Below are 230,686 nucleotides of genomic sequence, written 5' to 3'. Positions count from 1 at the left end.
TGGAGTGGATCCGAATACTTTGACAGTAGAGGCCAAGATGCGGACTTATGCATTTGATTTAAGTGCTCGCTCTTACATAAATATTACCGGAATTAATATCTTTGCCTCCAGCATTAAAATGTCTAATTCTAATTACTGTAAAGTGTCTAATATGATTGCGGAATATGTCAGTCATGATTCAGATGTTACCAGCCAATACAGCACAGGGATATTTATGTCCGGTACCAATAATGAGCTAAGAGACAGTACTTTGACCTACAGCTCCGGTAATCTGGTGAGTATACAGGGAACAGGTAATAAGGTCATTAATAATCTTATTCATGAAGCCAATTACTCGGCAGCGGATATGCCAGCAATCTATCTACTCGGGGCCAACCATCTAATCAGTCATAATACGGTATATAACGCTGGGCGTCATCTGATATTTATGCCTACCCAAAATAGCCGGATTCAATATAATAATCTGTACAATGCAGGTAAGCTGACAAGAGACTTGGGAATACTCTATGATTTTGCCTGGGATGGGCAAGGGACGGAAATTCATCATAATTACATCCATGATAATCTCGCAAAGAATTATTCCGGCACTGGTATCTATCTGGATAACGGTAGCAAGGGCTATATTGTGCATCATAATGTGGTATGGGGCAACTATTCAGCGATCAGATTGAATACCCCCAGTAATTTTAACCTGATCTATAACAATACCACTTACAGTAACGGGAATGTAGGATATTGGGGAAGTAATTTTCAGTCAGATCTGTACGGCGACAGAATATTCAACAATATCTTTACTACGGCCTTCACACTGCCTGGTACTCATATAGAGGGGAATAATATTACCTCAGAGACCAATCCGTTATTTGTGAATCCTACAGCATATGATTTCAGGTTGAAGTCCGCTTCTCCAGCTATTGATGCAGGGGCTGTAATACCTGGAATCACAGATGATTATGTTGGTGCGGCACCAGATATTGGAGCCTATGAGTTCGGTGGAACAGACTGGACTGCCGGGCATGATTTTTCTTCACCTCCGAACCCGTTTTTTGAGAATGTCAGCTTATCTTATGTGAATAACGTAAGGCAATCTGATTTTGAGAAAGGAATAGTCTCGCCATGGGAAGCAACCTATTCAGAAGATGCTGCAAGTGTATCGGAGCCAAGAAGTGGCTCTAAGAGTGTAAGACTAGGAACCGGAGAAGATGGTATCGAGCAGGTACTTACGGGGCTAAGTCCTAATACCAGCTATATATGTACCGCCTGGGTTAAGGCAGACCTAGGAGAGCAGATTCAGATTGGTGTGAATGGCTTCGAAGGAACGGGTGCATCTGCGACATCTGACAGTACATCCTGGACTATGATAAAAGTTCCTTTTACAACGGGAGAAGGCGCTACTAGAGCAACATTGTATGCTTACAAGAATCCTGGTACAGGATATGTGTATGTGGATGATTTTGGGGTAGTTGAGCAATAAAAAAATGTAATGAAGCGGCGGCTTTTTCCCGGAATTCAACCGGGGAGGGGTCGCCGAGTTTGTTGAATTTGTAAAATAACCTGTATAAACTCCCGAAATCCAGTATTATGAAAGTAATAGAATGGTGGGGAGAATAAGCAATCCAATAAACGGTCTCATCATTCATAAAGAAAGCCTGGTAGCCACAAATACGGGTAATAGGTATTGAAAACATAGGAGGATATATGTCCTGGAGTAAATTAAAGCAACAACTGGAGAGCTTCCTTAGTCCCGGGTTAGATGGAAGGGTCGAATACGGAGCGACCAGCTACCGTTATGTACCTGATAAATCTGGAACTTGCTATATCACGGTAGATAAGAAGAACATACTCAACATAAGTGATACAATTAGCCCAATCAAATGGTATCAGACAGAGATGGAAATTAAGAATGATCCCAATATCCAAATCCCTATCACCGATGAAGAGATTGAAGCGATCAGAAAGGATGCCAAGGGAAATATCCCGGAGGATCGTCTGGAGGTCATTGCAAGGGGACGGAAAATATCAGAGCTTGCAAAGGAGCTTTTGTCAGCTCAGGCCGCATTAAGCAAGTCTAATTTTACGGTTGTAGCTAATAAGTTCTTAACTACTTCTATTGAGGACAGCTTAGAGAGTAACGATATCTTGTTGAATATTCTAGCTCTCGTAGACAGACGAGTCGGGAAAAAGCGGATACTGAACATGAGCGAGAAGATAAAGCTGAAGCATCCGATTGTGCAGTATTTCTACGAGCTACGACGCAGAACGTTATAAAAGCGGATATCTCTTAATGCTATAACTATGGGTATCTCTTAACGTTATAACTAAGGATATCTCTTAATGCCATAACTATGGATATCTTCTAACGTTTTACGGATTTTTCGTAATGCGGTGTTAATAGGTGTTATTCTTGGGTAGATTTCGTAGGTAGATAATCCACTAAAGCCTCAAGACTCTACATTACAAGCAATTCTTCCAAAATCTATTTGTCACTATTTGTCCGATGCACACGCCAAAAATCGCTTTGATGCGTGCATCGGACATGTTTTATCGCCGTTGTTATCGTAATACATTGAATGGTGATCTCTAAAAATGAACCTATCCACCGTTGTTATTTTCTCTTAGCAGGAATCCACTTGAACCCACAATTCATACACCCGTTTACAAGATGACCCCTTCCGACGAATCCCATTAAGATACTTACGGGTAGGCAGAGGGAAAATGACAGCACTGCTAATACGCTTAATATTTGTAGAACCGCAGCTGCTCCATTCGTATTACTGTACAGGAGCATGGTACCGCTGGCCACAACACAAAGTATTCCTACCAGGATCATAATTCCCAGCGTTTTGAACAGGTTGCCGAAGCTGTAGCCTCTTTTGTTCGCCACGACTTGCTGTGACTTGCATTTACGGCAGATAACGACTTTAGTTGTGGTGCTCGTGTGGCTTCCAGATCCTTTTGCCGGGCTGGCAGCTGCCCTGTTTATTTGGGGGCCATTTGCCTTCGGCCGGCCGCTAACGGCAGTGTTAGCATTAGTGGATGATGTCCTGCGAGGCTGATTCACAGATGGTCTCGTATTACGTTGCACTTCTTTTGACTCCCTCCTGAGCAAATGTATAGGCATATAGTACTATTCGTACAATGTTTCCAAAATCCTCCTATTGGCTCTTCGCTTTTGTCCTATTTTTTATTAGAGTCGATTCTAGAATCTAACTGGAGGGTGTATGACTATTTTAGGAGAAGCTCACTCCACACAAAAGTCATCACGCTGTGTACATTTAGCGAAGAGAAAGGAAGGACCGAGGCATGCAAGAAGCAGCTGAACAGCTCATTCAATTACTTGGACAGCCTTACCAAGCCAAGCAGGTTCAAGCCTTGCTACAATCCTTCGGGGTCAAGCGGATGTCGTCCCCTAACAGCTATTTCAATGACGATATTATCTGGTCCGTGAAAGCTTCGCTACGCATCGATCTTTATCGTGCACCCAAAATCAATGATCTGACCGGTCTCCACTATACAGCAGAAGATGGATGGATCATTGGTTCTTTGCATTTCCTTGCGCCGGGGGCAGATGACCGAATTAAAGCTCCGTTTGCTGGCAAGCTACCGGAAGGAATCACGATGAGCTCAACACCGGATGAGGCCATACAGGCATATGGTCCACCTGCATTGGATGAGGAATGCTGGAGGCCTGGATATACTGGCCGGATCTTAGCATGGCGCCAGCCGAGCACAAATATTGTCATGGATTATGAGGATAATGAAGGGAATCTGGGGCTGAGAAGCTACACGGCCTGTCTGATTGGCTGCATAGGCGCCTGGAGAAACGATAATCCTGAGGTCTATGCTCCGTGAGTGCAAGTAGGAAATCCGCTCTCCGTAATATCTAAACTATTCCACCGTCAGCTCCTTCTGAAATGGGCCGCTACATTTCTACATTCACGATCGAGATGCTCTTTAGAAAGGATCCTTTATAAAGGATGCTGCTCTTCACAAAATTCCCTCTAGATATTATTGATGAAGTGTCATTGTTAAAGTGTACTCTTCTCTAAATTCCCATCACGAAGCACAAAAAGAACGCGAGCGGATCGCGTTCTTTTTTGAGTCATTCCAATTCTTCCATAGGCCCTATTTTTAAAATCAGGCTCTACCGATCCAATCTATGTCCTCTACCGCATAATGCCGGACTGCATACTCGACGGCCTCGTCCAGCGTATCCAGTAGATAGTCGTTGATAACCTCCCACTCGGCATCGCACAGGAACAGGTAATATCGCTCCTCAGACGCGTAGGTAGCAATGGCGAGAGCAGTAATTTGTATTTGATGGGTAGAGCCGTCGTCTTCCTCAAAGATGACAGAGCTTAATATGCGGCTGCCGTCATTTGTGGTGTACTGTAGCACCTCTGCACCGTCCAGTTGTAAGGGACAATCCATTAGCTGATCACGTCCTTTATTGCTTATATATTTTCCAATCACTGTAGAGCATTCATGTGATATTCTAGCTATAAATATAGTACATACACGAGTAATTTATCTATTAAGGATATGAATGTATCTTTAGAGGAGGTTGAATGATGACATATATATATTTAATGCATAATGTAAAGCCATTGAATGAAGAACTTATCAAGAGCCATGTGGCCTATTTAAAAGAGTTAAATAGAGAAGGTAAGCTTGTACTTTGTGGGCCTTTTACAGATTACCCTGGAGGAATGGTCATGTTTTCAGCTGAAAATATAACGGAAGCCATGAGTATTGTAGAATCGGATCCCTTCATCGCTTCAGGATGCAAGACATTTGAAATGAGAACATTAGAGCTGGCTAACGAGGGGAACAATTACCTGTTGTAGCTAATACAACAATACCTTCAAGGTTATATTTTACGACATGGTCTGGTTCTTTAAGAGGGGCTTTTTGGATGAAGATGAAGGACAAGGAGTAGGGGATGAATTATGAAAATAGAGCAGCTACAGCTTGAAGACAGAGCGGAGTTCATCGCGTATTGTGTACGGCATCGGCGTGAGGTGGACGATTCCTTTCTGTATGAGCAGGATTTAGAGAAGTTCGAGCCTAATGAAGAGAATCCTACCCTGGTGATCAAAGAGGATGGAGCAATCATAGCCGTGGCCTCCCTCATTCTTGATGACTATCATAGACGTGGGAGACAGGGGCGTTTTCGTATTTTGCACTCGGAGAAGCCAGACACAGAGGTGTATGCCCTGCTGCTGAACGGCATGATGGAGCACATAGCACAAGTGGGGCACGAGAAATATATATCCAAAGTAGAGTGTGTAGAACAAGCAGAGCATGTAGAATACGCAGAACGCATTGAGCATGTACAAAAAGCAGAACACGCAGAACACGCAGAACACGCAGAACACGCAGAACACGCAGAACACGCAGAACACGCAGAACACGCAGAACACGCAGAACACGCAGAACGTGTTGAGCAAGTAGAACATGTAGAACACGTGAAGCGCGTAGAACACAGGGCAGGACTCGAAAAAGTCTTTCTGTTCGTGCCGCTCGTCAATGAGGCGCTTGCTGCTCATGTAGAAGAGCTTCATTTTTCGGTGGAAAGGTATGTCTTCCTCTTAATTAACGACATGAAGGAGATTCAGCCTCTTAGCCTGCCAGAGGGTTACTCGATTCGGACCTTTCAACCGGGTCGGGATGAGGAAGCCTGGTGTCATATCCGTAACACGGCCTTTGCGCAGCTCACGGGCAGCACGACGCCGATGACGCTTCAGATGCTGCAGAACCAGATGTCACAGCCAGCTTATCTGGAAGGCGGAATGTTGCTGCTACTGCATGAGGATACGCCCGTCGGAATTATACGGGGAGCGGACGATGAGTATGAAGGAGAGGCTGCGATGAATATCGGGCCGCTGGCCATCTTACCTGCTTATCAGGGGAAAGGGCTAGGAAGGCAGCTGCTGAGAGCTTCATTGGCATTTGCAAATAGCCTCGACTATAAGAAGACAGTGCTGTGCGTGAATGGGGAAAATGAACGAGCCAAGGCATTGTATGTGCAGGAAGGCTTTGTTCAGGTGGAGGGCGTAACGGCCTATGAGTATGACCTGAATAGAATTAATGGACAATAGATAATAGGGAAAAGTGTGCCCATTACTGCGCTGTGATCTGGCAGGTGCACCATCCACATATATATAAATAGAAAAGCCCGAAGCTGCATTAATACAGCTCCGGGCTTTTGGATGCGAGGGCTTCACCAGCTACCTCCAGAAAAGCGCCGAAGGTGTCGCATTCCTGAAGCCGATCTAGTAGAGGTTGTTGCCGGATGAGCTCGACACATAGATCGTAGATGCCCATGGCCTGCTCGTAATCCTCCTTGCAGATTGAGAGCAGGAATACAGCGTGGACGTGATTGTCCTCATCCCAGGGCAGTGGCTCCTCCAGCAGGCAGATATACACCGCTGTACGAGTGGAGCTCAGCTCCAGTGGATGGGGAATAGCCATCCCCATACCGAGTGCGGTGGAGGCCATGGCTTCACGCTCCAGCACCGCTGGCATGAATCCTTCGGTGACGACACCTTGCTCCAGTAAGCGTGCACTCATTTCCCGCAGGAGAGTATCCTTATCGGTGGCCCGTGGCAGACGCATGAACCATTCAGGCCGGAAATACCGGAAGCAGGAGCTCTCTTGCTGCTGGTCACTCGTGCGGACCAGTTGGGTAATGGTCGCCATATCCCGATCAGTCGGAATCGGAGCAACGACGGCAGCAGGCTTGTTCTTCTGGCCCGGTAACCGGATGGTGGAGATCACCATATCCTCCTTCACGGAGAGCATATCCTCGTATTCGCGCAGGGAGACGACGCGCGTCACATCCAGCTCAGCGAACAGGGAGCGCAGCCTGGATTCCAGTATGCGTGCCGTGCCATAGCCCGAGCCACAGACGAGCAGGACGGTCTTGCGCCGACGATGGGGAATATGATATTTGCGTTCCAGCGCTGCACCGAAATGCAGAGCCAAATAACCAATTTCGTTATCGTTAATGTCGTATGGATAATAGCTCTGTAGCTGCTTCACCGCACCAATCGTGACCTCGTAGGCCAGTGGGTAATGCTTGCGGATATGGTGCAGCATCGGATTACGCATATTCATGCCATGCTCCAGCCGAATCATCATGGGCTTCAGATGAGCATACAGATCGCGAGACAGACGTTCATCATTCCGAAGCTCGTAAGCATAGCGTTCATGGACATAGTCCAGCATGCTTCGCACAGCGAGCAGCAGCCGATCCGATTGCAGCTCTTGCCATCGCTCTTCGTCTTCGGTCATGCGTTTGCTGGCAATATGCAATTGCACATAATTCCTCTCTCCCACAGGACATTCCAATTGATACGCCTGCTCAATACCGCGGATAATGCTATCGGCAAGTAAAGCATCAGGGTCATGGTGACCGTGAGCATCAGGGGGATCGAGTGGATTGAGATCACCCAGGTCAGCTAGATTATCGTGGGCATCTGGAGCATCAAGATCGTCAAGATCGTCAAGATCGTCGTAGGTATCGAGCTTATCGAGATCAACTGGATAATTAGACACGGTACGATCATCAGAAACATCAATATTGTCAGAAGTATCAGGAGCATCAAGGTGATCTAGGGCAGGCTGTCTCTGATCCTGCCGACGTCCCGGAGCTGCCTCCACAGCATTGTCGTCTGAGTATTCTCCAGAGCCAGAGGGCGGCATCTTGGAAGCTGATGCGACGGACTCAAAATGCTGTAGCCCATGGCCAGATTGAATACGTAATATCATGACAGCCAGATGAGTGATTAGATCCTTGAGCGCCAAGTCAGCCATCCGAACGTTGTGCTGCCGCAATTGCTCAACCACCATCCTGCGCAGCTCCGAAATCTGTACAGGATGCAAGAGATGCTCCTGATCCATGGAGCTGCTCAGCGTATGCTCCTCGTCGCGGACGTCTGCATATTCTGCGAGGCAATAACGAATGCTCTTCTCCTCACCAACGATGCTTACTCCGTACGATGGCTTGATGGACAGCTGGATCCCGTACTCCTCCATGATCTGGCGTAAAATCTTCACATCATTGTTCAGCGTTGCCCGGCTAATGTACAGTGAGTCGGCTAGGTCCTCCATACGGATGTCCTGATGTGCATTCAGCAGGGCGAATAGCTCGTAACGGATGCGCTCCTCCGGCGTATCCGGCAGTGGAGGGGCATCGTCCTTCACGGGCGATGTCATGGGCAGCTCGCGATAGCGTTGTTCGTCATTGATGACAATGCTATAGCCATGCTGGCGACGTGACTCCAGGCGAGCCCCATGAGCTTGAAGGAGGTGATCCAGCTTCTTCAGATCATCTCGCACCGTCCGCTCGGTAACCTCCAGACGCTCCGCCAATGCACGTGTAGTCCAGCCTTGCTCCTGTCCACCATGGACCTCCAGCAACCGAAACAATTTCTTTAATCTCGGGTATGGAAATGTCATACCACATCAGACCTCCTTTCCGACTCACGTCATAGAACCTTTCGTTGATACCAAATCTTATCTGTGTTCTATTTGTATTCTATCTGTGTTGTATTTGTATTCTATTTGGACTCAGTCTATTTTTTATCTGTTTTCTACCCATCTTCTATATGTCTACTATATGCATCAATTCTTTTCTACAAGGAGGACTTACGTTCAGCAAGTACCGTCAGCAGCTTGGCGTGGGCCAGCTCGGGCAGCTGTACATAGCTCTCTGTTGCACTGTCAGCACGTGCACGTGTATCCTCCGGATTCAGCGGAGCTGCATCTGGACGCGGTTGCTCATCGAGCATGACCTGCTTCAGCTCTACAGGAACGGTAAAGGCTACAGTCGCTGCTGCCTGCCCATTCAGGTGCGGGTTGAATACACGCAGGATATAGCCGTCGGCGTGCTCAGCTTTCTTGAAGGCGCTCACGATGGCATTGGAGTCGGGTGTAAACGACATCAGGCTATAGCTTGGCTCCAGCACTCTGTCCTCGTCACGGAAGGCGAAGATCAGTCGTCCATTCAGAAAATCACACAGCTGATAGCTGCTCATCGGTGTCAGATACTCCCGAGCGGCCTTCGCAATATGTGCATCATCAAAGCTGGATTCATGCAGATGCAGGGCAAAGGTGCAGGACAGCTTTCCTAGCAGCTGCGCGTCAGGCGTAGCCACGATTTTCTCACCAGAAGCTCTACCCGGGCGATAGACGAGGTTCTCCTTGCCCATGAAGCCGAAGGTACGGAACAGGGTCAGGGCAATGGTGGTATAGCCATCTCCTACAATCTCGTACTCACGCACGCCCTCCGTCATGACCATCATGCCGCGTGTACCGTCATTTAAGCCGGCATAGCTCTGCATGGCCTCGATAGTAATCGGCTTCTCCTGCCATTGCTCGGCCTCCCAGATCGCTGACTCTGGTAGAGAGGTAGGCCGGGTAATGACACCGAAGGGCTGGTCCGCGATGGACAGACTGGAGGCGATGCCTGTGTTAAATAGCACCCGCAGACGGTGACTTAGCACCTGATTGTCGGCTTCTACCACGTAGCGAATCAGTCGCTCTCCCCGGCGCAGGGTGACACGCACATGGAGCGGCAGCTTGCTGCTGCACAGGCCGAGAGCCCGTTCCTCCAGATGGCTAGGCACGTCCATGGCCAGACGTAGGGACAGCTCTTGCGATACAGGTGTGTACTCCGTTACCGTCTGAACATCACAGCCGAGGGAGGAGACCACCAGGTCACGCTCTGGCGGTGAATAGTTGTAGGAATCGCCATCGTCGCCGTTATCCTCGAACACCATCTGATCACGGTATGTGCGCCCGGAATCTTTGTCCGTAATCGTCAGTGCGCCGTTCGTCTGCACCTCAATGACATAATGCTCATTCTCGATACGGTTGCCATTGGAACGAACAGGCAGGCTATCCGTGCTGGAGGGGGCTATGCTTCGTGTATGTGCAGTATCGGTGCCGGTAAGTGTATGCTGCTCACCCTGGACAGATGGTGAGTTGGATGAAGCCACAGGACGTATATCCTCTGCTCCCGTAAAATCGAATACAATCTGCGTGTAGCCCATTGGAGGAATCTCACTCAGATCCACCAGCAGCTTCGCGCGGAATACACGTTCAGGCAAATACACCTTGCGGCTCGGATTCAGGTCGATATGCTGTCCGAGCACATAATCGGTCTGTTCTACCTTTTCGATAATAGCATATTCCAGCTTGCGACCATGCAGATCGCGAATGACGAATGGCTTATCAGGCAGATAGGCGTCAAGCTCCGTAACTCCGGTGCGCACGTAAGGCAGTGTATTGAAAATAGTAAAGGCAAAGGTCTCCTCCTGCTTGATCTGGGAGGCAATCATACGCATGTGCAGGTCGAGCAGGTTGACGCCAATATCGTGTGCCTGCTTGTAACGGAAGGCCACATCCTGGTTCGTCGTATCACTATTGCAGCCCCCGATGCTGTCATGCGCGGCATTCTCGAACATAAGCTTCCAGATATCCTCGATAATCCGGTGCGGGTAGTCATGTCCGAGCGAGTGGCTGATGGCCAGTATCGGCTCTAGTGTATTCACGATGAAATTCTCGATCTGGTTGTTCATTTGCTTCAGATCAGCCCGGGTGGAGAAGATGGATTTGTGAATACGCATATGCTTCGCTTCCATCAGCTCGCCCTTGAGCACGGGCAGATCGTGGCTCGCTTGCTGGATCTCCTGCATGAAGCGCTCGGGCTCGTTCATCACATATTCGCGTGTCGTGTCCAATTCGTTGAATCGACGGATCAGCTCTGGCAGATTTTTGCGTACAGGGGCCTGATCAAATCCGTTCGGGAAATAGACATGGCGCGTCGAGGCCTTCGCCTCCAAGGCACTAATTTGCTTGTGCAAATAAGCCGGCAGATCCACCTCATCCTCAGGAATATTCCCACCGTAGTAGTAGCCAAAAGGCATCTGGACAGCGAACACCGTACTGCCGTCCGAGCCTTCCCAAGTGAACTCGGTTTTTGGATTCGTGTTGTCTGCGACACCACGCCAGAACAGGAAGTGCTCAATGCCGAATTCGCGATAGATCTGTGGCATCTGGGCCGATTGTCCGAAGGCATCCGGCACATAGCCGAGCTTCATGGCATGGCCGAATTTGCGTGCTGTCTCCATCCCATAGTACAGATTACGCACGATCGACTCTCCAGAAATGACAAGCTGGTCCGTCTGGGTGTACCATGGTCCGGTCATCAGGCGTTTGCTCTCCACCAGTTGTCGAATCCGGCCCTCATCCTCTGGACACCAGCGCAGATAGTCATCCAGCAACGATCCTTGGGCATCTAGCAGATAGTAGTGGAAGCCCTCGGTCTGCTCTAGCGTCTCCAGTACCTCCTTCACATGCTTCACGAGGTACACCTTGGAGCGAGAGGTGGTGAAATACCACTCCCGGTCCCAATGCGTGTGCGGAATGACATGTACCTTGGTCTTGCTAGCGTTGTCTACATCGTTATTTACGGTATGGTTCATCTCTGTTAGCTCCTTCCAAATACGCATTTCTATACAGGTCTACATCTATCTGTCTTAGTCGAAGACAAGCTCAATCTCTTCGCCGTTCTTCTTCACGGAAGCGTCCTTGGACGCGGCCTTCTGCTCTTCCTCATCCTTGAAGTTCACCAGCATGGTACCGCCTGCGATTAGGAGCGCCCCAACGATACCGCCTGCGAGATAGGCTAGCGGAGTCCCCACGGAAATGGCGCCATACAGCCCGCCAATCGGTGGCATAATGACATGAGCACCGAGCAGAGCCGTTACTGCAGCACCAGCAGCACAGGCGAACATATTGACGGGAATCAGCTTCGCTGGATTGCGGAGTGTGAATGGAATGGCCCCTTCCGTAATACCGATTACGCCCATAATGACGGAGCCTTTGCCAGCCTCCCGGAACGTCTTGGAGAAGCGTGCTCTCATCAGCAGTGTCGCCAGACCATAGCCAAGTGGCGGGATACAAATGGCAATATTGATGAAGATATTCGGCAAATACACCCCGGAGAGGAACAGCGCGTTGCCAGCCATCCAGGCTGCCTTGTTGACGGGACCCCCCAGGTCAAAGCCAATCATGGCCCCAAGAATAATGGCCAGGACGATTGCATTCGTACCGCTCTGGCTCATGTATTGCAGCCAGTTCACCAGATACGTATTGATGGCGCTCAGCGGTCCTCTCAGAACGACAGCCATCAGGACACCTGTCAGGCCGACCGTAATGAGCGGCAGGATAATGAGGGGGACAGAGCCCGCTGCCGGACCCGTAATTTTGACCTTATTGCGCACCCACAGCGTGATGTATCCAGCAAAAAAGCCGGAGATCAGAGCGCCAAGGAAGCCAGCATTGGTCTGCTGGGCAAGTACACCGCCGATCAGACCTGCAGCGAGGGCGGGCTTATCAGCAATCGAGTAGGCAATGAAGCCGGATAATACGATGGTCAGCAGACCGATACCGCTCCAGCCCACATTTTCCACCAAATACAGAATATGAAGGAATCCGCTTTCATCTTTATACGGACCAAAATCGGTGACGCCCATCGTCAATCCGATGATTTTACACACAGCGACAATAAGCGATCCGGCAATAATGACCGGCAGCAAATAGGAAATGCCTGTCATCAGATGTGTTTTTGCTTCGCTTAACCATTTCTTCATCGTGATCTCTCCTCATAGGAAGATATCCCCGGGCTGACCGGGGCAAAGATTATTGCTTATTGCTTGGCGGCTATTGCCTGAACCGCTTTGGTCAGGACAGCCTCTGCATTGTTCACGGCATGGCCGATCTTGACACGTACGATCTGCTTATCTTCGAACCGCTCCATGTCCTTGACGGTCTGGTCGGAGGCGATCAAGACGAAGCTGGCCTCCGCAATATCCTCTGTAGTCAGCTTGTTAACCTGGCCCATTGCGCCTTGTTGCTCGACCTTGATCTCATAGCCAAGCTGCTGTGCAGCTTTTTCGAGCGCCTTGGCTGCCATCGGTGTATGGGCAAGGCCTGCAATGCAAGAAGTAACGCCAACGATTTTCATCATGATACCAATCCTTCCGTATATTGTTGTAGCAGTGCGTAGATGTCCTCCGACTGCTGTGCCTGCGCAATGGCTGTCTTGAAGGAGTCCTCCAGCAGCAGTGTCGCCAGGGATGAAATGATCTGCAAATGAGACATATCCACCTGATGCTTCGGTACGAGAATCGTGAAAATATACTGTACGGGCTTGCCGTCATGAGCGGCCCAGTCAATCGGCTCCTCCAGACGAATCACCATCACCGCCGGTTGCTGAATGGCTGTGCTCTGGGTATGCGGAATGGCGAAATGATCCTGCAGGCCAGTGGAGTAGATATGCTCTCGCTCCCACAGATCCTGTATCACCTGCTCGGGGTGATCGGTTAGCTGTAGCTTGGCGGCTTGCTCGGCAATGAATTCAAATACGGCCTGCTTGCTGTGCAGGGGCTGATCCAGAAAAATATGCTCTTTTGTAATCATTGAAGGTCTCTCCTCCTTCCTAACATCTCTATAATGGGTGTGTGCTTGGCTATCGTCTTGCTATATGACTGCTATTTGTACGGCTATGTGTCTTGGATCTATAAGCGCTTACAGGACCATTGTAGCCGATAGGCGGGACGGTTTTAATCTAGAAAATTTCCGCGTGCTGCGGAAAATCGTTAGCAGGTGCTTGTGACTTCGTACATACCCTGCATATGCGGAGGCTGTGAAGAATTCTCGGACGCGTGCTATAATCTCCTCAGCATGCAGAGAGGAGTGTGGCGGTGAAGGTTAACATTAGCATGATCCCAGCCGAGGAAGAGGAGGAAGTCCACCTCCACATCCATACGATGAGTGAGACGATCACACAGGCTATCCAACTGTTGACCTCTCCGGACAAGACAGTCAAGCATTTGCTAGGCAAGCAGGACGGGACCTTTTACAAGCTTGACGTCGATGAAGTCTTCTATCTCGAATCCATTGATCGTAGACTATTCGTCTACACGGGCACACAGACCTATGAGCTGGCGGACAAGCTGTACGTGTTGGAAGAGCAGTTATCCGGGCTTGGCTTCGTGCGAATATCCAAATCCATGCTGCTGAATCTGAACAAGATTCATTCCTTCTACCCCAAGCTTAGCGGTAATCTGGAGGCGGTCCTGATCAATCAGGAGAAGGTATCCATCTCAAGACGGTATGTGCCTGGCCTGAAAAAGCAGCTGGGAATGAGGGAGGCGTAAATGATGATTCGCCGGATTCAGCAGGTACTGAGGCTCAGCGCCACGATTTTCACCGTGTGTGTAGTGCTTCAGTTGGTAACTGGTCATCAAGTGAATAATGAGATGCTGCTCGGGCTGCTCATTTGCTCTGTTGGGGCATCTCTGGTGAGATTTTTATTATTTAGAGAGTTCTTGGCGGAAGCCACCGTTGCTAAGCAATTGCTGTATATGCTGGTCGTGTGGCTGATGGTCGTGGCCTTTAACTTCTTGTTCCAGTGGGGAATGTCCGTGGGCGGTATATTTGGCAATGCAGGCTTGGTGCTTATTACATACGTGTGTGTCCGCTTCATCAGCTATCGGCATGACAAGACCGAGGTTAGAGAAATGAACAGGCTATTGGAGCAGCTCAGAAGAAAGGATACGCCGTAGAGGTGCAATTCATGTGTTAAAAAAGACCGCTTAGGCAGGCGATTAAGCCGCTTGCGTCAGAGTCTATTGTCCCTTCTGCATGGTTAGTGTACGCTTGGGCCACATAAGATCATGTGGGAGGAAGGGACATCTGATGTTCATTGTAGAGGTTATTCGACAGACGCCGCTGTATATTTGGTTTTTGCTGGCTTTTCTTACTGTTCGAGGACTTCGATCGGCCAAGGACGGAGTGCTGAGCATTCCGAAGATGGTAATCGTACCTGTGATATTCATGCTATGGGGATTGGAGACGATCTTTACTCGCTTTGAGCATTTGGGAGTAGCGCTGGTGGGCTATTTGTTTTTTGCAGCTCTAGGTACGCTCGTCGGGAATGCTCTATATGCGAAATACAGAACGATCTACCAAAAGGAGCAGCGCTTCTATCGCTCGGGCACTTATCTACCGCTGATCGTTATTCTAATGAATTTTGTAGTGAAGTATGCGCTAAATGTCAGTGTGATTCTTGATTCTTCGCTCTATGGTAATCTGGTGTTCACCGTTCTCTATTGTCTGTTCAGCGGCGTATCGGTCGGATTGTTCATTGGGGGGATCTGGAATGCGTATGTATGCTCCTCGCGTCTGAAATTGAGTACGTAGCGCCTGAAAGACTTGTAAGCTGAGAAGAGCTGAGAGCAGCTCTTTTTTTTCTTGTCTCGGAAGTAAGAAGAAGGACTTGCGAGTCTCCAGAATCACTCGTTGTGCTGTGATATTTCATGGATGTGTAGGCACGGGGGAAGAAGGTGTAGACTTATGCCGAAAATGAGCGAATTTCCTTATCCAATTTATTGAAGAGCGACAGAGTTTGACATATAATCAAATGGATGAAGAATTTGTAAAACACACTGGGGGAGATCACGCATGTTTGTGGGAAAAGGCGCAGTTCGTGAAATGGCCAATGAAATCGACAAGGTAATCAGAGAAATCGACCAGATTACACAATCAAGAATTGACCGCGTATCCGATAAAATTGACTCTGAGTTAAACTCCTGTGGTCGTGAATTGTCCAATGCGGCTGCAACATTATCTCAAATTCGTCCTCTAATGGACAGACTGGTGGCTCAGGTCGGCCAAAATGCGCCTGATCATGTGCAGGTTCTCGTCACATCGATTGCCCAGGAAGTGATTTCCAAGGCAACCGGCGCTGGTGCCAACATTGATGAAGTGCAGAAGAACATTAAGGACGTAGACAAGTTAACCAATGAAATCGATGATCTGACAGATGAGATCGATAAGCTGACAGACAAGATCGATGAAATTACAGATAAGTATCAGAAGTAGGGAGGACTGTTCCTGATGAGCGATTATACACCGCCTGTTGGTCAGCCGAATTACATGTCTGCAGGATCGAATGGCTGGGGCAATAAGCAAGCCAAAGAAACCGCTGTGAGAATTGATCATATTGCTGATAAGGCCAAATTCGGTATTGAAATGCTGGGTACCGGCGTATCGGGTATTGATGCGATCGAGAAGGAATTGATCGAGCTATCCCATGCCCCGAATCCGCCGACGCAAGAACAAATTCGCTCGATGGCACACCGTCTGGATGCGCATCAGAAGCAGATTCAACAAGCTTTGGATCGTATTAAGGAAATGATGACTGACATTGAGAGACAGGCCGATTCGATTCATAATCAGCGTAATTCCTGGTAAGAGCAGCACGCCGAACTCATAGACGAAATGTATTATATTAGATCGCTTGACTAATCGAATGATGCAAAAATGCTGATGTATATGCATCTCTTGGAACGGATATCAGGGTTACGATTCAGATAATCCGATATGGTTCCTGGAGGTGCATTTTTTGCTTAGATTACGATGAAGACGGTGGCCATTCTTATGAAGATCATTTTTTTGTGCAGACCCTAGCCTGAATCTTTAATTAGTACGAAATCGGGCTTTCTTGGACATTACAAAAAACCATCAAGTAGAAGTTGAATTAGAAGTTTGATTTTTTCTACTGTTTACTATGATGGGAGCATATCAGGAGGCTCTTGCACGGCCAGTTTTTTTTACAGCAATAATCAAAATTTTGACAGGTCGGATTTATCCCGGTCCAGAATCACTCGGCATTCGGGCCTTTGCGGCTGGAACGTGTTCGCTGGTCTCATTTCGGAAGTGGGACATCTTCACATCGATTTTTAACAAAAAGAGTACGGCTCTTTATAAAGCTACTGACTATCCTCCTCCGGCGGATAATTTACCGCCCTTGACCTCAGACACAATTTCACCGGGAACTGTGTGCCGCTGCGGAAAACGGTCGGTCAGGGGGGAAGTCGGTTCGTCCATAATGATCGCCTTTGCCTCTATCATAAGCGCTTTGGCGATTTCAATCATTTGCTGCTGGCCGACAGAGCAGGCTCCCGCAGGTTGGTCATGGCGGAAGAGAAAGAGACAGCTTCTGCATCTGTCCATTTGATAGCGCTTTCATAATGCGATTGTTCAAGAATCCCCAGCTTGTTGTGAGTTCTTTTCCGAGAAAGAGATTTTCCAGCACGTGATTTGTTCCAAAGGATTTGTGAATCCCGTTCATCCTGATATTCAAGCATGTTCCCCCTTATCTGTAATGGTCACTTACAGAAAAACGCGTCGACGCTTTGAATCGAGACCAGATAAGCTGTGCATTGAATTGTGTCGCTGGATGCCTGACTGTGCCCACGGAGCGTACGGCGCGGAAGGGGGTTACTTTAATTAACTAAATTAAAATAATTAAAATTCATTTACGACGCCATCTTATTATCAATATAAAGTGCTGTAAATAATTGGTCTAGTTGATAAAAGCGCGAATAAAACTAAAATAAACTAAATTATAAATATAAATTTTCATTAAAGATAAGTACGATGTAAACTTCATTTATCCGTTGACAGGGATTTTAATCTAACTAATTTTCCGAAAATAGGTCAATTAATACAAAAATAAGAGGTGTAAGAAGGTGGTAAGCATGAATTCTTGTATGATAAAAGCTTCTGTATAGGTACGATAATAAATGAATATAGTACGTTTTTTAGTGTTGTGAGCTGAAAAATACTAAAAAATATTTCTAAACATTGCAACTCGGCGATAGACAGTATAAACTGCTCTTAACTGTTCGTAGTTTTGCAGGAATAGATACTTTTTTTACTTAAATGGAATATATAGTCATCTTGCTTGGCAAGTATTACGAAGCGGTGCGTTCAAGATCTTAGACATCAAGAGGTGAGAACATGCAGAAATTGTCCAATATCCGGTTTCAAACCAAACTATTTGTTGTGTTCATACTCCTGAGCAGTATTCCGGCGCTGTTGATCGGGACGATGGCCTACCGTAAATCCTCTATGATGCTGCAGGCCCGGAACGAGCAGGATCTGAATGTGATTCTGGCTCAGTTGAATACATCTATTGAACGCCAGATCAGGGACTTTGACCGGTTTACAATGATTCCGTATTATTTGCCGGACATTTTCAGCTTTTTAAACCAGCCTTATTTGGCCAAGGAGCAGTGGGGAACAGCGGAAATCAAGGCGCAGAGAACGATGGCCCGGCTCATGGGCGCCTATCCTTCCATAAACTCATCGATTAAGGGACTGATGATCTACGGTATGAACGGGACCGTCAACGGCTATCGCTTGAGCGGAAATACGGTCATTAATCTCAAAGAAAAGGTTACAGATCAAGATTGGTATCAACAGACGCTTGCGCAGCGGGGCGGTTTTGTCATTAGCGGGGTGCGGGAGATCGACCAGTTTAAAGAAGGGTCATTCTCTGCCCTGATCGGCTCTCGCCTGCTGATGGACGAGGAATATCAACCGCTGGCTGTGATGGCTATCTTCATCAGTCCCGATTTTATTCCCAAATTTGTGGAGACGCTGGAGCTCCCGACCGTGAAGGTGACCGTCCTGGATCAGAACCGAAATGTTATTTATGCATCCGATCCTGTCCTTGCGTCCAGACAGCTGTCCATCGGTACCAATAGGCAGCGGGGCAGCTGGGAGGCCGCAGGGTCCGGGGATCATGGTCAGGAGGAATACAGCGGCGTTTTTCTTGAAAGCGGTTACTTGGGGTGGAAGGTGTATCTGGGAGTTAATCGTGAAGAGCTGCTGGCTGGCAACCGTTCTATCAGCTATTTTACGTTCCTTGTAGCGGTGGCAGCGGTGATTTGTTCAGCGGCCATTTCCTGGCTGCTTGCGAGAAGGCTGTCGAGGCCAATCAACCGCTTGATTCGCTCTATGCGCGAGGTTGAGCAGGGAAATTTCAAAGCCCCTGCACCTGTAGGGGAGGATAACGAAATGAGGCGGCTGGAAAACAGCTATCACATGATGGTCAGCCGTCTCGACAAGCTGGTGCATTCCATTGAAGAGAAGGAGCGCCAGAAGCGCAATGCCGAACTCTACGCATTGCGGGCACGCATACAGCCGCATTTTCTGTATAATACGCTGAATTCCATCCGCATGCTGGCCATACTGCAGCAATCGTCCCATATTGCCAAATTGCTGCAAGCGCTGGCTAAGCTGCTGCAGGTGAATATGAAGCTGGACAGCGAGCTCGTTACGCTGGATGAGGAGATTCGACTGCTGCAGGATTATGCCGCTTTGATGGATTTAAGATACACCGGCGTTTTTTCGATACAGTGGGATATTCCGCACGAGTGTTTGCACGTGCCCATTCCACCCATGCTGCTACAGCCGCTGCTGGAAAACTCGATCTTTCACGGAGCTAAAGGGCTGGATAGAATCCTGCGCATTTCCATTGCGGCAAGACCGGATGCGGAGAGCGGAGCGCTGTTCATTGAAATTGCAGATGACGGCAGAGGCTTTTCCGGCAAAGAGATTCTGCTACGGGAAGAGGACGGAGATGAGGAAAAAAAAGGGGGCAGCGATGGAGAAGGGAGCTCTGTTCATATCGGTCTGTGCAATGTACACGAACGGATCCTTCTTAGGTTTGGCGAACCCTATGGATTGTTGGTAGAGCGGAGCGGGGATTTGACCCGGGCTATTGTTAAAATACCACTGAAAGCAGCAGGATCAGAGACAGGGGGAGACAGAGATGTGGAATCTGTTGGTCGTTGATGATGAATCCATTGTCAGAATGGGACTGCGTTATATGCTTGATTGGGAAAAATTTGGAATATGCTGGAGGGCCGAGGCCGCCGACGGTGAAGAAGCGCTGCGGATTTTGGAAGAAGAAAGCATTCACTTGGTCATGACCGATATCCGGATGCCCGGTATGGACGGGATTGAACTGGCGCAAAAAATCAGGCACAGACAACCGGAGATCCAAGTTATTTTCTTAAGCAGCTACGATACTTTTTCCTACGTAAGGGAGGCCCTTCGGCTGGGAGCAGCCGATTATCTGCATAAACCTACTATGGATGAAGCTGAAATCGCGGACACGATTCAAAAGGTCATTTCTCGTTTTACATTGACCCCTAATGAGCCGCCGCGGCGCACAGAAGAAGAAAAAAACGAGCTTTTTCTATCGTTGCTGGATCCTTTTACATTTCCGGCGAAGCCATTGCAGCTCCTGCCCGAGCTGGCGGACGAATCCTTCAAGGAGGGTTATGAACTGGCGATTATCCGTAAAAGATGCGATGCGGTTCAGGAAGAGGAAGATGCGGAGCAACTGCGATTTCTTTCCATTTTGCATCTCGTTGGCAAGCTGACGGTAAAGGACTGGGGAGGTCTGGTATTTCACAGGAACTTCCGTGAAATGATCTGGATTGTTCCTGTCCGTTCCCATACCGGGAATGGTGATATGCAAAGCTATCTGAACGGTTTGCGGCAGAAGGTGCTTGAGCTGTTGAACGTCCCTCTGATCTTTGCTTGTGCATCTTCTGCATGCAGGGATATTTCCGGCTTGCCCGACGCCTATATGTCTGCGCTTTTGCATTTTCCCCGCAATGAACAGAGCGACAGCTTTATTGTGCGCAGGGCTAAAGAATATGTGGACCGGCATCTTCTGGAGGATGTTACCCTGGCCAAGGTCGGTGAATCCATCCATGTTAGTCCGGGCTACTTGAGCAGGATTTTTCTTAAGGAAATTGGTGAGAATTTCAGTGATTACATCATACGCAACAAAATGGAGATCGCTCAAAAAATGCTGCGCGAGACCAGCCGCAAGGTGTATGAGATTGCGTCCGATCTCGGGTACAGCAACCCTCATTATTTCAGCAAGCTGTTCAAGGACCGTATCGGACTCACCCCTCTTGAGTACCGCAATCAATGATCCGGAGCCGGCAAGCATACCGATGCAAGTTAAAAAAACGTATGATTTCGCAAAAATCATCTATTGTCGGGACCGGAAGCATCCGCAGCATCTGCGTACACGTCAAAATCACATATGAAAAAGCCGATTCGCCCGCTACTACCACCAGAAGTTAATCATTAAAATGAATGGTGCAAGAGGTTGAATGACCAGAAGAGAAAGGGGCGAATCAGGTAATGCAGGAATTAGCGAACACGCCGGAAATTGAACGTTGGGGGAGATTTGATCTGCTACTTCCCGGACCGAAGGACGGTAATCCCTTTACGGATGTGGCGATCGGAGCACGCTTCAGCCAGGGACACCGCACCGTTGAGGTGGACGGTTTCTATGACGGGGAAGGCTCTTACCGTGTGCGTTTCATGCCGGATGCTGTAGGAACATGGTCTTATGAGACGGTTAGCAATGTGTCTGAATTGAATCTTGTTCAGGGCACGTTCAAATGTGTTGAACCTTCAGCCGGAAATCACGGACCCGTTGGAGTGGATCGCGAGGTACATTTTGCCTATGCCGACAGCACACCCTTCTTTCCCTTCGGAACCACAAGTTATGTATGGAATCACCAAAGCGAAGAGCTACAGGACCTCACCCTTCGCAGTCTGGCTGAAGCGGGCGCTTTTAATAAAATGCGAATGTGCGTTTTTCCGAAGCACTATGATTACAATTTGAACGAACCGGCATTGTACCCGTTTGCAGGGTCTCTGGAAGATGGCTGGGATTTCACAGCCTTCAATTCCGCATATTGGCGGCACCTTGAACGCCGGATTGAGGATCTGCAGCGGCTTGGCATCGAGGTCGACCTCATCCTTTTTCATCCTTATGATCGGTGGGGATTTGCGGAGATGAGCCCCGAGACTGACGATTTTTATCTGCGCTATGCCGTCGCCCGCCTCTCGGCATTTCGCAACATCTGGTGGTCGCTGGCCAACGAGTTCGACCTGATGAAAGCGAAAACGATACGGGATTGGGATCGGTTCTTCAGAATCATTCAGGAGCGAGATGCTTACAGTCACCTCCGGTCCATTCACAACTGGCATCATCCGGGCATCCATTACCGCAGCAACCTGCATTGGTATGATCATGGCAAGCCTTGGGTTACACATGCGAGCATCCAGCACCATGATCTTCATTTTGTAAAGGAATGGCAGGAGACCTACCGGAAGCCCATTGTCGTGGACGAATGCCGCTATGAAGGAAATCTGAATCACGGCTGGGGCAACATCACGGCGGAACGGATGGTGGAATGCTTCTGGGAAGGTATGCTGAACGGCGGTTATGTTACGCACGGGGAGACCTTTCTGCACGAAGACAATATCATCTGGTGGTCGCACGGAGGAACACTGCATGGAGAAAGCCCGTCCAGAATCCAGTTTCTCCGCCGTATTATTGAAGCTGGACCACAGCTCGGGCGCTTGAGCGCCGACTTTCAATGGGATACTGCGGCGGGTGGGGTGGACGGCGAATATTACCTCGTGTATTTTGGGTCAAGCCGTCCGGGATTTCGCATTCTGCCGCTAGCGGAGGGTGTCGCTTGTACCATTGACCTGATCGATACATGGAACATGACGATTACTCCGTTGCCAGGGACATATGAAGGAACATGCCGTGTGGAATTGCCTGGCAAGCCTTACCAAGCACTTCGTATTCAAGCTATCAACGATAAAGCATAGGGGGACATACATGATGAAAAAATGGGTTGCGTTGCTGGCTAGTGTTCTGCTTGTAGTTACAAGTGTGGTGGGATGTTCTTCAAGTTCTTCGGATGCAGCTCAACAAAGCCAAGAGGGCTCATCCTCTGGCAGCCCCAAGGTCAGTATATCTTTGTGGACACTGAATACGGGCTGGTCATGGCTGAAGTCCGCGGTTGAAGATTTTGAAAGCGCTAACCCGGATATTGACGTGGAGCTTACCCAGTATGAGGTGGACCCGTTTAAAGAAACCCTCAAGGTAGCGGCAAGCTCAAAGACACTGCCGGATATGTGGTTTACCTGGGGCGGCACGTTGGGTTCTTTTTACCCGGAAAATGGCATGACGATGGATTTGACTCAGGTGGCGAAGGATAATAAATGGTCCGAAAAATTCAATCAGACCGCTATTGATATGTCTACTTATGACGGGAAAGTTTCCGGTTTTCCGCTGCATTTGAATGTACTGGGCATGTGGTACTCGAAGGAAAGCTATCAAAAGCTAAACTTGAAAGCGCCTGCAACATTTGCCGAATTCGAGTCGCAACTGCAAACGCTAAAGGATAGCGGGATGACCCCTCTGGCTTTCGGCAGCAAGGGCGGATGGCATACGATGCGGCTGACCGAGCAATTGCTCGAACATTTTGGCGGTCCGGAGCTGCATGACAAGCTGAACCGTCTGGAAGCGTCATGGAACGATCCGGCGGTCGTTAAGACATTTGAAAAGATTAAAGAATATACGGACAAGGGCTACTTCCCGATGGGTTATTCCTCATTGGACCCAAGTGAAGCCGAAATGTTGTTTTACCAGCAATCGGCGGCAATTATTAACGAGGGCACCTGGTTTGACGGTACCATTAGTGAAAATGGCTTTGATCCGGCACAATTTGATGTCTTCAAATTTCCGACAGAACAAACGCCGGCACGCGCATCCGTGTTCGCGGAAATGCTGCAGATCAACGGCGCATCCGACGCTGCGAAGCAAGAAGCGGCCATCAAGCTTGGGGAGTATTTAACGAGTGTTGAGACGGTCAATAAATATATCAATGATTACGGTTCTCCGGCCACGCTGGGCTTCACGGTCTCGGAAGAGACACCGCATCTTCAGCCGCTGCTGGACAGCGCTGAGGATGGTGGTTTCCTGATTACTGACCAGGCTCTTCCGCAGGAGGTGGTGCAGAAGCTGTTCGAAGCACAGGATAAAGTGGCTCTAGACGAGTGGACACCACAGCAGGCTGCCGAAAACATGGAGAACGCCGTGTCTGCGTACAAAAGCAAACAGAAATGATGATCAGGATCTTACCGCCTGGATTGAATCGGGCAAGGCGGCAGCAGGAGCTTCCTGCTGCCGCGATTGGTGTAGAAAGGGGAGAATGGCATGACAACAAGAATGCTTAAGCCGTGGCTGTTCCTGCTGCCTGCTTTAATCATTTACTTAACTGTTATCTTTGTGCCGGCGGTATACACCTTTTTTCTCAGTTTTTTCAGTTGGAATGGAGTTGCACCCCATAAGGAGTTTGTAGGCTTAGACAACTATGTCGAACTGTTCACACAGGATACCGTGTTCATGAGAGCGCTGAAAAACAATCTGTTCTGGATGATCGGTTCTCTGACCTTGATTATGGGGGCTGGCCTGGGACTGGCGCTGCTGCTGAACAAGAAGCTGAAGGGGCGGATCTTTTTCCGCGGCGTATTCTACTTTCCATATGTATTGTCGGGGATTGTTGTGGCAACTGGCTGGACCTGGATCTACAATCCGACGCAGGGATTTGTCAATAAAATGCTCGCTTTACTGGGATTAGAGAGCTGGCAACACGCCTGGCTGGCAGAGCCGGATATAGCGCTGTACGCAGTATTTGTAGCGGCCATGTGGCAGGGCATCGGACAGCCTATGGTTCTTTTCCTGGCAGGACTGCAGAGCATTCCGCAGGATCCGTATGAGGCGGCTTTAATCGACGGAGCAAGACCTTATCAGTCTTTTTTCTATATCACGCTGCCGCTGTTGCGCGAAACATTTGTGATTGTGATAGCCACGACGCTGATTGCTTCCATGAAAGTGTATGACATTATTTACGGCATGACCGGCGGCGGGCCCGCCGAAAGCACTCAGGTGCTCTCGTCATGGATGTACGCCCAGACGTTCAAGTTTGCGAATATCGGAATGGGCTCGGCCATCGCCTTCATTCTTGTATTGATTTCCATGACCATCATCATTCCCTATGTGTACTACACGACGAAGAAATCTTATGTATAATGTGCGGAAAGTGAGTGGTGCAGCATGGAGGAACTGAGAGTCCATCCGGCAGTGACCGTACTACGGTACGTATTCCTGATTGTTTTGGCGGCCATGTTCTTAATCCCGGTCCTGTTCATCGCCTTCACTGCGCTGAAATCGAGAGCGGATCTGATGACCAGCCCCTTCTACGCGCTCCCTGAACAATTTCAGTGGGATAACTTTCTGAAGGCGTGGGACCAGGGCAAAATGAGCATGTATATGAAAAATACGCTTTTCATCTGTCTCGTCAAGGTTCCCTTGGGCATACTGATCGAAGCGCTCGCGGCGTTTGCCCTGACCAGGCTGAATTTTAAATGGAGTAATTCGTTGTTTGCCTTTTTCCTGATCGGCATGATGATCCCGATGCAGGCCACACTTGTACCCTTGAATATATTTCTGAACAAAACGCATCTTGTTAGCACGTATCCCGGGATCTTTCTCGTTTATGTCGGATTCGGGATTCCGTTTGGCATTCTGATTTTGCGCGGCTTCTTCCGTACCATTCCGAAGGAAATCGATGAATCTGCCTTAATCGACGGATGCGGGGATATGGGGAAATTCTTACGGATCATTTTACCGTTGTCCATGCCGGCCATCGCCACGCTTGTCATCTTTGACTTTATGGCGACCTGGAATGAGTTTTTGCTTGCGCAGATTTTCATCACCAAGGATACGATGAAGACGATTACAACCGGGCTGCTTGCCTTTAAGGGTGAGCACTCAACCGACTATACGCTGCTGAACGCGGGGGTGCTGATCTCCATAATTCCTACCTTGTGTGTCTACCTGCTATTCCAGAGATATTTTGTTTCCGGACTGGCAGGATCGGTTAAGGGCTGATTCTCAGTTATGTCCGTTAGTTAATTCACTATAGTGGCAAATAAAATCGCAAGTGGCAAATGAAAATCGCAGCAAGCCGGCGCCGATGGAATACCGATGCCAGCTTGCTGCGATTTGTTATGCAATATGAAGCTCTTTTTCCGCGAGCTATGAATGGCAGTGTGGATTAATCAGCAGGGTATCCGGTCAGGGTGAGTACACCGAACACCGATGGGTCCATGTATGCATTACCAGTTGTATCATTCCAAGTTGCCACACTCTGACGGGCTCCGTCCTTGGCGTCATTGATCTGCACGTCAAAACCGAGCTTCGTGCCATTCACCGGCGTGATCGACCGAAGCGGAATCTTGGCCTCCACCGTGTAATTCGTTCCTGATACCTGGGTAGCGGATACGAAGCCATTCGCGATGCTGGTCGGATTGAAGGAAGCCTCATTGTTATAGTTCACACGATATTGCCCATCGTCCTCTTGATAGAAGGTCGTCTTGTCATTTCGCTCATCCAGGAATATTTCAATGGAATCCTGCTCCCAGACATTGGCGCTGCTCTTGTCAAGCTGGGCGTCGCTGACCTGAATGAGCACGTACAGGTAATCCTCATCCCAGAGTGCCTTCGCTACTCCGGTAGCTCCCTGCCATGCGGTCTGGTAGCGGTTGACGGGAATAGATGGTGCTGAGCTCCAGACTGCGTCTGCGGTCCCGTCAATTACAGGTGTGCCGTAGACGACGTTAGCTTGAAGCGCAGGAATGGGCTCGGGGGCATGCTCGGCAATGAAGCTATCTGGGTCAATGACCCCGTAGTATGCAGGCTTGGCCTGCAGGTTCTTATCGAATAGCAGCGGATTGGAGGAAGAGCGCCAGCTGGAGCCGTCATCCAGTCCCCAGATCGTGACGCGCTTGATGGCATCGGCATGCTCCTTGAAGAGCTTGAATAGCTGAGCGTAAAGAAACCCTTGGGCATTGGCAAGTCTGTCTGGAAGCTGATAGTCGCTGCCAGCTTGAATATCCAGCTCCGTGATGCTAACCTCCACACCGAGATTAATGAACCGCTCCAGCGATAATCTTACATTCTCCGGGTTCGTGTTGACATTGTAATGACCTTGCATGCCGATTCCGTCAATTAACAGCTTACCCGGATGTGCAAGTGCATAGCGGTCGTTGATCTCTTCAACCATCCCGGCAATGGCTTGGGCCTTATTCTGGTTATCTTCATTGTAGTCATTGTAATACAGCTTGATATCCCACTCTGGATGATCATCCAGCACCTCACGGGCTGCCAGGAAGGCTTGCTCGACATAATCCGGGCCTATCGACTGATACCAGGGGGACTGGCGGAGGGAGGCTTCCCAATTGGTCGGATTCGGAGGATTATCACTCATAGCCTCGTTCACGACATCCCAGGAGATGACCCGATCACCGAAGTGCTCCATGACCGTGCGAATATGGGTCCGCATATTGGTTAGCGCTTCCTCGCGGCCCAATGGAATGGCGTTGTTCTGGGCATCCGGTCTTGTATTCATCCATTCCGGGGATTGCTGATGCCATACCAGCACATGGCCATGCATTTGCATACCCTCGTCCAGTACCTTGTTCACCATAGTATCAGCGGCTGTGAAGGTGAATTGCCCTTTGGTGGGCTGCAAGGCATCTGGCTTCATGGCATTGCCTGCAGTAGCCGTATTATGATGCAGCTTCAGCAATTGCAGACGGACACCACTCAGATCCTCGGCAGTAATAGCGTTGCCAATCAGAAATTCATTCTGGTAGGCTGCCTTGATGGGCGTAAGGTCGTCTTCAATGACAATCGGACCGGAACCTGTCCTGCGGAGGTTAATATCATCCATATAGAAGGAGGCCGTGCTGTTACTCGCGCTCTCGATGTATATTGTCAAATACTCACTGCTGACATTGTTATAACGGTAGGAGCCTTCGAACAGCACCCAGCCGTCACTCGTACTAATCGTCTTGGGCGCAAGCGTGACATAGTTGGCGCTGCTGCCTTGACCGATCTGGGAGGAAAGCTGAAGCTGCGCGCTGGCTGGAGCTATGAGCTTGACCCATGCGGATATCGTATACTCGTGTCCCTGGTCAACATAAGGCTCGATCCGCAAGGTAGGGCCATGCCAAGTGCTGCTGCGACCCTCGACCTTCAGTGCGTAGCCACCGCCAGAAGTATGGTTTGCTTCATTTGTAACCGTTAGTGTCTCTGAGCCGGACCGCCCAGTGAATCCACTGGCTGTCTGATTTTCAAAGGTAATAGGTGTGAACGGCTGAGCAGGTGGTCGTGGTGGATTTTCGCCCCCGGTATTACCCTGCTGTGTGACCAGAATATCTCCAATGTAAAAGGGGACAGAAGCGCCGTTACTGTTGGACTGGACTCGTAGTGTCGTATCCTTGGTGGTGTCCACGGTGAATTCCTTCGTGAGCGTAATGGCTTTGCCAGCTTCATAATTGGCGTTAGCCAGCAAAGCATAGCTGCTGACCGTCTGGAGGTAGGCTTGAGCACCGGAAGGCACAGCTACTGTAGGGTCTACATAGACAGATACTGTGACGGTATACGTACGTCCATTCACCAGTCCCATGTCGCTGAAGCGAAAGTCCGCTGCATCCCAGTTGTTCTGACGGTTGCTCACGTATAAAGCTGCTCCGTCGTCGTTACCGCTAAAGACCTTTCCGGTGACAGGAGTCAGGTGGGCTCCTCCGGATTGTACAGCCATGCCTTTGCCTTGAGTAAACGATTCATGGTATACCGTCTCTACAGCAGGAGGGTCTGCCGCCTCAGCAGCGGGAGTCCATAAGCCTGTCGGAAGCAGTACAGCCATGGCCAGAACCAGCGAGAATGCTTGCCTCAGTCTTGATCTCATACGCACACACTCCTCACAATAATTTTAAAATAAACCAAATTAAGCGCTTACAATATTTTGCGAAACAGGACACACCTCCCTTCTCAACACCAATTATACGCGCCAATGGGCCATGCCTTTACTTAGGAAAGTATAGAATCTTCTTTGGTATGTATAGAAGGTCTCTGGTATGTATCGAAGGTCCTTTGTATAATACCTACACAACAACTTACGCATCAAGGGAGGAAAGGCATTGCACCCTTTATTTGAAATACGTCATCTACGCAAGCGACATTGGAAAAAGGGAGGAGAGGAGGTAGCTGATCGCTATATCGTCTCAGATCTGTCGACTGCGATCACTCAGCCAGATCAAATTGCCCTGGTGGGAGCATCCGGTCAGGGCAAGAGTACACTGCTAAGGATGCTGGCTCTGCTGGAGCCTGCTGATGGAGGAGAGCTATTGCTGAAAGGCCACTCCTGCACCAGTATGCACACACGGCAGTGGCGCCAGAAAGTGTGTTATGTGGCCCAACAGGCTATTATGCTGCCAGGCAGTGTAGAGGACAATCTCAAGACGGTCAGCCGATTGCACGGAACGACGTACGAAGTTAAGCTTGTGCGTCAGCTGTTGGACCGTTGTGGTCTGGAGGAAATGGACCTCGACAAGCGTGCCGACGATTGCTCTGGAGGAGAGAAGCAGCGTATTTCCTTGATTCGTTCGCTCTTGTTGCGTCCGGAAATCCTGTTATTGGATGAGATTACAGCCTCACTCGACGTAAGCAGCACGCAAAAGATTGAAGAGCTTCTGCAGTATTGGTATACCACGGAAGGTACCTCTTACATGTGGGTTACACATGATCTGGAGCAGGCTGGACGAATTAGTAGTACCGCATGGTTTCTGAATCAGGGAATGCTAATGGAGCAGCCTAGCCACGAACTGGTTCATCATCCCCCTGAAGCATTGGCGCGGAAAGTTCTGGAGTTCGCAGACAGCGAGGGCATCTCATGAGTCTACTATCCCTCAGCTTCACGCTGCTGTTCATTGTGGGCACCATGCTAGTCTCTGTGTGGCAGCGGCTTGGCCTGGAGAAGGACATTGCGGTGGGTACATTGCGCTCAGCGATACAACTGCTGGCAGTCGGCTACGTGCTGCAGTTTATTTTCCAGACCGACCATCTTGCGTATGTCGTGCTTATTGTCATCTTCATGATCTGCGTTGCCTCCTGGAATGCTGCCAAGCGGGGCAAGGGCTTGCACGGTATCGTCTGGCGGATCGCACTGGCCATAACGGTGAGCGAGGTGCTTATGATGAGTATTCTATTAGGACTTGGTATTATCGACCCGACGCCCCAGTACATCATTCCAATTAGCGGCATGACCATCGGTAGCTCGATGATTGTCTCGGGCCTGTTCATTAACCATCTCAAGAGCCAGATTCAGCAGAGCAAGGGAGAGATTGAGACGTTACTGTCACTAGGAGCAACGGCTCAGCAAGCCCTGCAGGGGGTCCGAAAACGTGCTGTAAAATTCAGCATGATTCCGACAATTGACGGGATGAAGACCGTGGGATTAGTCCAGCTTCCCGGGATGATGACAGGGATGATCATTGCTGGAGCCGATCCAGTGATTGCCGTACGGTATCAGATTCTGATTGTATTCTCCTTCACCTGCGCTGCTGCTGTAACCAGCATTCTACTCAGCGTATTGATATACAAGCTGTTCTTCACCTCAGATCTGCAGCTGCGGCCTATGGTAGATGCGAAGTAGCTAGGGGGTAGCTATACATTTGGAAAATACCAGTAATATACCATATGGGGATACCACAGAAGGGCTGTAAGAGATTACGGCTCTTTTGGTATTTTTATAAATATTTACATATGGATTGAAATTAAAACATTTTTCCATTATGGTATAAATAGAAACATAATATTCCATAAAATCCACTGAGAAGAAACCAAATCTTCTAAAATGGAGGGGTAACATGATTGTTCTATCCATTTTTGCTAGAGCTCGTATGGAGGATCAGCTTTTTATGACGGAATTGTATCAGCAATACTATCCTTTTATGAGAAAAAAGGCACAATCTTTTGTGAAGGATGTGTATATCGTTGAAGATCTTATCCATGATGGATTTATGAAATTGTTGCCCAAGGCCTCTATTCTGCGTTCACTTGATGTCTCTAGAAGAACATCCTATATCTCTCATACGATCAAGAGCGTATGTGTAGACTTCATTCGCAGACATATCCGTGACAAGCAGCGGAATATCGCAGGAATGGAGAATATGGCTGAGCAATTGGCTGCTTCTGAAGCCACACCGGAGGAAAGCTGTGTAGATAAGGAAAGCTATGAAGAGCTTGGTAGGGCCCTGGAAGAACTGTCGGCAAGAGATCAGCAATTGCTAGCGTACAAATATCAATTAGAGCTCAAGGATCAAGAGATGGCGCAGCTCATGAATATACCATCTCGCAATATCCAGACCTATTTAACCCGAGCTCGAAGGAGACTGCTATATAAGGTGTGTTGTGAGAGGGAGAGGACGAGTATACAGCACCCTGTAACCTCAGCAAGCAAGAAATCTAGTAATAACGGATGAATATTTTTACATATTTGTTATCCAAGGTGTTGTAAATCGGGGTCTTCTACGTCTTATATTTATGAGAAGTATAATTCATATTATTGTAATTATTTTAAAATTTTACTATTGGAGGGTGTTAGGAATGAACAAGAAATGTTTGATCTTGTTGAGTGCTGTAACCACACTGTTGCTGGTTCCAACTGCTGGCTTTGCCTCTGAGGCCAATAGCCCGCTCTCGATGCAGGAACTGAGAAGTACTTCCGGGATCGGCGATATAACGATTCAGAAGGAGTATTTCGATGAGAGCTCTTATCTGGATTATGAAGGAGAGACCGAAACTACCTTTGATTATGAGGTAAGCCATGGAAGCACGATCCGATACTGGCTGTTGGATGAGGACAAGGTAGGAATGACTGTTAAGATCTACGACGCCAGTAACAAGTTAGTAGCTACGGGCCAGACTTCTTCCTCGAATAATTGGAGGGTCCTTAGCACTTTTACTCCTGCCAGCAAAGATCAGACCTATCTTGTACGGGTTGTTTCGAACACGGGTGCTGGATATGAGCCTTACGAGCTTTCCGTTCGGGCATATTAGAGCATTTAGAGCGTCAGTCCCATCTTGCATTCCCTATTCTTAAAGAGGAGGTTCTTCATTGTGAAAAAGCAAATGATAGCACTCGCTGTCGCTTCCACCATGCTGGTGGCTTTTCACCCAGCCGCTTCGGCGCAAGGCAGTAACGAGCTTCTGGACCGGGCAGTAACCCCGGTAGTTGAACAAACAGAGGTGATCAGTAGCAGCTTGACTCTGGAGCAGCAGGAAAGAATCCTTGCGGATATTAAGGAGCAACTGCAAGCTAAGTATGGAAGCGTGTACAAGCTTGATAATTTCTCTGCAACATTCGAAGCACCTGTCGTGGAAGACCATATGATCTACATAGATCTGAATGTAGACGCTGATATGACCTTGACGAGACATCCAGCCGATAGCCCTTATGTTCAAGGAATGGAAGCAGCCCTTGCTGAAGTAACAGAGGATAGCGAGAGGGAGCTTGCCCAACTTGAAATAGACAATTTCCTGCAAGAGGTGGAGCCTTATTATAATACGCCTTCACCTTCAGCCTTCCTCTATAGAATCCAACTGGATAGTGGCAACGAGCTTAACACGAACAGCCTGTCCTCATTCGACGAAAATAGCTCCTATGAGCTGTTTCATCGTGCGGATATAACGGAGGAGGAGGCGATTCTCACACCTGTCAAGCCAGCAGAGACGCTGGATGAATCCTCCGCTAGCGAGCTAGGAAGACAGTCCATCCAAAGTGCGATTTCAAGTACGAATCAGCTTAGCCAGGTGATGAAGGCGGCCGTCAGCTATGATCGGATTGCAGCAAGGGACTACGCTCTCGACCATGGTCTGGATGAGCCGGAATTCTCCAAAGCGAACAATATGGGAAGCGATTGTGCTAACTTTGTATCCAAGGCACTGCGGGCTGGCGGATTCCCCGTGGACAAGGCCGGCAAATGGTATCCTAGTCCCAAAGCAGGCTCTTATGCAGGGGAGAACTGGATGCGGACAGGCTACTACAATAACGGCGGCGTAGTTCCGTATATGGTCGATAAGGGGTACTTTTACAAGCAAACCAAGCAAAACAAGGTTAATGCCGGAAGCATTCTGTCCAGAACCGATACAAGCCATGTGGCGCTGGTGACCTACGGGGACGGTAGTGTGATCAAGTATACCGAGCATTCCAACGTAAAAGTCAAAAAAACGAATGTTGTCTATGCCGGTGAAAAAGCGGAATTTTACATGCCTAACTAATATATAAGTGGTTAATGTGGGAAAGCATGAAACCCTAGACAAACGTCTCAGGGTTTTGTGCTTTCTGCTCAGCATATCACAGACATCAAAATTGACACCGAAAGAGGAGATTTATGTGAAGCAATCCAAGAGGTATGTCACTGTATTTATGGCCGTATTATGTGCTGGCGCCCTGCTAAGCGGCTGTATGGACGGAGGCAATGACAAGCCACAAGCGAATGAGCCACAGGAGTCAAATGGGCAGCAAGCCTTGAATGTGCAGCAAGCCTTGAATGAGCAGATCACCAACAACGCCACCAGTCTATCGGCTGAGCAGGCCAAGACTATATTTAAGGATATTCAAGATTTGTATTCGTCTATATACAATAGCGATATTAACAAATTGGAGAACTTCACGGTTGCATTCAGCAATGAACAGAAGCAGGGTTCAGCCACATTCATTGATGCAGACGTAGAGGTGGACATGACTTTGATCAGACATCCAGAGGATAGTCCGCTGATTCAAGGCATGAAGAAGGCTATTGCTGAGATCAAGAATGATGCAGATCAGGCTAGAGCAGAGACAACGATGGAGGGATATTTGAAGGAAATGGAGGCGGAATATAAGCAGACGGCACGAGTTAATGCCCCCATGCAGATTGAGCTGAACACCAGTAATGCGGGTGATTTCGCGTATACTCTGTACTATCTGGTAGAGAACGGTGGGGAGGTCACCAAGTATCCTGCCAAGGAATATTTCGAAGATCATTTTAAGGAAAATGCAGTAGACAAGGAGCAGCAGGGTTATGACCTGATTAAGCAGGAATTAGCGCAATAAGCAAAAGTCATTGATCCCTATAGACTTCCTGAAGTTGCGATCGTATAATTGATATTGATTATCAGTGGGCAACCGTCATTTTGAGCTTATGGTGAAGAATTACACATATTCGTCCATAAACACTACCCTAGGGTAGTGTTTTCTTCGGATACGGCGGTTGGCTTCTATACATAGGCTGAGAGATGGTTCGTAAGGGGGCTGCACCGACATGCAGATACCGCTACAAAATAATAACTTTTTGAAAAAAGCCAGGTTGGAGATTGAGGAGATTGATCAGGCGAAGGGAGCTCCCGACTGGGCTGATGGACGACCGTTGAAGCACCATCTGTTGCTGTATGTTCGCGGGAAAGCCGAACTAACTGTTCACGGGATGACACGAAGTCTGGAGCGCGAGTCTTTGCATCTATATGCTCCCGATACGGGCGTACACCTCATTGGTTCTGTGAATGCCAAGATCGAGGTGTACTGGATATCGTTCGATATTTATAGATTAATGGAGAGCACAGAAAAGACACAACACTATCATCGAGATCATAGCTTTCCTGTGGAGGGACAGCTTCCCATGGGAGGAAGTCGCTTCAGAAGGCTACTGCATGTGCTGAGTTCAGCCAAGTCTGGTTACGAGAGCCTGAATCCGTATATAGTTCCGCAGCATTTGCATGATTTGCTGGAAGAGCTGCTAAGAGCGGCAGAGTCGCGTGAGTGGAAGGATATGGAGCAGCGGCTCAGGGCAACCGTTGATTACATGCATGAGTATTACCGCGAGGATGTGCGCATCGAGAAGCTTGCAGAGCTGGCACAGCTCCATCCGTCCTATTACTCTCAGGTGTTCAAGCGTTCTTATGGTAAGACGCCAGTGGCTTATTTAACCCAGCTACGAATGAATAAGGCCAAAGAGATGCTGCTGCAGACGGATCATTCCGTTCAAAATATTGCAGCGAAGGTCGGTTACAGAGATGAGTTTTATTTTAGCAGACGATTTAAAGAGACCAGTGGGTACTCTCCCAGTATTTTTCCGCAGAAGAAGCATTTGAATCTAGTCTCGTTATCATCGGCTTACACAGATCATCTGTTTACACTTGGCCTGAAGCCGATGGCTGCCCAGATGCACAGTCATATGCCCCTGGTTACCCAGAGTCTGAACCTGCCGGAGCATGCCTCTGATCCATGGAATATCAGCCGAGAGGATTTTCTAGCTATGAAGCCGGACCTGATCGTGTGTAAGGACAATGTGCTGGACAAAGCGAAGGAGCATATTAACGATATTGCTCCCATCATTGCTATCCCATGGACCAGTGCGGACGTGTACAGCCACTTGATGAGCATTGCGAGTCTTGTAGATCGGGAGCAGCAGGCGAAGATATGGATGGAGCATCATGAAGCCAGAGCAGAGCAGCTTCGCAAAAAAGTGCGCTCAAGGGCAGGCTCTGGCACCGTTGCGATCTGTGTCTGCCGTGAGCATGAGCTTCGAATGTATGGTGCGCGAAATTTCGGTCACGTATTTTATCGCTCTTTACAGATGCAGCCCCCTGTTCGCATTCAGCAGCAGCTTGACAAGCACCCGGCTGGTTCGCATTTCAACTGGATTGCAATGACTGCGGATGACATTAGGCACTATGAGGCTGACTATCTATTCGTCGCAATAGAGACAGAACAAGATAAGCAGCGAGTATTGGAGTGGCAGCACAGCAATCCTTACTGGCGCGGACATCCGGCGGTCAGGCATGGACGAGTCTATTTTCTGAAGTGGGACAAGTGGCTCGTGTATGCTCCATTTGTGATCAATCAACAGCTGGAGGAAGCGTCACAGCTGCTGTGTCAGTCTCCCAGTCTGAGGGAATAATAGAAATGACCCTATTGGTGTATGCTGATCTAAAAATAGTCCAAATCCGAATCTACAAAATTGTCATGGAATAATAGAGCGTTCCAATTATAATGATTTTATATGATAATGATTATCATGTTCAATTCGTGAAAAGGAGGCATGCAGCTCCCCAATATGATGAAAAAGACCAAACGATGGATGACCTGCATGTGGTTCATGGCTGCCATGGCAGGATTGCTGATAACGATGTTCATGGCCATCTCCTTTGGTGCGAAGGAATTAAATCTGAGTACGGTATGGGCAGCGGTGTTTCACTACAACGAAGCGATCAGTGCCCATCAGATCATACATGAGCTCAGGTTGCCGCGTGTGCTGGGCGCTGTATTCAGCGGCATGGCTTTTGCCGTAGCAGGGGCTCTCATGCAGGGAGTCACCCGTAACCCATTAGCCGATAGCGGTATTTTGGGAGTCAACGCCGGTTCAGCTTTTGCGGTCGCTTTATGTTTTGCTTTCCTGCCCGGCTTATCCTATGGAGGACTCATTCTGTTCTCCTTCGCGGGTGCGGCTCTGACAACCGTGTTCATTGTACTGCTGGGCTTCTCCCAGCCTGGAGGGATGACGACACTGCGGCTGACGATTGCAGGCTCCGTGGTGGCTGCGATTCTGCATGCATTAAGTACAGGGGTGGCGATCTATTTTGAACTCAGCCAGGATCTTGCCTTCTGGTATGCAGGAGGAGTGGCTGGCGTAACCTGGGAGCAGCTACGCTGGTTCACCCCCATTGTCGCAGTGACCATTCTGTGGTCCATTCTGATGGGTCGCTCGGTCACCTTCATGTCGCTTGGGGATGAATCAGCAGTCAATCTGGGTGTACATGTGAACCGCGTCAGACTACTGGGATTGACCGCTGCCGTGATACTAGCAGGAGCCTCAGTATCTGTAGCTGGCTCGATTGCCTTTGTGGGGCTGGTCGTCCCACACATTGCCCGGAGGCTCATAGGCGTGGACTACCGTGTGCTGATTCCTTTCTCAGCCTTGCTTGGCGGAATCCTGCTTGTGCTGGCTGACTTTGCTTCCCGTATGGTAAGCCCACCCCGAGAGTTCGCTATTGGTGCCATGGTAGCTATGGTCGGTGTACCCTTCTTCCTGTATCTTTCCCGCAAAGAAAGGAGGGAGCTATGAGCATGAATCCATATCAGCTGGCTCAGCACAAGAAACGCAGGGTGCTGCTCATTGGTGCCATTTGCTGTGTTGCGGCGATAGGCGCTATTCTCATCGGCCTCAACACCGGAACGATTGCATTATCGCCTCTGGAGGTGTGGAGAACCCTGCTCGGAGGAGGCTCCCCAACCGAGCAGATGATCTTGTTTGAATACCGTATGCCACGTATTCTGGTCACCGTGCTGGCCGGGATTGGGCTCGGGATCGCAGGTTCGGTCTTTCAGGGTGCGACACGCAATGCACTTGCTGACCCTGGCATCCTTGGGATTAATAATGGGGCTGCTCTCGGATTAATTGTATTTGTTTCATTTTTTCGCACGATGGAGGGCCCAGCAGCCTTGCTCATTCCGATATTCACGTTCATGGGCGGCGCGGTCTGTGCGGTGATCATCTTCTTGTTCGCCTATGAGCGGCATAAGGGCATCATCCCCATTCGACTCATCCTCGTTGGTATCGCGGTAGCAGCGGGCTTCAGCGCCTTGACACTGCTATTGTCACTGAGGCTCGATCCGGATACCTATGCGTTTGCAGCCCGTTGGCTGGCAGGGAGCATCTGGGGAAGAGACTGGGTGCATGTGTGGTCCCTGCTGCCTTGGGTTGCTGTGCTGGTCCCGTTGATCTATTACCGTGCGAAGCTGCTGGATCTGTTCGCTCTCGGCGATGAGATCTCCTACAGCTTGGGGAATCCGGTGAATCGGGAAAGGCTGTTGCTGCTGTCGATGGCCGTTGCCCTGTCCTGTGCCAGTGTGTCCATGACGGGGGGAATTGGCTTCATCGGCCTGATCGCACCGCATATCGCCAAGCGACTGGTCGGGCCACGGCATCGATATTTTCTGCCGATAGCGGCCATGATCGGGTTAGTCGTGCTAGTAGCGGCGGATACGATCGGCAGGTGGATTTTTCGGCCAAACGCCATTCCTGCGGGAGTCGTCGTGGCGCTCATCGGTGGTCCCTATTTCTTGTACCTTTTATTCAAGTCCAAGGCAGCATAGATTCCTATTTTCAAAAGTGCCATGTGTGTACAAGCTACTATTATTTACTTAGGAATAACATGACATCTGGAGGTAATGAACAACATGAAGAAGATTTCCCTATTACTTATGTCCATTCTGCTGATCGGACTGCTGGCGGCTTGTGGCCAACCATCCGGCTCAGCGACGCAGGCTACTCAACCATCGGGGACTGCTGACAGCTCCGATACGAACACTACCGGCGGGGGCACTGAGAATCTCGTACACGATCCCAATGCCAAAATCGCGTCCATGTCCATTCATATTACGAACAATCTGCTGGCCCTGGGCATTAAGCCTGCAGGGTCCGTTGTAGGGGGCGATGTGAAGGATTTCTTGCCCCATGTGGCAGATCAACTGCAGGGAGTAGAGAAGCTGGGTGTCGTAACAGACCCTGATATGGAAGCGGTACTTGGTTTGCAGCCGGACGTCATCTATATCGACAAGGTCTACTCGGAGAAGGATCTGGACAAGTTCCAGAAGATTGCACCAACCATTGTAGTTGATATGGACAATGGGACGTGGCGCGATCACCTGAAGCAGGTTGCGAAGCACGTAGGACTGGAGGAGAAGGCGGAACAGTACATCGCGGATTATGATGCCAAGGCTGAGCGTGTGAGTCAATTGATTCATGGCAAGCTGGGAGAAGACGCCAAAGTCATGACGATTCGTATGACGGCCAAGGAACTTCGGGTCATGGGAACCAAGCGCCCGCTCGGACCAATTATGTTCGATGATCTGAAGCTGAAGATGGCGGATGGCGTAGAGAATATTTCGGCGGATGAGCCGTATCAGGTAATCTCGAAGGAAGTGCTTCCTGATTTCAATGCCGATGCTATCTTTGTTATTATCAGTAAAGGTAATGAAGCCAAAGCCAAGTTCGAGGAATTGGAGCAGAATGCGGTCTGGCAGAACCTGAAGGCCGTGAAGGACAAGCATGTCTACATTCTGGACGGTCAGAAATGGCTGGATTACTCTTCCCTTGGTCAAAGCATGGCGCTGGACGATGCGGAGCAGCTATTTTCCAAATAACATGCGTTCTGCTTCGACCGTCGCTCTATCATCGCAATGTGTGGTGTTGGTTGATATTTCTCTCGCCAACGCTCACCCCTAAAACGGGCTGTCTCAAAAGCCATGAAATGGCTGCTTGGGTCAGCCTTGTTTTACGTAGGATATACGTAGGCTTTTGGGGCGGACGCTCCGTGAACGGACCGTTGTTACAATCGCTGTTGTCCCCAGATTTAATTTATTCTCCTAAGCGGTGAAAATCCGGGGACAAAGGCGACCGCTGCCGCTTTTCCACAATCAGTCCGTCCTCTCCACTGTTCAAGCGGGAGAACATCCTCTTCATGTGGCTGGCTGGACGGTAGCGGCCAGACTTTCGTACCTTGAACCGCTTCCGTTCCCAGCGGATGCAGAGTGTTCTCGAAGTCGTATTTACCTCCGTGGTTCAGTTTCTGGCTGACGAAAAACACGTTTCTTTAGAGCAGTACTTTGTGGACGGAACCAAAATCGAGGCTAATGCTAACCGTTATACGTTTTGTATGGGGCAATGCAGTCAGTAAACACAAAGCCAAACTGCAGGAAAAGGTACACGACCTGTTTGCTGACATTGAAGCGGTAGAAGAGGAGGTCGGCTGGCTTTGGCTCGCCCATAATCTATTGAAGCAAGCTGCAAATAACCAAAAACGCAGAGCAGCGATTCTCCAATAATGGGAGAATCGCTGCTCTGTTGACGTTTAAGCTTTTGAGAAGACAACGGGCCAGTAGAATATCTACTTATGGGACAGCCCCTTTTGTTATGTCAACTTTCATTCTAGTACCTTGACCGAATCTGATTTCATGTTGAATGATCTGGAGAGATAGCGGTTAGCGGAAAGCGGGGAAGCCCTAGAGAAACGGAGTGGCCGCCTTTAAGCTTGCTGTTCATCTGCTAGTTATCATCGTTCAAAAGAACAGCAAGCTTAACAGAGGTCGACGGGGCTCCCCGCTTGCAGCGGCTCTACACTCATAGGGTCAAGGTACTATAAGTTTTCGTAATACTTTTACCCTGTTCCGCAGGGGGACGTGTAAGTAGAATAAAGGCAATACAATCACCAAGATTAACATCATCAGGCAAGCAGCAGCTAAGCTCTCTCTAGTGGAGCGACAGCACAGCTAACCTTACGAATAGGAGGGGAGAAATTCAAGATGGCCATTATTCAAGTGACATCCACCAATCCGCAGTTCTCATTTTTGATCAAAAAAAATCCGAACTCCGGTATGCTACTGCGCTCGGTTCGCAAGGGCATGGCGTACGGCTGGTACACAGATGCACAGACGTTCAATGTATATTTCAAGGATGCAGACAATGAAATCTCATATAAGCAGCATGAGCAGGAGAGCTTCGAATATTTGAATGTCTCCCGCTATAACACACCATTATTTCCACTCAATGCGATTAGCGAGTTCTTCTCGGCACCGCTCAAGGTACAAGGCGAAGCCGATACGGAGGGCTACGAGCATACCTTTCACATCAATATGATTCATGTTGAACTGGAGCGCTATATTCACTTTTTCGAGAAGCATTTGCTGGATTTCACCTTCGAGCTCACACATCTCGCGCACAAAAGCTACTCCTTGACCGTAAAGACCAAGAAGAGCATGTATGAGCTGCTACATACCGTCAGTGTCTTGTGCTTGTTCCTGTCTATATTCGGCAAGGAATTCATAGATATCTCGGATAGCATACTCAGTAAATATATCAAGAGCATTCACGTCATGGATGCACCCTTCTATATCCGCAGTCTGTTCGTACGCAACTTCTTATCTTCTCGGGATCGTTTTCGGAGGTACAAGGCTGAGCTGGAACGAACAGACAGGTATGATATTCAATTCGCTTATGGGGGTACCGCGCTTCAGCGCAGGCAATATATCGGGAATGTGCTGCCCTTCGATAAGGCCATTGTGGACGTCGGGTGTGGAGAAGGCTTCTACGCGCTGAGCTTTGCCGGGAAGATCGAGGACAGCTACTATGCCATCGACATCAATGAAGAGCTACTGGAGAAGGTGAAGCGCAAAGCAGAGGCTCGTGAAATTGAGAATATCGTGACCTGCAGTTCGATTGACCAGTTCCTGGAGAGCTATAGCGGAGAGCGGGTCGATGTAATCCTCACCGAGGTGATTGAGCATATGAGTCTGGAGGAGGCGGAGCAGCTGATCCGTCAGATCTGTGCCAAAGTGGACTTCGACCGCTTCATCATTACGACCCCCAATGCGGACTTTAATGGATACTATGAGCTAAGTGGCTTCCGGCACGATGATCACAAGTGGGAGCTGGGAGAGGCGGCCTTTCGTCAATGGATGATTGGCATCATTGGTAATCTCGATGTTCAGGGTGAGTTTGTTGCGATCGGGGACTGCGTCAATCAGATTACAACGACACAAGGTGTCATACTTCAGAGAAAGGAGGCCTGATGATGGAAATTCGTACAAAGATGCACACCATCTTCATGCTCATCGGCTCTACCGAATGCGGCAAGACGACTTTTGCCAAGGAGGTGCTGATTCCGGGGCTGCGTTTCGCGGATGCTGATCGAAATATTCGGGCCAACATCCAATATCTGTCCTCGGACCAGATTCGGCAAGAGATCCTGGGATATGACTATGACAAGTATGATCAAGTGATGCTGGAGGCAAGCGAGCAGGCCTTTCAGCTGCTGTTCGAGCGGCTGAAGCTGGCAACGTCTTTTCCGATCAATGCCGAGTTCGCAATCGTGGATACGACAGGGCTGTCCGAGGATTTTCGGGCCAAGGTCAAGGAGATCGCTCACCAGAATAACTACAATCTTGAAGTCATCGTGTTCGATTATCGTCAGCGAAGTGATTATTATGCGTCCGAGCGCTCTAAGCGATTGATTACCAATCATATGAATCGGCTGAGAAGAGAGGTCCTCGGTTCATTAGGACGGGAGAAATATGGCAAAATCCATCGGGTACGGGCAAAGGATTTCTATCTGATGGAGGAATGCAGGGCGAATCCTGAATATACCTTCGTCATTGAAGATATGGAGCAGTATTTGGCGACCGTGCTGCCACAGGAGCAGAAGTACATCATCATAGGAGACGTCCATGAATGCGTGGACGATCTGAAGGGACTGCTACTGGATTACGGCTATAAGTTTAGTGAAGGCAAGTCCGAGGCCGGCAAGCTGGTAGTGTCTGAGTCATTGAAGGATACGAAGCTGGTGCTGGTAGGGGACTGGATCGATAAAGGAAAACGCACCAAGGAGATCATTGAGTTCCTGTACGAAAATCGTGAGCACTTCTATCTGGTGCTTGGCAACCATGAGAACTTTGTGGATAAGTACATTCGGGGTGAAGTTCAGGGAGTGGACCAGGAGCTGATTCATTCGTATTTCGAATCTACTCAAGTACTGCTTAAGGATGCTGAGCTGTTGGCCAAATTTCAGTATTTGGTGTCGATATCGAAGCCGTTCTATCGTTATGTAGGTGTGTCCGGGCCCTCCTTCTATGTCACACATGCCCCCTGCCGGAACAAGTATATAGGGAAACTGGATGCGAATTCGGCCCGACATCAGCGGAATTTCCGCATAGATCGGGAGGAGCCGCTGGAGGGGCAGCTTGCCTTTTTGCAGGAGGAAGCTGTCAAGAACCACCCGTATCATGTATTCGGACATATCGCCGCCAAGCGTAGCTTTCGTATCCGCAATAAGCTGCATATCGACACAGGTAGTGTACATGGCAATCTGCTGAGCTCGGTCAGCATCTCGTTCAGACCGTTTCTGAAATCCAGAAAGGCCAGTCAAGCCGTGATCTCTAAGGAGCTGCCGGTCGTATTTCAGGAGGAGCGTAAGGTATCGGTACAGGATTTGGGCGAGGAAGAGCTTCGTCGCCTTCGGTATAGCTCACGCCATAAGATCAACTACATCTCAGGTACGATGTCCCCGGCAGACAAGAATGAAGAGACGAATGAGCTGGAATCCTTGCAGCGTGGCCTGGAGTATTTCAGGCAGCGTGATGTTCGGCAGGTGGTATTGCAGCCCAAATATATGGGGTCGAGATGTAACGTCTACTTGTACCGGGACAAGGAGCAGTGCTTCGCCGTTAGCCGTAACGGCTATAAGGTGAATTATGCAGGGATGTCCGATATTTATGACCAGCTGCTGTTGAAATTCGGCGGATATATGCAGGAGCAAGCTGTTGACATACTGCTGCTGGACGGCGAGCTGCTGCCGTGGAGTGCTCTTGGTGAGGGGCTGATTAACAGACAGTTCAAGCCGATTGAGGCTGCGCTAGGGACAGAGCTGTCGTTCCTACAGCAGAACGGCTTTGAGGAAGCCTGTCATCAGCTGATCGCCGAATATGAAGCGAGCGGCTTCGAGCAGGATCAATATCATAGCTCCAAGGCAGCACTACGTGACAAATACGGGGCAAACGTATACCAGAACTACAAGTATATTCACCAGATTAAAGAGACCTATGTACCGTTATCCACCCATGAAGAGGCCTATCGGACCTATAGCAGACAGCTGGAGCTGTATGCGCAGGATACCGAAGCGGAATATAAGCCGTTCGCGCTGTTGAAGCTGATCTATACGGATGGCAGGGAAGAGGTACCTAGCTGGAATACCAGTGAAATGTATCGCTTTTTGTCGGATGATGAGTCACTGTTGCTTGATCTCACTTCACCGACAGCGCTGGAGGAGGCAGAGCAGTATTTTGTGAAGCTAACTATGGATAAGCATATGGAGGGTGTCGTCATCAAGCCGGAGCAATGGAATGGTCGGACTGTGCCATATATGAAGGTGCGGAATCCGGAGTACCTATCCATCATTTATGGCTATGACTATCGGTTCCCTCATAAATACCGCAAGCTGCTGAAGCAAAAAAATGTAGCACAGAAGCAGCGCTCCTCCCTGCAGGAATACCAGCTTGGGCTGAAGCTCCTAGAGGTGCCGCTGTCCGACATTACACCAGAGCATGAAGCCTACCGGAATATTGCTGCCAATCTGCTCTTCGAGGTGGCTCAGGAGCGGGAGATCGATCCACGCTTGTAGGGGATGCGTGATGCTGGGATAATAGAAGAAGCTAGAATAATAGAAGAAGCTAGAATACTAGAAGAAGCTGGAATAATAAAGCATAGAATAAGTATTGGGGAAGCGTGCCATATGCTGCTCTCCAATACTTCTATGATGGTGAAGATACACCCATTAGGAAGTGATACGATGCTAGATCAAGCAAAGGAAAAAAGCTTAAGCAAACTGATGAGCCTGCTGCTACGACATAAGCCAGAGGAGTTCGGCGTAGTCCTTGATCCCGAGGATGGCTCGTGCCCGATCAAGGTGTTGCTGGGCGCGATCCAGACGCAGCGTGGATGGTCATGGGTCCGTCAGGAGGATATCGAGCAGGTCGTGCGCAATTCTGACAAGCAACGCTTCGAGATTGTAGAAGACCGAATCCGGGCCAGATATGGCCATAGCCATGGCAAAATCCGTTATGAAGCGACCCAGCCCCCGGCGGTGCTGTATCATGGCACGAACCAGAAGGCACTTCCTTCGATTCAAAAGGAGGGCCTGAAGCCGATGGGACGTCAATATGTGCACCTGTCAGAAGGGACTCACTTTGCGACACTGGCCGGGAAGCGCCGGGGAGAGCTGGTAATTCTGAGAGTGGATACCCAGTGTGCGCAAGAGAGCGGAGTCTCCTTTTATTATGCTGGCAATGAGGTATGGTTAGCTGACCGGGTACCCCCGCAATGCTGCTCACAGCAAGCAACGGCAAGCAGTACCAAGATGTTGGGCGAAAATACAGGATTAGACTGAACCTTAAAGTTAGCAGCGGTAGACCCAGACTTGATCACTTAGTCTGGTCTACCGCTGTTGTTATTCATGAGTAACGTTCCCCGTTCGTTGAATGCTGAAGCATATCATTGTACTCCGTGTAATGCAGAATGATAAGTATTCATTCATATTTTCCCAAACCCTTTTTCGCAAGTAACGTCCGCACTGAGAATGTCATACAGGTTTTGCTTTGAGACATTTAATTGCTGTTGAGTAGCTTCAATTTCGGCAATTTTTAATTGTATCAGGCTTACTTGCTCATCCTTGGACATCCCGTTTTTCGAGATCATGGATTTGATTTCCTGAATCGAAAAGCCAACGGCCAAACAATTTTTAACAACATTCAGATGATGAATGATGTCTGACGAATAAATCCGATAATTATTTTGATCCCTCAATACATATTCATCCGTGATAATGCCTATTTGCTCATAGTAACGGATCGTTGAAATCGGGAGATCAATACTTTTGGCTACTTCACTGATTTTGATGACCATCACCCCGTTTTTTAGCGCTTGCTATAAAGCATACTTTATAGTTTACCCTCTTACTAGTAATCATAAGAAACATCATTTCCAAACTCAACCGAAAAGGAGAGAAACCTGCATGAGCAACCTTACAGGCAACTACCACAAAACAAACAACTTCAACAAAATTGTACTGGAACGTCGTTCCGTTAAAGTGTACGATCCCGAAGTGAAAATCAGTCGGGAGGAAATGACCGAAATTCTGGCGGAAGCTTCCCGCGCTCCATCTGCTATTAACATGCAACCTTGGCGTTTCCTTGTAATCGACAGCGCCGAAGGTAAAGAAAAACTTGCGCCACTGGCTTCCTTCAATCAGACACAAGTAATGACATCTTCGGCCATTATTGCAGTGTTTTACGACGCTAACAATGTTGAATACATGGATGAAATTTTTAATAAAGCAGTAGAACTCGGCTACATGCCGCAGGACATCAAGGATATGCAATTGCAGCAGGCAAGGCCGTATTATGCAAGTCTGACTGCATCCGCCTTGCGCGACATTAACATGCTGGACTCTGGTCTTGTTTCGATGCAGCTGATGCTTGTAGCTCGCGCCCACGGCTACGATACCAACCCTATGGCGGGGTATGACAAGGATCGAATTGCGGAGGTCTTCGGCCTGGACGAGGAGCGATTCCAGCCGGTCATGCTGCTGTCGATTGGCAAAGCGAGCAAAGAAGGCTATCCATCCTACCGATTACCTGTAGAGACAATTACCACTTGGGCATGATTGGACTTTTGGAAGATTAGACATAGAGCAAAAAGGAATATAAGTGAGTACAAAGGAGCACAAGTAACGATCCAGGGTGATCATGCTTGTGCTCTATTTATGTTGGGGATTTTTATCCTACACGTATAGGTTCGTGGCGGTTGCGAATCTTATACAAGAGCAAGATTCGAATCAGCGAAAAATATTCCGCATAATGTTACATTTTATATTGTATTTCTTGTCACATTGGCGTAAAATTTGGCGAAGTAATTCTGCATCGCGTTAACGCGGGACTTCTAATAGAAGGATGGACATTAGAAAAGGGGAATTCGTTTGGAAACGAAAGAATTAAAGAGAGGATTAAAGCCCAGGCACATTGAACTGATTGCCCTGGGAGGCACAATCGGAGTCGGATTGTTCATGGGCTCGGCAAGCGCGATCCAATGGGCAGGCCCATCCGTATTGTTGGCCTATATGCTGGCAGGGATTATTATTTTCTTCGTGATGCGAATTATGGGAGAAATGCTCATACAAGAGCCTGTCACAGGCTCCTTCGCGACCTTCGCACATAAGTACATTGGGCCACTAGCCGGGTTCCTGACAGCCTGGAGCTACTGGTTCCTGTGGGTGACCGTGGGGATGGCCGAAGTGACGGCTATCGGTATCTATTTCGGCTACTGGTATCCGGATATTCCGCAATGGATTCCAGCCCTGGTGGGCGTATTGATTATTGCGGCAGCCAATTTGGCTGCGGTGAAGCTATATGGCGAGTTCGAATTCTGGTTCGCCCTCATCAAGATTATCGCGATCGTGTTCATGATCGTCATCGGAACGGGTCTGATCTTCTTCGGCTTAGGCAATGGCTGGCAGCCCATCGGTCTGTCGAATCTCTACAGTCATGGCGGGTTCTTCCCGGGTGGGCTCAAGGGCTTCCTGTTCGCACTCTGTCTGGTGACAGCCGCCTATCAGGGAGTCGAGATGGTCGGAATCACGGCAGGTGAGGCCGAAAATCCTAAATATACATTGCGCAAAGCGATCAAGAATATCGTCTGGCGCATTCTTATTTTCTACGTTGGTGCCGTCTTCGTCATGGTGACGCTGTATCCGTGGAACGAAGTCGGTCAGACGGGAAGCCCGTTCGTACTGACATTTGCCAAGGTCGGAATTCTGGCAGCAGCGGGAATTATTAACTTTGTAGTGCTGACAGCAGCGATGTCTGGCTGTAACAGCGGTATCTATAGTGCTGGACGTATGCTGTATACGCTCGCGGGTAATGGACAAGCTCCAGGGTTTTTCGGAAAGCTGTCCAAGGGCGGAGTTCCGCGCAACAGTATCCTTGTGACACTGTCCTTGCTGTTGATCGGGGTATTGCTGAACTACCTGATCCCAGACTCCAAGCTGTTCCTTTATATTTATAGTGCAAGTGTCTTGCCGGGTATGATGCCATGGTTCGCGCTGGCGATCAGCCAGTTCAAATTCCGTAAGCAGTGGGGCAAGGAGCTGGCGGACCATAATTTCAAGTCCAAATGGTTCCCGGTCAGCAACTACATCATTATCATTTTCCTGGTGCTGGTCATTATCGGGATGTGCTTCAACCCGGATACACGAATCTCGCTCATCGTGGGTGCTTCGTTCATGGCGCTTGTCGTCATTGCTTATTATGTGTTTGGTATTGGAAAGCGGAATCAGAGCAAGTCCTGATACGTGGACTATGTCAAATGTGCGTGTATAGCGGCTGCAAGCGGGGAGCCCTGTCGACTACTGTTAAGCTTGCTGTTCTTTTGAACAAGGATTGTAAGCAGATGATCAGCGAGCTCCAATCGTAATTCAAGTCGTGATTCTCCAAGGGGGAGAGTCACGGCTTTTTTTGCTAGAAGAGCTGCAATATGCCTTAAGCCTGGATTCAGCTAGTTTTAAGCTGGGACTCGTATAATCATAGCGAATTCATTCCGATGGAGGTGTGCGTGCATTGCGAATTCTTTTGTACGTACATTGTGCATTCCATGGTAGGAAAGAGGTGTCAACGGTTTGTTCAAGCTCATTCCTAAGCTGTTATATATGATCCTGATCTGTTTTATGGGATTGTTCGTGGGAGCCTCTCTGTTCGTCAGAGCGGAATATAATTATGCTGCATACGGAGATAATCCCATTTTGCAAGGGCAGCGTCTGTGGATATATATTCCGTTGGTCTTGCTGCTGCTCGTTGCGGGTGTCTTGTTGTACCAGGCAGCGCAAAGGCTGAGCCGCTATCGTTCACAGGTGGTCATCCCGAGTATTCTGCTCAGTACCTTAATCATGCAGGTGGCGCTCATATTCCTGTTCCCGCGCCTGCCTACGGATGATTCACAGACGGTGGTATCTCTGGCGCTGGACATGCTCTATGACCATGACTATTCTACGTTTGATCCTGGCGGGTATTTGCACATGTTTCCCTTTAACTTCTCAATGGTGGTATATATCAAGACCTTGTTGTCGTGGTTCCCTGATAACTATCTCATTCTGAAAAGCTTTAATATCCTCTTCTCCCTTATCACAACACTAATGGTCTACCTGATCTACAGGGAGCTATATGGTAAGGAGGGTGAGCGGGATTATGGTATATTGCTGCTGGCAGCCTGCTATCTTCCTTCCTTACTGATGAACAATCTGATCTATAACGATGTCATTGCCACCGCATGTCTGACCTCAGGGTTATATGCCCTGATCCGTTATTTGAAGCAGACATCGTGGACTGCAATTTTGTTAGCTTCTGTACTGATTGCTCTTGGTAACTATTTTCGAGGCATCGGAGTAATCTTTCTTATCGCTGCGCTGCTGACGATAGGCATGAAGCTGCGCGTACTTGGCTGGAGGAAGGGATTCATGGCTATTGTGCTGCTGGCCGGGATCTTCAACGTTCCGGGCTGGATGCAAAATGCGGCACTCCAGGCTACAGGTGTAGTTGATGAGCCAGTGGGCAGCAATGCGGCGCCAGTCTCGATGTGGCTACATATGGGAATCAATCTGGAGCGCTTCGGATTCTGGGATAATATGCAGAGCTATAGCATCTACCAGCGTGAGGCGGGCTACGATAAGGCCGTCAGTGCGGAACTGTTCAAGGAAGGGATTGCTGAGAAGCTCGCTGCGGCAAGTCCGGGTGAACTGTTGAGTATGTATTTCAAAAAAATCGTATGGACCTGGACGGAAGGGACCTATCAGGTCGACCGTTACGGTATTGGTAATGATCTTGGTGATGGGAATCGTGGCCGTGTCTCGATCATGGGTGGCTACAGCTACTCTACCTTCGCAACGAAGTGGTTCGCCGGGGATTCTTGGCCGCGCACCATAGTGCTCTGGTGCCTATATACGATGAATATGCTAATGTATGGCTTTAATTTGGTGCGTCTGATTGGCAGCATCCGTTCCAAGCGCTATGAAGAGGTATCGCTCGTGCTGGTAGTGCTAGGCTTCATTGGTTTCTATATTCTGTGGGAGATCAAATCCCGCTACCTATACCCGGTGTATCCGCTGCTAATGGTGATGTCGTATATGGGCTTCAAGGATGTGTACAGGCTACTTCGAACCAGAGTGCTCGATTATGGCCGACTATTCTTGGGGAAAGGGGGAGTAAGATGAGTGGAATGACTCGTATAGCTTATGTATGCGTACTAAGCGTGAGCTGCTTGGTGCTGCTGGTATCTTGCGAGGCTGTTACTGCCCAGCAGATCACTTATCCCTTGGTTCATGAGGGGCCAGGGACGGGATTTCCCGGAGGTGGAAGGCCTGGCAGGGATGCAGGGGGAGGGCAGAATTGGCGTAGGCCTGGGATGAGTGACGGTCTAGAGATGAATCATTCACCTGTTCAGAGTCACTCACCGGATCAGAGCCACCCGCCAGAAATGTACAATCCATTGCCGATGAATAGTCCACAGATTGAAGATGAGATGCCGAAGGTGCCCGGGCTGCCAAATTCAAGCGGTAGCAGACAAATGAATGAGGGCGGTAGTGAGGGTAGCATAAGTGATGGTTCCAGCAGCCGTAACCGTGCTAATCGTTAATTAGGAGCTCAGCTCCTCCTCTGGCGAAGCTTGCTGATAACGCTCCAGTGCCTTCGTCGAGGCCTCCAGCATGCGTCGTTTCAGGTAATCTCCGGTAATGACCCGCACTCGCTTGCCGAGAAAGCGAATCTTGGAGAGAAGGTATTCGGCCTCGTCACCTGGATGGGTGATATGAACTCTATAGGTGTCCTGCTCTGCATCATAATGAACGTCCTTCCCGAAGCTGGAGAAGGCATGCAATATGCGGGACAACTCCTCATTATACATCGGGACGACCTCAATCACGGCTTCCCGCTGGCGTGCTGCCTGACGGCGTGTGATGGACTCCAGCATGCCATCAACAGCATCACTCTCGACGGATTCTTCCTCCAGCTGCAGAATATTGCGTAGCGGCGTACTCATTAAGGACCGGTGTCGCATCCGGTACCATAGCACGTACCACTCCCGCTTCACCATGGAATACTCCAGCTTATAAGGAAATCCCCATTGGTCTGGAGTCACCTGACCACCCTTGAGTCGGCAGCGGATTCGCATGGCTGTCCTGTTCGCAATCATTCGGCGTAGCGGACGCAAAAGCGGATGGTAGACATGCTTCTCCTTACTACCCGCCTTCTGGATGAGATGCTCCTCAACATCCATAGGCTGATCTGACTCCAGTATGCGGTGCAGCTTGACTAGAGTCTCCACTGTAAATGCCTCGGAAGCTGCCGGATGCGCGAGCATCGTCTTGAGCCACGAGCGTTCATGCGACGTCACCATGAAGGTACCGGAATCCTCCAGCCGCGTAAGGAGCTGATAATTGAAGATTTTCTCAAACAGATTCATAGTAGGACTGGATCTCCTTCCATTCGTCGATCAGTTCCTGTCGGAACCGAAGAGGCTCAAGCACCTCACAGCTGGAACCGAAGCTGCGAAGCCACGGCTTGATTTCAGTGGTTCCGTTCACTTGAATTTCATAGATGAAGGCTTGCTCATCCTCCGCTATGATCTCACCCCATTGCCCCTGCAGCAGTACCCGCTCCTTGACGAAGTTATATTCCCCGAACCCGGGATTATAGAAGCGCGCCCTTACTGTCACCGACCGCCCTGTATCGATCAGCCAGCTATACCGCATCTTCTCGGCAAGCTCCTCGGATTTGGATGCGAACCATTCCTCTGGAACTGCCTCGTCCTCCTCCAATTGGGTAATTCCCTCCATGCGGAATTTACGGATGCCCTTATAACCATGAGCAAGCAGATACCAGCGGCCGTATTGATGGTCGTAGACGATCTTCAAGGGTAGAGCGGTATTCTTGAGCCCTTCCTGGTCCTTCTCGAACAGCGGATTGGTATTTCTGGAGGCATAGCTCTTGTCAGACTTGGGTGAGAAATAGATGAATCGGACCTTGCGTCGCAGACGCATGGCATGCAGTAGATTGAACAGATGTGCTTCATCCAGAATTCTGGAGTAATAATGATATTTATATATAAAATGCTCCAGCCTCGCTCCATCGTCATCCTGACGCTGGATATGCTTCTTGAGTCCATCACGCAGCAGATAGCCTTGAACTGAGGGGACTTGAGTGTTCGCCATGACATCCACGAAGTCATAGAGATCGAGGAGTTCATCCTCGGACAGGCTGCGCACCAGCTCATTATCTATGCAGTAACGGTAAGGCCGGGGACCGGGTTCACGGCGAATGACGCCCACCTTCTCCAGGTATTTGAGATCCGAACGAATCGTCTTCTCGTCCGGTAGGGGTAGATCCGTCGGCAAGCTGGCACAGCAGATGTCCAGCAGCTCCATAGCGGTCCATGCCTGCTCATTCATGGCAGCGAGCAGCAGGGAAATTCGATGGCTTTCGGACTCACGAACCGACTTGGCCCGAAATAAGAAGAGCAGCAGCGGGTCTGAGGATTCGTAATTGCTATACCTGACCGCTTCCGCCAACTCGATGCTCTGATCCTGTGAGAGTCCGGGGTGTAGCGAGCCAACGATATCCTTGATCCGGCGGATGGTCTTGTCAAAGGTATGTACCGAAATGCCCAGTCGATCTGCGAACTGCTGCCGATTGAAGGCCCCGCTGGTCAGCACGAGCATGCGTAGATACTGAATTTCCTTATCAAAGCTTTCCTTGGCCATACGAGTTCCTCCGTTCGTCTCGATGCTTATCTTTTTATTGTAACAGGAAAAAACTTCAATCGTAATACTTTTGCCATGTTCACAGGGGGCTGAATGAGTGACAATAAGAGCAATGATGGACCTCATGACCATAGATCATATAGACGATTAAAAGCATTTTGATAGATGAACTCGAGTGAACCAACTAAAAGGAGGGAAATCGCATGTCAGAGATTAGACAGCGCATTATGAAGGAATTAACAGATATCGAAGCCACAGAGGGGGTTCGTATTCTGTACGCCTGTGAATCAGGGAGTCGGGCATGGGGATTTCCCTCCAAGGACAGTGATTATGATGTTCGTTTTATTTATGTTCGACCTGTCTCCTGGTACTTGTCAATTACCGAAAGGCGCGATGTGATCGAACGACCTATTGATGATGTGCTGGACGTGAACGGATGGGACCTGCTCAAAGCATTAAGGCTGCTGCGTAAATGTAATCCCGCCCTGCTTGAATGGCTGCAATCTCCCATCATATATATGAAGCAAGGGTCTGCAGCGGATCAGCTGCGGAGCTTTGGGGGGCGTACATTTTCACCGCGTTCCAGCATGTATCATTACCTGCACATGGCCAAAGGCAATTTCCGTGGCTATCTGCAAGGAGAGCAGGTCAAGCTTAAGAAATATCTGTATGTGCTCCGTCCTCTGTTAGCTTGTGAATGGATCGAACGGTATAACACGATGCCGCCGATCGGCTTTGAGCAGTTGGTCAGCACCTTGGTACCTGAGAACAGTGAGCTTGGAAGGGCCATACGTGAGCTGCTGGCACAAAAACAGGCGAGCAGGGAGTTCGATACCGGGCCAAGAATAGAGCCTATTCATGCATTTATTGAACAAAAGCTGGAGTATTATGAGCAAGTTGTTGTACATAAGGCGCCATCTGAAGCAGATGTCGAGCAACAGCTGGATGAGCTGTTCCACTCGGTACTGCGGGACGTATGGGGAAGAGGGGGGCTATTGTAGCATGTTGTTGGAGCATTTTACTGCAGGACTGTGGGAGGGTAAGACCTCGATCTATGACTATATTCGTGAACAAGGCGAGGAGATCAATGGCTCGCTACCTGATGATGATGAGTTCTGGTCCGGCAGCTCTGTACGCTGGGTAGCAGGTGGACTGAGCGGAATGATGAGACATCTTGCAAGCCAGGATACGGTAATGGGAGAGACGCGTCAGCTAGTACGCATGTTGGCCAAGCACACTCGCAGGCCTAGAGCGGCAACCCGTAAAGCATTATATGCTTTGTTCATAAAGGAAGATCTAATCAGAGCCATAGACACTGTATTAAACGAAGTGAGGCAGTATCCCGGAATTCAATATGAGACTTTGTTCGAGGAAGCTAAATGGTTAGCGCGACATGGTGCCCATCGAAATGCGGTCAAATTCGGCATTGCTCTGCTGGGAATGTTTGAGCATGAGGATACCGAGATCAAGGAGCTGCTGCTCACGCTGGGGCGACATGATGAGTTCACTCTATATTCGGTAGTAGCGATACTGAATGGACTGGAAGAGGGGAATGAGCTTGTTTTTGAGCTGGCACAGGCTGTGCAGGGCTGGGGTAAAATACAGGCTGTGGAGCGACTGGAGCCGACACACCAGCGCATCAGGGATTGGCTGCTGCGACATGGCTGTGTCAATCAGATTATGAATGAATATCTGGCCTGTATATGTGCACGCAAGGGAGAGCTCCATAGAGCACTTGGTGCTGAGAAGATAGATAGCGAGCTCTATGAAGGAGCGACAGATATCATCGACGCCCTACTCTGTGGGGGGCCTGCCGAGGATATTTATGACTATGAGTATGGTCCACAGGCCCTGACGGGATATGTCCGACATGCGGAGCGGTGCTGCAAGACGGTCAAGCATCTGACGGTCCTGCTGAATATCGGAAGCTTCCTGAGCAATGACAAGGATGAGCGCTGGGCAGAGCTCTACAGGGCTGGCTGGACGCTGGAGCTAAGAGAGCATTTGCTGATGGCATGTGAGGCGATTATTTCCCGTCCTGACTGGCCTGCTGTGATTCTAGAGACGCTGAGGTCGCGAGAGCCAAACGCACCTGCGCCTTATTACTGCTTCTCCTCTGCAGCTCGACTGGGGATGGATATCTGGGATGAGGTGTACACGCAGGCACAGCTTTATCCAACAGAGGTGGTGTGGTATTACGAGCTCATGACCACGGAGCAGCCGGAACGGATACATCGTATGGTGAAGCTCGCAGAGCAGCAGCTTCCGCTGGAGCAGATTGCTTCAGGCCCACGGGAGGAGCAGGGGTTCAGCAAGGAATATGATCCTCACCGTTGCCTCGGTATCATCGTTCAAGGGCTGGATAAGCTTCCGGGCACAGGTCGACCTTTGCTGCTCGCTGCGCTGCGCAGCCCCGTTACCAGTAATCGGAGTGCAGCTTTGATGGCTCTGGAAGCCTGGGAGTCTGACACTTGGGGCGCAGAATTGAAGTCGGCTGTTGCAGCGTTGCTGGATGACGAAGTGGATGAAGAATTGCGCCAGCAGATCGGCGAGCTCAGGGAGCAGAAGCAGTTCTAGAAATTCGGTAGCAGCTTGACCGAACCTGATTTCAAGTTGAATGATCTGATCTGGTCAAGGTACTAATTAGACAGTAGCAGTAAAAGGAGATGACCTGTGAGTATGGCATATCAACAGATTGACAATGTAAAAGTATGGGGACAACCGGATGAAGGGGCGATGGCACAGGCCAGAGTATGCTCCAGAACAGGAAACGTGGTTCAGACCCTGCTCATGGCAGACCATCACAAGGGCTATTGCCAGCCGATTGGCGGTGTAGTCGTGTATGACGGGCAGATTTCTCCCGCAGGTGTCGGCTACGACATTGCCTGTGGCAACAAGGCTGTACGGACGAACTTGACCGCAGGTGAGATTCTACCCAGATTGAGCTCGATAATGGATGAGATCGCTCGGCGTATTTCCTTTGGGGTAGGGCGTGTGAATCAGGAAAGGGTGGATCATGAGCTCTTCGATGACCCCGACTGGACTGTATATGAGGACGTGGATAAACAGGTCCATGACAAGCTGAAGGCGCTGGCCCGTGCCCAGCTTGGGACGGTCGGTAGTGGGAATCATTTCGTGGATCTGCTGGTGGAGCAGGAGAATGGAAAAGTATGGATTGCCAATCACTTCGGTAGTCGTGGCTTCGGTCATAAGACTGCGAGTGGCTTCATTAATCTGATGGCCGGACGAGAATTCATGGCTAATGCACCTGGTGAGAAGATGGATCAGCCCCCTGCTCTGCTGGACCTCGATAGTGAGCTAGGGGATATGTATTATCGGGCGATGAGGCTGGCTGGTCGATACGCCTATGCAGGTAGAGATTACGTCATTCAACAGGTGTTGTCCATTCTGGGTGCTGAGGCAGATATTGAGGTGCATAATCATCATAATTATGCGTGGAAGGAGATGCATAACGGACGGGAGGTCGTAGTCGTGCGCAAGGGAGCGACACCTTCGGCTCCGGGCCAGGTCGGGTTCATTGGTGGTAGCATGGGCGACATCTCGGTTATCGTACGGGGCAAGGATACACTGGAGAATCAGGAGTCTTATTACAGTACGGTACATGGAGCTGGACGAATCATGAGCCGAACACAGGCAGCGGGCAAAATGAACTGGAAGACCCGTACGCGTAGCGGCGGCCAGATCTCGAAGGAGCAGATGGATCGGGCTGTTCGAGAGTTCGGGGTCGAGCTGCGCGGAGCAGGCACGGATGAGAGTCCGTTTGTGTACCGTCAGCTACGAGAGGTGCTTGATGCCCATGTCGGGACGATTGATGTGCTGCATGTGCTGAAGCCGATAGGTGTATGTATGGCTGGAGCGGATGAATTCGATCCCTACAAAGACTAGACATAGAGAAATTGAGAAACAGAGACTAGAGACATATAGAAATAGAGTGAGAGCTTCAAGACAATCCTTGCAGGAGTCTGTCGAGCGATCCCTATTTGCCCGTCTCATGCGCTTCGAGAGGATAGAGTAGTCCTGAAGCGTATGGGACGGGTATTTTGTCTTGCTATAGCGTACTCTTGAACACGAACAAGCATGTCTGCTGGATTTGTGGAGAGTGCTCCATTTACAATAATATCAGGCAGGAAAATAGCAGGTGCAAGGTTAGAACATGATGGGAAAGGAGGAGGTAACATGAACAAGAGTGATGTTGGGCGCAATCTGTACATGCTCAAGGGATCACTGGCGTACAAGGGATACGACTGGTGGTGGCACAGCTTCACTGGCTATAATCGGGAGACCGGAGAAGCCAAAGCCTTCTTCATCGAATATTACGTCTGCAATCCAGCGTTAGGTGGGGAAGTTCCCGTGCTGGGACAGCTGGCAGAGAATCGAGAACGTGGGGTCAAGCCCGCCTATGCGATGATTAAGGCAGGAGCATGGGGACAAGGTGCCAAGCAGATACACAACTTTTACCCCATTCCCCAGTTCAGTTGTCCCGCCGATCGGCTGGAAGTGTGTATTGGGGAAAGCATGCTGACAGAGCAACGAATGCAGGGAATGTGTTCCTTAAACGAGTTGGAGGCTAAGGCACATCCGGAATATATGAGCGACGCGGGAGAGATGAGCTGGGACCTCATTATAGACAAGCAGATTGCTTATCATGTCGGCTATGGTGCCTCCTCCATATTTCGCCGACTGAATGCCTTTGAGATGTTCTGGCACGCAGAGGGCATCAAGACTAACTACAGCGGAACAGTTCGTCTGGATGGAGTAGTCTATGACATTATCCCGGAGAGGTCTTACGGCTATGCCGACAAGAACTGGGGAGCAGATTACACCTCCCCCTGGCTATGGATTAGCAGCTGCCATCTACGTAGTCTGATCACGGGACAGACTCTGGATCACTCAGCGGTTGAGGTCGGTGGTGGTAGGCCGAAAGTATTCGGAATACCGTTGCCCCGCCAGATCCTGATCGGCATGTATCACGAGGGTACGATGTATGAGTATAACTTCTCCAAGCCATTGCTGAGATCCCGCGTGACGTTTGATTTTGAGGAAGGGGATAAGCGTCATTACTGGAAGGTTCGGGCCAGCAATCATAACTCGGAATTCGAGCTGGAGCTGGAATGTCCACGGGATGAGATGCTGCTTATTAACTATGAATCACCGGATGGACAGAAGCGGCATAACCGATTGTGGAACGGCGGCACTGGCTACGGCGAGATCCGGCTCTACCGTAAGCTTGGGGGCAGCAAGCAGCTGATTGATCATATCGAGCTGAGAAACGCCGGCTGCGAGTACGGGGAATTCTCAGATTGAAATCCGTAATGTAATCAAGTGTGATCAGGAGGTAGATTGATGAAGAAGCATGAAGCAGGTGATATTTTCGTAATCCCCATGCATGATGGTAGATATGCATTTTGTCAGGTCATTTGCGCCTTGCGGGGGAGGTTCAAGAAGGTCTTTTCTTTTGGCGTTATGGGCCTTGCTGCAGATAAAGAAATGCCGAACGACATAAGCGAATGGAATGATTCTTTGCTGACCTTCGTTAACAGTAGAGGGAGCACGCGGGTTATTTTCGCAGCGACGGATAATCTTCGCAGTGGGGATTGGGAGATCGTGGGTCATATCCCGCTAACTACGGAGAAGGAAGCTTTGCAGGAATTTCAGAGCGCAGGTCATCTCTATCATGGAGATGAAAGGATTCGTAACCTGACACCTGCTGAGTATAAGCTTTACAATACTATGGGCGTGGCCGGAAATGAGCTTGTACAGCAGTATCTTGCACAGCATTAGCGAGACTTATATGAATCTAGAAGCTATTAGCAATATAGCCGGGATTGTAGCTCCTGAGCTACCAATCTGAGACGTATTTGGTTCTAGGCTACCGAATGATCTATGGACGTATTCCTGCCACAATTGTCGAATGGTCTGATGGTACCGTTGCTATAGGAAGACCTTTATAATTTTTTTTACATAACCCTTGTACGTCCAGCCCTGGATCTACAAGGGTTTTTGACGTTCATGTTGCATGCAAATGCAGAGGGTGGACATGATGACATGAATTATTCGTAATTTCGACAAAAGTATAGACATATGATTTTAATGTATAGACAAATGAAATTGATGGGTTTATAATTGCCCTGTAAACGGTTTCTGCTAATTCACATTTTAAGCTTGAAAGGATGGAGAACAGTTATGAAAAGAATTCTACTTGCGTGCAGCTCTGGTATGTCTACAAGTATGCTGGTGACCAAAATGCAGGAGCATGCCAAGTCCATCGGAGATGAAGCCGAAATTTGGGCCGTAGGTCAGGATCAGGCGCCTGAAGAAATGGCTAAGGCTGATGCGGTACTGATTGGTCCACAAATGAGCTTCCTGAAGGGGCAATTGGAGAAAGAGGCTGCGGCGTACGGCATTCATGTAGAAGTTATAGATATGATGGCCTATGGCATGGTTGACGGTAAGAAGGCTTACGAGCAAGCGATGAAGTTGGTGGAAAAGAAAAATGGATAAGGTCGATATCGCGGAATTAACAGAAGAACAGATTAGCTTTCAGCTTATTTTTCATAGTGGCAGTGCCCGGAGTAAGATCATTCAGGCCCTGACGGAGTATCGTAACAACAACGCAGAGGGAGCAGATGAACTGCTGAAGGAAGCGAAGCAGGATTTGCGCTCTGCACACGACATTCATTTTCAGATGGTCAAGAAAGAGGCCGAAGGTACACCGACTGCCTTGAATCTGCTGCTGATGCATGCCGAGGATCATTTGATGTCCACAGTTACGATGAAGGATCTTGTTCACGAGCTGCTGGAGCTATTCAAATCCAGAAATATCTAAGCGAATCTTTGAAACGGTTTACATTCATATGTGAACTGGTTTTTTAATGAAATGCTGGCTGAGGATTCATATTCGATGATGACATACATTGGGGTAAGAAAAAGCGCCTCCTTGAGCTGGGACTGCAGGGCAGACCCAATCACTGGCGAGTGAATTTAGGAGAACGCTTATTACCGAGTATAGTCAATTCAGGCGGCAGAATCAAATCTTGCTATAAGCAAAGCATGTGAAGACGATGTTTACATGTAAGGGAAAATTATATTCTGTGGGAGGAATAGGCGTTGTTTGAGAAATTAAGCCAGATTTTGATACCCATTGCTGGTAAATTGAACAATAACCGTTATCTTTCAGTATTACGGGATGCGTTCATGCTGTCATTTCCATTGACTGTATTTGGATCGATTATCGTCGTTCTTATCAATCTTCCATTCTTGAGTGATTGGATGGGGGCAGACAACCTGGCGAGAACCCAGGAGCTGCTGAATATTGCGCCTAATGCCACCTTGAATATTATGACGGTCTTCGTCGTGGTCGGTATTGGTTATTATCTATCGCGAAGCTATAAGGTCGAACCTATATTCGGCGGGATGATTGCACTTGCCTGCTTCCTGATGCTCACACCGTTCCTGCTGACTCAGGGCGACGGCACGACGATTGCAGACGTGATTCCGAAGGAGCGCCTTGGTGCCAAGGGGATGTTCCTCGGGATGATCGTGGCCTTCATTGCGGGTGAAATCTACCGTAAAGTCACACAGCGTAACATCGTAATCAAGATGCCTCCGGGCGTGCCACCGGCAGTTGCTAAGTCGTTCGCAGCTTTGCTGCCTGCATGTATTACACTGGGCATCTTCCTGATTATTAATATTATTGTAAATGTAACGTTCCATAACAATCTGCATGATCTGATCTACAAAGCCGTTCAGGCTCCGCTAGTGCATCTGGGTAGCGGTATTATTCCTACCTTGATTGCTATATTCCTGATTCAGATTCTGTGGTTCTTCGGATTGCATGGTCAGATTATTGTGAACTCCGTGATGGACCCGATCTGGAATACACTGGCACTGGAGAACTACGAAGCTTACTCCACAGGTGCAGAGCTGCCGCATATTATCACCAAGCAATTCGTTGATATTTATACCGTAGGGATTGGCGGTACAGGGATGACCCTGACCGTAGTACTCACGATTCTCTTCTTCCTGAAGAGCAAGCAGCTGAAGCAAGTCAGTAAGCTGGCACTGGGTCCTGGTCTCTTCAATGTTAACGAACCGGTGATCTTCGGTCTGCCAATTGTAATGAACCCACTGATCATCGTGCCATGGGTGCTGGCTCCAATGCTCGTGACCTTGATTACCTATTTCGCGATGTATACAGGCATTGTGCCACCACCGAACGGTATACAGGTTCCTTGGACGATGCCATTGTTCTTCAGCGGTATGATGGGAACAGGCTCGCTAAGAGGTGGATTATTGCAAATATTTAATATGGCGGTCGTATTCGTCATCTGGTTCCCATTCCTGAAATTCATTGACCGGATGAATGTACGTAAGGAACAGGAAGAAGAAGCTAGTGCTCCATCCAAAGAACAAACACTGAGCATGTAATATACAAGCAATAGTACAGAAAGTAGACAGCATGTGCAGCGTACAAGAGAAAGGAGAAGGACCGTGAATCATACTGAAGTAAAAGAGAGTGTACAGAAAGAAATTCAATATCCGTTTCCGGCTGATTTTTGGTGGGGCTCCTCTGCCTCGGCGACACAAACGGAAGGTACTGTGGAGGGCGACGGAAAAGGACCGAATATATGGGATTACTGGTTCGAGCAAGAGCCAAATCGATTCTATGATGGTGTAGGACCTTCCAAGACGTCCGGGTTCTATACCAAGTATAAGGAAGACATCGCGCTGATGAAGGAACTGAAGCATAATTCGTTTCGGTTCTCGATCTCCTGGTCTCGACTGATTCCAGGAGGGACAGGTGCTGTGAATGAAAAGGCAGTTGAATTCTATAATGCCGTTATTAACGAATTAACAGAAGCTGGCATTGAGCCGTTCGTGAACCTGTATCATTTTGACTTGCCGATGGCTCTGCAGGAGAAGGGCGGCTGGGTGAACCGGGAGACTGTGGATGCTTATGTAAAGTATGCGAACATCTGCTTCGAGCTCTTCGGTGATCGTATCAGTAAATGGTTCACCCACAATGAGCCCATCGTACCTGTGGAGGGCGGTTATCTGTATGACTTCCACTACCCGAACGAGCTGGATTTCGGCAAAGCGGTGCAGGTTGGGTACCATACCCTCTTGTCCAGTGCGAGCGTAATCAAGTCTTACCGGGAACAAGGCTATGATGGCAAGATCGGTATCATCTTGAACCTGACGCCGACCTATCCACGCAGCCAGCACCCGGCAGATGTTCGCGCCGCAGCCGTCTGTGATGCATACTTCAACCGTTCTTTCCTGGACCCATCTGTGACAGGAGAATTCAATCCGCTTCTGGTGGAACTGCTTACCAAGGACGGATATCTGCCTGCCATGCAGGACGGGGACAAGGACATCATTCGTCAGGGTACCATTGATTTGCTGGGAATTAACTATTATCAACCGCGCAGGGTCAAGGCCAGAGAAAGCCAGCCTCATCCTGATGCACCTTTTGTACCTGAACATTATTTCGATTATTATGTAATGCCAGGTCGCAAGATGAATGAGATGCGGGGCTGGGAGATCTATGAGAAGGGTATCTATGATATCCTGACCAATGTGCGTGAGAATTACGGGAACATCGAATGTTTCATTTCCGAGAATGGAATGGGCGTGCAAGGGGAAGAGAAGTTCAGAAATGAACAGGGCATGATCTGTGATAGCTACCGTATCGACTTCATACGCGAGCATTTGAAATGGGTTCAACGTGCGATTACAGAAGGCTCTAACGTGAAGGGCTACCATCTGTGGACTTTCATGGATAACTGGTCTTGGTCCAATGCCTATAAGAATCGTTATGGCTTTGTATCCGTGGATCTCGAGAAGGATGGACAAAGGTCCATCAAACAAAGTGGATACTGGTTCAAGCAAGTCATTGAGCATGATGGATTTTAAGATGGTCCTTAGGACCATCTTTTTTTCAAAATCCCCCGTACCTGAGGATCCACTGGCCAGACACGCCAATAGCGTAATAATGACAAAAGACAATAATCAGCTCTCATGATGAGTATGCCAGGTAAAGACGAATATGCGAAGTACACGGTCTACTGGTGAGAATGTGTGTAGTTATGTATACTTACTAAATACTAATTTCTAAAAAGCTTTTTATCGTATACAGACTAATCTGGCACAACAATATCTAATACAGGTGATAAAAAGATGAATAAATATGAGCGAATTGCCCGAGAGGTCAAAGAGCGGATCAGTAATAAAACCTATAGCAGTGATGAACCGATTCCTGATGAGATCTCGCTGGCTGCTGAGTTCCAAGTGAGCCGGATGACGATGAAAAAGGCATTGGATACGCTAGTTAGCGAGGGGCTGCTGATACGCAAGAGAGGACACGGCACCTTTATCGTTAAGGCAGCCTATAATTCACCTGTTAACGTAGTTGTGAATGAAATGCTCGGATTGACCAATCTGCTGCAAGGGAAGGAGATCACCAACAAAATCATCGCCTTTGATGTTCAATTTCCCACAGAGGAAGTAGCCAATCGTCTATTTATTGATCCTAAATCTCCTGTATACCATGTGATTCGTCTGCGCATTGTGGAAGGTGAGCCTTACGTTATGGAAATTACGTATATGCCAACCAACCTGATCAGCGGCCTTACCGATCAAGTGCTGCATGGTTCGATTTACAAGCATATCAAGGAGGAGCTGGGCTTGAACATCGTGGGGTCACACCGTACGATACGAGCATCGAAATCCACAAAGCTGGATCAGGAGAACTTGATCTGTGCATCAGATGACCCGATATTGGAGATAGAGCAGGTGGGTTTTTTGGATAACGGCATTCCTTTTGAATATTCGTTCTCACGGCACCGGTATGATAAGTTTGTATTCACTACCGTGAATCGGATGCGTTAATTCATTTTTAGAGAGTCTATTTCAACGAATCTGAGTTGAGGTAGGCTCTTTTATTTGTTAGCTTGTATTGGCGACAGCTCAGGGAATAAATGTAATTCGGGATCTTGACTTCGTGCGTCAAACAGCGTATATATGTATTATAGACTGACGGTCGGTCAAAAGTTAACGGTGTGAACCACTTGCAGAACATACCCCATGACGCAGAGCATCAGCAGGAGCCGGGGTTCTATCCTCAATCGGCCATCAGGTTACAGTTAATCCAAGCTTGGGAGGCGTATTGAGATGAGAGTGGTGAAAGAGCATGAAGAGCGTAGAAATGAGATATTGGATGCGGCAGAGGTGTTGTTCCTGACAAAGGGATACGACAAGACAACCATTAACGATATTTTACGGGCAATCGGGATTGCCAAGGGCACCTTCTATTACTATTTTACCTCCAAGGAAGCGGTTCTGGATGCGATGGTGAAACGGGTGGTGGATGCTGGTGTTGAGACGGCACGCAGTATCGCTAACGATTCTGCCATCACGGTGCATAAGAAATTCCTGCTCATTATGCTTGCGCAGAAGCCGAATACGGCAGTAAAGCAGCAGCTTATTGAGGAGCTACACGAGGCTAGTAATGCCCAGATGCATCAGAAGAGTCTGAGCTTAACCGTACAGCATCTTACGCCAGTGCTACAGGATGTAGTAGAGCAAGGGATACGGGAAGGACTCTTCCGCACCCCTTATCCTCGTCAGTCTATAGAGCTACTGCTGGTGGCTGCTGTGACCCTTTTCGATGAAGGGCTCTTCCGCTGGACACCTGAGGAGCAGGCTGAGCGGGTGCAAGGTCTGATCTATGCCATGGAGACCTTGCTCGGCGCTGAGCAGGGAAGCTTCGCATATATTGTTCAATTGTTCGATCAGCCTGAATTAGCGAAGGCTCAGTCTCCCACGGAGGAGTCGGATGCTATCAATGATAAGAAGGCTATGGAGGACAGAGACAAGGATGTTATTAAACAGACGATAGATAATAGCATGGTCGATAACAAGAAGTCCTCTGGTAAGAAGAGCAATGAGAGCAAGAAGGATAAGAAGCGAAAGTTGAAGAACGGCGATAAGGATAACGACAAGGGGAATAAAAAGAATAGCAAGAAGAGTAGTGATGGTAAGAAAGGGGACTCCGGTAAGAAACGTTCTGGTAAAAAGCAGTCTGGGAGCACGGAGGCTCAAGGTGTAGGAGAACAGAAGGCAGATGAGCATGCTTAAGAAATCTTTTACTACCTTCCTGATACTATGGCTAGGGGAGCTGACCTCCAGTATAGGGAGTGGACTGACAGCCTTCGGACTGGGTGTCTACGTCTTCCAGATGACTCATTCTGCAACCGCGGTCTCCCTGGTAACGCTATGTGCATTTCTACCGATCATCCTGCTCGCTCCAGTAGGAGGTGTGCTGGCGGATCGGTTTGATCGCAGACTCATGATGCTGATTGGTGACGGTGGTTCTGTCTTGGGGCTGCTGTATATTTTGCTAATGATGATGACAGGACAGATGGAGGTATGGCACATTTGTGTCGGTGTAACCCTTAGCTCCATCTTCGCATCCTTGACGGATCCAGCCTACCGGGCGACCATTACCGATCTGCTCAGCAAGGAGCAGTATGCACAGGCTAGTGGAATGGTACAGTTGGCGGGAGCTTCGAAATACCTTATTTCACCTGTACTGGCCGGCTTATTTATTGGATTCATCGGTATTGAAGGAATATTGCTGCTGGATATGTCCACCTTTCTAGTAACCTTGCTTACGATTATAGTCGTGCGGAGCCGTGTGGCAGCCAGTTGCAGCAAGGAATCCAAGACAAGAGAACACAGTAATCTCTGGGCCGAGCTTCATGAAGGGTGGCATATAGTCATGAAGGCCAAAGGAGTGCGCTATCTGATGCTTATTCTGACCTTGGTAACGTTCTTTATCGGGTTTCTAGAGACGCTGTTCACTCCGCTGGTATTACCACTATCGGATGCGCGCACGCTGGGAATCGTTGAATCCATCAGTGCTACAGGCTTACTGCTCGGAAGCCTATTCATCGGAGTGTTCAGTATTCGTAAGCAGTACAGCAAAGTCATGGCCATAGGCCTGTTTATGTCCGGTATCTTCTTTGCCCTACTAGGAATGACGACGAATGTAGTGCTAATTACGACTATGGGATTTTTGTTTTTTGCTGCACTGGCCTTCGTGAATACGAGTGCTGATGTTCTCATACGCACCCATATCCCGAACGAGACTCAGGGGAGAGCCTGGGGAATGATTGGCTTGGTATCTCAGCTCGGATATATAGCAGCTTATGCTAGTGCTGGTATATTATCAGATGGAGTCTTTAATCCACTGCTCACGGAGCATGGTGTGCTGGCTTCTACAGTTGGGGCAGTCATTGGTACAGGTCCTGGCCGAGGAATCGGATTCTTGTTCTTGCTGGCTGGTGTGATGGTTATGTTCACGGCGGTCATGCTGATACGAGTACGATCCATTCGAGAGCTTGAGTTGTCCCCAGCATTGCAATAGAACAAGTTCGAGTGTATAGCGTAAGTACAATTAAAGAGGATCCTGGCCCACACGGTGCATGATCCTCTTGATCTACGTTTAGAGATGTTTTTTGGATACCATTCGTGGGTGGTTACTTTCCGTACTGGATAAGTGTGGGTCCTTGATGTCTTTCGTAGCTTGGCTGGATAATTGGTGAAGTGTCTTGTCAACCAACATGATTGACTTGTTGAGCTGCAGCAGTCTTTTGTCGAGATCGTCCAAGCGTTGGTTAAAGTTGCCCAGGACGCTGCGTAGCAAAATAATGGCGATCAGGCTGGGAAAGCCGACAGTGCCAATAAGAGTGCTGATCTGCTCTGCCGATAGGCTGTCCATAGGATGTGCTCCTCCTTCCATGCTGATCAATGAATGGTGGTGCTTCAGACGTCGGTCTGCAAGAATTCAAGGAATTCTACGATAATCTCAGACGTAGCATCCTCTCGTGGTAGATGTATATAACGGGATAAGCGCTGAATATCAGGCTGAAAGAGCTCGATAACAGCTAGCATCGCCTCCGAGTCATGCTGTCTTGCCGCCTGGATCAGTTGTTCGAAGTGAGCTTCTGAGATAATTGCTTCAGCATTTTTCTCTTCCATTGATTCACCGCCTGTTGGCTAATTTTGAGCTGACGGGCTGCCTCAGCTTCGGTCAATCCCTCCCAATACAGCTTGTGCAGCACCCGTTGTCCAGTGTCGGGCAAAGTATCTAGCAATTGCTCGAAGGTTAGAGCCTGATCAGACGCTACTGTGAAATCTTCCTTTATGGGTTCGTGCTCCAAAAGAGGGAGCTCTCTGTTTCTGATCTTCTTGGCTTTGTATTGAATCCTCCAACCAATCCGGTATATCTCTGCACGATACCGCTCATAGGCTGTCTGTCCGGTAATCATGCTATTCGCTCCTTTCTATATATACTTTAATTGCTTTGAGATGTATCTACTTATATAGGTATTTTTAGGTTGTATTTTACAACTAAAAAGGAACATTTGTTCTCTTTTTTGCGAAAAAAATTAATGCCAGATATGTGCTATATAGATTGGACCTGTTAAACTAGTCTTAGAAGTAAAGGATAAAATGAAAGGACAGAAGTGAGATGAAGCTGAAGTATTTGATTGTTGCCTTATTCATGGGGGGGTATTTGTGGTATTGCTCGATCTATCCCGATCATAAGGCTCCAGCTGCCATCGTCTTGTTCCTGGCGCTTGTCGTTGTGCTCCTGCTGCCTAGTATGTACAACATCTTATGGGAGACGAATATCAGGCGGCTGGAACGCTATTTATTGGCTAATCGAAGCAAGCCCGAGGTCTATCTCTATTACGCGGTTGGGAATGAGTTGAATGAAGAAGTGGAGCAATGCATCCACAAGCTGTTGGCCCAGCATAAGAGTACAAGCAAGCAGGCATTGTTCAAGACGTTGCTGGCGTTTCACAGAAAGAATCTGCTAGAGGTACAGGAAGAGATCGAACACATTCGTCCTCAGGCGTATAGCGATTATTATCGGGCGGCTCTTCAGATTGAACTGGGACATACGGAGGCTGCGCTGCAGATCATTGACGGGATACCCAAGGTGTGGATGCGAAACGCATTATTGTACGATATTAAGCGGAGGGCCGGGGAGATCGAAGAGGCACAAGCTCTGGCGGAGCAGTGCCTAAGCCAAGTGAGAGGATTACAGAAGTATATCCTGTTCAGAACCTTCCAGCGCTATCTACCGAACTTGCAGAGTGAGTGATCCGTTGCTGGATGCATTCTTCAACATGAGCCATGATCCTTAAGGAAGCAGAAATGGCTTAGTTCGTATAGTTCGCCTCCAGGTTGATTTGCAAGCAAGCTGCTGTGGAAGCCAGAAGTGATGAGAGGTTCTTAATCATATTACAGATAGGTTGATGGAGATGAAGATGGACATTCAAGAGGTCATGGCGTTGCTGATTCAGGCATGTCCCTCGTATCAGAACCGGGCAGAGCGCTACCTGAACGATAACTATGAAGCAGGGGAACAACGGCTGTATTATCTTGAGGTGGCAGATTTTGCAGAGCATCTATTCCCTAGGCTACTGGACCAACCAACGAATGAGGTGAAGGATGTATTCTCTGTCGTAGAGCAGATGTTCTTAGAAGGGAATGAAGAGGTGCGGACCTTGCTCACGACAGGCTTTTTCGAAAGTCTACAAAACCGGATCTTAGCGTGCGAGGGGCTCCAGCTATCGGGCTTTGAGCACCATCTGGGACGATTGTCACTTGGCGTCTGGAGAGGCCTGATCCATTATTGGGAAGGACGGAATATATAATTCAGTATTGATATCACAATGCTTTAACCGGAGTGCCGCCAGCCCACTGCTCTAACTCTTTGCGTAGGAGTGCTCGTTCATCCTCGTTCAACTCCAAACGAAGTCCATATTGATACTGATCCACGCCGAATATCCATCCCCATCGAACGCGCCCGGTGAAGGAGAGCTCTCGTTGATTTAACTGGTATTGGACCATGACATCGGAGGCACCTGCGGAGGGACGAAGCTTCAGCGAGGTGCGTATTTTGCAGCCTGCAAGACTAAGATCTACTAGTATGCCTTCTGCGGACAGGGTTGAGTGTGGTCTTGTGCTATTCTGTGGAAGCGTGATTAGACAAGGTAAAGGCTGATTCATGACATAACGGTAGGGTTCTTTTCTAACATGAGCTTGAGTGCTATCTTCCATTCAATGGCCTCCTATCTGGTGTATAAATGAATGTATAATGTACAGTGATCGATAATTATATATATTAAAAGTATAAAATACATAATTATATAAAATTAACCATTTAATATCATGAGTATATATACCCATTTGATATTATATAAGAGGTCCCGGATCGTGTCGATGCATTTACTTCATAACAAGGGAACTTCTGATAATATGACCAGCGCAAGCGGAGAGTGACTATAATTCCGATCGCAAAAGGTGTATTTGAAAGAGTAGCCCCGAGATAGGATAATAGATTTATGTGAATTTGGCTTTGCGATATGCAGGAAACAGCCAATTAACGCTTTATGAATTCATAGGAGGCGATATGATGTCGGATCAATTTGCATTTCAACTAATGAATAGAACTCGTCAGGGCTTGTTAAAACACCTGGAATCCCTACCAGCGGACAAGCGAGGGGTGGTCCCGGCAGGCTTCAATAATAATGTACATTGGCAACTTGGTCATGTCATTACCGTGACAGATGGGCTTATTCATCGCTTCTCTGGAAGAGCCATTACACTGCCAGAGCACTTCGCTAGATTTTTCGGTCCGGGAACTAAGCCAGCTGATTGGACAGAAGAGCCACCAGCGTGGGATGACTTAATTCAATTGCTCAAGGATCAGCCTGCCCGGCTTCGTGAGACGTTTGAGCCTGTGCTGGAGGAGTCGGTTGCCCAGAAGGATAATTTTGCGAGTGCTGTGACTGTAGGAGATCTGTTCCACCTGTGCAATACGCATGAGAGCTCGCACACTGGAATGGTGAACGCGATGGTGCGGATCTTGAAATAGATGGTGTCTACATAACGGGACCAAACGTGGCCGACAAGACGAAGTGCTTGTCGGCTATTTCTGTATGTACAGGTATCCGGGGTAACGCTGCTGCTAAGAGATGGAATCCAAAGAGTAAGGAATACAAATATGTTGCTTAAGAATGTAACACTAGTGAACTACATCCGGTTGATAGATCTATTAAAGCTGGTGACACGGTTTATAAAATACTAGATTAAATAGTGCCGTAGCTGAGCTCACGTTCGTTCTGGTCGCCAGTATTGCTGACGATAGTGCTTCGGGGACATGCCGAATTTATCCTTGAAGCATCTGGAGAAATAGCTGGCTTGTGTAAATCCGACCTCCTCCGTGATTTGCTGGATCGACCAATCCGTCTGTAGCAGCAGATTACGTGCCTGCTCCAGCCGATACCCCATGAGATACTCAAGTGGCGTACACTGGAAGGTCAGCTTCATACAGCGAGCCAGATAGTTCTGATGTAGGTGAAAGTGAGCCTCCAGATCATAATTCGTGATTGGCTTCTGATAGTGCTGCTTCAGATACATTTCGATCTTCTCGGCAAGCCGTGCAGAGCTACTGGTATGGTTCTGATCATATTCCAGAGTGCGGAAAATGTTCACAAAGGTCTGTTGTGTCTCCCACAGGGCCAGCTTCCTTGGCTGCAATGTTGAAGCTAATAGGTAGTCCAGCTTGATAAAGAGCTCCTGCGCATTGTGCACTTGCTGGAATTTCGGCAGATGAATGGTCGTATGCTCCGAATGAAAATGCAGCTCTGGCATAGGAGAGCTCGGTGCGATCAGATGAGGAGAAGGTTGGGCCAGCCACGTACTATTGGTCTGAAAATGGAACCAGTAGAAGGAGGTCCGTGTCGTACATGCCTCCATCGGAAAGTGATGCTTATCCGGCTCCAGAATAAGTGCATCATGTTCACCCAGCAGCCATGAGCGACCTTCCTCTCCAAGGTGCAGCCTCCCTTCTTTGACGATAATGACGTCAAAATATCCCAGATTATACCGATTCGGATGTCGATCCCCTTCCTGGTATGTTGTGAGATTCCCCTCGATAAAATAGGGCAACGGAGGCACAAGGAAGGAGAGAAAGCCCGTGTCGCTCATATATGCTTCAGCTCCTTTCTCTAATATGCGGAATCCTGTATGCGAAATCACACTGTCTTCCGAAGAACATATGGATAGCCGTATATATGAATTGAACTAACCGTCTAGACCTGGACAAGCCCTTGCATTCAGTCCGTGTAAGAAGTGTGGAATTGTATATGTTTTAGTTGAGGCTGGCGATGTTGTTTTGAGCGTAGGGTTGCTACACTTGAACCATGCTCATTACTTTAGCGTGAATTACCTAAAAATGAAAGCGTTATATTTTTGAAAAAGGATGTGGAAATCATGCAAGTCGCCAAGCCAGTCAAACAAGTCACGGTAGAGGATGCCTTCTGGAAGAAATATAAGCAGGTCGTAGCGGAGGAGGTGATCCCGTATCAGTGGAAAGCCTTGAATGATGAACTACCAGACACCGAACCAAGTCATGCGATCGAGAACTTCAGAATAGCTGCTGGGGAGTCTACTGGAGAGTATTACGGGACAGTCTTTCAGGATAGCGATCTCGCTAAATGGCTGGAGACGGTGGCCTTCAGCTTGCGCGATCATCCGAACCCGGAGCTGGAGCGGCAGGCCGACGAGATCATAGAGCTGCTCGGCAGGGCACAGGCTGAGGACGGATATCTGAATACGTACTATATGCTGAAGGAACCGGACAATCGCTGGACGAATCTGCGGGATAATCATGAGCTTTATTGTGCAGGGCACTTTCTGGAGGCAGCGGTCGCCTACTATGAGACAACAGGCAAGACGAAGCTGTTGCACATTATGGAGAAGTACGTAAGCCTCATTCAGCAGACCTTCGGTACAGGTGATGGACAGCTCAGGGGCTATCCGGGACACGAGGAGATTGAGCTTGCCTTGATCAAGCTATATAACGTGACAGGTAAGTCGTCTTACCTTGAGCTGGCACAATATTTCATTGAGCAGCGGGGGCAGGACCCGGTCTATTTCGTGGAGGAGCTGCAACGGAGGAAGGGGATTCAGACAGCGTCGACCTGGAATGATGATAACCGCATCAATTTCGGCCTTGGCTTCGAGTATCAGCAAGCTCATCGTCCCGTTCGCGAGCAGAAGGAGGCTGTAGGCCATGCAGTCAGAGCGATGTATCTGTACACGGCGATGGCAGATTTGGCAGCAGTAACTAAGGACGCTTCTCTGCTGCAGGCGTGTGACGCTCTTTGGGAGGATGTGACGAATCACAAAATGTACATCACGGGCGGGGTAGGATCAGCCGTCAACGGTGAAGCCTTCACCTCCAAATACGATTTACCCAATGACAGCATGTACTGTGAGACCTGTGCTTCTGTGGGATTGGTCTTCTGGGCTAACCGAATGCTGCGTATGGCTCCTGATCGTAAGTATGTGGATGTGCTGGAGCGTGCACTATATAACGGGACAATCAGCGGTATGGATCTGGACGGCAAGCGCTTTTTCTACGTGAATCCGTTAGAGGTGAATCCGTATCAAGCCTCGCGGGCAGATCAGGAGCATGTGAAGCCAGAGCGGCAGAAATGGTTCTTCTGTGCTTGCTGCCCGCCGAATCTGGCACGCATGATCGCTTCTGTCGAGGACCATGTGTACACCCAGACGGAGGATACATTGTACACACACTTGTATATAGCTGGCAGGGCGAATCTGACTCTCTCCGGGCAGGAGGTTGAAATCGTACAAACGCATCACTATCCATGGGACGCAAATATTCAGCTTACGGTGCGTACGGCTAACCCAACTGAATTTACTTGGGCACTACGGATACCGGGCTGGTGTAGGCAGGCGGAAGTGCAGGTGAACGGTGAGAAGATCCCTGTACAGGCACTGGACAAAGGCTACCTTCTCATTCAGCGTACCTGGAGCGATGGTGATGAGGTTACCCTGCATCTGGCGATGCCCGCTGAGCGTATGCGCAGTCATTCTCTTGTCTCCATGAATCAGCAGCAGGTAGCGCTACAGCGTGGTCCAGTCGTGTATTGCCTGGAGGAAGTGGATAACGGGGAAAATCTCGGTTCTCTCCGCTTGCCGCAGGATAGTCCGATTCACGAGAGGTTCGAAGAAGAACTGCTCGGCGGGATCGTGAAGCTGAGTGCAGAGGGATACCGACTGACAGGACCCTCGGACCTATACAGTGCGGAGCCGCTTGCGAAGGTCCCACAGCGGATCACGGCTATTCCTTATTACGCTTGGTGTAATCGAACTCCGGGTGAAATGCGTGTATGGATCTATGAAGGCTAATTAAGCCTGCCGTGATTATGGATGATTGACTGATGAGAAAGGGAGCTATGAACTATGAGCACTAAAATTGTGGGCCCATCGCCAGCAACCGAGATTCCTACCGGAAAGGTGCCATTTCATCGCAAAATCAGCTACTCGCTAACAGATACGGCTGGCAACTTGCTATATTGCGTCATTTCGAGCTACCTGTTGTACTTTTATACGGATGTGTTTGGCTTATCCATCGGCATTGCGGGTACGCTGCTGTTCATTACCCGCTTGCTGGATGCGATTGATGCTCCAATCTGGGGAATTCTGATTGACCGGACGACATCGAAATATGGCCAGAGCAGGCCGTATTTTCTCTGGCTGTCTATTCCATTTGCGGTGTTCATGGTGCTCACCTTTACGACACCAGACTGGAGCGATTCAGCCAAAATAGCCTATGCTGCAGCCACCTATATCATAGCGGGTATTTTGTACACAGGGATCAGTACTCCGATTACCTCGATTCTGCCGAATCTGAGCACGGATTCCAATGAACGCGTTGTGCTGAACTCCTACCGAATGGTGGGTGGAAATATAGGCTTCTTCGTTGCTACGACCTTTACTTTGCCACTGGTCGGCTTTCTCGGTCAGGGGAATGATCAGAGGGGCTTCACACTTACGCTGTCGTTGTTCGGTGTGCTGGCTGTCCTGATGTTCATTACGGCGTTTGCTTATCTGCGTGAGCATACGATAGTCAAGCGACAGTCCATACCAATTGCCAAGAGCTTTGCGGCCATCAAGCGCAATTGGCCCTGGATGCTCGTTGTCACCGCCAATCTCTGCTATTGGATCGGACTCAATATTCGTTCAGCGACGCTGATCTATTATTTGCAATACAACCTGAACAGCAAGGATCTGGTGCCCTTAATCAATGCTTTGACCTCGCTGCAGCTCATCTCCATGGTGCTGATTCCGCTATTTGCCCGTCGTATGGGCAAGTACATGATTATGGTGATCGGATTGGTGCTGGCCTCGTTGGGGCAGGTCGTGATTCTTGTTGGGGATACGAGCCTGACGATGATTATTGTAGGCTGGATTATCGGTGCACTTGGATCAGGCTTTGCTTGCTCCATGCCATTCGCTATGCTGTCAGATACGGTAGATTATGGCGAGTGGAAGAATGGCATTCGGGCCAGTGGCTTCCTGACTTCGATCGGCAGTGCATTTTGTATAAAGGCAGGTAGTGGCATCGGTGGATTGCTGCCCGCATGGGTGATGGCGCAGACTGGATATATTGCGGGAAGCGTGCAGACACCTACAGCATTGTCAGGCATTCAGTTCAGCTTTATTTGGCTGCCGTTCGTGATCTTCTTGCTTGGGACTTTGCCGATGCTCTGGTATAAGAGGTTCGAGCGTAATGAGTGTGTGATTCAGCAGGAGCTATTAAGCAGAAGGGAAGCTTAGTATTTAGTATTGAGAAGCATTGGCTGTACACAACGAGTCTTATAAGCTGCGCAAGCTCTCCGCTGGCCGGACAGAGCTTGCGTTTTTTAGTTCAACTTGCGACATGTAATCTCCATGAAAGGTTGGAATTCTACAAATATCGGTTGATCCTGTTTATTTCAGCGGGACGATATGCTTTGTACAATGATTTTGTAACGCTTACATTTCCAGGAAAAGGAGGTTGCGGCGACATGATGAGACTTCAGGAGATTGGCAAGCAAACCAGGAACTCCGGTTCCAGAAGGGGGCCGTGTCGATGAAGATCAAAGCATTTCTGGCGACTCTGTTGCTGCTCACTACAGCTTCAATATGGTGGCAGCAGACGGCTGCGGCACATGAGCTGTCGACGGGCGAGCTAACGATTCAGACGGGGCAACACGGGGAAATCTCATCCCTGCGCATTAATGGGGACACCTTTCCCACAGAGTATGTGATGAATGCTGTCGTGACTCCGGAGCAGAACACAGCGGATCATCAATGGCTGGGTGAGCTGATGTTCACGTACAGACTGGATGGGGGAAGCTGGACCAAGGCCTGGACGAATCAGTCAGCCGATGCCCGTACGATCACGAAGAGTGGCAACAAGGTCACTGTTACGTACGAGAACTCAAGTCGGCCTGAAGGCATCCGCAACTTCAAAGTCATCGAGACCTATACGGCAGAATCAGATGGTTCGGTGCTATGGAACATAGAGGTGAAGAATACGAGTGGTAAAGTGCTTGAGATCGGAGATTTCGGTCTGCCACTCCCATTCAATGAGCAGTGGACGTATGGGGATGCGATCTATGAGACAAGAGTAGTGACGCATTCCTTTGTAGGCAACAATAGCTCTTATATCACGGCAGGACGTCCTAGCGGCGTGGGTCCGTTCCTGCTGCTGATTCCTGATGCTTCCACAGGTGCGGGCTTCGAATATCAGGACCGCTGGCGGGATGAAGAGCATCCGGGCAGCAAATGGGCATGGAATCCGGCTAACGAGGGCAAATGGATTGAGGGGCTGAATGTGTTCTATATTCACTCCAACGTCATCAAGTCCACGAACCGTGGCTATCTGCCGAATACAAGCCTGATACTGCAGCCCGGCGCGAGCCGGAATTACGGCTTCAAGTTCATAGCGGTAGACGATGAGCAGGATATGAAGAACACGCTCTATGAGGAGAGTCTGCTGGATGTAACGGTCGTACCAGGGATGATTGTACCTACGAATCAGAAGGCCAAGGTGGATCTGCGCACGCAGCAGTCCATTCAGCAGGTAACGGATGCGCAGGGGAATGTCGTTCCGCTGCTGGAGACCAAGCCGGGCGGACATCACATCTATGAGCTGCATTTTGCGCAGCTGGGTCCGAATAATATTACCGTCCAGTATGGGAACGGACAGCGCAGTGTATTGCAGTTCTACGGGATTGAGCCGATTGATCAGGCCCTGCAGCGGCATTCGACCTTCATGGTCGACAAGACACAATGGAATGTGCCTGGAGACCTGCGTGACAAGGTATTCGACGACTGGATGATGCATACCAAGTCCAAGCGCAACGTCTTCAATGGCTATTGGGGCTGGGGCGATGACTGGGGGCTGACCCACGGACAGTTTCTGGCGGAGAAAAATGTACTGGCTCCCGTAGCGCGGGAAATCCAGGCCGTTGACGACTATCTGGAGACAGCCATCTGGACGAATCTGATGAATGGGCATCATGAGGACTACCTGATTCATGATTTCCTGATGCCAGAGCCGAATACGACACCGACATACCGGGGATACGCATATCCTCATGTCTACAATACGTACTTCAGCATGTACAAGATTGCCAAGGAATACCCGGAGATGATCGATTATGAGCATCCACCGGAGACTTACCTGCTTAGAGCCTATAATATCTTCAAAGCTCTGTATGAAGGGCCTGTCGCCTACAATTGGAACACAGGCCTGATGGGCGAGCTGACGACCCCGGACATAATCCAGGCGCTGCGTAATGAGGGGCTGGATGACGAGGCGGACGATATCGTAGAGAAGATGGACCGCAAGTTCAACAATTTCAAGAATACCAAATATCCTTACGGCTCCGAATACAGCTATGACAACACCGGCGAAGAAGCTGTGTATACGCTGGCCAAGATGAAGAAGGCTGCAGGGGAAGAAGAGAGCAAGGCACTCGATATGATGGGTAAAATCAATGCCAAGACCCGAGCGTCACGTGGTCATATGCCTATATGGTACTACTATGCTGATCCCGTTACGATCACCGGAGAGAACTGGTTCAACTTCCAGTACACAACCGCGCTAGCGGGGTACGCAATGGACGACTGGATTCGGTATCATGAGAACGAGGATCGTGAGGTTCAGCAGCGTATGTCCTATGCTGCCAAGATTGCGAATGTAGGTGCCATCAATTCAGGACAGATCAGTGCAGATCCTGAGAATATCGGTGCCGTAGCTTGGACATATCAGGCTGAAAAGGGCAACTATGGTACGAACGGTACCGGTGGTGGCCGCAATGTACCGCTGTTCAATGGCTGGCGCGGTATGAGCGGCGAGGCAGACCTGGGTCTGTTCGGAGCGCTTCATACGTTAAGCGCGGACGTTGCCGTAGACCCGATCTTTGGCCTTACAGGTTACGGGGCAGAGGTGAGCAAGAATGATAATATCTATACCATCGAGCCTTTGGATGGACTGTACAAACGAATCAATCTGATTACCGAAAAGCTGTACATGGAGCTATCCAAGGATCAATTTACAGAAGCGAAGCTCTCGACAGCGAAGGATTACGTGTGGTTTGAACTGAAGAATCAGACACCAGGTCAGGCGCATACGACTTACGTCACCTTTGAAGGCCTGCAGAAGGGAACCTATCTGATCGAGGTAAATGGGGAAGTGCGCGGTAAGTTTAACGCCTATGCCCCCGTTAACAGACTTGCTCTGGAGATCGGATCGGCTACGAGCTATACGGTCGAGCTGACCCCGACTACACCTGATCCGAATCAGCCACCTGTTGTTGATGCCGGTGAGGATGCTACGGTGAAGCAGCCTGATCCAGTGGCGCTGAAAGGAACCGTGACTGACGATGGACTGCCGGAAGGAGAAGTGACGACTGAATGGAGTCTGGCGGAAGGGCCGCAGGATGCTACGGTTACCTTCAACAGATCAAGCTCGCTCCGCACGAAGGTGACGGTATCTGAGCCGGGAACCTATCGCTTCAAGCTGACAGCCAGTGATTCACTGCTGACGGCGGAGGACACGGTTACCGTCATCGTAGAGGCAGCGGCTCCGCTGCCAGAGCAGCTGGCGTTGTATAAGTTCAATGAGAGCGGCGGGGCTGCTGTCGTAGATTCCTCTGGCAGTGGGAATGATGCTGCCATTCGCGGAGCGGTGGCACGGACACAGGGGATCGCAGGCAGGGCCGTCAGCCTGAATGGTACGGATAGTTATGTACAGCTTCCGGCTGGTATGGTGAGTCGCGCCGAGCAATTGACCGTCTCCAGTTGGGTCAAGGCGAATACTCTCAGCGATTATATGCGAGTATTTGACTTCGGGTCGGGTACGAATGAATATATGTTCCTGACACCTAAAGCAGGTAATCGAATGCTCTTCGCTATCACCGTTCAGGGGAATGGGCCGGGACAAGAGCAGACGATCAGCGGCCCTGCGCTGCCTACGGGAGTATGGAAGCATGTGGCAGTCACGCTGCAAGGCTCGACAGGTATTCTCTATGTGGACGGACAGGAGGTAGGTCGCAACACCAATATGACATTGACGCCACAGCGTCTAGGTCAGACGAAGAATAATTACATCGGGAAGTCACAGTATCCTGATCCTTATTTCAACGGGCTAGTGGATGATTTCCGCGTATACAGCCGTGCACTGAATGCTACAGAGATTCAGGCGCTGGCTGATGCGACTACGCTGCAGCAGGCCATCACGAATACGATGGTTTTGCAGGAAGTGCAGGTAACGACGCAGGTAGGAATCAAGCCAGAGCTGCCAAGTGTCATCGAAGCAACTTATGGTGACGGCTCGACGACATGGCTGAATGTCGTGTGGGGAGAAATGGATGCTGCACAGTATGCGGCACCGGGTACATTTGAGGTCACGGGTGAAGTGGAGGGAACCGAAATGCTGGCTAAGGCGGTCATTACGGTCGTCGAGGCGAATTCAGTGGCACCTGAAGCAGAACAGGATGCGCAGGATATGGGGCCACAGGATGCGACACTACAGGGTACGAGTTTGCTGGACGCGGGTTGGCAGAAGCCTGATCACAGTAAAATCTCAGGGACTCATGCCTTCTAAAGCGCCCCTTTGAACACAACATTTTAGGACACAGCAGAAGCCCTCCTAACCACGTGAAGTGGTTGAGAGGGCTTCTGTGTACTGATAGAATCACTATATTCAGTGAGTTAACAGAGCTACTCTTAAAGCGTAGACTTGTAAATGAGTAGCTAGAGCTCTCACGAATCTGGCTCCATGTTGAATCATCTGGTGGGCATAGCTCTAAGCGGAGAGCGGGGAAGCCCTAGAGAAACAAAGTGTCCGCCTTTAAGCTTGCTGTTCATCGGTTGCTATCTTCGTTCCAAAGAACAGCAAGCTTAACCGTGGTCGACAGGGCTCCCCGCTTGCAGCGCTCTACGCTCACATTTGATTTGGTACTGGTACGGTTATGAACCGATCTGTACAAGAATCTTGGCATGCCGCTTGTCCTTCATCAGCAGCTCAAGCCCTTCCTCTACGATGTCATCGAGCTTGATTTTCTTGGTGATGATCGGTTTGACATTCAATGCACCGCTTGCGATCAATGAGAGCACCTCAGGGAAGATGTGGCGGTAGGCCAGCGTGGACGTCACATTCGCTTCCTTCACCAGCAACTCGAAGAAGTTCAGCTGCAGCGGTTCAGGAATGGCTGCCACGACGACGACCTCGCCGCCTTTCTTAACGACAGATACTGCACTATTGAGCGTAGGCTGTACACCCGCTGCCTCAAAGGCTACATCAATGCCTCCGGAACGACTGGTAATGACCTCTGTAGCATTCACATTCGCGCTGTTCACAGGAATGGCTCCCAATTGAGCCGCTAGGTCAAGACGCTCCTGGAATACATCCACGGCATAGATCTCCGCTGCACCTGCCGCCTTCGCAGCCAGAACCGTCAGTAGACCGATCGGGCCTGCACCATACACAGCCACCTTTTGTCCTACCTTCAGCTTGCTGTGACGTACAGCGTGGAATGCTACAGCTGTCGGTTCTACCAGTGCTGCTTCCTCATAGGATACCTGCTCAGGCAGACGATGCACCATGTAATCCTCGACAACCACGAATTTGGCAAAACCGCCATCTCCATTCAGCCCGACGAAGCCAAACTGACTGCACTGATTGTATTTTCCCTGAATACAGTATTCGCATTGTCCACAGTGGTATAACGGCTCCACCACGACGCGATCCCCTATGCTGATCCCACTTACACCTTCACCTAATGCGCTGACCGTGCCTGAAAATTCATGTCCCAGCGTCAACGGAGCCTTCTGCTTGGACAGCGGATGCTCACTACCCTCCTGAATGCCAACACCGTGGTGATAGGCGTGCAGGTCACTTCCGCAAATGCCTGCGAATTCTACTTGAATCTGGACCTGCCGAGGGCCGGCTTCAGGAATATTGCGTTCCTCTACTCTTACATCATGCTTGCCATACCATACAGCTGCTTTCATATGAACAATCTCTCCTTTTTCGTCGAAAATATGAAGAAATATGAATAAATGATGAACTAATATCATTATAGCCCTTTACTTATATCATTTATAATTATGCTTATTAATGTTAGTATTAATTAAATTAATGGAAAATACTCATGAATGGGGGGGATGAAGGTGAACCTGGAGCAGTTGAAGTACGTTGTGGAGGTTGCTAAAGCGCAATCGTTGTCTGCCGCCTCAGCCCATCTTCATGTGACGCAGTCTGCCATCAGTCAGTCCATTCAACGGCTGGAGCAGGAGCTACACATGACGTTGTTCGAGCGCTCACGAAGCGGCACTGTGCCTACCCCGGCGGGCAAGGCTTTCATCGCGAAGGCACTGGACATCCTGCAGCAGATGGATGAATTGAGATTGATGTATACAGACCCGGATCTGATGACTGGGGAGCTCAGCGTTGCTGCTTTTCCAAGTGTCATGCCACATCTGGTCCGCACCGTTGCACAGATGAAGCAGGAGCATCCCTTGCTCAGTATATCCATTGAAGAAAAGGGTTCCATGGAGATCATTCGGGACATTCGTAGTAACAGGACCCATCTCGGATTTATCGTGATCTATGACAAAGATCTGAGAAGCCTCGGGGGATTACATTTTCGTCCGCTGCATGCGACCCGTCTAGTGGTGTGTGTCCATCATCAATCGGAGCTGGCGAAGCTTAAGCGTATTAGTCCAGCGCAGCTGAAAGCTTATCCGCTTGCCTTGTATCGGGACGGCTTCATCGAGGATTTCGTGGAGGAGTTCACATACCAGCACGGACCTTTATCGATCTTATTTAACACGAACAATGCGGAAGCCATCACCACGGTGCTGAGTGGCAATATTGCAGCCACCATCGGTCATGATTTCTCGTTCTACCACCATCCATTGTGGAAGTTAGGCCAATTGAAGCTGATTGAGCTAAATGTCACGGAACAGCCGAAGATGCAGATTGGCTTTGTGCAATCGGAATCAAGGGAGCTTGCTGTGGCCGCTGAGCGCTTCATGCAGCAATGCATTCACGCGATGGAGACAGAGCAGATTCAGGCTCGATGAATGATAAATACAGTCCAGAGGAGAAGCCTATGAATGTTGAAATTGATGGTCATGTCATTCATTGTCATGTCCAATACACCAAGGGCAGCAAGCTCACCGTTACCCTTGACCTTCCGTATATGCTTACGATTAAAGCCCCGCGCCATACAAGTCATGAGATGCTGGAGCAGTGGGTACGGGAGCGTGGTGATGCCATTGTACGTCAGTCCAAGCTGCTTGCTCAGCGACTGGAGGGGCCGCAGGCCAGAGAGTACGAAGCGGATGCGAGATTCATGTATCTGGGCCGGGAGCAGGCTCTGCACGAGCTTATAGGTGTAGAGGGACTGAACGAGGAGCAACGGAGGGCTGAGCTCAAGCGGTTCTATTTTGCGGCTTGCAAAAAAGTCATCCAGGAGCGTATTGTGGCATATCAGCAGAAGCTCAAGGTCAAGCCCAAATCCATTGATATCGTAGAATCACAGACCAAGTGGGGGAGCTGCAGCTGGGATAAGAAATTAACCTTTAATTATCGGCTTATTATGGCACCGCCAGAGGTGATTGATTATGTCATTGTGCATGAGCTGTGTCATATTCTGCATATGAATCATGATCGTTCCTTCTGGAGAAAGGTGGGCAGTATTATGCCAGATTATGAAAGTAAGGAAGCCTATCTCCGTATTCATGGTCGTGAGATGTCACTGTAGTAGCTCATATCTGTTGTGATTTTCGCCAAAATGAGAGCTTTGTCGCGGACAGACGGCTCATCTACCATGCTATACTGTATACAGTATGCCTGAACAACGCTGCTTGAATAAGAAGTCTGAACAAGTAACCCTGAACATGTATGAACCAGTATGTATGAACCAGTATGTATGAACCAGTATGTATGAACCAGTATGTATGAACCAGTATGTATGAACCAGTATGTATGAACCAGTATGTATGAATCAGTATGTATGAATCAGTATGTCTGAACTATGCATGGCGCCTCAAAGCGGAGCTTTTTTCTACATAGATTATGTTCTTCGTATCCAAGGGATAATGTGTTCACCGACTGCAATGACTGTAATGACTGCAACGACTGAGTATGCTTGCCTTGGACTCTATTCAGCTATTTTGTGTCCTACCCATAATCTATCGTCATACTGAAGTCGATGTTCTCTGCTTTTACTGTAGTGTAGGGCTATGACGGTATCAGGTCTACGATGATAACGAGGGCTGAGCTCTGCAGCCCGTAGCAGGAGTGATATTGTGAATGGTCCTATGTTAATTACGCTCTTTACCCTAGTGATAGCTTCCGTGCTTTTCATCTCGGGGAAGCTGCGTTCGGATTTGGTGGCGATCGGTGCGCTGCTGGTGCTGATGCTGACGGGGGTTCTGACCCCGGCGGAGGGACTGGTGGGCTTCTCCAATTCTGTCGTCATTATGATGATTGGCCTCTTCGTCGTCGGGGGAGGAATCTTCCAGACAGGTCTCGCGAAGCTGGCAAGCCGGAAGCTGATGCAGCTGGCCGGCAATCATGAGACGTCATTGCTTATTATGATTATGCTGGTAACAGCAGTCATTGGAGCATTTGTCAGCAATACGGGTACCGTAGCAGTTATGATGCCAATTGTGGTTAGTATGGCGCTCAGCGCCCAGATCTCACCGGGCAGGCTGCTGATGCCTCTGGCTTTTGCGAGTAGTCTTGGAGGGATGCTGACATCCATTGGTACGCCTCCGAATCTGGTCATTCAAGAGACGCTGGAGAAGGCTGGCTACGGCAGTCTGAGCTTCTTCTCCTTTACGCCGACAGGATTGATCTGCGTGGTAACCGGGATCGTGGGTATGCTGTTCCTGCGACGCTTCTTGCCACGAGGCGAGGGGAATTCCTCTTCCAAGCGCGGCAGGCGCTCTGCCAGCGAGCTGGAGCAGGAGTATCAATTACATAACAAGCTGTTCCGCATACAGGTCGGCTCAGATTCAGGGCTAGTGAATCGAACCCTGCTGGAGCTTGGAATTTCTAGCCGCTTCGAACTGAATATCATTGAGATTCGCCGTAAAATATCTACGAAGAATCAGATCTTCAAGACGATTAATCAGGAGGTTGGGGGCCCGGATAGCGTGATTCAGACCGGGGACCTATTGTATGTATACGGGCCACGTGAGCATGCAGAGGCCTTTGCAGCAGAATACAATCTGATATTCCCGGATGCACAGCCTGTAACGGACGATCCCTCGCTACAACGCGCAGAGCCTTATGTCACCAGCGATATGGGGTTGGCAGAGGTCATGCTTACGCCGAAGTCACGTCTGATCGGACGACTGGTCAAGGAGTCAGGCTTCCGGGAGAAATATCGCCTGAACGTGCTCGGCATCCAGCGTAAGGATCAATATCTCCTTCATGACGTGAAGGAAGAGAAGATGCGCTTCGGGGACGCGCTGCTCGTGCAGGGAAGCTGGGCGGATATTGGCTTGCTGGCTTCTACGGCTTCGGAGGTCATCGTAGTTGGTCGACCGAAGGAGGAGTCGCGGCAGCTGACGATGGACCGCAAGGCGCCGATTGCTGCGGGGATTCTCCTGTTGCTGGTCATTCTTCTGATTACGCAATGGATACCCGCCGTTGCCGCCGTCATGCTGGCAGCCGTGCTCATGGTCGCACTGGGCTGTGTGCGCAGTATGGAGGAAGCCTATCGAACGATTAACTGGGAGAGCATTGTGCTGATCGCAGGAATGATCCCCATGTCCACGGCCATAGAGAAGACAGGTGCTGCTGAGCTGATGTCGGGACAACTGGTTACGATACTGGGTAGCTACGGACCGCTCGCGCTACTGGCGGGGATTTATATTACAACCTCGATCATGACGATGTTTATCAGCAACACAGCCTGTGCCGTGCTGCTGGCTCCCATCGCATTGAGTGCATCGGCACAGCTTGGGACCAGTCCGTATCCGTTCTTGTTCGCGGTGTCGATTGCGGCAAGCATGTGTTTTGCTTCTCCATTCTCGACGCCGCCGAATGCGCTGGTCATGTCCGTTGGCCGCTACAGATTCAGCGATTATCTCAAGGTCGGACTGCCGTTACAGATCATTATGGGCGTTGTGCTGATCTTTGCGCTGCCACTGGTCTATCCATTTTGAAGATAATAGAATCTATAAGCTTTCAGCAGGTACAGGATCAACAGCAGAAGCTAGGTGAAATGATACGTAGAGCAGCTTAAATATGACAGAGTCAAACACAAACAAGCTGAGCATTCCCTGTCCTTGCAGGGTTTGTTCAGCTTGTTGTCGTGGTAGTGAGATTTTCAGATTTTCTGCTGGTCAGGGTATTCGCTCCAGCGACTGAGCAATGCTTCACCCTCGCTCCCAAATGTACGGCGCTCCTTGAGGAAGGTGTCCACGTCCTGCAGGCGGGCGGGCCTTGGACCGGGTCCTCCACATCCACAGGAATGATAAGCATAGCCATGTTCATAGAGACGCTCGACCTTGCGCCATTGTCGAACATCTGTCTGCTTCGGTGCATGAAAGTCGTGCCCCATATGTTTCATAGGAGTGCTGCATTGTGGGCAAGGATGCGTGAGCTGCTCATATGTCCCTGCGGCCATCTCCCCACTGGAGGTCTGCTTATACACTTTCCTGCAGGCAAAGCAGGCATAGATGTCTTTGTAGGGCCCATACATGGCATATCTGCACATGGGAATCACCTTTCTTTCACTTTTTTTCTCTTTCTTTCTCGTTTATTCTCATTACAAATTCATCTAGTAACTCATTGATTTACTGTGGCGTCGATGGCGGCCTTCCATGCTTCCAGTACAGGAGTGGGGGATATGCGGCTTGTATCGCTACCCCCCTCTTGAGACCAGAGCGGAGGATAATAGGAATGAATCTGTTCAGGCTGGAGCTGCTTCGTATCCTCTACCCATCCGTTCCAGCGGAATGTCTTGTAGAAGAGACTCAAATCCCCCTCTGCCAGCCAGGTAATGAATTCGGAATAGGTCAACTCTGTCGATTCCCATTCGAGGCAGTCCGGGGCCCAATAATAGATGTGGCCGTCTGAGCCAAATCGCCCTGTATTGAAGGCGAAGAAGCCTCCTGCTGCATCATAAGCGACTACCATCATGCCTGACAGCACGGGGATATTTGTAGAGGGACTGAGCGCGCGAGTGTCACCCGCGTCGGCATCTGGGGTCTCCCCTCTTAATACCTTCGAGTCATCTCGGCCACTGGAGCTACTCAAGCCGTTCCATGAGATGAGACTACCAAATATCCCATTTGCTCCTGAGCCGAGCAGCCGAATCCAGCCCTCATCAATAAGAATGCCGCCTGTCTCGTAGGCTACGGCTCCGAGATAGGACCTGGTACTGACCTGTAATCCCATAAGAGTGCTTTTCGCTGCTTCAGAATTTGCAGGCAATACCTGATAGGTGTTGCTTCCATTACGGAATAGAGCAATTAGCTCCTCCCAGGCGTGATGCTCGTGATCAATAAGTTGTTCAATGTTTCGTATATCCATGGATGTGGGTCTCCTTCATATATGCCTTGAAAACTACATGCTAATGCTTCTATAAAGCCCTTTAAATCCCTAGATCTTTAGATCCTTAAATCCTTAAATCCTTAAATCCTTAAATCCTTAAATCCTTAAATCCCTAAATCCCTAAATCCCTAAATCCCTAAATCCCTAAATCCCTACAAAGACCGTGTAAAGGTCACTATAACTAAGTGTTATGTATAGCTGGTGTAATTTGTCATCATCCTAAATTATAGCTTGCGACCACCATCTGAACAATCCTCCGAAGTGCCAGTATTTTTCAACGAGACAGGACAGTTTCAATTAACGTATGTATGGAAATGTATATGTAAATGGGTTAATCAGCGTTAATCGCCTTCAGACGGGCCAGATTCTGGGTGCAGCTCAGACTGAACTTGTCGGGCGATGTAGCCATATGTGCATCTGGTTGTTACAATAGCAATGATATGCAGTACTACAAATTCTGGAGGTGTGCCCATGAAACTGCGGGTATCCGCTGTGCAGTATCAACTGCAGACGATTAGCTCATTCGAACAATTTGCCGCTCAAGCTGAGCATTATATACGGACTGCCGATGAATTCGGCACGGAGTTCGTGCTGTTCCCTGAATTCTTCACGACACAGTTAATGTCGATTGGGGATCATGAAGGAAAGGCACTGACGATTGAAGATTTGCCTGATTTCACCGAGCCGTACGAGGCACTATTCCAATCCCTGGCTGCCAAATACAACATGCATATCATTGGTGGAACACATGTGATTCGCAAGGATGGCAAGCTATACAATACCGCCCACATGTTCTATCCTGATGGGCGCATCGCCCGCCAAGCCAAGCTCCATATTACGCCAACGGAAGTAACGGAATGGAATATGGCACCTGGTGATGGGCTAGAGGTATTCGAGACGGAGAAGGGAACCGTAGCCATGCTGACCTGCTATGATATTGAGTTCCCGGAGATCGTGCGGATGGCGAAGGCCAAGGGAGCCGATATCATCTTCTGTCCGTCCTGCACAGATGACCGCCACGGATTCTATCGTGTTCGGTACACAAGCCACGCACGTGCTGTGGAGAATCAGCTGTATGTTGTGCTGACAGGTACGGTCGGGGCATTGCCTACCGTAGACTTTATGCGTGCGAATTATGGGCAGGCTGTTGTCATTACGCCCAATGATGTTCCTTTCCCGCCACGAGGCATTCTGGTAGAGGGCGAGATCAATAATGATATGATCGTGACGGCTGATCTGGATCTTGATCTGCTGTACGAGGTGCGTGAGCGGGGTTCCGTGACAACCTGGCGTGATCGTCGGACGGATTTGTACACGGATTGGAGCTAGTCTGCAATTGCAGCAACTACAGCAACTACAGCAACTACAGCAACTACAGCAACTACAGAAACTACAGAAACTACAGAAACTCTAGTAATCTGAATAACAGGACAGGAGGGAAGACACCGTGGCTTTGTATCATAAAGAAGTATATCTGAAATCCCCGGAGCCGGAGCGTTCACCTGCCAAGACGGTTATTCGCAATTATAGGGCCTCGGATTTTGCAGAGCTGATCCGCATCCAGGCGGAGAGCTTTCCCCCGCCTTATCCAGAGGAGCTTCTGTGGAGTCGGGAGCAGCTAAGCAGTCATCTGGCCCATTACCCTGAAGGCGCCATCTGCGTGGAGGTGGACGGAGAGCTGGCAGGCTCAATGACCTCGCTTCGCATGACCTGGGACCCGGAGCACCCCGTATCCCATAATTGGGCGGAAGTGACGGACGACGGATATATCCGCAATCACCAGCCTGATGGAAATACGCTATATATTGTGGATCTCTGCGTACGTCCCAAATACCGGAAATGGGGCCTGGCTCAATGGATGATGCAAGCGATGTATCATTTGGTCATTGAGCAGGGCCTTGACCGGGTGTTGGGAGCTGGACGTATGCCGGGCTATCACAAGGTGGCTGAACGGCTGACACCAGAGCAGTATATTGAACAAGTCGTGGAGGGTCAGCTGCACGATCAGGTCATCTCATTCCTGCTGCGCTGTGGTCGGGTGCCGGTCGGCGTAGCGACGGATTATCTCGACGACGAAGAGTCCTGTAATTATGCTGCATTAATGGAGTGGCGCAATCCCTTCAAAGGCAGCTAATATCAACCTACTCGGCATAGGAACATACTGGGAAGTGTTGTAACGCAGCGTATAAGGGACTACGAGATATAACGTGTAATGGAGTGCAATTAGAATAGAAGAAATGCTAATTTGTCAGGGAGGTATACGAAGCTATGGAGTATACGCGTATTACATCAATTCAAGACCCGCTATTTGCACAGATGCATAAGCTGATGCAGGAGATTTTCCCACCAGAGGAGGTTCTGGACTTCGATCTGTGGAAGGAACCGCTGGAGGACCCGGGCATCCGTGTATTCGTGGCTGTTCATGAGGGAGCCGTAGTCGGTGCGACAGAGTATCGCTACTATGAGGATTGGAATGTCGCCATGACTGATTTTACAATCATAGGTCGCGAGGGTCTGGGGATCGGGCGCTTCCTGGCTCGTAACCGTCAGCGTGATCTGGAAGCGCTGGCTGCTGCACAGGGGAAGGAGCTGTTCGGCATGTTCGCAGAAATCTACAATCCGTACTTGAGTGAGGATCATGGATTTGGCGGCGTCAAGCCAATGAACCCTTATGTGCGTCGTGAGGTGCTGTCCCATCTCGGTTACAAGCGCCTGGACTTCCCATATGTTCATCCCTCCTGGCAGGGAGATGGAGAAGCGGTAGGAGGTCTTGACCTCTGCTTCATGCCAGGCGATGAGGAGCAGTCGGAGCTGTCAGCTAGTCTGATTGTTGATTTTCTGACCCGCTATTATGCCGTCTTGCCGAATAAGCCAGAGGAATGGCTACGCATGGTGGAACAGCTGAGCAGTCAGCAGCAGGTCGCTCTGCTGCCGTTGTAACGGATGTAACCAGACAATAGCTTATGTAGATTGCGCTAATATTCCAATACGCTTCTGGCACCACGATATCGGTGGAGCTAGGAGCTTTTTGTCATGCCACAGATCGTTCAGGGCGGTGGAGATCATTTTTTGTGACATCAGGAAGGCCCAAGGTATTACTACTTCAACTAACTGTCGGATAGATTGAATTTTAAAATAACTCTACTTGTGAGAATGGTTATCAATTATAATATAGCTAGCTTGCGACTGGAGAAAGGAATGAAACAACAGATGAAACTGGGCGACCATATCTTGTTATGGAATCATGCTTCTATACGGGTAATGGATATACGCCATAACGTGATCGAAAGTGGGGAGGAGCTTCTGTCGTATCGACTGCCTGCCAGTGCTTTCCTGTACACGACTCGTGGGAAAGCTCGCATCTCACTGGATGGCACAGAGACGGTGGTGGAGCGTTTCCATATCCTGCATGGCGGGAAAGGTATGTCCTTGGAGATCAGACCGGATGGTCTGCTGGAATATTATATGATTATGTATAAAGCTGTCCTTCCACAGCCCAGCCGCCGTGAGCTGGTTAGCATGATGGAGAGCAATAATCCCTTTCGGCTTCAGTATAGCTTCATGCCCGGCTTCCCAGTTGTGCTGCTGAACCTGCTACAGCAGATGGAGCAGGAATGGGAGCGGCCAGGGCAGTTGGAGCAGCTACATATCAAGACCTTGTTCTATCATTTTGTCTACGAGATCTTCCACCAGTTGGCGAAGCAGGGGATTCAGGTGCAGAAGGCGGACCCTGTACAGCAAGCGGTTCGGTACCTGGAGGAGCACTATGCCAGACGAATAATGCTGGATGACCTGGCGGAGCTACTGGATTGCAGTGTCAGCTATCTCTCACGGAGATTCAAGCGTGCGACAGGATACAGTCCCATTGATTATTTGATTGCTTATCGGATTGGCAAGGCCAAGGAGCTGCTGGCCACATCAGATGCTACTCTGCAGGAGATTGCTGAAAGTGTGGGCTTTCAAGATGACAGCTACTTTCATCGCATATTCAAGAAGCAAGTCGGCGTATCGCCAGGACAATTCAAGCAAAAGGTTCAAAATAATCCGGTCTCTGGTTCAAGATATGCAATTGTCCGACCTAGTCTCAAACGTTATAGTGATTATGAAAATCATTATCAATATGAGAAAGAGGGGCCATTTCATATGTACAGAGGGTCAAGACTATCTATGGCAGCAACATTGTTGATATGTATAACGCTGCTGCTGGGTGCCTGCTCGGCAGGAACATCCAGTTCCAATACAACTGCAACATCGGGAAATAATACAGCGACGTCCTCTTCGACACAGACGGCTTCAGAGCCAGCTACAGAAGGAACGCAGCGAGTGATCAAGCATGCTATGGGCGAGACGACCTTGACGGGAACACCGCAGCGGGTCGTGATCCTGACTAATGAGGGCACGGAAGCGCTGCTGGCGGTCGGCGTGAAGCCTGTGGGCGCAGTAATGTCATGGTCCGGGGACCCGTGGTATGACCATATCAAGGACGAAATGCAGGATGTGACCGTCGTAGGGGACGAGCTCCAGCCTAATATTGAGCTGATTGCCAGCCTGAAGCCTGATCTGATCATCGGTAACAAGGTCAGACAGGAGAAAATATACGAGCAATTGAATCAGATTGCACCTACAGTGTTCGCTGAGACGCTCGCAGGCAACTGGAAGATCAACTTCGAGCTGTACATGCAGGCGCTGAACAAGGAAGAGGAAGGCGACAAGGCCATGGCTGATTTCGATCAGCGGGTAGCGGAAGTGAAGGCGAAGGTAGGAGAGAAGGCAGCTACAAAGATTTCGGTAGTTCGCTTCTCGGAATCCCAGGTCCGTATCTATCAGAAGCAGACGTTCTCGGGTGTACTGTTCGAGCAGCTTGGCTTTGCACGTCCAGAATCTCAGGATAAGGATGACTTCATGGAAGTATTGACCAAGGAGAGCATTCCGAAGATGGATGGAGACGTGATGTTCTATTTTGTAACCGAGACAGAAGCGTCCTCTGGAGCCTCCAAGGTAGCAGAGGAGTGGATGAATGATCCGCTGTTCAAGAACCTGAATGTCGCCAAGAACAACAAGGTTGTGCAGGTAGACGAGGCAATCTGGAATACGGCTGGTGGATACAAGGCTGCAAATCTGCTGCTGGATGAGATCGTGGATTACTTCGACATTCAATAGCACCGCTGCACATAATTCGGTTGGAAGAAGCCGACGCGCTGACGTCATTACCAGTGGCGTCGGCTTCTTTTATTAAGATCATAGAATTTACAAGTTTTCAGCGGAGCTAAACAAATTGATGATCGCAAGAAAAACTTCAGCTAAAAGCGGTCTGTCTTCTGTGAAAATACGTCGATAGACGTTTTTCTTATAAGCATGACATGCGATAGATAGGGGGATATGACATGTCGGGTTGGCTGAATAGCCGCACCGGAAGGCTGGCCGGATTGGGTGTGGGAATCGTGGCTTTGCTTGGAATCATGCTGGCGAGTGTACTATTTGGCCTACAGCAATTCAGTCTGCGGGAGCTGTGGCAGGCCTATCGCCATTTTGATGGCTCCAATGAGCATCTGATTCTGCTCAATACACGTGTGCCGCGCACCTTGATTGCTGTAGTCGTAGGAGCCAGTCTGGCGATAGCCGGGACAATCATGCAGGTGCTCACCAAGAATCCGCTAGCCTCACCGTCCGTGTTCGGTGTGAACTCGGGAGCTGTCCTGTTCATTGTTATTGGACTGGCGGTGACGGGGTCCTCCTTGACGATGACGAGTATGATTGGGCTTGCCTTTATAGGTGCCGCAGTGACTTCATTATTCGTATATGTACTGAGCATGCAGGGTAGGGGTGGCTTCGAGCCCATACGGCTAACGCTGGCAGGGGCTTCGGTAGCCGCATTCGCTTCCTCGGTCACCTCTGGACTGATCTTAATTAACAAGCAGTCACTGGAATCAGCTCTCTTCTGGATGGTTGGCTCTGTTTCAGGTCGGAATACAGAGCATCTGCTGCTAGTGTTGCCGTATATCATAGCGGGACTCATCTTGTCCTTCCTGTTGGCAGGCTCGCTGAATGTACTAGCCTTAGGTGACGAGCAGGCAAAAGGACTTGGACAGCGGCTAACGCTCATACGGCTGGGATGCACCGCAGCGGTGGTACTGCTGGCTGGAAGTGCTGTAGCAGCTGCTGGGCCGATTGCATTCATCGGATTAGTCATTCCGCATCTCTGCCGCTATGCAGTAGGTAACGACCATCGCTGGCTCCTTCCTTATGCGGCTGTATCAGGGGCGCTACTGCTGGTATCTGCTGATCTGGCCTCGCGCTTCATCCTCGTGTCCAAGGAGGTTCCTGTCGGTGTTGCTACCGCGCTGATCGGGGTACCTTTTCTGATTCATGTGGCAAGAAGGAGGAAATATGCGTAGACGCAGCAAGGGTGTTCACATCACCATGTTGACCGGACTTGGTCTGGTTGTGGTCGCATTGTCCATCATTTGTCTATCCTTAGGAAGTGTATCGATCCCTGTAAAAGAAGTGCTGCTCTCTCTCCTCCGCCGTAATCCGGAGGGTAGTGATCTGATCATTATGCAATTCCGATTGCCACGAGTTGTAGCGGCAATATTAATTGGGGCCGCGCTAGCCGTATCGGGGGCTTTGCTGCAAGGGGTGATCCGCAATTCGCTGGCTTCACCGGATCTGCTTGGGGTGACGGGCGGAGCCTCCGTAGCTGTCGTGGGGTTCATGACGTTATTCTCGGGGCTGAGCATCCATTGGGTACCGATGATAGCTATCATCGGGGCCTTCGTTGCCGCTGCTTTCAATTATATCTTGGCCTGGAAGCATGGGGTCTCAACCTTCCGGCTGGTACTTATTGGAGTCGGGATCTCGACGGCGATGAGCGCACTTACTATGTTCCTGCTCATAAGCGGGCCCGCTTATCTGGCTGCCCAAGTGTTGAATTGGATGACAGGCAGCATTTACGGGACGAACTGGACTCATATTCAGGCCATGTGGCCGTGGGTAGCCATATTCATCCCGGTGTCTCTTCTATATGCCAAAGAGCTGAATATATTGGCGCTGGGGGAAGAGATTGCGAGTGGCCTGGGGAGCAGACTGCAGTTGAATCGGTTATTGCTGATCTGCTTCAGCGTTGCTCTGGCAGGAGCCGCAGTAGGCTTCGCAGGCACGATTTCGTTCATCGGATTGCTCGCCCCGCATATGGCTAGACGAATCGTGGGGCATTCCTATGCTGTACTGATCCCTGCGGCGGCCCTCATCGGAGCAACAACACTGCTGCTGGCTGACCTGGCGGGCAGAATGCTCTTTGAACCGCTTGATATTCCTGCGGGAGTGTTCACAGCCGGAGTAGGCGCACCGTTCTTCCTGTACCTGTTATTCAAACGCAAGGCGTCGATCTAGTTAGTAGTTGTTCTTGCTGGTCGAGTCTTGAGTGGGGATGAATAAGGTTATTATTAAAAAATAAGTACCAAGCACAAAGAGCGAGTATCAGTGACAAAAGGCCACTAATACTCGCTCTTTGTTGTATTCTCCTGCTCCTCAGCTTGGCGTGTACTCCAGAAGTAGCAGAATAATGGAGGACAAGCATAGACAGGTACTGATGAGATAGAGCACGCCCACGACCTGTTTGTGATTCAAGCCTGCCCGGAGGAGACGATAATGGGCTTGACTCGCATCTGCCTCATAGATGGCTTTTCCCTGCAGGAATCGCTTGATCACTACGAACAGATTATCGAAGATCGGCACGCCCAAGGCCAGAATCGGGATGAACAGGGATAACACGGTAGCCTGCTTGAAGGCTCCGTCCAATGCGATAACGGCAAGAATGAACCCGAGGAAGGTGGCTCCAGCATCCCCCATGAATACCTTGGCAGGTGGACGGTTGTATTTGAGATAGCCTAGTGTCACACCGACGAGGACCATCGACATTAGCGCCGAATCACTCTGTCCCTTGGCTAACGCGACGATGAACAGGGTGATAGCTGAGATGGCAGACAGACCACCTGCTAGCCCGTCCATGCCGTCGGAAAAGTTAATCACCGTCGTCACTCCGAATATCCACAGAATGGTCAGAATGAACTGTAGCCAGAAGGGCAGCAGGACATATTCCGCATTGAATGGATTCACGAAGCCTGTAAAAGAGATGCCTGAGGCAAACACTAACACCGCTGCTGACACCTGAATGATCATTTTGGGAAGCGCAGGGAAATCCTTGCCTTTCGTCTTGTACCAATCATCAATGGTACCAATCGTCAGCAGTAGAATACCGCCTGCAACCAGCGCAGCGGTCTCCCAGGATAGCTGCCTGGTGAATGCAATGTATGTAATGAAGAAGCCGATGAAAATCGCGTAGCTTGCCGTCAGAGGGATCGGCTGCCTATGAAGCTTGCGTTCTACGTCCCGGCGGGGTTTGTCGACAAAATCAAGCCGATGCGCCAGCCGCCCGAGTGGAGGAATAAGGATGACAACAACCGTGAAGGATAGCAAAAAAGCCAGTATGTACATCATGATAAGCCTGAATTCACTCCTATTCATTCAAGTTTCAAGCTCGAGGCTTTGTTCATCATTATAAGTGTTCGGGACGGGCCTTGTCGATTACAGAGTGTTCATTTGTATGCTTGGAGTCAGGTGTAGAGTTGACATCCAAAATTAGTATGTGTTATATAAAAGGAGGATTTAGCACTCCTTCAGATGGAGTGCTAATATATCAACCTAATCATGATCATGATAGAGGGGAGATTTATTTCATGGCGAAGAAGCAATTCAAGGCGGAGTCCAAGCGACTACTGGAAATGATGATTAACTCCATCTACACCCAGAAGGAAATTTTCCTGCGCGAGCTCATATCTAATGCAAGTGATGCAATCGACAAGATCTACTACAAGGCTCTGACAGACGAGCAGTTGGTCTTTAATAAAGAGGAATATTTCATTAGAGTGTCCGTCGATAAGAACGCACGTACGCTCACGCTGTCCGATACCGGGATCGGGATGACGAAGGAGGAGCTGGAGAATAATCTGGGCGTTATTGCCAAGAGTGGCTCCCTGGCCTTCAAGAAGGAGAACGATCAGCAGGACGGTCATAATATTATCGGCCAGTTCGGGGTAGGCTTCTACGCTGCCTTCATGGTGGCGGATGTGGTTACTGTGATCAGTAAGGCGGTTGGTTCGGATGAAGCCTTCAAGTGGGAATCCAAGGGGGCAGACGGTTATACCATCGTGCCTGCCGAGAAGGAGACTGCGGGAACCGATATTATCCTGAAGATCAAGGATAACACCGAGGAAGAGAGCTACGATGAGTTCCTGGAGCAGTATCGTCTGCGGAGCATTATCAAGAAGTATTCGGACTTCATCCGCTATCCGATCAAGATGGAGATGACGAGCTCCCGTCTGAAGGAAGGCACTGATAACGAGTTTGAGGAAGTACAGGAAGAGCAGACCATCAACAGCATGGTGCCGATCTGGCGTAAGAACAAGAGTGAGCTGACCGATGAAGACTACAACAACTTCTATAATGAAAAGCGCTACGGCTTCGATAAGCCGCTCAAGCATGTACATATCAGTGCAGATGGTGCTGTAGTCTATAATGCGATTCTGTTCATACCGGAGAATACCCCGTTCGATTATTACACCAAGGAGTATGAGAAGGGGCTGGAGCTGTACTCCAATGGTGTGCTCATCATGGACAAGTGTTCGGATCTGTTGCCTGATTACTTTGGCTTCGTGAAGGGAATGGTCGATTCCGAGGATCTCTCACTCAATATTTCCCGAGAGATGCTTCAGCATGACCGCCAGCTTAGCCTGATTGCGAAGAACATCCGCAACAAGGTTAAGGGGCAGCTACAGAGTATGTTGAAGGACGAAAGAGAATCGTATGAGAAATTCTACAATTCCTTCGGTCGCCAGCTGAAATTCGGCGTCTACAATAACTATGGAGCAGACAAGGACGTATTGCAGGACCTCTTGCTGTTCTACTCCTCTAAGGAGAAGAAGCTGGTCAGCCTTGATGAATATGTATCGAGAATGCCTGAGGATCAGAAGTATATCTACTATGCCTCCGGTGAGTCGATTGAGCGCATTGAGAAGCTGCCTCAGACCGAGATGGTAGCTGACAAGGGCTATGAGATTTTGTATTTCACCGATGATATCGACGAATTCGCGATCAAGGTGATCATGAACTATAAGGAAAAGGAGTTCAAGTCCGTATCTAGTGGTGATCTCGGTCTGGAATCGGAAGCAGACAAGGCTGCAGAAGAGGCTGAAGAGCAGGAGCACAAGGATCTGTTCGAGCACATGACCTCCTTGTTGAATGGCAAGGTCAAGCAGGTCAAGGCGTCCAAGCGTCTGAAGAGCCATCCGGTCTGTCTGTCCGCTGATGGTGAACTGACGATCGAGATGGAGAAGATTCTGAAGGCTATGCCGAATGGACAGGATGTACAAGCCGACAAGGTGCTGGAGATCAACGTCAATCACGAGGTCTTCCAGACCCTGAAGGAAGCTTTTGCGAGTGACAAAGCCAAGCTGGACTTGTACACAGGCGTGCTCTATAATCAGGCACTGCTCATTGAGGGACTGCCGGTCGAGGACCCTGTACAGTTCACCAATGATATTTGCAAAATTATGGCGTAAGCCAGTTTGATTCATCTGCGGTGCATGATGCCCTGTATCCAGCCTGAGCCGGATACAGGGCATTTTGCTTGAGCAGCCAGTGTACGCTGTGCATGCCGCAGGCGCATGTCTGCTAGTGCTCTAAAGTGCTCTAAAGCGCTCTAAAGCGCTCTAAAGTGCTCTAAAGTGCTCTAAAGTGCTCTAAAGTGCTCTAAAGTGCTCTAAAGTGCTCTAAAGTGCTCTAAGGTACTCTAAGGTACTCTAAGGTACTCTAAGGTACTCTAAGGTACTCTGCTGCTGTCTTCCGCGGACTCATGTACTTTTTGAACAAGGAGGGTCTAATGTGTCCAACGTATTTCGTACCTTTTCTACTCGCTTATCTATCACGATATTGGTTATGGTAGCAGTATTCATGGTAACCATAAGTGATTATGCAGAGTCCTCTATGGCTGTAGATAATACACAAGCTCACCAGATCACTCCTGAGGAGAGATTACGTCTGGAGAGACAGTATGGGCTGGAGCCACCGGATGGGAGCAATACGAGGGAACACAGCGTTTCTGGAGGGGATATCGGCTTTTCCATAAAGGGGTTCAAGGGGAGTAGTGAGATTGTTGCCTCCATATTGGAGCTAATCAGGCTCCTCATCTTCATATGACATACGTGTGCCTGTAAAAAGCGCTCTGCGGTTACCCTGCATTCGAAGGCCAAGCTTACTCTGATTGGAGCAGCTTGGCCATTTTGCGATGAGGGATGCCTACCTCAGTGAACTCCTCGCTAATGATGCTATAGCCGAGCTTCTCGTAGAAGGGGATAGCGACCTGACGGGCATTCAGCACGAATCTGGCATAGCCCTTCTCCCTCGCAATCTCTTCGGCAAAAACGACCATACGGCGTCCTATCTGCTGACCCCGCAGTGATTCGTCTACGGCGACCTGCCGCATCTTCAAAGTGTCCTCCTCTTGAGGACTAAGCACCAATACACCGACAGTGGCTAATCCCAGACGTGCCCGGATGTGAATGTCCCGTTCCTCGCCCTCCAGAGAATCTTTGGCGATACTCATGCCAAGCGGCTTGCGCAGCACCTCGTCTCTCAATTGGAGGGTCTCTTCGTAAGCGGGTGTACCCCATTCGACAATCTCCATCACCATTTCTTGTTGCATACTTATATCCCTCCATAAGACCAAGAAAATAGAACCTGATCGAATCTGATTTTATAATGAACTTATTTTATTACGATCCTTTGTCTATCGGTAGTGCCATGTCAAATTTTTCGCAAGGAAATATTCGACAAATTCTGGTCTATCAACGTGACCCCTTCCTGTCGACACTCATAGAATACCTTGATCTCAATAGAGGAGGGGTTCCTATGGAAGTCTACTCGATGCTGCAGCTTGTCCGGCAGCATGCGAAGCAGTTGGACAAGGATTTGCGCAATCAGATTCTGGAACTGTACCGCACTTTATTTCGGTGGACGCCTTGTGTACTGCACACTGCATTAGAGCGTTTCCTGAAGAAAACACAGACCTATTCGGTCATTATCGAATTCGAGGATCAAGTAGATTCGTATGCGGACATGGTAAGCTTCACTCACCAGACGGCAAGGCAGTATTATGGCTGCCGTGTGAAGCACAAGTTCCCGGCGATATCCAGCTGCGCCGCTGACATCACGCTCCAGGGCATTGAAGAGCTGCTGAGCAGCGGCTACCAGATCAAGAAGGTGCATGCTGATCGTGAGTTCAAGGCGCTACTGAATGTGGCCACCCCGTCCGTGCATGCCGATTGGCTTCATGAAGAGGGGCTGACAGGCAAGGAGGTCACGATTGCAATCCTCGACACGGGAATCTATCCGCATGAGGATTTGACGGAGCCAGAGAACCGAATTGTAGCGTTTCAAGATATGGTGAATCATAAAGCAGCTCCTTATGATGATAACGGGCACGGGACCCACTGCGCCGGTGATGCAGCCGGGAATGGGCGCGCCTCGGGTGGAGTGTATGCGGGCCCTGCCCCTGAAGCCAAGCTCGTTGGCGTCAAGGTGCTGGACAAGCGGGGCTCAGGTCGGCTATCTAACGTCATTGCCGGTGTGCAGTGGTGCATCGATCATAAGGAGAAGTACTCCATTGATATTCTGTCGATGTCTTTGGGGAGTCGTGCAGTCAGCCGGGCAGCGGATGATCCGGTAGTCAAGATTGTGGAAAAGGCATGGGAATGCGGCATGGTCGTGTGCGTCGCAGCTGGTAATGAAGGGCCCGAGGAGCGAACCATTTCCAGTCCCGGCATTAGCAGTCGAGTCATTACAGTCGGTGCCATGAATGATAACAATACAGTGGACCGTGGGGATGATGTGCCGTCGGATTTCTCCAGCCGAGGGCCGACGATGGATCAGCTTATGAAGCCAGACCTGCTCGCGCCTGGCACGGATATCGTATCGCTCCGTTCCCCCGGTTCTTATCTGGACAAGCTCTACAAATCCAGCCGGATTGGCAGCGATTATACGACCATGTCAGGCACGTCGATGGCTACTCCGATCTGCGCTGGAGCAATTGCCTTGCTGCTGGAACGATTCAGAGGAGCCACGCCTGACGAGATTAAGAGAAGGCTGCTGGAGGGCTGTGAGGACCGTAAGCTGCCGGAATATATTCAAGGCCGTGGCTATCTGGATGTTCGCCGATCTGCACAGTCCAAAAACTGAGCCGTGGGACTCTTCCCACAGGAGCTTGCTGTGGTACAATACTCTAGTCTGTAGCCGAGCTACAGACCTGCGTTTTTTCTAGCAAAGGAGCTTATACCATGAAAGATCATTCCATTCCACAGCAGGCGCTGATTACGGTTGCAGGTACGGTAGGAGTCGGCAAATCCACGCTGACCTCCGCTGTTGCAGGGCGTCTGGGCTTCAAGACCTCGATGGAGAAGGTGGAGCAGAATCCGTATCTTGAACTCTTTTATCAGGACTTCTCCAGATGGAGCTTCCATCTGCAGGTGTATTTTCTGGCGGAGCGATTCAAAGAACAAAAAGCGATTGTCGAGGCTGGCGGCGGCTACGTGCAGGATCGATCCATATATGAGGACACGGGAATATTCGCAAAAATGCACGCTGATAAAGGCACAATGTCGAAAATGGATTATGAGACTTACACCAGCCTGTTCCAGGCTATGGTGATGACGCCCTATTTTCCACACCCGGACGTACTTGTCTATCTGGATGGTAGTCTGCCCTCCATTCTGGAGCGAATCCAGCTGCGTGGACGTGAAATGGAGATCCAGACAGATCGTTCCTATTGGGAGGAGATGTATGGCCGATATTCAGTGTGGATCGAGGAATTCGAGCAATCCCGGATTTGTCCGGTGCTGCGCTTGAACATTGATGAGTATGATGTACATGACCCGGACTCCATGGATGAGATTATCCAGAGAATTAGTAGCTCGATTCAATCACCAAAAGGGCTGAAACAAAAAATGTCAGAATCGATGTAACGATGTTTGATCTATGAAGCAGCAAATATGAACTAGCTAGACTGCCTCGACAGGAGACTGCGAGGCAGTTTTTTGCTATATTCTTTGCTATATTAGCTGTTTTTTGCTATAGCATGTATTAGGGTAATCATGAAGAGAATCTATTAATTTAATGGCAGGAGGCCGAGTTGGATGATAAGCTTCAAACGACTTCATCATGTAAGTCTGGCAGTGAGAGATCTAGCAAGAGCTAAGGTCTTCTATGCAGAGGTGCTGGGATTGCGGGAGCTGGAGCGTCCCCCGTTCAAGTCTAGAGGAGTGTGGTACGCGGTGGGTACCGACCAGCAGCTTCATCTGCTGGAGCATCCTCCTGGCGAGACGCTGCGCTCGGGCGAGATCGATACGACGGATGGCCACTTCTCCATCTGGATCAAGAGCTACAGCGAAGCCATCGCATGGCTGGATGCCAAGGGAATCCACTATGAAGCCCGTCCAGATAGTGTTGCAGGCTTCGCCCAGATCTATATTCTGGACCCGGACCACAACATTATTGAGCTGGGGGCACCTTACGGCAGCTGAATTAATCTATACATGGTGAAGGGATTCGATTCAATAGGTGACAACTCAATAGGTGACAACGAATGTGAGCTGAGGGCATGACATTTGTCATGTCTTCGACTTGACGTTTGTGACTACTGCGGGTGGACGCTTTCCTTTAGGATAATAGTAGTTCAATGCGTCTAATGGGCCTCCGTGCTGGAATTAGGCGATATCCGAGGAGGAAATGTATGAAGGATCAAGCCCGTTTGTCCCATCTGAAAAAAAATGTAGCTGCTTTTGAGCAGACGAATACGAGGTCCAGCATCTGGCAATTGATCAATACGCTGGGGCCCTTGCTGCTGCTGTGGTATGCGGCCTATCTAAGCCTGTCCATCTCGTACTGGCTTACACTCCCGATCTCGATCGTTGCGGCAGGCTTCATCATCCGCACCTTCATCATATTTCATGACTGTGGTCACCAATCCTTCTTCAAGAGCAAACGGGCCAATGATATCGTGGGCACCATTACGGGTGTCATCACACTCTGTCCTTATCAGCAGTGGAAAAATACCCATGCTATTCATCACGCCACGAGCAGCAATCTCGATAAGCGTGGTACGGGCGATATGTGGGTGCTTACCATCGAGGAGTATGTGGCTGCAGGCTTCTGGCAGCGTTTGGCCTATCGTTTTTATCGTAACCCGCTTGTCATGTTCGTTCTAGGGCCAATATATATATTCCTGATCTCTTATCGCTTCAACCGTAAAGGAGCAAAGCGCAAGGAAAAAATCAATACGCATGTCACCAATATATCCATCGTTGTTCTCTATGCTCTGTTATGCTGGGCTATCGGCTGGGAGGCCTTTGTTCTTGTGCAGGCTCCGGTGTTTTTCGTGTCAGGTATGCTCGGGATCTGGTTGTTCTACGTTCAGCACCAGTTTGAAGAATCCTATTTTGAGCATGATGAGGAATGGAGCTATGTGAATGCTGCGGTAGAAGGAAGCTCTTATTACAAGCTACCTGCCGTGCTACAATGGATCACAGGAAATATAGGATTCCATCATGTTCACCATTTGAGCCCGAAGGTGCCTAACTATCATCTGGAGGAAGCTCATAATGCAACTCCACCGCTGCAAAAGGCAACAACAATTACCATCGGCACAAGCCTGAAGTCGCTTCGGTTTCGGCTATGGGATGAGCAGCGCAAGACCTTTGTCAGTTTTGGTGAGGTCAGGCATTTGCTTCGTAAGTCATCAGCAGCTACTGAACAGGCGGCGGGACCTGGTTCTGGTTCTCCCTTGCGGGGGAACAATGTGACCAGATAGGGTAACTAGGACCTTTGCCGAATACAATTTCTGGTCTGAATGATCTACAGAGAGCGTGGTTAGCGAAAAGCGGGGAAGCCCTAGAGAAACGGAGTGTCCGCCTTTAAGCTTGCTGTTCATCATTTTATCAACTTCGTTCGAAAGAACAGCAAGCTTAACAGTGGTCGACAGGGCTCCCCGCTTGCAGCGGCTCTACACTCATATTTGACTAGTCAAGGTATTAGGTAAAGCAAAGTTATAGCAAAGCAGGAGGCAGCGGGCCTCTCCAAGGAAGGAAGAACAGCCGTGCAAAAATGGTATCATATTCTACACAAAAGCACTGGCCTCAGTCCGTATATATGGGTGGTTTTGTATATCCTCCCTTTTTATTTTGTGTTCCCCGCATCGACTTATCAGATTGTGCTTGGCTGCATTATGATCGTGGCTTTTTTCATTAGCTATGTATTGTCCTTTCTAACCAAAGGGTGGCAAGTATACTTCTGGATCAGCGTTCAAATCTTGATCTCGATCTGGATGACATTGCTGTTCGGCTATGTATATTTCTCACTGTTTGCAGCGTTCTTTATCGGGAATATCAAGAACAAAGCCGGCTTCATTACGCTGTACACGATTCATCTTGTATCAGCGATTGCAGCCATCAACTACGGCTTCGTCACTCAGAATCCTATATTCATTACCCAACTGCCCTTCGTGCTGCTTAGTACGATTGGAGCCGTGCTGCTCCCCGTCACGACATACACGCGGAATAAGAGCGACCAGCTTCAGGGCAAGCTGGAGCACGCGAACAAGCGAATCTCCGAGCTGGTGATGCTGGAGGAGCGGCAGCGGATTGCCAGAGATTTGCACGATACAATAGGCCAAAAGCTGTCCTTGATCGGCTTGAAGAGTGATCTGGCCAGCAAGCTGATTACGAGCAATCCGGTGCGGGCCAAGGAAGAGATTGATGATGTCCGGCAGACAGCGCGTAGCGTGCTCAAGGAGGTTCGAGAGCTAGTTACTCGCATGCGTGGGACCAGTCTGGAGGATGAGGTATTTCGCATTAAGCAGATTCTGAAGGCTGCGGAGATTGATTTTATCCTGGAGGGCAGCACTCATCTGAATGATACCTCCTTACTGAATGAGAATGTGCTGAGCATGTGCCTGCGGGAAGCCATCACCAATGTAGTCAAGCATAGCGGGGCCACGGAATGCAAGGTGACTATTGCGCCTCAGCGTACAGAACTGCTGCTTCGCGTGGAGGACAACGGCTGCGGAGTTGCTAGTGCTGGGGATCATATGCTCATTAAGGGCAATGGACTACGGGGAATGAAGGAACGGCTTGAATTTGTGAATGGAGATCTAAGCATCAGCGCAGAGCAGGGAACTGTCGTCGAAATACGCGTTCCGAATGTACTGAAGCAGACCCCTAAGGAGGCAGAGGCATGATATCTATCGTTATTGCAGAGGATCAGCGAATGCTGCTGGGAGCCCTTGCCTCCCTGCTGGACCTGGAGGAAGATATGCAGGTAGTAGGCATGGCTGGCAACGGAGAGGAAGCCGTCAAGCTGGTGCAGCTGCATCAGCCTGATGTCTGCATCATGGATATCGAGATGCCGCTCAAGAGCGGGCTTGACGCCGCAGAGGAGCTGAGAGGCTTCGGCTGCAAAATTTTGATTCTGACGACCTTTGCCCGGCCCGGTTATTTCGAACGAGCGCTGAAGGCTGGAGCTCATGGCTACTTGCTGAAGGATAGTCCCAGTGAAGAGCTGGCAACCTCCATCCGCAGCATCATGAGCGGCAGAAGGATATACGCACCGGAGCTTGTGGATGACGTCTTTCATGAGGAGAACCCGCTGACAGAGCGTGAGAAGGAAGTACTGCTGCTAATTGCTGATGGCAAAAATACGAAGGAAATTGCGGGTGAGCTATTCATCACAACAGGGACCGTCCGTAATTATATTTCCATTATTTTGGATAAATTAAATGTAGGCAACCGCATTGAAGCCATCACGCTCTTCAAGGAGAAGGGCTGGTTCAAATAAATAATACTTCAAAATCATAATATTCCTTGTGGACAGAGTGAGTCTGTGGTGAGAGAATAACAGACAGACAGATTAACCACTTTAGAGGAATGAGGGATACTGTGGTACGATTTGGTATCATTGGAACTAACTGGATTACGGAGCGTTTTATTCAAGCTGCGCAGGAGACGGATCATTTCAGTCTGACAGCCATCTATTCGCGTACTGAGGAGAGAGGCGCCGAGTTTGCTGCGAAGTATAACCATCCAACGGTGTTCACTGGACTGACGGAGATGTTGCAGTCTGATCTTATAGATGCCGTATATATTGCCAGTCCTAACTCATTTCATGCGGAGCAGGCCATTCTCTGTATGAAGCACGGCAAGCATGTCCTCTGTGAGAAGCCAATGGCCTCCAATAGCCGTGAGCTGAGGGAGATGATCGCAGTAGCCAGAGAGAATAATGTATTGCTCATGGAAGCGCTGAAGTCTACACTGATGCCCAATTTCACGATTATTCAAGAGAATCTCTTTAAAATAGGTCAGGTACGCCGCTACTTTGCAAGCTACTGTCAGTATTCATCACGGTATGATGCGTACAAGGAAGGCACAGTCCTGAATGCATTTAATCCCGAATTCTCCAATGGCTCCTTGATGGATCTCGGCATTTATTGCCTGTATCCAATGGTGGCTCTATTTGGCAAACCGCATACCGTCAAGGCGGTCGGAATTATGCTTGGCTCCGGGGTAGATGGAGAGGGAAGCATTAACATGCTGTATCCGGAAATGGATGCGGTCGTTTTGCATTCCAAGATTACGAACTCCTACGTGCCCGCTGAAATTCAGGGTGAACTGGGTACCATGGTCATTGACAAGATCAATCAGCCATACGACGTGAAGATTCATTACCGTGATGGCAATGTCGAGGATCTGACCCGTCCGCAGATGCATGAGCCGATGTATTATGAGATTCGCGAATTCATTCAGCTCATTCAGCAGGGTGCGCGTGACAGCCTCGTCAACTCCCTGGAATGCTCGCTGGCGGTTGCAGAGGTCATGGAAGAGGCCCGCAAGCAAATCGGACTTGTGTACAAGGCAGATCTGGTGTAAGGCTTCACTATTAGATCGGCTCTATTGCGATATTGGGTAGCTATGTGAAGGAGAAGAAACATGATGAGGTTTGATCCCACCATTTTCGACAATCTAAAGGTGGCGCTGGAGAATGAGCTGTACGATCTGGACAATCTGGATGGCATCATCCGGATCACGGGCCGAAAGGATCTCATGGAGATGTCTGTCATGTCTCGGAGGTGTGCTATTCAATTCGAGCTTGCTGAAGCCTCAGGGGTCACAGCGGAGCTGCAGCTAGATACGGGACTACTGGATCTGGCGACAGAAATTCTGGATATGGAAGGGCACGTGCCAGGCTGTCAGGTTCTGCTAACCTTTAGCATGGAAGCCAAAGCTGAGGATGAACTGCGAGCCCAATGTGAGTATGCCAGACAGGTGCTGACAGATGACTGGAGTGCGGAGGCAGAGCTTACGCAACGAATAGCTTATTCGTATGGAGCATTATCTCCAGTGTACGATCATATGGCGGAGCTGCACTTTCGGCGGCGTATAAATGAGGAGCAGATGGAGGACCTGACGGAGCTGGTCCAGCATGCTGTAGCCAGTCTGCGTAAGCTATCCCGGCTGGACTGATGAATGCTGGCGCCAACAGGCGGGCGATTGGAAGCTATTGGTGGGTAGGAGGTGCACTAACATCGGAGAGTCGATATTGATCGTAGAGGACGAGCCCAAGATTTCAAGATTGCTTGAAATTGAATTGGAATGCGAGGGCTACAAGGTTACTATAGCAGATCATGGGACAGCGGGGATGGAGGCCTATCGGGCAGGAGCCTTCGACCTGATATTGCTGGATGTTATGCTGCCCGGAATGAGCGGAATTGAACTGCTGCGACGGATTCGTTCACAGGATCGACGGACAGCAGTTATTTTGCTGACAGCGCGCAGCATGGTGGAGGACAAGGTGGCTGGTCTTGATCTGGGGGCCAATGATTATATTACCAAGCCCTTCGAGATCGAAGAGCTGCTGGCACGCATTCGGGCCGTCCTGCGGACCGTAGCGTCCGTGACCGCAGAGGATGGAGATCTGCCTAGTGAGACATGGCTTACAGCTGGGGAGCTCAAGGTGAACGAGAGTACCAGAGAAGTCTTGCGGGCCAATGAGGCCATTGAACTGACTCCCCGTGAGTTCGATCTGCTGGTATATCTGCTGAAGCATCAACGTCAGGTGCTGAACCGGGAGCAGCTGCTGTCTGCAGTATGGGGCTACGAATATGCCGGGGAGACGAATGTAGTGGATGTGTATATTCGCTATTTACGCAAAAAAATTGATCATAACCGCAGTACAGCCTTCATTCATACGGTGCGGGGCGTCGGTTATGTACTAAAGGACAAGCCATGAGGCTAGGGAGCAAGATACATCTGTACTCCTCGGTCCTTTTTGCCGTTCTTCTGATCCTTATGAATGTATCTGTATATGCTGCCTTTAGCCAGCAGATCGTGCAGCACGAGATGAAGCGGGCTGAAGCGGAGGGATATCAAGCGGCAACGAGTATTCGAGACGCTGCAGAGATGATTCCAGCGGAGGACCTGCTGAGGAGCTTCGTACCCGTAAGTGGAATGATTCGAATTGTACGTGAGCAGGGAGTAGAGCCAGCTCCAGTCACCTCTCTGTCGGAGGCTGCCCTGAGCGACTGGAGACCTGCGTATTCGACTACTTTTATGATGCAAATGCATGATTTAGAGGGAAAGAGATATATCAGTGTATCTGTGCCTGTCATTTGGACGAATGGTGAAATTATGAATGTGCAGTTCACAGAGAGTATGGAGGCAACGATGGGCACCTTGAATATGCTTCGAGTGGTTCTTCTCGTTGTAACCGTGATCTCCTTGATCCCCGTGCTGCTATCCGGGCGTCTGCTCTCCAGGCTGATTATGCGACCCATTGAGATGATGACCCGGACGATGAATGATATCCGGCGCAGCGGACGTTTCCGCAGGCTTGCCCTGCAAGAGAAAGGCGGGGATGAGCTAGTAGATATGGGGCATACCTTCAATGCGATGATTGATCTGTTGGAAAGCAATTATGAGAAGCAGCAGCAGTTCGTATCTAACGCCTCACATGAGCTGAAGACGCCGCTGACCATTATTGAGAGCTATGCCAGCTTGCTAAAGCGCAGAGGTGCAGAGCGTCCCGAGCTTCTGGACGAGTCTGTTAATGCTATTCATTCCGAGGCGATCCGTATGAAGGAGCTGACCGAGCAGCTGTTGATGCTGGCCAGTCCGAAGGAGCAATGGAAGCTGGAGCTGAGCGTAGTCGATCTGGAGGAGCTGAGCAGGGAGGCGGCAAGAGCCTTCAGCAAGGCTTATCATCGTGAGGTAGCGGTTGGACAACGCACATTCGAGATGAGCGATGAGGGGCAATTCGTGGTGAGTGATGGAGCCGATGCTACGGCAGAGCAGGCTGAACTTGCGAACCAGGCTCTCGACAAGCCAGCGGAGCAGCCGATTATTGGATATACAGATGAGCAGAAGCTGCGTCAGCTATTGTTCATATTCCTGGACAATGCAAGAAAGTACAGTGAGGAATCGATTGCAATAACGGTCGGGCAGCGAGGAGAGGAAGCCTACATCCGCGTGGTCGATCGGGGAATTGGCATTCCCAAGAAGGACCTGCCACGTGTGTTTGACCGCTTTTATCGGGTCGATGAGGCTCGTAATCGCAAGAGTGGCGGATCGGGACTGGGACTCGCTCTGGGTGCACAGATTGCTGAGGCCCTCGGCATACGTCTGGAGCTGGATAGCGTGGAGGGACTGGGCACAACGGTGACCTTGTGGATTCCGCAACGAGAGCAGATGATCGAGCCACAGGGCTAGAAGGAGGCGAAGCATATGAAGCGGAGCAAACGAAGGATAGGATGGACAGCGGCAGCGGTGCTGGTACTCCTTGTACTCCTGATGGCCGGGACACAGTGGCTCCGTCAGGAGGCTCCGGTAGCAGCGTTGAACCAGGAACAGGCTGTACGTAGTGTCCTGGCACAATACGAGGGCGAGGTAGAGAGTGTTCAGCTGCATGAAGGAAGCTACATGATGCAACTTCGCTCCACGCAGGGGCTGTATGAGCTGAAGGTCAACCCGGTTGATGGCATGATTCATTCGATTCAGCGACTAGAGACACCAGTCTCTTCAGCTCCAGTGGCAACGGCCTTTCCTGTGCCTGCGGGAGCTAGCGAAGGTCATGGGAGTCCGGCGGAGGGATCGAGTGGGGGCAATGGTCAGACAGGAAGGCCTGACGGTAACCAAGGCTCAGCTCCGACCAGTCCGTCAGGATCGGGGGACTCAACCGATGCTTCGGGCTCAGGAAGCACGGATGATAGTTCAGGAAAAGGTGCTGGAGAAGGTAGTGGTGGAACCTCCGGCAGCAAGCCTGCTACTGGCCAAGGGACAGCAACTGATGGACAGCGTGCTGTCAGCGAGCGTGAAGCGGCCAGACTGGCTCAGGCACAGGTCCCTGGTGAGGTCAAAGAGATTGAATACAGTGGCCGCGGGAGCAACAGGTATTATCTGGTTGAGATCGATTCCCCAAACAAGGGGGAGGCTGTCGTACAAATTCATGCCATATCCGGCAAGGTGATGTCCATTGCGTGGGACGATGATGATGAAGAAGAAGATGACGATGACGACGATGCATGAGAGTGACGATACCAATAACTTCGTTACAGCTATATAGATTGAACCTGTAAAATTGAGAAAAGGGGAATAAGCAACGGAGGTTCAAACGTTCACCGTAGCTGCACGGACCCGAACTCTTAACATTTTCAGTTCAATCTATACAGGTAGAGATTAAAGACCCTAGCAATGGATATCGCTATTTTCTCATCAAATTCTAATGTTCCTGACGGAGAGTTCTCATGTTCTACGGTTATAGTAGCTACAGGAACACAGAACAGCCAGAGGGAGGCAGTTAGAATGATGAAGACACCAACAACACCAAGAACAACATCAAAGACTAAGAAAATGAGCAAAAAAGCCATTGTCATCAGCGCATTAGCTGGTACGCTACTACTCGGAGGGGCTTATGGTGCCGGATGGATCGGGTCAGGGCAGGCAGAGGCGGCGTCGAATTCCGTCAATCAAAACGAAAAGCAGCGGATCGGTGCTGAGCAAGCCGTACAGAAGGCACTTGCTGCCTTCAATGGCACGGTAGAGGGCGTCGAACTGGAACGCAAGGGCACAAGCCTCTATTACGAGGTGGATATTGAGAATAGCCAGGGGCAGGAACGAGATGTTCTGGTAGATGCTTACACAGGTAAAGTGCTGAAGATCCGCGTGGATGACGATCATGATAAGGTAATCAGTCGACAATCCGGTCAGTCAACACAGTCATCATCCAGTACCAATAAGCAGACCTCTTCCAATACGGTGATTAATGAGCAGAAGGCTGCTGATATTGCTTTGAAGCAGGTCAATGGTAGCAGAGTTCTGGAACTGGAGCTGGATCGTGAACGTGGCAAGCTGGTCTACGAAATTGAAGTACGGATTAGCGGCGGTACGGCTGATGTCGTAATTGATGCAGGCACAGGTAAGGTGCTGCATGTCGATAAGGACTGGGATGACGACGATGACGACCACGATGATGACTATAGTGACTATGACTTTGATTGATCGAACAGCTATGAAATAGGCATAATAGTAAGGATATAGATGTGAAAGAAGACGGAGCCATGAATGTGGCTCCGTCTTCTTAGTGTAACTGTGCACTGAAGGTTGCACTGAATGATTACATCTGCATGACTTGACCAGATCAAGTTGTAAGTGTATTAGTATATATCAAATTTTTCGCTAACAACAAATATGTGAAGATCATCCAAACTCGAAATCGTATGCAGTCAAACGTGTTAGCTTGTAGTTGACGCATCTATAAGCTTTATTAGTTTGAGCTCATGAGTACGTGAGCTTACGGCTGTGCCAGCTCTGCTACCTGCGCAGGAGACAACGCTCCATCGAAGATATTCAGCTCGTCCATGCTCCCGTGAAACGGTGGGTCCCACCAGTTCACAGCCAGACTGAAGACTCCAGTCTGAGACGTGAAATGATTAGGGAATCCACTCCCTGTGAATTGAAGCTGTCCATTTACAAATACGTTGGCTACCCCTTCCTCCACAGTGAAGGCAAGGTGAGTCCATTCATTCGTGGGAATGCTCAGCCCGGTGCTACCCGTGTACCAAGGTGAGCTACCAGACCAGAGCATCATCGTATTCTGCTCAGGGCCTCTTGGCAGCAGGCTGATCCAGTGATTAGCGTCTGCGGCGCCGAAGAAGGTGGTGGTATACATGGTCAACTCCTCGGGATTGACCCAGAGTGCAACGGAATAAGAGTCACCGGATAACAGTCCATCTGGCAGCGCTACTCCAGATGCCCCATCAAAGACGGCAGCCTGACCGCTAATGCCATCTGTGTAGGTAATGGTGCCACCTGCGCGGTCTATGCGGTCTCCAATCACTTCCCCGGCAACGAATGAACCAGTGTGATCCTGCAAATTCCCGTCAAATGAATATTGAGCGGTCAGCTTCGCTGCTTCATACGGAATGACTGTAACGGTAAAGGACTTCTGCCTGTGAATATTCCCTTTGGTTATTGTCGCTGTCAGGGTGGCCGACACGGCCTGTTCCCCGGCTTCAGGGCGAGCGATCTCGCCACTTGCTGTGACTATACTAGGGTCTGAAGTGGCCCATGTAATAGACGATTGACGGCTTCCTTCACTTGGCAAGGAAAGGTTAGCTTTGACCTTGCTGGTATCCCCAAGAGTAAGCTCTTGATATACGTTGTCTACAACAGTAGTCGGAGGCAGCTCCGTCAGCTGACTGCCCCAGAGCATTTCCCCTTGTTCGGACATAACAGTGAAGACAATCTGCTCCTGCTCGGTAACCTCATCCCATTGTTTTAGAAAGACACCCTCATATACGCCATTATCCAGCGAGAGACGTGCTTGTGCCACTCCTGTCTTTTGCCAGGTACCCTGTAGATCTCCTGTAACGGTAAAGTCTGCGTTAAGACGTACAGACTGTACATGCTTAATCTCGGCAGAGGAATCGCTGCCATGTGCGATGAATTGGTAATCACCGACAAGTGCATCGTCAGCGAGTGGGGTCAGGGTCTCACCACTATAACGGTAAGGAGCGACGACGGGCCAGCCATCCTCGTTCATGAACATCTGATGAACACGTACCTCGTGCAGCTCTCCTTGCTGCGGGAAGCGGGTGTGGAAGACCAGAAACACTTGACCATTATCGGGATTGGTATAGACCGAGTTGTGCCCCGGAGATACATAGCCATAGCCGATTCCTTCACCCGGATCTCCGATCTTGCTGTCGAACAGGAAGTTGCCGATCAGCTTGTTGCCATAATCGATATTTCTTGCTCCCTCCGGAAGCACGGCATTTTGTCCTTTCGCATCCAGGTATGGGCCTGTTGGCGAGGTGGAACGGAAGGTTCGCATGTTATAGCCGCCGTCCGAAGCCAGCCCGCCATAGGTGACGTATAGGTAGAAGTAACCAGTATCTTCATTGTATTCGATATAAGGTCCTTCACCAGACTCACCATAGCCGCCAGCGATTTTGATACCAAAATAGCGATCAATCATTCGCCCGTCGGCTGTCGTACCATCTTGTCCCGGATAGATTGGTGCTCCAGTGGTCTTGTTCAGCTCCAACAGGAAAATCCCTCCCGACCATGAGCCATAGGTCATCCACAACCGTCCATCTGTGTCATAAAAGACCGTCGGATCAATAGCGTTCGGGAACAAGTGATTACCGTAGGAACCATCAGCATTGAACCATTCTGCTCTTGGGCCAGCCAGCGTTCCTTTCTCAACTAAGTGTTGAATGTGGGTATGGGTCCATTTCTTATCCACCTGGCTGTCCCGGTCAAAGGCGCTGTCTCTCGTGAAGCCTGAATACACGATTGTATCAGCATATTGATATGGACCTTCAATATCCTGGGATACCGCCATCCCGATCGCAGAGCGAATATAGGTGGAGGAGGCGCTATAATAGATGATATAGGCTCCCTTCGAGCCGTCCTCGTTAATATAGTCCTCATTCCAGAATACATCAGGTGCCCACACGGAGAACCCGCCTTTGCTGTCTGAATCATTCTCCCCGGCCCAGGCGAAGGACCCAGCAAGGTTCTCGGATAAATCACCATACAGTGTGTTCCCTGGCGTTGTGTAACCGTTTGCAAAAGAAGTCCAGTGAGTCAGGTCCGTAGACTTGGCTGCGGCGATGTGTGAGCCGAATACATAATAGGTATCGCCATCCTTCACAATGGAAGGATCATGGACAGAGACGTTCGAGAAAGTAGGTGTCTGTGCAGGATGCGGTGCAGCTTTCGTGAGCGGAGTATTCTGTGCGTTGTGATTGGTGGTATGCTCATCATGCTGTGTGGTCCCCGTAGGTTGGGGTTCAGATGCTGCAGCTATAGCGCCTCCTCCCCATGAAGAACCTGCAATCGTTAACAAAAGAATTAGCATTACTACTACGGTGTATCTTGTGAGTCTGGCAGTTACCCATCGAATCATCCAGATATTCTCCTTTCTGAATTGAGAGTACAGCGATATATATTCTGGATTAATCAGTAAAATCCTTTATGTTTTTGTAAAATGTTATGGATAAATATAAAATAAAATGGTCTAGTGACATATTACCTGCGCTTCATCAAGCGAGAGTCTAGAGTGAGTACATTCCAAAATAAGGAGAATACAGATGATTATTGTTCTGAATGATGATTTGCAACTGCGGGCGCTTGAGCTTGGCGATTCGAGCACACTTGTCAGGTGGCTGAGCGATCCTGAGGTATTGACATACTATGAAGGTCGTGATCGTCCGCATGATTCGGCATTGGTGCAAGAGCATTTTTTCGATCATCAAGATAACATGAGCTCGTATATCATTGAGCATAAAGGCACGGACATTGGTTATATCCAAATCTATCCTCTTGATGAGGAAGAAGCACAAATATATGGCTATGAAGGTCATTCGGCTGGCTTATATGGAATGGATCAGTTTATAGGGGAGACTGAGTATTGGAATCAGGGCATAGGCTCCCAGCTTATAACAGCGGTGGTCAAGCATCTCGTTGAGAAGAGAGGGGCAAGCAAGATTGTATTAGATCCGCAGGCTTGGAATACAAGGGCCATAAGAGTCTATGAGAAGTGCGGATTTACCAAGAAAAAGTATCTAGAGAAGCACGAGCTGCATGAAGGAGAATTAAGGGATTGCTGGTTAATGGAATATGTAAAACCGTAAATATTATATATAGAAATCGTCTTATCGGAAATCCGCTCTTCTCATGTAAAAACTCATTTTACATAAAATGACGTTAGAATTAATAAATATACAGTAACCTTGTCTAATGTCACGGTATGGAGTGGAATCAACTCCATCCTATGGATGAGATAGGAGTGTTTTTGGGGCGTCATAGCCAAGAGAACGGTGAGAAGAGAATTGGATAAAGAGAGGATTTGATGCAAGTCATGAAACATCTTAACCGGAATGCCTCCGCTGCGTTGTTGTCAGTAGCATTGCTGTCGAGCACCCTGGGCGCAAGCCAGGTAGGTGCAGCAGAAGCAACGACTACACCAGCTACAACCACACCATCTACATCAGCAACATCGACTCCAACAGCTAGTACCCCAGCTGAAGCCTCAACGAGCTTCGTAGATCATTACAAGAATAATAAATCAGACTTCAAGACCGAGGATACCAATCCTGCACTTCGGTTGCTGTCTGAATTCAATAAGCTGTGGAAGCCAGGTGCTTCCTGGGATTCAGGTACGAAGCTGAACAGCAGTGTACTGGATGCCAACATTCAGAAGGTGGCTGACATTGCAGCCAGCCGGACAGCCGCTGACGAAGAGCATGCTTATCTAAGTGACCGCAGAAGCCAAAGCTATAGCGTCATTGATGGTCTGGGTTCCTTGACGGATATTTATCGTGAGAATGCCGGAGCAGTCACCACCATTACCAGTGTTGCGCAAGATGCCACATCCAAGAAATATGATGATGAAGGCAACAATGCAGGCGATCCAGAATCCAAGCTGGGCAAGGTCGTTACGTTGGTGAACACGCTGCGTGGCGAGTATTCCTCCTCGAACCCGTCCAAGAATTATTTCAACTATAAGCGTCCATTCCGCTGGGCAGATGATTCTCTGATCATTCCTACGCTGCTGCCAGCCAAAAAAGATGATCCTACTACTGACGGAGGATTCCCTAGTGGACATACGAATGCTGCCTATCTGACTGCATTTGCTATGGCTTACGCTGTACCAGAGCGTTATCAGGAGCTATTAGCCAGTGCCTCAGAGCTGGGAGATAGCCGCGTCGTAGCGGGTATGCATTCACCGATGGATGTCATGGGTGGACGTGTGTTGGCTACAGCATTGTCTGCTGCGATCCTGAACGATCCAGAACATAGTGACTTGAAGAAGGCAGCGTATGAGCAGGCTCATGAAGTGCTGTTGACGCAGCAAGGTACAGCAAACGATCTTTACACCGATACGGTTGCTAATGAGAAAAAGTACATGGAACGCCTGACATATGGCTTCGCACCCATTCAATCCACTACGGCACCTGCCGTGGTACCTAAAGGTGCAGAGGTGCTGCTGGAGACTCGCCAGCCATACCTGGATGCCGAGCAGCGTCGTACCGTACTGGCTACTACAGCATTGCCTTCCGGCTACCCGCTGCTGGATGATGAAGAGGGCTGGGGACGTCTGAATCTGTATGCAGCTGCAGACGGCTTCGGTTCCTTCCCGGAAGCAATCACTGTAAATATGGATGGTACGAATGGCGGCTTCCACGCGCTAGACAGCTGGCGTAATCATATCGCTGGAGTCGGCGGGCTGACCAAGACAGGCAGCGGTACGCTGAAGCTGGAGGGTAACAACTCTTATTCTGGGGGCACAGTGCTCGAAGAGGGCATACTAGTAGGGGCTTCTCAGACAGCCTTTGGTAAAGGTGATGTCACAATCAATGGGGGTACACTGCAGAAGAATGTGAGCGGCGAGCTGAAAATTCAGGGCAACCTGAAGCAATCAGATAAGGGGACGCTGGAGCTGCATCTGAGCAGCAACAGCGATGTCCTGACCATCCAAGGTGCCGCTGAATTGAACGGCAAGCTTCGCCTCGTATTCGAGAATGGCTACGTGCCTGCTATCGGTTCCAAGATCATAAGCTATGGTGCATGGAAGCAGACCGGTGACTTCACTTCGATCGAGACAGTAGGTCTTCCTGAGTCCTACCAGATCAGTCTGGATTACAAAGGCGACCAAGCTCAAGTGAATATCACCAGACAGTAATTCTCATCATATGAGAGGGACTGAATAATTACTGAATGTAACGGCGTCTGCCTACCCGAGCGGTAACGGCAGGCGCCGTTGTGTCATGCGGAGAAGGGAATATGCCGTGGCCTGCTTCCATAGCCTGTAAAGCTGCATGCCACTCAGGAGGAATACGGTTCGCTACAGGCGCGAATTGGGACAGATAGGCGAAGTCAGGGAATACGATATTCTCGGTTAAATAGGCGGAGCGATTACTTCCTGGTCTACGGTGTCTGTTCAGCGATGCAATGATCTCCTCCGCTGGCAGAATTCCCATTCCGTGCCCATAATACATCGTATCATTGAGCTTGATCGTGTTCTCACCCTTCCACTCAGGCGTCTCTGGCGATACATCCGGATTGATGAAGTATAGAATATCTCCGGGAGCAGCCCGGTGGCTGCCTTGGACCTGGATAAGCCTCAGATCCTCGTCATAGTGCCAGTCATAGAGCAGAATATTGGCAAATAGCCGATTGAATTGCTGTTCACCAATCGAGTCCAGCACAGCTTTATATAGCACAATCACCATGGCGGTTGCACACTCAAAGGCATACATTCTTCCGTTTCTGAAGATATCACGTATCCCTTCAGCGGGAGTGACTTCCTTTCGGATGCGAAAGCCTCCCTGATCTGTCATGTTCCAATATTGCGGGTTACTGCGTGAATTCTCAAAGTCGGCAAAGGAGGCTCCGCTATAGTTCAGCGCTTGGGCGGCTCCTACGATATTCTGCCTCATGATCGCCTCGAATTGTTGTCTGTTCATATGGATATTGCCCTCCTGGAGTCTTGGAATACTCCATTATATGGGGACAAATGCACAGGGTGCGAAGATAATCCGGTATGCCTGAGATCAATCAGGCAAAAAATTAGCGTCCGAGCAGCGGTCTGATCTCCTGAATCACCTGCTGTAGCTGGCTTGCGCATTGCTCATAGAGCTGTTTTCCTTTCTTCTGCCTTGTAGACAGGGCGAACATCTCCAGATCAGCCTCGCATTTTTTGAGAGTAGACAGTAACATGGCTCTTTCTTCTGGCTGCGGAACAATCAGATCATCTGCATACAGATCGACATACAGCTGTCCATAGGAATCAACCTGAGCCAGAAAAATACTACTCGTAGTCAGCTCAAGCTTATCCAGCTCGGTATAGAGCCATTCTCTGTTGAGTCCCAGCTCGGATAGAGGAGAATCCAGAATTTTACCATCCATAATGACGATCTGCGGTGACTGCTCAGGTGCGACCTTAATGCCCAGGCTAGAGGGAGTCAAAGGCTGACTTTCCTTCATGGGTAATACATTCAGCACTCCGCTGGGTTCCATAATCGCGAACTCAACGTCGGATAGCTTGAATATATTCTTAGCACGAAGCTGCTCCATGAGCTCATCCGAGGTCAGGCGCTCTTTCTTGAGATTGTCCTCCAGCACCTTGCCATCCTTGATAACAACCGTTGCTTTCCCATCCATGAAATCCCGTGCCTTCTTACTGTACATCTGAACATATTCGATGCCCAGCGATGCCACCACCCAGACAATCAAGGAGATGACACCAAGATACCAGGTCCCTTCGCTTTCCAACGGGATATAGGCTGCAATGCTACCGATCGTAATTCCGGTAATATATTCGAACAGGGACAATTGGGACACCTGTCTCTTGCCGAGCAGCTTGGTCATGAAGAAGAGTACCACCAGCGCGACCAATGTGCGATAGGATACGATTAACCATTCAGGCATAAGCTTGCTCCCTTCCTTGGGTCACGAAATTTAGTAGTCATATATCACAGGATGTCTGCTTATCCTGTTTTTTATGCGATAGCTTCCATTTGAATAGAGGAGTGGAAAGCTCGTCATAATAATCCAGTCAAGATATGACCGAGAGTAGGGAGGTGAGTACACATGACTGTAGCATCCGATGTGAAGACCTGTCTGGCATCCTTGAAGAGTGCTCAAGCGAGTCTAGAGCAATTTGCATTATCGACGCAAAATGAAGATGCCAAAAATCTGTTCACGAACGCTGCGCAGCAAACACTGCAGATTGTGAATCAGGTTCAAAGCAGAGTACAGCAGCTAGAGGATGAGGAGCCGCAATATCAGGGCTTCTAAGATGAATCGACTTGTACATTGAAGATCAAGAGGGAAATAGATGAGAAACAAGAGCGAATCTCTGCACAGGAGATTCGTTTTTTTTGCTAGAGGGAAATCAAGATGCCAATTTTCTTTTTTTGATTTGGAAATAAAATAAAAAAATAAAGAAAAATGTCATGAAAATATATTGTTTTTATGGGAAAATTATGTATAATTTAGTCAGATATCGCCTACAACGGTCAGCCCATTTTTAAGTAGCATTTATTGATAGCGGTTACATATGGAGAGAGGTGCACATCTCTTCCATTGACCCATTGCGTTCCTGATCCAGAGACTACTGCGGGTGGTACTATACTAAAGTATAGGAAGGATGGTTTCTAGTGAAAAAGGGATTAGCTATATTATTGTCTGGATTATTGTTAACGATAACATGGGGGGCTTCCCCGGTACAAGCCGCGCCAGAAGTAGTGGACAAGACGATTGTAGTTGAAGCGGGCAAGACTTATGATGGTAAAGGGAAGACTTTTGTGGCGAATCCGAAGACGCTTGGTGATGGCAGTCAGGCCGAGAATCAAAAGCCAATCTTCCGACTTGAAAATAATGCGACACTCAAAAACGTATACATTGATGCTCCAGCAGCTGATGGTGTACACGTATATGGAAATGCCACAATCAGCAATGTCACCTGGCTTGATGTAGGCGAAGATGCATTGACGCTGAAATCCTCGGGAACAGTTAACATTACTGGTGGCGGGGCTTTCAAGGCCTACGACAAGGTCTTCCAGGCTAACGCCTCTGGCACTATTAACATCAAGAACTTCCGCGCGGATGACATTGGCAAGCTGGCCCGTCAGAATGGAGGAAGTAGCTATCGTGTGAACTTTACGCTGGAGAACTCCAATATTTCCAATGTGAAGGACTCTATTTTCCGAACTGACAGCAGCTCCAGTACTGCCAAAATTACCAATACGCGCTATAGCAAGGTTCCTACGTTGTTCAAAGGTTTCGCCTCTGGCAAGACAAGCCAGTCCGGTAATACCCAATATTAAAGCCTTCTTAATTGATAAAATATAGCTGTCTAAAGGGAGCACAGGTGAAGCCTGACTCCCTTTTTGTCGTTGATGCGACATAGCTGTCTATAATCTGATAGAATGAGAATTGGAATAAGCATTCAGCTTCAAGACAGATATCACGCTTACGCCTGTATTCGTGTATGTACAACACTACAAGGTAGCGACGCGGATGCAGTTCAAATTGCACTCAGGGAGGCAGAATTGATATGAAGGAAGCAAAACGTGTGAAGTGGGGCTTGATTAGTACAGGATGGATCGCGGAGAAATTTGCAGCGGACTTGGCTCATGCTAGTAATGGGGAATTATATGCGGTAGCTTCACGTACGATTGAAAGCGCAGACAAATTTGCTAAGCAATTCAATATACCCAAGGCATATGGCAGTTATGAAGAGTTGTTGGCGGACCCGGAGGTAGATGTCGTCTACATTGGTACTCCACATCCGATGCATAAGGAGAACATCCTTAGTGCCCTTCATGCGGGAAAATCAGTCCTCTGCGAGAAGCCAGTTACGATGAACAGTGCGGAGCTGGAAGAGGTGCTGGCGGTTGCCAAGGAGAAGCAGCTCTTCTTCATGGAAGCGATGTGGACACGTTATCTGAAGCCGATTCGTCAGGTGAGAGAGTGGCTGGCTGAGGGCAAGATTGGTGACGTGCTGCTGGTCAAGGCTGAATTCGGCTTCCGTATGGAATGGGACCCCAATCATCGTCTCTTGAATCCTGAGCTGGGAGGGGGAGCACTGTTGGATGCAGGCATCTACCCAGTATCATTTGCTTCCATGATATTTGGTCCGAACCCGGAACGTATGGCTAGTACGGCCCATATCGGTGAGACAGGGGTAGACGAGCAGTTCTCAATCATGCTGTCCTACAGCGAAGGACGCACGGCTATGCTGAATGGAGCGATCCGACTGGGGCTACCGAATGATGCTTTCATCCACGGAACCAAAGGCTACATTCATATCCCGCGCTTCCTCTTCTCGGATTCAGCAACACTATATGTGGACGGTGAAGAGCCTGTGGTCATTAAGGATGATCGTGAATTTGCAGGCTACGCTTATGAGGCTGAAGAGGTGGGAAGATGTCTGCAGGAGGGGCTTCTTGAGAGCCCGGTCATGACATGGGAGGAGTCTCTGGGCATTATGCGCTTGCTGGATCAGGCGCGTGGCCAGTGGGGACTGCGTTATGAAGCGGATGACAGTACAAAAGCTTAACGCATCCACTGTTACCTAAGTACTTCAGCATCAGGCCCAAGGCTGAGACCTTAACCGGATGTAGACTGGTTAATTTATAGGTCTTTTCACTACCCTGAACTTGTAATGGTATGGTAATATAATTTGTTGAGTGAACTTGCTCGCGTGGCCGCCTAGTTCGGCCTAGCGGGCTTTTTTCAAGTTCTTTATCGGTCGGTGGCCGAGACATATCATCTTTTTTCGGGGGGACTCCATGATTTCGCTGCAGGAAGTGAGCAAGAGCTATGTGGGAAAAGAACACACATATACGGCAGTCGATTCCGTATCTATAGAGATCGAGGCAGGGGAGATCTATGGTATTATCGGCGCCAGCGGTGCCGGGAAATCCACTCTGCTCCGTATGATCAACATGCTGGAACGGCCAGATCAGGGGATTGTCCAGGTAGACGGACAGGATATGACCCGACTGCGAGGAAATGAGCTAAGAACAGCCATTCGTTCGATCGGGATGATATTTCAGCATTATCATCTCATCCATAACCGCACGGTGGGTGGTAATGTAGCCATGCCCCTGGAGCTGGCAGGCATTCCGAAGCGTGAGCGTGCGAAGCGAGTGAAGGAGCTGCTGCACTTCGTGGGACTTGCGGACAAGCTGGAGCAGTACCCGGCACAGCTGAGTGGTGGACAGAAGCAGCGGGTCGCTATTGCTCGCGCATTGGCGAATCACCCTAAGGTGCTTTTGTGTGACGAGCCAACCTCTGCGCTCGACCCGCAGACGACAGAGGAGATCCTGGAGGTACTCCGTCACGCCAATAAAGTATACGGGGCAACGATCGTACTCGTGACCCATGATATGCAGGTGATGAAGAGCTTCTGCCATCGTGTAGCCGAAATGGAGCAGGGGCGTCTGGTGCGGACCTTTCGGGTAGAGCAAGGGAGAGGGGAGCGGACGGATGTTTGACGAGTTGATAGCGAATCTTATCCATTATCAATCCCAGATCTGGCAGGCCATTGGTGAGACGTTCATTATGGTGGGTGTCTCGATTGCTGCGGCCGTACTGGTTGGTCTTCCGCTCGGTACGATCCTGATGCTGTGCAGGCCTGGGCAGAAGTATGAGAACAGAATCATATTCAATATAGCCAACAGTGTGGTGAATATTATCCGTTCGTTTCCGTTTTTGCTGCTAGTGGTCTTCATGATTCCGTTTACCCGGCTTGTGGTCGGTACGGCACTGGGGACGATTGCAGCGACTGTTCCACTATCCGTGGTGGCGATTGCTTACTATGCCCGACTTGTCGAGCAGGCATTGCTGGATGTACCCAAAGGCGTTATGGAGGCAGCCTCCTCCATGGGAGCTTCCACCTTGCAGATGGTATACAAGTTCTTGTACGTTGAGGCACGGTCAGGGTTGACGCTAGGTCTGACGACGGCCACGATTACCTTTATCTCCTATTCTACCGTTATGGGGGTCGTTGGAGGTGGCGGTGTTGGTGATTTTGCCATTCGTTATGGCTATCAACGCTTTGAGACGGAGCTTATGTTTTTTACAATTATTATTATGATTGTTCTTGTGCAGGCGATCCAGTTCACAGGGAATACCATAGCGCGATGGCTGGACAAGCGCTGAGTCATAAGGCTATAGTATGTATTGATTGCTCGAATACTTAAAAATCAGATATTGAGAAATGTGTCTATCCACACTCACAGATCGGCAACCATGAAGAGCAAGTCAAAAAAAGAGAATATGTTGGGGGTTAAGAAAATGAAGCAGAAAATGAGAAGCACCTGGATGATGGCATTGCTGGCAATGATCCTGTTAGTAGGAGCCGGCTGTGGGCAGCAGGCAAGCGAGCCCAAGAATACGGAGTCTGCTCCCGCTGAGGAAGTGACTCTGAAGGTAGCATCTCTTATTCCGCCAATGACGGATATTCTGGATGTAGTCAAGCCACTGCTCAAGGAGGACGGCATTAATCTGGAGGTCGTGGTACTCTCTGACAATGTACAGCCTAATACGGCTCTGGCGAACAATGAAGTGGATGCGAACTTCTTCCAGCATGTGCCCTTTATGGAGCAATATAATGAAGCAAACGGATCTGATCTGGTCGCAGTAAAGCCGATCTATCATGCGCTCTTCGGCGCGTATTCCAAGAAATATAAGAGTATAGATGAGCTGCCAGAGGGTGCCGTTATTGCGATTCCCAACGACTCCACCAACGTTGGCAGATCGCTTGTTATGTTCGAGCAGAATGGCATGATCAAGCTGAGAGAAGGGGCAGGATATGCCGCAACGCAGGCTGATATCGTGGAGAACAAGAAGAATTATGTCTTCAAGGAAGTAGATCTCTTGATGCTGGCCCGTTCCTATGATGATGTAGATGCGGTGGCCATGTATCCTGCGTATGCAAGTCCTCTCGGCTTGACACCGAAGAAGGATGCTTTCATTACCGAGAAGACGGACGACCGCTTCGCGATCACACTTGTGGCTCGTGGAGACAACGCTAACTCTGAGCCCATTCAGAAGCTGGCAGAGCGTATGACCGGACCAGAAGTAGCAAAATACCTGGAAGAGAACTTTGGTGAGGTATCTGTACCTGCATTCTAATGTAGAAATTAGCTCTCATCACCATGCAATCAGACCTGAAAGACTCCAATTTCACCCTAATCGTGGAATTGGAGTCTTTTTTCGTGTACCCGCATGTCCAGTTCTGCCATCATTCTTATACTTTGTGCATAGAATTCAAAGGGGATACTCGAGACGGTGAGGACAAATTCAGACCAAGATTGTGAGATGTCGAGGTGCAGCATATTTTAATAGTGATAGAGAAGATAGGCTTTGCACGTATCACAGTTCACTTGCTACGACATAGAATATGATATCTTCTGTGCTGTACCGGAAATCAACCGGAATTGGGACAGAGTGTACTTCTTCGGGTGTTCATCGATTGTGTAACAGGGTATGCCAGAAATTGAGCTGAGGAGTGATAGCATGTCTCAACCCAACATACCTAATATCAGTCCTAACATAACCTTAACAAGAGACGATGCAATTAATTTGCTCCTAGCGTCCATTGCGATGGAAGAGCTGGGATTAGGTCACATCATTAATGCAGAGGCAGAGAAGATTCAATATGCTGTGGGTACATTGCCAGGTCTGACGATTCCTGCGACGATCAGTGAACTCTTGACTGTGAACAAGAGCGTTCAGTCCACCTTGCAGGAAACGATCAAGAAGGAATTGCTGCTTGATAGTAAGCTCCAGACCGTATTGAAGAGTGCCGGGCCTGTTCCAACAGGATTTACGGGAGCAACTGGCGCTACCGGAGCAACAGGAGCAACAGGAGCAACAGGAGCAACAGGAGCAACAGGAGCAACTGGCCCGACAGGTCCGACAGGCGAAACCGGAGGAACTGGAGCCACAGGCGAAACGGGAGCAACCGGGCCAACAGGTCCGACGGGTGAAACCGGAGCCACTGGAGGAACAGGAGCCACAGGCGAAACGGGAGCGACCGGCCCGACAGGTCCGACAGGCGAAACCGGAGGAACTGGAGCCACAGGCGAAACGGGAGCAACTGGCCCGACAGGTCCGACGGGTCCGACAGGTGAAACCGGAGGAACTGGAGCCACAGGCGAAACGGGAGCAACCGGGCCAACAGGTCCGACGGGTGAAACCGGAGCCACTGGAGGAACTGGAGCCACAGGCGAAACGGGAGCAACTGGCCCGACAGGTCCGACGGGTGAAACCGGAGCGACTGGAGGAACCGGAGCTACAGGCGAAACGGGAGCAACTGGCCCGACAGGTCCAACAGGTGAAACAGGAGCCACTGGAGGAACCGGAGCTACAGGCGAAACGGGAGCAACTGGCCCGACAGGTCCGACGGGTGAAACCGGAGCCACAGGAGGAACAGGAGCTACAGGTGGAACCGGAGTCACGGGCGAAACGGGAGCAACTGGCCCGACAGGTCCAACAGGTCCGACAGGTGAAACGGGAGACATTGGAGGAACTGGAGCCACAGGCGAAACGGGAGCAACTGGCCCGACAGGTCCGACGGGTGAAACCGGAGCCGCTGGAGGAACCGGAGCCACAGGCGAAACGGGAGCAACTGGCCCGACAGGTCCGACGGGTGAAACCGGAGCCACTGGAGGAACTGGAGTCACGGGCGAAACGGGAGCAACTGGCCCGACAGGTCCAACAGGCCCGACAGGTCCGACAGGCGAAACCGGAGCCACCGGAGGAACAGGAGTCACAGGTGAAACGGGAGTAACCGGCCCGACAGGTCCGACAGGCGAAACCGGAGCAACTGGTGGAACAGGAGTTACGGGTGAAACGGGTGTAACTGGCCCGACAGGTCCGACAGGTGAAACCGGAGCGACTGGTGGAACAGGAGTCACAGGTGAAACGGGAGTAACCGGCCCGACAGGTCCGACGGGTGAAACCGGAGCGACTGGTGGAACAGGAGTCACAGGTGAAACGGGAGTAACCGGCCCGACAGGTCCGACGGGCGAAACAGGAGCCACCGGAGGAACCGGAGCTACAGGCGAAACGGGAGCAACCGGCCCGACAGGTCCGACAGGTGAAACCGGAGCGACTGGTGGAACCGGAGTCACAGGTGAAACGGGAGTAACCGGCCCGACAGGTCCGACAGGCGAAACCGGAGCGACTGGTGGAACCGGAGTTACGGGTGAAACGGGTGTAACTGGCCCGACAGGTCCGACAGGCGAAACCGGAGCCACCGGAGGAACAGGAGTTACGGGTGAAACGGGTGTAACTGGCCCGACAGGTCCGACGGGTGAAACCGGAGCGACTGGTGGAACAGGAGTCACAGGTGAAACGGGAGTAACTGGCCCGACAGGTCCGACAGGCGAAACCGGAGTAACTGGAGCAACGGGTGCCACGGGAGATGCAGGAGCCATCGGAGCCACAGGGGCGACGGGTGCCACGGGTGAAACGGGAACCAGCCTTACGGCCAGCTCTATTTTTGGAGCTAACACAACGGGTGCAACTCTTGTTCTTGTACTAGGAGCTGTGGATGTACCTTTACCGGATAACCAGGTGATTGGACCAGGAACAGCATTCAATGGAACGAGTACTATTATCACATTGACCGATGCGGGCAATTACTTTGTGTCTTACTCAGTTAACTTGACTGCAGCACTTCTCTTGAGTTCACAGGTGTTGTTGAATGGTGCAGCAATACCTCAATCAGTCATAACTCCAGTGCTGGGTATATCTGCATTTACCAACGACTTTATTGTTACGGTTCCAGCGAACGCAACGCTACAGTTGCAATTGACGGGTGTACTTGGTGCAGCAACATTGGCTACGGATGCCCCAACTAATATGACTGTAATTCGCTTGAGTTAATAATTAGTAAATTATATCAGCCGCTGTCCCGTCATGGGATAGCGGCTTTTTTTCTAACACCTAAGCTCTATATTCACTAGTAAATTGAAAAGAAATTTGGTGAGGTATCTGTACCTGCATTTTAACGCCAAAATAATCAATCTTCACCATTCATTCAGACCAGTAGGACTTCAATTCCACTCTAATCGTGGATTTGGAGTCTTTTTTAGTGCGGTTCAGCATATCAGCAGCGCATAGAGAAGTTAGGCTTGGCATGTATCACGGATCATTAGCTACTACATAGAATAAGATATCTTCTGTGCTGAACTGGAGAAATACCTGAATCGGAACAGAGTATATTCCTTCAGGTGTTCATCGATTATGTAGAAGGAGATACCAAAAATTGAGCTGAGGAGTGATAGCATGTCTCAACCGAACATACCTAATATTAATCCTAACATAACCTTAACAAGAGACGAAGCAATTAATTTGCTCTTAGCATCCATTGCGATGGAAGAGCTGGGATTAGGTCACGTCATTAATGCAGAAGCAGAGAAGATTCAATATGCTGTAGGTACATTGCCAGGTCTGACGATTCCTGCTACGATTAGTGAACTTCTGATTATAAATAAGAGTGTTCAGTCCACATTGCAGGAAACGATCAAGAAGGAATTGCTGCTTGATAGTAAGCTGAAGACAGTATTGAAAGTGTTGGACCAGTGCCAATAGGAATTACGGTAGTAACAGGAGCCATAGGAGAAACACGGGAACGAGCCTTACGGCCATCTCTATTTTCGGAGCTAACACAGCGGGTGCACTTCTTACTCTTATACTAGGAGTTGTTGATTTACCTTTACCGAATAACCAGGTTGTCTTATATTAGCCGCTGTTCCGTCATGGAATAGCGGCTTTTTTTCTAATACCTAAGCTCTATATTCACTAAATACATACATCCGATACGAGGCTGGAAGAGGGGCTTTGCTGCGACTAGCAGCATGTACAAATCCATTGCTGCTAAATCCTACATAAATCTAGAAAGAAATAAGTAAAACAGGCCGGTCAAAGTGATTCCTGACTGGCCTGTTGCACGAACACGAGTTGCTTATTTGCTTATTACGCACGTCATGCCTTCAATAGCTCGTTAAGCCGTATTAAGGCATCTGAAGCTGGGGTGTAAGTATAAGATAAGCTAAGTGACTGATAATAGGCGTGAAGCGCCTGCTCTAGCTGGCCCTCCTGCTCGTAGCATTGACCTTTGTAATACCAGGCATGAAAGCTGCCTGAGCCACGGAGAGTCAGGTGCGCGAGATTACCTTCGCCCATCTCCAGACAGTGGTCAAAGGCTTCATGAGCCTGTTCGTACCAGCCTTTTAAATAAAGAATAATACCCTTGTACAGATGCAGGTCTACATAGTCAGGATACATTTCAATGGCTTTCTCAATGCCAGGCCATGCGCCCTCTGCGCTTCCTGTAGAGATTAGAACCGAATACTTGAGCTTGTATAGCAGTGATGGTGGAGCTACGCCTTGTTCCAGAAAACCTTTGATCGAACGATTCACATAAGCAAAGGCTGACTCGTATTCCTGAAGATGAGCATATTCACTGGCAAGATGATATTCAATCCATGGGCTGTGGCCTTCTTTACCGAGCTCTTTCAGGAGAAGATTCAGGTTGCGTTCAGATTTCTTTTTATTGGCAATAACGGATTCAGTATACCCTTCATGATGGATTCGCACGGGCAGTAGCTTGATGGCTGTAGGAAGCTCCTCAGGAGACAAGGCTTCAGTAATGTTCAAGGTCTCGTGAATGGTAGCCCGGAATTTGAATCCCTTTCCATTGCGAAATAAGCGCGTCTGAGCAATATGAAACGCATCATCCGCATTGCGTGTATCGTTAACGTAATTAATCAGATGCACAGAGAGCACATGATCTTCCTCTTCTCGCAGCAGCTCCTTGACGTAGGCCGCGTCGTACGTATCCAATGCTTCGTCTGCATCCAGCCACAGAATCCAATCTCCAGTGGCATGGGGCAATCCATGGTTACGAGCAGCGGAGAAGTCATCATGCCATTCATAATGAAGTACAGTAGCTCCATATTGCTCACAGATTGCAACGGTCTGATCACTGGAACCAGTGTCCACAATGATCATCTCATCGACGACTCCCTGAACGCTTTCAAGACAGCGTGCCAGGCAAGCTTCCTCATCCTTGACAATCATGCAGAGTGTTAGCCGAGGATCTTCCATATTGTCTCACCCATCTCCTTCATACCTGTAAAATATAATGCCCTGTTGGTCGATCTCACCGCAGATTAGTGGCATGATGCCCCAATAAGCAGATAAATCCCACTCCTATAAATGTATTTCCTCCATGGAGTAAGTATGCTTCTGAATACAGACCCTGTGTTGGCAGGCTGCACCCCTATAGCCTTGGAGCGGATGGCGCATGAGTGTCCATAGTGTGAATAGGGATTTATGCCAGTAGGCTATCTGGCAGTGTATTCACTGCTGGCATGCGGCTTTCTGGTATGATAGAGTATAGAGCGAAATTATCCAGTACGGTGATGTACGAAGGAGAACAGGGAGGATTACGAGCAATGAGCTTTCCATTGACGATTCGTGTCATTAAGCTACTCTGCGGCAGAGAAACCTGCAATGAAGGGGAAGCTCTGCTGCAGGACGATAAAGTCCTCCTCACCAGCTACAATCCTGAGGTAAATGTATACAAGGCTATGGTACGAGACGGGATCGGATATGAAGTATACGTGGAAATTGACCAAGATGGTGATGTGAAGGCGGATTGTGACTGTCCAAGCCATGCTACATCTGATTATTTTTGCGCACATATTGCTGCAGTACTGCTACACATTCACGAGCTTCGTCATGATGGAGGAGCGGCAGCAAACAGCACGGGGTCAGAGGGGTATGCATCATCTGGTACAAGGACCTCTGGAGGTACGTCTACCACAGGCTGGACTGGGCGAGCAGGTGAGATGCAGGTGCGTCATGGCACGGTGGGCACTCAGCGTCAAGGACGCCAGGGATTGGTGTCCAGTCAGACACGACTGGCTAATGGTGTGCTGGGGCTATTCTCTGAACGCCCCCCACGCCCCACAGCGGCTGCACCTTATTTGGAGCATCGCACGCTGGTCGAGATGGAGTTCCTGTTAAGGCCATTTCCTACCGGGAGTCGCACCTACATGCTTGCGCTGGAGCTGAAGCTGGGGACACAGAGGATGTATATCGTGCAGAAGCTGCGGGCTTTTCTGGAAGCGATTGAGCATCGACAGCCCTTTCCCTTCTCCAAGAGCTACACCTATGATCCAGCAGTGAATTGCTTCCGTACCGAGGACGATGATATCCTGCAGCAGTTGGTAGCCATTTACCATCATGAGCTCTGGTATAAGCAGACCTCACAGGGGAGTGGACATCAGGGACGAAGCATTAGCGGTGAGCGCATGCTGCTCATTCCCCCTTCCTTCTGGAAGACGCTTCGTCCGCTACTGAGCCGTTCATCTGCGGTACGTCTAGAGCAAGACGGGACACTGTATTCAGGGGTTCACGTGGTGGAGGGTGCTGAACTGCTGGAGTTCCGTTTTGATCAGGCACAGGGCCAGGTGGAGGAATATGCGCTCCAAATCGAGCGGTTGGATGACATCCTGCTGCTAGAGCCTTACGGAGCGGCCTTGTATGAGGGGAAAATGATCCCTCTCTCGCCAGACTCCTGCCGTCGTCTGTCCGAGTTGAAGCAGCTGCTGGATACTTCCCGCCAACGAGAGATTCGGATTCAGCCAGAGCAGATGGAATCCTTCATGGAGAAGGTGATTCCTGGTCTTCGTAAGCTGGGCAGTGTCACAGTGGCGCCTGCGGTAGCGGATCAGATTGTAAGGCATCCACTCCGAGCGAAGCTGTACCTAGACCGGATCAGACAACGTTTGCTGGCGAGTCTCGAATTCACCTATGGGGACATTGTCCTGAATCCGTTAGAGGAGTCATCTACCGGCCATGGTGGGCGTGGGTATATCCTGATGCGGGATGGAGAGCAGGAGCAGCAGATTATATCCTTAATGGAGCATAGCGCTTTTGCGAGAACGGACAGCGGCTACTTCATGGAGGATGAGGCAGCGGAATATGACTTCCTGTATCATACAGTCCCTCAGTTGGAGCAGCTGCTGGACATCTATGCGACCTCGGCAGTCAAGGAACGGCTGTATCAAGGCCCTGCCCCTATAAGAATTACGGTTGATGTCGATGAACGAACGGATTGGCTGGAGCTTCGCTTTCAAGTGGATCGCATGGATGAAGCGGCTATTCGTGAGCTACTGCAATCGCTAGAGCTGAAGCGCAAGTACTATCGGCTTCCCGAGGGAGCGCTTATGCCGCTGGATACCGAGGAATTCAGGGAAATTGTACGTCTGATGAACGAAGCCGGGGTGACTCATACCCAACTGGAGGGGGGAAGCATTCGCGTTCCGGTGGCCCGGGCTTTTCAATTGACAGAGCTATTAGAGCGCGGAACGGTTGTTCAGTCTGGACAGGCCCTGCGTCAATTCATGGAGGATATGGGGCACCCAGAGATGTTGAGGGCTGCATTGCCTGAGAGAATGGAGAGCGTGCTCCGTGAATATCAGAAGTATGGATTCCAGTGGATGAAGACACTCGCGCGCTACCGCTTCGGTGGCATACTGGCCGACGACATGGGGCTTGGCAAGACGCTGCAGAGTATTGCTTATATCGTCTCCAGTCTGCCGGAGATTCGGGAACGGAGGCAGCCAGCGCTTGTGCTTGCCCCCGCTTCCCTGATCTATAACTGGGCCAATGAGCTACGGAAGTTCGCACCAGAGCTACGGGCGATGATTATTGATGGTGAACGTTCTGAACGCACAGGATCACTGGAGACGTGGTCCGAGCAGGATGTGGTTATTACTTCGTATCCGTTGCTTCGTAAGGACAAAGAGCTATATGGGGGAATGGTCTTCCATACGATGATTCTGGATGAAGCGCAGGCAATCAAGAACCATACATCGCAGACGGCGCAGGCAGTCAGAGGGATTGTGGCCAGACAAAAGTTCGCTTTGACAGGCACACCAATTGAGAATGCTTTGGAGGAGCTGTGGTCCATCTTTCATGTGGTATTTCCAGACCTGCTCCAGAGCAAGCAGGACTTCCAGGCGTTAAGCCGAGAGCAGGTTGCTAAGCGAATAAGACCCTTCGTGCTGAGGCGACTGAAGAGGGATGTGCTTACAGAACTGCCGGAGAAAATGGAGTATCTTCAGGTGTCGGAACTCCTTCCTGAGCAGAAGCGGCTGTACGCTGCCTTCCTCGCGAAGCTTCGTCAGGATACGTTGAAGCATCTGGATGACAATACGATTCACAAGCATCGCATCCGTATATTGGCCGGACTGACCAGGCTCCGACAGATCTGCTGTCATCCAGCCTTGTGCGTGGAAGGCTACACAGGTAGCTCCGCCAAGCTGGAGCAGCTGCTTGAGATCGTGGAGGAATGCCGCAGCTCGGGACGCAGGATGCTGATCTTCTCGCAATTTACCCAGATGCTGGACCTGATACGTCGTGAATTCACGCAGCTTGGTGTGCAATACTTCTACCTGGATGGTCAGACTCCGCCCAAAGAAAGAGTAGAGCTATGTGCCGAGTTCAACGAGGGAAGCAGGGACGCATTCCTCATCTCGCTTAAGGCGGGTGGTACCGGACTGAATCTGACGGGTGCCGATACGGTCATTCTCTTTGATCTGTGGTGGAATCCTGCGGTAGAGCAGCAAGCGATGGACCGGGCCCATCGGATGGGACAGAAGAATGCTGTCCAGGTCATCCGGTTAGTGACTCAGCATACGGTCGAGGATAAGATGGTGGAGCTGCAGCAGCGAAAGAAGAATTTGGTAGAAGAAGTGCTACACTCTGGTGAGACGGATGAATCCTTCTGGACAGAGGAGGAGCTTAGAGAAATTCTCATGCTTCAGCCATCATAATCGTTCCCGGACGGGCATATGCTCTTGGTGAAACGGGAGCTGACAGGCTGTGCACGGGTAAGTGGTACACGCGGGGAAGCTCATCCAAGGGAAGGGAGATGAACTGCCTGATGCGTAAGCATGCACCTGTACCCCCGGAGCCGCTGAGCGGAATGCTGCTGGTCTTGTCCGAGCTGGCTGAGCAGGTATATGCACGACGGGAGAGTATCGGAAGACAAGAGTACATTTTGTTCGGCTACCGGCTGGCAACGATTCTAGAGGTATTGGACGGCTTGCATTCTGCCTGTGTCCGAGTGGGGCTTGGCACTACAGGAGAGAGCACACCTGCATCGCAGGTCGTGGAGCATCTTGTGTATCCAGAACGTGATGCGCTTAGCTATGGGAGCATGGCCTGGATGCATCCTGACGACGCACTTCAGCGGCTCGAATGGCTTATGAAGCAGTGGCCGTTCCCATCATTGACCTACCGGGTGAAGCTGCTGACGACGCTGCACAAGCTGTCTCCGTACTATAAGCATATGCGACGTAGATCGCTCCCTGAGACGGTGACAACCCATCTAAGAGAGGGTACCCCTGCCCCACCTCTACTGCTCCTGCCTACAGATGCTCCCGGTTGTCCTGCCGCTAGGCCACGGAGATCGAGAGGATCAAAAGGATCAGGGGAAATGCCCGGGTCTGAGCTCAGAAGTCGACGCAGCGCAAGATCAGCACAGAGATATCGTGCAGCCCATACAGAGGTTGTGTTAAAGGTTGGTGACAGGCATTACTATGAAAAATCTGCTCGTAACCGGGTATCGCGCCCATGAATTGAATATTTTCAATCAGCAGCATGAGGGCATTGCCTATATCCAGAAGGCGATCACGGGCAAGCTTATTCCGCTCATCGAAGAGGGGCTGGAATGGGTGATTACCCCTGGCCAATATGGAGTGGATCTGTGGGCATGTGAGGCGGTGCTAGCGCTCAGAGAGGAATACCCACACGTGAAGTGTTCTATTCTGGCTGCGCATCAGCCTACAGATGAGAAGTGGAAGGAAGAGCGCAAGGAGTACTACCAGCGTCTTGTGGAGCAAGTTGACTATTATGGGCTGGTCAGTAATCAGCCGTATCAGGGAATCTGGCAATACAAGGCCAGAGATGAGCTGCTTCTGCGAAAAACGGACGGAATTCTGCTTATTTATGATGAGGACGCCGGCCCCGCCAGCCCCCGGTTCATGAAGGAGGCTGCGTTGAAAAAGCAGGAGAAGGATGGCTATGTATATATGAGCATCAGTGCAGAGGATATCCAATCCATTGCCGATGATGATAGACGATATGAAGACTGATTATAGTGTACAATACCCGCAGCCGATCTTCCTAATGGGAGAGGCTGTTTTTTTTAGATGATAGCATGTATAAGTCATTAGGACATGCTTTCGGTTAGTATTTTCAGTGCATATTTTCTGTAGCTATTTTCGGATCATGAGAGGGAGTACTTAGTTAGTGAGAGGAGAAATCTGATTTGTGAAGTGTTTGACCGGATTTTTGAACAAAAAGCAAAGGTGGCTCGTCTTCCCAAAAATGTAAGCGTTATCATATAATGAGTATGTAAATTTGTTCCAATCTAAGCTACCCAAGTCGAACAGGCACAGCAAATCCAAATCGGTAAGGAGGAGCATTATGGGAACATGGAGACGAACATGTCGTAACGTAGCCCTCGCTGCTATTGGCAGTATGGTGCTTGCTGGGATGTATTCTGGTGGAGAATCAAGTATGGCTGCTGCGGCACCTAGACAGATGGAGCAGCTTGACCGAGGTGCCATCGCTGTACCAGTAGAGGGTGGAATGCTGGTAAGCTGGCGAATGCTGGGCACGGAGCCTGCCCATGTCAGTTATGATGTCTACCGGGATAGCCTCAAGATCAATGAGGCACCGATTACGGCATCGACCAACTTTTTGGACACATCGGGTACGACCTCTTCTGAGTACACCATCAAGGCAATTCTTAACGGCGAGCCACAAGCAGAATCATCCCCAGCGATGGTATGGAACGATACCTACATGGATGTGCCCATCCAGCAGCCAGCAGGAGGAACGACGCCCGATGGTGTAGTCTATACCTATAATGCCAATGACGCGAGTGTGGGGGATCTGGATGGAGACGGGAAATATGAGATTGTGCTGAAGTGGGACCCTTCCAACTCGAAGGATAATTCGCAATCAGGCCACACCGGACCTGTCTATCTGGATGCCTATCAATTGGATGGAACCTTGAAATGGAGAATTAATCTGGGACGCAATATTCGTGCCGGTGCGCATTACACTCAATTTCTGGTCTACGATTTTGATGGGGATGGACGGGCAGAGATTGTCAGCAAGACCGGAGATGGCACGATTGATGGAGTCGGTCAGGTCATTGGGAATGCCACGGCGGATTATCGCAATTCTGCAGGTTATGTGTTAAGTGGACCAGAGTATTTGACCGTGTTCGACGGGGATACAGGACAAGCCTTGACTACAATAGACTACGAGCCGCCAAGAGGCAGTGTATCCTCATGGGGAGATAACTATGGTAACCGCGTGGACCGGTTCTTGGCAGGTGTAGCTTATCTGGATGGAACTCGCCCCAGTATCGTCATGGCACGAGGATATTATACGCGTTCTGTCCTAGTCGCCTACGATTGGCGTGATGGAGAGCTCACACGAAGATGGATATTTGACAGCAATGCTCCGGCGAATGCGGGGACCGCAGGACAGGGCAATCACAGTCTGAGCGTAGCCGATGTGGATAACGACGGCAGGGATGAGATCATCTATGGCTCCATGGTCGTGGACGACGATGGTACCCTCCTGGTGAATACCAAAATGGGACACGGGGACGCCCTTCATGTTGGCGATCTGAACCCGGATCGTCCAGGCCTAGAGGTCTTCAAGGTGAATGAGGATCGAAACGGCAAATATGGAGCAGCCATGTACGATCCGCAGACGGGTGAGATTCTGTGGGGAGTGCACACCGGGGTGGATACCGGACGCGGCATGTCCGCAGACATCGACCCTCGCTATAAGGGAGCGGAGCAGTGGGCATCGGGAAATGTAGGCTTGCGCACCGCTACAGGAGAGCTGATTAGCAGCACATCCCCTTCGTCCAGGAACTTTGGCATTTGGTGGGATGGAGATCTGCTGCGTGAGCTGCTGGACCATACCCGATCTAGCAACAACGAGACAGGCGTCGGCAAGATTGAGAAATGGGACTATATCAATGAGTCGCCAGTGCTGCTGCTGAACGCGGATGGAACGTTATCTAATAATGGCACCAAGGGTACACCAGCTCTGCAGGCGGATCTCTTTGGCGACTGGCGAGAGGAAGTTATCTGGCGAACAGCGGATAATTCGGCCCTGCGAATCTACTCTACACCGTATGAGACGGAGCATCGTTTTTACACGCTTATGCATGATCCCGTCTATCGACTAAGTATAGCCTGGCAAAATGTAGCCTATAATCAGCCTCCACATACAGGCTTTTATCTGGGTGAGGGCATGGAGTCGCCTCCACAGCCAGCCATTTATACACCTTAGAGTTCAGGGATTATGCTGACACCTTATGGTTAAACTTAGACAGAATGTAATGAGCCAAAAAGTTACTCATGAGATTGGAGTACAAATCATTAAAGGAGACAAGCGAATATTCGCCTGTCTCCTTTAATTATGCGAACTGAAAGAAATTACGTTTGATAATCAGGAGCAGGCTAAGGCGTTGGGGAAGCGGAATTTAGAATACGAGTATAAAAATTTCCCATTTTCACAAAGAAGGTAGTTTCTATGATAAACTAACGCTATGCCACATTACAGTGTCGAGGTGTTGGTTGGCATTTCTATTTTGAGTCCGGAGGAATAAGATGAGAACGGCATTATTGAAGTGGAACCGAATAAGTCTTATCAAACGTATTTTACTGGGAATTATCGTGGGGATTGTCTTGGCCCTGGTTGCTCCAGGTGCAACTGGTATTGTGTTATTGGGCTCCTTATTTGTGTCAGCATTAAAGGCGGTTGCCCCGGTATTAGTGCTACTTTTGGTGATGGCTGCTATAACCAACCATAAAAAGGGCAGACAGACCAATATGAAAAGGATTATTGTTCTTTACGTTCTAAGTACCTTTCTGGCTGGGCTGTTATCGGTCGCGGCAAGTTTTATATTTCCGGTTAGATTGACGCTGGTATCGGGCACACAAGATATGACTCCGCCTGAGGGCATAGTCGAGGTTCTAAAAGGCTTGTTGTTTCAGTTTGTTGATAATCCAGTAAGTGCTCTAATGAACGCCAACTATATCGGTATTCTTGCATGGGCGATCCTACTTGGTGTTGCTCTAAAAGGCTCCAGCGATAACACTAAAAGCCTGATCACTCAATTTTCGGATGCCGTATCAAAAATCGTCAAGTGGGTTATCCAGTTCGCGCCGTTCGGGATTATGGGCCTTATTTTTGACTCTATTACAACGAGTGGACTTTCGTCTTTGCTCGATTACGGCAAATTACTCTCCGTTCTAATTGGATGTATGTTATTTACGGCATTGGTGGTCAATCCTTTAATCGTGTATCTGAATATTCGTCAAAATCCGTATCCGCTCGTGTTTCAGTGCCTAAAAGAAAGTGGGATTACGGCATTCTTTACACGAAGCTCTGCGGCGAACATTCCAGTCAATATGAGATTATGCGAGAAATTAGGACTGGACAAAGATACGTATTCGGTATCTATTCCATTAGGCGCAACCATTAATATGGCGGGAGCAGCCGTTACAATATCTGTCTTAACCCTGGCGGCGGTTCATACGTTGGGTATTCAGGTGGATTTTGGTACAGCACTGATTCTAAGTATCTTAGCCGCTATATCCGCTACGGGCGCCTCGGGCGTAGCCGGCGGGTCTCTTCTGCTTATTCCTTTGGCATGCAACTTGTTCGGCATTTCGAATGATATCGCGATGCAAGTCGTTGGGGTTGGCTTTATCATTGGAGTATTGCAAGATTCTTTTGAGACGTCACTGAATTCATCCTCGGATGTCCTCTTTACCGCTACGGCAGAATACGCCAAGAAGCGTAAAGAAGGAAAGACAACGGCGGTTCAGCTCTAGAATTATAGCCCTTTGTTATATCCCCTCTGATGATTGAACAAGGCATAGTGTAATGGGCTAAAAAGTTACCCGTCAGATTGGAATAGAAATAATTAAAGGAGGCAGGCGGTTATCCGCTTGTCTCCTTTAATTATTTCTAGTATTAAGACGAGCCTGAACGCATGTATTTCTATAAAAAAGAATCGAATCACAATGCTCAGTATACTTTCATCCCAGCAATACGTAATAGGCAGCTCGATTATAAGCATGTAGAAAATGAGTACAATCAAGCTGCGCTTCTTACCATGACACAAAAGTCCGGAGGCGTGAATCGCTCTCCGGACTTTTGTTAGTTATGTTGCTTGTTGCTCTGAGATCAGTGGCTCAATGCTCTGCTTCGTCCAGAAATGGGCGATTCACGGTGTAATACATGACACCCATCAGGAGCACTCCGCCAACGAGATTGCCGAGCGTGACGGGAACGAGGTTGTGAATAACTCCCTCGATGGAGATCGTGCCCGGATGGTTCAGCACCAGAGCAATAGCGAATGTACACATATTCGCGATGCTGTGTTCATAGCCAGAGATGAAGAAGCAGAAGACGAACAGCATCATGGCGAACATCTTGGCGCCATTCTCCTTCATGAACATCGGAATGAAGAAGGCCAGGCAGACGAGCCAGTTACACAGGATGGCACGGAAGAATAGCTGCATCGTCGGTGCCTCCATCTTATGCTCAACGACGCTGAGCAGGAAGCCATTCACGTTGGCAGGCTCGAACAGTCCTGTCAGCAGAATCAGCAGGGCGAACACCCCGGCACCGAGCAAATTACCGACATAGCTGGTAATCCATAGCTTAATGACCTCCAGCCAGCGTAGCTTCTTGCGAAGGGCTGCATACGTGTAATAAAAGGTATTGCCTGTGAACAGGTCTCCTCCCCCGTAAGCGATGAGGATAATGGCAGCACCGAACGTAATGGCGGCCATGGGGTAGGTAAAGGGAGACTGCTCCATATAGAAGAAATTCCCTGTCTTGAAAGCGACGATTACCCCGAAGCCGATGAACATGCTGGCAAGCATCGAGCGTGACAGATAACGAATTTTGCTTTGCTTGAAAATCTTGTACTTCTTTAAGGCTAGTTGTTCCACGTTGCGTAATCCTTCAGTTTCCATGCTGTTACCTCCAGATAATGTGCTGTAAGCAAGTGTCCCCGCGGCTGAAGTGCCAGCGGAATTGGGTTACTCGGGCATTGTCTGCGCTGAATAGAGGCGCATGTAACTGGTCTGGCAGTATACTGCTTATTGTAAGTAGTTTCCTTAAAAAATCAACTATTCATGGATGAAATCATATGTATCAGTTAGAACCATGAATCCATGAAGATAAACCACCATTTACAAGCAGAACGAATCATAGGGTAGTCATATATGCCAAAAGCCTGTCCCCTTACTCAAGGAATAAGGAGAACAGGCTTTAAGGCAGCATCTCATTCGAGATATCCTTCTCTACAGCAGCCCCATCATTTGCAGGCCGTGCCGAATTCCATCCTCGTCCACTGACGTAGTCACGAACTTGGCAGCAGCCTTCGCTTCTGGCATAGCATTGCCCATAGCGATGCTATTCGGAATCATTTGTAGCATCTCAAGATCATTCAGCGCGTCGCCGAAGGCATACTGATGTTCAGGAGCGATGCCGAGCTTAGCGATCATTTTGGCAATGCCGGCTGCCTTGGAGCCTCCTGCGGGGATAACGTCCATTGAGTTCGGATGCCAGCGGATGAACTGGAACGCATCACATACGCTCTCGTATAGCACTTCTTCATGTGCCTGACACATCAACAGTGCTTGATAAATGTCACGGCCTTGATGATAGAGCGGATCATGACCGGGGCTTAGCTTGAGCTTCAGTGTCTTCATGCTGGTCTCTACGAAATCATCATTCGGGACCGTAGTCTTCATATCATCACTGCTAAGATAGACCATCGCATGATTGTGCTGCAGCGCCATTTCGGTCAGTGTTTGTAGCCTTACTGGATTCAATGGATGTGTATGAATGACCTCACCACGCAGCACAACATATTGACCATTGAAGCTGACATAGGAGTCGATGTCCAGTTCTTCACGTAGCTCCTCGAACATAAAGGGTGCTCGCCCAGTGGCGATGGCCACCTCATGCCCTCGTTGCTTCAGCTCCAGCACCGCGGCTTTCGCTGAGGCCGGAAGATTCTTGTTATGATCCAGCAATGTTCCGTCGATATCGAAAAATATGATTTTTTGTTCAGACATAACCCATTCCCTGCTTTCCGTTGTAAAGTGAGCACGTTGTATGTATTCCTGCCCTTATCCCTTTGCTCCAGACCTTTAAAGGAAGCTCATAGATCTACACAGTTCTATTTAAGCTCATATTGGTCCATATAAGTTCATATAGGTCCATGTACAGGAGCGCAGCAGACATCTCTACTAGTATAACAGATGGTGTCCAATCTTCCTTCTGAACGGAGTTGTACCTTATTTCACGATGAATTGCACTCGGGTTCCATCGGGATATTCCTCTAACTGATTGCCTACCCAGGCTCCTGCTCCGCGATTATCCTTGGGAGCTATGTATTCAATATGAGCGCCCTTGCCTCCCTCAGAGCACATGGCCATCGGCCATTCATCCCGGTCGTAGCCTTTCTTGGTGGGAACGCCAGCTAGTGATTCTGCACGATTCTGTTCAGCCATCTCCCGATTAATAGTGCATACAGGTGAGGCTCCGGAAGCAATGGCGTCCTGAATATGCTGTCCGGTCTCCGGGTATTTGTCCGCCGGGAATTCCAGCATGACATCGGCCTCCAATGGGGAGCTTACGGACGGCTCAGGATCAGGGAATTGCACATACATTTTCTCGTAGAAGTACAGTCCAACAGCAATCAAAATAACAAGGGGCAGGTGAAGACGAGTTCTTCTTTTTTTGTTCATTGTAGTGTCCTCCGGGCAAATATGCCGAGTGTGTACCAGCGAGCTCTTACGAGACGGAATGGCTGCTGCGGCATGATTGTTCGGCAAATACCGACAAATATTACATTACAGTAACATATATCGGTCTTGGAGGTCGAAAGTTGAAGTTATATGTCGATGAAGACTTGAGATCACTCTGATGAAAAGTCAAGGGCCCGCCTGCATAACAGTTGAACGGCTTCACCTTCTGGAGTGAAGTCATGGTTCGACGTATGCTGCGGACCCTGGCCTATATCTATGCAGCTACCAGTTAGACCCACCTGAGGAGTGACCACCCCGGTTGGAGGAATCGCTGCTATCAGATGAGTAGCTGCTACTTGAGGAGCTTGATGATGAATCCACATAGGAATTGGAACTACTCCAGCTACTACTGGACTGATTATGATGATGGTGATTGTTATGATGATTATGATGCTGTCTACGAAGCTCGGCTTCCCTTTGCTGACGGGCTAATTTGGCTTGCCTTTCAGCATTTCTTGCCCGCTGCCAACGGCTATATTCCTGATTCATCTGACTAATCAGAGGTTGGAGTGCTGACATGCGAGACATAGCGTGCTCGAAGTCTGCTTTCTCCAGCAGCGCCAACGTATCGTGTCGAATGATCTGATACTGCTGTAGATAATAGCCTGACAGCCCAGCTGTTCTGGATGCACGGTTATGAATATCATTGAAATGGCGAGTCAGCTGATTCCAACGCTGCATGGCCTCTTTCTTCTCTTTTACCTTGTTATGAATCTCGCTGCGCAGCTGGTGAACCTGATCGACCAACGGCCTGAGCACCTGCTCGATCTGATCAAGGTCTATGATCTCTTGCTGAAGCATTGCTGTGACGGATTGGTAATGCTCTTCTATGAACTGGATGTTATGCTTCCATCGGACTACAGGAAGCTCCTTCGCAATGATTTTACGAGCAATCTGATATTCCTTCCAGGCATCCTTATAGTATGATTTGGCCTTTTGGTGCCGCTGCTCCAGTTCTTTAATGAGCTGAGCCGCCTGCCCCAACAGGGTACGTGCGGAGTCGAGTGCCTTCAGCTGTTCATCTAATATGGCCCGAGCCTCATCAAGCTGCTGTCTGTGCGGCTCTGTCAATTGCTCAGCCTCGGCTACCTTCTCAGGTAGCTGCTCTATCTTCATGATGGCCTGCTCCAGCTGATTGCAGGTCTCCGCCCAATGATGCTCAGCGTATTGTTTCTGAATGAGGTAGAACTGGTTATTCATGCTTTGTAGCTTGGAGGCCAGCTGGGGTTGCTCAGCAAGCAGCTTGGGCATGTCCGCCTTGTTCTTGCGCTGATACTCAACCTGCCGCTCAGCTGTAGAAGAGGCACGCTCCTTCAGTTCATCCATTCTTTGTGTCAGGCTCAATACATCTTCCATATGGCCATGCTCCAGGGAAGCATACATATGCTCGTTCAGAGCCAGCGCCTGCTCAAGATCCTCATATGGATTCAAGCGGGTAATGGCTGCCTCCAGCTGCTGAAGCAGGGTCAGCTGCTCGATCTCCAGCCGTACCGCCTGTATCTCTCCCGGAAAGCGTTGATGCTTGGCAACATAATCGGGCACGATCGTGAGATGCTGCCGGAGTGATGCGAGAAGCTCTTGAGCTCCCTCAGATTGCTCATAGGCCTTAAGCGGGTCATGAGTCTTGAGGCGTCCGGTGTCCTGAATGGATTCGTTCAGGCTGTTGTAGCGTTCCACGAGCTGTGTCAACGGTAACTGATGAGCTGCGAGAAGCTCGGCTAGTATATGCTTCTGCTCATCGAGCTCTTCGACCAATTGAACCATACGCTCGTGCATCAGCCGGTCCGTCTCTTGAAGCTGCCGGACCTCACCGCTCAATTGCTGGATTCGCTCCTGATGATCGTTCAGGATGAGATGAAGCGCCTTGCGCTGCTCCAGCAGAAGTCTGAACTTGTACATGGGGATCGGGCGCCCCTCGGCCTGCTGTCTGTCACTGAGCGTGTGTACCTCGCTGTGTAATCCATCCTTCAGACGCTGAACGACGGCCAGAGTATGTCCCTGCGATGAATCATAGGAGTCGAGAATGGACAGCTGTTGATTGGCCTCGGCGATTAGTGAGGGAATCCGCTTGCGTACTCGCTCCCATCGGAAATTACAATAGAGAATGTAGAGCAGCAGAGCCAACAGGGCCAGGAACACCAGCATGAGTGCAAGGTAGATCAGCTGCTCTGTCGGGAAATTCCAGAACAACTGGCCACCATCCCCGTTAGCTAAGGCGGACAGGAAGCCAGGCTCACCAGCCCCTGAGGCTGCACCCGAGCCGGGCTGCTTCTCCCCGGCTGAACTACTGCCAGCTGAGCCTGCCACATCGGTGGCACCTGTATCTTTGGCGGCATTCTTTTGCTCAGCAGGATACAGGCGATTTAGCTCAGTCATTGTCTGTGTTACTCCCTTAGCGAATTGATTGGCTTTGGCTGAGGGAATAAAATGCTTATTCAGAAAGGCCGTCAAGCTGGAAGGCTGTGAGCTGCTGATCCAGCCCTTCTTCTTCGCAAGCTGGTCCAGCTCCCTCCGGAGCTCATCATTGTGAAAATTCAGCTCGATCCGGCGGTCTTTCTTGGACATGAGTAGAATGACATCATTGCTATCCAACCTCCAGGCTTTATAGATTCTGGTGGCATATGCCGCGGGGTCCTCGCCAGCCAGAGAATCAAAGGTAATAATTCGGAATTGAAGAGGTCCTTTTTTCGCCTCTTTGGCTAATAGCTCGACCTCTTGCTTCGTGAAAAAGCCTCCCCGGTCCGTCACAGCCCCCCAGCTCTCGGGAACCTGCTTCGCCATGGCAGGCGTGGCCGCCGTGAACAGCAGCAAGAACATCATTACAAAAAGCACATACTTTTTCATTCATTTCCTCCATTAAGCCAGTTGCCTTTATGCCTGGTTCATTTCGATATAATGTTTGAGTAAAGCTAAGCAATAGGTCCATTATACACTTTATTCCAAAAAAGCTAATGCAGGAAATGTGCGCATAGTAACGGATGTTTAGGCTGACAGGATAGCCCTGTGCGTCAAGATTTAGTTCATGTATCAACATATAGTCAAGCATCAATGTTTAGTTCATGCGTCAACATCTAGTCAATGGAGACGATCTGCCACTGTCCCTTGGTATTTTGCTCCATATATAGATTGTTGCTGAACTCACGAATGCCCAGCAATTCATCATTGGCAATGCCGTCGATCGGAACGATTCTTCGCTGGTGCTCTTGAATCACGGTGCCGACCTGCACGAAGCGATACCGATCAGGCTGCTCCAATAATGCTGCGAAGCTTCCGTAATCCTGATCTTTATACCGTGGAAATAACTGTTCAAAGGTAGCTTTGTCACCTGTGGCTACGGCCTCGGTGAATTGTTGGAGCACGCTCAGCATGTCTTGGTCCATAAGCGGATCTTGAATGCTATCCCAGTCAATGTGAACTCCAGCCTCGAAGGCTTCGGGATTCAGCTCAGCAGGGTCCGAGCCAGACTGTGCAGGCGCTTTGCCAGGCTGTCCGGAAGGCTCCGATTGTAGTGGAGTTTGCTGTTCGGTATCACTACCTTCTGGTGTCCCTGAATCTGCGGGCTCCTGCGGAGTTACATCTGGAGCTGGATTCGGCTGATGATCAGGTGAAGGCTGCTCTGTTCTGGAGCAAGCGGTTAGCAGCAGGATCATCAACACACAGATCAATCCAATAAATATCCTTAGATGGGGTCTACCTGTCCATAACACGGTACGCAATCGTTTCATGACACAGTCACCTCTTTCATGGAATTATAACCCTAAGGCGTGTAGCAAATAGTACCCGATTCCACAGCTTCATAACCCTATCCGTACTCCCAATTCTTATTCAACTGGCGATGACGATGCTCTAAACTATACTCTCAAAATATACATGCATAAGTATACATAATTATGAAATAGAGTTAGATACAGGTCCTAATTATCCTCTGCCATCTTCACTGCCCGCTCCAAGTAGCCGATGAACATCTTCGGTTAACTATACGGATTGGAGTGGAAAATGGTGCAACGAAAATACCTATGGCTCAGAATGGTGACAGTACTGGCAATTATTACCTTGTTGATTAGTGGCTGTGCATCGGCTCAGACGAGCGATACGAATGTGGCTCAAGGACCGTCTCAAGAAGACAGCCCGAACAGCGGCGGTGATGCTAAAGATGGAGTTAAGAAGGATACAAATTCAGATACAGTGAGGTTCATTAACGCCACCTATGCGCTCATCACGACAAGCAATGATATGGATACATCCATATACGGAGGGTTGAAGCGCTCTTTCCTGAACAATATGAGCATGGAGGTGGCTCTGAAGGACAGCTGGAATATTACCGATACCGCCAGTGCGGAATCCACCATTGAGTGGCTGATGACAGAAGGACACAACAAGGAGTTCATGGACCTTTTGCAAGAATATCAAGGCAGTAGGGAGGAAGTGATGAAGTTCCGGCAAGAGCTGAAGGCGAAGGGGAGTCTGACGTCTGATGAGACACAGTTACTTGAGCTGTACGACATGCTGGAAGAGGTGAATACAGATAATCCCGAGCAGGGAATTCTGGCGTGGGACTTGTGCCGGGCCACCCAGATCGCCAGCTGGTCTTATGTTGCTGGGTTCCTGAGCTACGAACGGTCGATGGAAATCAGCATTGAGGCCAGCGCTCGTCTGCAGGAGCAGTTCGTTTCTTGGGATCAGCTTGTGCATAACTATTTGCTGGGCTATCAGTATTGGTCTGGTGAGAGTCCCGAGGATGCAAAATCGGAATTAGTCTATCGCAAGCAGATCTATACGAGGCTGAAGGTCGACCCGTCGGGTCCTTATCAGGTGGATTGGAATACGGCGCTTCAGGAGAAGGATGCGTAACCTACGGTGAATCTTCTCATGGATGCTAAGAGACTGCTGATTCGTAGTCAGGCTACTCATTGTGAATATCTAGGTGATTTGTGCTAACATCATATTTAAATAAAGCAGACCGTCGGGGCCATCTTGAAAATGAAGGAGGATGTAATGTGAGAATTGAGTGTCTGAACACATGCAGTACATCTGAGATGGTTGAGCTATGGAATGCAGCTTTTCAGGACTATATTGTACCTGTAACGATGAGTGAGCAGGCCTTTACAGAGCGAATGCGGGTATTACAGCTCACACCAGCTGCTTCCTTCGTGGCTATGGAGGAGGGGCGCTTCGTCGGCATTTGTCTTCAAGCCATCTCAGCAGACGGTCAATCTGCATGGTGCGGAGGACTTGCCGTGCTACCAGCTTACCGGGGGAAAGGGATAGCTCGTAGCCTGATGGAGGCTGCCATTCATTATTGTCGGGTACAGGATGTTCGCTCGATGTATCTGGAGGTACTGGCAGATAATCCTGGTGCTATAGCGCTGTATGAGCGTCTCGGCTACCACAGGCTGACGGAGCTGCATTATTTTCAAGGCGAGCTCGCCTCTGGTCAGCGTCGTGAACCGAGTAAATGGAGCCAGACTGAGCTAACTGACAGGCTGGAGCACACGACTCCACCAAGACAACGGCTACTGTCTATAGCGGTGCAGGATGAAGCTGAAGAGGGAGTCTGGAAGACTGAGGATGAGCGAATTCCGTGGCAGGCAAGACGAGAGCAGACACCGGATCGTGAGCTGCTGATTCTGCTGGAGTCCAATGAACCCATCGGTACAATAAGCTTGAAGCATTCCAGTGGGGGAGTTGCTGTCCATCAGCTACAGCTTCAACGTCCAGCGGATGAACTGTTGCTCAGGTCGTTGCTGGCGCTCCTTGGAGAGCGATACGGTGACACCGCATTAAGCTGGAATCATGAGTATGTACAGCCAGAGCTACTGGAACGTATCGGGCTACAGCATAGGTTCAAGCAGTACCATTTTAAGTACGAGCTACACTAATCCCTAGCTCCAATCTGATTTCATGTCGAATGATCGGGAGAGTGTAGTGGCTAGGGCACAGTGGTTCTACATTCACAATTGATCTGGTCAAGTTACTAGCGATTTCACCATCATGACCATCATGTCCATCATGAATAGGAGTGAGGCCAAGATTATGAACAGCAAGAAGTGGATATGGATATTCCTCTCGGGGGTGTTGGTTTATTTTCTGGTCACCATTATATTAAGCCAAATGTAAGGCAGGTAGCTAAAGGGCGCAGAGCATTGAGTCTGAACGTGTCGCATACACATCTGAAAGAGGGTTCCTGTACAGTCAACTTGTGAAGGAGGATGACGATGAGTAATTTTCTGAACAAAATGAAGACGGGCATGAATCAGGTCAAGGATAAGGCTAACCAGACGGTAGAAACGACGAGGCTAAGCACGCAGATCACATTAAAACGTAAGGACCGAACACACCAATTCGCCAAGCTGGGAGAACTGGTCTATCAGGCTTATGTGACGGGAGGGGCCAATGCTCCGCTGGAGAAGGTGGCCGCCTATACACAGACGGTTCAGAAGCTGGATCGGGAGATTGAAGCCCTGGAATGGCAGCTGGCGCGGCTAAAGGGTGAACGCATATGCGTATGTGGCAAGGTCGTAGCGAGGGAATCCAGATACTGCAATCACTGTGGTCAGCCATTATCGATCTTGAAGGACCCACCACAAGGATAACAATTTAAAGAAAGAACCGCATGATCCACGTGGAATTCTTATTGACTCTCATAGCATTTATTAAAATGAACAAGAAAATAGAGCTATAATAACTGAGCAAGCTCAATCCCGACGTGTATGTCCGGGAAGAGCTTGTTCTTTTTTTGTCCAGTCTTATTGAACTACATCGAAGTCAGCCTGCGATATTGACCTGGTGTGTGTCCCGTGCATTTCTTGAACACCACGTTAAAGTTGGGCGCATTGGCGAACCCCGCTCGCTCCCCAATCGCCTGAATAGGAATATCGGTATCCCTCAGCATATTCTGGGCCTCACGAATGCGAATGTTTTGCAGATACTCTCGAAAGGGTACGCCGGTAATCTGCTTGAAGCTTCTGCTCAGATGAGATGGGCTGATGTAAAAGGATTGGGCTAGATGGTTAAGGCTGTGGGGCTGGTCGTAATGCATGGTTATGTAGTCGGCGATTTCCAGAATTTTATCTCGCAGCGGATGCCCTTCAGGCTCCATGACAGGGGGATGCTGCTTGCGCAGCTCCAGTCGGTGAATTCGAATGAGCAGCTCCAGCAGAAGCGCACGAACCAGCTCCGTATTACCGGGCTCGTGGACCTTGGCTTCATGCAGCATATTGCCGAGCAAGTGCTCGACCGCAGTCTGTTCATTCATATCGAAGCGGACGACGGGCCGCGATTTTTGCTGGTATAGACGCTCGAAGGAAGCACGCACCAGCTCAGCATCCACAAAATGCTGGGAGAAATTGATCAAAATGCGCTCACAGTGAACGGGTGCGAAGCTGAAGGTCTGGTGCATTTGCTCGGGAGGAATGAAGACCAGGTCTCCTTTGTTGACCTCTATGGTGGTGCCTTGGATGGTATAGGTTTTTGCGCCGCTCAGCACGTAGAAAATCTCGTAAAAGGTATGTGCATGCGGATTCTTCATATTGGAATAAGCCTCGCTCATCTTGTACTGAATGAAGAAGCTGTCCTCTGCGAGCGCGAACTTGATCTCTGGTAATTTTGCCACGGGTGATCCCCTCCTAAGAATGGATTGGAAAATGCGCAACAACAATAAAATGATAGCGCATACAAAGCATGAAATCAAAACTTTTCTATCCATCACCGTACTATAATTGTTATTGTCTGGAATGTGAAAAAATTGAAAATATGCCTTGTAAAAGGGAAGGAGATGTGTAAAATGACGAATTTGGGATTTAGGCAAACCACACGCAGCTTCAAGGTTCTTCTGGCAAGCACTCTGTTGGTTACGGGGCTGACAGGCTTCGCTCCCTCCATGCAGGCCGAGCAGTCTGTCAGTGAGCTGGTAAGCACTACGGCGGCGGCACCTACGATCGTGGTTGACAAGAATGGAGGAGGCCAATTTACCAGTGTTCAGGCTGCAGTCAATTCCATTCCTGATGGTAACGGCTCGGAGCGAATTATCTACGTGAAACCTGGGGTCTATGAAGAGAAGATATTCATTCCAACCTCCAAGACGAACATTACCCTGATCGGGGAAAATGCCAACAATACCATTCTGACCTATAATGACACGGCCAGCACAGCGGGCAGTACAACGAATAGTGCGAGCACGTCTGTACGGGCCAATAATTTTCAGGCCAAAAATATTACCTTCCAGAATACAGCCGGACGCAATGCAGGTCAAGCCGTCGCCCTCTATGTCTCTGGTGATCGTTCCCGCTTCGAGAACATCCGCGTACTCGGCTTCCAGGATACGCTCTATTCCAATGGGGGACGGCAATATTACAAGAATAGCTATATTGAAGGGACCGTAGATTTTATCTTCGGACGGGCCACAGCGGTGTTCGATAATTGCGAGATTCGCAGTCTTGGAAACGGATACATTACGGCTGCCTCCACAGAGCCGACCTCTGAGTATGGCTATGTAATTATGAACAGTCGTATCACGCGCTCTGGCACAGGCGACCATTCTGTCCACCTTGGCCGTCCATGGCGTCCATATAGTGCGGTTATCTTCATGAACAATTGGATGGATAAGCATATTCGTCCTGAGGGCTGGCATAACTGGGGCAACGCCGCCAATGAAGCCACTGCACGCTACGCTGAATTCAATAACTCGGGTCCCGGCTGGAATGATCGTAACCGTGTAGGCTGGTCGGATATACTTACGTCTGCACAAGCCTCTGCGATCACCATCCAATCTGTGCTGGGCGGAAGCGATGGCTGGGACCCTAGATAAATGTCATCTAGTCGATATGCTGATTCAATTGTAAGCATTCGGGAAAGGATGATCCTTCTTTTCTTCATTCGCAACGAAGCTGTTGAGCTTTATTTCAAGTGTAGGAGGAAGATATGTTGAAGTCCAAATTATGTTTAGTGTTACTTGCCTTTGTCGTCGTGGCTACGACGCTGGTGCCTATGGGGGATGGCGGAACAGCCAGTGCGGCGGAGCCTGCACGTATTCCGGCTTTTCCTGGTGCAGAGGGTGGCGGGATGTATACGACAGGCGGTCGTTTCGGTGAAGTCTATGAGGTTACGAATCTGAATGATTCCGGTCCGGGCTCGTTCCGGGATGCCGTATCTGGCAGTGATCGGATCATCGTGTTCAAGGTGGGTGGCAACATTCATCTGAAGTCCAGGCTCCAGATTACGGGCTCGAATCTGACGATCGCAGGCCAGAGTGCGCCTGGTAACGGAATTGCTGTACTGGATTATGACACGTCACTTCAGGGTGACAATGTGATCATCCGTTTTATGCGTTTCCGACTAGGCGATAATTTCTTCTCGGAAGAGGATGCCTTCGGTGCCCGCAAGCGAAAAAATGTCATTCTGGATCACTGCTCCTTCAGTCATTCGGTAGATGAGGTGCTATCCCCTTACCAAATGGAGAACATGACGGTGCAATGGTCCATCATCTCCGAGAGTATGCTGATGTCTAATCACTCCAAGGGCAGACACGGATACGGTGGGATATGGGGTGGTAAAAATACCACCTTCCATCACAATCTGATCGCGCATAATGCGAGCCGCAATCCGCGTTTTGGGGGAGAGCAGGACAATATTATCGATTTTCGCAATAACATTATCTACAATTGGCAGTTCATGAGCACGTATGGCGGCGAGCGTGCACTGGGCAACATCGTAGGGAACTATTACAAATATGGACCGGATACGGACCGCACGAAACGTGCCCTTCTACGGGATACACCTTCCAAGGATAGTCAGTGGTTCATCGCTGACAATATTGTGGATGGCTATCCCGAGATTGCGGAGGATAACTGGCTTGGTGTCATCGGTGATGTGCCGGAGGTAGCCAAGCGAAGCGAGCCTGTTGAGATGCCGTATACGTACACGGCGGAATCAGCTACTCAGGCTTATGAGCGAGTATTGGACGAAGCTGGAGCCACTTACCCTGCCCGTGATTCCATGGATGCCAGGGTGATTCAGGAGGTGCGTGAGCGCGGTGGACGACTGTCCAATTCTCAGGATGAGGCAGGTGGATTCCCGGCTCTGCCTGAAGTGACATCGTCATTGGTAGACAGTGATGGGGATGGCATTCCGGATGATTGGGAGCTGGCGAACGCCCTTGATCCGAAGGATGCAAGTGATTCGCAGCAGATTGGCCCTGAGGGGTACACGTATCTGGAAATGTACCTGAATGAGCTTGTCGCAGATTACACGCCATCGAACCCAGAGGTGAAGCTCGTGGCTCCTGAGCATGGAGAGCTGGTGGAGGCTGGCGAGCCTGTGGTGCTAAATGCTACGGCAAGCATGAGTCAGTCAGCTATCCAAAGAGTGGAATTCTACGCCAATGACGTGAAGCTCGGAGAAGCGACAGCAGCTCCTTATGAACTCACCTGGGAATCTCCAGAGGATGGGACCTATTGGATTACAGCTAGAGCCTACGACACGCAGGGGGTTGCAGCGGATAGTCCTGTGCACCCGCTCTATGTGGTTCATCCGCAAGAGGTGTCCAGTCCGTGGATGTCGGTGGACATCGGCTCGGCGAAGATTCCTGGTCATGCATCGGAAAAGGATGGAGTCATCACTCTCCGCAGTGGTGGTCGCATTGGAGGAACGGATGATCCGGTGCTGGTGGATAAGACACGGGATTCCTTCCACTATGTGTACCAGACGCTGGCTGACGATGGACAGATTGTGGCGCGTATCAACGAGGTGGGCCGTGTGGATAATGAGTCCCAGGCCGGAATTATGATGCGCAGCAGCCTGGACCCGGATGCCCGCATGGTGACGCTGACCCAGTCGCTAGTCAAATACGGGCATGTAGCCCGTTTCTGGGAGCGCACCCAGCAGGGAGGGGAGGCCGCTTCACGTCAGATTGAGGACTTCCTGGCGCCAGGCTATATTAAGCTGGTCAGACTGGACGGGATTGTCTATGGCTATCTGTGTCAATACGGGAATGATTGGACATTGGTGGGCACGGTGGATATTGCTGACTGGCCAGAGACGATCTATGTCGGGCTCGCAGCCGATGGAGCGCTCATCAATAACGATATTTACAATTACGGATGGGGCCGTTTCTCTGAGGTGGCTGTCAGCAATCTGGATTCGATTCCTGCGATTGCCCAAGAGCTTGAAGTCCAGGGTAGATCGGAAGGTATAGAGCTGGGTTGGCAGGCATCCGAAGGGGCTACCGGCTATCATATTGAGCGCAGTCTGGTGGAAAGTGGGCCGTACTCAGTCATTGCTCCGAGTGTCACAGACACGAGCTATACAGATACGACTGTGGAAGCTGGCAACGTATATTACTATCGAATTATAGCTACGAATCCGGCTGGGGATACTCTGCCTTCGATCGCCAAGTCTGCTGCCGTTCCAAGCAACATAGCCAAGCAGTATACGGTGAAGGATAACTTTGACACGACACCAGCGAATAGTCCGCCAGCCGGCTATACGGTATACCCTCCTTATCCGGGCAAGGAGGATGCTTATGTCCGAGTGACCGAGCTTCCTGATCTGGCGAATGATGAGGAGCGAGGCAACGGCTTGCTCATGCAAAGCAGTGCAATTGATCTGGCCACGCTCACCAAGCGTTTTCAGGCTCATGCTGACAAGCTGATCCTGGAGGCGGATGTGATGGTTCCGATTGCTGCTTCAGCCTCCGATGCAGGCAAGCATTTGATTCAGCTGCTCAATCTGCCGGGTGGCAAATCTGCTGTTCGCCTCCAACTGAACAAGGATGGATTAAGCTACATCACGCCTGCCAAGGAGACGATCTTGTTGGAGCAGGTCGATTGGAAGGCGGGAGAATGGCATCGTCTGCGCGTGGAGCTGGACGTACCTGCGCAGCAGTATTCCCTGTATGTGGATGGGGAGCAGGTTGTGGAGCAGCAGGCCTTCGTGGATAACCCGGATGTGGTCGGCACGTTCTGGGTGAATTCGGAGAGCCGTCTGTATCTGGATCGCATTCAGGCTTACCGGATGGTGCAGCCTTAAGGCACAGGTTAGTTGTGCTGCTGGTATGAGTGCGTTAGCGGGAGATTTCATTTAGGTAGAGGATGGATTCTTTAGCTGGGATGCAGTACATGGTTGATAGGACGGGTCCGCACCTCTTGGAAGGGGAGTGCGGGCTTGTTTTTGTTTTGGGGTGCGTGCATGGAGAAGGCTCAGACGCGTAGATCACTCAGGCACGCAGATCATCCTTCACACACGTGGACCACTCCGAATGCAGAATCATCTTCCGATCGCTGTTATCCCCAGATTTCTTGAAATTTTTACAAAGGAGGAAATCTGGGGATAAAGGCGAACGCTCCGCTTCTTCAGATCGATTCTGCACTCTCCGTTAAACGTGTCATTGGTAAGGGAAAGTATAGAGCAAGAGCCTCGCGCAGCGGCCTGGGTGGCCTTGGCGTGTTGAAGATCAAAACGTCGCACTCAAGTAGAGTGCGACCTGCGTTCCTCTCGGGCTGCATTGAGATCCAGAGTATTTCAATCCACGCACTCAAGTAGAGTGCGACCTACCGCCTCCATTCGCTGAGGCACTGGTACGGGCATTTCAATCCACGCACTCATGTAGAGTGCGACAATCGTAGCAACAGCTCACAAGGCATCAGCCAAGAATTTCAATCCACGCACTCATGTAGAGTGCGACTCCCATTACGAATGGATGTATTGGATTAGGGTTAAATTTCAATCCACGCACTCAAGTAGAGTGCGACAGCTAATGCCAAGATTTTGCGAGATGGTGGCTACTATTTCAATCCACGCACTCATGTAGAGTGCGACGATAACGCAGATAAGCAATACCTCAAAATGGAATTTCAATCCACGCACTCAAGTAGAGTGCGACAACGGAGGTGCTAGAGTATGGCAAGGTTTAGGCAAATTTCAATCCACGCACTCAAGTAGAGTGCGACTTGGCTTTGTACGCCTCTTCGATGCGGTCCCATGTATTTCAATCCACGCACTCAAGTAGAGTGCGACCACAGTCAGCAAGTTATATCCTCCTTACGGGTAGAATTTCAATCCACGCACTCAAGTAGAGTGCGACCTGGCGCTCGTAGCCTCTTGCTCGATCAGGAGTAATTTCAATCCACGCACTCAAGTAGAGTGCGACCGCAGCCAAGGGTGTGTACACATCAAATCTGGGTATTTCAATCCACGCACTCAAGTAGAGTGCGACGTAAGTAAAACAACACGTGTGTTAAATACTTGGCTATTTCAATCCACGCACTCAAGTAGAGTGCGACAGGATATTACATTAGAAAAAGAATTTGAAACAGAAATTTCAATCCACGCACTCAAGTAGAGTGCGACGTATATGCAACATTGAAAGGGTATCAACTTAGTGATATTTCAATCCACGCACTCAAGTAGAGTGCGACCCTTGATTTCATCTAAATTAACATTTACAATGCTTATTTCAATCCACGCACTCAAGTAGAGTGCGACAGCGGAAAACATCGTATAAACGCTGCATCCAGCACCTATTTTACCGTATATCCGTCAAAATGGAAGAGGGCGTTTGCCTTGGAGACGGACTCTTGTTCACATTTTATCCACATTCGACTTCGATTCGACAAAATCTGAGGTGCGAATCTCCCGGGAAAATCATGTGAGCTTGGCATTCGCACCAACTCCAGCGAAGATTTCGGAGAAAGACGCATATCAGAAACACACGGATTTGTAGCGTATGTCTGGGCTATATAATCCGGGCTATCATGACAACTGTATATTCTATAGTCTTCAATGAATTGCGCTATTAATTCGGGCTGCTGCTTATGGGGCTATTAAGGGATTCGCGATTTTTTTGAACGAAAATACATTAAGGGTACAAGAAGATAAATTAAGTGTATCTGCACAATGGCAATCTCGTTGATTGTGACGATCAAGTTGTGGATGATGAGAGAAGTATTTGTAGGAAAATACTTAAAAACGTATGAATTACTTAAATAAGTAATTTTGGGGTATACAATGATTCCATAACTTGGTATAATATGAATAGTTAAGCAATGTTGCAGCGTACTTACGACTACATAGCATGATTAGCACTGTTAAGTTTCGAGTTGACGTTGAAAGGGTGGTTTTTGATGCAAATCACACCTACGATTCGGACAGAAATTCAGGATTATTTACACAAGCTTAGCCTGAACATGAGTCAATTTGCTTCAATAGCAGGGCTGAATGCAGGGACAATCAGTGGGATGCTGATGAGCAATCGCATCATGTCTGTACATCAGTTAGATTGTGTTACGAGGGCCATGAAGAAGCCTGAGGATTACTTTTACAGTCGATATATACAGGAATCGTTGCTTGAGGCATCCGTGGATTGGCGAAGGGCCAGGGTATTCCTACAGCGCTGCATGGAGCTGAATCGGCTGGACTGCATAGCCCAAGTGGCGAATGTGCTTATGGAGAATGTAACCTACTATGCTGGACTGGTATTTGAGTTGGCAGAGGAGTTTTTTGCGCAAGAGCATTATGCCGCAGCGAAGATTCTATATGAGAATGTTGCTTTTAGCGAGAAGCACCAGCATTCGGAACGGCTTGCAGTGTGCCAGTACAGGCTGTTCAAGATCCGTATTGGTGATGATCAGCCCCAGAACCTAAGAGCTGCTACATTATTTGAACCTTATGTGGAGCGTCTGGATGAGATTGATCAACTTGATGCACTAAAAGATTTGGCTAACGTGTACCGTTCTTTGCGTGAATGGGATCAAGTTGAAGAAGTAGCAGGCAGAATGAAGGAAAAAGCGAGAATCCAGTATTCAATAAAGCATCAACACACTAGTAAGCGTGAGGCTTCTTTTGAAAAGTTGAGTCGTCCTCTATTCGTATATATCACTTATGCTGACCTGCTATGTGCAAGTGTGTGTGAAGCCAGAGAGGATTACCAACAAGCGCTACAATATACAGATGCTTATGCCAATTTAGACTGGGTCAAAGAGACGGATGAGGATACCGTTCATTGGATGAACTTGTTCCAGCATTGGGCTGAAGGAAATACTTACGTAAATAAACTTTTGTCAGGGGATGTGAGCGTACTCCAAGACTATGTTCAGTATATAGATACAACAAATATAACGAATACCGAGTTGGTCACCAAATTGTTAAATGTATTGATCGCAGCTAACCGATATGATGTTGATGTAGATCACATACTTTGGCGCTTTGACACAGTAATCAATTCGCTTATTGAGCAGGAGATGGAGTTAAATGAAATCTACGCCAAGCAAGTAATTCCAGAGCAGTTTGTACGATTTGGATATGAATTAGCCTACTATTACCTATATCGCTCAATGTATAGTTATGGCTATAAATATTTGATGTATGCTATGTCAAAGTCACATATTATTAATAATAAGACTTACTTTTTAAACTGCATGGGTTTATTCTTACACTTTCAGGAGCATGCGCTTCCTGAGATTAAAGATGGCTTTCTAAATCTCGTGGAAAAGGTGTGGTTAAACAATGATGAAAAGATTGGTAACACTATCCATCGTAGCTAGTATTTTATTTATGTTTACTTTGCCCATTCAACTACCCGGGCCAATTCAAGTTCGGGATCAAATTGGAGGAGCGTAACTCTCTTAATTAGGTGTTGCTCCAGTGAGCAGGTAAGGTAGAGGTGAATAGCTTGTTTTAAAAGAGCAGATTATTCTGCTCTTTTTTTCGTGCAAGAAGAAGATATGCTTCTTGCCATGTGGAATCAATAAAGTCTTTTATGCCGAAGGTGAAGGAATTCTGCTGTTGAGAACGGGGCTGAAATTTCAATCCACGCATCCATATAGAGTGCGACTGGAACATTGATTGCAATTCAGAGTTTGGGACAATTATTTCAATCCACGCACTCATATAGAGTGCGACGCGACAATAAATAGCCAGCAGCCTGCCAAAATTCTATTTCAATCCACGCACTCATATAGAGTGCGACTACCGTGATCGATATATATGGCCTGACCGTACCCAATTTCAATCCACGCACTCATATAGAGTGCGACAGAGGTCGGGGAACTGATTACTTATTACTTAGACGATTTCAATCCACGCACTCATATAGAGTGCGACTTGGAAAAGTAATAAATATTAAATATGAAGCAAATATTTCAATCCACGCACTCATATAGAGTGCGACAGCGGAAAACATCGTAAATACGCTGCATCCAGCTCTTATTTTAGCGTACATCCGTTCAAATGGAAATCTTCCCCGACTTTTAAAATAGATCTTGTTCACATTTCATCCACATTCGACTTCAATTCGACAAAATCTGAGGTGCGAATCCCCCGGGGAAATCATGTGAGCTTGGCATTCGCACCTCATCATTCCGCCTTTCTGTCTTCCGCTCCGTTACTCGGCTACACTCGCCGGGTCTGTGCACCCTTTTCCTCAACAATGATGGATTTTCGTCCTCGCAGCCAGCGAATAAGTACGAAGACCAGCAGCACGACTCCCGGGTACAGCATCGCCCAGCCTGTGAAAGGAAACACGACAGCAGTGGCTCCGAAGGAGATCCCGCTAATCCATTGTCCGAAGCGATTACCCTTCAGGAGACGGACCCCTGCAGCACAGCCGCCCAGATAGGTCAGAATAAACGAGGCATTCGGTAGCTGAATCAGGGTCGTCAGCGACACGAGGCCACTGCCATACAGGAACATAACTAGGATAAAGCATAGGCTCAGGAAGCCCAACGCTCCTATCGGTGTAAGATATTTGCTGGACAGCTTGCCCATCCAGCCAGGGGCTGCTCTTTGTCTGGCTAGGGCATAGGCGACTCTGGAGGACGCGCCGACGTAGGCAATGATCGTAGCCATGCAGATGAACAAGCCCGTAGCCCCTGTCAGCACAGCTCCGTATATGCCAAGCGGCTGGCTGATGATCCAGATCAGGGAAGCATCTGAGCCTGCAATGATATAGCTATTAGTAGCTACTGTAGCCAGTGCTGTCATGAAATACAGGACACCTACGAGCAGCGCGGCGATGGTCACTCCGCGAATGGCAGCACGCTGTGGGTCCTTGAATTCCTCAGACAGATGGGACACAGCCTCCCAGCCGATGAAGCACCAGAACAGCAGCGCTCCAGCCTGACCGACACTGGTCCAGCCATGAGGCGCGAAGGGAGTCAAATGCTCCACGGACATATAGGGTATCGCTGCTATGAAGGTGAACAGCAGTACGGCCGTAATAGACAGGACGACGGCCACCTGAATGCGCCCGGCGAGCTTCATGCCGATCCAGTTGATCAGCAGCGCGACCACGATGGTAATAGAGGCAATGGTGATACGCGCTGTCTCGCCAAGCCCGAGGGCGGCGGTCAGGTAGCCAGCACCAGTCAAGGCGGCTACAGGTGCACCAATCGGCACGGACATCAGGAAGAACCAGCCGATCAATGCCCCGGCCCGTTCACCAAAAGCTAGCGTTACATAATGGGATACGCCCCCGGCATTGGGGTATTTGGCGGAGAGTAGCCCCATACTGAGAGCCATCGGTAGAATCAGCACAATCATCAGCCCCCAGGCTGCCAATGAGGCAGGACCAGCCACCTCGGCGGCCAACCCCGGTACGAGCAGGATGCCGGAGCCCAGCACCGCACTGATATACAGGGCAATCGCCTGCGGCATTCCGATGGTTTTGTGGAGTAGCTTGGATTGGGATGTCATTAGCGTTATTCCTCTCTTGCTTTTTTTATCAACGTAACAGACAATATACCCATCTGAAAAACGGAAGTTTTGAATGTTTTCCATTCGAAAAACCGATGGAAGGACTGATCAGCATCGAATCCCGACATTTATTCACCTTTCTGGTCGTTGTCGAGACGGGCAGCTTTACCAAGGCCGCATTAAAGCTGGATTATGCACAATCTAGTATTACCTCGCAGATTCAGGCTCTGGAAAATGAGCTGGGGAAACCCCTTTTTGACCGTATTGGTCGTACAATTCGTCTTACTACAGCAGGAGAGCGATTGCTTCCGTATGCACAGGAAATCTACCGCATGCACGCCATGGCAGAGAATGCTCTTAGTACGGATGTGGAGACGAGTGGAACGATTCGTATCGGTGCACCAGAGTCTCTGGCTGCTTTTCGTTTACCCTCGATTATTCGAGAATACCGGGAGCGGTATCCGCAGGTGCGCATCATTTTGAAGCCAGGGTTATGCTGGGAAATGCTGTCCCTCATTCGAGCAGGTGACCTGGACGTAGCCTTTATCCTCCAGCCAGAGGCAGAGGAGAGGGATCTGCATATCGAGACGCTGGTACAAGAGAACATGGCGCTTATCGCTGCTCCGAATCATCCACTCGCGTGTTCTCTAATGGTGGAGCCCGGCCAGCTGAAGGAAGAGAGTATTCTGTTCACCGAGTCAGGCTGCTCCTACCGGACTTTATTTGAGAGGCATCTGCATAAATCCGGAATCGTACCCGATCCGAGTCTTGAGTTCTGGAGCATCGAGGCTATCAAGCAATGCGTAGCGAATGGATTAGGCTTGTCCTTCCTCCCCTACATCACCGTCCACAAGGAAATACAGGATGGCAAGCTGGTTCGCTTGAACTGGAACGATGATGGGCAAAGGGTGGCTACTCAGCTGGTATACCATACGAAGAAGTGGCAGTCCCAGGCTATGCTAGCCTTCCTTGAGACGGTGAGACAGCATGCACCACGGTGGCGCGAGGAGCAGGCGGGACTGGCACAAGTGACGTATCTATAAGACAGACAGCCTGTGGTTACCTAGAGTGACTTAGAGTGAACTAGAGTAAATTAGAGTGACCTAGAGTGACCTAAAGTGACCTAGATTGACCTAGATTGACCGAGTGACCTAAAGTCACCTAAAGTCACCTAAAATCACCTAAAGTCACCTAAAATCACCTGAAGTCACCTGAAGTGACCTTGAAGTGACCTGAAGTCACCAAAAGTCACTCCGCGGGCTGACCCGCATGAGTTCTTCATGAAAAATATACATTATGGCATTCGAAGGAGTGTATTCAGTATGGCGGAATTGTCCCCGTTAAGAGAAGCCTATCGTCAGGCGCCTTACCCGCTCGGCGGCCATCATGACCGGAAGCTTCGTGTACTTACCGAAGCGTTGGAACAACTGGACCCTGAGCTGGATAGCGATATGTATGGCAAAGGAGAGATTATTGAGAATTTCGAGCACCGTCTTGCACAACTGACCGGGAAGGAAGCGGCGGTGTTCTTTCCCAGTGGGACGATGGCGCAGCAGATTGCCCTGCGCATATGGTGTGACCGGGTCAGCCTCAAGCGGGTGGCTTATCATCCACTGTGCCACCTGGAGATTCATGAGGAGGATGGACTGAAGGAGCTACATCATATTGAGCCTATTTTGCTAGCTGACGAGCATCGTCTGATTACGTTGGAGGATGTGCAGGCACTGGATACGCCCGTGTCCTGTCTGCTGCTGGAGCTGCCCCAGCGTGAGATTGGCGGTCAGCTTCCCTCCTATGAGGAGCTGGTGGCGATTGCGGATTACTGCCGTGGTCAGGGCATCCGACTGCATCTGGATGGAGCCAGGCTGCTGGAGGTAACACCTTACTATGGAAGAACTGTGGCAGAGCTGTGCAGCTTATTTGATAGTGTGTACATTTCCTTCTATAAAGGTGTCGGCAGTGTTGCTGGTGCAATTCTAACCGGCAGTGCTGACTTCATAGACGAATCCAAGCGCTGGAAGAGGAGGTACGGTGGAGACCTGATCAGCCTGTATCCTTACATTCTGAGCGCAGACTATTACCTGACACAGCGCATAGGCAAAATGGAGCACTATTATCTTAAGGCGAAGGAAGCCGCAGCTCAGTTCAATGCCTGTCACGCCACGTGCACGCTACCCGAGGTGCCAGTATCGAATATGTTTCACGTCCATTTCAAGGCCTCGAAGCAAGAGCTTGAGCCGATTTTGATAGCCGTCATGGAGCAGTCGGGCATCGGCTTCACTTCATACCTGCATGCGACAGGTGAGGATAGCTGCTACTATGAGCTGAGTCTGGGAGATCGCTATGCAGATATTCCTCAGGATCGCTTGCACGAGAGCTTCCGTCAGCTGGATCAGGCTCTGAGAGCGCTAGGAAATAACTAGTACGTTGTCTCGATTAAATCCGAGATAGGCTCTTGAGGTGCGATGTAGCTTATAAGCTTACTAGTACTTTGACCGAATAAGATTTCGGGTTTTAATGATCTTGTAGAGAGTGTGGTTAGCGGAAAGCGGGGAAGCCCTAGAGAAATGGAGTGCCCATCTTTAAGCTTGCTGTTCATCAGCTTTTCAATTTCGTTCGAAAGAACAGCAAGCTTAACAATGGTCGACAGGGCTCCCCGCTTGCAGCGGATCTATACGCATATTGGAGCTAGTCAAGCTTGCTTTGCTGTTTATATCTTCGTTGCCGATAGGCCAATGCATGACTTGCTATGCAGCCCCGAATGTCTGGAGATGTAGCAAAATCGAGAGAAACAAAGATCATACGCCCTTTGTGCTGGCCTTGCACGGTTTTAGCGTGAAATATCGTTAATTCTGACCGGAATCGAGGTTTACTTTGCACCGCGTTGGGAGTATATTTTAGCTGTTTCCACGAATTGAATACGCAAGCCGCTTAATTTCCGTCATGGAAAGCGGGGGAACCAATCAATGGCTACTTCATTGTCTTAGATCTGGCCATTATGGGGTGAATCCTGAATAGATGCAGTTGGCATCTGGACAGGTAGGGCGACTCTTACCGCCCGAATCCGTCAGCTAACCTCGTAAGCGTATGTAGAGGGGATGAATACAATGTGACCGCCGTTGGAGCCACAGAGGATACCCTTTGTGGTTTTTTGCTGTGCATTTATATGAATCTGAATGCGTGGTTAGAGCGAGTGTTCGTTACAGCTGCAAGGATGAGGACCAGGTCCTTGTCTGTAGTAGTACCGATTGCTTAATCAAGAGGCTAAATATATGGAACGGATTGTACAACGAAGGAGTGCTTAGTAATGAAAATGGAGCGAACAGGACACGGGACGTCGAAGCGGACAGTAGTGCAATCTACTACTACCTTGAATAGAAAGGAAACGGGACTGCCCACGGTAACGACGGAAGGCCCCGGCTGTGAACAGAGAAAGGAGGAGGGAGCGGATCATGACGACGGCTACGACTCTGGAAGCTCCTGCACAGGCACCAGCACTAGAGCGATAGATTATGACAAGCTGCAGAAGGAAGGCTACATTGTGGTCTGTGCTCCGACAAGTGAGGGCGAGGAGTTCATTAAGCTGCTGAGATACAGAGGGGAAAAGGTCGCCGGTCTGACCAACAATGCGGAGGAGAAGACCCGACTGGAGCGCCTTGGTGTCGAGCATACAATCATCGTGAACACCAGACATGAGCAAACATGGGTAGTTCCCTCTTTCCCGGTCAAAAAGCTATATATCTTCGAGCGTAGCCTGACACAGTGCTCACGGTATATTCAAATTTGCCGTTCATGGACGTGTGGGCCGCTAATAGTTATTACAGATTCCAGGCATTCCCGGCTCATGTACAAGAGTCTGGGTGCTGATGACGTTCTCTATTGCCACCGGGCTGATGCGATCCTGCATACGGAGACGATGTAGCCACTTATTCTATAAATTTTCACAAGGAAATATAAATAATCTATTCCAAAATTTGAGATTTAATGTAAAATGAAAGAAGCTATGCTAGAGCATGGCTTCTTTTTTAAGTGTATTGCAGCGATGATGCCTATGGTTTTACTTTCTGCCCCCAGAGAGAATGTTGTCGGCATTATCGCCTGCATACGCTTCTGTATGCTCGGATGGTACATAATGAAGATTTTAGTAGTAAAAGACAGCTAGAAAGGATGATCCGACGTAGAGCTAGCATTTTACCAAAATCTGAGTGGAGGGATTATTAGTGAAAATAAGAAAGAAAGCTTGTCTGGCTGTACTATCAACCAGTCTGCTGTTGACGGGAATGGCTCTCGACGCCGGTACTGCAGCAGCTGAGGAGAACATGCAGGTGTCTGCCCCCCGAGAGGCTTCAATTGGAGACGCTTCGCTGCAAGCAGCAGTAGATAGCATGCCCACGGCGCTGCGCCCTTCGATTGAGTGGGTGTATACGAATCGGATGCTGGTGGAGGATTCCGTAAGCCGTAAAAATCTGATCTTCGATCAGATCTATGCAGGCAAAGGAACCTTGAATTACGTGGTCCGCTGGCAGTCAAGCAAGAACCTGACACGCGAGCAGCGCCAGAACATGGCGAGTATGATGGAGCGGCAGATTAACAATTGGACCAAGCATCTGGAGGGCTACGATGGCTGGCCATATGGACATATACCAGTCAAGATTGTAGGCTGGGCCGTAGCTGACTCCAGACAAATTCTGGACAGGCAGCCTGATGAGATCGTCTACACGGATACGATTCGGGATGACCTGAGTCAATCCGATCCTCGTATTCCGGCACAGCTGCCAGTAGCGCCAAGAGAATTGTCGCGCTTTGAGAACTTCCACAATTCGAGATACGTCTATCCAGGTGGTCTGGACAAGCGCTTCGACATGTATTTGTGGGGGACTGCGAACTTCGGCGGGGGGGCCGGAGGAGACTGGGGACAGCGAATGTCCGATGATTACATCCTGAGCAATCTTCGTGCCCAGGAATCCGAGATTATCGAGCATGAGATTGGACACGGCTTTGGCTTGCCTGACTTCTACCAGACGCATGAGCGTCCACCAGGAGGATTCCCGGTACCAACGATCATGTGGGCAGGTAATTCCAGAACCATAACGAATTGGGACGTCTGGATGCTACGCTATACCTGGAGTCAATTGAAGCAGGATCAAGCCCGCTTCCCGACGGCGCCAGTCACTAATCAACCAGCGAATCTGGCAGGACAAGCCAGTGTATCTTCTTCTTATACATCACCGTGGGAGAATGTACAGGCTTTGAATGACGGCGTTGAACCGACTCATTCCAATGATCGCTCCAGTCTGGTGTATGGTAACTGGCCAGAGACAGGGACGCAATGGGTCCAGTATGATTTTGACCGGGAATATACCTTCTCACAGAGCGAAGTGTACTGGTTCAAGGATGGTGGAGGTATTGATGTACCGAGTGCCTATACGATTCAATATTGGAATGGATCAGATTGGGTTGAGGTGCCGCGTCCTAACGGCTACGGCCTTCAGGTCGATACGTACAATCGTACTTCCTTTAATGCGATCAGCACGCGTGCACTGCGTCTTGTGATCGAAGCGAAGGCTCCGGCTTCAACAGGAATTCTGGAGTGGAAGGTCATTGGGGAGTAATATATAAAAACATGTAGAGACCGTCTTCTTGGTAAAGGATGGAGTAGTCCATCCCATGAATCAAGAGGCGGTCTTTGTTTGTGAAGCTAAAAAGCCATCCCTCCAGTCAATGACTTAAGGGACGGCTTTTTGGTAGTGCCTGAGCAGTCTGCGAGGCAGACAGTCTGTTCATTATTTTACAGTAATGCTGCCTAATTTACAGTAATGTTAATTGTAATGGTCTTCTTGTTCCATTTCGCTTTTACAGAAGCCTTGCCCTTGCTGACAGCGGTAATTCTACCATTGTTGACTGTAACAATATTGGGCTTGGAGCTGGTCCACTCCACATTGCTGGTTACCACATTCTTCTGTCCTGTATCGTACAGGGCGAAGATGCTGACATTCGTGCTGTTGCCTGTTGCGAGGGTGACCTTGCTATTGCCAGCGACCAGCTTTTTCAGAAGTGGTACGACCCGGACCTCTGTTACTACGTTCATATTCTGATAAGTCCCCGTAAGGGTAGCTTCACCTTGCGCGAGGGTCTTCACAGAGCCGTTCTTGACAGTGGCTACAGACGGATTGGAGGACACCCAGCTGACTTGCTTGGACAGATTCACTGTCTTACCGCTGCTGTAATAGCCTGTTACCTTTAGCGGCTTGGATTTCTTGATATTCAGGTTCGTAACGGCCGGAGTGACCTCCATACGCACGATTTCATCCTCTATGGCAATCGGGACTTTAACGGTCTTGCCGCCATAGGTGCCCTCAAGTGTGACCCGTCCAGGGGTAACACCGCGGACCGACCCATTCTCAAGCACAGCGTTGCTGGCAGACATCTTCCATTGCACGGAATTCGTAACATCCTCCGTTGCTCCATTCCCACGAGTAATGATCACCTTAGGTAGTGTCTGCACGCCCCCTTTTGCAAAACGATAGGATTTGGGAGAGGCTTGAATCTTGGTAATCTTCTCTTCTACTTGAATATGTAATTGGGCTGTAGCACCCTTCAGGCTGGCTGTCAGCGTGGCATTGCCGCCCTTCAGCGCCTTGGCCTTGCCTTTGGTCACAGTCACGATGGAGGCATCGCTGGTCGTCCATGTAACGGTCTCACTCACGTCATGCTTGCTCGTCAGTCCTTCGATATCAGCCATCACTTTAAGCTGGACAGTCTGGGATACGGTGAGCTTCTGGGGATTGTCGTTAACAATCGAGAGGGCAGTGATATCTCCCGAGGCCGCGTTTGATGTGGACGGTACAAGCACTACTGTAAAAAGGAGCAGCGCTAGCCATCCTTGCAGTCTCGATAATGCTCTTTTCATCGCTTCTTCCAACTCCTGTTCTTTAATGTTATACATTGGCGGAACCCCTTCGTCAGTATACCAGATATTTCCGAAGTGGTATCACAAATACAAGAGTAATGATTTACTTATACATCCATAATATCCCGTATTTTTAGCGCCTACCTCCATATATCGGCAGTTCCCTATGATTCTATTAAGCGTATATTCAGAGTAATTGATGAAATAAAGCTCAAAATTATGGATAATAGAGCCAGAATATCAAGCTGGAGGGACGAATGATGACTGAGCGTATTCCGTGCAAAAGTGAAGATTGTACCGCAACCATATTGCCAACGACCGCTGCCAAAACAGGGGGCTATTGCATGCCCTGTCATCAAGGGATGGAGCGGAGAAAGTGGGAGGAATATGTAGCCGCGAACCGTCGTACAGTGAATTTGTATGCCGATGTGACGGATGCTGTGGATATTCTGAAGGTGATGCATACGGAGCACCCGCGAGATCCGCTGATAGAATATCTTCCTTATGAGAAGTCCAAGGAAGAGATCTACGTATCCTTATCTATGGCTGAACAGGAACGAATGCTGGAGTATGCCATGAACCATCTGCGTGAAGGCGATCAAGACATCTGCCGTGAGGTGCTGACTTCCTTGGTATGCTACAACGATCTGTCTTTGACAGAATACCTGCCAGAGCTATTGGAGCACGAGGTCTACGATCCGGCTATGCTCTACAAGGATGCTTCCCCGGAGCTGAGGGGGCAACTGATGCAGAGGGTAGAGACGGATGAGGAGAATCGGAACCATCTGCTGATGATGCTGGCGTGGATCGGTGATGATGTCATTGTGAAGCAGCTCAGGCACTGGAGCGAGCAGACACCGTCATGGTCTGATAGCTTGTATGTACCTGTACAGGACTACGCCAAGACGGCGAATTGGGAGTTAACGGATGCGGGCGAGCGCCGTGATCTATATTATCCGCGCAGCTATGCGATAATTGCGAATGTTGAACAGAGCGATGATTTGAGCTACGAGCTGAGATATGATCAGGCTCAAGGTCAGGCCCAAGATGAGACTCAAGCCCAAATTCAAGCCCAGATTCAAGCTCAGACTCAAGCCCAAACTCGATCTCAGAGTCTATCTCAGGGTCAAGCTCAGACGCAGAAGTCTTTTCGGCTATTAGCCTCTGCCACTGATAGCTGTCCGTGGTGTGGAGTGCGTCTAACGCATTTGGTGGATATCGAAGCCAGCCATCCAGCTCTGGGTGGAATGCCCTGGAACGGAGCGAGGCTAAAGGTACAGACTTGTATTTTATGCAGCTGCTATACGACCGTCTATATGGACATAACTCCTGATGGGGAGCCGGAATGGAGTGCCAGTAATGAGCGCCCGGATTATTTGCCAGAGCTTCAGCCAGAGGACTTTGACCAGAGCTATCTGGCTGCTGGTCCACGATATCGACTTGCGGAGCAGCCGCGTCCTGCACTACATGGTAGTGAATGGACACTGGAGCCAACGCTATCACAGCTGGGTGGCCATCCAGCCTGGATTCAGGACGCCTATTATCCTGAGTGTCCATGCTGCTCGAAGAGCATGCGCCATATTGGGCAGGTAGACTGGGCGGCGATTGAGCGTTTGGGAGAGGGCATTTACTATATGTTTGTCTGTGAGGATTGCTGCAAGACGGCAGTGACATTTCAGCAGACTTGACACATGCTGGATCTTTGATGGGGGCGGGAGCGTGAGAGACTCCATCACAAAAAATGACACGTAAGCTATCCCTCCTGCGTATTGCTTACTAACAAATTACTTATGGCTACTGATTTTTGATCCTCTAATATCCAGTGAATTCCACTTTGCAGAAAAGCTTTATAGTACAATGGGAAGATGAATGCATGCTGTAATGCATGCCGTTAGGTAACGTCCTGCAATGCAAATGAGTATATCTGTATGTACTGTGCCTTGGACGTGGGAAGGGAGGAAGCCGGATGAGATTAAGCTCTAATAAATACATAAATCTACTGGGACTCATCCTTGTTGTGGTGTTCTTGAATATACTTTTGTTCATTCCTGGCTGGATTGATCTCGGAGCTAGAACAAGCGCACTCGGAATTGCTTTTACGATCACATGGATACTTGCCAATATTCTGGTGCTGCTGTATGCCAGCTACATGACCTTTTTCAAGCCACCCGCTGTATTGCCTGTCAAGAACATCGAGAAGCATGAGGATTATCTCCAGGCATTGGGCTACTACAAGGGCATCAAGGTGCTGGAGGAGGATGTCACACTCGTCATCTCACAGCTAGAGCGGATGAAGAAGAAGCGGGAGGCTTTCCTGAATGTACTGAATCACCGCTTCGACCCGGGAGAAATGAGCTTCAAGAAGTTTGCTTCGGTCTCCCAGGAGGTCGAGAAGCTGTTATATCTGAACGTCAGAAGCATTCTCAATCGCCTTCACGTGTTCGACAAGGCTGAATATGGCAATATGCTCACGAGCAAACCCAAAGGCCTTACCCCCGAAATGATGCAAAAGAAGAACAAGGTCTACAACGATTATCTAACCTATCTCAAAACCTCCCTGAACACCAATGAAGAAATCCTGCTCAAGCTTGATCAGCTTATGCTCGAAATCTCACGCCTGGATAGCTTCGAGGAGGGGGATATCGAACAGATGCCTTGCATGAAGGAAATTGATCTATTAATCAAGCAGACCAAATTGTACAGAGATTAAGGAGGGTTACGCATGACCAAGCGCAGCAAGTTCTTCCTCGTATCCGGTCTATTATTGGTATTGGTGTTCGGACTGGTGTACACGGGGCTATCATTCTTCAACAGCTTGAGTGGAAAATCAGGTGCTCAGCTCAACATGGAGCAGGCCTCGCGCAAGCTGAACAAAATGTACACCAGCATTGCTCCCACTACCGCAGAGCCCATCAAGGGACAGATTGATCTGGACCCGGTGAATCTGGCAGATTCCTTACCGGATATCTCCAAATTCGAAGTGACTGTTGAGAACACTACGCCGCAGTATGTTGAGATCTTCTCCTCGACCGAGAAATCCGGCACAGGTGTAGATGGCTGGCTTGTTGGCGTAGCCAATGATTTCAACAAGTCCAAGATTATGGTGAACGGGAAGCCTGTATCCGTAAAAATTCGCAATATCGCATCAGGAACAGCAACCGATTACATTAAGTCAGGCAAGTATATCCCTGGTGGATTCACGCCTTCAAGTGAGCTGTGGGGGGAGATGGTCAAGGCCAGCAATGTCAAAACCGAGCTGATTAGCAAGCGTCTCGTAGGTAATGTTCCTGGCATTGTCATCTCCAAAAATAAATATGACAGTCTGAAAAGTACATATGGTGAGGTCAATGTACAGACCGTTATTGAAGCCATTAACAAAAACGAGCTGGCTATGGGCTATACAGACCCGTTCGCGAGCTCGACGGGACTTAATTTTCTCATTACAGCCCTGAAGTCCTTCGATGGTGCCAATCCGCTCGGACCGGAGGCCGTGAAGCGCTTTGAGCAGTTCCAGGCCAATGTACCCTTCACAGCTTCGACTACGCTGCAGATGCGAGGAGCCGCTCAGTCGGGACGTCTGGACGCTTTTGTGCTGGAGTACCAGACCTTCGTGAATACACCCGAACTACAGGGTGGGTACGTGTTCACCCCCTTCGGTGTACGGCATGACAGCCCGCTCTATGCTTTGGGAGAACTGCCACAGCAGAAGCTTGATATTCTTCGCCGATTCAGCGAATTCGTGAAGCAGGAGAAGTATCAGACCTCCGCTCAGAAATCAGGATTCAACGGGAAGTCTGATTATGCTTCTCCTTCTGATCAGGTGGATGGCGGTACGCTACTGGCAGCCCAGAAGGTATGGAAGGAGAAGAAGAACAGCGCTCGACCGATTGCGGCTGTATTTGTGACAGACGTCTCCGGGAGTATGAACGGGGAGCCCTTGAACAAGCTGAAGAAGTCGCTCATTCAAGGACAGAAGAATTTGGGTGCAGACAACAGCATTGGCCTCGTCTCCTATTCGAGTGCTGTTACGATCCAGTTACCGCTGGCCAAATATGACACGAACCAGCAGTCCATGTTCGCAGGCTCAGTGGAAAGCCTCTCCGCAGGAGGCGGCACAGCAACCTTCGACGGCGTTGTCGTCGGGTTGAAAATGCTGGAGGACTATATAGCTGCTAATCCGAATGTCAAGCCGCTGCTCTTCGTGCTCAGTGATGGGGAGACGAATGAAGGTCACTCCTTGAAGGAGATTAGGGAATTGATTGAGGCTTACAAGGTCCCAATCTATACGATCGGCTACAATGCAGATCTTGATGCCTTGGAGAGTATCTCCAGTATCAATGAGGCTGCAAGCATTAACGCAGATACGGACGATGTTGTCTACAAGATCAGCAATCTATTCAACGTGCAGATGTAGCTGAGCTCTTACATTCGTGCCAGCAGGCGGTGTCATACTCTGTGGTTGTAATTGGAGGCTGAACTGTCATTGTTCATCATCGTTGTATTGTCATCATGCATTATGCATCGTGACTATACAGTTATTATCATCACTACACAGTCATCATTGTGACTGCACCGTACGAGGTTGTGATCGGGAGTGGGCTCATACGTGATAAGGGGGAATTAATATGTCATCATTTTCTATGGAAATCCCAAGTGAACAAGAGATTCAAGCGGTGATTGAAGAAGAGACGAAGCCTGTCCCGGCTGAGGTCGCCGAGCTCCAGGCCGTAGCCAATTCCAATGTAGAGATGATCATGACACTGGATATGGATTCGCTCGATAAGCGCCGGGAGATTATGAAATCCATCGACAGCTTTGGTCTCAATACCATGAGATCCTCCTCGGAGAAAAATGCACTGCTTCAGGTCTCTGTCGGTCATCTCTCCAAGACGGGAGACGAGGGAGGACAGGTGGCGAAGGACTTGGCTGAGCTGCATATCCAGCTCAAGGATCTGGACCCGAGTATCGTTGATTTTGCCAAAAAAGGGCTGCTCGGGAAGCTGTTCAATCCGCTGCGGGCGTATTTCCTGAAGTTCGAACGGGCCGACTCGGTGATCGGGGATATTGTGAACTCACTGAACAAGGGCCGAGCCACACTGAAAAATGACAATACGACCCTGGAGATCGAGCAGCATAATCTGCGTGAGCTGACGAAGAAATTGCACAAGGAAATACAGCTAGGCATGCTGATGGATGAATCCATTGCTACGCAGGTAGAGGCGGCTAAGCTGCGTGATGAGGACCCGGAGAAGATTCGTTTCATCACCGAGGAAGTATTATTCCCTCTCCGGCAGCGCGTGATGGATCTGCAGCAGATGCTGGTGGTGAACCAGCAGGGGATTATGGCTATTGAAGTGGTCATTCGCAATAATAAAGAGCTGATTCGTGGTGTCGATCGTGCCAAGAACGTTACCGTATCCGCCTTGAAGATTGCTGTCACCGTGGCAAGCGCTCTCTACAATCAGAAGATTGTGCTTAAGAAAATTGAGCTGTTGAACCAGACGACCAATGATCTGATTGCCGGCACCTCACGGCTGCTCAAGAATCAGGGGGCGGATATTCAGAAGCAGGCACTGGAGACCAGTATTTCCGTAGATACGATGAAGCAGTCGTTCAGTGATGTGCTTGATGCGCTGGATTCAATCAGTGCCTACAAGCAAGAAGCACTGCCACGCATGCGCCAGACCATTGATCAGTTCCGCGAGCTGGCAGACACGGGTGAGCAGCAGATTAGACGACTGGAGAAGGGGCAGAAGCTGGGGCTGTAGTCTATGTACCCTGGCTAACGGCTACCTGCAAGCCTTTATATTTGTTATTTTATGCATCTGAACGGCATCAGAAGGAGCCTATTCGATCCCTCAAAGGGATTTCGAATAGGCTTATTTTCTCTAGAAGATCATGATGGATCAGCATGCTGTTCATTAGCTTTTCAGGCTTAATCCCAAGACAGCGAGTTGAACCATGCTTGACAGAGATCCACACCAGCAGCTCTACACTCCGGATTTAATCTGGTCAAGGACTAGGATGGCTCATGCATCCGCGATCGGGACATGCCCGCTTAGCCAGTTCAGCTCGCTATCCAGCATGAAGCGTACGTGCCAGCCCTTCTCATTTTTGGGCCATGTACGGAATTGATTTACACTCTCAAATAGCTGCTCCACATGCTCTGGGGACTTGGTCTTCAGGACAGTGTCCATTTGCTCAAGTAGACCTTCTGGCTTATCCGCTGCTTCGCCTAGCACTCTCATGAACCATTTATGATAAGGATATACCACTTCATTGTGGGCCAATATCAGTCTTCCTGCGAACAGCACGAACTGCGGGATCGCGTATTCCATCAGGTAGGTCTCGTTACGCTTGGCCCCTTCATAATACAGCCACTTCCAGCCTTCGAATTGAGCATAGAATTTCTCGATCATCTCTTCCTTACGTGCCTTCGGGTATTGGGAAGCTGCTGCGACCAGCTCCGCCAATCCGTCTACCTCACTATAGGTCACGATAGCGTCACGATACGCGAAGCGTGCGGGCTCACTGCCGGATTCTGCGACCTGGCGGATGTAAGAGATGGACGTGTACTTACCGTCTACATATCCCCCTTCATAAGGAGTAGCTTCCTTCTCGTAATAGCTGACATCCCCACTGTCAATTCGAGCACGGAAATCCTCGTCCGACACGACGAGCATCAGGTCAATATCGGAGTCCTCCTTGGCATAGCCATGGGCTACCGAGCCCCCAACAATGATTCCAAGCACGTCCTCTCGTGTCTTGAGCTTGTTCGTAATGACTGTAATGGCTTCCTGATGATGTAGATACATCGGTAATACACCCCTCTAATATTCATATAATTAGTCGTAATATCCCAGTTATTTTGGATGAAGCTGGCAAGAAGTTCATTACATTTGTTGTAGCGCTTTCATAAATGGCGTCAGCGTCGGAAGGGATGTGAAACCCTAGATCCGGTTTTCCGCTGACTAGCCAGTGCTTGGAGGTCTGTATGATAGTCATTGCTTAGCTTGCTCAGATGTGCCTTCCGCATGGGAGTGAGCCCAATGATTATATTATTTTCGCCGATTGCTCGCTGTGCGAGAAGCCACATACTGCTCGGCTTTGACGATGTGATCGGCAGTGGCCTCATCGGTAATCAACATGTTAATGTAGCGCCCCTTCAGGGCTGCCACGATGCAGTCAATCTTGTGCAGGCCGAAGGCCATGCCTACGACAGTCTTCGTCTGCTTCAGTTGCTCCAGGCCAAGCCCGATGACTTTTTCGTTAATGGGATGCTCACTAATCTCACCACTACGGGTGATGAAGCGTGAGTTAATGTCGGCAACGACATCCAGCGCTTGTAGCTCCATCAGCACCTGCTCATTCAGATAGCCGGATCTCTCCATCGTGGACATGGAATAGGGATTGCCGATCCCGACCAGGGCCAGATCGATATGTTCTCCTTCTTGAAGTACCGATGCGATGTTAGGCAGCTGAACGATCTGCTCCTTCAATTGCTCCGTCTCGACTACCGCAGGGGCATAAAGCGTATCACAAGTAACACCGAGTCTCTTGGACAGCTCATAGGCGATCTGATTGGAATGCATCTCATTGCGTGCGCTACCCGTACCGCCGACCAGAGGAATGAATTTGACGTTCTCTTTCTTCTCCAGCGGGAACTCTCTGACCATATAGTAAAGCGTATTGCCCCATGATACGCCTACCCGGTCACCGTTGCGAATCAGCTTCAGCACGAATTGGGCGGCGGCCTTGCCGACTGCGCTGGACACCAGCTCTTTGTTCAGGTCCTTCGTCGGTACGACCAGCACTTGCTGTAGACCAAAGAGCTGCTCCATATCCTTTTCCAGCTTGGATACCTCATGGTCGTCATCATGGATGACGATCTCGACAATTCCCTCATCTCGCGCTCGCTGCAGCATTTTGGAGATGACCGGTCTGGATACGCCCAGATGGGCAGCAATCTTCTCTTGCGTCCATGCTTCGTAATAGTAGAGCTTGCATACCTTCACCATGTTCTTGCGTTCTTCTATATTCACATATAGTCCGCCTTTTAAGAATTATTCAACTTCCTGATTTATTTCTCAAGTACAACCCCCACTATAAATTGGCTGTCGACAGCGAGTCAAGCTACCCTCCATTTACCAGCTGACGTTTACGTAAAATTGACAAACGCATGACACAACAATAACAGAGGGTAATTACAATTGTAATCGTTCGGAACAAATGTAAAGGACGAGAACAGATGTCGCGAACAAAATAACAGATGCAATCAGCACACAGGCTTCTCAGTTTCGCCATAGTAGTTGATCGACATATCTTCTATTGGGAGTAGGAGCCATGTAAGGGGAGCAGAAGCAAGAGGTGACAACATGAAGGTGAAGATATTGGGCTATTGGGGCGGATATCCCTCTGCTGGAGGAGCTACTGCCGGATATTTGGTTACAACGGATGAAGGGCACATTCTGCTGGATTGCGGGAGTGGTGTGATGAGCAAGCTTCCTGCCGAGGTGAAGGTAGAGGATTTATCTGGCGTTATTTTATCGCACCTCCACCATGATCATATGGCAGACCTCGGAGTGCTGCAGTATGCGGCGGCTGGCGCTATACGCAATGCCCGGATGCAGCATCGACTGAAGCTCTTTGCACCGAGTGAGCCTGTAAGCATGCACCAGAGTCTCTATGGGGAGCACACGGAGGTACATACCATTGATCCGTTCGTGAAGATCAGGCTGGCTGGCGCGGAGATTGAATTCGTCCCGGTGGAGCACACCATTATGTGCTACGCCATCCGCATTACCTATGGTGGCAAGGTGCTGGTCTATTCCGGCGATACCTCGTACTGTGATTCATTGATTGAGCTGGCGCGGGACGCGGATATTTTCCTGTGCGAGGCTACAATCTGTGAGGGGAGTGTACATACCTCGGGGCAAGGACACATGAATGCGTTACAGGCAGGCACGATCGCAGGTATGGCTAACGTCAAGCAGCTTGTGCTTGTTCATCTGCCGAGTGATGGTAACCTGGAGCTCATGCGTCAGGAAGCAAGGCGGGTATTCCAGGGTCCTGTTGATATCCCGGAGCCACTGCGGATGTACACGATCTAACGAGGAGGAAGGAGACACAGGATGTACAAGTTGTTGGCACTGGATATGGACGGCACACTGCTGAATCCTGACAAAATGATCACACCACATACAATGGCTGCCATACGTAGGCTCATGCAGGAGGAGGTGCTCGTCACCATCGCCTCTGGGCGCTTCCCGGCCTCGGTATGGCTGCATGCGAGAGAGGTAGGCATGAACTTTCCGCTCGTAGCTCTCAATGGTGCAGTAACACTGGACGCCATAACGGGGGAGTTATTGGAGGGAACACCTCTCTTGTCTGAGCAGGTGCTGTCCTTACTGGAGCGGATCGAGGAAGCTGGCGCTTATGTGCACTTCTATGGCTACAATGTGCTGTATGTTCGCGAATTAAATGATATGAATCGGCGCTGGCCGTTGAATAATGTGGTCGTTCGGCCCCAGCGTGAGCTGAATGAAGCCAATTACCGTGATCAGACGATGCTGATTCAGGTAGAGGATGTTGGCGGAGATTTTCGTTCGTTCGTGCAAAATCGTCAACCCGTGCTCTACAAGGCGGCAGTTATCTGCCCGGATCATGCCAGTCGTGAACAGCTCTATGAGGAGCTGGAGCGTCAAGGCTCTTATGAGCTGTCGCGAACCGGAACCCTGCGCTTTGATGTCAACGCCGCGGGAGTCACGAAGCGAGGGGCACTGGAGAAATTGTGTGCTCAGCATGATATTAGGCGAGAGCTCGTTGCTGCAGCCGGGGATTATGACAATGATCTGGACATGCTGCAATGGGCAGGACTTGGCATCGCGATGGGGAATGCTGAGCTGCATGTGAAGGAACGAGCTGCAGTCGTTACTGGGACGAACCGTGAAGACGGAGTTGCACAAGCCATTCATGGCTATCTGCTGCACTCCGGGTTAACTGCTGCCTCAGAGAGCTGAGAGAGATAGCGTTTTATTCACTAATACAATGTATTCACCACTATACGACAGCTATATAGATTGAACCTGTATTAATGAGGAAGGGTATGAGCAACGTCGTTTACATGGGAGAACCCTGGAGATAACAGCGACCGGATGACCAGATGTTCACCGCAGTTGCACGGACCCGAACTCTCAACATGTTCAGCTCAATCTATATAGGTAGAAGCTATACACACCAAAGGAGAGATTAATCGTGATTCCATTCAAAAAAACAGCAATTCTTCCCCTGCTTGCAGGTATGTTAATCTTTAGCGGCTGTGCTTCTCAAGGACCGACCGCTTCCCAGCCAAGTGACAGCGGCAATGGTGCTGCTAACGAAATCTCTGGCAATCTGTCATTCTACACCTCTCAGCCTGAGGAGGATGCCGGCAAGCTGGCAGATGCCTTCAATGCACAATACCCTAACGTGAAAGTGAACATCTTCCGTTCCGGAACCGAGGAGGTTACGGCCAAGCTTCAGGCTGAGCGCCAAGCTGGCAAGATTCAGGCAGACGTCTTGCTGCTTGCGGATTCGGTTACTTTTGAGAGCCTCAAGAAGGATGACCTGTTGTTGTCTTATAAATCCCCTGAGCTGAGCGAGATTCCAGCAGCACTGGTAGACCCGGATGGCATGTATGCTGGAACGAAGGTCATGGCGACTGTACTGGCGACCAACACCCAGAAGGTAACGACTGCACCTGATTCGTGGCAGGCTTTGGTCGCTGCCGATAGCAAGGATGCCAGCATCATGCCAAGCCCGCTGTACTCGGGAGCTGCCGCTTACAACATCGGGGTATTCAGTCGTACTGATGGCTTCGGATGGGACTACCTGCAACAGCTGAAGGATAACGGTATGTCCGTTATTAAAGGTAATGGGGCCGTAATGAAGGCTGTCGCCAGTGGCGAGAAGTCCTATGGACTTGTAGTAGATTATATGGTTGCCCGTGAGAAGGCCAAGGGTTCCCCTGTAGAGCTGACCTATCCTAAGGAAGGCGTTCCAGTGATTACAGAGCCAATTGGTATTATGAAGGATGCAGCGAACGTACCTGCCGCTCAGGCATTTGTAGACTTCGTATTGTCTGAAGAAGGACAGAAGCTGTCTGCTGAGATTGGGTACGCTCCGATTCGCAAAGGTGTAGCACCTCCAGAGGGGCTGAGAAGCATTGAAGAGATGACGATGCTGTCTGCTGATCTGGTACAGCTGACTGATGAGCGTGAGGCAGACAAGCAGCAGTTCATCAAGGTATTTGGAGAGTAAGCATGGAGCAAATGGAGCCGGTGTGGACGGATAGAACACAATCTGGTGAGCGATCACTGACAACCTCCAGAAAAGGGCGCACGCCCTTTTCTGTGCTATTGGCGTTATTTAGCAACAAACGAATACTTACGCTGCTGGGAGCCATCGCGGTATTGATCTTGTTCGTGTACCCGATTTTGAAGCTGATTCTGCTGAGCTTTCAGGGAGAGCAGGGCTGGACGCTTGCTCATTATATGAATCTGTTACAGCAGGACCGATTCTGGACGACGATGCGCAATACAGCTGTAATCGTGCTGGGCTCTACGGTATTATCCGTGGTGCTGGGAGCCGCCTTTGCATGGATCGTGGCTTATACGGATATTCCGCATAAGGGACCGCTGCATATGGCAATCCTGCTGTGCTTTATTTTGCCTTCGTATGTATTGACCCTGTCCTGGTCCTCCTTCATGGGGCCCCAAGGCTGGGTGGCGAAGCTACTACAAGGGATTCATTCCGATCTTGCACCGTGGAGCATGTATAGCATGGGGGGGATTATTTTTGTGATGGGCATCCATCATTTCCCCTTGGTGTATTTGTTTACGGTAGACGTCTTCCGTAAGATTCCGCGCGATCTGGAGTGGGCGGCAAGAGCAGGAGGAGCGACCAGACTGAATACGCTGCGCCGCATCACTCTGCCACTTGCCTTGCCTGGCTTGACTGCAGGTGGACTGCTGGTGTTCCTGGCCTCACTCGACAATTTTGGTATCCCCGCTTTTCTGGGGAGCCCGGTCAATATTTCGGTCCTGAGCACCTTGATCTATGAAGAGATTATTGGCTTTGGCCCGACGGCCTTTGCGCGAGGAGCCTCGCTATCTGTACTGCTAGGTCTGGCAGCGGTGCTGGGAAGCCTGCTGCAATGGCTGCTATTGCGCAAGAGCCATGCCTCGGACACCATCCAGCCGGATCTGACTCCACGCTATACGCTGGGGAGAATGAGCAAGCCATTATCCTTCATTCTGTGGGGCTTCCTGTTACTCATTACTGTAGTGCCGCTATCGTCGATGATCTCCATGTCGCTGAAGAGAGCCTACGGTCTGGGGCTGACCGCTGAGAACTTCACACTGGATAATTATCGATACATTTTACTGGAGAATCAGCGGGTCTGGCAGGCGATTCAGAACAGTCTTGTGCTGTCTGCCGTGACGATGGTGGTATGTCTTGTGATCGGTTGCGCCTTTGCTTATATGCGGGTGCGTAGACCGAGTGCCTTCAATAAGGCTGCCGAGCTGGCAATGGCTGTTCCTTATACGCTACCGGGCATCGTGTTTGCCCTGTCCATGATTCTGGTGTGGATGGAGCCTATCCCTGACTGGAACCCCGGTATTTACGGCTCGATGACCATCTTGTTCATTGCTTATATTTGTCGCTTCCTGATCCTGCAGGTCCGTTCAGGAGTTACATCGTTCATGCAGTTGGATGTGTCTATGGAGGAGGCTGCCCGCATCTCGGGAGCGGGAGCATGGCGTAAATGGACAGCTATCCTGCTACCACTACTGCTACCAGGCATTCTCACTGGAGGGATGCTGGTGTTCCTGACGGCACTGACCGAGCTGACGGTATCGGCACTGCTGTATTCATCAGGCTCGCAGACGATTGGCGTTACGGTCTTCGGCTTCGAGCAGGCGGGAGATACGCTGTATTCGACGGCATTGTCCAGCCTCATCGTAGCCCTGATTGCGGTAGGCGGAGCATGCATGCTACTGGTTCAGCGGTGGGCGACACGTCGAGGCTATAAAGCGTAAAAGTCGAAGTTACAAAGCTTGAATAGGTAAAGATATGGTAGAGGGAAAAAACAGAACTGAATATACCGAGCTAAATCATGGAGTTAAATACACGGAATTAAATACACGGAATTAAATACACAGGGCCAAGTATATCTAAGTATATAAAGGTAAGGAAATGAGACGGGAGTGGTGGCATGAGCATCGAGATCAGGCAGGTGAGCAAAGCATTTGGCTCCTTTCAGGCCTTGCATAGCATTAACTTAACGATTGAGGAAGGGGAGTTCGTAGCGATATTGGGGCCATCGGGCTGTGGTAAAACGACGCTGCTGCGTATCCTCGCTGGCTTCGAGCAGCCGAGCGGTGGCGAGGTACAAATGGACGGGCGTATTGTCGCAGGAGCAGATCGGTTGCTTCCCCCGGAAAAACGCCGAATCGGCATGGTATTTCAATCCTTCGCTCTCTGGCCGCATATGAATGTGACAGAGCATATTCGTTTTCCGATCCGCACGCACAAAGACACCCCTGTGCACATTCGCAATCAGGAGGAGCAGCGCATCCGGCAGGTGCTGGAATTAACCGGATTATCGCACTTGGCAGAGCGAATGCCGCATGAGCTGTCTGGTGGACAGAAGCAGCGAGTAGCGATTGCACGGGCCTTGGCCTCGGAGCCTTCCTTGCTGCTGATGGATGAGCCCTTAAGCAGTCTGGATGCGATGCTGCGAATGGATATGCGTCGTGAGATTCAGCAGGTGCACCGCAGTACGGGATCGGCAATCGTCTATGTCACCCATGATCAGGGAGAGGCTCTGGCGATGGCAGACCGAATTGTCGTCATGAAGGATGGCCGGATTGAGCAGGCGGGGACTCCGCAGGATATTTATTTGCGTCCAGAGACGGAATTTGTCGCCAGATTCGTGTCCAAGTCCAATCTGATTCAAGGTCGCTGGAGTGGCAGTAACTTTATCCCTGAAGGGAGCGCTAACACGGTATGGGACGGGACAGAGGTCGCCGGATTTTTCAAGCAGAATGGCCTATACCCGGTACGTCCCGATCAATTCCTGCTGCGCGCAGGCGGAGAGGATGGAATTCCTGGTGAGATCGTCAATGTACAGTTTCAGGGTAAGGAATTCCACTATGATATTCGCTGTGATCAGCATCAATGGGAGGTCATTTCGCCACTGGCCTTCCGGCTCCATGACAGAGTGAGTCTGAGTCTGGCTGATACTTCTGTGCTGCTGGGAGTGTGAACGTTGTGGGGGAGAGAGCTGACAAACTTATTTTATTCGATATTGACGGTACACTGCTGGATCACAATCACCAGGTCCCTTCCTCGGCGAAAGCGGCTGTAGCGGCATTACAGGCTGCTGGTCATACCGTTGCGCTAGCTACCGGACGATCTCCATTTATGTTGGAGCAGCTTAGATTGGAGCTTGGCCTCAGCTCCTATGTAGGCTTCAATGGACAATATGTGGTGCATGAGGGAGAAGTAATCTACATGAATCCACATGCTACAGAGCTGCTTCGTGAACTGGCGGCATTCGCTGCTGAACGCAATCATCCACTCGTTCATCTGGATGCGGAGCAGATGAGCTGCAGTCAGGCGTATCATCCATATGTGGAGCAGTGCATGAGCTCGCTGCGGGTGGAGCATCCTGCATGTGATCCGTTATTTTATGAAGGAAGAGCGATCTATCAGACGATGCTATTCTGCACGCAGGAGCAGGAGGAGGCTTATCGTAGCCGCTTCAATAATCTACATTTTGTCCGCTGGCATAGTTACTCTATGGATGTGCTTCCAGCAGAGGGCTCCAAGGCTGCTGGCATTCAAAGGCTGATGGCAAGGACAGGCTTCCGCCCTGAGGATACGATTGCCTTCGGAGATAACTATAACGATATGGAGATGTTCAGTTACGTCGGCTGCGGCATCGCTATGGGGAATGCACCTGAGCCAGTCAAAAGCCTGGCAGCATATGTGACGGTAGAGGCTCATCAGGACGGAATCTGGCGCGGGCTGCAATGGGCGGGGTTGATTTAAGACGAAGCGAGTAGTCGATTATTAAAAAAGAAATACGATTCAATTATAGTAAAAGGCTCACTTCAATCAATGAAGTGAGCCTTTTGTAATTCATCAATCATAACCTAAATGGTTATGTCTTGATAGCTAATCAAGACTACACGGATAAAACAGCCATCCCTAAGGAAAGAATCGTGCAAGTGAACTTTACAACAGTGGAGACATTTTTCAATCTAAGAATATCGCCCTCTAAGCTAAAGGTTCCAAGTCAACTTGAACCAGAAGATTGGGATGTTATAAAGAAAGAGGCTAAGCGCCTCTTACCATGAAAAAAGCATTGTACTGACAACATATCTTGTGAAACAAATATCTAAAATCAACAAAGAAGCGGACACTCTGATTAGAGAAAATCCGCTTCTTTAGTTTTTTTGCAGAACGAGTTTATGCTACTGCCGCTACGATTCCGCCTAACCTTCTTCTAAGACGCTAATGCTACCCATGGTCTATCTCAGAATGGTAGTAGCCCGATTTCCGGCGTAGTCTTCAATGACCAGCTTCAATGTACTCGTCCCCGACGAAGGGGTGAAGGTTAGCTCTTTAAGCTGCGTTCTCCCTCTTAGAATATACGGGAACTTCTTGCTAGTGTAGGTAACGGCAAATTGGCGAGGAATATCATCCTCATATACATAGAGACGATGCCAGTCGGTCAAGGTAGGCAGAGCGAGCGTATAGGTCGAGCCTGCTACAGTAACCAACTCTTTAGCATAGGGCGTAATCTCTCGATCAGCCAATTGACCTGTCACGGTGATTGGAGCCTGGCCGTCAATGGCGATATTCAAAATATAATGTTCTCCATTCTTCGGCAGATCAGTGATGACCGCCTGCTCTTCGTTAGCGTCTACCTGCACTGCTGTACGGAATGGCTCGTTAGTATATTCGGTCTCTAGTGTCAGATCGATCATACCCGATACGTCCGTCGGATTGTTCCAGGTCACGGTTGCATCTCCGTATACATCGAAAGCCACGTCTACGTTCTGGACCCCGCTGGTCAGATCATAAGGCAATATAGTTGGCTCGCTTTCGGTACCGTCAACTCCGACGGCTGTAATGGACAGCTCTCCGCGTGGATGTCCCAGCGATTTGATGTAATACATCGAATCGTAGATTCCGCCTACATAGGAGCCGTTCTCGTACAGATTATACTGCTTCACCTGATCATAGTCCTCCATATCCCAGGCCACGACCATTTCGCCCGTATTCGTCAAAGCCTTGATGATTGTGAAGCCTGTCGGTGCCTCAGGAGTGGTCGCGGAGCCGTCTGTAATCCGCAATTCGCCGATATTCATTTGATAATCAGGAATGAAGCCGCCATTGTTATTGAAGGATAGCCCCATAGCAGCGATGGTCTTCCCTGCATATGCGCTCAGATCAAGAGATGCGGTCTTCCAGCCTTGGGTCTGCTGACCGGATTCCGGTACCTCGACTTTGAACACTCGGCCCGGCTCATCTGTGAAGATCAGACCAAGGCTCAGCGAGGAGGTGTCCGTGGCTGTAGGCTTGTTATATGTCAGCGTGGCCTTGGAGCCCTCGTGAACCGCCAGCTCCGTCTTGAACAGACGCAGGACATTCTCCGCGTCCAGCTTGCCATTCACCACAAGCGAACTGCCGCCATTGTAGGCGCCGAGAGCCTGGTAATGATAGCGCGCGCCCTTCTCGTATTTCGTTCCGTAGTCGAAGTCCACGTCGAGCCGTTCTCCGTCAGTATCGATCCACCACTGCCAGGTTACGGGAATGTCCTGAATATTGATATTGGACCATTCCTGATTACTGGAGACGATGCCATCCTTCACATATTCCAGACCATGTCCCGTATTGAAGCTGGTGGCAAAATGATTACCCTTAATGACGGAGCGCTCGGCAATGTATGCAGCGATTCCATCCCAATTCGAACCTGATGCATAGACGTCAGCCAGTTGGGTGCTTGAGCTGCGTTCGGCTCGCGTCGGGTCCTGATTCGGCCCGGACCACCACGCCCGGTCACGGACGAACGTCATCCATTGGTACGCGCTGTCCGCTCGATAGTTGGTGCCTGGACTCCCCATATCCTCATCCAGTCCATTATGAGTGAAGTCCGCACCTAGCGTAGCAATGCTATTCAACGGTTGCCCACCCTCATCCAAGTTCCAGCGCAGATCATATCTCTGCTTCCAGCGACCGAAGCTATCATTGCCGCCCTCTACACCCGCGAAGACAGCTTCCAGCGGCTCAAGTCCGAGGCTGTTGGCATGTGCTTGGGATTTTCGCAGCTTGTCAGGAGTCCACCAGTAATTCAGGAAGATCGAATCGGATATCTGGCCTAGGAGAGCATCCTTCACGAAGGGACTGTTCGCGGCATTAAACTCATTCTGATAACTGATTTTTCCGCTGATATCCACCGTGGAATCATACCATTGGACATACATACCTTGATCTCTCAAATATTTCATGAACTTCTTATAGGAAGGAATATCCTCGGGAGCAACGCCTCTGGCGACTTCCTCCTGGTTGAAGAAGTATCCGTCATAGCCATAGTATCTAGCCATTTCTACCAGCTTCTTGGCAACGGGGAATTCCCCGTTCCCATCCTGTACCAGCATTTGCTTATAGGTCTGCGGGCCACGGTCATTGTCCGAAAAAAAGATGTTGGCGATCGACAATACCCCGTTTTTGTGAGCAGCGTTCGTGTAGGCCGGATTCGGAATGTTCAGGATGCCGAATTCGAAGTATCGTTCGGTCCAATCCTTGTTCGGATCGTACAGCTCTTCAGGTACACCTGCGGACGCCATCCCGTGCCAGTATCCATAATAGTCGGTATACTGCCAATAATTGTACAGATACTGGGCGAATTTGTTGGTGTACGGCGTACTGTCGAAGAAAGCATTGCCGTAATCCCCGCTCATGGTGAACAACTGCGTATCCGGGCTTAGCTCAGGATTTGCCTGGGTAGGAGCAAAGGCGGTATTGCGGGACTGCAGTGGCACACGTGCCCGTAGCAGGTCTCCGTAGATATCGCTTTCCGGGGTCCAATCCATAATCTGTGCACTGGTATAGCCATGCTGGTATGGTTGATTGTCTCCCTTGGCACTGATGCCTTCATAGGGCAACGTATCTCCGGCAAAAGCCGAGGCGGCAACAAGCTGACTGAGCAATGCAGCCGTCAATGTCAGCGCAGTCACCTTGGACATGCGCTTGGGTAATAGCTTTTTGCGTGTCATGAGCGTCCTCCTTTGAATAATCAGAATAGTATTATGAATTCGCTTTCATAATTCTCGCAGGCTTATGGATAAACATAATGGAAGTAAGCATTTTCAAATAGGGTCAAATTAAAGATTTCAGGTCCAAACTAAAGAAAATATGGACGTGTAAGGTAATTGGCAGGAAGCAAGTGCTATACTTTTCGGTAAATAAGCCTTGTGCTAGTCATATCCATCGAATGATGCAGCATGCTGGAAAAAATGATATTGAATGCATACTGTGAGCTGGTATTTCCTCAGGGAAAACAGACTTCAGGACATAGGAGGTGGAGCAGTCCAATGAAAAATGTATGCGTTTACAAGGATTTGATTAAAAACAACATGTTCATGAGGATGCTGCTTATTTTCTCGATCATCTCCATGATCACGATCATTACGCTGTCTTACATAGTGTTCCGTAGCATTGCGGATTCCACCGTACGACGTGAACTGGAGGTACAGCGGGCCGCGATGGAAAGTGTGGACCGCTATATCCGCCAGCAGTATGAGATGGCACAGGACATGGTGAGGGATCTGCATCGGAATGAGGCGTTGTCAGTGAATACGTCCTATTTTATGGAGCATCCCTACCCTGACTATGTTGAGCACCTGACGGAGGGGTTCTATACGAATCGAGATAATTACTCAACGGACACGCAGGCCCATTTTCAGCAGCTGGTGGATGAGCATGCCAGCATTCGCCATGTGCTGTTGTATAGCGCGGAGGAGCAGTATCTTGCGAGCTTTAGCAAAAATGTACCCTTCAAGCAACGATATGTGAATGCGGCACATTCCTATGTTCCTGATGTGATGGCGATGGAGACCCCCGCAATAAGTGCACCGAACCAATGGGTCCGCAGAACGATCGGTGAGCTGGAACCGGCACTCCTGTCCATTCGAATACCACTCAATAATAAGCAGACGCTTCAAAATATCGGGCAATTCCTCGTGTTCCTGGACTCCCGGTCGATTGACCAGTCTCTGGTGAGCTACTCGAACAGCCTGAAGGGGGAGATTGTTGTGGTGTCCGCGAATGGGAAGGTCCTATATGATTCCAGCGGACAATACTATGGACGCACCTACCCCCTAGTGAAGGTGGAGGAGGCCTTATTCGATAGCAGCGGCACTGGTTCAATCGACATGGTGCAGGATCGATATATTAATCAATTAATTTCGGCTGATCAGGGCTATGTCGTGATTGGTAGCGTACCGACAGGTGAAATTGCTGCCAGCTATGCAGGCATCCGCAGCACAATCCTGTCCATCAGCATTCTCTGTCTGTTATTTGCGATCATGGTACCTGCGTTCTTCATTATTAATTTTGCCAAGCGAACACGCAGAATTATCCGCTTTATGCAAAAGGTGAAGGAAGGCGATCTGTCAGCGCGTATACAGGATTCCCGTGAGGATGAGCTGGGTCAGATCGCTAGCAGCTTCAATGACATGCTTGTAGAGCTGAATCACTATATAGACCGTGTCTATAAGGCAGAGATAAGGCAGAAGGAAACAGAGCTGGTTGCACTGCAGGCGCGGATTAATCCCCATTTTCTATATAACACGCTGGAGGTCATCCGTATGAGGGCCGTCTCCCAAGGGGCCAGGGATGTGGGGGATATGATCTATAGTCTGTCAGTTCTGTTCAAGAGCCAGGTACAGCAGAAGAAGAATCATACCCTTAAGGATGAGCTGGAGGCATGCCGCCTCTATCTGGAGCTGTTCCGCATCCGCTATAAAGATCATTTCATTTATCGGATGAAGGTGGATTCCTCACTCTATGCTTATCCGGTTGTGAAGCTGTCTCTGCAGCCTATTATCGAGAATTATGTTATTCACGGCATTCGGCCAGATGGACCGAGCAATAGACTGGATATTGAGGTAAGCATATTTGCGGACAGACTGCAGATTGAGGTGCGGGATAATGGCAAAGGAATTACAGCAGAGCGCCTGGCTGAAATTCGGCAGGAGCTGGAGCTTCATGAGGAGTCTGGCAGAATGTTCGGATTGCGCAGCGTGCACAGTCGCTTACGGTTCCTGTACGGGCCGGAATACGGCATTACCTTGGATAGCGAGCCCGGGTCAGGTACTCGGGTACTGATTCATTTTCCAATTGAACAATCATATATAGAAGAGGGGACAGGTGCTGCGTGTGTATAAGGTGTTCATTGTAGATGACGAGCCGTTCATCATTGAAGGTCTGTATGACATTGTGGATTGGGCAGCCTTCGGGCTGGAAATTACGGGTCATGCGGGGAATGGTCAGCTGGCACTGGAGTGTCTGTCCTCCCAGCGTGCGGATATTCTGATCACCGATATTTCCATGCCTATACTCAGTGGTCTGCAATTGATCCGTGAGCTGAGACGAGCCCAGCCTGAGCTGAAGGTCGTTATTTTGAGCGGCTTTAATGATTTTGATTACCTCAAAGAAGGCATGAAGCTGGGAATCGACAACTATCTGCTGAAGCCGATCAATACGGAGGAACTGGAGGCAACGCTGCAAAATATCGTAACCAATCTGGACAGACAGAGGCCAGGAGACGCTCACGGTATCCAGGTGCTGAAGGATAATACGCTGTATCGGCTGCTAACCGGACAGATTGCATGCCGCGAATTCGAGGAGCGCGCTGAGTTCATGGGTATCCAGCTGGACAGCCCTTTCATTGGAGTGGCTTCCCTGCGAACGGGCCCGGCACAGGCCGGGCTATTTAACGTAGTGGAGCAGCGGGCACGCGAGACATCTGGATTAACTCTGTTCCATGATGTAGACGGAGATACGGTGATTATTGCCGAGCTAGCGGATGCAGACGAGTGTATTCAGGCATTTCGCAGTTGGCTTGACTCGTTGGTAGCTGATCTAATCGAAGAACACCCGTCTTTGTTCATTGGGATCGGCAGTGTTGCGCAAGGGCTGGAGGAGGCTCCTGCCAGCTATCGTGAAGCCAAGAAAGCGATGGAGTATGTCATGGTGTATCCCGAACTAAGAGTCATGGATTATGTTCAGCTTGGTGCGAATTCTGGCTCGACGGCGGCTTTTGCGGTGTCATGGAACGATTATGTGAAGCTGATGATGACCCGCAATCAAGAGGAGCTCATTGCGAAGATTCGCATGGATTTTGAACAGCATAGTGACGGAATCACTCCGGATGAGCTACAGCATGCCGCCCTCGAGCTGGTCATTCGCTTCAAGATGGAGCTGGAGCAGCTTAAGCATACGGATGAGTCGGCCATGTTCAAGGAGGGACTTCACCAGGTGCTATCCAGTACGACCTTGGAGGAGCTTATCGTGGCTCTGCAGAGGGTCGCTGTGACAGCTGTGCAGTCCCTGCTGCAGGATATGAAGAATCCAACGGTCAGTCAGGTGCTGAATCATATTCATACTCACTATGCGGATGAGTTGTCCCTCAAGCTGCTGGGTGCACAGTATCACCTGCATCCCGTCTACCTGGGCCAATTATTCCAAAAGGAGACTGGAGAGACCTTCGCTGAATACATCAATAAGTATCGTATCGAGCGGGCCAAGGAGCAGCTCAAGCATACAACCTTCAAAGTACATGAGATTGCCAGAAACGTGGGCTATTGGGAGACGGGTTACTTCTATAAGCAGTTTCGCAAGTATGTTGGCATTTCACCTACCGACTACAAAGTGCTGGGTTAGGCCCATAAAATTTTAGGTTAGATCCATGTCAGCCTTGCAGAACTTCTCTTTAATTTGTACCCCGATTTATTAAGTTTGTCTTCTATATGAAACGGCTTTCATTCGCTACAGTTAAAGGAGTAGGGGTTAGCGTGGTCGGCCCCATCAAGCAGATATTTTCAAAAGGGAGGGTCCTATCCAATGACCAAGAGAAGAAGACGATTGTCCTTCATACTGGGGTCTTTAATGTCGCTCGTACTTGTCCTGACCGCTTGTGGTGGTGCTGGAAGCACGGAGGAGGGCTCGAAGGGTGAGAAGCCTGTCGAGCTGATCTGGTATACCATCGGTACTCCTCAAAAGGACGTAGACAAAGTCATGGAGGAAGTCAGCAAATACACAATGGATAAAATCAATGCCACCGTTACCATGAAGATGGTCGATTGGGGTGACTATCCTCAGAAGATGCAGGTGAATGTAGCCTCTGGCGAGCCGATGGACATTCTGTTCACCGCTTCTGGTGGATTTGATTATGTGCAGAATGCTCGCAAGGGTGCGTTCCTGGAATTGGATGAGCTACTGGCGCAATACGGCAAGGAGCTCACGCAGGCTGTGGACCCTGCATTCCTGAGTGGCTCCAAGGTGGATGGTCACAATTATGGCATCCCTGCCAACAAGGAGCTGCCGCAGCAAGAGGTGTGGCGCTTCAACAAGACGCTGCTGGATAAATACAATCTGGATTTCTCTAATGTTCGTACCCTGGATAGTCTGGAGCCTTTGCTCAAGGTCATCAAGGAGAATGAACCGACCGTTACCGCGTTCTCCATGGATAAGCAATATGTGCCATATGTGCCGTATGACTATATTATCCAGAACCTGCCGATGGCGGTAAAGCTGGATACCAAGGACTACAAGATCGTTAACATCCTTGAGACGGATGAAATGAAGCAAGCGCTTCGTACGATGCACAAATACTATAAAGCGGGCTATGTATCTCCTGAAGCAGCCACAACCGGCTCGACTAATGATCTGACCACCTCAGGGAACTGGTTCCTTGACCGGGCTCAGACACAGCCGATGGCGGATAACCTCTGGTCTGCAAGCTATGGCTATCCAGTTGTATCCACACCGGCCAGTGATGCCATTATTACCAATACGTCTGTGCAAGGCTCCATTATGGCGATCTCCGCCAATTCCGAATATCCGGAGAAGGCGATGGAGTTCCTGAATCTGCTAAATACCGATCCTGTGCTTCGTAACATGGTCGATTCGGGGATTGAAGGGGTTCATTATCAAATGATTGATGATACGCATATGAAAAATCTGGCGGAATCCAAAAATTACGACATGCCATCCTATTCACTTGGCAATAACATGCTCTTGAACCTGAATGCCAATGATCCAGACGACAAATGGGAGCAGTTCAAGAAATTCAATGCCGAGGGTGTCAACTCACCGATCTTGAGCTTTAACTTTGATGCCAGCAAGGTGTCGACCGAGCTCGCGGCTGTGCAGAATGTCAAAGAGCAATACTGGGCGGCCCTGATGACAGGCACACTGAATCCTGATGAGCATCTGGAAAAGGTAGTCGAGAAATTTAACGAGGCAGGTCTTGAGAAAGTAATGGCGGAGGCACAGGTCCAACTGGAGGCCTGGGCAGCTGGGAACCAGTAAGTCATGAAATCGGCGAGGCGATATTCAAGGATCGGGCAGTCAGATGTACTCCCGGTCCTTTTATATAGCTCTAGCGCAGGAGGGATAGCGAATGACCACATTTTTCAAGAACATATTCAAAAACAGAGTCATGTTGTTCATGGTGCTACCCGGTGCCATTTGGTTCTTCTTTTTCTCGTATCTGCCCCTGGTGGGCACCGTCGCTGCCTTCAAGAAATACCGCTTCAGCCGTGAGGGCTTCTGGGCTAGCCTGTCCAAGAGTGAGTGGGTAGGCTGGGATAACTTCAAATTCATATTCAATAATAACGATGCATTCCTGATTACGCGCAATACACTGCTGTACAACCTGACTATCATAGCTCTGGGTCTGGTCTTTGCCGTGGCTCTGGCGATTCTGCTATCTGAGTTGGTCAACAAGCGGCTGGCGAAGCTCTACCAGACAGGGATGTTCCTGCCCTATTTTTTGTCCTGGGTTATCGTGGGGTACTTCGTGTTCAGCTTTCTGAGCATGGACCGCGGGATGCTGAATCAGCTTCTGACCTGGCTCGGTTTTGAGCCGATCTCATGGTATGCGGAGTCTGGATATTGGCCGTACATTCTCGTGTTCGTGGCTCTCTGGAAGAGTATCGGGTATAACAGCATCGTCTATCTGGCGTCCATAATGGGCATCGACCGTTCCTTGTATGAAGCGGCGATGATTGACGGGGCAAGCAAATGGCAGCAGATTCGCAACGTTACCATCCCTCTGCTGTCCCCCATCATTATCATTATGACGCTGCTGGCTGTGGGGCGGATTTTTTATGCCGATTTTGGGCTGTTTTATCAGGTTCCAAGGGACTCGGGCACGCTGTATGCGGCTACGAACGTAATTGATACCTATGTATATCGGGGCTTGAAGACGACCGGAGAGATTGGCATGAGTACTGCAGCCGGGCTGTATCAGTCTGTAGTGGGCTTTGTGCTCGTCATGATCTCCAACTATGTTGTTCGCAGAGTCGATAAGGACAGCAGTCTGTTCTAAGTACTAGATGAGGAGGAGGGATTCAGGTTGGCACAGACGGCAACTAGAAAAAGGGACTTCCATCATATATCCCGGGGATGGAACATCATATTGAACATCATCGCTGGCGGCTTTGCTTTTATATGCGTATTTCCATTTATATTTGTAGTCATCATTTCGCTTACGGACGAGAAGGCTCTGGCCCGGGACGGTTATCGGCTGATTCCAGCCGAGTGGAGCTGGGCTGCCTATGAATTCGTATGGCAGAGCGGGGATACGCTGCTGCGTGCTTATGGAGTGACCATTCTGGTGACGGTGCTGGGCACGATCATCAGTCTGATCCTGATGTCGCTCTATGCCTATGCCATATCACGCAAGAGCTTCCGCTATAGAAGATTCTTCTCAATCTTTGCCATTCTGACAATGCTGTTCAATGGTGGAATGATTCCCACCTATATGGTCGTATCTCAGCTGCTTGGTCTGAAGGATACGCTGTGGGCGCTGATTCTTCCGCTTGCGATGAATGCTTTTTATATTATGATTCTGCGAACCTTCTACGCGACAAGTGTTCCAGATGCGATTATCGAATCCGGGAAGATCGACGGAGCCGGGGAATTCTATATTTTCCTGAAGCTCGTAGTTCCGCTATCCTTGCCGGGTCTGGCTACGATTGGTCTGTTCAGCACATTGGGCTATTGGAATGACTGGTTCAATGCCTTGCTGTACATTGACAACCCCAAGCTGGTACCTCTGCAATCCATGCTGATGCGGATCGAATCCAGCATTCAGTTCCTCCAGCAGAATTCGTCCAGCAGTGCCATGAGCATGGCAGCACTGCAGTCGATCCCGCAGGACACCTCACGGATGGCGATGGTCGTGCTGGCTACGCTGCCGATTATTTTTGCGTACCCGTTCTTCCAGCGTTATTTTGTGCAGGGTCTAACAGTCGGAGCGGTAAAGGAATAGCTGGTTGCATTCAAGGTTCATGAATAGCTGATTGTGTTCGGTGGATAGTAGGCTGGGTTCAGGACGGGTCGGCTGTGATCTAGGAATAGATTCGAGTGAAGTAAGCATAGATTCGAGTGAAGCAGGGAGGGAAGAGAAGCAATGATGATTTATATGGACAAGGCGAGACCCATTGCAGAACGGACAGAGCATCTGCTCAGCCTGATGACACAGGAAGAGAAGGTCGGACAGCTGGTGCAGCCCTTTGGCTGGCAGGTCTATGAACACAGCAAGGGAAGCGTTGCATTAACGGAGGCCTTCAAGGAGCAGATCCAACAGGGCGGTGTAGGTTCGCTGTATGGCGTGCTGCGGGCTGATCCCTGGACCGGGGTCACGCTGGAGACAGGCCTGAGTGCCCGGGCTGGAGCCGAGGTGGTCAATCACATCCAGCGTTACGCTATTGAGCATTCCAGACTAGGCATTCCCTTACTGATTGGTGAGGAATGTTCGCATGGGCATATGGCGATTGACGGGACTGTATTTCCGGTGCCGCTTGCTCTGGGGAGTACCTGGAATGTAGCGTTGTATCACGAGATGTGCCGGGCCGTGGCCCGAGAGACCCGGGCACAGGGAGGAGCAGTGACCTATTCACCAGTGTTGGACGTGGTACGGGATCCGCGCTGGGGCCGAACAGAGGAATGCTTCGGTGAGGATGCATATCTCATCGGCGAATTCGCTGTGGCTGCTGTACATGGACTGCAGGGCGAGCGTCTGGACCAGGAGGATAGTGTGGCGGCTACGCTGAAGCATTTTGTCGGCTATGGTAGCTCTGAAGGGGGACGGAATGCGGGCCCGGTCCATATGGGCTGGAGGGAGCTGCTGGAGGTGGATCTCCATCCGTTCCAGAAAGCGGTTGAGGCTGGAGCCTGCTCGGTGATGCCTGCCTATAACGAAATTGACGGTATCCCATGCACAGTACATACGGAGCTGCTGGAAGGGGTGCTGCGCAGGGATTGGGGCTTTGACGGGCTGGTTATTACCGACTGCGGAGCTATTAATATGCTGACTGATGGGCACGATGTGGCAGAGCATGAACTGGATGCGGCGTTGCAGGCGATTCAAGCCGGAATCGATATGGAAATGTCGGGCGAAATGTTCGGGAAGTACCTTTTGCAGGCTCTTGCTGAGGGCAAGCTTGCTGCAGAGGTGCTGGATCAGGCGGTACGGCGTGTGCTTAAGCTGAAGTTCGCCTTGGGGCTGTTCGAGCATCCTTATGTTGACCCGGACCGTGCGGAGAAGATCATCGGAACCGATGAACATATTCGACTCGCGCGTCAACTGGCTGCAGAGGGGATCGTGTTGCTCAAGAATGTGGATGAGACGCTTCCACTATCCAGCTCATCTGCTCGAATAGCTGTTATCGGGCCTAATGCAGATCATGGCTATAACCAGCTGGGAGACTATACTTCACCACAGCCTCACTCCAGGGTAGCCACGGTATTGGACGGCATCCGCAGTATGCTGGGTGATGAGCAGGACAGAGTGCTCTATGCTCCAGGCTGTCGGATCAAAGGGGATGACCGCTCCGGCTTTGAGCATGCAGTTGGGGTAGCAGCCCAGGCAGATACGGTAGTAATGGTTATGGGGGGCTCCAGTGCACGGGATTTTGGCGAGGGGACTATTGATTTGCGTACCGGGGCATCCAAGATATCGGATAGCTCATGGAACGATATGGATTGCGGTGAGGGCATTGACCGCATGACCTTGGGATTATCAGGCGTGCAATTGGAGCTAATGCAAGAGATTCATCGTCTCGGTAAGAAGATGGTTGTGGTCTATATTAATGGACGACCCATTGCCGAGCCATGGGTTGATGAACACGCGCATGCTGTCGTAGAGGCATGGTATCCGGGGCAGGAGGGTGGACATGCGATTGCAGACATTTTATTCGGAGTCGTGAATCCTTCCGGTCGGTTAACGGTTTCCATTCCCAAGCATGTCGGGCAGCTTCCGGTCTACTACAACGGTAAGCGATCACGGGGCAAGCGATATCTGGAGGAAGATCTGAAGCCTCAGTACCCGTTCGGTTACGGTCTCAGCTATACCAGCTTCCATTACAGTGAGCCGATGTTAAGTGCTGCTGTTATGACAATGGAGGAGGTTACTGCTGGAGGATATGTCAGCTTGAGCGTGGAGGTGACCAATACTGGAACGCGTTCTGGAGCTGAAGTCGTACAGCTCTACATATCGGATGTGGTCAGCTCTGTGACACGACCAGACAAGGAACTGAAGGGCTTCTTCAAGATTATGCTCGATCCCGGCGAGTCGCGAACGGTTACGTTCGAGATCGGTGCCGAGCAGCTGCAATATATCGGACGTAATCTCAAGCCTGTCACCGAGCCAGGGCAATTCAGCCTGCTTGTCGGCAGGCACGTGAACGATACTCAGACGGTTGATTTATGGATACAGGAGGGATGAGCTGATGGAGAGAATGACACGCTTCATTCGTGAGCTGTCAGAGTGGCAGTGGCTGGAGCAGCAGGAGCTGACAGGCTGGGATATTACCAGAGCTTACTATAATGTACCAGGCGATTATAGGGAGATGGAGCCCTATCCAGAGGGATTGGATCTGCAGCGTTATCCGAGCGAGTATGGCACGACCTATTTTTTAAAAATGAGGTTGGAGGTTCCCGCGGCTTGGCAATCATCGCCATTTGGCATGGTGTTTGAGTCGGGTGGAGAAGGATTGCTACGGGTGAACGGACGCTCCTATCAAGGTCTCGATCGCAATCATACCTATGTGACGATCGACCCTCGTCTGATGGGTATATCGCTGGAGCTAGAGATTGAGCTGTTCGACCCTGTTCCTGAGCCTGTAGATCCGTTGAATCAGCAGGCGGTCATTCAGCCGCCGATTACTTCGATCCGCAGCCTGCTGGTCAGACCCAATGAGGCAGCAAGGAGCCTGATGTATACCGTTACGGTTATACGAGATTCGGCTGTATTACTCCATGAAGGAGATTTTCGTCAGGTGCGCTTGCTGGAGTGTTTGCAGGTTGCCATGGACGCATTTGTGAATCTGGATGAGCAGGATATCCACGAGGGCATGGCCCTGTCGCAGATCGAAGAGCGGCTGGTTCAGCAGGTACGCTCCATCGGTGGGAATGCCGAAGGACTGGAGCATATGATCGGACAATCGCATATCGATATCGCCTGGCTGTGGCCCGTGCGGGAGACGGTACGCAAGACGAGTCGTACCTTCTCTACAGTGGATGCCTTAATGAACGAGTACCCTGGCTACAAGTATGCTCAGAGTCAACCGCAGTTGTATGCATTCCTGAAGGAGCATGATCCTGAGCTATATTCACGCGTGAAGCAAAGAATCGCCGAGGGACGTTGGGAATTGGTGGGCGGTATGTGGGTGGAGCCTGACCTGAATATTCCGAGCGGTGAATCCCTGATGCGGCAGATGCTGTATGGTCAGCGCTTCTATCAGGAGGAATTCGGCTTGACCTCACGCATCGAGTGGCTGCCGGACACGTTCGGCTACTGTGCTTCACTGCCACAGATTCTGAAGCACGGCAAGATGGATTACTTCATGACCACCAAGCTCGGCTGGAATGATACGAATGAGTTCCCATACAGTCTGTTCCATTGGGTAGGCATCGACGGCACGGCCATCTTGTCCTATCACAATCATGGGGTCAACGAGAATACACTCCCGAAAGACATTCATGATCATTGGCAGGCTTATCGGGAGAAAGCAGCCCATCCTGAGCAAATGCTGCTCTACGGACATGGTGATGGGGGCGGCGGTGTGACACGCGAAATGCTGGAATATATCGGGCGTGCCGAGCTGATGGTCGGTCAGCCTGCGAGTCGCTACAGCACAGCTGCGGAATTTTTTGAGGGAATTGAACGGCGGCAGCCCAGACTTCCAAAGTGGCATGGTGATTTGTATCTGGAGCTGCACCGGGGGACCTACACTACGCATGGGCGCAACAAGCGGAGCAATCGCAAGGCGGAGGTGCTCTATCGGGAAGCAGACCTATGGAACGCCATTGCCGGCTCGGGTATGGAGCAGCGTCAGCGGACGGATGTCTTGGGCATGCTGCATGAAGGCTGGAAGCTGATTTTGCTGAATCAATTTCATGATATTATTCCAGGCACCGCCATTACGGAATCTTACGAGACGTCGGATAAGGAATATGAGCAGGTATTCAGACTAGGGAAGCAGGCTTTGCATGCAGGATTGGGGTCGCTTGCTACAGCTATTCATGCGGGGCACGCGGATGTTGTGCATGCAGAACCTAGTGAAGAAAAGGATCTGCATCCTTTAGGGTGCAACGATTCTTATGTCGTCTTCAACAGTCTGGGCTGGAGTCGTAATGCGGTTGTTCATCTAACATTTGGTGCTCAGGCGGGGACGGTAACAGAAGGCAACGAGTATGTACATGAGGTAGCAGCCGGGAATGAAGAAGGGAAAAAGCGCGGCGGCGGAAATGAGAATGGGAACGCGAACGACAACGTGAATGAGAACGTGAATGAGAACGTGAATGAGAAAGGAAATAGAAGTGGGAATAGAAATGAACAAGACCCCGTTGGACAGGAGCTACCTCCGACAGGGCAATGGATCGTAAGTGACAATCAGGGCAATCGCCTGAAGACGGATCTGGAGGACGGCGGCATCTCCGTGCTCATACCGGATATTCCTGCCTTCGGGTACAAGACGATTCGTCTGCAGGCTGTGACTAAGGCAGCAGCTTCAGAGCCGGAGTGCCGTGCTCAGCAGTCACTGGAGCAGGACTGTTGTGAGCAGCAGTTACTAGGAAAGAGTTTCGATACAGCATCTGATCGTGCATTCGCCCCTACCTCCGCGCTTGCTTCCGGTTTTACATTCGAGCCAGACAGCGACCGCATTTCTGACCGTACATTCAGTTGTACATCAGAGTATAAACAGGGTCATGCAGTGGCCCACCTTGCAACAGATTGTACATCGGGCTGTACATCAGAGCATACACCGGGATTTTCTTGGGACACAGCCTGGTATAAGGTGAGCTTCAATGATCGGGGAGAAATGACCCGTCTATTCGATAAAAAGGCCAGTCGAGAGGTACTGAAATCCGGCGAACGGGGAAATCGGTTCTATTTCTTCCATGACCGCCCGCCTCTCTGGGATGCCTGGGATATTGACCCACGATATGAGGAACAGAGCGCAGGTGAGGTTGAATTGCTGGAATCGCGGCTGTTGTTAGCCGGTGCGACGAAGGATATACTGCATTTTCGCTGGCGTCTGCATCAGTCCGAGATTACACAAGACATCATTTTCTATCACCATGATCGTCGCATTGACTTCAAGACGCATGTGAGCTGGAGAGAGTCGCATAAGCTGCTGAAGGTAGGTTTCCCTATTGATGTCGTGACGGAAAAGGCCACCTATGAAATCCCCTTCGGCAGTCTGGAGCGACCGACGCACCGCAACACGAGCTGGGATCAGGCCCGATTCGAGGTGTGCGGACATCGATTCGTGGATGTATCCGAACATGGTTATGGCGTGAGTCTGCTGAATGATTGCAAATACGGCTATGATGTGCAGGGAAGCACGATTCGTCTGTCGCTACTTCGTGCGCCTACATGGCCAGACAAGATAGCGGATCAAGGGGAGCATGACTTCACCTATTCCCTGTACCCGCATGAGGGCGACTGGCGCAGTGCCCATACGGTGCGTCGGGCAGCGGAGTTAAATACCGAAGCCTCTGTGTATGCATTGGAGCACAAGGAACCCCAAACAGCATCACCAGTAGTCAGTAGTACGGGGTCATACCTTTCCTACAACGGTGAGTATGTTGTGCTGGATACGATCAAGAGTGCTGAAGGAGGGCAGGGGACGATCCTGCGCTTTTACGAATCCTCAGGCAAGCGTGAGCGCATCACGCTACAGTGGCCTTATCCTTGCGAGCAGGTCTATCTCTCCAATGCACTGGAGGAGATGGGAGAATCGCTCGCTATGCAGGATGGCCGAATTGAGCTGAGCTTTGCCCCTTATGAGATTAAGACGGTGCTTATCCGCTGAATAATTACTTCTATATAAGCTGAACAGTGAAAAGTTCATCAACCCTAAGAAGCTAGTAAATCAGCGTGAATATCAGTCAGTTTCTGCTTGCTGCGAATAATTTGAGTTACGGATAAATGCGGCTTTCGGGCAAACTGGACGAAAATCGTGCGACGCAAAACGCCGACACGGTCGCCTCCGAGGCTATGCCACCGGATGGCGTGCACAAATAGCTTGAGAACAGGCCCCAGGTGCTTGCCGGGTCATGAAGAGCCAGCAAAGACCGTAGCGGATTGAAAGTCGGCAGCGCGCGTCGTGAACAGCTCTTCTTCATCTCAATGAGTGCTTGCCATGCGTCGATGTAGCGGAGGGTCGGAATAAACCTCCGAACCCGTAGCGGCTCCTCGTAAGAACACTCAAGTACTTATTTCAAGGTTGAGTCATTTTTTCGACAAGAACTTTTGACTGTCCAGAACTTATATATACAAGATGAAAAGGAGTGCAGCCTTAGATATGGAACAATTCCGATTGCCACGCATACCGCTGCCGACGCTGGAGCTTCCTCAGGCTGTTCAGCAGGTGCTGGAGGAAGCAGAGCAGAAGCTGAAGTACAGACCGAAGCTGCTACAATTATTTAAAAATTGCTTCCCCAATACATTGGAGACGACCACCAAGCTGATGGAGGATGGCACGACCTTCGTCATTACCGGGGATATTCCCGCCTCCTGGTTAAGGGACTCCGTGGAGCAGGTGATTCATTATCTGCCTTTGGCCAAGGATGATCCGGGCCTGCAGCGTATCATTGGCGGCCTGATCAAACGGCACATTCACTATCTTCATATCGATCCTTATGCCAATGCATTTAATGAAACAGCAAATGATTGGCACTGGAATGCAACGGACGAGACTGATATGTCTCCATGGGTATGGGAACGCAAATTCGAGCTGGATTCCCCTTGCTTCGTGATTCGTCTGGCTTATCTTTATTGGAAGGAAACAGAGTTGACGAATATTTTCGATGCCAGCTTCAAGTCCGCCCTCCACAGCATTGTAGAGCTGTTCAAGACGGAGCAGCATCACACGGAGCGATCCCCTTATCGCTTCATCCGTAACAACGGCATCCAGGCGGATTCCCTGCGAAATCATGGACTGGGCATGCCGGTGAATTATACCGGAATGATCTGGTCAGGTTTTCGCTCCAGTGACGATGCCTGTGACTTTCACTTCAATATTCCGGGCAATATGTTCGCGGTCGTAGCCTTGCGTCAGATGCAGGAGTTCGCCGAATGGGTGTTCCGTGATCTGGAGCTGCTGCGTGAGCTCAAGACGCTGGAGGAAGAGGTGGAGCATGGGATACAGCTCTACGGTATTTATCGGCATCCTGAATTTGGCCCGATCTATGCCTATGAGACAGATGGATTCGGCAACTACTGTCTGATGGACGATGCGGGAACGCCGGGACTGTTATCCATCCCTTATCTGGGCTATACGACAGCGGATAATGAAATTTATCAAAACACCAGACGCTTTGCGCTTAGTAAGGATAATCCTTACTACTATGAAGGCAAGGTAGCCAAAGGTCTTGGAAGCCCGCATACACCCCCGGACTATATCTGGCATATGGGCTTATCCATGCAGGGGCTGACAGCGCAGTCTGCGGAGGAAGTCTTGGAGATGATTCGCCTACTGGAGGCTACAGATGGTGGCACAGGCTATATGCACGAAGGTTTTCACGCAGATGATCCCTCCACCTTCACGCGCAAATGGTTCGCCTGGTCCAACAGCCTGTTCTCTCAACTGGTCTATAAAGCAATGAAGGAAGAGCTGTTATGAACAGCGCAAGTATGTCGCCAAGACGTATCGTAATCTTCTGTGATCCTGAATTTCCGGTGATGTCGGTGCTGCCTGACTTGAATCTGTGGGCACAAGTTGAAGAGCAACATGGGTATCGTGGACTTCATGGTCATCATGAAGGAGATGAACATGATGATCGTGATGAGGATGACGAGCAGTATGAGCATGATGGGGAACGTATACATGATGAGCATGCTAAGGATCGTGAGCATCATGAGCAAAATGAACTGCGGATCATTGCAGCTGCGGAGCTGGCGCAGGTCCTGGAAGAGATGACGGCTGATGATTGCTTTGTCAATCTGCATGCTCCTTATTTTCCTAAATCAGCCTGGACAGCGATCGCAGCCTATCTGCGCAGAGGAGGGAATTGGCTCAATGTTGGCGGGGCTCCTTTCAAGCACCCGGTCCGGCAGGAGGGAGAGCAGTGGATCATTGAGGCGGAGCAAACGGCCTATCATCAGGAGTTATACATTCATGAGACGTTAAAGGTATCCACCTCCAAGGTTGCGACGATGTCCGCCTCCAAGGATATTCCTCTGCTTGCCGGACAGGAGGAGCTGCTGGAACTTACAGATACCTGGAATCTGGTGCCGCACACGACGAGAAGCAGTGATTTGCCTCACCAGATGGGCTCAGCTGGACCCATGAGCACTCATATCCACCCACTGCTGACTGGAGTGAGCGAGGATGGACGATCGCTCGCTGCAATGGCCGTGCTGTGGGAGCATTCACGGGGAATCTTCACAGGCTCACGCTGGATGTTCGTGCATGTTCCACTGACTGCTTCCTTTTGGGAGAAAGGAGGGGCCGTGGCGCTGCTGGAATGGGCATCGTTCTGTGCAAATGGCGTTACGGAGCTTTCGCTTAAGCCGAATTACGCTTCCTACGAGCTTGAGGAACGAGTTGTACTGATGCTACAGACACAGATTTTGCAGCGGGGCCGTAGACGGTATGGTGAGGCGGAAGTCTGGACCTTAGACCTGCAAATTGAACGTGAATCCCGCCTTGCGCAGGACACAATAGGACAGGAAGTCGCAGGATTGGTATGGGAGCATCAGCTTCAGGTGGAGGTAGGTGGTGAGCAGTGCTTCGAACGTGTGCCCCTGCCTTTTGCCATCCAAAACGGATTGTATCGTATTCATTGTCTTGCACAGGGACCACACGGTGAGCAGCGTATACTCCATCAAGGCTTCTGGGGGCATGATGCTGAGCTGCTGGCTGCAGGAGAGAGCATCGGATGTGGTCGGGATTATTTTATAAAGGATCATCGTTCCATGCCTGTCGTAGGCATGACCTATATGTCTTCGGATGTGGCCCGGAAATATCTGTTCTTGCCCAATGCAGCTGTGTGGGACCGCGATATGGCACAGATGGCGCGCGCCGGAATCAACTGGATTCGGACGGGAATATGGACAGCGTACCGCAATATCATGCAGGTCGATGGCCATGCCTCCGAGGAGGTGCTGCGAGCGATTGACAGCTTCCTGTTGACGGCCAAGCGCCATGGGCTACAGGTTACGTTTACCTTTTTCTCCTTTACACCGGAATTATGGGAAGGAGTCAATCCTTATCTGGACCCGCAAAGTGTAGAGGCACAGAAGCGCTTCATCCGCAGTATTGTGAGTCGTCATCGCCAGACTACGAATGTGGACTGGGATTTGATTAATGAGCCATCGCTGTTCGATCCGGTGCGTATCTTCTCGGATGGGCCGCGTTCGGTAGGGGATTCCTTGGAGCAGGAAGCCTTCGTTGCCTGGCTGCAGCAGCGGCATGGCGAGATCGAGACGCTGCAGGAGGCATGGAATATATCCCCGCAGCAGCTGCCGGATTTTGCGGCGGCTGCCATCCCGGAGCCGGAGGAGATTAATTTCGATGTGCAGGACATGCACAAGGCCAAAAAAGGCACGAGATGGCTAGATTACTGCCTCTTCTCGATGGACATGCACAATCGGTGGGCACGACAGCTTGTGGAGGTCATCAAGGATTTGTGCCCGGATCATTCTGTCACGGTGGGGCAGGATGAGGCGCTCGGGGCGCAGCGGCCATCGCCTTTCTTTTATCAGCAGGAAGTGGACTATACGACGGTGCATTCCTGGTGGTTGAATGATGATCTGTTGTGGGACAGCATTTTTGCCAAGACACCAGACAAGCCATGTCTCGTGCAGGAGACAGGAATCATGTATGTTGAGACGCCAGACGGGCGCGCCAAGCGTACAGAGGAAGAGCTATATCATCTGCTGGAGCGCAAATACGCATATGCCTTTGCCGCAGGAGGAGCCGGGGCTGTGCAGTGGATATGGAACACGAACTTCTATATGGACAATGCCAATGAATCGCATATCGGGGCCTTGCGCGCAGATGGCACGGAGAAGCCGGAGGCAGCCGTATCCTATGATTTTGGACGCTTCATGCAGTCCATTACTCATATGTTCACGGACCGTGAGCCAGAGGACATCGCTGTCGTATTCCCGTATTCCAATGATTTTTCCAACCGAGCTATGGCCTATGAGGCGACGACGCGCTTAACCCGTGTCATGTCGTATGAGCTTAAGCTTCCGCTGCGCGGGGCATCGGAATATCACCTGGATTCCTTGCAGGCAAAGCCGCCGAAGCTGATCATGGTGCCTAGCCCGCATAATCTGGATAGTCTTGCTCTGGAGCAGCTTCTGAAGCTGGTGCAGGATGAAGGCAGTCATTTGCTGGTGACGGGCCCGCTTGGTCTGGATGCCTATTGGCGCGGGACGGAGCGTGCGGATTTCCTGTTGGGTGAGCGCGGGCTGAGCAATGTTCAGCGAGAAGAGGTACTGGAGATTCAAGGCAGGCTGCATCGCTTGACTTATGGACGTCGGCGTATTGCAGAGGTGGTGAAGGAAGTAAGAAGCTCTGAGTCCAGTTACGATCAGCCTTCTGCAATGGTGCAGGTTCCTCTGGGGAAGGGGAGCGTGCTCTGGAGTCCGCTGCCTGTCGAGCTGAATGGCCGGGATGAGCCGCTGGCTGCGCTGTATCGTTATGCAACAGAGATCGCAGGCATCCATAGTGATCTGACATGGCTTGCTGGAGGTGATTGTGCTGGCGTATACGGCCGGAAGCTAGCATTTGCGAAAGGGAGCCTGTATGTCTTTGTCTCGGAATATGCGGTGTCTACGCCAGTGCATGTCCGTGATACGGCTACTGGTCTGTCCTATGAATTTGTCCTAGAGAGCAGTCGATCTGTCCTGTTCGCGACGGATGCGGACGGACAATTACTGGCGGTATACCGTCCAGAAGAGGTTGAGATCATACAACATGAGGCAGAGGTGAGACAGGGACATGGGCGAGGCTAAGAGGGCACATATCATTTCGCATACACATTGGGATCGGGAGTGGTACCTTCCGTATGAGAAGCACCACATGCGCCTGATCAGCCTGATGGATTCACTTCTGGATCGTCTGGATGAGGGAACGGATTTCCAAAGCTTCTATCTGGATGGCCAGACCATTATTATCGAGGATTATCTTCAGGTGCGACCGGATCAGCAAGAGCGTCTGCAGAGGCATATTCGAGATGGTCGAATTGTTATCGGCCCTTGGTATATATTGCAGGATGCATTTCTGACGAGCGGTGAAGCGAACGTGCGCAATATGCAGGTGGGGCACATGGAAGCAAGGCGCTATGGAACACCGTCCAAGATCGGCTATTTTCCCGATACTTTTGGATTGGTAGGACAGACTCCGCAGCTCATGCGGCAAGCGGGTATTAATAATGTGTTCTTTGGGCGGGGAGTGAAGCCTACAGGCTTCAACAATAAGGTAGCAGATGGAGGCTATGAGTCGAACTTCTCGGAGCTGCAGTGGGAAGGACCGGATGGGTCGCAGGTGCTCGGTGTGTTGTTTGCCAACTGGTATTCCAATGGCAATGAGATTCCGGTGGATGTGGAAGCGGCACGTGAGTATTGGACACGCAAGCTGTCTGATGCCGAGAAGTACGCATCGACCCCGGAGCTGCTGTATATGAATGGCTGCGATCATCAGCCAATACAGCTGGATTTGCCCGAGGCGATTTGTACAGCGCAGCAACAGTTTCCAGAAATAGAGTTCGTTCATTCAAGCCTGGAGGATTATCTCGTCGCTGTGCGACAGTCCTTGCCCCCTGATTTATCCAAGGTCAGAGGCGAGCTGCGCAGTCAGCGCACAGATGGCTGGGGCACACTTGTGAATACGGCATCATCCCGAATCTACCTGAAGCAGATGAACCAGAGAGGGCAAGCATTACTGGAGAAAGTGGCAGAACCGCTGGCCTCGCTCGCTCACTTGCTGGGGCGCCCCTTCCCACATGATCGTTTGACCTATGCCTGGAAGGCGTTGATGCAGAATCATCCGCATGACAGCATTTGCGGTTGCAGCGTGGATGAGGTGCATCGCGAGATGGTTACCCGCTTCGAGAAAAGTCGCCATGTGGCCGAGACGATAATCGCAGACAGTGCGCGTCGAATTGCGAGTGAGGTAGATACGACGATATTCGAACAGTGGGGGAACGATGCGTGTCCTTTCGTAGTATGGAATACCTCAGGATGGGAACGTAGCGGCGTGATCCGTGTTGAGCTCGATGTGGGACGTTTGTATTTCCGGGAAGGTCTGGCGCTGGAGGAGATCACCCGTCGTATGAATGAGCTGGATATATATGGACGTATTTTGGTGGATCGTGCAGGGAAGGAGATAGCTTGCACAGTAGAGGACTTGGGGCTGCAATTCGGTTATGATCTGCCGGATGATCAGTTCCGCCAGCCGTACAGCTGTCGTCGCGTCAGTATTACCTTTGAAGCGGAGGATGTAGGGGCGCTTGGTCATCGAACATTTGCATGGGTGCGTGCTCAGCAGGTTGGAAGCAAGCAGACGAGGCAAGCCCAGCATGCCACTGGAGCCATCCAAGACAAGTACGCCAATGAAAAAGGTCAGGGAGAAGACTCTGTTTCACTGCTCAGCGGTCCACGTGGGATGGAAAATGAGTGGTTGAAGGTGGATATTGTGGATAACGGCTCACTTGTGGTCACGGATAAGCAGAGTGGGCGCAGCTACAGGGACCTTGGCGTGTATGAGGATGTCGGAGATGTAGGCAATGAATATATGTTCAAGCAGCCGGATGGAACGGAGCCTCTGACTACGAGAGAGCTTCATGCTGAGGTGCGAGTGCTGGAGGATACTCCCTATAGAGCAGCCTATGAAATCATCCATTACTGGGAGGTTCCTGCCTCGGCAGATGAGGTGCTGGAACGGGAGCAGCGAGAGCTGATCTATTATCCGCAGCGGATCTCGCAGCGCTCGTGTCATATGGCACAGCTGCATATACGTACCGTAGTCTCTCTGAGCCGCCACGGCAGAGGAGTGGTAGTAGAGGCAGGCTTCCATAATAAGTCAAAAGATCACCGTCTGCGGATGTTATTTCCGACGGATATCTCTGCTACGACACATCAGGTAGATTCCATGTTCGAGGTAGTTATTCGTGATAATCAGCCTGCACTTGAGTGGGAAAATCCAAGCAACGCACAGCATCAGCAGGCCTTTGTGTCCGTAAACGATCCGCATGCAGGATTAACGGTGGCCAATCTGGGGCTTCATGAGTACGAGGTATTACAGGATGGGCGCAATACGATAGCCGTAACGTTGCTGCGCGCTGTCGGTGAGCTCGGTGATTGGGGATTATTCCCGACACCAGAAGCACAATGTCTTGGTGAGCATACGGTGAGATTGGAGCTGATTCCGCATCGTGGAGATGTCGTTGCCTCTGAAGCATATCAGGAGGCATATCAATTTCAGATTCCATGGACGACAGAGCAAACGGGGATTCATAGAGGTGCTCTGGCTCCGGACTCAGCAGCCTTTACCTGGAATGGAACCGGATTAGTATTCTCTTCACTTAAGGCGGCTCCAGGCTCGGATGATCTTATGTTGCGTTGGTACAGCCTGAACGGCGAGCAGTGCAAGCTGAACTGTAAAGCGGAGGCTTCTTTTACAAGTGAGCAGCTTTGCTTCGATTCGGCGTATTTCAGTAATATATTGGAGGAACGACTGGGCGATGATCAGCAGCAGGGTATCATTCCTGACCATGCGTCGCTTACTTCAATTGGCCGCGGCTGGTCCATGAATGTCAAACCATACGAAATCATTACGCTAGGTATTCCCCTCAATAAGCTACTTAAGGCACAGGATGGGGCTGGATAGCAGCCTACGCAATAAAGACGCCTCTGATTCCAGACATGCGCTGGGTGAAGAGGCGTCTTTGGCGTTAGGTGTGTGGGAACGTGCTTACGAGTCTATTGAGCCGTGGCACTAAGCTAGCTCTTGAAGTCATGATCAGGGAGAACCAGCAGGATACCTCTGAGCTTGGAGACTAGCGATTCTTTAAACTTTCCAGATCGGCCTCAAGCTTTAACTGGCGACGATTCAGAATATCTATGCTGTGCCCGTGCGTAGTCAGTTCGGAGGATACCTTTCGTTCAAAGCTGTGCAATGAGGTTTTATTTTGCTTCGACAGTTCCAAAGTTTCCAGCACGGCTTGCTTGATGGCGGGTATATCATTGGTATGGGATTTAATCTCCGTAACATCCGTTTCTAAACTTGCAAGACGTGAATCCATACTATCCAAACGTGAATCCATATTGTCGAAGCGTGAGTCCATACCGTCGAAGCGAGAATCCATACCGTCCAGACGTGTGTCTATACCATCGAAGCGTGAGTCTATACCGTCCAGATGTGTGTCTATACCATCGAAGCGTGAGTCTATACCGTCCAGACGTGTGTCTATACCATCGAAGCGTGAGTCTATACCGTCCAGACGTGTGTCTATACCGTCGAAGCGTGAATCCATACTGTCCACTCTGATGTTTAAGGTTTTCAGCTGCTCTAAAATTTGGGTTAAAATCTGCTCGCTCAAGTATTCCAACCACCTTTTGCAGAATATAGACTGATAAGTTTAATGAAATGTAGAGAGAACTATTCGTCGTGCTGTAGAAGCAATTATCGCTAATAGTAGCATTAAAATCAATGTGAAAATCTGCTGTCTGGGACTTGCTTTCGGTGCGGTCATTCGGATTTAGGTGATGTAATTACGCGCATTACTTTTAGTAATGACCGGATAAGTGTAGTGTCATATGATTTTTAATGATACTGTTGAGAAAATGATTGGTCTAGAGCAGATCAATTACTGAACTAAAATAAGTGAAAAGGCCTGGAAACTGGATTGCCAAAAAGGATGTGCCAAACCTGAGTTTGCTTATCCATTTGTTTCACGGTGTATACCTCAGTTTACATCACAGCGACACAATGCAGAAAGACGCTCTCGTTACCAGTGCCCCTCTATACAGCGGGGGCGTGGACTTGAAAGCGTCTTGTGTAGGTGTATATCCAGCAACCGAAAGAGGAGCTCCTCTCTCATTGCTATTTTGGTCGGGCGAATAGAACTAACGTTTCATTTCCATCGTAAAGCCTTGTGGCTCCAGTGGCTCCTTATCAAGCCATTCGTTGATGATCTGGGCCAGCGCATGCTGCTCATGTGACACAGTGACGGCATCCGCCAGCAGTTACAGTGCTGGTGCTGCATTCCCTGTGGCGATGCCAAGATCCGCTGTATGCAGCAGTTCGGCGTCGTTCATTTGGTCGCCGATAGCGATCAGATGCTTGTGCTGCCAGCCCATCAGCGATGCCAATCGAACCAGTGCCGTTCCCTTGGAGCAGCCTTCGGGTACCGGGCAAGGCTAGTTCCACGAGTTGAAAGGTGTGAAGAACAGGCTACTCACTCTTGGCAATCTTGGAAGGGTTGTTGATCTTGTAAGGCACAGGGTATTTGGCAAGCTTCTTCTTAATGATCTTGGCCTCAAAGGTAAGCATATCTCCCTCTGCCAGCTCTTGCTTCTTCATCGTTGCGCTATGGCTGGACCAGGCCTCGCCCACCTCAAGCAGCTCCGGCTCCAGAATGCTCACCTGCTCATAAATGATAACCTCATCATCATTATCCGAGAAATGATTGGGAACCGTGGTGAATTCTTTAACAATAGCAGTCATTTTCACCTTGCCCTCAGGCAGCTCCAGCTTGGGTGCTTTCGGCTTTCCGCCCTTGGCCTTAGGCTGCGCAGGGGCCGTAGATGCCGTCTTGCTCTCGGGCGCGATATATTCCTCGACGAGTCCGTCAGGGTCTCCCTTGAAGGCTGTATGCTCGTGACTTTCTGCTGCTTGTCCAGCGTATTGCTCCTCTTCTAAGCCCGATTCGTCGCTGTAATCGTCTTCTGCATCCGCTGGCTGATCGTCAGTGATTAATACAGTTTGGCTCTGTTTATCGTCCAGAGTGTCTTTGTCCTGAACGGATGTTTTGGACACAGGATCGGTCTCCTCGGCTTGTTCGCCCCTCACCGTGGTGTTCTTGGAGCCGAAGCTGGCAGCCTGCATTTCCTTCAGATAGGAGGGGTGGATGGTATGCTTCTCTCCATTGTCGAACTGAATGACTGCTGTTACGTGATCGGTATATCCTACCAGTTCACAAGCGATGTTCAATCCATTCCCTTTATAATAGAAGGTCTTCAGCTTGGTAGCCTTATCCGATACTAGCCCCCATATCTTGCACTGCTCCAGCAGCTCATCATCATTGGCAAAGCTTATGTAATACTCAGGCTCAATTCTAAAAGCGTAGGTCATAGCTCCGAGTTCCATCCTTTCTCATCTTGTCTGGTACCCTTAGTGTAGCATAGATGGTCTGCTCGCTTCATCATACCTGGCCGCATGAAGCTCTGAAGCAAAGGAGCGAACCCCGCCCAGAGAAGTCATTCGGTTTGATACGATCCGGCTCACTGCCCCAAGCGTTGTATTTGGGAGCGCAAGGAGCTTCGTACATGAATAAGGCAAGCGATTGCACAAAGGTGGTTAAATATGCTTCGGCAGCACAAATAGTGAGGATTCCCGAACCATCAGCTGATGAGGAATAATGATTGGATGGGGAGGGGGTGTCTCGCCCTGGAGAATCTTTAACAGTAGCTGAACGGCGGAATAACCCAATTGGTAGGTTCCGATATCGATGGAACTCAGCGGCGGTAATGCGAGTTCAGACAGGGCAATGTTGTTAAAGCTGACCACGCTGATATCCTCGGGAACACGGAATCCGAGCTCTGCCAGAGCACGCAGTACGCCGAAGGCCACATGATCGTCGATGATCACGATGGCGGTTAGTCGTTCCGGCAGTGACATGAACAGGGACATAGCCTGAAATCCGCTCTCCAGCAGATGTTCTCCTTCCAGAATCCAGTCCTCATGAACCTTCAACTGAGCATCCTCCATCGCTTTGGTATATCCGACCATGCGATCATGGGACAGAGTGAACTCAGGCGGTCCGCTGACGAATCCGATCCGGGTGTGGCCCTGTGCAATCAGGTGGCTGGTCGCGTCATAGGCCGTCTGCACATTATCGTTATCCACCATGGGCGCATGTGGATGGGTCTCGCTGCGTCCAATCAGTACAAAAGGGAAGCCTTCCTCTTCTAGAAAGGTAATACTTGGATCTTCCCGTCTTGAGGAGAGGAGCAAAATCCCATCCACTCTCCTCCCATATACCAGACGGGAGAGAGCGTCAATCCCATTGCCCAAGGAGGTCTCTGTAGACAGCAGCAGCTCATAGTTCATACGGGTGGCAAGCGCCATGATACCGCGTAGCAGCTCCCCAAAAAAGTAGTTCTGAAACAGCTCCTCGGGCGGGCGGGGAAGCATTATTCCCAGAGTATGTGACGTTTTGGACACCAGGCTTTTCGCCATGATATTCGGATGATAGTTGTATTCTTTCATGATCTGTCGAACTTTTGCTGAGGTTTCGATACTGATTCGGGGATGGTTCGAAATCACCCGAGATACCGTAGAGGGGGATACACCCGCCACTTTGGCAATATCTTTAATTGTGATCATGTAAAAAAATCCCTTCTCTACTATCATTTCAGATATGATCTTATGTTAGTTCATGGTTTAAAAGAAATCAATCGTTAAGTAAGCGCATCAACAGTAAAAAAAGGAAATTGAAGGAAAGTAGAGATATGTCAAGAAAATAAATACTTTTCATGCCAGATGATAATAAAATGGGCTAATTTGCCCTTAAATCATTTGTGCAAACGTTTGCGCAAATGAAAGACGATGATATATGATTTGATTGTTATTTTAGCGCTTACATAGGCAGTTTTATCGAATTCATGATCTTTTTTCTCCATGGACAACAAGGATGGAAGATGACGAATCGAATCTTGAGTAAACGTTGCTCTTGGTTGTTCGCCATGTATGGTGATTCGGATCTTCAGCAGCCAGAGCACTTCAGGTGAAAAAGAGCGCGAAAATTACACTTGTGCCAATCAGAGGGAAGGGGAAATGAGAATGAAGAAATGGCAGGGGGCTGCACTTGCGGTATGGATGTCCTTGACGATGGTTGCTTGTTCAAGCGGGGGTGGGACAATAACCCAGGGCATTGAGGAAAATTCTGGGGGCGTGGCTATAACTGCAGATAGCATTCAGCCGGAGCCCGGGGCCGCATTGGTCATCTGGGAGGACAAGAATCAGCGCAGCTTCATTGAGGATCGAGTTCGGCTATTCGAGGAGCAGTACGGCGTGCCGGTCAAATTTGAAGAACTGCCTCCAACGGACCAGGTTGTCAAGCTAACGACGGATGGACCGGCAGGACTTGCGGCGGATGTGGTCATTTTTCCGCATGACAAAATCGGCAGTGCCTCGGAAGCCGGCTTAATTCTGCCCAACGATGTGTTCGAGTCCAGAACGGTGGAGTCCACTAGCGAAAACGCGCTGAAGGCGGTCACGTTCAAGGATATTCTCTATGGTTACCCGTACAGTGTGGAGACCTATGCCTTGTTCTATAATAAAAAGCTGTATCCCGAGGCACCAAAAACGTTCGATGAGATTATTGATTTTGCCAAGAGCTACAATGACACCAAGAATAATCAGTATACGATCATGTGGGAGTTGCAGCAGTTCTATTACAATTTTGCGTTCCTTGCCACCCAAGGGGGATACATCTTCGGGGATGATGGCATGAACAGTGAGGATATCGGCCTGAACAACGAAGGTGCCCAGAAAGGCGGACAGTTCCTGCAGAACCTGAAGAAGGATGTACTGCCTGTCAAACTGGGCGACGTGAACTATGATATTAAGAAGGGGCTGTTCAGCAGTGGAAAATTGGCGATGGATATTAACGGTCCGTGGACGATCTTCGACTACCGCAATGCAGGCGTAGATTTTGGCGTGGCACCGCTTCCAGAGATCGATGGCAAGCCCATGACTTCTTTCTCCGGGGTCAAGGCCTATTATGTTAACGCGTTTACCCCATATCCGAATGCTTCAAAGATGCTCGCGGCATTCCTCTCAAGTGAAGAGTCGCAGATGATCAACTTCGAGATGAATGGAACCCTTCCAGCGGATAAAAATGTAGCTGCGGACCCCACTGTGCTGGCTGATCCGATTTCCAAGGCATTCCTGGAGCAGTTCAATCACTCGACACCAATGCCATCGCTGCCGGCCATGGATAGTGTATGGGGACCTATCTCTTCGGCAGTTACGGACATATGGGACGGTGGCAAGGACGTGAAGTCCTCCTTGGATAATGCCGCCAACCAGATCAAGGAAAGTCTAGCAACGACGAAATGAACTCCAGCCGAGAATCCCGTGAGATGGACAGTGGCTGCCCAACGCTAATGATGCAACTGTCCAAGAGGTTACCTAGGCCAGATTCAACCTGCCTGTATCTCAGGTGCGGGCAGGCAATTCTGATGCTGGAAGGAGAAAAGCGATGAAGCAGCAGCATGTTCCGGTGAACGCGAAGCCGGAAGGAGAGGGACAGTACCGTCTGACTGCGGCTGTACTATCCATTATTTTGCAGGGCTTGGGGCAGATATATAATGGTCAGTGGATCAAGGGGATTGCCCTGCTTGCGCTGGAAGGCGTGGGGCTGGCCTACTTGATTCCCCGTCTGAGCCACGCTCTCTGGGGCATACGGACCCTGGGCGAGCATACGCAGCGATTTGTGAAGGTAAATGGTTCAACCGTTTTGCAGAAGGGAGACCACTCCATCTTTTTGCTGCTGGACGGCCTGATAGTCCTGCTCGTATTTTTCGTATTTCTGTTGATATATGTCCTTAATGTTCGAGATGCCTATCTTACAGGCAAATGGAGAGAAGAGGGCAAGCAGCCGCGGACTGCTGGAGCTTCCCTGCGAAATGCTATGGACACCCAGTTTCCGTATCTATTCCTGTCCATCCCCGCTCTGGGTGTACTGTTCTTCACGATTATGCCCATCCTTTTCACCATCACGCTAGCCTTTACCAACTACTCGGCACCGGATCACATTCCCCCGGCAAAGCTGGTGGATTGGGTCGGCTTTGGCACATTCATCGATTTGATTCAGCTCAAATCCTGGAGCCGCACCTTTATTGGGGTGTTGGGCTGGACCATTGTATGGGCTGTGATGGCTACAGTTACCACCTATTTTGGTGGCGTGCTGGTTGCGCTTCTAATTGAGCAGCGCGGTATCCGCTTCAAGAAGATGTGGCGTACGATCTTCATTCTGCCTTATGCCATACCGCAGATCATCTCGTTGTTGCTGATGCGCAACCTCTTCAATGGACAGTTTGGTCCGATCAATACGTACATGAGGGCATTTGGGCTTGAGGGTCTGCCCTGGCTCACCGACCCTTTCTGGGCGAAGGTAACGGTCATCATAGTAAACATGTGGATCGGCATTCCAGTTAGCATGGTACTAATACTGGGTGTGCTGACTGCGATTCCGCGCGACCTGTATGAAGCTGCCGAGGTGGATGGGGCGAGCAGTTTCCAGAAGTTCTACATTATTACGCTGCCATTCATTCTCTTTGCGACAGGCCCTGTGCTGATTATGCAGTTTGCGGGCAACTTCAACAACTTCAACGTCATATACCTGCTGACGAACGGCAACCCGTTGCGCGGTGATTACCAGTATGCCGGATCGACTGACCTGCTGGTGACTTGGCTGTATAAGCTGACGCTGGACAATAACAAATTCAACATGGCTTCAGCGGTGGGCATCATTATTTTCTTGATTATCGCTTCGTTCTCTATCTGGAACTTCCGCCGTTCCAAATCGTTCAAGGAGGAGGACATGATTCAATGAATAAACGCAATCATCCGCTACGGCTGGCGTTAAGTTATGTCATGCTGCTCATCATTGCGGTTGTCTCGGTCTATCCCGTGCTGTGGATATTCCTCTCGTCCCTGCGTACAGGCGCGGCGCTGTACAGCGAGCGCCTGTGGCCCGAAGCGTATACGCTGATTCATTATGTTGAGCTGTTCACTAATCCCTCTTTCATGTACGGACGCTGGTATCTGAACACGGCCAAGATTGCTTTCTTTACAATGATCTTCTCCACCTTGCTGGTAACTTTGGGAATGTATGCCCTGTCCCGATTCCGTTTCCGTGGGCGACAAACTATTCTTTCCACGATGTTGATACTGGGAATGTTCCCAAGCTTCATGAGCATGATTGCCATTTACATCATCCTGCTGCAGATCCAACTGCTCGATACCCATGCTGCGCTCATTCTGGTGTACTCGTCGGGAGCAGTGCTGGGTGGATTCATTGTCAAAGGGTTCTTTGATACCATTCCACGCAGCCTGGATGAAGCAGCACGCATTGATGGTGCGAGCCATCTGCGAGTGTTCACCAGCATTATTCTGCCGTTGTCCCGGCCGATGCTGACCTATGTTGCCTTGACCAGCTTCACGGGAGCATGGATGGATTTCATCTTCGCTCGCTTGGTACTGCGCACCAAGGAGAATTGGACGCTGGCAGTGGGCATGTGGGACCTGGTTAGTCGCTACCAGGATAGCAACTTCACGCTGTTCGCTGCCGGGGCGGTGCTGATCGCCATACCGATTACGCTGCTGTTTGTTTTCCTGCAACGCTTCTTGGTTCAGGGGCTAATGACAGGAGCCTCCAAGGGCTAAAGGCTGATCGTCTCCCTGGATACCCCGTCTGCTGACTCGGTCAGAAATCAGGGGAGTACAAAGCATATACTCTTCTTATAGGGACGGGACGCAAGCGATAGCTGCGGCATATTCATTTAAAATAGAATGCAGGTGAAATAGAATTCAGTCGCTCTTGAAGGCAGCCCTTGCATGGGCCTGTTCAGGGCGCTTTTCATCACTTACATTCACCATTCGGGACGTCGAGCCATATTGGCAGACAGACCTGGAACGCAGTTACCCCCGGGGCGGTCGCTACAGGCGTACCACCTCGGGGGCTGTTGCTTTCGTGAATGGATAAAGAATGCTTCTGTATTCCGTGTTATTGCCAGTTGACGGTGACTGTTGCAGTTCCGCTGGCTGGAGTGGTGTACGTATGGTTAGATCCACTTTCCCAAGTTACGGTCGATCCGTTTTTCTTGAAGAATTTGAACTGCAATGGCGTTCCGGCAGGCACGCTGACGTCATAATACCAGGTTGGATAAGCGTGTATCACCTGGTTGAAGGCTGGTCCGATCGCGTTAGCGCCAGTGGACCAATTGCCAAGCTCTGCTACGTTTCCAGACAGGTAGATGTTCTCGCCCAATGCAGTTGTTGCATTGTTGACCACAAACCGGACGGTAACCTGTTCTCCGCTTAGTATGTTGAAGCCGCTGTACCCATTGCTGCTCATACCTTCAGCGGTCACTTTTATCGTATAGTTACCGGCTGATATAGATGGAACGGTAACCTTGATCTGGCTATCCTCCCAGGAGGTAATAGCCGAACCGGTGACGGCGGTGGTTCCAAAATAGACAGTGCCCTTGGTTGAACCGAATCCACGTCCGTCGATAGTAATGACGTTGTTAGGCTTGCCCATCAGCGGTCCCACATGTCCGATGGTTGGTTTGCTTTCCTCCATCGTATACTGCCATACCGCGGCTGCCCCGCCAGAGAGTGTAAAAGAGGAGATATTACCGTCGCTGGATGTAATGCTGTTGCCGCCCAGTACATCTCCAAGAAGATCCGTGTAGGTTCCAGAGGGTAGTGAAGTCACAAGCCCACTGATGGGCGTCGACGAGGAAAGATTGCGGTTGATGGCTACAACGGCCACGCTATTGCCGAATTTACGTTCATAGATATACACATCATTATTGATCCAACGCTGTTCGGTTGAACCGTAGGCAATGGCCGGGTTGGACTTGCGCATTGGCGCCAGCTTGCTGATCACATCGAATGCGGTGGTCGACTTGGAGAAAGATGTCATTTTAGCCCGATTATCGGGATCGCCGTTTCCGGTCATGTATTGTTCTGTTCCGTAATAAATGGCAGGCACTCCACGGGAAGTAAGCGTGAATACCAGAGCCTGCTCCAGGTGGCGGTTATTGACCATATTGGTCTTGAAGCGGTCCATGTCGTGATTATCAATGAAGGTTACCTGATCATTCACTTGGGCATATTCTGCCGCAGTGCTATTGATCATGGAGTCCAGCGCGTACATGGTGGAGGAATTGTTACGGAATACGTTGCGCACTTCATGGTTAAACCGGAAGTCCAACAGGCTCATGCCGGATGTGTTCGCGAATCTCGTATTATCCGCATCCGAGGCGGAAGACCCTAGGAACCATTCACCGAAGGTAAACACAGGCTTATAGTCATAGATGCTGGACATCCAACTCTTCTGCCAGCCTTCGGGCATATGCTTCACCGCATCTACCCGGATACCGTCCACACCCATATCGAGCCAGAGCTTGATAGCGTCCTTGAAATATTGGTCAATGGTGCTGTTATTATGGTTCAAATCGGCTAGGTCGTAGAGGTTTTTGTAGATTCCGTTCTCCAGAGAGGAGAAGTCCGAACCGCCGTAGTGATGGAAATAGCCTTTGGTATCGTTGGTGTATCCGCCGAGAAGTGCTCCGTTGTCATATAGCTTGCCGTTCTCGGCAAAGGAAGTATTAGTCTCCATGGCTGGAGATGTGTGATTGGGAGCGAAGTCGATAATAACCTTGATTCCCTTGGCATGTGCTGCCTGAATCAGATTCTGGAAGTCGGTCATAGAGCCGAAATACGGATTGGTTGTCTTGAAATCCCGTGCCCAGTAACCGTGGTAGGAGGTGCTGTTCACACCTGAGTAATTGATGACAGTATGGATGTTCTCCACCGGCTGCGAGATCCAAAGGGCGGTAATGCCTAGGTCCGTGAAGTAGTTGTCGTTGATCTTGTTAATTAGGCCCTGCCAATCCCCGCCGCAATAGAGTTTCAGGTTGGTGCAACTGGCATCGTATGCCTCCCCGGAAGGATTATTGGAAGGATCTCCGTCCAGGAAGCGGTCAGTAAATACCTGATAGATGACATCGGTACTGAAATTCTGCTTGTTCGATACTGCCGTATCCGCATCTGCATACACTGACGTCACGGGTAGGAAGGGAAGTGCGCTTCCAGCCAGTAGGCCGAGAGTTAAGGTGATACTTAGAATGAAGCGTCTGGTCACATTCAACAAGTTAATCCACCTTTCGTTAGGGTTGTAGTATCCTGCAATTATCAACAATGAAACGCATTCAAAATGAAAAGGATCAAATATGATTACAATTTCTGCTGAACCTACCCTCCTTCCTGCATGCGAACAACCCCGGCACCTCCTGCTGGAGTTACCGGGGTTGTCCTAGACCTTAGGTCTAAAAGCATGGCCCTCGTGTTGTAATCACAACGTAATCATAAGAAATTAACAATTATTTTGTCAATAAATTTCTATATAGTATTTTTTTGTGTCTGAAAACAATTATGATGAATTATAGCGATCCGTCATGGAATGCATGAGCGAATTCAGGACTTCCCGGTGGGGAAACAGCTTGATGGAGGATCAGCAGATCGCTTCGGGAATTTAGAAAGGACTGATTGTGTCATCCTGACGTGTTGGGCAAAATAACGTTCTTGTCAGATCGGCTGGTTGCATGATGATCATGCGACCAGCCATGATCTAAGTTCAGCCGATGAATTATCGTACTTCGAGTTTTAGCAGGCGGTATCCCAGTCCCTCAACCGCTACGTCTAGCTTAAGGTCGCCAGAAACCAGTGCTTCTCCGCTATAGGCATCACGCCAGAATGCTCCCTCAGGTACCGGAAGTTGCAGAAGCTGCGAGGTTTCCCCTGCATTTATCAGCAACCGGAATCGTTCATGACCGCTATCATCTGAGCGCTCAATCACCAGGGACGCATCTTCTTCAGCGGCATGCACGACCCGCCAATGAATGCTTCGAAGGGCGGGATGAGTCTTACGTAGGGTGATGATTCGGGTATAGAAGTCCAGCAGATCGCGGTTCTGCCGCTCCTCATCCCATTCCATGCACTTCCTGCACCCAGGATCGTAGCCACCCTCCAGGCCGATCTCGTCGCCATAATAGATGCAGGGGACTCCCGGATAGGTCAGCAGTAGCAGAACAGCGAGTTTCATCCGGCGCACATCACCATGACAGACAGACAACAGTCTGGGGGTATCATGGCTGCCCAGCAGATTGAAGGCCGCTTCCGTTACAGACTGCGAATAGGCCATGAACAGGCGCCCGATCTCTCCTGCGAAGCCGAGGCTGTCCAGCTTGCCGTGGACGGCAAAATCCAGTACTGAATTCGTGAACGGATAGTTCATGACTGCATCGAACTGATCCCCCTGTAGCCACATGATGGAGTCATGCCAGACTTCCCCAAGAATATAGGCATCGGGCTTAATCGCTTTAACCGTCTCGCGGAATTCGCGCCAGAACCGGTGATCGACTTCATTGGCGACATCCAATCTCCAGCCGTCGATACCGATCTCCTGCACCCAGTAACGTGCCACCTCAAGGAGATACGCTTTGACCTCAGGATGTTCGGTGTTCAGCTTGGGCATGATGGGCTCGAAGGCGAAAGTCTCGTAGGTAGGAATGCCATCCTCGATTCGTAGTGGCCATTCCCGAACGTGGAACCAGTCCGCATACCGCGAAGCCTCCCCGTGCTTCATCACGTCCTTGAAGAAAGGAAAATCGAGACCGGAATGATTGAAGACGGCATCAAGAATAACCCGGATACCCCGCGCGTGGCAGGCGTCTACCAACTCCTTCAGCTTCTCGTTCGTGCCGAAATGGGGATCTATCGCCAGGTAGTCGGCGGTGTTGTATTTATGGTTGGTGCTGGCTTCGAACAGCGGGGTGAAATAAATGGCATTTACGCCTAGTCGATTCAGATGGTCCAGGTGATCCAGTACCCCCTGCAGATCCCCGCCAAAAAAATTGACTGGTGTAGGCTCGCCTCCCCATGGCTCTACGTTTTTGGGGCTGATTGTGGGATCGCCATTAGCGAAACGCTCCGGGAAGATCTGATAGAAGACTGCATCCTTCACCCAGGCTGGCGCTTCGAACATATCCGCCGAATGCAGGAAGGGGAAATCGAAAAATTCAAGTGGATGCTCCGGCAAGTTCGTCTCGAATCCCCGCTCGGTCATCCAGAGACGTTCGCCGTCTTTCTCCAACTCGAAGCCGTATCGTAATCTGCGGTATGGAGGCTGCACCTCCACCTGCCAATAATCGAACAGAGCATCGCTGGCGAACCTGCGCATCGGAAGAGTGCGAGCTGTGTGCTCCCAGGCGTATTTATCCCCGATGATGGCGGATACTTGCTCCATGTCGTTGTGACCTGTTCGCAGACGGATATGGAGGGTGTTGCGGTCATAGGCATACGACCAGTTCAAACGTGCACGGTGATAGATGGCTTCAAGTAGCATTGGACATTCACTCCTTGGATGGGATAATGGTGGTATTTCGGCCATGAACGCAAAAAAGGTACAACCTCCAATGTTGACGAGGTTGTACCTTTCGGCAGCATAGCCTTTAAATTATGTCATTATTATACAGTTGAACAGGTGAAATGTGAACCCTTCCGACCACATTTTTTACCAGGAGCATCAAGTGGATGTGGGAGCGCTTCATTTTGAGTTGAACGAGATGCTGAGAAAGTGGAAGAAAACAGAAAAACTTTGCTCATTCCGCCCATGCGCTTTATACTAGGAAAAGATAGATTGGGTTCTACGACGCTGTGCTACGATAATGCTATTACGATATAGTGGTGGATTGGTATACCAACTGCATACATGGAACGGGTGCTCCATCCATAAGGATGGCTGCTTAAAAGGGAAGTCCGGTGCAATACCGGCGCGGTCCCGCCACTGTAACAGAGGAGTCGCAGCAAGTGCCACTGGGTCACAACCCGGGAAGGCCGCTGCAAGGATGATGATTCTGGAGCCAGGAGACCTGCCCGTTCAACAACACAGCAATGCCTACGGAAGATAGGAAGGTGTTACAGGAGTCCGATTTTCACCGAAAATCTGTCTATTTGGAGCGACTTTTTTCCGTTTTTTACACGGGAGAGGTCGCTCTTTTTGCTATGTGCGTAGCCTGCTCCATGAGGATGAAAGTATGCATCCTACTTCGTAATACAGTATTTCAGACCAACAGAACTGCAGAACTGCAGAACTGCAGAACTGCAGAACTGCAGAACTGCAGAACTGCTTATTTTAGCTGCTTATTCATATCAGGAGAGGACGGCGAAAGGCGTGGGCCGATATATTGTACAAAGATTGCTCCAACTGGTCGGCGTGCTGCTGGGGATTTCCTTCCTGACCTTCCTGCTTACTTATCTGTCGCCGGGCGATCCTGCAAGGCTGATGCTGATGTCTACGGGAGTCACCCCTTCGGAGGAACTAGTCGCACAGGTGCGGACAGAGCTGGGGCTGGATCAGCCTTTTCTTGCCCGCTATGGCTACTGGGTCCTGCGGGCGCTGACTGGTGATTTTGGCATGTCCTATACATATGGACGTCCAGTGACGGACGTTCTGCTGTCCAGAATGCCTGCTACGTTAGAGCTGGCTGGTGCTGCTCTACTACTGGTGGTGCTGATTTCATTTCCGCTTGGGATGGCAGCCGCGATGCAGCCTAACCGTGCGAAGGACTATCTCATTCGGGTCTTTTCTTTTGCAGGGCTGTCGATGCCTAGCTTCTGGCTGGGATTACTTCTCATGCTGCTCTTTGCAGTCAAGCTGCAGATTCTCCCGGTCGTGGGCAGGACAGGAGTCCGCAGTCTGATCCTCCCGGCCTGTACGCTGGCCGTACCATTGATAGCGCAATATAGCAGACAGATACGTACAGTACTGCTGGAGGAGATGTCTCAGGATTATGTAACTGGGGCCAGAGCCCGTGGGATACAGGAGAGGACCGTCATGCTGCGGTATGTTCTGCCGAATGCGTTGCTTCCGATCATGACGCTGCTTGGGATGTCCACGGGCGCTTTACTGGGCGGCGCTGCGATTATTGAGAGTGTATTTGTATGGCCGGGTGTGGGGCAATTGGCACTGGAAGCGATTATTGCACGCGATTACCCCTTGATTCAAGGCTATGTGGTCTGGATGGCTGTCATGTACGTGGCGATTAATCTGTTCGTAGATATCTGGGCACATGTTAGAGATCCGCGCCTCAGACTTGGGGAGGATGTCTAGATGAGCATGTTGACACAACTGCTAATACGGCTATGGATGCAGCATCGACTATTCTCTGTCTGGTTAGGCGTGGCTGGTCTATGGCTGCTACTCGCCATCCTCGCGCCTTTACTGGCACCACATGATCCCTATGCCACGGATTTCATGAGGGTGCTGCAGCCGCCAGACAAGCAATACCCCTTTGGAACGGATCAACTGGGACGCTGTGTGCTGTCTCGGGTGCTGTATGGGGCAAGGACCTCACTACTTATGACCTTTATGCTAGTTACGGTGGTGGCTGCGATCGGGATAACGGTCGGTATTCTGGCAGGATATGCAGGCAAATGGCTGGATACGGTGCTTATGCGGCTTGCCGACACGCTCATGGCCTTTCCAGGCATTATCTTCGCCATTGCTGTTGCGGGAATGCTTGGTCCAGGTCTGCTTCATACCGTAGTGGCACTGTCTGTCGTGTGGTGGGCCAAATATGCACGTATGGTGCGAAGTATGGTGCTTCAGCACAAGCAAAAGGAGTACGTTACGGCGGCTGCACTCGGCGGAGCGCGCCCGGCCCGAATTCTGGTGAGATATATTCTGCCCAACGTGCTGCCGCCTTTAGTCGTCATGGCGATGATGGATATCGGTGGCATGCTGCTGTCCATCGCGGGCTTGTCCTTCCTGGGTCTCGGTGCACAGCCGCCGGAGCCAGAATGGGGGGCGCTCTTGAGCGAAGGGCGGAGATATATGCAGACAGCTCCTTGGCTGCTGATGTATCCGGGGCTTGCCATTTTTTGCACGGTGATGATCTTTAATCTGCTGGGAGATAGCTTGCGTGATGTGCTCGATCCTAGACATAGACGCTAACAAGGAGGAGATATCGTGAATAGGTGGAACGAATTTTCGAATAGACTGCAATATAAAAGTGTGACGGTGTGGCTGGTGATGGTGCTATTTCTATCTGCCTGTGGAGGGGGAGCAACAGGGAATTCCGGTTCTGGAGGGGCCGAGGGCCCACAGGGAGCAGGAACGACAACAGACTCTGCGGTTACTGGAAATGAAGGGTCTGCAGGTGGTCACTTGAATGTGGCCTTGTTCTGGCTGGGAACAAATCTTGATCCGGCTGAGGAATGGAACGGCTGGACGCTGACGCGTGCCGCTATTGGGGAGACACTCGTACAATTCGATGAGAAGATGCAGATGGTCCCTAAGCTGGCAGACCGCTGGGAACGTCAGGATGACAAGACGTGGCTGTTTCATATTCGAGAAGGGGTGACCTTCCATAACGGTAATCCCGTGACGGCCAAGGCGGTGCAGCATTCGCTCGAACGCTCTCTTTCGCTGAATCCGCGCGGCAAGGCCACGCTCCCGATAGCTTCCATGAGCTCAGAAGGGCAGAATCTTACGATTCAGACCAGTGAACCGTATGCTTCTTTGCTGGGCAATATTGCTGAGCCTTTGTTCGTCATTGTGGACACGACAGCGGACACGGCTGCTTTTGCGAACAAGCCTGTAGCCACGGGTCCATACATGGTCACTTCCTATACACCGGAGCAAAAGATCGAGACGCAACGCTATGAAGGCTATTGGGGCGGTGCAGCCGAGGTAGAGAGCATTACGTTCAAGTACATCGCTGATGACAATACGAGAGCGATGGCGCTGCAATCCGGAGAGATTGATGTAGCGAGCAATGTAGGCCGCAGCCAGCTGCCACTCTTCCAAGATAGCTCCCGTTACAAGATTGATGAGATCCCAGGATTACGTACTCAATTTGTCTGGTTCAACTACAATAATCCGGCACTGAGTGATCTTGCCGTTCGCCAAGCGATCTCCTACGGCATTGACCGAGAGATGTATGCCAGCACGCTGGTAGGGGGGCAGGCAGCCAAGGGACCGTTCACTTCGGCGCTTCCGTTCGGCTACGACAAGATAACAGGCTATACCTATAACCCCGAACAGTCCAAAAAGTTACTGAGCCAAGCGGGCTATGAAGACCGCGATGGTGACGGCATCCGTGAGAAGAATGGGCAGCAGCTCGCCCTCCGCTTGATTCTGAATGCTTCCTATGAATCGGATTCCATTGTGGCAGAGGCCATGCAATCCCAGCTCAAGGAGCTTGGTGTTGCTCTGGAGCTGACCTCTTATGAGGATTTGACGGATGCACAGAAGAGCGGCAACTTCGATCTGGCGCTGACTAGTATCAATACGGGAATTACTGGTGACCCACAGTATATTCTGGACTTCTACTTCAAGACAGGGGCCGAGTGGAATATCGGCGGTTACAGCAATCCTGAGATGGATACATTAATCAACAGCCTGTCCTCGGAATTTGAGACGGAACAGCGCTACGAGATTGCATCCAAGGCACAGCAATTGATTATGAATGATGCGCCTTATCTGTTCGTGACCTACACGCCAATCAACATTGTGAGCAAGAGCTCTGTCGCAGGAGCAACCATGTACCCGATTGATTTTTACCTGCTGGATCGCCATATTCGGCTGGGACAGCAATGATCAAATTTCCCACCTACAGTATACAGAGTCAGAGTGAAGGAGTGGATAGCTTACTGCTGCAAGTAGAGCATTTGAGCGTCAGCTATACTGCTAATAATCGGCCAGCGCTGCATGACGTGAGCCTGTCGGTGAAGCCCGGCGAGGTTGTAGCATTGGTCGGTGAGAGTGGCAGTGGCAAGTCCACCTTACTGCGGGCCGTAATTGGCCTGCTGGGAGCTGGTGGTCGGATTACAGCTGGAGGCATTATGCTGGAGGGCCGTTCGCTCACCGCTCTGGGTACACGCGATTGGGGGAGTGTTCGTGGGCGGCAGATTGGTATGGTATTTCAGGATAGTGGGGCTTACTTGAACCCTCTTCGCAGAATGGAAAGTCAATATATCGAGGCGATTCGAAGCCATTTACCATTATCAAGACGTGAGTCTTACCAGCTAGCTCTACAGCATTTACAGGATATTGGACTGAAGGATCCGGAACGGGTTATGAAGGCATATCCGAACCAGCTAAGTGGAGGTATGAAGCAGCGCGCGGCCATTGCGATGGTTATGACACTGCAGCCGAAGCTACTGTTGGCAGATGAACCGACCAGTGCACTGGATGTGCTGGCACAAGCCAAGGTGCTGAAGCAGCTCAGGATGCTGCGTGACCACCAGCAGACAGGGATGATTCTCGTTACTCATCATATGGCGATTGCAGCTTCTATTGCTGATAAAGTGGGAATTATGAAGGAGGGAACCCTCCTGGAATGGGGCAGCACCTCACAAGTGCTTCAAGAGCCGCGTAATCCATATACTCGCGAGCTACTGGCGGCTGTACCGGAGCTACGGATATCGGAATGGGATACACTACGTGAGCCGCACCCACGTGATTCGGAAGTTCGCCCAGCAGAGACACAACCCAAGGAAAATGCCAAGGAAATAAAGGGGGATGAACATGCTTGAATTGCAGCAGGTAACCAAGAGCTATCATCTCCCTGATGGGAAAAATGTTCCTGCCTTACAGGCAATCAATCTGGTGCTGCAGCGAGGGGAATGGCTCGGAATTGTCGGTGAGAGCGGTAGCGGCAAGAGCACGCTAGCACGCTGTATCACTCACCTGGAATCGGTGAACTCTGGTCGCATTCTGTATCGACAGCAGGATGTCACAAGTATACAGGGTGAGGCGCTGCGACAGCATTACAGACAGATTCAGCTCGTATTTCAGGAGCCAGGCTCCGTGTTCCATCCCCGGATGCGAATTGGCGAGTTCCTGTCGGAGCCGCTGCGTAACTATAAGCTAGTGCCAAGACAACAGATGGCATCTGAGGTCGGCCGGCAACTGGAGCGTGTGGGGCTTTCCCCTGCTATGGCTGGCAGGTACCCTCATGAGTTGAGTGGAGGCCAGTTGCAGCGCGTGATGATTGCCCGGGCAATTAGCATTCAGCCACAGGTGATCGTCTTCGACGAGCCTACCTCGGCTCTGGACGTATCCAGCCAGCGACAGATTCTGGAGCTACTGTCCACCCTGCGTCAGGAGACGGGTGTAGGTGCCATTTTTATATCGCATGATCTGGCGGTCGTACAGCAGGTTTGTGAGCGGATTGCAGTTATGCAGGAAGGACAGATCGTGGATGTAGTGACCGACAGTCGTCAGCTCATTCCATCCGAGCTTCATCCTTATACACGCAAGCTGATTGAGGCTGTACCCACTATTCACACAGCAATGAGGGGCAGTCAGTAGACTGAAAATGTAGTCAACATGTCAATTAGTACCATCAACATACCAATCATCGAAGTTAGTAGGTCGATCAACACGTCAATCAACACTGCTAACATGCCTATCCTGCTTCTAATACGCTAGAAGGCGTCATTACGCTATGCCGAATATTTTGTTCAACAATATTCGACATCATGATTGACATTCGACTTTATCCGACTATAATAAAGATATAAATTACACGGACTGTTACTGGGCGAACCAGGCATGACCGAATTCGATTGCTTAACTGTAATCGCTTTCGGTCATTTTTTGTTTAGACGTGCCAATCGCCTGGCATCCTAGTAAATACAGGGCTAGACGTTTTTCACAGCAGGGGGGTGAGCATCGTGAAGGTCATTAAAAAGGTAAACAATAACGTAGCTATCGCCATTAATGACAAGCAAGAAGAAGTATTCGTGGTCGGCAAGGGAGTTGGCTTCCTGAAGACGCCTTATGAGCTGACAGAGACAGATATGGTGGAGAAGATTTTTGTCGCGCCCAAGAACATTCGAATGTACGATCTGCTGAACTCTATTCCTATAGAGGATATTTATTTGGCCGAGGAAATCATCAAGCTAGGTGCACATATTCTGAGTAAGACGTTCCATCCGAATCTGTTACTGACACTGTCCGATCATATCAGCTTTTCGCTAGTGCGTGCCCGTGAAGGCGTTACCATTAAAAATCCGCTGGAGTGGGAGGTACGTACACTATATCCTGATGAGACGAGGGTAGGCGAGGCTGCTGTCAGGCTGATTGAGGAGAAGGCTGGGATTACATTGCCGTCTGCGGAGACTACACTCATCGCCCTGCATTTTGTGAACGCTCAGGTCGGGTCCGGTGAGATGAGCGAGACGACCAAGATTACGACCGTCACTGGTGAGATTTTATCGGTGATCAAGTATGCACTCAAAATTGACTTTCAGGAAGACTCCATTCATTTTATGCGCTTCGCTACCCATATCCGATACTTCATCATGCGACAGATGAGTGGCAAGTCCCTCAAGGACGAGAATGAATCGCTCTTTGAGGTGGTGAAGGAGAAATCTCCGCGCGAGCTGGAGTGTGTAGAGAAAATTGCTGAATTTCTCGATAATAATTACGGCTGGAGATGCTCTAATGATGAGAAGCTGTATCTGACGCTTCATATTCAACGGCTTATGGCCAATTAATATAACATAACTTCATACGGACATTGGACTGTTACTGATTCGATCAGGCATGACCAGGCTTAGAGAAACGACCTTTGTTGTTCTCTTGGCTTGGTCATTTTTTTTACCCAGGAATTTAACGTGAGGAAATAACGGTCATCATGACGTTTTTCATAAATTAGCGTGATATTTGCAAATGCAGATATTACCTGCCTTTATCTACTCAATACTAGACTAATGAAGAATAAGGAGATGTGCCGCATGAACAACAGAGATTTGGCTCAGCAGGTACTGGAGCTGGTCGGCGGAGAAGGTAACATATCAACACTGACACACTGCGCTACCCGGCTCAGATTCGTGTTGAAGGATGACAGTAAGGCAGAGCTCAAGAAGCTGGATAGCCTCGAAGGTGTCCTGAAGGCTCAAAATGCTGGAGGACAGGTGCAGGTGGTTGTAGGTGCGAAGGTAGACGCCATCTACGGTGAGATTCAAAAGCTGGTACCAGAGGGCCTGGTTACAGCCGAGGATAGCGGGCCAACTCGCAAACGCAACCCGATCAATGTCGTGCTGGAGACGATTGCTGGCGTCTTCACTCCAATCTTGCCGGCGCTGGTCGGCTGCGGGATGATCAAATGCGTAACTACGGTCATCACGACATTGGGACTGATGCAGGGTACAGGCTTCCTGAGTGTCATGAATATGATTGGCGACCTGATCTTCTACTTCCTGCCTTTCTTCCTGGCTGTCAGCGCTGCGAACAGATTCAAGACCAATCCTTACCTGGCGGTAGCCCTCGCAGCTGGATTGATGCATCCAGTCATTCTGGATGCTGCGGCCAAGATTGCAGAGACAGGGATTAAGTCGATTGATTTCCTTGGCATGCCGATTCTGCTCATGAAATATTCATCCTCAGTCATTCCGATTATTTTGGCTGTGTGGATTATGAGCTATGTGTACCCTGTAGTGGATCGCATGATTCCGCAGTTTCTCCGCGTGTTGCTCACGCCGATGATCGTATTGTTCATCATGGTTCCACTGGAATTGATTGTACTGGGACCTGTCGGTAACTATGTCGGCACATGGATTACAAACGGTATTAATGATCTCTATAGTACGGTTGGTGTATTAGCAGGTGCGATTATGGGCTTCTTCAAGCCAATCATGGTTATGTTCGGTATGCACTATGCCATTATGCCTATTCAGGTACAACAGGTGGCAAGCTTTGGCTCTACGGTATTGCTTCCATCTGCTATAGCAGCGAATCTGGCGCAGGCGGGTGCAGCCTTCGGCGTATTCTTCCTGACGAAGAACAAGACTATGAAATCTGCAGCAGGCTCTACCGGCTTTACAGCCTTGTTCGGAATTACCGAGCCAGCGATCTATGGGGTAACGCTTCGTTACAAACGTCCGTTTTTTGCAGCCTGTGTGGCGGGCGGACTCGTTAGTGGTTTCTTTAGCTTGGTTCATACTACGGCCTCTGCCATTGCACTCCCGGGTGTGCTTGCACTGGGTACCTATTCAGCAGACAACTATATGTATGTAATTATCGGTTGTATTGCAGCAGTCGTGTTGGCATTCGTCTTTACATTGCTGGCAGGTATTAAGGAGCCAGAAGAAGGCAAGACCGTGAAGCAGAGCTCAAATCCGACTGGTAATGGAAATATTGAATTCGTAGCTCCTTCTTCAGCAGTAAATGCAGTAAATGCTTCAACTGTGGCATCAAATGATATGCTGATCGTGAGCCCCATGACAGGCGAGATTCACCCACTCTCGGAGGTGGAGGATCAGGCATTTGCTCAAGAGCTCATGGGTAAAGGCATTGCAATCGTACCTACAGAAGGCAAGGTGTACGCTCCCTTTGACGGTGTAGTAGAGGCGCTGTATCGCACGAAGCATGCTATTGGACTGAAGGCTGCGAACGGTGTTGAGATCCTGGTGCACATCGGAGTAGACACAGTTAGTCTAAAAGGCAAGCACTTCAACGCGCTGGTGGAGCAGGGGCAATCTATCAAGGCGGGCGATCTGCTGGTGGAGTTCGAGCCTGAGAAAATTAAGGCGGAGGGATATAATACGATCACCTCGATTGTTGTTACGAATATGCAGCAGTTCGGTGATGTACTGACCTCTTCAAACGAAGGCCCGATTCGCGAGGGTCAGCCGCTGGTGAAGCTGATTCCTTAACCGTAGGCTCTCCGCTTGCAGCGGCTCAATACACTACATGTAATCTGATCCATGAATAGATAAGCTATACAAATAGAAACTCAACACAAATAGAAATCAACACAAATAGGAGGAGAAACATATGACTGCAACCCAATTTCCCGAAGGCTTCCTGTGGGGAGGAGCGCTGTCAGCCTGTCAGGCTGAAGGAGCCTATGACGTGGATGGCAAGACGCTGACTATTCCAGAGGTAATGCAATTCAACCCCAAGAATGATCGCAAAGTGACCAAGCAACTAAAAATCAACATGGAGATGATCCAGGCTGCGAAGCAGGACCCAGACCCAGGGAAGTATCCCAAGCGTCGCGGTATTGATTTCTACCATACTTTCCGTGAAGACATCGCCCTGTTCGCCGAGATGGGCTTCAAGGTATTCCGTTACTCCATTGCTTGGGCTCGTGTATTCCCGAACGGGGATGATGCTGTTCCGAATGAGAAGGCCCTGCAATTCTACGATCAGGTTATTGATGAGTGCTTGAAGTATGGGATGGAGCCTTTGATTACCATCAGCCATTTCGATACACCTATTGTACTGATTGAGAAGTTCGGCGGCTGGTACGACCGCAAAGTGATTGAGCTGTACCTGAAGTATTGTGATGTTATCTTCAAGCGCTATAAAGGAAAAGTGAAATACTGGGTAACCTTCAACGAAATCAATATGAGTGTCAAGGCTGGTGCCAAGACGCTTGGTATTCTGGATGAAGGACAAGCCAACTACGAGGAGATGCTCTTCCAGGGATTGCACCATCAGTTCGTTGCCGCGTCTCAGGCGACCAAGCTGGCCCATGAGGTGGACCCGAGCAACATGATCGGTAGTATGGTGGCCTATTTCACGACCTATCCATACACCTGCAAGCCGGAGGATGCCCTCCAGATGCAGAAGGATGACCAGATGAAGAATCAGTTCTTCCTCGATCTGCTTAATAAGGGCGCGTATCCGTATTACGCCAAGACTTATTTTGCAGAGAAAGGTATTGAGCTACGCATCGAAGAAGGCGACCTGGAGAGCATCCAAGCGTATACGGCTGACTTCGTAGGTATGTCTTATTACAATTCCATGATCTCCAGCAGCGATACTGAACAGCTAGAACTGACGGCTGGTAATGTGCATAGCGTATACAAGAATCCGCATCTGCCCGAGAATGAGTGGGGCTGGCAGATTGATCCGGTTGGTCTGCGCTATACACTGAATCTGGTCTACGATCGTTATCAGAAGCCTGTATTCATTCTGGAGAACAGCTCAGGCTTCTATGACAAATTGAATGAGGATGGTACGGTGAACGATCCCTACCGTGTCGACTTCCTGCGCCAGCACATTGAGCAGATGAGGCTTGCTATACAGGATGGCGTGGAGATGATTGGTTACACCATGTGGGGACCGATTGACATGATCAGCTCGACGACCTCGGAGATGAGCAAACGCTATGGATTTATCTACGTCGATCAGGATGACTATGGAAATGGAACCATGAAGCGCTACCGCAAGGATTCCTTCTACTGGTACCAGCAGGTCATCAAGACGAACGGTGCCGAGCTGTAAAGCGGTATGAAGGCAGGCAACATGAAGGTTTTACAGACGATACAAAAAATACCCGCTGGTCTGCTGATCATTCCCATGCTACTGGCAGCGGTGGTGAACACGATCTTCCCCTCTTTCTTCCAGATGGGAGATCCAACAACAGCGCTGTTCACCAACAAAGGGACCATGGTGCTTATTGGCCTGATTCTGTTCATATCCGGTACACAGCTCAGGCTCAATCAGTTGCTTGGAACGCTACAGCGTGCAGGGGTACTATGTCTGACACGGGTGCTGATCAGCTGCCTGGCAGGCTGGGCGTTCGTAGCCTGGTTCGGCATTGAAGGCGTGGCGGGAATCTCGGCAATAGCTTTTATTGCGGTCATTACCAGCTGTAATCCCGGCCTGTACCTGGCACTAATGAATGCGTATGGAGATGATGTAGATCGCGCCGCCTTCGGTATCCTGAATCTGATCGCGGTTCCAGTCATTCCAATTATGATTCTGAATTCTGCCAGCGGAGTGGGAATTGATCTACTGAGTGTGGTTGCAACCTTGCTACCATTCGTACTGGGTATCGTGCTTGGAAATCTAGACACGCACATTCAGCAGATGTTCGCCCCCGGAACGATGTTCATGCTGCCCTTCCTTGGGACGAGCTTTGGTTCGAATATTGATCTGCGCGTAGCATTTGACTCCAGTCTTTCGGGCCTGCTACTGACGCTGTTGTTCCTGATCATCTGCATGCTTCCACTTATTGGCGTGGATCGTTGGGTGCTGCGCCGTCCTGGTACGGCTGCTGCAGCTACTTGCTCGGTAGCAGGGCTATCATTGGTTGTCCCGTCCATGGCTGCTGCGCTGAATCCAGCCTATGAGCCCTATGTTGAGTCGGCGGTTGCCCAGATCGCCTTCGGCGTGATCCTGACCTCTATTGCCGTGCCTTATCTGGTGAAGCTGATGGTAGGAGCGGGCAAAGCTGGCCAGCATTGAGATAGGGTGTATCATTGCGAGCCAAATTTCATATGAATAAATGAGGGCGTCTCCTAAAAGTCATTATGATAACAGGAGGCGCCCTTTGTCTATGGTCTCACAGAGCTAAGGATTTCGCCAAGCCATGCATATTGCAAAGCTATGCAATTCACACCAGGCGCAAGTGGAAGGATTGTGAGCATGCATGAAAGAATTCTATGAATTAGGCTTAGATAACGAAAGACTATCGACTTATTGTCAAAAAACATAACATCATAGTAAGATTGGATGGGACAATTTCCTAAAATTGTAGATTAATCTAGTGAATCAGTATATCATCAGGAGTGATAGAGATGGAAGTCAAAGTAGATGATCTGAGTGGGCCAGAAGTAGCTGCGCTGATTGCGGAGCACCTGGAGGGAATGCATACCGACTCCCCACCAGAAAGCGTACATGCGCTGGGTATGGAAGGGCTCAAGCAGCCTGACATAACCTTTTGGTGTGCTTGGGAGGATGGGGAGCTGCTAGGCTGCGGCGCTCTGAAGGAGCTGAATGCCGAACACGCTGAGCTCAAGTCCATGCGTACGGCCAAGCTGCATTTGCGTAAAGGCGTGGCTAGAAAAATTCTGGAGCATATTCTTCAGGAGGCAAAAGGTCGCGGGTATAACCGGATCAGTCTGGAGACGGGCACTCCGGAATCGTTTATGCCAGCTAGAAAGCTGTATGAGGATTTTGGGTTTTCCTACTGTGGTCCTTTTAGCGATTATGAGCTTGATCCCTTCAGCGTGTTTATGACTAAAGAGTTATAGAGTTAGGGCATTGCTGTCATACGCCAAGCCGTGCTACAGATGTACTGCCAAGTATACTGACCTTCCGGGGATACCTATGGAGCGCATGCAACATATACTTATCCCCCACCACGAAGGTTATCTCTTCTTCAAGTGATGCTTAGCAGGTAGTTGCCGTTGTTTATTCGATTCACAAGACCCCCTACTTCCCTTCGGTGCAGAAATTCACATCATGTTAACCAAAACATCATGCCGATTTAACAAAAGCCGCCTACACTGATGTAGTGCTTATTTCGTAGTGTCGTTTCCTGGTATCAGCACTCACACCTTGACGTTTTCTCTATACCGGTAATGAGGCGGTAAGGCCACACTCTGTGAGCTAGTGACGCCTATTCAAGTGTCCTGCTCATATGATGTACAAGCTGTATAGCCTGGACAGGCTCCATACAGGCTCAGACATATTGTAAGCGCATGCCAACTACAATGAATGGGAGTTGAATGAATGTACAGCAAGCAATCAAGGCAAGCAAGATTATGGAGACAAGTGAGGGAGGCCAAGGCCATACAACGGTCCTTCCAATGGATGCTTATCTTCATCGTCATGATTACCGGAGCGATCCCGGCGGGACTCTTCGCAGATCGGGCATCGGCTGCTGGTGGCACCCTTACGGTGGATCAGGCTCTTGCGATGACTCCAGATGATTCTACGATATCCATTGAAGGATATGTCGTTGGCTTCTACGCAGGCACAGGCAATGTGAAGCAGACTCAGCCTTATGGCGGGGACACCAATGTAGCTATTGCAGCAAGTCCTGGCGAGACCGATGTAAGCAAGATGATGCCAGTGCAGCTTCCTACAGGTGTACGAAGCGAATTCGGCCTCGTATCTAAGCCTAGTATTTTTCAACAAAAAATTCTGATAAGCAACGGAACGTTCACCACCTATTTCAGCACCAAGGGAATTCGTTCCACCGGAGCTACAACCTTTGCTGTAGTTGACAGTACACCGGCTAATCAGGTGGCATCCGTGACGGCCTCGCCGCCTTCTGGCCCAGTTCCAGTCAATACAGAGGTGTATTTGAGTACAGTTACGAATGATGCATATATCTATTACAGCACGGAATCAGGTCCTAATGCCCAATTCTCACTCTTTAATGGACCGATTACCGTAACAACGGACACGTACATCCAAGCCTATGCAGGCAAGGATGGCTTGGACCCAAGCCCGATTGCAAGCTTCCAGTACACGATTGCAGATACTACTCCAGTAAGTATCACAGACGCGAGAGCCAAGGCTGAGAATGCCCCGGTTGCTGTACGTGGAATTGTAACCTACCGTGAGGTGTCTGGCGGTCAGACGAACTATTATATCCAGGACCAGGGTGCAGGTATCGTCATTCGAGCCAGCGAATCTGCCGTTGAAGTCGGCGATCGCATCGAGGCTTACGGCCCCTTGACAATCTTCAATGGTCTGCTTCAGATTGAAGTGAACAAGAGTGGCTTCGCTGGCGGCTATGTGAGTGTCACGGAGCGTGATCAGGATCTGCCGACACCACTTCTGCTAACCTCAGCTGACTTTGCTCGTGCGAGCGATGGTAGCAAAGGTCCTGGTGGGCGCTATGAGGGCATGCTAGTAGAGCTTAGCACTACTGAGATTGCTCGCAGTAATAGCACAACCTTCTATGGTAAAGACACACACAGTGCGGAAGAGATGACGATCTACGCCAAGAATGCCCCTACAGTTCTTGCAGTGGGTAAGACATACGAGCGTATTACTGGTGTAATGACCTACCATACAAGCTATGGTTTGGAATTGCTACCACGGGATGCGTCCGACGTGATCGAACGTCTACTGTCTGTACAAGCCAGTGTTCCGACAGGGGGTATTGTCAAGGGTGGATCCGTTGAACTGACTTCTCCGAAGACAGGCGCTACGATCTATTACACACTGAACGGGGAAGAGCCTACCCTGCAATCTACTTTGTATACAGGCCCTATTGTTATTGAGGAAGACGCTACCGTCAAGGCTATTGCTGTTATGAACAGCGAAATCAGCAGCACTTATACGTTTACTTATAAGGTCCTTCCATCCCTGGATGGTCTGCGTATCCATGATATTCAGGGCGAATCCCATTCCTCATTATTCAATGGGTTTGAGGTAAGGGGTGTAGAAGGGATTGTTACCTCCGTATCCGGTAGCTCCTTCACGATGCAGGAATATCCTGGTCTGGAGGATAACAATGATGCTACCTCTGAAGCGATTCAAGTATATCGTCCATCTCATGGCGTGACCGTGGGAACACCAGTGAAGGTGAGCGGTCAGGTGAAGGAATACGAGCCTGCTGCGAACGAACTGAGCATCACTCAGATTGTAGCTACAGATATTCAGAAGGAGAACACGACTGTACCATTACCTACACCAGTAGTAATAGGAGCGGGTGGGCGGACCTTGCCAAATGTCATTGATTCCGACAGTCTGCAGGTCTTCAATCCAGAGCAGGATGCTATTGATTTCTATGAAAGTCTGGAAAGCATGCGCGTACAAGTGAACCAACCAACGATTGTGGGTCCATACTCCAGTGAGCCAGGACTGGCAGTTGTGGTGGACAATGAGCCCAATAACCCGCTCCGCACACCAGCAGGAGGAGTTATTCTCCGTGGAGACGGCTCAGGTCAATTCGAGAGCTCTCTAAATCCGCAACGGATCTTCATTAACAAGAAGCCGTCTGTGGCTGTGAAGACGGGTGATAAGCTGAATGGTTCCGTCACAGGCGTCTTGACCTATGCCAATGGGAATTTCAAGATTCAGCCAGAGGGTAACCTTCCAGCTGTCATTCCAAGTGATCTAGGTCAGGCTGTTACTACGATTGCCCCAGCTGAAGACAAGCTGACGGTAGCCACGTTCAATGTAGAGAACTTCAGCAAGAAGGATGCAGCCAGAGCACAGAAGATTGCTGCAATTATTGTGAATAATCTCAAGCAG

172 protein-coding genes, 4 pseudogenes, 2 CRISPR repeat arrays and 2 riboswitches (2 of these 180 only partly in view) are annotated in these 230,686 nt (G+C 49.9%); of the genes and pseudogenes, 134 read left to right on the top strand and 42 right to left on the bottom strand.

The window, feature by feature from the left end:
• The 3 genes from D328_RS0112405 to D328_RS0112390 all read left to right on the top strand — a co-directional run.
• Nucleotides 1-1,474 carry the 3' portion of a carbohydrate binding domain-containing protein gene (locus D328_RS0112405; RefSeq protein WP_026281154.1) on the top strand. It extends 767 nt beyond the left edge of the window, so the window shows 1,474 of its 2,241 coding nt (coding positions 768-2,241); its start codon lies off the left edge, out of view; it ends in the stop codon at nt 1,472-1,474.
• A 224-nt stretch (nt 1,475-1,698) separates the two neighbouring features.
• Complete coding sequence (locus D328_RS0112400; protein WP_018885339.1) at nt 1,699-2,268, top strand: SF0329 family protein; 570 nt, start codon at nt 1,699-1,701, stop codon at nt 2,266-2,268.
• A 1,035-nt stretch (nt 2,269-3,303) separates the two neighbouring features.
• Nucleotides 3,304-3,852 carry a hypothetical protein gene (locus D328_RS0112390; protein ID WP_018885337.1) on the top strand — a complete coding sequence of 183 codons (549 nt, stop codon included), beginning with the start codon at nt 3,304-3,306 and terminating at the stop codon, nt 3,850-3,852.
• A gap of 285 nt (nt 3,853-4,137) precedes the next feature.
• On the opposite strand, the gene D328_RS0112385 is transcribed toward D328_RS0112390, so the two are convergent.
• Nucleotides 4,138-4,431: a hypothetical protein gene (locus tag D328_RS0112385; protein ID WP_018885336.1), complete on the bottom strand. Its 294-nt coding sequence runs from the start codon at nt 4,429-4,431 to the stop codon at nt 4,138-4,140.
• Nucleotides 4,432-4,568: 137 nt separating this feature from the next.
• Between D328_RS0112385 and D328_RS0112380 the strand changes: the two genes are divergently transcribed.
• The gene (locus D328_RS0112380) at nt 4,569-4,847 is read left to right on the top strand and encodes a YciI family protein (protein WP_233426189.1); all 279 of its coding nucleotides are present in this window, start codon (nt 4,569-4,571) and stop codon (nt 4,845-4,847) included.
• 102 nt (nt 4,848-4,949) lie between these two features.
• Nucleotides 4,950-6,101 (top strand): GNAT family N-acetyltransferase, encoded by a 1,152-nt coding sequence (locus tag D328_RS0112375; RefSeq protein WP_018885334.1) that lies wholly within the window; start codon nt 4,950-4,952, stop codon nt 6,099-6,101.
• Between the two features lie 88 nt (nt 6,102-6,189).
• On the opposite strand, the gene D328_RS30275 is transcribed toward D328_RS0112375, so the two are convergent.
• The 5 genes from D328_RS30275 to D328_RS0112350 all read right to left on the bottom strand — a co-directional run bounded on the left by D328_RS30275 (nt 6,190) and on the right by D328_RS0112350 (nt 13,491).
• Nucleotides 6,190-8,463 carry a BglG family transcription antiterminator gene (locus D328_RS30275; RefSeq protein ID WP_018885333.1) on the bottom strand — a complete coding sequence of 758 codons (2,274 nt, stop codon included), beginning with the start codon at nt 8,461-8,463 and terminating at the stop codon, nt 6,190-6,192.
• A 176-nt stretch (nt 8,464-8,639) separates the two neighbouring features.
• Nucleotides 8,640-11,492 carry a glycoside hydrolase family 38 N-terminal domain-containing protein gene (locus tag D328_RS0112365; RefSeq protein WP_018885332.1) on the bottom strand — a complete coding sequence of 951 codons (2,853 nt, stop codon included), beginning with the start codon at nt 11,490-11,492 and terminating at the stop codon, nt 8,640-8,642.
• 54 nt (nt 11,493-11,546) lie between these two features.
• Nucleotides 11,547-12,662, bottom strand: a complete 1,116-nt coding sequence (locus D328_RS0112360; protein ID WP_018885331.1) for a PTS fructose transporter subunit IIC — start codon at nt 12,660-12,662, stop codon at nt 11,547-11,549.
• 56 nt (nt 12,663-12,718) lie between these two features.
• On the bottom strand, nt 12,719-13,036 hold the full coding sequence (locus D328_RS0112355; protein ID WP_026281152.1) for a PTS fructose transporter subunit IIB: 318 nt from the start codon (nt 13,034-13,036) through the stop codon (nt 12,719-12,721).
• Nucleotides 13,036-13,491 (bottom strand): PTS sugar transporter subunit IIA, encoded by a 456-nt coding sequence (locus D328_RS0112350; protein ID WP_018885329.1) that lies wholly within the window; start codon nt 13,489-13,491, stop codon nt 13,036-13,038. Before D328_RS0112350 ends, D328_RS0112355 begins: the two co-directional genes overlap by 1 nt.
• A gap of 284 nt (nt 13,492-13,775) precedes the next feature.
• Here D328_RS0112350 and D328_RS0112345 point away from each other — a divergent pair, with 284 nt between their 5' ends.
• From D328_RS0112345 to D328_RS0112325, 5 genes are all read left to right on the top strand, one after another.
• The gene (locus D328_RS0112345; protein WP_018885328.1) at nt 13,776-14,231 is read left to right on the top strand and encodes a LytTR family DNA-binding domain-containing protein; all 456 of its coding nucleotides are present in this window, start codon (nt 13,776-13,778) and stop codon (nt 14,229-14,231) included.
• Nucleotides 14,232-14,639 carry a DUF3021 family protein gene (locus tag D328_RS0112340; protein ID WP_018885327.1) on the top strand — a complete coding sequence of 136 codons (408 nt, stop codon included), beginning with the start codon at nt 14,232-14,234 and terminating at the stop codon, nt 14,637-14,639.
• Between the two features lie 133 nt (nt 14,640-14,772).
• On the top strand, nt 14,773-15,276 hold the full coding sequence (locus tag D328_RS0112335) for a DUF6622 family protein (RefSeq protein WP_018885326.1): 504 nt from the start codon (nt 14,773-14,775) through the stop codon (nt 15,274-15,276).
• Between the two features lie 261 nt (nt 15,277-15,537).
• On the top strand, nt 15,538-15,957 hold the full coding sequence (locus tag D328_RS0112330) for a methyl-accepting chemotaxis protein (RefSeq protein WP_018885325.1): 420 nt from the start codon (nt 15,538-15,540) through the stop codon (nt 15,955-15,957).
• Between the two features lie 15 nt (nt 15,958-15,972).
• Nucleotides 15,973-16,329 (top strand): restriction endonuclease subunit S domain-containing protein, encoded by a 357-nt coding sequence (locus D328_RS0112325; protein ID WP_018885324.1) that lies wholly within the window; start codon nt 15,973-15,975, stop codon nt 16,327-16,329.
• A 603-nt stretch (nt 16,330-16,932) separates the two neighbouring features.
• Here the strand turns inward: D328_RS0112325 and D328_RS30670 are convergent.
• Nucleotides 16,933-17,173 (bottom strand): annotated as a pseudogene (locus D328_RS30670) (ATP-binding cassette domain-containing protein); the annotation flags it as partial.
• Between the two features lie 707 nt (nt 17,174-17,880).
• On the opposite strand from D328_RS30670, the gene D328_RS0112310 reads away from it, so the two are divergent.
• The 6 genes from D328_RS0112310 to D328_RS0112285 all read left to right on the top strand — a co-directional run bounded on the left by D328_RS0112310 (nt 17,881) and on the right by D328_RS0112285 (nt 25,714).
• On the top strand, nt 17,881-19,722 hold the full coding sequence (locus tag D328_RS0112310; protein WP_018885321.1) for a sensor histidine kinase: 1,842 nt from the start codon (nt 17,881-17,883) through the stop codon (nt 19,720-19,722).
• Nucleotides 19,700-20,878, top strand: a complete 1,179-nt coding sequence (locus D328_RS0112305; protein ID WP_018885320.1) for a response regulator — start codon at nt 19,700-19,702, stop codon at nt 20,876-20,878. The genes D328_RS0112310 and D328_RS0112305 overlap by 23 nt, the downstream gene beginning before the upstream one ends.
• A gap of 215 nt (nt 20,879-21,093) precedes the next feature.
• Nucleotides 21,094-22,584: a DUF5605 domain-containing protein gene (locus D328_RS0112300; RefSeq protein WP_018885319.1), complete on the top strand. Its 1,491-nt coding sequence runs from the start codon at nt 21,094-21,096 to the stop codon at nt 22,582-22,584.
• Nucleotides 22,585-22,597: 13 nt separating this feature from the next.
• Entirely contained in the window at nt 22,598-23,887 is a 1,290-nt protein-coding gene (locus D328_RS0112295) for an ABC transporter substrate-binding protein (protein WP_026281151.1), read from the top strand.
• A gap of 90 nt (nt 23,888-23,977) precedes the next feature.
• Nucleotides 23,978-24,853 (top strand): carbohydrate ABC transporter permease, encoded by an 876-nt coding sequence (locus D328_RS0112290; RefSeq protein ID WP_018885317.1) that lies wholly within the window; start codon nt 23,978-23,980, stop codon nt 24,851-24,853.
• Nucleotides 24,854-24,877: 24 nt separating this feature from the next.
• Nucleotides 24,878-25,714 (top strand): carbohydrate ABC transporter permease, encoded by an 837-nt coding sequence (locus tag D328_RS0112285; protein WP_018885316.1) that lies wholly within the window; start codon nt 24,878-24,880, stop codon nt 25,712-25,714.
• A gap of 166 nt (nt 25,715-25,880) precedes the next feature.
• Here D328_RS0112285 and D328_RS0112280 read toward each other — a convergent pair whose 3' ends face one another.
• Nucleotides 25,881-28,577 (bottom strand): endo-1,4-beta-xylanase, encoded by a 2,697-nt coding sequence (locus D328_RS0112280; RefSeq protein WP_018885315.1) that lies wholly within the window; start codon nt 28,575-28,577, stop codon nt 25,881-25,883.
• A gap of 232 nt (nt 28,578-28,809) precedes the next feature.
• Here D328_RS0112280 and D328_RS0112275 point away from each other — a divergent pair, with 232 nt between their 5' ends.
• The 14 genes and pseudogenes from D328_RS0112275 (at nt 28,810) to D328_RS29005 (ending at nt 44,647) form a co-directional block, all read left to right on the top strand.
• The gene (locus D328_RS0112275) at nt 28,810-29,565 is read left to right on the top strand and encodes an ABC transporter ATP-binding protein (RefSeq protein ID WP_018885314.1); all 756 of its coding nucleotides are present in this window, start codon (nt 28,810-28,812) and stop codon (nt 29,563-29,565) included.
• Nucleotides 29,562-30,323: an ABC transporter permease gene (locus D328_RS0112270; RefSeq protein ID WP_018885313.1), complete on the top strand. Its 762-nt coding sequence runs from the start codon at nt 29,562-29,564 to the stop codon at nt 30,321-30,323. The genes D328_RS0112275 and D328_RS0112270 overlap by 4 nt, the downstream gene beginning before the upstream one ends.
• A gap of 214 nt (nt 30,324-30,537) precedes the next feature.
• Nucleotides 30,538-31,152, top strand: a complete 615-nt coding sequence (locus tag D328_RS0112265; RefSeq protein ID WP_018885312.1) for an RNA polymerase sigma factor — start codon at nt 30,538-30,540, stop codon at nt 31,150-31,152.
• A 124-nt stretch (nt 31,153-31,276) separates the two neighbouring features.
• Nucleotides 31,277-31,729, top strand: a complete 453-nt coding sequence (locus D328_RS0112260; RefSeq protein ID WP_018885311.1) for a hypothetical protein — start codon at nt 31,277-31,279, stop codon at nt 31,727-31,729.
• Nucleotides 31,730-31,789: 60 nt separating this feature from the next.
• Nucleotides 31,790-32,950, top strand: coding sequence for an amidase domain-containing protein (locus D328_RS29010; RefSeq protein ID WP_018885310.1), 1,161 nt, complete (start codon nt 31,790-31,792; stop codon nt 32,948-32,950).
• Nucleotides 32,951-33,065: 115 nt separating this feature from the next.
• Nucleotides 33,066-33,767, top strand: coding sequence for a hypothetical protein (locus D328_RS0112250; RefSeq protein WP_018885309.1), 702 nt, complete (start codon nt 33,066-33,068; stop codon nt 33,765-33,767).
• A 208-nt stretch (nt 33,768-33,975) separates the two neighbouring features.
• A complete protein-coding gene (locus tag D328_RS0112245; RefSeq protein ID WP_018885308.1) occupies nt 33,976-35,610 on the top strand; it encodes a helix-turn-helix domain-containing protein in 1,635 nt (544 codons plus the stop codon).
• Nucleotides 35,611-35,751: 141 nt separating this feature from the next.
• Entirely contained in the window at nt 35,752-36,774 is a 1,023-nt protein-coding gene (locus D328_RS0112240; protein WP_018885307.1) for a FecCD family ABC transporter permease, read from the top strand.
• Nucleotides 36,771-37,805 (top strand): FecCD family ABC transporter permease, encoded by a 1,035-nt coding sequence (locus D328_RS0112235; RefSeq protein WP_018885306.1) that lies wholly within the window; start codon nt 36,771-36,773, stop codon nt 37,803-37,805. The genes D328_RS0112240 and D328_RS0112235 overlap by 4 nt, the downstream gene beginning before the upstream one ends.
• Nucleotides 37,806-37,889: 84 nt before the next feature.
• The gene (locus tag D328_RS0112230; protein WP_018885305.1) at nt 37,890-38,855 is read left to right on the top strand and encodes an ABC transporter substrate-binding protein; all 966 of its coding nucleotides are present in this window, start codon (nt 37,890-37,892) and stop codon (nt 38,853-38,855) included.
• A 299-nt stretch (nt 38,856-39,154) separates the two neighbouring features.
• Nucleotides 39,155-39,450 (top strand): annotated as a pseudogene (locus D328_RS31950) (transposase); the annotation flags it as partial.
• A 563-nt stretch (nt 39,451-40,013) separates the two neighbouring features.
• Complete coding sequence (locus D328_RS0112220) at nt 40,014-41,279, top strand: class I SAM-dependent methyltransferase (RefSeq protein WP_018885303.1); 1,266 nt, start codon at nt 40,014-40,016, stop codon at nt 41,277-41,279.
• A 2-nt stretch (nt 41,280-41,281) separates the two neighbouring features.
• Nucleotides 41,282-43,882 (top strand): metallophosphoesterase, encoded by a 2,601-nt coding sequence (locus D328_RS0112215; RefSeq protein ID WP_018885302.1) that lies wholly within the window; start codon nt 41,282-41,284, stop codon nt 43,880-43,882.
• A 168-nt stretch (nt 43,883-44,050) separates the two neighbouring features.
• The gene (locus tag D328_RS29005) at nt 44,051-44,647 is read left to right on the top strand and encodes an RNA 2'-phosphotransferase (RefSeq protein ID WP_051091143.1); all 597 of its coding nucleotides are present in this window, start codon (nt 44,051-44,053) and stop codon (nt 44,645-44,647) included.
• Nucleotides 44,648-44,790: 143 nt separating this feature from the next.
• Here the strand turns inward: D328_RS29005 and D328_RS0112205 are convergent, their stop codons facing one another.
• On the bottom strand, nt 44,791-45,162 hold the full coding sequence (locus tag D328_RS0112205) for a helix-turn-helix domain-containing protein (RefSeq protein ID WP_018885300.1): 372 nt from the start codon (nt 45,160-45,162) through the stop codon (nt 44,791-44,793).
• A 109-nt stretch (nt 45,163-45,271) separates the two neighbouring features.
• Here D328_RS0112205 and D328_RS0112200 point away from each other — a divergent pair, with 109 nt between their 5' ends.
• From D328_RS0112200 to D328_RS0112185, 4 genes are all read left to right on the top strand, one after another.
• Complete coding sequence (locus D328_RS0112200) at nt 45,272-45,922, top strand: nitroreductase family protein (RefSeq protein ID WP_018885299.1); 651 nt, start codon at nt 45,272-45,274, stop codon at nt 45,920-45,922.
• A 312-nt stretch (nt 45,923-46,234) separates the two neighbouring features.
• Complete coding sequence (locus tag D328_RS0112195) at nt 46,235-47,602, top strand: amino acid permease (protein ID WP_018885298.1); 1,368 nt, start codon at nt 46,235-46,237, stop codon at nt 47,600-47,602.
• A 327-nt stretch (nt 47,603-47,929) separates the two neighbouring features.
• Nucleotides 47,930-49,516, top strand: a complete 1,587-nt coding sequence (locus D328_RS0112190) for an ArnT family glycosyltransferase (protein WP_018885297.1) — start codon at nt 47,930-47,932, stop codon at nt 49,514-49,516.
• Nucleotides 49,513-49,938 (top strand): hypothetical protein, encoded by a 426-nt coding sequence (locus tag D328_RS0112185; RefSeq protein ID WP_018885296.1) that lies wholly within the window; start codon nt 49,513-49,515, stop codon nt 49,936-49,938. Before D328_RS0112190 ends, D328_RS0112185 begins: the two co-directional genes overlap by 4 nt.
• On the opposite strand, the gene D328_RS0112180 is transcribed toward D328_RS0112185, so the two are convergent.
• Together D328_RS0112180 and D328_RS0112175 are read right to left on the bottom strand one after the other, a co-directional pair.
• A complete protein-coding gene (locus D328_RS0112180) occupies nt 49,939-50,763 on the bottom strand; it encodes a WYL domain-containing protein (protein ID WP_018885295.1) in 825 nt (274 codons plus the stop codon).
• On the bottom strand, nt 50,750-52,060 hold the full coding sequence (locus tag D328_RS0112175) for a helix-turn-helix transcriptional regulator (protein ID WP_018885294.1): 1,311 nt from the start codon (nt 52,058-52,060) through the stop codon (nt 50,750-50,752). Before D328_RS0112175 ends, D328_RS0112180 begins: the two co-directional genes overlap by 14 nt.
• Before the next feature lie 203 nt (nt 52,061-52,263).
• On the opposite strand from D328_RS0112175, the gene D328_RS0112170 reads away from it, so the two are divergent.
• From D328_RS0112170 to D328_RS0112115, 12 genes and pseudogenes are all read left to right on the top strand, one after another.
• Nucleotides 52,264-53,061: a nucleotidyltransferase domain-containing protein gene (locus D328_RS0112170; RefSeq protein WP_018885293.1), complete on the top strand. Its 798-nt coding sequence runs from the start codon at nt 52,264-52,266 to the stop codon at nt 53,059-53,061.
• A gap of 1 nt (nt 53,062) precedes the next feature.
• Nucleotides 53,063-54,637: a hypothetical protein gene (locus tag D328_RS0112165; RefSeq protein WP_018885292.1), complete on the top strand. Its 1,575-nt coding sequence runs from the start codon at nt 53,063-53,065 to the stop codon at nt 54,635-54,637.
• A gap of 102 nt (nt 54,638-54,739) precedes the next feature.
• Entirely contained in the window at nt 54,740-55,966 is a 1,227-nt protein-coding gene (locus tag D328_RS0112160) for an RtcB family protein (RefSeq protein ID WP_018885291.1), read from the top strand.
• 291 nt (nt 55,967-56,257) lie between these two features.
• Nucleotides 56,258-57,385 carry a tocopherol cyclase family protein gene (locus D328_RS0112155; protein ID WP_018885290.1) on the top strand — a complete coding sequence of 376 codons (1,128 nt, stop codon included), beginning with the start codon at nt 56,258-56,260 and terminating at the stop codon, nt 57,383-57,385.
• Nucleotides 57,386-57,424: 39 nt separating this feature from the next.
• A complete protein-coding gene (locus D328_RS0112150; RefSeq protein WP_018885289.1) occupies nt 57,425-57,862 on the top strand; it encodes an immunity 26/phosphotriesterase HocA family protein in 438 nt (145 codons plus the stop codon).
• A 402-nt stretch (nt 57,863-58,264) separates the two neighbouring features.
• Nucleotides 58,265-58,582 (top strand): PTS sugar transporter subunit IIB, encoded by a 318-nt coding sequence (locus tag D328_RS0112145; protein ID WP_018885288.1) that lies wholly within the window; start codon nt 58,265-58,267, stop codon nt 58,580-58,582.
• Nucleotides 58,575-58,907 carry a PTS lactose/cellobiose transporter subunit IIA gene (locus D328_RS0112140; RefSeq protein ID WP_018885287.1) on the top strand — a complete coding sequence of 111 codons (333 nt, stop codon included), beginning with the start codon at nt 58,575-58,577 and terminating at the stop codon, nt 58,905-58,907. Before D328_RS0112145 ends, D328_RS0112140 begins: the two co-directional genes overlap by 8 nt.
• 281 nt (nt 58,908-59,188) lie before the next feature.
• Nucleotides 59,189-60,508 (top strand): PTS cellobiose transporter subunit IIC, encoded by a 1,320-nt coding sequence (celB, locus tag D328_RS0112135; RefSeq protein ID WP_018885286.1) that lies wholly within the window; start codon nt 59,189-59,191, stop codon nt 60,506-60,508.
• 63 nt (nt 60,509-60,571) lie between these two features.
• A complete protein-coding gene (locus tag D328_RS0112130; protein WP_018885285.1) occupies nt 60,572-61,996 on the top strand; it encodes a glycoside hydrolase family 1 protein in 1,425 nt (474 codons plus the stop codon).
• A gap of 264 nt (nt 61,997-62,260) precedes the next feature.
• On the top strand, nt 62,261-62,971 hold the full coding sequence (locus D328_RS0112125; RefSeq protein ID WP_018885284.1) for a GntR family transcriptional regulator: 711 nt from the start codon (nt 62,261-62,263) through the stop codon (nt 62,969-62,971).
• Between the two features lie 282 nt (nt 62,972-63,253).
• Nucleotides 63,254-63,868 (top strand): annotated as a pseudogene (locus D328_RS29000) (TetR/AcrR family transcriptional regulator); the annotation flags it as partial.
• Nucleotides 63,869-64,211: 343 nt separating this feature from the next.
• Nucleotides 64,212-65,510, top strand: a complete 1,299-nt coding sequence (locus D328_RS0112115) for an MFS transporter (protein ID WP_231505452.1) — start codon at nt 64,212-64,214, stop codon at nt 65,508-65,510.
• A gap of 78 nt (nt 65,511-65,588) precedes the next feature.
• Here the strand turns inward: D328_RS0112115 and D328_RS28995 are convergent, their stop codons facing one another.
• The 3 genes from D328_RS28995 to D328_RS0112100 are packed head-to-tail and all read right to left on the bottom strand — an operon-like array spanning nt 65,589 to nt 66,414.
• The gene (locus tag D328_RS28995; RefSeq protein WP_018885281.1) at nt 65,589-65,864 is read right to left on the bottom strand and encodes a hypothetical protein; all 276 of its coding nucleotides are present in this window, start codon (nt 65,862-65,864) and stop codon (nt 65,589-65,591) included.
• A gap of 44 nt (nt 65,865-65,908) precedes the next feature.
• Nucleotides 65,909-66,037 carry a hypothetical protein gene (locus D328_RS31530; protein WP_018885280.1) on the bottom strand — a complete coding sequence of 43 codons (129 nt, stop codon included), beginning with the start codon at nt 66,035-66,037 and terminating at the stop codon, nt 65,909-65,911.
• Nucleotides 66,038-66,069: 32 nt separating this feature from the next.
• Nucleotides 66,070-66,414, bottom strand: a complete 345-nt coding sequence (locus D328_RS0112100) for an RNA polymerase sigma factor (protein ID WP_018885279.1) — start codon at nt 66,412-66,414, stop codon at nt 66,070-66,072.
• Between the two features lie 203 nt (nt 66,415-66,617).
• On the opposite strand from D328_RS0112100, the gene D328_RS28985 reads away from it, so the two are divergent.
• Together D328_RS28985 and D328_RS0112090 are read left to right on the top strand one after the other, a co-directional pair.
• A complete protein-coding gene (locus D328_RS28985; RefSeq protein WP_018885278.1) occupies nt 66,618-67,256 on the top strand; it encodes a hypothetical protein in 639 nt (212 codons plus the stop codon).
• A gap of 166 nt (nt 67,257-67,422) precedes the next feature.
• Nucleotides 67,423-67,812, top strand: a complete 390-nt coding sequence (locus D328_RS0112090; RefSeq protein ID WP_018885277.1) for a DUF7674 family protein — start codon at nt 67,423-67,425, stop codon at nt 67,810-67,812.
• Between the two features lie 13 nt (nt 67,813-67,825).
• Here the strand turns inward: D328_RS0112090 and D328_RS0112085 are convergent, their stop codons facing one another.
• Entirely contained in the window at nt 67,826-68,218 is a 393-nt protein-coding gene (locus D328_RS0112085; protein WP_018885276.1) for a PilZ domain-containing protein, read from the bottom strand.
• A gap of 355 nt (nt 68,219-68,573) precedes the next feature.
• On the opposite strand from D328_RS0112085, the gene D328_RS0112080 reads away from it, so the two are divergent.
• Nucleotides 68,574-69,035 carry a DinB family protein gene (locus D328_RS0112080; RefSeq protein ID WP_018885275.1) on the top strand — a complete coding sequence of 154 codons (462 nt, stop codon included), beginning with the start codon at nt 68,574-68,576 and terminating at the stop codon, nt 69,033-69,035.
• Nucleotides 69,036-69,271: 236 nt separating this feature from the next.
• Here D328_RS0112080 and D328_RS0112075 read toward each other — a convergent pair whose 3' ends face one another.
• Complete coding sequence (locus D328_RS0112075; protein WP_018885274.1) at nt 69,272-70,150, bottom strand: helix-turn-helix transcriptional regulator; 879 nt, start codon at nt 70,148-70,150, stop codon at nt 69,272-69,274.
• A gap of 285 nt (nt 70,151-70,435) precedes the next feature.
• Between D328_RS0112075 and D328_RS0112070 the strand changes: the two genes are divergently transcribed.
• From D328_RS0112070 to D328_RS0112060, 3 genes are all read left to right on the top strand, one after another.
• Nucleotides 70,436-72,379, top strand: coding sequence for a glycoside hydrolase family 127 protein (locus D328_RS0112070; RefSeq protein WP_018885273.1), 1,944 nt, complete (start codon nt 70,436-70,438; stop codon nt 72,377-72,379).
• Nucleotides 72,380-72,433: 54 nt separating this feature from the next.
• Nucleotides 72,434-73,810, top strand: a complete 1,377-nt coding sequence (locus tag D328_RS0112065) for an MFS transporter (protein WP_018885272.1) — start codon at nt 72,434-72,436, stop codon at nt 73,808-73,810.
• A gap of 295 nt (nt 73,811-74,105) precedes the next feature.
• Nucleotides 74,106-78,131: a DUF5695 domain-containing protein gene (locus D328_RS0112060; protein ID WP_018885271.1), complete on the top strand. Its 4,026-nt coding sequence runs from the start codon at nt 74,106-74,108 to the stop codon at nt 78,129-78,131.
• A 365-nt stretch (nt 78,132-78,496) separates the two neighbouring features.
• Here the strand turns inward: D328_RS0112060 and D328_RS0112055 are convergent, their stop codons facing one another.
• Nucleotides 78,497-79,540 (bottom strand): 2,3-butanediol dehydrogenase, encoded by a 1,044-nt coding sequence (locus tag D328_RS0112055; RefSeq protein ID WP_018885270.1) that lies wholly within the window; start codon nt 79,538-79,540, stop codon nt 78,497-78,499.
• Nucleotides 79,541-79,693: 153 nt separating this feature from the next.
• Between D328_RS0112055 and D328_RS0112050 the strand changes: the two genes are divergently transcribed.
• The 3 genes from D328_RS0112050 (at nt 79,694) to D328_RS0112040 (ending at nt 83,713) form a co-directional block, all read left to right on the top strand.
• Nucleotides 79,694-80,614 carry a LysR family transcriptional regulator gene (locus tag D328_RS0112050; RefSeq protein WP_407667790.1) on the top strand — a complete coding sequence of 307 codons (921 nt, stop codon included), beginning with the start codon at nt 79,694-79,696 and terminating at the stop codon, nt 80,612-80,614.
• Between the two features lie 29 nt (nt 80,615-80,643).
• Nucleotides 80,644-81,297: a M48 family metallopeptidase gene (locus tag D328_RS0112045; protein WP_026281148.1), complete on the top strand. Its 654-nt coding sequence runs from the start codon at nt 80,644-80,646 to the stop codon at nt 81,295-81,297.
• Between the two features lie 547 nt (nt 81,298-81,844).
• Nucleotides 81,845-83,713, top strand: coding sequence for an SLC13 family permease (locus tag D328_RS0112040; RefSeq protein WP_018885267.1), 1,869 nt, complete (start codon nt 81,845-81,847; stop codon nt 83,711-83,713).
• A gap of 164 nt (nt 83,714-83,877) precedes the next feature.
• On the opposite strand, the gene D328_RS0112035 is transcribed toward D328_RS0112040, so the two are convergent.
• Together D328_RS0112035 and D328_RS0112030 are read right to left on the bottom strand one after the other, a co-directional pair.
• Nucleotides 83,878-84,267: a hypothetical protein gene (locus D328_RS0112035; protein ID WP_018885266.1), complete on the bottom strand. Its 390-nt coding sequence runs from the start codon at nt 84,265-84,267 to the stop codon at nt 83,878-83,880.
• 71 nt (nt 84,268-84,338) lie between these two features.
• Nucleotides 84,339-85,085 carry a DUF2625 family protein gene (locus tag D328_RS0112030; RefSeq protein ID WP_018885265.1) on the bottom strand — a complete coding sequence of 249 codons (747 nt, stop codon included), beginning with the start codon at nt 85,083-85,085 and terminating at the stop codon, nt 84,339-84,341.
• A 492-nt stretch (nt 85,086-85,577) separates the two neighbouring features.
• Here D328_RS0112030 and D328_RS0112025 point away from each other — a divergent pair, with 492 nt between their 5' ends.
• The 6 genes from D328_RS0112025 (at nt 85,578) to D328_RS0112000 (ending at nt 92,495) form a co-directional block, all read left to right on the top strand.
• Nucleotides 85,578-86,435 carry a carbon-nitrogen hydrolase family protein gene (locus tag D328_RS0112025; protein WP_018885264.1) on the top strand — a complete coding sequence of 286 codons (858 nt, stop codon included), beginning with the start codon at nt 85,578-85,580 and terminating at the stop codon, nt 86,433-86,435.
• Nucleotides 86,436-86,559: 124 nt separating this feature from the next.
• The gene (locus D328_RS0112020) at nt 86,560-87,240 is read left to right on the top strand and encodes a GNAT family N-acetyltransferase (RefSeq protein ID WP_026281147.1); all 681 of its coding nucleotides are present in this window, start codon (nt 86,560-86,562) and stop codon (nt 87,238-87,240) included.
• A gap of 134 nt (nt 87,241-87,374) precedes the next feature.
• On the top strand, nt 87,375-88,046 hold the full coding sequence (locus D328_RS0112015) for a hypothetical protein (RefSeq protein ID WP_018885262.1): 672 nt from the start codon (nt 87,375-87,377) through the stop codon (nt 88,044-88,046).
• A gap of 258 nt (nt 88,047-88,304) precedes the next feature.
• A complete protein-coding gene (locus D328_RS0112010; RefSeq protein WP_018885261.1) occupies nt 88,305-90,266 on the top strand; it encodes an AraC family transcriptional regulator in 1,962 nt (653 codons plus the stop codon).
• 224 nt (nt 90,267-90,490) lie between these two features.
• Nucleotides 90,491-91,501, top strand: a complete 1,011-nt coding sequence (locus D328_RS0112005; RefSeq protein ID WP_018885260.1) for a FecCD family ABC transporter permease — start codon at nt 90,491-90,493, stop codon at nt 91,499-91,501.
• Nucleotides 91,494-92,495, top strand: coding sequence for a FecCD family ABC transporter permease (locus tag D328_RS0112000; protein ID WP_018885259.1), 1,002 nt, complete (start codon nt 91,494-91,496; stop codon nt 92,493-92,495). Before D328_RS0112005 ends, D328_RS0112000 begins: the two co-directional genes overlap by 8 nt.
• Nucleotides 92,496-92,633: 138 nt before the next feature.
• Here D328_RS0112000 and D328_RS0111995 read toward each other — a convergent pair whose 3' ends face one another.
• Nucleotides 92,634-93,602, bottom strand: coding sequence for an MraY family glycosyltransferase (locus D328_RS0111995; RefSeq protein WP_018885258.1), 969 nt, complete (start codon nt 93,600-93,602; stop codon nt 92,634-92,636).
• A gap of 239 nt (nt 93,603-93,841) precedes the next feature.
• On the opposite strand from D328_RS0111995, the gene htpG reads away from it, so the two are divergent.
• Both htpG and D328_RS0111985 read left to right on the top strand, forming a co-directional pair.
• Entirely contained in the window at nt 93,842-95,722 is a 1,881-nt protein-coding gene (gene htpG / locus D328_RS0111990) for a molecular chaperone HtpG (RefSeq protein WP_018885257.1), read from the top strand.
• 322 nt (nt 95,723-96,044) lie between these two features.
• Nucleotides 96,045-96,359 carry a hypothetical protein gene (locus D328_RS0111985; protein WP_018885256.1) on the top strand — a complete coding sequence of 105 codons (315 nt, stop codon included), beginning with the start codon at nt 96,045-96,047 and terminating at the stop codon, nt 96,357-96,359.
• 55 nt (nt 96,360-96,414) lie between these two features.
• Here the strand turns inward: D328_RS0111985 and D328_RS0111980 are convergent, their stop codons facing one another.
• A complete protein-coding gene (locus D328_RS0111980; RefSeq protein ID WP_018885255.1) occupies nt 96,415-96,864 on the bottom strand; it encodes a GNAT family N-acetyltransferase in 450 nt (149 codons plus the stop codon).
• 206 nt (nt 96,865-97,070) lie between these two features.
• Here D328_RS0111980 and D328_RS0111975 point away from each other — a divergent pair, with 206 nt between their 5' ends.
• The 12 genes from D328_RS0111975 to D328_RS28975 all read left to right on the top strand — a co-directional run bounded on the left by D328_RS0111975 (nt 97,071) and on the right by D328_RS28975 (nt 108,754).
• Nucleotides 97,071-98,396 (top strand): S8 family peptidase, encoded by a 1,326-nt coding sequence (locus D328_RS0111975; RefSeq protein WP_018885254.1) that lies wholly within the window; start codon nt 97,071-97,073, stop codon nt 98,394-98,396.
• 98 nt (nt 98,397-98,494) lie between these two features.
• Nucleotides 98,495-99,178 (top strand): deoxynucleoside kinase, encoded by a 684-nt coding sequence (locus D328_RS0111970; protein WP_018885253.1) that lies wholly within the window; start codon nt 98,495-98,497, stop codon nt 99,176-99,178.
• Nucleotides 99,179-99,349: 171 nt separating this feature from the next.
• Entirely contained in the window at nt 99,350-99,736 is a 387-nt protein-coding gene (locus D328_RS0111965) for a VOC family protein (RefSeq protein WP_018885252.1), read from the top strand.
• A 209-nt stretch (nt 99,737-99,945) separates the two neighbouring features.
• Nucleotides 99,946-101,022, top strand: a complete 1,077-nt coding sequence (locus tag D328_RS0111960) for a fatty acid desaturase (RefSeq protein WP_018885251.1) — start codon at nt 99,946-99,948, stop codon at nt 101,020-101,022.
• Between the two features lie 285 nt (nt 101,023-101,307).
• Nucleotides 101,308-102,447, top strand: coding sequence for a sensor histidine kinase (locus D328_RS0111955; protein WP_018885250.1), 1,140 nt, complete (start codon nt 101,308-101,310; stop codon nt 102,445-102,447).
• Entirely contained in the window at nt 102,444-103,043 is a 600-nt protein-coding gene (locus D328_RS0111950) for a response regulator transcription factor (RefSeq protein ID WP_018885249.1), read from the top strand. Before D328_RS0111955 ends, D328_RS0111950 begins: the two co-directional genes overlap by 4 nt.
• A gap of 101 nt (nt 103,044-103,144) precedes the next feature.
• A complete protein-coding gene (locus tag D328_RS0111945; RefSeq protein ID WP_018885248.1) occupies nt 103,145-104,131 on the top strand; it encodes a Gfo/Idh/MocA family protein in 987 nt (328 codons plus the stop codon).
• Nucleotides 104,132-104,191: 60 nt separating this feature from the next.
• The gene (locus D328_RS0111940; RefSeq protein WP_018885247.1) at nt 104,192-104,725 is read left to right on the top strand and encodes a hypothetical protein; all 534 of its coding nucleotides are present in this window, start codon (nt 104,192-104,194) and stop codon (nt 104,723-104,725) included.
• A 61-nt stretch (nt 104,726-104,786) separates the two neighbouring features.
• Nucleotides 104,787-105,491 carry a response regulator transcription factor gene (locus D328_RS0111935; RefSeq protein WP_026281145.1) on the top strand — a complete coding sequence of 235 codons (705 nt, stop codon included), beginning with the start codon at nt 104,787-104,789 and terminating at the stop codon, nt 105,489-105,491.
• Nucleotides 105,488-106,966, top strand: coding sequence for a HAMP domain-containing sensor histidine kinase (locus D328_RS0111930; protein ID WP_018885245.1), 1,479 nt, complete (start codon nt 105,488-105,490; stop codon nt 106,964-106,966). The genes D328_RS0111935 and D328_RS0111930 overlap by 4 nt, the downstream gene beginning before the upstream one ends.
• 15 nt (nt 106,967-106,981) lie before the next feature.
• Nucleotides 106,982-107,782 carry a PepSY domain-containing protein gene (locus D328_RS30270; RefSeq protein WP_018885244.1) on the top strand — a complete coding sequence of 267 codons (801 nt, stop codon included), beginning with the start codon at nt 106,982-106,984 and terminating at the stop codon, nt 107,780-107,782.
• Between the two features lie 276 nt (nt 107,783-108,058).
• The gene (locus tag D328_RS28975) at nt 108,059-108,754 is read left to right on the top strand and encodes a PepSY domain-containing protein (protein ID WP_018885243.1); all 696 of its coding nucleotides are present in this window, start codon (nt 108,059-108,061) and stop codon (nt 108,752-108,754) included.
• A 292-nt stretch (nt 108,755-109,046) separates the two neighbouring features.
• Here D328_RS28975 and D328_RS0111915 read toward each other — a convergent pair whose 3' ends face one another.
• Nucleotides 109,047-111,668: a LamG-like jellyroll fold domain-containing protein gene (locus D328_RS0111915; RefSeq protein WP_018885242.1), complete on the bottom strand. Its 2,622-nt coding sequence runs from the start codon at nt 111,666-111,668 to the stop codon at nt 109,047-109,049.
• Nucleotides 111,669-111,852: 184 nt separating this feature from the next.
• Here D328_RS0111915 and D328_RS0111910 point away from each other — a divergent pair, with 184 nt between their 5' ends.
• Nucleotides 111,853-112,395, top strand: coding sequence for a GNAT family N-acetyltransferase (locus tag D328_RS0111910; protein ID WP_018885241.1), 543 nt, complete (start codon nt 111,853-111,855; stop codon nt 112,393-112,395).
• Nucleotides 112,396-112,622: 227 nt separating this feature from the next.
• Nucleotides 112,623-114,446 carry an acid phosphatase gene (locus tag D328_RS0111905; protein ID WP_026281144.1) on the top strand — a complete coding sequence of 608 codons (1,824 nt, stop codon included), beginning with the start codon at nt 112,623-112,625 and terminating at the stop codon, nt 114,444-114,446.
• Between the two features lie 28 nt (nt 114,447-114,474).
• Here the strand turns inward: D328_RS0111905 and D328_RS0111900 are convergent, their stop codons facing one another.
• Together D328_RS0111900 and D328_RS0111895 are read right to left on the bottom strand one after the other, a co-directional pair.
• Entirely contained in the window at nt 114,475-115,230 is a 756-nt protein-coding gene (locus D328_RS0111900) for a protein-glutamine gamma-glutamyltransferase (protein WP_018885239.1), read from the bottom strand.
• Nucleotides 115,231-115,333: 103 nt separating this feature from the next.
• Nucleotides 115,334-116,194 carry a DUF421 domain-containing protein gene (locus D328_RS0111895; RefSeq protein ID WP_018885238.1) on the bottom strand — a complete coding sequence of 287 codons (861 nt, stop codon included), beginning with the start codon at nt 116,192-116,194 and terminating at the stop codon, nt 115,334-115,336.
• Between the two features lie 162 nt (nt 116,195-116,356).
• On the opposite strand from D328_RS0111895, the gene D328_RS0111890 reads away from it, so the two are divergent.
• The 8 genes from D328_RS0111890 (at nt 116,357) to D328_RS0111855 (ending at nt 124,879) form a co-directional block, all read left to right on the top strand.
• Complete coding sequence (locus D328_RS0111890) at nt 116,357-116,563, top strand: DUF1657 domain-containing protein (RefSeq protein WP_018885237.1); 207 nt, start codon at nt 116,357-116,359, stop codon at nt 116,561-116,563.
• 362 nt (nt 116,564-116,925) lie between these two features.
• Nucleotides 116,926-117,594: a pectate lyase gene (locus D328_RS0111885; protein WP_018885236.1), complete on the top strand. Its 669-nt coding sequence runs from the start codon at nt 116,926-116,928 to the stop codon at nt 117,592-117,594.
• Nucleotides 117,595-117,824: 230 nt separating this feature from the next.
• Nucleotides 117,825-118,829 (top strand): Gfo/Idh/MocA family protein, encoded by a 1,005-nt coding sequence (locus D328_RS0111880; protein ID WP_018885235.1) that lies wholly within the window; start codon nt 117,825-117,827, stop codon nt 118,827-118,829.
• A 232-nt stretch (nt 118,830-119,061) separates the two neighbouring features.
• A complete protein-coding gene (locus D328_RS28970; RefSeq protein WP_018885234.1) occupies nt 119,062-119,769 on the top strand; it encodes a methionine ABC transporter ATP-binding protein in 708 nt (235 codons plus the stop codon).
• A complete protein-coding gene (locus D328_RS0111870) occupies nt 119,762-120,436 on the top strand; it encodes a methionine ABC transporter permease (RefSeq protein ID WP_018885233.1) in 675 nt (224 codons plus the stop codon). Before D328_RS28970 ends, D328_RS0111870 begins: the two co-directional genes overlap by 8 nt.
• Before the next feature lie 135 nt (nt 120,437-120,571).
• The gene (locus D328_RS0111865; protein WP_018885232.1) at nt 120,572-121,411 is read left to right on the top strand and encodes a MetQ/NlpA family ABC transporter substrate-binding protein; all 840 of its coding nucleotides are present in this window, start codon (nt 120,572-120,574) and stop codon (nt 121,409-121,411) included.
• 384 nt (nt 121,412-121,795) lie between these two features.
• Entirely contained in the window at nt 121,796-124,171 is a 2,376-nt protein-coding gene (locus D328_RS28965) for a BclA C-terminal domain-containing protein (RefSeq protein WP_018885231.1), read from the top strand.
• 402 nt (nt 124,172-124,573) lie between these two features.
• Nucleotides 124,574-124,879: a hypothetical protein gene (locus D328_RS0111855; RefSeq protein WP_018885230.1), complete on the top strand. Its 306-nt coding sequence runs from the start codon at nt 124,574-124,576 to the stop codon at nt 124,877-124,879.
• Nucleotides 124,880-125,272: 393 nt separating this feature from the next.
• Here D328_RS0111855 and D328_RS0111850 read toward each other — a convergent pair whose 3' ends face one another.
• Complete coding sequence (locus tag D328_RS0111850; RefSeq protein ID WP_018885229.1) at nt 125,273-126,397, bottom strand: glycosyltransferase; 1,125 nt, start codon at nt 126,395-126,397, stop codon at nt 125,273-125,275.
• A gap of 350 nt (nt 126,398-126,747) precedes the next feature.
• Here D328_RS0111850 and D328_RS0111845 point away from each other — a divergent pair, with 350 nt between their 5' ends.
• The 5 genes from D328_RS0111845 (at nt 126,748) to sstT (ending at nt 135,240) form a co-directional block, all read left to right on the top strand.
• Nucleotides 126,748-130,137, top strand: a complete 3,390-nt coding sequence (locus D328_RS0111845) for a DEAD/DEAH box helicase (RefSeq protein WP_018885228.1) — start codon at nt 126,748-126,750, stop codon at nt 130,135-130,137.
• Between the two features lie 110 nt (nt 130,138-130,247).
• Complete coding sequence (locus tag D328_RS0111840) at nt 130,248-130,943, top strand: hypothetical protein (RefSeq protein ID WP_018885227.1); 696 nt, start codon at nt 130,248-130,250, stop codon at nt 130,941-130,943.
• The gene (locus D328_RS0111835) at nt 130,906-131,460 is read left to right on the top strand and encodes an SLOG family protein (protein ID WP_018885226.1); all 555 of its coding nucleotides are present in this window, start codon (nt 130,906-130,908) and stop codon (nt 131,458-131,460) included. The genes D328_RS0111840 and D328_RS0111835 overlap by 38 nt, the downstream gene beginning before the upstream one ends.
• Before the next feature lie 334 nt (nt 131,461-131,794).
• Complete coding sequence (locus tag D328_RS0111830) at nt 131,795-133,690, top strand: rhamnogalacturonan lyase family protein (protein ID WP_018885225.1); 1,896 nt, start codon at nt 131,795-131,797, stop codon at nt 133,688-133,690.
• Between the two features lie 320 nt (nt 133,691-134,010).
• The gene (sstT, locus tag D328_RS0111825; protein ID WP_018885224.1) at nt 134,011-135,240 is read left to right on the top strand and encodes a serine/threonine transporter SstT; all 1,230 of its coding nucleotides are present in this window, start codon (nt 134,011-134,013) and stop codon (nt 135,238-135,240) included.
• Nucleotides 135,241-135,603: 363 nt separating this feature from the next.
• On the opposite strand, the gene D328_RS0111815 is transcribed toward sstT, so the two are convergent.
• The 5 genes from D328_RS0111815 to D328_RS0111795 all read right to left on the bottom strand — a co-directional run bounded on the left by D328_RS0111815 (nt 135,604) and on the right by D328_RS0111795 (nt 141,962).
• Nucleotides 135,604-136,392, bottom strand: a complete 789-nt coding sequence (locus tag D328_RS0111815) for a formate/nitrite transporter family protein (protein ID WP_018885222.1) — start codon at nt 136,390-136,392, stop codon at nt 135,604-135,606.
• A gap of 330 nt (nt 136,393-136,722) precedes the next feature.
• Nucleotides 136,723-137,502: a Cof-type HAD-IIB family hydrolase gene (locus D328_RS0111810; RefSeq protein WP_018885221.1), complete on the bottom strand. Its 780-nt coding sequence runs from the start codon at nt 137,500-137,502 to the stop codon at nt 136,723-136,725.
• A 222-nt stretch (nt 137,503-137,724) separates the two neighbouring features.
• Nucleotides 137,725-138,099 carry a NucA/NucB deoxyribonuclease domain-containing protein gene (locus D328_RS0111805; RefSeq protein ID WP_154659042.1) on the bottom strand — a complete coding sequence of 125 codons (375 nt, stop codon included), beginning with the start codon at nt 138,097-138,099 and terminating at the stop codon, nt 137,725-137,727.
• 360 nt (nt 138,100-138,459) lie between these two features.
• A complete protein-coding gene (locus D328_RS0111800) occupies nt 138,460-141,081 on the bottom strand; it encodes a TPM domain-containing protein (protein ID WP_018885219.1) in 2,622 nt (873 codons plus the stop codon).
• 227 nt (nt 141,082-141,308) lie between these two features.
• Nucleotides 141,309-141,962 (bottom strand): hypothetical protein, encoded by a 654-nt coding sequence (locus D328_RS0111795; protein ID WP_154659034.1) that lies wholly within the window; start codon nt 141,960-141,962, stop codon nt 141,309-141,311.
• Between the two features lie 271 nt (nt 141,963-142,233).
• Here D328_RS0111795 and D328_RS0111790 point away from each other — a divergent pair, with 271 nt between their 5' ends.
• From D328_RS0111790 to D328_RS28960, 3 genes are all read left to right on the top strand, one after another.
• Nucleotides 142,234-143,088 (top strand): DUF1266 domain-containing protein, encoded by an 855-nt coding sequence (locus tag D328_RS0111790; protein ID WP_018885217.1) that lies wholly within the window; start codon nt 142,234-142,236, stop codon nt 143,086-143,088.
• 146 nt (nt 143,089-143,234) lie between these two features.
• A complete protein-coding gene (locus tag D328_RS0111785) occupies nt 143,235-144,116 on the top strand; it encodes a GNAT family N-acetyltransferase (protein WP_018885216.1) in 882 nt (293 codons plus the stop codon).
• 336 nt (nt 144,117-144,452) lie between these two features.
• Nucleotides 144,453-144,830, top strand: coding sequence for a hypothetical protein (locus tag D328_RS28960; protein WP_018885215.1), 378 nt, complete (start codon nt 144,453-144,455; stop codon nt 144,828-144,830).
• A 161-nt stretch (nt 144,831-144,991) separates the two neighbouring features.
• Here the strand turns inward: D328_RS28960 and D328_RS0111775 are convergent, their stop codons facing one another.
• Nucleotides 144,992-145,849, bottom strand: a complete 858-nt coding sequence (locus tag D328_RS0111775) for a helix-turn-helix domain-containing protein (RefSeq protein WP_018885214.1) — start codon at nt 145,847-145,849, stop codon at nt 144,992-144,994.
• A 171-nt stretch (nt 145,850-146,020) separates the two neighbouring features.
• Here D328_RS0111775 and D328_RS0111770 point away from each other — a divergent pair, with 171 nt between their 5' ends.
• From D328_RS0111770 to D328_RS0111760, 3 genes are all read left to right on the top strand, one after another.
• The gene (locus tag D328_RS0111770; protein WP_018885213.1) at nt 146,021-147,043 is read left to right on the top strand and encodes a pectinesterase family protein; all 1,023 of its coding nucleotides are present in this window, start codon (nt 146,021-146,023) and stop codon (nt 147,041-147,043) included.
• 113 nt (nt 147,044-147,156) lie between these two features.
• Nucleotides 147,157-150,261 (top strand): Ig-like domain-containing protein, encoded by a 3,105-nt coding sequence (locus D328_RS28955; protein WP_018885212.1) that lies wholly within the window; start codon nt 147,157-147,159, stop codon nt 150,259-150,261.
• Nucleotides 150,262-150,750: 489 nt separating this feature from the next.
• Nucleotides 150,751-151,716: a CRISPR direct-repeat array (repeat unit 32 nt; unit sequence ATTTCAATCCACGCACTCAAGTAGAGTGCGAC).
• 638 nt (nt 151,717-152,354) lie between these two features.
• A complete protein-coding gene (locus D328_RS0111760; RefSeq protein WP_018885211.1) occupies nt 152,355-153,773 on the top strand; it encodes a hypothetical protein in 1,419 nt (472 codons plus the stop codon).
• Between the two features lie 258 nt (nt 153,774-154,031).
• A CRISPR array of direct repeats spans nt 154,032-154,399; the repeat unit is 32 nt; unit sequence ATTTCAATCCACGCACTCATATAGAGTGCGAC.
• Nucleotides 154,400-154,620: 221 nt separating this feature from the next.
• On the opposite strand, the gene D328_RS0111755 is transcribed toward D328_RS0111760, so the two are convergent.
• On the bottom strand, nt 154,621-155,922 hold the full coding sequence (locus tag D328_RS0111755) for an amino acid permease (RefSeq protein WP_018885210.1): 1,302 nt from the start codon (nt 155,920-155,922) through the stop codon (nt 154,621-154,623).
• A gap of 113 nt (nt 155,923-156,035) precedes the next feature.
• Between D328_RS0111755 and D328_RS0111750 the strand changes: the two genes are divergently transcribed.
• The 4 genes from D328_RS0111750 to D328_RS0111730 all read left to right on the top strand — a co-directional run bounded on the left by D328_RS0111750 (nt 156,036) and on the right by D328_RS0111730 (nt 161,534).
• Nucleotides 156,036-156,965: a LysR family transcriptional regulator gene (locus tag D328_RS0111750; protein ID WP_026281140.1), complete on the top strand. Its 930-nt coding sequence runs from the start codon at nt 156,036-156,038 to the stop codon at nt 156,963-156,965.
• Nucleotides 156,966-157,244: 279 nt separating this feature from the next.
• Nucleotides 157,245-158,345: a threonine aldolase family protein gene (locus D328_RS0111745; protein WP_018885208.1), complete on the top strand. Its 1,101-nt coding sequence runs from the start codon at nt 157,245-157,247 to the stop codon at nt 158,343-158,345.
• A gap of 495 nt (nt 158,346-158,840) precedes the next feature.
• A riboswitch (cyclic di-AMP (ydaO/yuaA leader) is annotated at nt 158,841-159,024 on the top strand.
• A 205-nt stretch (nt 159,025-159,229) separates the two neighbouring features.
• Nucleotides 159,230-159,844, top strand: coding sequence for a hypothetical protein (locus D328_RS0111740; RefSeq protein WP_018885207.1), 615 nt, complete (start codon nt 159,230-159,232; stop codon nt 159,842-159,844).
• A gap of 298 nt (nt 159,845-160,142) precedes the next feature.
• A complete protein-coding gene (locus D328_RS0111730) occupies nt 160,143-161,534 on the top strand; it encodes a discoidin domain-containing protein (protein ID WP_018885205.1) in 1,392 nt (463 codons plus the stop codon).
• A 191-nt stretch (nt 161,535-161,725) separates the two neighbouring features.
• On the opposite strand, the gene D328_RS0111725 is transcribed toward D328_RS0111730, so the two are convergent.
• Nucleotides 161,726-162,868 carry an Ig-like domain-containing protein gene (locus tag D328_RS0111725; RefSeq protein WP_018885204.1) on the bottom strand — a complete coding sequence of 381 codons (1,143 nt, stop codon included), beginning with the start codon at nt 162,866-162,868 and terminating at the stop codon, nt 161,726-161,728.
• A 308-nt stretch (nt 162,869-163,176) separates the two neighbouring features.
• On the opposite strand from D328_RS0111725, the gene D328_RS0111720 reads away from it, so the two are divergent.
• The 4 genes from D328_RS0111720 to D328_RS0111705 all read left to right on the top strand — a co-directional run bounded on the left by D328_RS0111720 (nt 163,177) and on the right by D328_RS0111705 (nt 168,600).
• Nucleotides 163,177-164,520 (top strand): hypothetical protein, encoded by a 1,344-nt coding sequence (locus D328_RS0111720; protein ID WP_018885203.1) that lies wholly within the window; start codon nt 163,177-163,179, stop codon nt 164,518-164,520.
• A gap of 278 nt (nt 164,521-164,798) precedes the next feature.
• Entirely contained in the window at nt 164,799-165,542 is a 744-nt protein-coding gene (locus D328_RS0111715) for a hypothetical protein (protein WP_018885202.1), read from the top strand.
• Between the two features lie 12 nt (nt 165,543-165,554).
• The gene (locus tag D328_RS0111710; protein ID WP_018885201.1) at nt 165,555-167,246 is read left to right on the top strand and encodes a vWA domain-containing protein; all 1,692 of its coding nucleotides are present in this window, start codon (nt 165,555-165,557) and stop codon (nt 167,244-167,246) included.
• A gap of 211 nt (nt 167,247-167,457) precedes the next feature.
• On the top strand, nt 167,458-168,600 hold the full coding sequence (locus D328_RS0111705; RefSeq protein WP_018885200.1) for a toxic anion resistance protein: 1,143 nt from the start codon (nt 167,458-167,460) through the stop codon (nt 168,598-168,600).
• A gap of 261 nt (nt 168,601-168,861) precedes the next feature.
• Here D328_RS0111705 and D328_RS0111700 read toward each other — a convergent pair whose 3' ends face one another.
• Together D328_RS0111700 and D328_RS28950 are read right to left on the bottom strand one after the other, a co-directional pair.
• Nucleotides 168,862-169,647 (bottom strand): nucleotidyltransferase domain-containing protein, encoded by a 786-nt coding sequence (locus tag D328_RS0111700; protein ID WP_018885199.1) that lies wholly within the window; start codon nt 169,645-169,647, stop codon nt 168,862-168,864.
• Nucleotides 169,648-169,890: 243 nt separating this feature from the next.
• Nucleotides 169,891-170,874: a sugar-binding transcriptional regulator gene (locus D328_RS28950; RefSeq protein WP_154659033.1), complete on the bottom strand. Its 984-nt coding sequence runs from the start codon at nt 170,872-170,874 to the stop codon at nt 169,891-169,893.
• A 333-nt stretch (nt 170,875-171,207) separates the two neighbouring features.
• On the opposite strand from D328_RS28950, the gene D328_RS0111690 reads away from it, so the two are divergent.
• The 6 genes from D328_RS0111690 (at nt 171,208) to D328_RS0111665 (ending at nt 177,928) form a co-directional block, all read left to right on the top strand.
• Nucleotides 171,208-171,942 (top strand): MBL fold metallo-hydrolase, encoded by a 735-nt coding sequence (locus D328_RS0111690; protein ID WP_018885197.1) that lies wholly within the window; start codon nt 171,208-171,210, stop codon nt 171,940-171,942.
• A 21-nt stretch (nt 171,943-171,963) separates the two neighbouring features.
• Nucleotides 171,964-172,851: an HAD family hydrolase gene (locus D328_RS0111685; protein ID WP_018885196.1), complete on the top strand. Its 888-nt coding sequence runs from the start codon at nt 171,964-171,966 to the stop codon at nt 172,849-172,851.
• A gap of 280 nt (nt 172,852-173,131) precedes the next feature.
• Entirely contained in the window at nt 173,132-174,130 is a 999-nt protein-coding gene (locus D328_RS0111680; RefSeq protein WP_051091140.1) for an ABC transporter substrate-binding protein, read from the top strand.
• A gap of 2 nt (nt 174,131-174,132) precedes the next feature.
• Complete coding sequence (locus tag D328_RS0111675; protein WP_018885194.1) at nt 174,133-175,911, top strand: ABC transporter permease; 1,779 nt, start codon at nt 174,133-174,135, stop codon at nt 175,909-175,911.
• Between the two features lie 176 nt (nt 175,912-176,087).
• Entirely contained in the window at nt 176,088-177,140 is a 1,053-nt protein-coding gene (locus tag D328_RS0111670; protein WP_018885193.1) for an ABC transporter ATP-binding protein, read from the top strand.
• Nucleotides 177,141-177,145: 5 nt separating this feature from the next.
• Nucleotides 177,146-177,928, top strand: a complete 783-nt coding sequence (locus D328_RS0111665) for a Cof-type HAD-IIB family hydrolase (RefSeq protein ID WP_018885192.1) — start codon at nt 177,146-177,148, stop codon at nt 177,926-177,928.
• A 482-nt stretch (nt 177,929-178,410) separates the two neighbouring features.
• Here D328_RS0111665 and D328_RS0111660 read toward each other — a convergent pair whose 3' ends face one another.
• A complete protein-coding gene (locus D328_RS0111660; RefSeq protein ID WP_018885191.1) occupies nt 178,411-181,161 on the bottom strand; it encodes an endo-beta-N-acetylglucosaminidase in 2,751 nt (916 codons plus the stop codon).
• Between the two features lie 318 nt (nt 181,162-181,479).
• Here D328_RS0111660 and D328_RS0111655 point away from each other — a divergent pair, with 318 nt between their 5' ends.
• The 10 genes from D328_RS0111655 (at nt 181,480) to D328_RS0111610 (ending at nt 202,530) form a co-directional block, all read left to right on the top strand.
• On the top strand, nt 181,480-183,333 hold the full coding sequence (locus D328_RS0111655) for a sensor histidine kinase (protein ID WP_018885190.1): 1,854 nt from the start codon (nt 181,480-181,482) through the stop codon (nt 183,331-183,333).
• Nucleotides 183,326-184,831, top strand: a complete 1,506-nt coding sequence (locus D328_RS0111650; RefSeq protein ID WP_026281137.1) for a response regulator transcription factor — start codon at nt 183,326-183,328, stop codon at nt 184,829-184,831. The genes D328_RS0111655 and D328_RS0111650 overlap by 8 nt, the downstream gene beginning before the upstream one ends.
• A gap of 180 nt (nt 184,832-185,011) precedes the next feature.
• Nucleotides 185,012-186,481 (top strand): ABC transporter substrate-binding protein, encoded by a 1,470-nt coding sequence (locus tag D328_RS0111645; RefSeq protein ID WP_018885188.1) that lies wholly within the window; start codon nt 185,012-185,014, stop codon nt 186,479-186,481.
• A 91-nt stretch (nt 186,482-186,572) separates the two neighbouring features.
• Nucleotides 186,573-187,502: an ABC transporter permease gene (locus D328_RS0111640; RefSeq protein ID WP_018885187.1), complete on the top strand. Its 930-nt coding sequence runs from the start codon at nt 186,573-186,575 to the stop codon at nt 187,500-187,502.
• 27 nt (nt 187,503-187,529) lie between these two features.
• Nucleotides 187,530-188,447, top strand: a complete 918-nt coding sequence (locus tag D328_RS0111635) for a carbohydrate ABC transporter permease (protein WP_018885186.1) — start codon at nt 187,530-187,532, stop codon at nt 188,445-188,447.
• Between the two features lie 141 nt (nt 188,448-188,588).
• Complete coding sequence (locus D328_RS0111630) at nt 188,589-190,904, top strand: glycoside hydrolase family 3 N-terminal domain-containing protein (RefSeq protein WP_018885185.1); 2,316 nt, start codon at nt 188,589-188,591, stop codon at nt 190,902-190,904.
• 4 nt (nt 190,905-190,908) lie between these two features.
• Nucleotides 190,909-194,499: an alpha-mannosidase gene (locus tag D328_RS31525; protein WP_018885184.1), complete on the top strand. Its 3,591-nt coding sequence runs from the start codon at nt 190,909-190,911 to the stop codon at nt 194,497-194,499.
• A 492-nt stretch (nt 194,500-194,991) separates the two neighbouring features.
• Nucleotides 194,992-196,311 carry a glycoside hydrolase family 125 protein gene (locus D328_RS0111620; RefSeq protein ID WP_018885183.1) on the top strand — a complete coding sequence of 440 codons (1,320 nt, stop codon included), beginning with the start codon at nt 194,992-194,994 and terminating at the stop codon, nt 196,309-196,311.
• The gene (locus D328_RS0111615) at nt 196,308-199,655 is read left to right on the top strand and encodes a beta-galactosidase (RefSeq protein ID WP_018885182.1); all 3,348 of its coding nucleotides are present in this window, start codon (nt 196,308-196,310) and stop codon (nt 199,653-199,655) included. Before D328_RS0111620 ends, D328_RS0111615 begins: the two co-directional genes overlap by 4 nt.
• Nucleotides 199,642-202,530: an alpha-mannosidase gene (locus tag D328_RS0111610; protein WP_018885181.1), complete on the top strand. Its 2,889-nt coding sequence runs from the start codon at nt 199,642-199,644 to the stop codon at nt 202,528-202,530. Before D328_RS0111615 ends, D328_RS0111610 begins: the two co-directional genes overlap by 14 nt.
• Nucleotides 202,531-202,699: 169 nt before the next feature.
• On the opposite strand, the gene D328_RS30265 is transcribed toward D328_RS0111610, so the two are convergent.
• The 4 genes and pseudogenes from D328_RS30265 to D328_RS0111585 all read right to left on the bottom strand — a co-directional run bounded on the left by D328_RS30265 (nt 202,700) and on the right by D328_RS0111585 (nt 206,250).
• Nucleotides 202,700-203,176 carry a hypothetical protein gene (locus D328_RS30265; protein ID WP_154659032.1) on the bottom strand — a complete coding sequence of 159 codons (477 nt, stop codon included), beginning with the start codon at nt 203,174-203,176 and terminating at the stop codon, nt 202,700-202,702.
• Nucleotides 203,177-203,888: 712 nt separating this feature from the next.
• Nucleotides 203,889-204,041: pseudogene (locus D328_RS30660) on the bottom strand (HAD hydrolase family protein); the annotation flags it as partial.
• A gap of 55 nt (nt 204,042-204,096) precedes the next feature.
• Nucleotides 204,097-204,996 (bottom strand): hypothetical protein, encoded by a 900-nt coding sequence (locus D328_RS0111590; protein WP_026281136.1) that lies wholly within the window; start codon nt 204,994-204,996, stop codon nt 204,097-204,099.
• A gap of 225 nt (nt 204,997-205,221) precedes the next feature.
• Nucleotides 205,222-206,250 (bottom strand): LacI family DNA-binding transcriptional regulator, encoded by a 1,029-nt coding sequence (locus D328_RS0111585; protein ID WP_018885176.1) that lies wholly within the window; start codon nt 206,248-206,250, stop codon nt 205,222-205,224.
• Between the two features lie 456 nt (nt 206,251-206,706).
• Here D328_RS0111585 and D328_RS0111580 point away from each other — a divergent pair, with 456 nt between their 5' ends.
• The 3 genes from D328_RS0111580 to D328_RS0111570 all read left to right on the top strand — a co-directional run bounded on the left by D328_RS0111580 (nt 206,707) and on the right by D328_RS0111570 (nt 210,318).
• A complete protein-coding gene (locus D328_RS0111580; RefSeq protein ID WP_018885175.1) occupies nt 206,707-207,987 on the top strand; it encodes a sugar ABC transporter substrate-binding protein in 1,281 nt (426 codons plus the stop codon).
• Between the two features lie 142 nt (nt 207,988-208,129).
• Complete coding sequence (locus D328_RS0111575) at nt 208,130-209,485, top strand: sugar ABC transporter permease (protein WP_018885174.1); 1,356 nt, start codon at nt 208,130-208,132, stop codon at nt 209,483-209,485.
• Nucleotides 209,482-210,318 (top strand): sugar ABC transporter permease, encoded by an 837-nt coding sequence (locus D328_RS0111570; protein WP_018885173.1) that lies wholly within the window; start codon nt 209,482-209,484, stop codon nt 210,316-210,318. The genes D328_RS0111575 and D328_RS0111570 overlap by 4 nt, the downstream gene beginning before the upstream one ends.
• 340 nt (nt 210,319-210,658) lie before the next feature.
• Here D328_RS0111570 and D328_RS0111565 read toward each other — a convergent pair whose 3' ends face one another.
• The gene (locus D328_RS0111565; RefSeq protein WP_018885172.1) at nt 210,659-212,812 is read right to left on the bottom strand and encodes an alpha-amylase family glycosyl hydrolase; all 2,154 of its coding nucleotides are present in this window, start codon (nt 212,810-212,812) and stop codon (nt 210,659-210,661) included.
• A gap of 498 nt (nt 212,813-213,310) precedes the next feature.
• The gene (locus tag D328_RS0111560) at nt 213,311-215,068 is read right to left on the bottom strand and encodes a glycoside hydrolase family 13 protein (protein ID WP_018885171.1); all 1,758 of its coding nucleotides are present in this window, start codon (nt 215,066-215,068) and stop codon (nt 213,311-213,313) included.
• A 356-nt stretch (nt 215,069-215,424) separates the two neighbouring features.
• Nucleotides 215,425-215,616: riboswitch (cobalamin riboswitch) on the top strand.
• Nucleotides 215,617-215,896: 280 nt separating this feature from the next.
• On the opposite strand from D328_RS0111560, the gene nikB reads away from it, so the two are divergent.
• The 11 genes from nikB to D328_RS28930 all read left to right on the top strand — a co-directional run.
• A complete protein-coding gene (nikB, locus tag D328_RS0111555; protein ID WP_018885170.1) occupies nt 215,897-216,835 on the top strand; it encodes a nickel ABC transporter permease in 939 nt (312 codons plus the stop codon).
• Nucleotides 216,836-217,678: a nickel transporter permease gene (gene nikC / locus D328_RS0111550; protein WP_018885169.1), complete on the top strand. Its 843-nt coding sequence runs from the start codon at nt 216,836-216,838 to the stop codon at nt 217,676-217,678. It begins immediately after the preceding gene.
• A gap of 15 nt (nt 217,679-217,693) precedes the next feature.
• Nucleotides 217,694-219,325 (top strand): ABC transporter substrate-binding protein, encoded by a 1,632-nt coding sequence (locus D328_RS0111545; RefSeq protein ID WP_018885168.1) that lies wholly within the window; start codon nt 217,694-217,696, stop codon nt 219,323-219,325.
• A complete protein-coding gene (locus tag D328_RS28940) occupies nt 219,322-220,263 on the top strand; it encodes an ABC transporter ATP-binding protein (RefSeq protein WP_018885167.1) in 942 nt (313 codons plus the stop codon). Before D328_RS0111545 ends, D328_RS28940 begins: the two co-directional genes overlap by 4 nt.
• The gene (locus D328_RS28935) at nt 220,256-221,041 is read left to right on the top strand and encodes an ABC transporter ATP-binding protein (protein WP_018885166.1); all 786 of its coding nucleotides are present in this window, start codon (nt 220,256-220,258) and stop codon (nt 221,039-221,041) included. Before D328_RS28940 ends, D328_RS28935 begins: the two co-directional genes overlap by 8 nt.
• Before the next feature lie 365 nt (nt 221,042-221,406).
• Nucleotides 221,407-222,231, top strand: coding sequence for a PRD domain-containing protein (locus D328_RS0111530; RefSeq protein WP_018885165.1), 825 nt, complete (start codon nt 221,407-221,409; stop codon nt 222,229-222,231).
• Between the two features lie 240 nt (nt 222,232-222,471).
• Complete coding sequence (locus D328_RS0111525) at nt 222,472-224,391, top strand: beta-glucoside-specific PTS transporter subunit IIABC (RefSeq protein ID WP_018885164.1); 1,920 nt, start codon at nt 222,472-222,474, stop codon at nt 224,389-224,391.
• 121 nt (nt 224,392-224,512) lie between these two features.
• On the top strand, nt 224,513-225,970 hold the full coding sequence (locus D328_RS0111520; RefSeq protein WP_018885163.1) for a glycoside hydrolase family 1 protein: 1,458 nt from the start codon (nt 224,513-224,515) through the stop codon (nt 225,968-225,970).
• 21 nt (nt 225,971-225,991) lie between these two features.
• Nucleotides 225,992-226,936, top strand: a complete 945-nt coding sequence (locus tag D328_RS0111515; protein ID WP_018885162.1) for a 2-keto-3-deoxygluconate permease — start codon at nt 225,992-225,994, stop codon at nt 226,934-226,936.
• Nucleotides 226,937-227,268: 332 nt separating this feature from the next.
• Nucleotides 227,269-227,724 carry a GNAT family N-acetyltransferase gene (locus tag D328_RS0111510; RefSeq protein WP_018885161.1) on the top strand — a complete coding sequence of 152 codons (456 nt, stop codon included), beginning with the start codon at nt 227,269-227,271 and terminating at the stop codon, nt 227,722-227,724.
• Nucleotides 227,725-228,205: 481 nt separating this feature from the next.
• Nucleotides 228,206-230,686, top strand: partial view of an S-layer homology domain-containing protein gene (locus D328_RS28930; protein WP_018885160.1) — the start only. The gene runs 3,126 nt beyond the window's last position; the window shows 2,481 of its 5,607 coding nt (coding positions 1-2,481); the start codon lies at nt 228,206-228,208; its stop codon lies off the right edge, out of view.

Origin of the sequence: Paenibacillus massiliensis 2301065 = DSM 16942, assembly GCF_000377505.1 — a bacterium.
Classification (GTDB): Bacteria; Bacillota; Bacilli; order Paenibacillales; family Paenibacillaceae; genus Paenibacillus; species Paenibacillus massiliensis.
The sequence above is the reverse complement of the archived record's forward strand: the minus strand, read 5'-3'. Positions and strand labels throughout refer to the sequence as shown.

Coding starts and splice junctions, on each gene's coding strand:
- D328_RS0111970 (WP_018885253.1), top strand. CDS start 98,495: ATGAAAGATCATTCCATTCCACAGCAGGCGCTGATTACGGTTGCAGGT.
- D328_RS0112330 (WP_018885325.1), top strand. CDS start 15,538: ATGTTTGTGGGAAAAGGCGCAGTTCGTGAAATGGCCAATGAAATCGAC.
- D328_RS0112185 (WP_018885296.1), top strand. CDS start 49,513: ATGAGTGGAATGACTCGTATAGCTTATGTATGCGTACTAAGCGTGAGC.
- D328_RS28955 (WP_018885212.1), top strand. CDS start 147,157: ATGTTGAAGTCCAAATTATGTTTAGTGTTACTTGCCTTTGTCGTCGTG.
- D328_RS0111570 (WP_018885173.1), top strand. CDS start 209,482: ATGAATAAACGCAATCATCCGCTACGGCTGGCGTTAAGTTATGTCATG.
- D328_RS0111725 (WP_018885204.1), bottom strand. CDS start 162,868: ATGTATAACATTAAAGAACAGGAGTTGGAAGAAGCGATGAAAAGAGCA.
- D328_RS0111575 (WP_018885174.1), top strand. CDS start 208,130: ATGAAGCAGCAGCATGTTCCGGTGAACGCGAAGCCGGAAGGAGAGGGA.
- D328_RS0111740 (WP_018885207.1), top strand. CDS start 159,230: ATGAAAATGGAGCGAACAGGACACGGGACGTCGAAGCGGACAGTAGTG.
- D328_RS0111560 (WP_018885171.1), bottom strand. CDS start 215,068: ATGCTACTTGAAGCCATCTATCACCGTGCACGTTTGAACTGGTCGTAT.
- D328_RS0112375 (WP_018885334.1), top strand. CDS start 4,950: ATGAAAATAGAGCAGCTACAGCTTGAAGACAGAGCGGAGTTCATCGCG.
- D328_RS0112150 (WP_018885289.1), top strand. CDS start 57,425: ATGAAGAAGCATGAAGCAGGTGATATTTTCGTAATCCCCATGCATGAT.
- D328_RS0112295 (WP_026281151.1), top strand. CDS start 22,598: ATGAAAAAATGGGTTGCGTTGCTGGCTAGTGTTCTGCTTGTAGTTACA.
- D328_RS0112260 (WP_018885311.1), top strand. CDS start 31,277: ATGAACAAGAAATGTTTGATCTTGTTGAGTGCTGTAACCACACTGTTG.
- D328_RS0111930 (WP_018885245.1), top strand. CDS start 105,488: ATGAGGCTAGGGAGCAAGATACATCTGTACTCCTCGGTCCTTTTTGCC.
- D328_RS0111965 (WP_018885252.1), top strand. CDS start 99,350: ATGATAAGCTTCAAACGACTTCATCATGTAAGTCTGGCAGTGAGAGAT.
- D328_RS0111805 (WP_154659042.1), bottom strand. CDS start 138,099: ATGTATGTGCAATTCCCTGATCCTGAGCCGTCCGTAAGCTCCCCATTG.
- D328_RS0111520 (WP_018885163.1), top strand. CDS start 224,513: ATGACTGCAACCCAATTTCCCGAAGGCTTCCTGTGGGGAGGAGCGCTG.
- D328_RS0112125 (WP_018885284.1), top strand. CDS start 62,261: ATGAATAAATATGAGCGAATTGCCCGAGAGGTCAAAGAGCGGATCAGT.
- D328_RS0111690 (WP_018885197.1), top strand. CDS start 171,208: ATGAAGGTGAAGATATTGGGCTATTGGGGCGGATATCCCTCTGCTGGA.
- D328_RS0111905 (WP_026281144.1), top strand. CDS start 112,623: ATGAAACATCTTAACCGGAATGCCTCCGCTGCGTTGTTGTCAGTAGCA.
- D328_RS0112200 (WP_018885299.1), top strand. CDS start 45,272: ATGAGCAACCTTACAGGCAACTACCACAAAACAAACAACTTCAACAAA.
- D328_RS30265 (WP_154659032.1), bottom strand. CDS start 203,176: ATGGATTCACGCTTCGACGGTATAGACACACGTCTGGACGGTATAGAC.
- D328_RS0111620 (WP_018885183.1), top strand. CDS start 194,992: ATGGAACAATTCCGATTGCCACGCATACCGCTGCCGACGCTGGAGCTT.
- D328_RS0112180 (WP_018885295.1), bottom strand. CDS start 50,763: ATGAATCTGTTTGAGAAAATCTTCAATTATCAGCTCCTTACGCGGCTG.
- D328_RS29005 (WP_051091143.1), top strand. CDS start 44,051: ATGCTAGATCAAGCAAAGGAAAAAAGCTTAAGCAAACTGATGAGCCTG.
- D328_RS0111715 (WP_018885202.1), top strand. CDS start 164,799: ATGAGATTAAGCTCTAATAAATACATAAATCTACTGGGACTCATCCTT.
- D328_RS0112010 (WP_018885261.1), top strand. CDS start 88,305: ATGAAACAACAGATGAAACTGGGCGACCATATCTTGTTATGGAATCAT.
- D328_RS0111880 (WP_018885235.1), top strand. CDS start 117,825: ATGAAGGAAGCAAAACGTGTGAAGTGGGGCTTGATTAGTACAGGATGG.
- D328_RS0111770 (WP_018885213.1), top strand. CDS start 146,021: ATGACGAATTTGGGATTTAGGCAAACCACACGCAGCTTCAAGGTTCTT.
- D328_RS0111510 (WP_018885161.1), top strand. CDS start 227,269: ATGGAAGTCAAAGTAGATGATCTGAGTGGGCCAGAAGTAGCTGCGCTG.
- D328_RS0112350 (WP_018885329.1), bottom strand. CDS start 13,491: ATGATTACAAAAGAGCATATTTTTCTGGATCAGCCCCTGCACAGCAAG.
- D328_RS0112000 (WP_018885259.1), top strand. CDS start 91,494: ATGCGTAGACGCAGCAAGGGTGTTCACATCACCATGTTGACCGGACTT.
- D328_RS0111760 (WP_018885211.1), top strand. CDS start 152,355: ATGCAAATCACACCTACGATTCGGACAGAAATTCAGGATTATTTACAC.
- D328_RS0112335 (WP_018885326.1), top strand. CDS start 14,773: ATGTTCATTGTAGAGGTTATTCGACAGACGCCGCTGTATATTTGGTTT.
- D328_RS0112360 (WP_018885331.1), bottom strand. CDS start 12,662: ATGAAGAAATGGTTAAGCGAAGCAAAAACACATCTGATGACAGGCATT.
- D328_RS0112215 (WP_018885302.1), top strand. CDS start 41,282: ATGGAAATTCGTACAAAGATGCACACCATCTTCATGCTCATCGGCTCT.
- D328_RS0111895 (WP_018885238.1), bottom strand. CDS start 116,194: ATGCCTGAATGGTTAATCGTATCCTATCGCACATTGGTCGCGCTGGTG.
- sstT (WP_018885224.1), top strand. CDS start 134,011: ATGAGAACGGCATTATTGAAGTGGAACCGAATAAGTCTTATCAAACGT.
- D328_RS0111850 (WP_018885229.1), bottom strand. CDS start 126,397: ATGGAAGATCCTCGGCTAACACTCTGCATGATTGTCAAGGATGAGGAA.
- D328_RS0112240 (WP_018885307.1), top strand. CDS start 35,752: ATGCAGCTCCCCAATATGATGAAAAAGACCAAACGATGGATGACCTGC.
- D328_RS0112170 (WP_018885293.1), top strand. CDS start 52,264: ATGTCAGAGATTAGACAGCGCATTATGAAGGAATTAACAGATATCGAA.
- D328_RS0111710 (WP_018885201.1), top strand. CDS start 165,555: ATGACCAAGCGCAGCAAGTTCTTCCTCGTATCCGGTCTATTATTGGTA.
- D328_RS0112100 (WP_018885279.1), bottom strand. CDS start 66,414: ATGATTACCGGACAGACAGCCTATGAGCGGTATCGTGCAGAGATATAC.
- D328_RS0111590 (WP_026281136.1), bottom strand. CDS start 204,996: ATGACCTACGCTTTTAGAATTGAGCCTGAGTATTACATAAGCTTTGCC.
- nikC (WP_018885169.1), top strand. CDS start 216,836: ATGAGCATGTTGACACAACTGCTAATACGGCTATGGATGCAGCATCGA.
- D328_RS0111810 (WP_018885221.1), bottom strand. CDS start 137,502: ATGTCTGAACAAAAAATCATATTTTTCGATATCGACGGAACATTGCTG.
- D328_RS0111915 (WP_018885242.1), bottom strand. CDS start 111,668: ATGATTCGATGGGTAACTGCCAGACTCACAAGATACACCGTAGTAGTA.
- D328_RS0111585 (WP_018885176.1), bottom strand. CDS start 206,250: ATGATCACAATTAAAGATATTGCCAAAGTGGCGGGTGTATCCCCCTCT.
- D328_RS0111800 (WP_018885219.1), bottom strand. CDS start 141,081: ATGAAAAAGTATGTGCTTTTTGTAATGATGTTCTTGCTGCTGTTCACG.
- D328_RS0112205 (WP_018885300.1), bottom strand. CDS start 45,162: ATGGTCATCAAAATCAGTGAAGTAGCCAAAAGTATTGATCTCCCGATT.
- D328_RS0111720 (WP_018885203.1), top strand. CDS start 163,177: ATGCCCTGTCATCAAGGGATGGAGCGGAGAAAGTGGGAGGAATATGTA.
- htpG (WP_018885257.1), top strand. CDS start 93,842: ATGGCGAAGAAGCAATTCAAGGCGGAGTCCAAGCGACTACTGGAAATG.
- D328_RS0111700 (WP_018885199.1), bottom strand. CDS start 169,647: ATGTATCTACATCATCAGGAAGCCATTACAGTCATTACGAACAAGCTC.
- D328_RS28935 (WP_018885166.1), top strand. CDS start 220,256: ATGCTTGAATTGCAGCAGGTAACCAAGAGCTATCATCTCCCTGATGGG.
- D328_RS0111705 (WP_018885200.1), top strand. CDS start 167,458: ATGTCATCATTTTCTATGGAAATCCCAAGTGAACAAGAGATTCAAGCG.
- D328_RS28985 (WP_018885278.1), top strand. CDS start 66,618: ATGAAGCTGAAGTATTTGATTGTTGCCTTATTCATGGGGGGGTATTTG.
- D328_RS0111745 (WP_018885208.1), top strand. CDS start 157,245: ATGGCGGAATTGTCCCCGTTAAGAGAAGCCTATCGTCAGGCGCCTTAC.
- D328_RS0112145 (WP_018885288.1), top strand. CDS start 58,265: ATGAAAAGAATTCTACTTGCGTGCAGCTCTGGTATGTCTACAAGTATG.
- D328_RS28995 (WP_018885281.1), bottom strand. CDS start 65,864: ATGGACAGCCTATCGGCAGAGCAGATCAGCACTCTTATTGGCACTGTC.
- D328_RS0112285 (WP_018885316.1), top strand. CDS start 24,878: ATGGAGGAACTGAGAGTCCATCCGGCAGTGACCGTACTACGGTACGTA.
- D328_RS0111630 (WP_018885185.1), top strand. CDS start 188,589: ATGATGATTTATATGGACAAGGCGAGACCCATTGCAGAACGGACAGAG.
- D328_RS0111660 (WP_018885191.1), bottom strand. CDS start 181,161: ATGACACGCAAAAAGCTATTACCCAAGCGCATGTCCAAGGTGACTGCG.
- D328_RS0111515 (WP_018885162.1), top strand. CDS start 225,992: ATGAAGGTTTTACAGACGATACAAAAAATACCCGCTGGTCTGCTGATC.
- D328_RS0112140 (WP_018885287.1), top strand. CDS start 58,575: ATGGATAAGGTCGATATCGCGGAATTAACAGAAGAACAGATTAGCTTT.
- D328_RS0112290 (WP_018885317.1), top strand. CDS start 23,978: ATGACAACAAGAATGCTTAAGCCGTGGCTGTTCCTGCTGCCTGCTTTA.
- D328_RS0112400 (WP_018885339.1), top strand. CDS start 1,699: ATGTCCTGGAGTAAATTAAAGCAACAACTGGAGAGCTTCCTTAGTCCC.
- D328_RS0112325 (WP_018885324.1), top strand. CDS start 15,973: ATGAGCGATTATACACCGCCTGTTGGTCAGCCGAATTACATGTCTGCA.
- D328_RS0112115 (WP_231505452.1), top strand. CDS start 64,212: ATGCTTAAGAAATCTTTTACTACCTTCCTGATACTATGGCTAGGGGAG.
- D328_RS0111940 (WP_018885247.1), top strand. CDS start 104,192: ATGATGAGGTTTGATCCCACCATTTTCGACAATCTAAAGGTGGCGCTG.
- D328_RS0111610 (WP_018885181.1), top strand. CDS start 199,642: ATGGGCGAGGCTAAGAGGGCACATATCATTTCGCATACACATTGGGAT.
- D328_RS0112030 (WP_018885265.1), bottom strand. CDS start 85,085: ATGGATATACGAAACATTGAACAACTTATTGATCACGAGCATCACGCC.
- D328_RS0112070 (WP_018885273.1), top strand. CDS start 70,436: ATGCAAGTCGCCAAGCCAGTCAAACAAGTCACGGTAGAGGATGCCTTC.
- D328_RS0112385 (WP_018885336.1), bottom strand. CDS start 4,431: ATGGATTGTCCCTTACAACTGGACGGTGCAGAGGTGCTACAGTACACC.
- D328_RS28960 (WP_018885215.1), top strand. CDS start 144,453: ATGAGTAATTTTCTGAACAAAATGAAGACGGGCATGAATCAGGTCAAG.
- D328_RS0112025 (WP_018885264.1), top strand. CDS start 85,578: ATGAAACTGCGGGTATCCGCTGTGCAGTATCAACTGCAGACGATTAGC.
- D328_RS0112160 (WP_018885291.1), top strand. CDS start 54,740: ATGGCATATCAACAGATTGACAATGTAAAAGTATGGGGACAACCGGAT.
- D328_RS0111680 (WP_051091140.1), top strand. CDS start 173,132: ATGTTAATCTTTAGCGGCTGTGCTTCTCAAGGACCGACCGCTTCCCAG.
- D328_RS0112380 (WP_233426189.1), top strand. CDS start 4,569: ATGATGACATATATATATTTAATGCATAATGTAAAGCCATTGAATGAA.
- D328_RS0112390 (WP_018885337.1), top strand. CDS start 3,304: ATGCAAGAAGCAGCTGAACAGCTCATTCAATTACTTGGACAGCCTTAC.
- D328_RS0112080 (WP_018885275.1), top strand. CDS start 68,574: ATGTCGGATCAATTTGCATTTCAACTAATGAATAGAACTCGTCAGGGC.
- D328_RS0111580 (WP_018885175.1), top strand. CDS start 206,707: ATGAAGAAATGGCAGGGGGCTGCACTTGCGGTATGGATGTCCTTGACG.
- D328_RS0111755 (WP_018885210.1), bottom strand. CDS start 155,922: ATGACATCCCAATCCAAGCTACTCCACAAAACCATCGGAATGCCGCAG.
- D328_RS0111890 (WP_018885237.1), top strand. CDS start 116,357: ATGACTGTAGCATCCGATGTGAAGACCTGTCTGGCATCCTTGAAGAGT.
- D328_RS0111670 (WP_018885193.1), top strand. CDS start 176,088: ATGAGCATCGAGATCAGGCAGGTGAGCAAAGCATTTGGCTCCTTTCAG.
- D328_RS0112220 (WP_018885303.1), top strand. CDS start 40,014: ATGGCCATTATTCAAGTGACATCCACCAATCCGCAGTTCTCATTTTTG.
- D328_RS0112055 (WP_018885270.1), bottom strand. CDS start 79,540: ATGAAAGCAGCTGTATGGTATGGCAAGCATGATGTAAGAGTAGAGGAA.
- D328_RS0112175 (WP_018885294.1), bottom strand. CDS start 52,060: ATGGCCAAGGAAAGCTTTGATAAGGAAATTCAGTATCTACGCATGCTC.
- D328_RS30275 (WP_018885333.1), bottom strand. CDS start 8,463: ATGACATTTCCATACCCGAGATTAAAGAAATTGTTTCGGTTGCTGGAG.
- D328_RS0112365 (WP_018885332.1), bottom strand. CDS start 11,492: ATGAACCATACCGTAAATAACGATGTAGACAACGCTAGCAAGACCAAG.
- D328_RS0111790 (WP_018885217.1), top strand. CDS start 142,234: ATGGTGCAACGAAAATACCTATGGCTCAGAATGGTGACAGTACTGGCA.
- D328_RS0112230 (WP_018885305.1), top strand. CDS start 37,890: ATGAAGAAGATTTCCCTATTACTTATGTCCATTCTGCTGATCGGACTG.
- D328_RS0111525 (WP_018885164.1), top strand. CDS start 222,472: ATGAACAACAGAGATTTGGCTCAGCAGGTACTGGAGCTGGTCGGCGGA.
- D328_RS0111795 (WP_154659034.1), bottom strand. CDS start 141,962: ATGAAACGATTGCGTACCGTGTTATGGACAGGTAGACCCCATCTAAGG.
- D328_RS0112155 (WP_018885290.1), top strand. CDS start 56,258: ATGAACAAGAGTGATGTTGGGCGCAATCTGTACATGCTCAAGGGATCA.
- D328_RS0112060 (WP_018885271.1), top strand. CDS start 74,106: ATGAAGATCAAAGCATTTCTGGCGACTCTGTTGCTGCTCACTACAGCT.
- D328_RS0112075 (WP_018885274.1), bottom strand. CDS start 70,150: ATGAGCGACACGGGCTTTCTCTCCTTCCTTGTGCCTCCGTTGCCCTAT.
- D328_RS0112035 (WP_018885266.1), bottom strand. CDS start 84,267: ATGTGCAGATATGCCATGTATGGGCCCTACAAAGACATCTATGCCTGC.
- D328_RS0111615 (WP_018885182.1), top strand. CDS start 196,308: ATGAACAGCGCAAGTATGTCGCCAAGACGTATCGTAATCTTCTGTGAT.
- D328_RS0111655 (WP_018885190.1), top strand. CDS start 181,480: ATGAAAAATGTATGCGTTTACAAGGATTTGATTAAAAACAACATGTTC.
- D328_RS0112045 (WP_026281148.1), top strand. CDS start 80,644: ATGAATGTTGAAATTGATGGTCATGTCATTCATTGTCATGTCCAATAC.
- D328_RS0111855 (WP_018885230.1), top strand. CDS start 124,574: ATGTCTCAACCGAACATACCTAATATTAATCCTAACATAACCTTAACA.
- D328_RS0111685 (WP_018885196.1), top strand. CDS start 171,964: ATGTACAAGTTGTTGGCACTGGATATGGACGGCACACTGCTGAATCCT.
- D328_RS0112235 (WP_018885306.1), top strand. CDS start 36,771: ATGAGCATGAATCCATATCAGCTGGCTCAGCACAAGAAACGCAGGGTG.
- D328_RS0112355 (WP_026281152.1), bottom strand. CDS start 13,036: ATGAAAATCGTTGGCGTTACTTCTTGCATTGCAGGCCTTGCCCATACA.
- D328_RS0111645 (WP_018885188.1), top strand. CDS start 185,012: ATGACCAAGAGAAGAAGACGATTGTCCTTCATACTGGGGTCTTTAATG.
- D328_RS0112310 (WP_018885321.1), top strand. CDS start 17,881: ATGCAGAAATTGTCCAATATCCGGTTTCAAACCAAACTATTTGTTGTG.
- D328_RS0112300 (WP_018885319.1), top strand. CDS start 21,094: ATGCAGGAATTAGCGAACACGCCGGAAATTGAACGTTGGGGGAGATTT.
- D328_RS0111830 (WP_018885225.1), top strand. CDS start 131,795: ATGGGAACATGGAGACGAACATGTCGTAACGTAGCCCTCGCTGCTATT.
- D328_RS0111995 (WP_018885258.1), bottom strand. CDS start 93,602: ATGATGTACATACTGGCTTTTTTGCTATCCTTCACGGTTGTTGTCATC.
- D328_RS0112245 (WP_018885308.1), top strand. CDS start 33,976: ATGCAGATACCGCTACAAAATAATAACTTTTTGAAAAAAGCCAGGTTG.
- D328_RS0112015 (WP_018885262.1), top strand. CDS start 87,375: ATGGAGTATACGCGTATTACATCAATTCAAGACCCGCTATTTGCACAG.
- D328_RS0112085 (WP_018885276.1), bottom strand. CDS start 68,218: ATGGAAGATAGCACTCAAGCTCATGTTAGAAAAGAACCCTACCGTTAT.
- D328_RS0112280 (WP_018885315.1), bottom strand. CDS start 28,577: ATGAGATCAAGACTGAGGCAAGCATTCTCGCTGGTTCTGGCCATGGCT.
- D328_RS0112340 (WP_018885327.1), top strand. CDS start 14,232: ATGATGATTCGCCGGATTCAGCAGGTACTGAGGCTCAGCGCCACGATT.
- D328_RS0112090 (WP_018885277.1), top strand. CDS start 67,423: ATGGACATTCAAGAGGTCATGGCGTTGCTGATTCAGGCATGTCCCTCG.
- D328_RS30270 (WP_018885244.1), top strand. CDS start 106,982: ATGAAGCGGAGCAAACGAAGGATAGGATGGACAGCGGCAGCGGTGCTG.
- D328_RS0111975 (WP_018885254.1), top strand. CDS start 97,071: ATGGAAGTCTACTCGATGCTGCAGCTTGTCCGGCAGCATGCGAAGCAG.
- D328_RS0111815 (WP_018885222.1), bottom strand. CDS start 136,392: ATGGAAACTGAAGGATTACGCAACGTGGAACAACTAGCCTTAAAGAAG.
- D328_RS0111980 (WP_018885255.1), bottom strand. CDS start 96,864: ATGCAACAAGAAATGGTGATGGAGATTGTCGAATGGGGTACACCCGCT.
- D328_RS0111640 (WP_018885187.1), top strand. CDS start 186,573: ATGACCACATTTTTCAAGAACATATTCAAAAACAGAGTCATGTTGTTC.
- D328_RS28975 (WP_018885243.1), top strand. CDS start 108,059: ATGATGAAGACACCAACAACACCAAGAACAACATCAAAGACTAAGAAA.
- D328_RS0111900 (WP_018885239.1), bottom strand. CDS start 115,230: ATGAACAGACAACAATTCGAGGCGATCATGAGGCAGAATATCGTAGGA.
- D328_RS0112270 (WP_018885313.1), top strand. CDS start 29,562: ATGAGTCTACTATCCCTCAGCTTCACGCTGCTGTTCATTGTGGGCACC.
- D328_RS0112305 (WP_018885320.1), top strand. CDS start 19,700: ATGTGGAATCTGTTGGTCGTTGATGATGAATCCATTGTCAGAATGGGA.
- D328_RS0111675 (WP_018885194.1), top strand. CDS start 174,133: ATGGAGCAAATGGAGCCGGTGTGGACGGATAGAACACAATCTGGTGAG.
- D328_RS0111865 (WP_018885232.1), top strand. CDS start 120,572: ATGAAGCAGAAAATGAGAAGCACCTGGATGATGGCATTGCTGGCAATG.
- D328_RS0112050 (WP_407667790.1), top strand. CDS start 79,694: ATGAAGGTGAACCTGGAGCAGTTGAAGTACGTTGTGGAGGTTGCTAAA.
- D328_RS0112065 (WP_018885272.1), top strand. CDS start 72,434: ATGAGCACTAAAATTGTGGGCCCATCGCCAGCAACCGAGATTCCTACC.
- D328_RS0111950 (WP_018885249.1), top strand. CDS start 102,444: ATGATATCTATCGTTATTGCAGAGGATCAGCGAATGCTGCTGGGAGCC.
- D328_RS31530 (WP_018885280.1), bottom strand. CDS start 66,037: ATGCTAGCTGTTATCGAGCTCTTTCAGCCTGATATTCAGCGCTTATCC.
- D328_RS0111840 (WP_018885227.1), top strand. CDS start 130,248: ATGCGTAAGCATGCACCTGTACCCCCGGAGCCGCTGAGCGGAATGCTG.
- D328_RS0111910 (WP_018885241.1), top strand. CDS start 111,853: ATGATTATTGTTCTGAATGATGATTTGCAACTGCGGGCGCTTGAGCTT.
- D328_RS0111960 (WP_018885251.1), top strand. CDS start 99,946: ATGAAGGATCAAGCCCGTTTGTCCCATCTGAAAAAAAATGTAGCTGCT.
- D328_RS28970 (WP_018885234.1), top strand. CDS start 119,062: ATGATTTCGCTGCAGGAAGTGAGCAAGAGCTATGTGGGAAAAGAACAC.
- D328_RS0112005 (WP_018885260.1), top strand. CDS start 90,491: ATGTCGGGTTGGCTGAATAGCCGCACCGGAAGGCTGGCCGGATTGGGT.
- D328_RS0112165 (WP_018885292.1), top strand. CDS start 53,063: ATGTTGTTGGAGCATTTTACTGCAGGACTGTGGGAGGGTAAGACCTCG.
- D328_RS0111870 (WP_018885233.1), top strand. CDS start 119,762: ATGTTTGACGAGTTGATAGCGAATCTTATCCATTATCAATCCCAGATC.
- D328_RS0112265 (WP_018885312.1), top strand. CDS start 30,538: ATGATTGTTCTATCCATTTTTGCTAGAGCTCGTATGGAGGATCAGCTT.
- D328_RS28940 (WP_018885167.1), top strand. CDS start 219,322: ATGATCAAATTTCCCACCTACAGTATACAGAGTCAGAGTGAAGGAGTG.
- D328_RS28965 (WP_018885231.1), top strand. CDS start 121,796: ATGTCTCAACCCAACATACCTAATATCAGTCCTAACATAACCTTAACA.
- D328_RS0111835 (WP_018885226.1), top strand. CDS start 130,906: ATGAAAAATCTGCTCGTAACCGGGTATCGCGCCCATGAATTGAATATT.
- D328_RS0111845 (WP_018885228.1), top strand. CDS start 126,748: ATGAGCTTTCCATTGACGATTCGTGTCATTAAGCTACTCTGCGGCAGA.
- D328_RS31525 (WP_018885184.1), top strand. CDS start 190,909: ATGGAGAGAATGACACGCTTCATTCGTGAGCTGTCAGAGTGGCAGTGG.